General features: G+C 43.2%; 198 protein-coding genes, 2 tRNA genes, 3 pseudogenes and 1 riboswitch (2 of these 204 cut by a window edge). Of the genes and pseudogenes, 110 read left to right on the forward strand and 93 right to left on the reverse strand.

Translation table 11 applies throughout. From position 1 onward, the window contains the following. Positions 1–1,257: the 3' portion of a fumarate hydratase gene (locus CLIN57ABFB40_RS00410; RefSeq protein WP_175628420.1), read on the forward strand. The gene continues 381 nt to the left of window position 1, outside the view; 1,257 of the gene's 1,638 nt are visible here — the last part of the coding sequence; its start codon lies beyond the left edge, outside the window; the stop codon is at positions 1,255–1,257. A gap of 112 nt (positions 1,258–1,369) precedes the next feature. Next, the gene (locus tag CLIN57ABFB40_RS00415) at positions 1,370–2,530 is read left to right on the forward strand and encodes an acyltransferase (protein ID WP_175628421.1); all 1,161 of its coding nucleotides are present in this window, start codon (positions 1,370–1,372) and stop codon (positions 2,528–2,530) included. A 117-nt stretch (positions 2,531–2,647) separates the two neighbouring features. On the opposite strand, the gene CLIN57ABFB40_RS00420 is transcribed toward CLIN57ABFB40_RS00415, so the two are convergent. From CLIN57ABFB40_RS00420 to CLIN57ABFB40_RS00460, 9 genes are all read right to left on the reverse strand, one after another. Then, a complete protein-coding gene (locus CLIN57ABFB40_RS00420; RefSeq protein ID WP_175628422.1) occupies positions 2,648–3,994 on the reverse strand; it encodes a TolC family protein in 1,347 nt (448 codons plus the stop codon). Next, positions 3,991–7,023, reverse strand: a complete 3,033-nt coding sequence (locus CLIN57ABFB40_RS00425; RefSeq protein WP_175628423.1) for an efflux RND transporter permease subunit — start codon at positions 7,021–7,023, stop codon at positions 3,991–3,993. The genes CLIN57ABFB40_RS00420 and CLIN57ABFB40_RS00425 overlap by 4 nt, the downstream gene beginning before the upstream one ends. A 12-nt stretch (positions 7,024–7,035) precedes the next feature. Further along, on the reverse strand, positions 7,036–8,121 hold the full coding sequence (locus CLIN57ABFB40_RS00430) for an efflux RND transporter periplasmic adaptor subunit (RefSeq protein WP_120469746.1): 1,086 nt from the start codon (positions 8,119–8,121) through the stop codon (positions 7,036–7,038). 332 nt (positions 8,122–8,453) lie between these two features. Beyond that, entirely contained in the window at positions 8,454–9,386 is a 933-nt protein-coding gene (gene rsgA, locus CLIN57ABFB40_RS00435) for a ribosome small subunit-dependent GTPase A (RefSeq protein WP_175628424.1), read from the reverse strand. 18 nt (positions 9,387–9,404) lie between these two features. Further along, entirely contained in the window at positions 9,405–9,965 is a 561-nt protein-coding gene (frr, locus tag CLIN57ABFB40_RS00440) for a ribosome recycling factor (protein WP_024986921.1), read from the reverse strand. A 51-nt stretch (positions 9,966–10,016) separates the two neighbouring features. Next, the gene (locus CLIN57ABFB40_RS00445; protein WP_175628425.1) at positions 10,017–10,928 is read right to left on the reverse strand and encodes an EamA family transporter; all 912 of its coding nucleotides are present in this window, start codon (positions 10,926–10,928) and stop codon (positions 10,017–10,019) included. Positions 10,929–11,267: 339 nt separating this feature from the next. Further along, the gene (locus tag CLIN57ABFB40_RS00450) at positions 11,268–12,659 is read right to left on the reverse strand and encodes an IS4 family transposase (RefSeq protein ID WP_262886940.1); all 1,392 of its coding nucleotides are present in this window, start codon (positions 12,657–12,659) and stop codon (positions 11,268–11,270) included. A gap of 155 nt (positions 12,660–12,814) precedes the next feature. Further along, positions 12,815–13,525, reverse strand: coding sequence for a UMP kinase (pyrH, locus tag CLIN57ABFB40_RS00455; RefSeq protein WP_175628426.1), 711 nt, complete (start codon positions 13,523–13,525; stop codon positions 12,815–12,817). A 54-nt stretch (positions 13,526–13,579) separates the two neighbouring features. Further along, on the reverse strand, positions 13,580–14,908 hold the full coding sequence (locus tag CLIN57ABFB40_RS00460) for an MATE family efflux transporter (protein ID WP_175628427.1): 1,329 nt from the start codon (positions 14,906–14,908) through the stop codon (positions 13,580–13,582). Between the two features lie 111 nt (positions 14,909–15,019). On the opposite strand from CLIN57ABFB40_RS00460, the gene CLIN57ABFB40_RS00465 reads away from it, so the two are divergent. After that, positions 15,020–15,703: a tetratricopeptide repeat protein gene (locus tag CLIN57ABFB40_RS00465; protein WP_175628428.1), complete on the forward strand. Its 684-nt coding sequence runs from the start codon at positions 15,020–15,022 to the stop codon at positions 15,701–15,703. 34 nt (positions 15,704–15,737) lie between these two features. Here CLIN57ABFB40_RS00465 and CLIN57ABFB40_RS00470 read toward each other — a convergent pair whose 3' ends face one another. The 4 genes from CLIN57ABFB40_RS00470 to CLIN57ABFB40_RS00485 form a co-directional block, all read right to left on the reverse strand. After that, on the reverse strand, positions 15,738–17,483 hold the full coding sequence (locus CLIN57ABFB40_RS00470; protein WP_175628429.1) for a S41 family peptidase: 1,746 nt from the start codon (positions 17,481–17,483) through the stop codon (positions 15,738–15,740). Positions 17,484–17,552: 69 nt separating this feature from the next. After that, complete coding sequence (locus tag CLIN57ABFB40_RS00475) at positions 17,553–18,311, reverse strand: biotin--[acetyl-CoA-carboxylase] ligase (RefSeq protein ID WP_024986918.1); 759 nt, start codon at positions 18,309–18,311, stop codon at positions 17,553–17,555. Further along, the gene (locus tag CLIN57ABFB40_RS00480) at positions 18,295–18,651 is read right to left on the reverse strand and encodes an MmcQ/YjbR family DNA-binding protein (RefSeq protein WP_175628430.1); all 357 of its coding nucleotides are present in this window, start codon (positions 18,649–18,651) and stop codon (positions 18,295–18,297) included. Before CLIN57ABFB40_RS00480 ends, CLIN57ABFB40_RS00475 begins: the two co-directional genes overlap by 17 nt. Before the next feature lie 55 nt (positions 18,652–18,706). After that, positions 18,707–19,072 carry a YraN family protein gene (locus CLIN57ABFB40_RS00485; RefSeq protein ID WP_024986916.1) on the reverse strand — a complete coding sequence of 122 codons (366 nt, stop codon included), beginning with the start codon at positions 19,070–19,072 and terminating at the stop codon, positions 18,707–18,709. A gap of 67 nt (positions 19,073–19,139) precedes the next feature. On the opposite strand from CLIN57ABFB40_RS00485, the gene CLIN57ABFB40_RS00490 reads away from it, so the two are divergent. Continuing rightward, positions 19,140–19,373 (forward strand): hypothetical protein, encoded by a 234-nt coding sequence (locus CLIN57ABFB40_RS00490; RefSeq protein ID WP_004299215.1) that lies wholly within the window; start codon positions 19,140–19,142, stop codon positions 19,371–19,373. 30 nt (positions 19,374–19,403) lie between these two features. After that, positions 19,404–19,838: a nucleoside deaminase gene (locus CLIN57ABFB40_RS00495; protein WP_118219189.1), complete on the forward strand. Its 435-nt coding sequence runs from the start codon at positions 19,404–19,406 to the stop codon at positions 19,836–19,838. A 4-nt stretch (positions 19,839–19,842) separates the two neighbouring features. Here the strand turns inward: CLIN57ABFB40_RS00495 and CLIN57ABFB40_RS00500 are convergent, their stop codons facing one another. From CLIN57ABFB40_RS00500 to CLIN57ABFB40_RS00510, 3 genes are all read right to left on the reverse strand, one after another. Further along, on the reverse strand, positions 19,843–20,145 hold the full coding sequence (locus CLIN57ABFB40_RS00500; RefSeq protein ID WP_024986915.1) for a DUF4834 family protein: 303 nt from the start codon (positions 20,143–20,145) through the stop codon (positions 19,843–19,845). Positions 20,146–20,212: 67 nt separating this feature from the next. After that, on the reverse strand, positions 20,213–20,920 hold the full coding sequence (gene pssA / locus CLIN57ABFB40_RS00505; protein ID WP_024986914.1) for a CDP-diacylglycerol--serine O-phosphatidyltransferase: 708 nt from the start codon (positions 20,918–20,920) through the stop codon (positions 20,213–20,215). Positions 20,921–20,930: 10 nt separating this feature from the next. Then, on the reverse strand, positions 20,931–21,617 hold the full coding sequence (locus CLIN57ABFB40_RS00510) for a phosphatidylserine decarboxylase family protein (RefSeq protein WP_024986913.1): 687 nt from the start codon (positions 21,615–21,617) through the stop codon (positions 20,931–20,933). 161 nt (positions 21,618–21,778) lie between these two features. Between CLIN57ABFB40_RS00510 and dnaE the strand changes: the two genes are divergently transcribed. From dnaE to CLIN57ABFB40_RS00555, 9 genes are all read left to right on the forward strand, one after another. Next, positions 21,779–25,585 carry a DNA polymerase III subunit alpha gene (gene dnaE / locus CLIN57ABFB40_RS00515; RefSeq protein ID WP_175628431.1) on the forward strand — a complete coding sequence of 1,269 codons (3,807 nt, stop codon included), beginning with the start codon at positions 21,779–21,781 and terminating at the stop codon, positions 25,583–25,585. A gap of 65 nt (positions 25,586–25,650) precedes the next feature. Next, entirely contained in the window at positions 25,651–25,965 is a 315-nt protein-coding gene (gene trxA / locus CLIN57ABFB40_RS00520) for a thioredoxin (RefSeq protein WP_175628432.1), read from the forward strand. Between the two features lie 42 nt (positions 25,966–26,007). After that, positions 26,008–26,343, forward strand: coding sequence for a hypothetical protein (locus CLIN57ABFB40_RS00525; RefSeq protein ID WP_175628433.1), 336 nt, complete (start codon positions 26,008–26,010; stop codon positions 26,341–26,343). 109 nt (positions 26,344–26,452) lie between these two features. Further along, the gene (locus CLIN57ABFB40_RS00530) at positions 26,453–28,240 is read left to right on the forward strand and encodes a tetratricopeptide repeat protein (protein ID WP_254871674.1); all 1,788 of its coding nucleotides are present in this window, start codon (positions 26,453–26,455) and stop codon (positions 28,238–28,240) included. A 123-nt stretch (positions 28,241–28,363) separates the two neighbouring features. Then, a complete protein-coding gene (locus CLIN57ABFB40_RS00535; RefSeq protein WP_175628434.1) occupies positions 28,364–28,771 on the forward strand; it encodes a DUF3244 domain-containing protein in 408 nt (135 codons plus the stop codon). 146 nt (positions 28,772–28,917) lie between these two features. After that, positions 28,918–30,081: an IS4 family transposase gene (locus tag CLIN57ABFB40_RS00540; protein WP_175628393.1), complete on the forward strand. Its 1,164-nt coding sequence runs from the start codon at positions 28,918–28,920 to the stop codon at positions 30,079–30,081. 106 nt (positions 30,082–30,187) lie between these two features. Further along, positions 30,188–31,180, forward strand: coding sequence for a radical SAM protein (locus CLIN57ABFB40_RS00545; RefSeq protein WP_175628435.1), 993 nt, complete (start codon positions 30,188–30,190; stop codon positions 31,178–31,180). Between the two features lie 4 nt (positions 31,181–31,184). After that, a complete protein-coding gene (locus CLIN57ABFB40_RS00550; RefSeq protein ID WP_175628436.1) occupies positions 31,185–32,129 on the forward strand; it encodes a hypothetical protein in 945 nt (314 codons plus the stop codon). Between the two features lie 118 nt (positions 32,130–32,247). Continuing rightward, on the forward strand, positions 32,248–32,643 hold the full coding sequence (locus tag CLIN57ABFB40_RS00555) for a PH domain-containing protein (RefSeq protein ID WP_159102154.1): 396 nt from the start codon (positions 32,248–32,250) through the stop codon (positions 32,641–32,643). Between the two features lie 223 nt (positions 32,644–32,866). Here CLIN57ABFB40_RS00555 and CLIN57ABFB40_RS00560 read toward each other — a convergent pair whose 3' ends face one another. Further along, positions 32,867–33,592, reverse strand: coding sequence for an RDD family protein (locus tag CLIN57ABFB40_RS00560; RefSeq protein WP_175628437.1), 726 nt, complete (start codon positions 33,590–33,592; stop codon positions 32,867–32,869). Positions 33,593–33,693: 101 nt separating this feature from the next. On the opposite strand from CLIN57ABFB40_RS00560, the gene CLIN57ABFB40_RS00565 reads away from it, so the two are divergent. From CLIN57ABFB40_RS00565 to CLIN57ABFB40_RS00590, 6 genes are all read left to right on the forward strand, one after another. Next, positions 33,694–34,656, forward strand: coding sequence for a stage II sporulation protein M (locus CLIN57ABFB40_RS00565; protein WP_175628438.1), 963 nt, complete (start codon positions 33,694–33,696; stop codon positions 34,654–34,656). Continuing rightward, entirely contained in the window at positions 34,637–35,575 is a 939-nt protein-coding gene (locus CLIN57ABFB40_RS00570; protein ID WP_175628439.1) for a hypothetical protein, read from the forward strand. The genes CLIN57ABFB40_RS00565 and CLIN57ABFB40_RS00570 overlap by 20 nt, the downstream gene beginning before the upstream one ends. Positions 35,576–35,591: 16 nt before the next feature. Then, complete coding sequence (locus tag CLIN57ABFB40_RS00575; protein ID WP_175628440.1) at positions 35,592–36,209, forward strand: DUF4129 domain-containing protein; 618 nt, start codon at positions 35,592–35,594, stop codon at positions 36,207–36,209. Next, positions 36,206–37,480: a DUF4350 domain-containing protein gene (locus CLIN57ABFB40_RS00580; RefSeq protein ID WP_175628441.1), complete on the forward strand. Its 1,275-nt coding sequence runs from the start codon at positions 36,206–36,208 to the stop codon at positions 37,478–37,480. The genes CLIN57ABFB40_RS00575 and CLIN57ABFB40_RS00580 overlap by 4 nt, the downstream gene beginning before the upstream one ends. An 11-nt stretch (positions 37,481–37,491) precedes the next feature. Next, on the forward strand, positions 37,492–38,466 hold the full coding sequence (locus CLIN57ABFB40_RS00585) for an AAA family ATPase (RefSeq protein ID WP_175628442.1): 975 nt from the start codon (positions 37,492–37,494) through the stop codon (positions 38,464–38,466). Between the two features lie 64 nt (positions 38,467–38,530). Next, positions 38,531–39,841 carry a DUF58 domain-containing protein gene (locus tag CLIN57ABFB40_RS00590; RefSeq protein WP_175628443.1) on the forward strand — a complete coding sequence of 437 codons (1,311 nt, stop codon included), beginning with the start codon at positions 38,531–38,533 and terminating at the stop codon, positions 39,839–39,841. Positions 39,842–39,910: 69 nt separating this feature from the next. On the opposite strand, the gene CLIN57ABFB40_RS00595 is transcribed toward CLIN57ABFB40_RS00590, so the two are convergent. From CLIN57ABFB40_RS00595 to CLIN57ABFB40_RS00610, 4 genes are read right to left on the reverse strand one after another with little or no spacing between them, the layout of a single operon-like run. Then, positions 39,911–40,138 carry an immunity 17 family protein gene (locus CLIN57ABFB40_RS00595; RefSeq protein ID WP_175628444.1) on the reverse strand — a complete coding sequence of 76 codons (228 nt, stop codon included), beginning with the start codon at positions 40,136–40,138 and terminating at the stop codon, positions 39,911–39,913. Further along, positions 40,135–40,548 carry a tRNA (adenosine(37)-N6)-threonylcarbamoyltransferase complex ATPase subunit type 1 TsaE gene (tsaE, locus tag CLIN57ABFB40_RS00600; protein ID WP_175628445.1) on the reverse strand — a complete coding sequence of 138 codons (414 nt, stop codon included), beginning with the start codon at positions 40,546–40,548 and terminating at the stop codon, positions 40,135–40,137. Before tsaE ends, CLIN57ABFB40_RS00595 begins: the two co-directional genes overlap by 4 nt. 20 nt (positions 40,549–40,568) lie before the next feature. Further along, a complete protein-coding gene (locus CLIN57ABFB40_RS00605; protein WP_175628446.1) occupies positions 40,569–41,372 on the reverse strand; it encodes a metal ABC transporter permease in 804 nt (267 codons plus the stop codon). Then, positions 41,369–41,785, reverse strand: a complete 417-nt coding sequence (locus CLIN57ABFB40_RS00610; RefSeq protein WP_175628447.1) for a phospholipase — start codon at positions 41,783–41,785, stop codon at positions 41,369–41,371. The genes CLIN57ABFB40_RS00605 and CLIN57ABFB40_RS00610 overlap by 4 nt, the downstream gene beginning before the upstream one ends. Positions 41,786–41,898: 113 nt before the next feature. Between CLIN57ABFB40_RS00610 and CLIN57ABFB40_RS00615 the strand changes: the two genes are divergently transcribed. Beyond that, entirely contained in the window at positions 41,899–43,011 is a 1,113-nt protein-coding gene (locus CLIN57ABFB40_RS00615) for a leucine-rich repeat domain-containing protein (protein ID WP_175628448.1), read from the forward strand. A 25-nt stretch (positions 43,012–43,036) separates the two neighbouring features. Then, a complete protein-coding gene (locus CLIN57ABFB40_RS00620; protein WP_410489584.1) occupies positions 43,037–44,038 on the forward strand; it encodes a M28 family metallopeptidase in 1,002 nt (333 codons plus the stop codon). A gap of 168 nt (positions 44,039–44,206) precedes the next feature. On the opposite strand, the gene CLIN57ABFB40_RS00625 is transcribed toward CLIN57ABFB40_RS00620, so the two are convergent. From CLIN57ABFB40_RS00625 to CLIN57ABFB40_RS00640, 4 genes are all read right to left on the reverse strand, one after another. Continuing rightward, positions 44,207–46,219, reverse strand: coding sequence for a RagB/SusD family nutrient uptake outer membrane protein (locus CLIN57ABFB40_RS00625; protein ID WP_175628449.1), 2,013 nt, complete (start codon positions 46,217–46,219; stop codon positions 44,207–44,209). A 13-nt stretch (positions 46,220–46,232) separates the two neighbouring features. Then, positions 46,233–49,466, reverse strand: coding sequence for a SusC/RagA family TonB-linked outer membrane protein (locus CLIN57ABFB40_RS00630; protein WP_175630310.1), 3,234 nt, complete (start codon positions 49,464–49,466; stop codon positions 46,233–46,235). Positions 49,467–50,042: 576 nt separating this feature from the next. Then, entirely contained in the window at positions 50,043–50,759 is a 717-nt protein-coding gene (locus CLIN57ABFB40_RS00635) for an SDR family NAD(P)-dependent oxidoreductase (protein WP_175628450.1), read from the reverse strand. A 42-nt stretch (positions 50,760–50,801) separates the two neighbouring features. After that, complete coding sequence (locus tag CLIN57ABFB40_RS00640) at positions 50,802–52,031, reverse strand: 3-phosphoshikimate 1-carboxyvinyltransferase (protein ID WP_175628451.1); 1,230 nt, start codon at positions 52,029–52,031, stop codon at positions 50,802–50,804. A 136-nt stretch (positions 52,032–52,167) separates the two neighbouring features. Between CLIN57ABFB40_RS00640 and CLIN57ABFB40_RS00645 the strand changes: the two genes are divergently transcribed. After that, entirely contained in the window at positions 52,168–53,229 is a 1,062-nt protein-coding gene (locus tag CLIN57ABFB40_RS00645; RefSeq protein ID WP_175628452.1) for a winged helix DNA-binding domain-containing protein, read from the forward strand. A 65-nt stretch (positions 53,230–53,294) separates the two neighbouring features. Here CLIN57ABFB40_RS00645 and CLIN57ABFB40_RS00650 read toward each other — a convergent pair whose 3' ends face one another. Beyond that, positions 53,295–53,960, reverse strand: coding sequence for a DUF1349 domain-containing protein (locus CLIN57ABFB40_RS00650; RefSeq protein ID WP_254871675.1), 666 nt, complete (start codon positions 53,958–53,960; stop codon positions 53,295–53,297). A gap of 87 nt (positions 53,961–54,047) precedes the next feature. Between CLIN57ABFB40_RS00650 and CLIN57ABFB40_RS00655 the strand changes: the two genes are divergently transcribed. Beyond that, complete coding sequence (locus CLIN57ABFB40_RS00655) at positions 54,048–54,821, forward strand: response regulator transcription factor (RefSeq protein WP_175628453.1); 774 nt, start codon at positions 54,048–54,050, stop codon at positions 54,819–54,821. Here CLIN57ABFB40_RS00655 and CLIN57ABFB40_RS00660 read toward each other — a convergent pair whose 3' ends face one another. Next, positions 54,822–55,517 (reverse strand): HAD family hydrolase, encoded by a 696-nt coding sequence (locus tag CLIN57ABFB40_RS00660; RefSeq protein WP_175628454.1) that lies wholly within the window; start codon positions 55,515–55,517, stop codon positions 54,822–54,824. 186 nt (positions 55,518–55,703) lie between these two features. Between CLIN57ABFB40_RS00660 and CLIN57ABFB40_RS00665 the strand changes: the two genes are divergently transcribed. After that, positions 55,704–56,768, forward strand: coding sequence for a DUF2027 domain-containing protein (locus tag CLIN57ABFB40_RS00665; RefSeq protein ID WP_175628455.1), 1,065 nt, complete (start codon positions 55,704–55,706; stop codon positions 56,766–56,768). Positions 56,769–56,868: 100 nt separating this feature from the next. On the opposite strand, the gene CLIN57ABFB40_RS00670 is transcribed toward CLIN57ABFB40_RS00665, so the two are convergent. The 4 genes from CLIN57ABFB40_RS00670 to hemW all read right to left on the reverse strand — a co-directional run bounded on the left by CLIN57ABFB40_RS00670 (position 56,869) and on the right by hemW (position 59,619). Beyond that, positions 56,869–57,225 (reverse strand): hypothetical protein, encoded by a 357-nt coding sequence (locus CLIN57ABFB40_RS00670; protein WP_175628456.1) that lies wholly within the window; start codon positions 57,223–57,225, stop codon positions 56,869–56,871. Positions 57,226–57,517: 292 nt separating this feature from the next. Beyond that, positions 57,518–58,126, reverse strand: a complete 609-nt coding sequence (locus CLIN57ABFB40_RS00675) for a lysine exporter LysO family protein (RefSeq protein WP_175628457.1) — start codon at positions 58,124–58,126, stop codon at positions 57,518–57,520. Beyond that, positions 58,123–58,410, reverse strand: a complete 288-nt coding sequence (locus CLIN57ABFB40_RS00680; RefSeq protein ID WP_175628458.1) for a LysO family transporter — start codon at positions 58,408–58,410, stop codon at positions 58,123–58,125. The genes CLIN57ABFB40_RS00675 and CLIN57ABFB40_RS00680 overlap by 4 nt, the downstream gene beginning before the upstream one ends. A gap of 78 nt (positions 58,411–58,488) precedes the next feature. Then, positions 58,489–59,619 carry a radical SAM family heme chaperone HemW gene (hemW, locus tag CLIN57ABFB40_RS00685; protein ID WP_175628459.1) on the reverse strand — a complete coding sequence of 377 codons (1,131 nt, stop codon included), beginning with the start codon at positions 59,617–59,619 and terminating at the stop codon, positions 58,489–58,491. Positions 59,620–60,074: 455 nt separating this feature from the next. Between hemW and CLIN57ABFB40_RS00690 the strand changes: the two genes are divergently transcribed. The 3 genes from CLIN57ABFB40_RS00690 (at position 60,075) to CLIN57ABFB40_RS00700 (ending at position 64,756) form a co-directional block, all read left to right on the forward strand. Further along, a complete protein-coding gene (locus CLIN57ABFB40_RS00690; RefSeq protein WP_175628460.1) occupies positions 60,075–62,231 on the forward strand; it encodes an elongation factor G in 2,157 nt (718 codons plus the stop codon). Between the two features lie 265 nt (positions 62,232–62,496). After that, complete coding sequence (locus CLIN57ABFB40_RS00695) at positions 62,497–64,053, forward strand: sensor histidine kinase (protein ID WP_175628461.1); 1,557 nt, start codon at positions 62,497–62,499, stop codon at positions 64,051–64,053. 1 nt (position 64,054) lies between these two features. Next, the gene (locus CLIN57ABFB40_RS00700; protein WP_024987200.1) at positions 64,055–64,756 is read left to right on the forward strand and encodes a response regulator transcription factor; all 702 of its coding nucleotides are present in this window, start codon (positions 64,055–64,057) and stop codon (positions 64,754–64,756) included. Positions 64,757–64,833: 77 nt separating this feature from the next. Here the strand turns inward: CLIN57ABFB40_RS00700 and CLIN57ABFB40_RS00705 are convergent, their stop codons facing one another. After that, the gene (locus CLIN57ABFB40_RS00705) at positions 64,834–65,010 is read right to left on the reverse strand and encodes a hypothetical protein (protein ID WP_172503733.1); all 177 of its coding nucleotides are present in this window, start codon (positions 65,008–65,010) and stop codon (positions 64,834–64,836) included. A gap of 140 nt (positions 65,011–65,150) precedes the next feature. After that, entirely contained in the window at positions 65,151–65,597 is a 447-nt protein-coding gene (locus CLIN57ABFB40_RS00710; protein ID WP_024987199.1) for a MarR family winged helix-turn-helix transcriptional regulator, read from the reverse strand. Positions 65,598–65,757: 160 nt separating this feature from the next. On the opposite strand from CLIN57ABFB40_RS00710, the gene rpsF reads away from it, so the two are divergent. From rpsF to CLIN57ABFB40_RS00750, 8 genes are all read left to right on the forward strand, one after another. After that, positions 65,758–66,102, forward strand: coding sequence for a 30S ribosomal protein S6 (rpsF, locus tag CLIN57ABFB40_RS00715; protein ID WP_024987198.1), 345 nt, complete (start codon positions 65,758–65,760; stop codon positions 66,100–66,102). 2 nt (positions 66,103–66,104) lie between these two features. Beyond that, positions 66,105–66,377, forward strand: coding sequence for a 30S ribosomal protein S18 (gene rpsR / locus CLIN57ABFB40_RS00720; RefSeq protein WP_002562536.1), 273 nt, complete (start codon positions 66,105–66,107; stop codon positions 66,375–66,377). A 14-nt stretch (positions 66,378–66,391) separates the two neighbouring features. Beyond that, positions 66,392–66,835 (forward strand): 50S ribosomal protein L9, encoded by a 444-nt coding sequence (rplI, locus tag CLIN57ABFB40_RS00725; RefSeq protein ID WP_175628462.1) that lies wholly within the window; start codon positions 66,392–66,394, stop codon positions 66,833–66,835. A gap of 78 nt (positions 66,836–66,913) precedes the next feature. Further along, positions 66,914–68,578, forward strand: coding sequence for a DUF6377 domain-containing protein (locus CLIN57ABFB40_RS00730; RefSeq protein ID WP_175628463.1), 1,665 nt, complete (start codon positions 66,914–66,916; stop codon positions 68,576–68,578). Positions 68,579–68,813: 235 nt separating this feature from the next. Then, the gene (locus tag CLIN57ABFB40_RS00735; RefSeq protein ID WP_175628464.1) at positions 68,814–69,926 is read left to right on the forward strand and encodes a Gfo/Idh/MocA family protein; all 1,113 of its coding nucleotides are present in this window, start codon (positions 68,814–68,816) and stop codon (positions 69,924–69,926) included. Between the two features lie 11 nt (positions 69,927–69,937). Next, a complete protein-coding gene (locus tag CLIN57ABFB40_RS00740) occupies positions 69,938–71,425 on the forward strand; it encodes a Gfo/Idh/MocA family oxidoreductase (RefSeq protein ID WP_175628465.1) in 1,488 nt (495 codons plus the stop codon). Positions 71,426–71,459: 34 nt separating this feature from the next. Beyond that, positions 71,460–72,329: a DUF1080 domain-containing protein gene (locus tag CLIN57ABFB40_RS00745; RefSeq protein ID WP_175628466.1), complete on the forward strand. Its 870-nt coding sequence runs from the start codon at positions 71,460–71,462 to the stop codon at positions 72,327–72,329. A 90-nt stretch (positions 72,330–72,419) separates the two neighbouring features. Further along, positions 72,420–73,337 (forward strand): sugar phosphate isomerase/epimerase family protein, encoded by a 918-nt coding sequence (locus tag CLIN57ABFB40_RS00750; RefSeq protein WP_175628467.1) that lies wholly within the window; start codon positions 72,420–72,422, stop codon positions 73,335–73,337. A 104-nt stretch (positions 73,338–73,441) separates the two neighbouring features. On the opposite strand, the gene CLIN57ABFB40_RS00755 is transcribed toward CLIN57ABFB40_RS00750, so the two are convergent. Beyond that, entirely contained in the window at positions 73,442–73,663 is a 222-nt protein-coding gene (locus CLIN57ABFB40_RS00755; RefSeq protein ID WP_175628468.1) for a hypothetical protein, read from the reverse strand. Positions 73,664–73,822: 159 nt separating this feature from the next. Then, positions 73,823–75,496, reverse strand: a complete 1,674-nt coding sequence (locus tag CLIN57ABFB40_RS00760) for a long-chain fatty acid--CoA ligase (protein WP_175628469.1) — start codon at positions 75,494–75,496, stop codon at positions 73,823–73,825. Between the two features lie 109 nt (positions 75,497–75,605). Between CLIN57ABFB40_RS00760 and mtaB the strand changes: the two genes are divergently transcribed. Genes mtaB through CLIN57ABFB40_RS00775 form a run of 3 tightly spaced genes read left to right on the forward strand, consistent with a single transcriptional unit; the run spans position 75,606 to position 78,897 of the window. After that, a complete protein-coding gene (mtaB, locus tag CLIN57ABFB40_RS00765; RefSeq protein WP_175628470.1) occupies positions 75,606–76,925 on the forward strand; it encodes a tRNA (N(6)-L-threonylcarbamoyladenosine(37)-C(2))-methylthiotransferase MtaB in 1,320 nt (439 codons plus the stop codon). A gap of 2 nt (positions 76,926–76,927) precedes the next feature. Continuing rightward, on the forward strand, positions 76,928–77,872 hold the full coding sequence (locus tag CLIN57ABFB40_RS00770; RefSeq protein WP_175628471.1) for a lysophospholipid acyltransferase family protein: 945 nt from the start codon (positions 76,928–76,930) through the stop codon (positions 77,870–77,872). Continuing rightward, positions 77,869–78,897, forward strand: a complete 1,029-nt coding sequence (locus CLIN57ABFB40_RS00775) for a glycosyltransferase family 2 protein (RefSeq protein WP_175628472.1) — start codon at positions 77,869–77,871, stop codon at positions 78,895–78,897. The genes CLIN57ABFB40_RS00770 and CLIN57ABFB40_RS00775 overlap by 4 nt, the downstream gene beginning before the upstream one ends. Positions 78,898–78,937: 40 nt before the next feature. On the opposite strand, the gene folB is transcribed toward CLIN57ABFB40_RS00775, so the two are convergent. The 4 genes and pseudogenes from folB to CLIN57ABFB40_RS00795 form a co-directional block, all read right to left on the reverse strand. After that, a complete protein-coding gene (gene folB, locus CLIN57ABFB40_RS00780) occupies positions 78,938–79,309 on the reverse strand; it encodes a dihydroneopterin aldolase (RefSeq protein WP_175628473.1) in 372 nt (123 codons plus the stop codon). Further along, a pseudogene (locus CLIN57ABFB40_RS00785) lies at positions 79,293–79,430 on the reverse strand (acyltransferase); the annotation flags it as partial. The gene folB and the pseudogene CLIN57ABFB40_RS00785, both read right to left, overlap by 17 nt. Before the next feature lie 243 nt (positions 79,431–79,673). Next, the gene (locus CLIN57ABFB40_RS00790; protein WP_175628474.1) at positions 79,674–82,355 is read right to left on the reverse strand and encodes a 4-alpha-glucanotransferase; all 2,682 of its coding nucleotides are present in this window, start codon (positions 82,353–82,355) and stop codon (positions 79,674–79,676) included. Between the two features lie 131 nt (positions 82,356–82,486). Further along, positions 82,487–85,024, reverse strand: a complete 2,538-nt coding sequence (locus CLIN57ABFB40_RS00795) for an adenosylcobalamin-dependent ribonucleoside-diphosphate reductase (protein ID WP_175628475.1) — start codon at positions 85,022–85,024, stop codon at positions 82,487–82,489. Positions 85,025–85,308: 284 nt separating this feature from the next. On the opposite strand from CLIN57ABFB40_RS00795, the gene CLIN57ABFB40_RS00800 reads away from it, so the two are divergent. Then, positions 85,309–86,052, forward strand: coding sequence for an NADPH-dependent oxidoreductase (locus CLIN57ABFB40_RS00800; RefSeq protein WP_175628476.1), 744 nt, complete (start codon positions 85,309–85,311; stop codon positions 86,050–86,052). Between the two features lie 74 nt (positions 86,053–86,126). Here the strand turns inward: CLIN57ABFB40_RS00800 and dnaA are convergent, their stop codons facing one another. The 3 genes from dnaA to CLIN57ABFB40_RS00815 all read right to left on the reverse strand — a co-directional run bounded on the left by dnaA (position 86,127) and on the right by CLIN57ABFB40_RS00815 (position 90,048). Next, on the reverse strand, positions 86,127–87,539 hold the full coding sequence (gene dnaA / locus CLIN57ABFB40_RS00805) for a chromosomal replication initiator protein DnaA (RefSeq protein ID WP_175628477.1): 1,413 nt from the start codon (positions 87,537–87,539) through the stop codon (positions 86,127–86,129). Positions 87,540–87,888: 349 nt separating this feature from the next. Next, positions 87,889–88,782 (reverse strand): MlaD family protein, encoded by an 894-nt coding sequence (locus tag CLIN57ABFB40_RS00810; RefSeq protein ID WP_175628478.1) that lies wholly within the window; start codon positions 88,780–88,782, stop codon positions 87,889–87,891. A 9-nt stretch (positions 88,783–88,791) separates the two neighbouring features. Further along, complete coding sequence (locus tag CLIN57ABFB40_RS00815; RefSeq protein WP_175628479.1) at positions 88,792–90,048, reverse strand: N-acetylmuramoyl-L-alanine amidase; 1,257 nt, start codon at positions 90,046–90,048, stop codon at positions 88,792–88,794. Positions 90,049–90,129: 81 nt separating this feature from the next. On the opposite strand from CLIN57ABFB40_RS00815, the gene CLIN57ABFB40_RS00820 reads away from it, so the two are divergent. The 9 genes from CLIN57ABFB40_RS00820 to CLIN57ABFB40_RS00860 all read left to right on the forward strand — a co-directional run bounded on the left by CLIN57ABFB40_RS00820 (position 90,130) and on the right by CLIN57ABFB40_RS00860 (position 98,258). Further along, complete coding sequence (locus CLIN57ABFB40_RS00820) at positions 90,130–91,086, forward strand: bile acid:sodium symporter family protein (RefSeq protein WP_175628480.1); 957 nt, start codon at positions 90,130–90,132, stop codon at positions 91,084–91,086. A 178-nt stretch (positions 91,087–91,264) separates the two neighbouring features. Next, positions 91,265–92,458, forward strand: coding sequence for a site-specific integrase (locus CLIN57ABFB40_RS00825; protein ID WP_004315367.1), 1,194 nt, complete (start codon positions 91,265–91,267; stop codon positions 92,456–92,458). Positions 92,459–92,569: 111 nt separating this feature from the next. Further along, on the forward strand, positions 92,570–93,493 hold the full coding sequence (locus tag CLIN57ABFB40_RS00830) for a hypothetical protein (RefSeq protein WP_004315366.1): 924 nt from the start codon (positions 92,570–92,572) through the stop codon (positions 93,491–93,493). A gap of 131 nt (positions 93,494–93,624) precedes the next feature. After that, positions 93,625–93,912 carry a helix-turn-helix domain-containing protein gene (locus tag CLIN57ABFB40_RS00835; protein WP_005802192.1) on the forward strand — a complete coding sequence of 96 codons (288 nt, stop codon included), beginning with the start codon at positions 93,625–93,627 and terminating at the stop codon, positions 93,910–93,912. A gap of 5 nt (positions 93,913–93,917) precedes the next feature. After that, entirely contained in the window at positions 93,918–94,991 is a 1,074-nt protein-coding gene (locus CLIN57ABFB40_RS00840) for an AAA family ATPase (RefSeq protein ID WP_004315364.1), read from the forward strand. 162 nt (positions 94,992–95,153) lie between these two features. Then, a complete protein-coding gene (locus CLIN57ABFB40_RS00845; RefSeq protein ID WP_004315363.1) occupies positions 95,154–96,119 on the forward strand; it encodes a toprim domain-containing protein in 966 nt (321 codons plus the stop codon). 145 nt (positions 96,120–96,264) lie between these two features. Then, positions 96,265–96,648, forward strand: a complete 384-nt coding sequence (locus tag CLIN57ABFB40_RS00850) for a MobC family plasmid mobilization relaxosome protein (RefSeq protein WP_004315361.1) — start codon at positions 96,265–96,267, stop codon at positions 96,646–96,648. Continuing rightward, positions 96,614–97,534 (forward strand): relaxase/mobilization nuclease domain-containing protein, encoded by a 921-nt coding sequence (locus CLIN57ABFB40_RS00855; protein WP_004315360.1) that lies wholly within the window; start codon positions 96,614–96,616, stop codon positions 97,532–97,534. Before CLIN57ABFB40_RS00850 ends, CLIN57ABFB40_RS00855 begins: the two co-directional genes overlap by 35 nt. Positions 97,535–97,538: 4 nt before the next feature. Further along, entirely contained in the window at positions 97,539–98,258 is a 720-nt protein-coding gene (locus tag CLIN57ABFB40_RS00860; protein ID WP_103877822.1) for a hypothetical protein, read from the forward strand. Between the two features lie 52 nt (positions 98,259–98,310). On the opposite strand, the gene CLIN57ABFB40_RS00865 is transcribed toward CLIN57ABFB40_RS00860, so the two are convergent. From CLIN57ABFB40_RS00865 to CLIN57ABFB40_RS20485, 6 genes are all read right to left on the reverse strand, one after another. Further along, entirely contained in the window at positions 98,311–98,643 is a 333-nt protein-coding gene (locus CLIN57ABFB40_RS00865) for a helix-turn-helix domain-containing protein (RefSeq protein WP_008997282.1), read from the reverse strand. Positions 98,644–98,773: 130 nt separating this feature from the next. After that, positions 98,774–99,193 (reverse strand): RteC domain-containing protein, encoded by a 420-nt coding sequence (locus CLIN57ABFB40_RS00870; protein ID WP_008770715.1) that lies wholly within the window; start codon positions 99,191–99,193, stop codon positions 98,774–98,776. Continuing rightward, positions 99,147–99,386 carry a hypothetical protein gene (locus CLIN57ABFB40_RS00875; RefSeq protein ID WP_004315356.1) on the reverse strand — a complete coding sequence of 80 codons (240 nt, stop codon included), beginning with the start codon at positions 99,384–99,386 and terminating at the stop codon, positions 99,147–99,149. Before CLIN57ABFB40_RS00875 ends, CLIN57ABFB40_RS00870 begins: the two co-directional genes overlap by 47 nt. 31 nt (positions 99,387–99,417) lie before the next feature. Continuing rightward, positions 99,418–100,350: a helix-turn-helix transcriptional regulator gene (locus CLIN57ABFB40_RS00880; RefSeq protein ID WP_175628481.1), complete on the reverse strand. Its 933-nt coding sequence runs from the start codon at positions 100,348–100,350 to the stop codon at positions 99,418–99,420. Then, positions 100,347–100,973, reverse strand: a complete 627-nt coding sequence (locus CLIN57ABFB40_RS00885; protein WP_004315354.1) for a Type 1 glutamine amidotransferase-like domain-containing protein — start codon at positions 100,971–100,973, stop codon at positions 100,347–100,349. The genes CLIN57ABFB40_RS00880 and CLIN57ABFB40_RS00885 overlap by 4 nt, the downstream gene beginning before the upstream one ends. Before the next feature lie 125 nt (positions 100,974–101,098). Then, complete coding sequence (locus tag CLIN57ABFB40_RS20485) at positions 101,099–101,293, reverse strand: DUF6597 domain-containing transcriptional factor (RefSeq protein ID WP_049129949.1); 195 nt, start codon at positions 101,291–101,293, stop codon at positions 101,099–101,101. A 595-nt stretch (positions 101,294–101,888) separates the two neighbouring features. Here CLIN57ABFB40_RS20485 and CLIN57ABFB40_RS00890 point away from each other — a divergent pair. From CLIN57ABFB40_RS00890 to CLIN57ABFB40_RS00905, 4 genes are all read left to right on the forward strand, one after another. Continuing rightward, positions 101,889–102,872 (forward strand): hypothetical protein, encoded by a 984-nt coding sequence (locus tag CLIN57ABFB40_RS00890; RefSeq protein ID WP_175628482.1) that lies wholly within the window; start codon positions 101,889–101,891, stop codon positions 102,870–102,872. Continuing rightward, a complete protein-coding gene (locus CLIN57ABFB40_RS00895) occupies positions 102,869–103,009 on the forward strand; it encodes a hypothetical protein (protein ID WP_175628349.1) in 141 nt (46 codons plus the stop codon). The genes CLIN57ABFB40_RS00890 and CLIN57ABFB40_RS00895 overlap by 4 nt, the downstream gene beginning before the upstream one ends. Before the next feature lie 199 nt (positions 103,010–103,208). Continuing rightward, positions 103,209–103,781: a Crp/Fnr family transcriptional regulator gene (locus CLIN57ABFB40_RS00900; protein ID WP_175628483.1), complete on the forward strand. Its 573-nt coding sequence runs from the start codon at positions 103,209–103,211 to the stop codon at positions 103,779–103,781. Between the two features lie 249 nt (positions 103,782–104,030). Continuing rightward, positions 104,031–104,768, forward strand: coding sequence for a hypothetical protein (locus CLIN57ABFB40_RS00905; RefSeq protein WP_175628484.1), 738 nt, complete (start codon positions 104,031–104,033; stop codon positions 104,766–104,768). A 241-nt stretch (positions 104,769–105,009) separates the two neighbouring features. On the opposite strand, the gene CLIN57ABFB40_RS00910 is transcribed toward CLIN57ABFB40_RS00905, so the two are convergent. Continuing rightward, positions 105,010–105,618 (reverse strand): HU family DNA-binding protein, encoded by a 609-nt coding sequence (locus CLIN57ABFB40_RS00910; protein ID WP_175628485.1) that lies wholly within the window; start codon positions 105,616–105,618, stop codon positions 105,010–105,012. Positions 105,619–106,017: 399 nt separating this feature from the next. Between CLIN57ABFB40_RS00910 and CLIN57ABFB40_RS00915 the strand changes: the two genes are divergently transcribed. After that, the gene (locus CLIN57ABFB40_RS00915; RefSeq protein WP_175628486.1) at positions 106,018–108,102 is read left to right on the forward strand and encodes a BT4734/BF3469 family protein; all 2,085 of its coding nucleotides are present in this window, start codon (positions 106,018–106,020) and stop codon (positions 108,100–108,102) included. A 131-nt stretch (positions 108,103–108,233) separates the two neighbouring features. Here CLIN57ABFB40_RS00915 and CLIN57ABFB40_RS00920 read toward each other — a convergent pair whose 3' ends face one another. Continuing rightward, entirely contained in the window at positions 108,234–109,400 is a 1,167-nt protein-coding gene (locus tag CLIN57ABFB40_RS00920) for an exo-beta-N-acetylmuramidase NamZ domain-containing protein (RefSeq protein ID WP_175628487.1), read from the reverse strand. 68 nt (positions 109,401–109,468) lie between these two features. Here CLIN57ABFB40_RS00920 and CLIN57ABFB40_RS00925 point away from each other — a divergent pair, with 68 nt between their 5' ends. Beyond that, entirely contained in the window at positions 109,469–110,005 is a 537-nt protein-coding gene (locus tag CLIN57ABFB40_RS00925; RefSeq protein WP_175628488.1) for an HDIG domain-containing metalloprotein, read from the forward strand. Between the two features lie 89 nt (positions 110,006–110,094). After that, a complete protein-coding gene (locus tag CLIN57ABFB40_RS00930) occupies positions 110,095–112,809 on the forward strand; it encodes a putative LPS assembly protein LptD (RefSeq protein ID WP_175628489.1) in 2,715 nt (904 codons plus the stop codon). A 94-nt stretch (positions 112,810–112,903) separates the two neighbouring features. On the opposite strand, the gene ung is transcribed toward CLIN57ABFB40_RS00930, so the two are convergent. Together ung and asnA are read right to left on the reverse strand one after the other, a co-directional pair. After that, a complete protein-coding gene (gene ung, locus CLIN57ABFB40_RS00935; RefSeq protein WP_175628490.1) occupies positions 112,904–113,566 on the reverse strand; it encodes a uracil-DNA glycosylase in 663 nt (220 codons plus the stop codon). Between the two features lie 5 nt (positions 113,567–113,571). Beyond that, on the reverse strand, positions 113,572–114,609 hold the full coding sequence (gene asnA / locus CLIN57ABFB40_RS00940; RefSeq protein ID WP_175628491.1) for an aspartate--ammonia ligase: 1,038 nt from the start codon (positions 114,607–114,609) through the stop codon (positions 113,572–113,574). A 221-nt stretch (positions 114,610–114,830) separates the two neighbouring features. Here asnA and CLIN57ABFB40_RS00945 point away from each other — a divergent pair. Further along, positions 114,831–114,903 (forward strand) — tRNA-Arg (locus CLIN57ABFB40_RS00945). A gap of 100 nt (positions 114,904–115,003) precedes the next feature. Here CLIN57ABFB40_RS00945 and CLIN57ABFB40_RS00950 read toward each other — a convergent pair. The 4 genes and pseudogenes from CLIN57ABFB40_RS00950 to CLIN57ABFB40_RS00965 all read right to left on the reverse strand — a co-directional run bounded on the left by CLIN57ABFB40_RS00950 (position 115,004) and on the right by CLIN57ABFB40_RS00965 (position 120,379). Then, entirely contained in the window at positions 115,004–115,414 is a 411-nt protein-coding gene (locus tag CLIN57ABFB40_RS00950) for a hypothetical protein (protein WP_175628492.1), read from the reverse strand. A gap of 543 nt (positions 115,415–115,957) precedes the next feature. Then, positions 115,958–118,813, reverse strand: a pseudogene (locus CLIN57ABFB40_RS00955) (bifunctional fucokinase/fucose-1-phosphate guanylyltransferase); the annotation flags it as partial. A gap of 47 nt (positions 118,814–118,860) precedes the next feature. Then, positions 118,861–119,535 (reverse strand): HAD family hydrolase, encoded by a 675-nt coding sequence (locus tag CLIN57ABFB40_RS00960; protein ID WP_175628494.1) that lies wholly within the window; start codon positions 119,533–119,535, stop codon positions 118,861–118,863. Between the two features lie 34 nt (positions 119,536–119,569). Beyond that, on the reverse strand, positions 119,570–120,379 hold the full coding sequence (locus CLIN57ABFB40_RS00965; protein WP_175628495.1) for a hypothetical protein: 810 nt from the start codon (positions 120,377–120,379) through the stop codon (positions 119,570–119,572). 190 nt (positions 120,380–120,569) lie between these two features. Between CLIN57ABFB40_RS00965 and CLIN57ABFB40_RS00970 the strand changes: the two genes are divergently transcribed. Next, complete coding sequence (locus CLIN57ABFB40_RS00970) at positions 120,570–121,082, forward strand: DUF5035 domain-containing protein (RefSeq protein ID WP_175628496.1); 513 nt, start codon at positions 120,570–120,572, stop codon at positions 121,080–121,082. A gap of 99 nt (positions 121,083–121,181) precedes the next feature. Here CLIN57ABFB40_RS00970 and CLIN57ABFB40_RS00975 read toward each other — a convergent pair whose 3' ends face one another. From CLIN57ABFB40_RS00975 to lysS, 3 genes are read right to left on the reverse strand one after another with little or no spacing between them, the layout of a single operon-like run. After that, entirely contained in the window at positions 121,182–122,519 is a 1,338-nt protein-coding gene (locus CLIN57ABFB40_RS00975; protein WP_175628497.1) for a glucose-6-phosphate isomerase, read from the reverse strand. A gap of 18 nt (positions 122,520–122,537) precedes the next feature. After that, complete coding sequence (locus CLIN57ABFB40_RS00980; RefSeq protein WP_175628498.1) at positions 122,538–123,533, reverse strand: NAD(P)H-dependent glycerol-3-phosphate dehydrogenase; 996 nt, start codon at positions 123,531–123,533, stop codon at positions 122,538–122,540. Positions 123,534–123,556: 23 nt separating this feature from the next. Beyond that, entirely contained in the window at positions 123,557–125,287 is a 1,731-nt protein-coding gene (gene lysS / locus CLIN57ABFB40_RS00985) for a lysine--tRNA ligase (protein ID WP_175628499.1), read from the reverse strand. A 75-nt stretch (positions 125,288–125,362) separates the two neighbouring features. Between lysS and CLIN57ABFB40_RS00990 the strand changes: the two genes are divergently transcribed. Further along, positions 125,363–126,745, forward strand: a complete 1,383-nt coding sequence (locus CLIN57ABFB40_RS00990) for an MATE family efflux transporter (protein WP_175628500.1) — start codon at positions 125,363–125,365, stop codon at positions 126,743–126,745. A gap of 308 nt (positions 126,746–127,053) precedes the next feature. Here the strand turns inward: CLIN57ABFB40_RS00990 and CLIN57ABFB40_RS00995 are convergent, their stop codons facing one another. Genes CLIN57ABFB40_RS00995 through CLIN57ABFB40_RS01005 form a run of 3 tightly spaced genes read right to left on the reverse strand, consistent with a single transcriptional unit; the run spans position 127,054 to position 129,952 of the window. Then, positions 127,054–127,809: an ABC transporter ATP-binding protein gene (locus CLIN57ABFB40_RS00995; protein WP_175628501.1), complete on the reverse strand. Its 756-nt coding sequence runs from the start codon at positions 127,807–127,809 to the stop codon at positions 127,054–127,056. Next, positions 127,806–128,822: a FecCD family ABC transporter permease gene (locus tag CLIN57ABFB40_RS01000; protein WP_175628502.1), complete on the reverse strand. Its 1,017-nt coding sequence runs from the start codon at positions 128,820–128,822 to the stop codon at positions 127,806–127,808. The genes CLIN57ABFB40_RS00995 and CLIN57ABFB40_RS01000 overlap by 4 nt, the downstream gene beginning before the upstream one ends. Further along, positions 128,819–129,952 carry an ABC transporter substrate-binding protein gene (locus CLIN57ABFB40_RS01005; RefSeq protein ID WP_175628503.1) on the reverse strand — a complete coding sequence of 378 codons (1,134 nt, stop codon included), beginning with the start codon at positions 129,950–129,952 and terminating at the stop codon, positions 128,819–128,821. The genes CLIN57ABFB40_RS01000 and CLIN57ABFB40_RS01005 overlap by 4 nt, the downstream gene beginning before the upstream one ends. 125 nt (positions 129,953–130,077) lie before the next feature. Beyond that, positions 130,078–130,290, forward strand: a riboswitch (cobalamin riboswitch). 206 nt (positions 130,291–130,496) lie between these two features. Here CLIN57ABFB40_RS01005 and CLIN57ABFB40_RS01010 point away from each other — a divergent pair. From CLIN57ABFB40_RS01010 to CLIN57ABFB40_RS01040, 7 genes are all read left to right on the forward strand, one after another. Next, positions 130,497–132,542, forward strand: a complete 2,046-nt coding sequence (locus CLIN57ABFB40_RS01010; protein ID WP_254871676.1) for a TonB-dependent receptor — start codon at positions 130,497–130,499, stop codon at positions 132,540–132,542. Beyond that, entirely contained in the window at positions 132,539–133,687 is a 1,149-nt protein-coding gene (locus tag CLIN57ABFB40_RS01015) for a YncE family protein (RefSeq protein WP_175628505.1), read from the forward strand. The genes CLIN57ABFB40_RS01010 and CLIN57ABFB40_RS01015 overlap by 4 nt, the downstream gene beginning before the upstream one ends. A 253-nt stretch (positions 133,688–133,940) precedes the next feature. Continuing rightward, entirely contained in the window at positions 133,941–134,345 is a 405-nt protein-coding gene (locus CLIN57ABFB40_RS01020) for a hypothetical protein (protein WP_175628506.1), read from the forward strand. Between the two features lie 11 nt (positions 134,346–134,356). Next, positions 134,357–136,027, forward strand: a complete 1,671-nt coding sequence (locus tag CLIN57ABFB40_RS01025; RefSeq protein ID WP_175628507.1) for an MAC/perforin domain-containing protein — start codon at positions 134,357–134,359, stop codon at positions 136,025–136,027. Between the two features lie 94 nt (positions 136,028–136,121). Then, positions 136,122–137,105, forward strand: a complete 984-nt coding sequence (locus CLIN57ABFB40_RS01030; RefSeq protein ID WP_175628508.1) for a PKD domain-containing protein — start codon at positions 136,122–136,124, stop codon at positions 137,103–137,105. Between the two features lie 29 nt (positions 137,106–137,134). Continuing rightward, a complete protein-coding gene (locus CLIN57ABFB40_RS01035; RefSeq protein WP_175628509.1) occupies positions 137,135–138,535 on the forward strand; it encodes a DUF5074 domain-containing protein in 1,401 nt (466 codons plus the stop codon). Between the two features lie 332 nt (positions 138,536–138,867). Then, positions 138,868–139,503 carry an AAA family ATPase gene (locus tag CLIN57ABFB40_RS01040; protein WP_175628510.1) on the forward strand — a complete coding sequence of 212 codons (636 nt, stop codon included), beginning with the start codon at positions 138,868–138,870 and terminating at the stop codon, positions 139,501–139,503. 83 nt (positions 139,504–139,586) lie between these two features. Here CLIN57ABFB40_RS01040 and CLIN57ABFB40_RS01045 read toward each other — a convergent pair whose 3' ends face one another. Beyond that, positions 139,587–141,251 carry a putative transporter gene (locus CLIN57ABFB40_RS01045; protein WP_175628511.1) on the reverse strand — a complete coding sequence of 555 codons (1,665 nt, stop codon included), beginning with the start codon at positions 141,249–141,251 and terminating at the stop codon, positions 139,587–139,589. 271 nt (positions 141,252–141,522) lie between these two features. On the opposite strand from CLIN57ABFB40_RS01045, the gene mutA reads away from it, so the two are divergent. From mutA to CLIN57ABFB40_RS01090, 9 genes are all read left to right on the forward strand, one after another. Continuing rightward, on the forward strand, positions 141,523–143,424 hold the full coding sequence (gene mutA / locus CLIN57ABFB40_RS01050; protein ID WP_175628512.1) for a methylmalonyl-CoA mutase small subunit: 1,902 nt from the start codon (positions 141,523–141,525) through the stop codon (positions 143,422–143,424). 1 nt (position 143,425) lies between these two features. Beyond that, a complete protein-coding gene (scpA, locus tag CLIN57ABFB40_RS01055; RefSeq protein ID WP_175628513.1) occupies positions 143,426–145,573 on the forward strand; it encodes a methylmalonyl-CoA mutase in 2,148 nt (715 codons plus the stop codon). A gap of 206 nt (positions 145,574–145,779) precedes the next feature. Then, positions 145,780–146,400, forward strand: coding sequence for an RNA polymerase sigma-70 factor (locus CLIN57ABFB40_RS01060; protein ID WP_175628514.1), 621 nt, complete (start codon positions 145,780–145,782; stop codon positions 146,398–146,400). Between the two features lie 118 nt (positions 146,401–146,518). Continuing rightward, the gene (locus CLIN57ABFB40_RS01065) at positions 146,519–147,502 is read left to right on the forward strand and encodes a FecR family protein (protein WP_175628515.1); all 984 of its coding nucleotides are present in this window, start codon (positions 146,519–146,521) and stop codon (positions 147,500–147,502) included. A 32-nt stretch (positions 147,503–147,534) separates the two neighbouring features. Further along, the gene (locus CLIN57ABFB40_RS01070; RefSeq protein WP_175628516.1) at positions 147,535–148,683 is read left to right on the forward strand and encodes a peptidase M26; all 1,149 of its coding nucleotides are present in this window, start codon (positions 147,535–147,537) and stop codon (positions 148,681–148,683) included. Between the two features lie 176 nt (positions 148,684–148,859). Then, entirely contained in the window at positions 148,860–152,381 is a 3,522-nt protein-coding gene (locus tag CLIN57ABFB40_RS01075) for a SusC/RagA family TonB-linked outer membrane protein (RefSeq protein ID WP_175628517.1), read from the forward strand. 20 nt (positions 152,382–152,401) lie between these two features. Further along, positions 152,402–154,159: a RagB/SusD family nutrient uptake outer membrane protein gene (locus tag CLIN57ABFB40_RS01080; RefSeq protein ID WP_175628518.1), complete on the forward strand. Its 1,758-nt coding sequence runs from the start codon at positions 152,402–152,404 to the stop codon at positions 154,157–154,159. 24 nt (positions 154,160–154,183) lie between these two features. Continuing rightward, positions 154,184–155,743, forward strand: a complete 1,560-nt coding sequence (locus tag CLIN57ABFB40_RS01085) for an endonuclease/exonuclease/phosphatase family protein (RefSeq protein ID WP_175628519.1) — start codon at positions 154,184–154,186, stop codon at positions 155,741–155,743. 223 nt (positions 155,744–155,966) lie between these two features. Beyond that, positions 155,967–158,138, forward strand: coding sequence for a DNA topoisomerase 3 (locus CLIN57ABFB40_RS01090; RefSeq protein ID WP_175628520.1), 2,172 nt, complete (start codon positions 155,967–155,969; stop codon positions 158,136–158,138). Between the two features lie 209 nt (positions 158,139–158,347). On the opposite strand, the gene CLIN57ABFB40_RS01095 is transcribed toward CLIN57ABFB40_RS01090, so the two are convergent. After that, complete coding sequence (locus tag CLIN57ABFB40_RS01095; protein WP_175628521.1) at positions 158,348–159,268, reverse strand: hypothetical protein; 921 nt, start codon at positions 159,266–159,268, stop codon at positions 158,348–158,350. Positions 159,269–159,517: 249 nt separating this feature from the next. Here CLIN57ABFB40_RS01095 and CLIN57ABFB40_RS01100 point away from each other — a divergent pair, with 249 nt between their 5' ends. Beyond that, on the forward strand, positions 159,518–160,573 hold the full coding sequence (locus CLIN57ABFB40_RS01100; protein ID WP_044655158.1) for a linear amide C-N hydrolase: 1,056 nt from the start codon (positions 159,518–159,520) through the stop codon (positions 160,571–160,573). 122 nt (positions 160,574–160,695) lie between these two features. On the opposite strand, the gene CLIN57ABFB40_RS01105 is transcribed toward CLIN57ABFB40_RS01100, so the two are convergent. Then, positions 160,696–162,060: a dipeptidase gene (locus CLIN57ABFB40_RS01105; RefSeq protein ID WP_175628522.1), complete on the reverse strand. Its 1,365-nt coding sequence runs from the start codon at positions 162,058–162,060 to the stop codon at positions 160,696–160,698. Between the two features lie 14 nt (positions 162,061–162,074). Then, the gene (aroC, locus tag CLIN57ABFB40_RS01110) at positions 162,075–163,151 is read right to left on the reverse strand and encodes a chorismate synthase (RefSeq protein ID WP_175628523.1); all 1,077 of its coding nucleotides are present in this window, start codon (positions 163,149–163,151) and stop codon (positions 162,075–162,077) included. Between the two features lie 158 nt (positions 163,152–163,309). Between aroC and CLIN57ABFB40_RS01115 the strand changes: the two genes are divergently transcribed. After that, complete coding sequence (locus CLIN57ABFB40_RS01115; RefSeq protein WP_175628524.1) at positions 163,310–163,861, forward strand: calycin-like domain-containing protein; 552 nt, start codon at positions 163,310–163,312, stop codon at positions 163,859–163,861. 6 nt (positions 163,862–163,867) lie between these two features. Here the strand turns inward: CLIN57ABFB40_RS01115 and CLIN57ABFB40_RS01120 are convergent, their stop codons facing one another. After that, positions 163,868–164,653 (reverse strand): porin family protein, encoded by a 786-nt coding sequence (locus CLIN57ABFB40_RS01120; RefSeq protein WP_175628525.1) that lies wholly within the window; start codon positions 164,651–164,653, stop codon positions 163,868–163,870. A gap of 19 nt (positions 164,654–164,672) precedes the next feature. Then, positions 164,673–165,758, reverse strand: a complete 1,086-nt coding sequence (locus CLIN57ABFB40_RS01125) for a PCMD domain-containing protein (protein WP_175628526.1) — start codon at positions 165,756–165,758, stop codon at positions 164,673–164,675. Between the two features lie 132 nt (positions 165,759–165,890). On the opposite strand from CLIN57ABFB40_RS01125, the gene CLIN57ABFB40_RS01130 reads away from it, so the two are divergent. Continuing rightward, on the forward strand, positions 165,891–167,177 hold the full coding sequence (locus CLIN57ABFB40_RS01130; RefSeq protein ID WP_175628527.1) for a serine dehydratase subunit alpha family protein: 1,287 nt from the start codon (positions 165,891–165,893) through the stop codon (positions 167,175–167,177). Between the two features lie 114 nt (positions 167,178–167,291). Here the strand turns inward: CLIN57ABFB40_RS01130 and CLIN57ABFB40_RS01135 are convergent, their stop codons facing one another. Then, positions 167,292–167,885: a peptidylprolyl isomerase gene (locus CLIN57ABFB40_RS01135; protein ID WP_175628528.1), complete on the reverse strand. Its 594-nt coding sequence runs from the start codon at positions 167,883–167,885 to the stop codon at positions 167,292–167,294. A 482-nt stretch (positions 167,886–168,367) separates the two neighbouring features. Between CLIN57ABFB40_RS01135 and ilvD the strand changes: the two genes are divergently transcribed. From ilvD to ilvC, 5 genes are all read left to right on the forward strand, one after another. Then, positions 168,368–170,170: a dihydroxy-acid dehydratase gene (ilvD, locus tag CLIN57ABFB40_RS01140; RefSeq protein ID WP_175628529.1), complete on the forward strand. Its 1,803-nt coding sequence runs from the start codon at positions 168,368–168,370 to the stop codon at positions 170,168–170,170. A 25-nt stretch (positions 170,171–170,195) separates the two neighbouring features. Next, a complete protein-coding gene (ilvB, locus tag CLIN57ABFB40_RS01145) occupies positions 170,196–171,893 on the forward strand; it encodes a biosynthetic-type acetolactate synthase large subunit (protein WP_175628530.1) in 1,698 nt (565 codons plus the stop codon). Positions 171,894–171,928: 35 nt separating this feature from the next. Further along, complete coding sequence (ilvN, locus tag CLIN57ABFB40_RS01150) at positions 171,929–172,492, forward strand: acetolactate synthase small subunit (RefSeq protein ID WP_175628531.1); 564 nt, start codon at positions 171,929–171,931, stop codon at positions 172,490–172,492. Then, complete coding sequence (locus tag CLIN57ABFB40_RS01155) at positions 172,492–173,235, forward strand: acyl-[acyl-carrier-protein] thioesterase (RefSeq protein WP_175628532.1); 744 nt, start codon at positions 172,492–172,494, stop codon at positions 173,233–173,235. The genes ilvN and CLIN57ABFB40_RS01155 overlap by 1 nt, the downstream gene beginning before the upstream one ends. 64 nt (positions 173,236–173,299) lie before the next feature. Further along, positions 173,300–174,343: a ketol-acid reductoisomerase gene (ilvC, locus tag CLIN57ABFB40_RS01160; RefSeq protein WP_175628533.1), complete on the forward strand. Its 1,044-nt coding sequence runs from the start codon at positions 173,300–173,302 to the stop codon at positions 174,341–174,343. Positions 174,344–174,402: 59 nt separating this feature from the next. Here the strand turns inward: ilvC and CLIN57ABFB40_RS01165 are convergent, their stop codons facing one another. Next, positions 174,403–176,352, reverse strand: coding sequence for an AAA domain-containing protein (locus CLIN57ABFB40_RS01165; RefSeq protein WP_175628534.1), 1,950 nt, complete (start codon positions 176,350–176,352; stop codon positions 174,403–174,405). A gap of 66 nt (positions 176,353–176,418) precedes the next feature. Between CLIN57ABFB40_RS01165 and CLIN57ABFB40_RS01170 the strand changes: the two genes are divergently transcribed. From CLIN57ABFB40_RS01170 to CLIN57ABFB40_RS01210, 9 genes are all read left to right on the forward strand, one after another. Further along, the gene (locus CLIN57ABFB40_RS01170; protein WP_175628535.1) at positions 176,419–178,662 is read left to right on the forward strand and encodes an aconitate hydratase; all 2,244 of its coding nucleotides are present in this window, start codon (positions 176,419–176,421) and stop codon (positions 178,660–178,662) included. 19 nt (positions 178,663–178,681) lie between these two features. Continuing rightward, positions 178,682–179,872 carry an NADP-dependent isocitrate dehydrogenase gene (gene icd / locus CLIN57ABFB40_RS01175; RefSeq protein ID WP_175628536.1) on the forward strand — a complete coding sequence of 397 codons (1,191 nt, stop codon included), beginning with the start codon at positions 178,682–178,684 and terminating at the stop codon, positions 179,870–179,872. A gap of 26 nt (positions 179,873–179,898) precedes the next feature. Then, the gene (locus CLIN57ABFB40_RS01180; RefSeq protein ID WP_065539319.1) at positions 179,899–181,242 is read left to right on the forward strand and encodes a citrate/2-methylcitrate synthase; all 1,344 of its coding nucleotides are present in this window, start codon (positions 179,899–179,901) and stop codon (positions 181,240–181,242) included. Between the two features lie 193 nt (positions 181,243–181,435). Continuing rightward, entirely contained in the window at positions 181,436–182,197 is a 762-nt protein-coding gene (locus tag CLIN57ABFB40_RS01185; RefSeq protein ID WP_175628537.1) for a DUF1295 domain-containing protein, read from the forward strand. Between the two features lie 51 nt (positions 182,198–182,248). Then, positions 182,249–183,472, forward strand: coding sequence for an NADH:flavin oxidoreductase (locus CLIN57ABFB40_RS01190; RefSeq protein WP_175628538.1), 1,224 nt, complete (start codon positions 182,249–182,251; stop codon positions 183,470–183,472). Beyond that, a complete protein-coding gene (locus tag CLIN57ABFB40_RS01195; protein ID WP_175628539.1) occupies positions 183,469–184,320 on the forward strand; it encodes an SDR family oxidoreductase in 852 nt (283 codons plus the stop codon). The genes CLIN57ABFB40_RS01190 and CLIN57ABFB40_RS01195 overlap by 4 nt, the downstream gene beginning before the upstream one ends. Positions 184,321–184,512: 192 nt before the next feature. Beyond that, positions 184,513–186,927, forward strand: a complete 2,415-nt coding sequence (locus CLIN57ABFB40_RS01200) for a TonB-dependent receptor (RefSeq protein WP_175628540.1) — start codon at positions 184,513–184,515, stop codon at positions 186,925–186,927. 40 nt (positions 186,928–186,967) lie between these two features. Then, on the forward strand, positions 186,968–188,356 hold the full coding sequence (locus tag CLIN57ABFB40_RS01205) for a DUF4374 domain-containing protein (RefSeq protein WP_175628541.1): 1,389 nt from the start codon (positions 186,968–186,970) through the stop codon (positions 188,354–188,356). 89 nt (positions 188,357–188,445) lie between these two features. Then, positions 188,446–189,579, forward strand: a complete 1,134-nt coding sequence (locus CLIN57ABFB40_RS01210) for a PepSY-associated TM helix domain-containing protein (protein ID WP_175628542.1) — start codon at positions 188,446–188,448, stop codon at positions 189,577–189,579. 523 nt (positions 189,580–190,102) lie between these two features. Here CLIN57ABFB40_RS01210 and pfkA read toward each other — a convergent pair. The 3 genes from pfkA to cmk all read right to left on the reverse strand — a co-directional run bounded on the left by pfkA (position 190,103) and on the right by cmk (position 192,930). Continuing rightward, positions 190,103–191,083 carry a 6-phosphofructokinase gene (pfkA, locus tag CLIN57ABFB40_RS01215; protein ID WP_004297914.1) on the reverse strand — a complete coding sequence of 327 codons (981 nt, stop codon included), beginning with the start codon at positions 191,081–191,083 and terminating at the stop codon, positions 190,103–190,105. Between the two features lie 175 nt (positions 191,084–191,258). Then, positions 191,259–192,131: a 4-hydroxy-3-methylbut-2-enyl diphosphate reductase gene (locus CLIN57ABFB40_RS01220; RefSeq protein WP_175628543.1), complete on the reverse strand. Its 873-nt coding sequence runs from the start codon at positions 192,129–192,131 to the stop codon at positions 191,259–191,261. Between the two features lie 112 nt (positions 192,132–192,243). Then, positions 192,244–192,930: a (d)CMP kinase gene (gene cmk, locus CLIN57ABFB40_RS01225; RefSeq protein ID WP_175628544.1), complete on the reverse strand. Its 687-nt coding sequence runs from the start codon at positions 192,928–192,930 to the stop codon at positions 192,244–192,246. Positions 192,931–193,151: 221 nt separating this feature from the next. On the opposite strand from cmk, the gene CLIN57ABFB40_RS01230 reads away from it, so the two are divergent. From CLIN57ABFB40_RS01230 to CLIN57ABFB40_RS01270, 9 genes are all read left to right on the forward strand, one after another. Next, positions 193,152–193,835: an energy transducer TonB gene (locus tag CLIN57ABFB40_RS01230; RefSeq protein ID WP_024986670.1), complete on the forward strand. Its 684-nt coding sequence runs from the start codon at positions 193,152–193,154 to the stop codon at positions 193,833–193,835. Between the two features lie 71 nt (positions 193,836–193,906). After that, the gene (locus CLIN57ABFB40_RS01235; protein WP_175628545.1) at positions 193,907–194,881 is read left to right on the forward strand and encodes a polyprenyl synthetase family protein; all 975 of its coding nucleotides are present in this window, start codon (positions 193,907–193,909) and stop codon (positions 194,879–194,881) included. Positions 194,882–194,896: 15 nt separating this feature from the next. Then, complete coding sequence (locus CLIN57ABFB40_RS01240) at positions 194,897–195,616, forward strand: hypothetical protein (RefSeq protein ID WP_175628546.1); 720 nt, start codon at positions 194,897–194,899, stop codon at positions 195,614–195,616. Beyond that, positions 195,607–196,383, forward strand: a complete 777-nt coding sequence (locus tag CLIN57ABFB40_RS01245; RefSeq protein WP_175628547.1) for a TatD family hydrolase — start codon at positions 195,607–195,609, stop codon at positions 196,381–196,383. The genes CLIN57ABFB40_RS01240 and CLIN57ABFB40_RS01245 overlap by 10 nt, the downstream gene beginning before the upstream one ends. 120 nt (positions 196,384–196,503) lie before the next feature. Continuing rightward, positions 196,504–196,591: transfer RNA gene (locus CLIN57ABFB40_RS01250), tRNA-Ser, on the forward strand. 74 nt (positions 196,592–196,665) lie between these two features. Continuing rightward, positions 196,666–197,466, forward strand: coding sequence for a MotA/TolQ/ExbB proton channel family protein (locus tag CLIN57ABFB40_RS01255; protein ID WP_175628548.1), 801 nt, complete (start codon positions 196,666–196,668; stop codon positions 197,464–197,466). A gap of 6 nt (positions 197,467–197,472) precedes the next feature. Then, the gene (locus tag CLIN57ABFB40_RS01260; protein WP_175628549.1) at positions 197,473–197,958 is read left to right on the forward strand and encodes a hypothetical protein; all 486 of its coding nucleotides are present in this window, start codon (positions 197,473–197,475) and stop codon (positions 197,956–197,958) included. A gap of 35 nt (positions 197,959–197,993) precedes the next feature. Beyond that, positions 197,994–198,587 (forward strand): ExbD/TolR family protein, encoded by a 594-nt coding sequence (locus CLIN57ABFB40_RS01265; RefSeq protein WP_175628550.1) that lies wholly within the window; start codon positions 197,994–197,996, stop codon positions 198,585–198,587. A 3-nt stretch (positions 198,588–198,590) separates the two neighbouring features. Beyond that, on the forward strand, positions 198,591–199,061 hold the full coding sequence (locus CLIN57ABFB40_RS01270) for an ExbD/TolR family protein (RefSeq protein ID WP_005678886.1): 471 nt from the start codon (positions 198,591–198,593) through the stop codon (positions 199,059–199,061). 175 nt (positions 199,062–199,236) lie between these two features. Here CLIN57ABFB40_RS01270 and CLIN57ABFB40_RS01275 read toward each other — a convergent pair whose 3' ends face one another. Beyond that, positions 199,237–199,773, reverse strand: coding sequence for a GNAT family N-acetyltransferase (locus tag CLIN57ABFB40_RS01275; RefSeq protein ID WP_175628551.1), 537 nt, complete (start codon positions 199,771–199,773; stop codon positions 199,237–199,239). A gap of 41 nt (positions 199,774–199,814) precedes the next feature. Then, positions 199,815–201,092, reverse strand: a complete 1,278-nt coding sequence (locus tag CLIN57ABFB40_RS01280) for an IgA Peptidase M64 (RefSeq protein WP_175628552.1) — start codon at positions 201,090–201,092, stop codon at positions 199,815–199,817. A 154-nt stretch (positions 201,093–201,246) separates the two neighbouring features. On the opposite strand from CLIN57ABFB40_RS01280, the gene CLIN57ABFB40_RS01285 reads away from it, so the two are divergent. After that, positions 201,247–201,726: an Lrp/AsnC family transcriptional regulator gene (locus CLIN57ABFB40_RS01285; RefSeq protein ID WP_024986678.1), complete on the forward strand. Its 480-nt coding sequence runs from the start codon at positions 201,247–201,249 to the stop codon at positions 201,724–201,726. 75 nt (positions 201,727–201,801) lie between these two features. On the opposite strand, the gene CLIN57ABFB40_RS01290 is transcribed toward CLIN57ABFB40_RS01285, so the two are convergent. From CLIN57ABFB40_RS01290 to CLIN57ABFB40_RS01315, 6 genes and pseudogenes are all read right to left on the reverse strand, one after another. Then, positions 201,802–202,302, reverse strand: a complete 501-nt coding sequence (locus CLIN57ABFB40_RS01290) for a dihydrofolate reductase (protein ID WP_121765346.1) — start codon at positions 202,300–202,302, stop codon at positions 201,802–201,804. A gap of 4 nt (positions 202,303–202,306) precedes the next feature. Then, positions 202,307–203,101 (reverse strand): thymidylate synthase, encoded by a 795-nt coding sequence (locus tag CLIN57ABFB40_RS01295; protein ID WP_175628553.1) that lies wholly within the window; start codon positions 203,099–203,101, stop codon positions 202,307–202,309. Positions 203,102–203,149: 48 nt separating this feature from the next. Then, entirely contained in the window at positions 203,150–204,421 is a 1,272-nt protein-coding gene (cls, locus tag CLIN57ABFB40_RS01300) for a cardiolipin synthase (RefSeq protein WP_175628554.1), read from the reverse strand. Positions 204,422–204,631: 210 nt separating this feature from the next. Next, positions 204,632–204,961, reverse strand: coding sequence for a DUF5056 domain-containing protein (locus tag CLIN57ABFB40_RS01305; protein WP_175628555.1), 330 nt, complete (start codon positions 204,959–204,961; stop codon positions 204,632–204,634). Continuing rightward, complete coding sequence (locus CLIN57ABFB40_RS01310; protein WP_175628556.1) at positions 204,942–205,493, reverse strand: RNA polymerase sigma factor; 552 nt, start codon at positions 205,491–205,493, stop codon at positions 204,942–204,944. The genes CLIN57ABFB40_RS01305 and CLIN57ABFB40_RS01310 overlap by 20 nt, the downstream gene beginning before the upstream one ends. Before the next feature lie 33 nt (positions 205,494–205,526). Beyond that, positions 205,527–206,150: pseudogene (locus tag CLIN57ABFB40_RS01315) on the reverse strand (DUF6249 domain-containing protein); the annotation flags it as partial. Between the two features lie 108 nt (positions 206,151–206,258). On the opposite strand from CLIN57ABFB40_RS01315, the gene CLIN57ABFB40_RS01320 reads away from it, so the two are divergent. After that, positions 206,259–207,722 carry a methyltransferase RsmF C-terminal domain-like protein gene (locus CLIN57ABFB40_RS01320; RefSeq protein ID WP_175628558.1) on the forward strand — a complete coding sequence of 488 codons (1,464 nt, stop codon included), beginning with the start codon at positions 206,259–206,261 and terminating at the stop codon, positions 207,720–207,722. Here the strand turns inward: CLIN57ABFB40_RS01320 and CLIN57ABFB40_RS01325 are convergent. The 5 genes from CLIN57ABFB40_RS01325 to CLIN57ABFB40_RS01345 all read right to left on the reverse strand — a co-directional run bounded on the left by CLIN57ABFB40_RS01325 (position 207,717) and on the right by CLIN57ABFB40_RS01345 (position 215,964). After that, positions 207,717–208,910 carry a TolC family protein gene (locus CLIN57ABFB40_RS01325; RefSeq protein ID WP_175628559.1) on the reverse strand — a complete coding sequence of 398 codons (1,194 nt, stop codon included), beginning with the start codon at positions 208,908–208,910 and terminating at the stop codon, positions 207,717–207,719. The two genes, CLIN57ABFB40_RS01320 and CLIN57ABFB40_RS01325, sit on opposite strands and share 6 nt — an antisense overlap. A 31-nt stretch (positions 208,911–208,941) precedes the next feature. After that, on the reverse strand, positions 208,942–212,091 hold the full coding sequence (locus CLIN57ABFB40_RS01330) for an efflux RND transporter permease subunit (protein ID WP_175628560.1): 3,150 nt from the start codon (positions 212,089–212,091) through the stop codon (positions 208,942–208,944). 49 nt (positions 212,092–212,140) lie between these two features. Then, the gene (locus tag CLIN57ABFB40_RS01335; RefSeq protein WP_175628561.1) at positions 212,141–213,391 is read right to left on the reverse strand and encodes an efflux RND transporter periplasmic adaptor subunit; all 1,251 of its coding nucleotides are present in this window, start codon (positions 213,389–213,391) and stop codon (positions 212,141–212,143) included. An 84-nt stretch (positions 213,392–213,475) separates the two neighbouring features. Then, entirely contained in the window at positions 213,476–213,889 is a 414-nt protein-coding gene (locus CLIN57ABFB40_RS01340) for a DUF6769 family protein (protein WP_175628562.1), read from the reverse strand. Positions 213,890–214,326: 437 nt separating this feature from the next. Then, positions 214,327–215,964 carry an ABC-F family ATP-binding cassette domain-containing protein gene (locus CLIN57ABFB40_RS01345; protein ID WP_175628563.1) on the reverse strand — a complete coding sequence of 546 codons (1,638 nt, stop codon included), beginning with the start codon at positions 215,962–215,964 and terminating at the stop codon, positions 214,327–214,329. Between the two features lie 119 nt (positions 215,965–216,083). Here CLIN57ABFB40_RS01345 and CLIN57ABFB40_RS01350 point away from each other — a divergent pair, with 119 nt between their 5' ends. Beyond that, the gene (locus tag CLIN57ABFB40_RS01350) at positions 216,084–216,482 is read left to right on the forward strand and encodes a response regulator (RefSeq protein ID WP_167966943.1); all 399 of its coding nucleotides are present in this window, start codon (positions 216,084–216,086) and stop codon (positions 216,480–216,482) included. Positions 216,483–216,947: 465 nt separating this feature from the next. Here the strand turns inward: CLIN57ABFB40_RS01350 and CLIN57ABFB40_RS01355 are convergent, their stop codons facing one another. Together CLIN57ABFB40_RS01355 and CLIN57ABFB40_RS01360 are read right to left on the reverse strand one after the other, a co-directional pair. After that, positions 216,948–219,197 carry an inorganic phosphate transporter gene (locus tag CLIN57ABFB40_RS01355; RefSeq protein WP_175628564.1) on the reverse strand — a complete coding sequence of 750 codons (2,250 nt, stop codon included), beginning with the start codon at positions 219,195–219,197 and terminating at the stop codon, positions 216,948–216,950. A 186-nt stretch (positions 219,198–219,383) separates the two neighbouring features. Beyond that, entirely contained in the window at positions 219,384–221,438 is a 2,055-nt protein-coding gene (locus CLIN57ABFB40_RS01360) for an RNA degradosome polyphosphate kinase (RefSeq protein ID WP_175628565.1), read from the reverse strand. Positions 221,439–221,493: 55 nt separating this feature from the next. Here CLIN57ABFB40_RS01360 and CLIN57ABFB40_RS01365 point away from each other — a divergent pair, with 55 nt between their 5' ends. From CLIN57ABFB40_RS01365 to rfbB, 3 genes are all read left to right on the forward strand, one after another. After that, positions 221,494–221,988 carry a metallophosphoesterase family protein gene (locus CLIN57ABFB40_RS01365; protein WP_175628566.1) on the forward strand — a complete coding sequence of 165 codons (495 nt, stop codon included), beginning with the start codon at positions 221,494–221,496 and terminating at the stop codon, positions 221,986–221,988. A gap of 127 nt (positions 221,989–222,115) precedes the next feature. After that, positions 222,116–222,985, forward strand: a complete 870-nt coding sequence (gene rfbA, locus CLIN57ABFB40_RS01370; RefSeq protein WP_175628567.1) for a glucose-1-phosphate thymidylyltransferase RfbA — start codon at positions 222,116–222,118, stop codon at positions 222,983–222,985. A gap of 21 nt (positions 222,986–223,006) precedes the next feature. Beyond that, the gene (gene rfbB / locus CLIN57ABFB40_RS01375; RefSeq protein ID WP_175628568.1) at positions 223,007–224,146 is read left to right on the forward strand and encodes a dTDP-glucose 4,6-dehydratase; all 1,140 of its coding nucleotides are present in this window, start codon (positions 223,007–223,009) and stop codon (positions 224,144–224,146) included. A gap of 74 nt (positions 224,147–224,220) precedes the next feature. On the opposite strand, the gene CLIN57ABFB40_RS01380 is transcribed toward rfbB, so the two are convergent. The 4 genes from CLIN57ABFB40_RS01380 to CLIN57ABFB40_RS01395 form a co-directional block, all read right to left on the reverse strand. Then, positions 224,221–225,114, reverse strand: a complete 894-nt coding sequence (locus tag CLIN57ABFB40_RS01380) for a 1,4-dihydroxy-2-naphthoate polyprenyltransferase (protein WP_175630312.1) — start codon at positions 225,112–225,114, stop codon at positions 224,221–224,223. A 119-nt stretch (positions 225,115–225,233) separates the two neighbouring features. Beyond that, the gene (locus CLIN57ABFB40_RS01385) at positions 225,234–225,944 is read right to left on the reverse strand and encodes a hypothetical protein (protein ID WP_175630313.1); all 711 of its coding nucleotides are present in this window, start codon (positions 225,942–225,944) and stop codon (positions 225,234–225,236) included. A 22-nt stretch (positions 225,945–225,966) separates the two neighbouring features. After that, on the reverse strand, positions 225,967–226,701 hold the full coding sequence (locus CLIN57ABFB40_RS01390; RefSeq protein ID WP_175628569.1) for a hypothetical protein: 735 nt from the start codon (positions 226,699–226,701) through the stop codon (positions 225,967–225,969). 722 nt (positions 226,702–227,423) lie between these two features. Next, positions 227,424–227,567 carry a hypothetical protein gene (locus CLIN57ABFB40_RS01395; protein ID WP_175628570.1) on the reverse strand — a complete coding sequence of 48 codons (144 nt, stop codon included), beginning with the start codon at positions 227,565–227,567 and terminating at the stop codon, positions 227,424–227,426. Positions 227,568–227,628: 61 nt separating this feature from the next. Here CLIN57ABFB40_RS01395 and CLIN57ABFB40_RS01400 point away from each other — a divergent pair, with 61 nt between their 5' ends. The 3 genes from CLIN57ABFB40_RS01400 (at position 227,629) to CLIN57ABFB40_RS01410 (ending at position 230,478) form a co-directional block, all read left to right on the forward strand. Then, the gene (locus tag CLIN57ABFB40_RS01400) at positions 227,629–227,883 is read left to right on the forward strand and encodes a hypothetical protein (protein ID WP_175628571.1); all 255 of its coding nucleotides are present in this window, start codon (positions 227,629–227,631) and stop codon (positions 227,881–227,883) included. A gap of 54 nt (positions 227,884–227,937) precedes the next feature. Beyond that, complete coding sequence (locus CLIN57ABFB40_RS01405; protein WP_175628572.1) at positions 227,938–229,002, forward strand: metallophosphoesterase; 1,065 nt, start codon at positions 227,938–227,940, stop codon at positions 229,000–229,002. 186 nt (positions 229,003–229,188) lie between these two features. Next, positions 229,189–230,478 (forward strand): ATP-binding protein, encoded by a 1,290-nt coding sequence (locus tag CLIN57ABFB40_RS01410; RefSeq protein WP_175628573.1) that lies wholly within the window; start codon positions 229,189–229,191, stop codon positions 230,476–230,478. On the opposite strand, the gene nadD is transcribed toward CLIN57ABFB40_RS01410, so the two are convergent. Continuing rightward, positions 230,475–230,686 carry the final stretch of a nicotinate (nicotinamide) nucleotide adenylyltransferase gene (gene nadD, locus CLIN57ABFB40_RS01415; protein ID WP_175628574.1) on the reverse strand. It continues 379 nt past the right edge of the window, so the window shows 212 of its 591 coding nt (coding positions 380–591); its start codon lies off the right edge, out of view — the gene reads right to left on this strand; the stop codon is at positions 230,475–230,477. The genes CLIN57ABFB40_RS01410 and nadD overlap by 4 nt on opposite strands.

A 230,686-nucleotide genomic window follows, 5' to 3' on the forward strand; every position in this document is an offset into this window, starting at 1 on the left:
GAAGAAGCTCTTTCACTGGGTGTCTACAAGACATATACTGAAGAGAACTTGCGTTACTCTCAGAATGCACCTCTGAATATGTATGATGAGGTTAACACAAAATGCAACCTTCCCGCACAGATTGACATCGAAGCTACCGAAGGCATGGAGTACGAATTCCTTTGCGTAACAAAAGGCGGTGGTTCTGCCAACAAGACTTATCTTTATCAGGAGACAAAGGCTATCCTGAATCCAGGTACATTGGTTCCGTTCCTGGTTGAGAAAATGAAAACTTTGGGAACAGCCGCTTGTCCTCCTTATCATATCGCTTTCGTTATCGGTGGTACTTCTGCTGAAAAGAACCTGTTGACAGTGAAACTGGCTTCCACTCACTTCTATGATAACCTGCCTACAACAGGAAACGAATATGGTCGTGCATTCCGTGATGTAGAATTGGAAAAAGAAGTATTGGCAGAAGCTCACAAGATTGGTCTTGGCGCGCAATTCGGCGGTAAATATCTGGCTCACGATGTACGTATCATCCGTTTGCCTCGTCATGGCGCTTCTTGTCCGGTAGGTCTGGGCGTATCCTGCTCTGCCGACCGTAACATCAAATGTAAAATCAACAAGGAAGGTATCTGGATTGAGAAACTGGATTCGAATCCGGGCGAACTGATTCCGGCAGAACTGCGTCAGGCAGGCGAAGGTGATGTTGTGAAAATCGACCTGAACCGTCCGATGGCTGAAATCCTGAAAGAACTGACTAAATATCCGGTATCGACCCGCCTGTCATTGAACGGAACGATTATCGTAGGTCGTGACATAGCTCACGCTAAACTGAAAGAACGTTTGGACCGTGGCGAAGAACTGCCTCAATATATCAAAGATCATCCTATTTATTATGCAGGTCCGGCTAAAACACCGGAAGGTATGGCTTGTGGTTCTATGGGGCCGACTACGGCAGGTCGTATGGACTCATATGTAGAACTGTTCCAAAGCCATGGCGGCAGCATGATTATGTTGGCAAAAGGCAATCGTAGCCAGCAGGTAACGGATGCTTGTAAGAAGTATGGTGGTTTTTATTTGGGTTCTATCGGCGGTCCGGCAGCTATCCTTGCTCAGAATAATATCAAGAGCATCGAGTGCGTGGAATATCCTGAATTGGGTATGGAAGCTATCTGGAAGATTGAAGTGGAAGACTTCCCGGCATTCATCCTGGTAGATGATAAGGGCAACGACTTCTTCAAACAGTTGAAGCCATGGAATTGCACTAAATAAACAGACAATAAATTCATTTATATAAAACTATTTATTTAAGGGATACCTGTCAACTTTCCGTATGGGTATCCCTTTTTTACTAACTTCTCCTTTCTGCTTACTACTAACTATTATGAAACCATCGACAATCGAACTTATTCATCAAAAGAAACAGCATATCGTATGGCTGGATGTTGTACGCCTTATCGCGATGTTTACAGTTGTTTGCTGCCATTGCAGCGATCCTTTTAATTTTTATCCGGGCACTGCTCCCAATATCGGGGAAATCAAATTATGGGGAGCCATTTATGGCGCTGTTCTTCGCCCCTGTGTCCCTCTGTTTGTGATGATAACGGGGGCATTGCTTTTACCTGTCAGAGGGGATACTTCTACTTTTTATAAGAAACGTATTACCCGTGTCCTGTATCCGTTCTTAATCTGGTCTGTCATCTACAATCTTTTCCCTTGGCTGACAGGCGTATTGGGCTTGGAGCCTAAGGTTATTCTTGATTTCTTTCCTTATGCCGGCGAGGAAGTGATGCAGCAATCTTTTTCGGTGGCTGTGCAGTATATCCTGACAATTCCTTTCAACTTCTCTGTTCTGGCTGTGCATATGTGGTATATTTATCTGCTTATCGGGCTTTATCTTTATTTACCTATATTCTCGGCATGGGTGGAAAAGGCTTCGCAACGTGCTAAACTGATGTTCCTGCTGGCTTGGGGCGTGACTTTGCTTCTACCATATTATTATCAGTTCGTTTCACCTTACTTGTGGGGCTCTTGTTCATGGAATTCTTTCGGAATGTTGTATGCATTTGCCGGATTCAACGGATATTTATTATTAGGGCATTATCTGAAAGATCTCGACTGGAGTTGGAGGAAAACATTGTTAATCGGTATTCCGATGTTTGCAGTAGGTTATGTTGTGACGTTCTTAGGCTTCCGCTATATGACCGCTTTGCCAGATTGTACAGATGAAATGTTGGAGCTTTTCTTTACTTATTGCTCTCTGAATGTGGTAATGATGACCATTCCTGTATTTATGCTGGCTAAAAAAGTCAATGTCCGTTCGGAAAGAATACGGAAAGCATTGGCAGATCTTACTGTATGTGGTTTCGGTGTCTATATGATACATTATTTCTTTACCGGTCCGTCTGTGGTATTGATGAGAACTCTTAATGTACCTATTCCTTTGCAGATTCCGATTGCTGCAATAGTTGCGTTTGCTGTCTCCTGGCTGATAGTGAATTTGGTGAACCGTATTGGTAAACCTGCAAAATATATTATGGGATAAAAAGAACATAAGGTTTCTTTTTGAAGACATAAGAACAAAAGAACATAAGTCTTACGGTATCAATATTCTTGAAATATGAAACTTAGAAACTTATGTTCTTTTGTTCTTATGTCTTTTCTATTCTTCCAGATACTTTGTAATCTTTCCACTAATCTGCAACAACGAAATCTCGCAAAGTTTCGTATTATACTCTGCAGAGAGGATACGTTCTTCCGCATCCAATAAACTCTTTTGTGCTTCGCGTACTTCGAAGCCGGAAAGGTCTCCCTGGATGTAACGATCCATGGCGATGTCGTGGTTGTCCTTAGCAGTGATAAGGTTCTGCCGTTCCAGGTTCAATAGCTGGAGATTGTTGCGGTAGGCTTGCCACAGGTTGCTGAGGTCGGAACGGAGTGCCAGTTCAAGGTTCTGCCGTTCCAGGCGGCGGTTCTTGAATGCAAGTGTTGCGTTGCGCTTTTCTCGGCGTCGGTTTCCATCGAATATATTAAATCCGATAGTTACTCCGGCATTGAAACCCAGGTTACCTCTTCTACTTGTAGCGTTGATGTCATATTTGTTAAAGGTATATCCGTATCCGGTATTTAATCTAAGGTACGGATAATTGCGTGAGTTTATTTTTTTGTAATCCAGTTGTGCTAACGTGGTGTTTTGGTCAGCTTTTAACAAAGACGCATTTGTCGCTAACGTAGAACTCCATAAATCTTCGAACTTCAAGTCACTGTGCACGTCAATTGTGGAATCTTTGATTATTATAATCTGATTAACATTATTGTTAGCCATCAATTCATTCAATTGGATACGTGAAGAGTGCAGCAATTCCTGTTGTTTCATGTATTGGGCACTGTCCGCATTGAAATCCACTTTCGCCTGTTGATAATCCAAACCGGAGAACTTACCGACAAGGTGGCTCGCTTCCGCTATACGCAAACGTTCTTTAGAGAGTGACATTGCATAATGAAAGTTTTTCAGACGAATCTTTTGCTGGATAAAATTATAGTATTCTGAGGTCAGGTCAGCGATGAAATCCTCGATGGCTATACGGGTGTTTGTTTCGCCTTGCCGCTCCAACTCTTTCAACTGCTTGTAAGTCGTGCTGATATTGAATCCGTCGAAAATAGTCCAATTAAGGTTGAGGCCGACATTGACTGTCTGGTCGTATACCCCATTGTTTTTTGTTATTTCTCCGGTAGCGCGGGCCTTGCTTTCGATATTATCCAGATTTCCGGTATATCCGGCAGAAAAGTCCAGCGTCGGCAGATAGCCTGCGTTCCCCAACGTTGCGTTGTTTTTGCTGATTTGCTCTTCATTATGGACGATACGCAGAGAGTAATTGTTTTGTAACCCTTCTTCCAGACACTCTTTTAAGGTGAGCACCTGTTGCGCCTTTGCAGTAGAAACTGATAAGAATACACATGAAGTAACTATATATATGATGTGTCTCATACAACTATCTTTCTGTTTCATTCTTTTAGTTTTTTGATTCGGTTCGTCGAAATATAACTGTAAATAGCCGGTACGATATACATGGTGAGCAAAGTAGAAACTACCATGCCACCTACTACTGCCGTACCCATGGCAATACGCTGATTAGCACCTTCACCGGTGGCAAAAGCCAATGGGATAAGTCCCAAAACCGTAGAAGCACTTGTCATCAGAATCGGGCGCAGACGTTGCAAGGCGGAATCCTTGATGGCGCTCATCTTGTCCTCTCCGGCTTCCTGTTTCTGATTGGCGAATTCCACAATCAGGATACCATTCTTGGCTACCAGCCCGATAAGCATAATAATACCAATCTGACTGAAAATGTTCATTGTAATACCTCCAAAATACATAAACACTAATGCTCCGGCAATAGCCAGCGGCACTGTCAGCATGATAATCAACGGGTCTTTGAAACTCTCGAACTGGGCTGCCAGAATCAAGTATATCAGAAGAATAGCCAGGATAAAGGCAAACATCAAACTGGAAGAACTTTCGCGATACTCCTTGGAGTCGCCCGACAGGGCAGTGCGGAAAGTGTCATCCAATGTTTCCTTGGCTATCTTATCCATTTCGTCCAACCCTTGTCCGATTGTTTTTCCATCCGCCAGTCCCGCAGAGATAGTGGCGGATACAAAACGATTATAGCGGTATAGTTTAGGCGGAGCAATACCACTTTCCAGTTCAATCAAGTTGTCCAATTGAATCATGTCTCCTTTGTTGCTGCGGACATAAATCGCTTTCAAATCGGCCGGTTTATTTCTCTGCTGGCGGTTGATTTCGCCAAGGATTTCGTACTGTTTTCCGTTCATATAGAAATATCCCATGCGCTGGCCGCTCAATCCGTATTGCAACGTTTGGGCGATGTTCTTTGTACTTACCCCCATGATGCTCGCCTTGTCGCGGTTAATCTGGATGCGGGCTTCCGGTTTGCTGAACTTCAAGTCAACGTCCGCCATCTGGAAGACCGGGTTTTCGTACACTTTCGCCATGAATTTAGGCAATACCTCTTCCAGCTTTTCCAGATTGGTAGCCTGAAGTACATACTGGACAGGCATACTTCCACGACGTCCGCCGAAGGAAGATTGCTGTTGCACGAACGAACGCGCCATCGTTTTATTCCGTACCGCTTTCGATATTTTCTCGGCAACTTCCATCTGTGTGTAGTCGCGGTCCTTCATGTCCTTCAGCGTGATACGCACGTTTCCGCTACCACTGGATACACGGGCAGTCACCGCTTCCGCATCCGGAAGGATGGAGTCGACAAGTTGGTTGATATCTTCGGTATAATCGCGTATGTATTCATACGTGACGCCTTCTGCGCCTCTCGTATTGATGCTGATTTGCGAACGGTCTTCCAAAGGTGCCATTTCCGAAGGAACTGCATTCCACAAGATACCAATCAGGCAAATGGTGATGAATGTGAATGGAAGCGCAATCCATCGTTTATTCAGAAAAGCGGCAAGTGAACGGCTGTATAGCCGGTTCATTCCTTCAAAGAACGGTTCTGTCTTTGTGTAGAACCAGCCTTGTTTTTCCCGTTTGATAAGCAACTTGGTTGCCAGCATCGGCGTGAAAGTCAATGCGGCAAATGAAGAGATGATGACCGAACCGGAGATTACGATACTGAATTCCCGGAACAGACGTCCCGTCATACCATCCATAAAGACGATAGGGAAGAATACCGCTACCAGCGTAATGGTGGTGGAAATAACAGCAAAGAAGATTTCTTTGGCTCCTTCTATACCCGCTTCTTTCGGGGTCATTCCTTTCTCAATACGGATATAGATATTCTCCGTCATAACGATGGCATCGTCTACTACCAGTCCCACGGACAATACGATGGCAAGCATGGAAAGTACATTGATGGAGAAACCTGCCAGATACATGACGAAGAACGCACCGATAAGGGATACGGGAATCACGATACATGGCACGAGTGTGACACGCCAGTCGCGCAAGAAAAGGAAAATGATGATGATAACGAGTACGAAAGCTTCATACACAGTAGACTTCACTTCGTTGATGGATGCGCGGATAAACTTGGTATTATCAAAACCATAGTTGTAGTGCACGTCTTCCGGCAAGTCTTTCTTCATTTGTTCCATACGCTGATATACGGCGTCCGCAATCTCAATGTGGTTGGCACCCGGCTGTGGAATAACTACGACACCTACCATCGGCACACCGTTCATCTTCATATAACTTTTGATGTCGGCAGGTCCCAATTCTGCACGTCCGATGTCGCTGAAACGCACGATGCGGTTATTCTCTTCCTTGATAATCAAATCATTGAACTCGTCTGCTGTGTGCATCAATCCTAAGGTGCGGATTGTCAGCTCGGTGGTATTTCCTTCGATACTACCGGACGGAAGTTCTACGTTCTCACTGTCCACTGCATTTTTCACGTCGATGGGGCTGATACCGTATCCGGCCATTTTTGCAGGGTCGAGCCAGAGGCGCATGGAGTAGCGTTTCTCTCCCCAAATGGATACGCTACTTACATCGGAAATGGTTTGCAACTGTTCTTTTACTGTCAAATCAGCGATTTCACTCAATTCCAACAAGGTACGTTTGTCGCTTTGAAGGGCCACCATCAGGATAGGCATAGCGTCCGCATCGGCTTTGGATACGGTAGGCGGGTCACAATCGCGCGGCAGATAGCGTTGGGCACGTGAAACTTTGTCGCGCACGTCATTTGCTGCCGTTTCCAGGTCGACGGACAATTCAAACTCTACTGTAATACGGCTCTGTCCTTGTTGGCTGACACTGGACAAAGAACGGATACCCGGAATACCATTGATGTTCTGCTCCAACGGTTCGGTAATCTGGTTCTCGATAACGTCGGCATTGGCTCCCGGATAGGAGCAACTGACGGAAATAATCGGATTATCCACTGACGGATATTCACGGACACCCAGGTAGTTGTATCCGAAAAATCCGAAGAGTAGGATAATGATTGTCAGTACGGTGGCTAATACCGGTCGGCGTATGCTTAATTCGGATATATTCATAGGGCGCTGGTATTAATCAATGTTGTCGAGTTTCACGGCAAGTCCGGTGCGGAGCTGCAATGTTCCTGAGGTGATGATAGTATCTCCCATGTGCAATCCCCTTATCACCTGCACTTCGGATGCGGTGCGGATGCCGGTAGTGACTTCCACCGGTTCGGCCTTTCCGGATTTATACAGGTAGACTTTGTCTTTACCCATTTCCGGCACAATTGCTTCCGTAGGGATAGCGATGGCATTGGCTATTTCGTCTTTTTTTATCAATACGCTTGCATAGCGGCCGGGGAGTAGGATATGGTTGACATTCGGATAGAGTGCACGGGCGGTAAACTGGTGCAGGTTGGGGTCGATGGTCGATTCCACAGCATACACTTGCGCGCCGAACGCATCCAAATTGCCTTCAACATTGAAGTTTAAGTTAGTCCCTTTTTTAATCTGCTTGGCATAACGCTCCGGTACGGAAAATTCAACTTTGAGGGGAGCGATTTTTGTCAGTTTGGCTACGACCGTAGTAGGAGAGGCGTAGGTACCGATACTGACTTGGCGAAGCCCGATAATTCCGTCAAACGGAGCACGAAGCTCGGTCAACTCGATATTAGCTTTGATTATTTCTATGTCGGCATTCAAGGTAGCCAAATCTGTTTTCACTTGCTCGTAGGCTTCTTTACTGACAGCATCGCGTTTCAGTAACGCGTCTTGGCGGAATACGCGGTCTTCTGCCAATTTCAATTGTGAAACAAGACGTTGTAATTGTGCCTGCAACTGCCGGTCGTTTACTTTGGCAAGCAACTGACCTTTCTTTACCGATGTTCCTTCCTCAAAATTAATTTCAACAATCTTGCCGGAAGTCTCGAAAGACAAATCCACTTCTTCGTCAGGCAGAAGTACCCCTGTAGTCGTAAATTCATCTGTCAGGGATTGTGGCTTTATGACTTTGGCGTTCACATTTAAAATCTGCTTTCCCTTTTTGGATTTGCCGCCCATCACTTTGTCGGCAGCGGCCAGTTCGTTGTTCTTTTTGGGTAATTGTGAGTAGATTCCACCACCGATAATACCGGCACCGACAAGAATAATGATGCCCCATTTAGTTTTCTTATTCATGGTTTAGTATAGTATATAGCATGTTACATTACGTCTTTAACGTCAGTTCGATAGATGTTTGTACTTTTCGATTCTCCTCCTTCAGGAAGGAGGAGTCCCCGTAGGGGGAGGTGGTAGGTGAATTTGTAGATCTATATATTGCTGAATAACAGGTTACTATATTTACCTACCACCCCGTCCTTCGGACACCCCTCCTTTCCGAAGGAGGGGAAGCCATGCGGGCGAACTTATATCGAATTCACGTTCTTTAGAAGATTAGACATCTTCTAATCGGAAAGGTTTAATAAAGATTGTAGTAAAAAAACGTTAATCTCCCGAAGGCGGGAAGAGAGTTAGTAAGCAGCCCGGTATTTGCCTTCCTCTTTATCTTCCAGCATATTCAGATAAGAGGTGTAACGTGATTCGCTTATCAGGTGTTCTTCTACCGCTTTGCGCACAGCGCATCCCGGTTCGTGGCGATGGGTACAGTTATTGTATTTGCAGTCGGTGGAAATCTTGAATATTTCGGGGAAATAATGTCCGATTTCTTCCTCTTCCATATCGAATGTGCCGAAGCCTTTGATGCCTGGAGTATCGATGATATACCCGTCTCCGTCTACAGGAAACATTTCGGAGAAAGTAGTGGTATGCATTCCCTTGTTATGATAAGAGGATATTTCGCCGGTTTTAGCTTCTATTCCCGGTAGTAGGGCGTTGATAAGCGTCGATTTGCCTACTCCCGAATGACCGGAGAATAAAGTGATATTACCTTCCAAAGCCTTTTTAATCTCATTTATCCCGTCGCCATTCTTGGCGGAAACCTTGAAACAGGGATATCCGATATGTGTGTACAAATTGATGAGTGCGTCCAAATAGCGTAGTTCGTCTTCATCGTAAGCGTCTATTTTGTTGAATATCAGTTTGACAGGAACCCGGTAGGCTTCTGCCGATGCAAGAAAACGGTCGATGAAGATAGTGGAAGTTTCGGGATAGTTGACGGTTATCACCAACATGCACTGGTCGAGATTGGCGGCAAGAATGTGGGATTGTTTAGAAAGATTGGAAGAACGACGGATAATGTAGTTCTTCCTATCTTCTATTTCGTTGATGAAAGCAGTGCCTTCCTGATTGAGTATAATCTGAACACGGTCGCCCACCGCTACCGGATTGGTGCTACGGATACCTTTGAGTCGGAAATTACCTTTGATTTTACATTCGATAAGTTGCCCGTCATCGGTCTTTACCTGATACCAGCTACCTGTGTTTTTGATTACTAATCCCTTCATGAATGGAGAGTTCTCAACTTATACTGTCATTATTTCTTTGTCTTTTTCAGCCAGCATATCATCAATTTGTTTGATATACTTATCATGGATTTTTTGCAGTTTAGCTTCCGCATTCTTCTGCTCGTCTTCTGCCAATCCGTCTTTTACGGCTTTTTTCAATGCGTCGTTACCGTCACGGCGGGCGTTACGCACGCTTACTTTAGCCGTTTCGCCTTCGCTTTTACACTGTTTTGCCAGTTGTTTACGACGTTCTTCCGTCAAAGGCGGGATACCGATACGGATTATTTCACCGTTATTTTCGGGCATGATGCCGAGGTCGGAGTCGATAATTGCTTTTTCGATGACACGGAACATGCTTTTATCCCAGGGTTTGATGGCGATGCTGCGTGCATCGGGTGTGGTCACGGCTGCTACATTGCTGATAGGAACCATGCTTCCGTAAGAGTCTACACGGATACCGTCCAACAGTCGGGTACTCGCTTTTCCGGCGCGGATATGTGCCAGTGCTTCTTCCAGATACATGATCGCCATATCCATTTTTTCTTGTGCATTGTCAAGGCAAGTCTTTACGTCTACCATATTTTTCGATAATTAAAGTTGCTATTCGATTGATTAATTAGCAAAAGTATATTATTTTTTGTTCATCTGCAACAGCATACTCATCTTTTTTATGAGCGACTTGCCAATGATAATCAAGGTAACGGCGGTGATAATCATTAAAATACCTACCATTAACCGGGGCGTGAGTTTTTCGTGAAACAAAAGAACTCCGAAAAACAAAGCCGTCACAGGTTCCAAAGCGCCTAAGATGGCTGTCGGCGTAGAGCCTATATAATGGATAGCCAGTGCTGTGCATACCAATGATACGGCAGTAGGCAGAATAGCCAGTGCCAGTACATCTGCCCAAAGCCATGCGGATGGTATGGCTTGCAGTTCCGTGCAGAAGTTCAGGCGGACAATATAAACCGAAAGCCCGAACAGAATAGCATAAAATGTGAGTTTTGTTGTCGGCAGGTTTTTCAGTGTCGAACGGTTCACACCTACTATATATATAGCATAGGAGAGTGAAGACAACAGGACAAAGATGATTCCCACGGTTGATAACGGCTTACCGCCATCTCCCTGATATAGCAATGCGATGCCCGAAAGTGCCAGCAGGATGGAAAATATGGTAATCGCTGAAATCTTTTCTTTGAAAAACGCTCCCATGATAACAGCTACCATCACCGGATAGACGAATAGAATCGTGGATGCGATTCCTGCGTCCATGTAGTTATAGCTCATAAAAAGGAGTAAGGAAGAAAATGAGAACAACAATCCCATAATAACCAACGGCGGAATATCCGCTTTCTGAAGGGAGAAAGATTGATGTTGCATCTTCATTAGTATCCCTAATACAATGACAGCAAAAAAGTAACGGTAGAATAATACCGTATCGACACTCATGCCTGCTGCATAGAGCGGGAGCGCAAAAAGAGGATTCATACCATAACTTGCGGCGGCAATCGCTCCATAGATAAAGCCTTTGGTTTTGCTGTTCATCGTTTTAAGTTTTTAAAATGGCGTGCAAAAGTACGCAGTTCGCACATGATAAACAAGCGTTTCACCCCGTTGATAGTATAATTTAATCTTTCGTATGCTGAAAACTAATCTTCTGCCTGCATAGAACTAATATCGTTTATGCATAAATATATTCGTCTGACTATAGTTAGATGAAAGTTCAACTGTAGTCAGACGAATAAAATCATGCAGTTCGAGGATTAAAGGAGTGCAGGTGGAAGGATAGTCTTTAGGAATGTAGGGGGTAATTAACGTAAGTTCGATATGACTTCGTCCGCATGGTTTCCCCTCCTTCGGGAAGCTACCCTTTATACACAAGTCTTAGCTGATTAACTCATACAATTCAAACTGTGTATAAAATCTATCCAGTCCATTCTTAAAGGTTATATATCCTGGAATGGACTGGCTCTTGTATGCACTCCATGCTCCTAACCTTGCAATAATCCATGCCGCCCATGCCATTGATTCTTTTTTATATGGATTTTGCTGTATTTTTGTATTTCCCTCACTCTTTTTTCCTACTATATGTAATAATTCTATTTCTTTGCTTGTAAAGTAGATTTCTGAAGAGAGGTTTTCATCTTCTTTATCAAAAGAAAGTTTGAGTACCATCACCTGCAGGGCTGCCTGCAAGGAAATTAAGATTAGTTTTTGTAATGCCGAAACTGTTTCCAACTGTGCGTCCTCAATCATGAATCCCTTTCTTTTGAGTACTCTGAACAACTCTTCAATCAGCCATCTACAACGATACCAACCGATACATTCAATTGCTTGTTCTACAGTCTCCACCACATGTGTAGTTAGCAGTCTCCATTCAATAGGACTCTCATTTATCGGTGTACTGGAAGATTTTTCTTTAACATGTATGCAATAAAGACTAACAGGGGGACTGCCCTTTGCCGGACCGTTAACAGGAGCGCACAAAGTGACTCTTTCAAAGCGAAGTTCCATACACGCTATCCGTTTCTTACGTCCGCTTCCCGGGAGCACTTCAAAGCTATACTCTGCCCGTAGAACAGCCTGATCCATTAATGTATTCAGATGGACAGAACAGTCTGGATTATCCAACCGGCAATTCCTTTCATGAACAGAACGGATCAGCAAGTGAACATTATCAGCAGGGATACGGCTGAAAAGCTCGAAAATGTCCGCTTCACGGTCACCGATAATCGTTTTAACTGCATCCCGGGGCATTTGCTCACTGGCAGCCATGCCACTTTCTATCCAACGATATGACTCTTTTTCTTCTATAGGCTGATATCTGTAATTACGTTCTTCACGACTTAAAGCATCCGGTGAGCGATTCCACTGCTTGACCGAAGAAAAGCCTATAGGAATATGGCTGGAGGCATCCACTACCAAGACTGGATGCAAAAAAGTACCACATTGCTTTTGACCGACAATGCCGGGACTGACTGTTTTTTTCTTCATTCGCTCAACATGAGCCTCATAGTTTATCTCCGAGGTATCTTGAATACACAGTAAATGCTTACGACCGGAAGCATTCTTACAGCAAGTTTGTATCAGACCTGATAAGATAGCATCAGAACTGACTGAGGAATTGTTCAAAAATCTATAAGCACCCATCTTTTCTTTATGTTCCTTACTAAATTGATTCACTATAGCACTTTGATGGACAACCATCTGAGAGCAAATTAAGTTTAAACGTCGCAAAAGCCGAGGATCACGAATTTGATCTGTCTCTAATAACATCAAGCAAAGATAAAAAAATAATATATACTTGTGTATAAAGGGTAGCTTCCTGAAGGAGGAGAATCGGAATAGTGCAAGTAATTATATACAAAACAAGGCAGAGAATCCCGTTCCGGGGATTCTCTGCCTTGTTAAAGATGTATTGAAGGAGTTAATCAGTTGTGTACAACTGTACCTATTTCTTCTCCGTCGATTACTTTTTTAAGGTTACCTACCGTATCCATGTCAAATACGACGATAGGCAGGTTGTTTTCTTTGCACATACAAGTCGCTGTCAAGTCCATTACTTTCAATCCGCGTTTCAGTACTTCATCGTATGTAATGTCGTCGAACTTGGTTGCCGTAGGGTCCTTTTCAGGGTCGGCAGTATAAATGCCATCTACACGAGTACCTTTCAGCATTACATCTGCTTCGATTTCAATTCCTCTTAATGAAGAACCTGTGTCAGTAGTAAAGAAAGGATTTCCCGTTCCTGCGGACATGATGACAACCTCACCGTTTTCCATACATTCGATAGCTTTCCACTTGCTATAGAATTCACCGATAGGCTCCATGCGGACTGCTGTCAATACACGGGCTTTCACTCCGGCAGCTACCAGTGCCGAACTCAATGCCAGGCTATTGATAACAGTTGCCAACATCCCCATCTGGTCGCCTTTTACACGGTCGAAACCTTTATTGGCTCCACTTAATCCACGGAAGATATTTCCACCACCGATAACGATGCCTATCTGCACGCCTTGTCTGTGGATTTCTTTGATTTGCTCTGCATATTCTGCCAGCCTTTTTTCGTCAATGCCGTATTGCTTTTCGCCCATCAGGCTCTCTCCGCTTAGTTTCAGCAAGATTCTTTTATACTTAGCCATATCTTTTGCTTTTTATTGTTTGCCGCAAATATAGAGATAATTTGTCATATAGCCTTATTGAGATACGATTACTTTTTTCATGATTTGTCTTCCCTGGAAGGTTTGTACAATTCCTCTCAATGAAAGATAAACAAGAAAAGCCAGCCATAAAGCATGATTTCCCAAAAGAGAATGAAATGCGTAATATATTCCGAAAAAGCTGGCAGAAGCGATTAACATCGAGTAAAGCATCTGGCGGGTGGCAGTAGCACCAATAAAGACTCCATCCCACAGGAAGGCGGAGAAGCCTGCTAATGGAATGGCGAGTGCCCAATAAAAATAGGAGTCCGATGCATTGATTACGGAATCATTATTAGTCAGTAATCCCAAAAACTCCTTCCCACCGGCAGAATATAGGATAGTGAATACCAGTGAAAGCCCGAATCCCCAATAGAAAAGGTGATGGACCGTACTGCGCAGACCTGTTTGATTTTTGGCACCGATATAACGTCCCGCCAATGCTTCACCGGCATAGGCAAAGCCGTCCATGATATAGGAAAAGAGCGTAAATAATTGCATGAGCAATGTGTTCACAGCCAATACGATTTCTCCTTGTGCGGCTCCGGCTGAAGTAAAGAACATGGTGACCATGACAAGGCAAAGCGTGCGGAAGAATATATCCCGGTTGACCTGGAAGAAGCGGTACATGGCTTGTTTCTGCCAGATGTCTTTCCATGCGATTCGTTTACGGAGCTTGCCGTAATAACGTATGTATAACAGTATTGCCATAATGAAACCTGCATATTGTGCGATAAGGGTTCCTGTGGCTACTCCTGCCACTTTCATGTCCAGCAGATAGACAAGACATAGACTGGCTGCGATATTGACGATATTTTGGGTGATGGCGATATACATCGGGAAACGTGAGTTCTGCATGCCGATAAACCAGCCTGCGAATCCATACAGTCCCAATATGGCAGGTGCTCCCCAAATACAGATATAGAAATAGGTGGTTGCCAGTTGTTCAACTTCCGGAGTAGTCTGTATAAAAGTGAATGCCAGTTTCAAGATAGGATACTGGAGTACCAACAGGCAGACTGCTATGAATAAGCCGACGCCGACCGAGCGAAGCAATAGCCGGGTGATTTCATTAAGGTCATGCTGCCCGTAAGCTTGTGAAGTCATGCCACTCGTCCCCATGCGCAGGAATCCGAAAATCCAATAGATAATATTGAATAACATTCCCCCTACGGCAATGGCTCCGATATACGCCGGAGAATCGAGATGACCTACTATGGTGACATCAATAAGTCCCAGTAGAGGAACGGTTATATTGGATATAATCGATGGTATGGCAATCTGTAATATTCGTCTGTTTTCAGAGGTTTGTTTTTTATCTATCATTTTATAGAAACACTTTTATCAAATCGATTGTTCTTTTTGTGCGCAAAGGTACATTTTTTATTTTTTTATTGTATCTTTGTGTGTCACGAACTAAATAGCAAATATTGGATTATGAGAGCCTTAACTATCTTCTTTTTATCATTGTTTTCGTTGCCGCTGATGCTCAATGCGCAGTCGGTGGATGAGATGTTGCAGAAAGTGTCTGCCGCTATCGAAGCCGGGCAGCACGGACAGGCTGTGAGCTATTTCCGACAAACGATCAGTCTGAATATTGACCGCACGGAAATGTATTATTGGACGAGTGTGGATAAAAACAGTGAAATTAGCGTGAAGCTGGCAAATGAATTGGCGATTGCCTATAGAAAGAGGCGGAATTACGACAAGGCTTACCTGTTCTATAAAGAGTTACTTCAAAAGGCTCCCAATAATGTAGATTATCTTGAACCCTGTGCCGAAATGCAAGTTTATCGAGGACAAGAAAAGGATGCTCTGCGCCTGTATGAGAATATATTGCAATTGGACGCAGACAACTTGGCTGCCAATATCTTTTTAGGGAATTACTATTATTTGATGGCTGAGCGGGAAAAGAAGCAGTTGGAGACTGACTATAAGAAAATATCATCGCCAACGAAAATGCAATATGCCCGGTATCGGGATGGATTGTCAAAAGTCTTTGCTACGGGATACGAAAAGGCACGGAGCTCTTTGCAGAAGGTTGTTTTAAGGTTTCCGTCGACTGAGGCTCAAAAGACGTTGGATAAGATATTGAGAATAGAGAAAGAGTTGAATCGATAGGCGATTCAACTCTTTCTCTAATTATATAAGTTTGTTATTTTATCATTCCTATATGTTTAACTTCCGGTTTTTTCAGTGGTTTACCGACTACCTTATTGATAGAACGTGTGGTAGACTTAATAAGATTTGTTCCTGTGATAAGACTTTCCGCTATAGCGTATAGTGGGTCCTCGCTAGTACCGAAATCACCATAACCTTCAAACATATTATTCCCGTTCGGGGCATCCTCATCTATTATATATTCCGGTTGGAATCCGTTTGCATAGTCACCATTTCCTTTGGCATTATATGATTGGAAAGTTATAGGGTATAGCTCGTACTTAGCTGCCGCTGTGTTAATTGTAATTCCTTCCATTCCAACATTTTTACCATGTGTGGTCATTCCGATTAGTTTAACGTCAATGCCAATCCCTTTTAATGAGTTGATAACTAATTCACTAGATGAGGCTGTATTATTGCTAACGAGACAGTAAACGGTTGGTAAATTCAACGCACCGGCAGCAAGCGATGTATTGTTTAGATTTGCATATTTGCTATAGGCGAATTGTTCAGTAGGGCGTTGATTCCCAAGTACTTCCATGCGACTGCTATTGTAGCGATAAGAAGCGAAAGTTTTTCCGGCGCAAGCTTCCCCTGCAATACAACTAGCCATTAAATTGGCGGATATAACGTGTCCTCCTCCGTTATAACGGAGGTCTAAAATTAAATCGGTAATCGATTGATTATGGAAATTTTTAAAGGTATCAAAAAGTTCCTGGTCAAATCCTGCTTCAAAAGCGGAATATGCTAAGTAGCCGATTTTATGTAAGCCTATCTGTTTAACTTGAGAGAGAATTACCGGATTTGGATAAATCGGACCGGAATTAATATTATAAGTTTTTCCTTCGTAGTCTTTTACTTCCAATGATATTGACGAAGTGGGAATACGTAAATTGTAATAATAGTCAAACCAATTGTTTTCTGTCAATCTCTGACCATTGATTTGGGTAATCTTAGTTCCACGTTTTATTCCTGCTTGATGGGCGGAAGAACCGGGATGCACACCTTGAACGGCAAGAAATATATATGTTGAATTTGAAGTGCCACGATACGCTACAGGTAGCATATCAATAAAACCAAAATTGTATTGTAAGACTTTCTTTTCTATAGTGTTGCTACTGCGAGTTGGCTGTAAATCGGGGTCTAATTTTTGGATGAAAGAGAACAAGGCATAATATGATTGACCGGAATTATTAATATATACTTTTTTATCTAAAGTATTAGTAGTCATACTCATTAAGGTATTTTCTAGGAACTTATCATAGGATAGAGTGAAGTCCGGAGTTAATTTCTTATAATCGTCATTCCATAAATACATCTTTTTCAAGTATTCGTCTACTGCATAGTTGACTTCGTTATCTTCGTGTTCAGTGTTGCTGCTTAACTTTAAATTAATATAGGTTTCGACAGAATAGCCATTTACCTTGATTGTGACAGTACCTTGCTGCTGAGAAGATTTGTTCGCAGTAATTTCCAATGTGTTTTCGCCTGAGTTGCCGGAATTTGCACTCAGTGTCAGAAATGTTGTAGAATTACTATTTGCCGTCCAACTGGAACGTGCATTAAAAGTAAACTTTAGTGTCTGTCCCTCAGAAATGGAATAAGTCTTGTCGGTGGACCAACTTTTTTCCTTTAACCCATTACCCTCTAATATAGTATCTTTGTCATCACTACAAGAAGCAATAATGCCTAATAAGATAATTAATATATTAAACGGCGCGATAAAAAGTCTTTTTTTCATAAGCGTAAATTCTTGCATTACTATATACAAACTTTCAAAGATAATGTTTTTAATCAGGCAGTCAATTATTTATTTCAATAAATATTCCACTTCCTTAAACATATATCCTCTTTTTGTCTGGCTCTCATCTTCCAAAATCAATCTTCCTTCGGGTTCTACACACACAATCCGTGCAAGGAACTCTCCGTCAGCATCTTTGTACCGATGCATCCCTTCCTTTCTGAAAAGCGATTTTTCATAGTGGGCAACAATTGATGAAGTATCATTCTTTTTAAGTTGATTATAATAAGACTGTATTCGCAGCATAATATTCTTCAATACCTCAAAAATATCATATTGCTTTCCTGTGATTTGGTACAATGAGACAGGATTGGGAGCCGGGCTGTGAAACTCTTCCTGGTTGATATTGATTCCGATTCCCGCAATACTTTGGCTGATATTCCGTCCCATCAAGTCGTTTTCTATCAATATGCCGCATATTTTCTTCTCTTTCCAGTAAATATCGTTCGGCCATTTGATAGAAACATCATTAGTATAAGTATCCAGTTCTTCTTTGATAGCTAAAGATATAATCTGAGAAATAAGAAACTGGCGGCGTGCTTCCAGAAACTCGGGAAGAAGCACAAAGCTGAAAAGGAGATTTTTGTACGGCTCCGATTCCCACGAATTTCCACGCTGTCCCCGTCCGGAAGTTTGGAAGTCGGCGACTACAGTCGTAAACTCTTCTATCTTTTCTTGGGCACACAGAGTTTGCAGATAGTTGTTGGTAGAGTTCGTTTCGCTGATATGAACCAATGGAACCGGAAATAATTCAGGGGAGAGCATCATATTCTGCACGTAGCTTTTTTGTAAACTTCTTGATTACTTCATCATAAGAGTGGTCTATCAGCTCTTTCATGAGTTTGTCATCTACATCACTGTCAAAGCGGACGCTATTCCAGTACTTCTTGTTGAAATGGTAAGCTCCTTCAATTCCGGAATAATGTTCGCGCAGTTCAATCGCCTTTTCCGGATCGCATTTTAATGAGATGTGATTTGCTCCTTCCAGGTCAATAAGGGCAAACATCTTGTTCATTACTTTTATAACAAGTGATACCTCATCAAAAGGAAAAGATTCGGTAGTTCCTTTCTTGTTTAAGCAATATTCTCTGACAGTTTCTACGTTCATAATAATTCAAATTTATAATAAATCAGTGTACACTTTGCACTTTTGGGTGTGAACTTTAGAATAAAGGCGGATAAAATGCCTCTTTCATATGCTCAATCTTAAAATCTCCATCGTTACCCACTACGGTAATAATATCGAAACGTACAGGGATGTCAATTTGAAATAGTTTCATATACGTATCCGCAGCGCGTACAGTACGTCTTATCTTGGGTAAATCAACGGCATCTTCCGGCTCTGCAAACTGAGTGTTGCTGCGTGTTTTCACTTCTGCTACAATCAATTCAAGGTCCTTTACAGCCACAATATCTAATTCCAAACGGCCTTTTCTCCAATTTCGGTCGCGGATGATATAGCCTTGCTGTTCCAGATAGGCTACTGCGGCATTTTCTCCGGCTTTACCCAATTCATTATGTTTCGCCATCTTTTTTTGCAAATTTACTGCTTTTATTCTTTGAATTTACAGAAGTAAAAGTAATTTTGCAGAAGATATGAGAAAAAGAAGTAAGAAGTGCCTGAAAATGCACGTCGAATGTACTAAAAGAGAACGACGGATGAGCATTTTGTTGAGCGATGAAGAGCAACTGATTGTAGATCGTTATCTTGAAAAGTACAAGATAACGAATAAGTCACGTTGGCTTCGCGAAACCATTCTCATGTTTATCCATAAGAATATGGAAGAAGATTATCCGACCCTTTTCGGTGAGCACGATATGAGACGATAGGGGATAGTTTATGATTAAAAATTAAAGAGAGTGCTGGACGATACTTATTTCATGAAACAGGCTTTGATAGAGGCACGTAAAGCTGCCGAGCGGGGAGAAGTGCCCGTAGGGGCTGTTGTGGTTTGTAAAGAGCGGATTATTGCGCGTGCCCACAATCTCACGGAAACATTGAATGATGTGACAGCCCATGCCGAAATGCAGGCGATTACTGCTGCAGCCAATGTTCTTGGTGGTAAATATCTCAATGAATGTACCCTGTATGTCACAGTTGAACCCTGTGTGATGTGTGCCGGAGCTATCGCCTGGGCACAAACGGGCAGACTCGTGTTTGGCGCCGAAGATGAGAAACGTGGCTATCAGAAATATGCCGGTTCGGCTCTGCATCCTAAAACAGTCGTTGTTAAAGGCTTGATGGCTGATGAGTGTGCTAAGCTTATGAAAGAGTTTTTTGCTGCGAAACGTTGATCATTTATTCCTTAATTTCCTCAAAGTCTACATACTCACCATCATCCTGCGTGAATATTTTCTTGTGTCTTCTTCCCGATACATTCTCTGAATATATTTCTTCTTCATTATCTGTTGGATTCTGGGGGCTCTGACCGTATTCCTGTTGTCCTGTAGCAGTACGTCCGGATTCGGCTTGTTTCGGACGAGATGATGACGACGAACGGCGACCGATCCCGAATATGGCTCTTAGCAAAAATCCGATAATCGAAAGACCAAATACGACAATGGCAATAATAAAGATAAGTATAAATAAAAGTATATGCATCGGGCTATGATTTTTACGTTGTAACTTTGATAAAACTCATAGTACAACAAACGTGCCAAGAGATTGTTTATTTACTTTTTCTTGTAAAAAGTGAAAGTAAAATATACCATACAATAATGGCCGCAAAGCTACTGATTCCCAGAAAAACAAGGAAAGGAATACAAATAATCAAGAAAATAAAACTGACTTTATTGTCAGCCCATGACAGATTTTTGAATTTCAGGGAAAACATAGGTATTTCTGATACCAGCAACCATGAAAACAGACAGACAAGTATAAAAAGATAGACAGGATGGCAGTTTTCGGAAACCAGCAAGTCATGTGCCCCTGCTACCAAAGAGCCCCAAAATAAAGCATTTGCGGGAACAGGAAGACCGACAAAAGAGCTTGTCTGCCGGGTATCATTATTGAACTTAGCCAAACGCAAAGCGGAGAATACGGAAATCAAAAATGCCGCATAAGGCAGATATGGAGCAATAAATTCCATACTTGCGGGATAGTACATCTCTTTAAACAAAGAGAATACAATCAGTGAAGGCGCCACACCGAAACTGACATCATCTGCCAACGAATCCAAGTCTTTTCCGATGATGGAATGTGCATTGAGCGTACGGGCCAACAGTCCGTCAAAGAAATCGAAAATGGCACTTAAGATAATGAAAAGCAATGCCAGCTCGTATTTTGCTTCAAAAGCCATGACGCAAGCAATACAACCGGAGAAAAGGTTCAGGCAGGTTACGGTATTCGGAATACTGTTTTTAATAACGTTTGTCATTGTGACAGAATTATTTGAGTTTTGCGATAACCGTTTGGTTACCGGTTGTTAATTGCCCCATGCTGACACATACTTCTGTGCCGATAGGCAAATATACATCCACGCGGGAGCCGAATTTGATGAATCCCATGTGTTCGTCGATATAACATTCTTCGCCTACTTCCGCGTAGGTTACGATACGGCGTGCTACAGCACCGGCAATTTGGCGTGTGAGTATTTCCACTCCTTCGGGAGTTTCAATCACTACCGTAGAACGTTCGTTTTCTGTGCTGGCTTTCGGAAGCCAGGCTTTCATAAAGTTGCCATTGTGGTGAGCCACCTTTTTGACGGTACCGTCCACCGGATACCAGTTGGCGTGAACATTCACAATGCTCATAAAGATAGAAATCATCAATCGGCGGTCGTGGAAATATTCGTTCTCATCGACTTCTTCGATAACAACGATTTTACCATCGGCAGGTGCCACGACTATTTTCTCGGTGTCCTGCCCGAAAAGACGGATCGGACAACGGAAGAAGTTCACCATTAGCAGATAGATTGCGATACTCGCTACTGCTACCACATAAAATGGAATTTTGCAATCGATTCCCCAATAAAGAGCTGCATTCATCAGTAGCAATAGCAAAAAGCTAGCCCATAATATATGTGTTCCTTCGCGGTGAATACGTATTTTCTTCAATTTTTTTAGTCGGCCCATGAGTGCTGTTTAATGATATTGTCTGCAAAAATATACTTAATTTAAAAAATCAGCAAGTAAATGAGCATAGAAATGTGAATGTTGATAACTTTTTGAGGATTATTTTTGTTTATAACTCAAGAGGTCGTACTTTTATGCCTTCAAATTAACTACTTATCATTATGCAGGATTTCGTTCATTTACATGTCCATACCCAGTATTCTCTCTTGGATGGTCAGGCAAGCGTGGCTCGTCTGGTAGATAAGGCGATGAAGAATGGAATGAAGGGTATTGCCGTGACCGATCATGGAAATATGTTCGGTATCAAGGAATTTACGAACTACGTCAATAAGAAGAATAGCGGTCCGAAAGGTGAAGTCAAGGACTTGAAAAAGCGGATAGCGGGAATTGAAGCCGGTACCATAGAGTGTGAGGACAAAGAAGCGGAGATTGCCGCTTGCAAAGCCAAGATAGTGGAAGCGGAAAACAAACTTTTCAAACCCATCATCGGTTGTGAAATGTATGTGGCGCGCCGCACAATGGATTTGAAAGAAGGAAAGCCAGACCAAAGCGGTTATCACTTGATTGTATTGGCTAAGAACGAAAAAGGCTATCATAACCTTATTAAATTAGTATCGCACGCGTGGACGCGCGGATATTATATGCGTCCGCGTACAGACCGCAGCGAACTCGAAAAGTATCATGAAGGACTGATTGTCTGCTCCGCCTGCCTCGGTGGTGAGATACCGAAACGGATTACTGCCGGACAATTTGCGGAAGCTGAAGAAGCTATACAATGGTATAAGAATTTGTTCGGTGATGATTTTTATCTTGAGATGCAGCGCCATAAGGCAACTGTTCCCCGTGCCAATCACGAATGTTACCCATTGCAGGTAAATGTGAACAAATACCTGATGGAATACGCTCAGAAGTTCAACATCAAGCTGGTTTGTACGAACGACGTCCACTTCGTGGATGAAGAAAATGCCGAAGCACATGACCGCCTGATTTGTTTGAGTACCGGTAAGGACCTGGATGATCCGAGCCGTATGCTTTACACCAAACAGGAATGGATGAAAACACGGGAGGAGATGAATGAGCTCTTTGCCGATGTGCCGGAAGCCTTGAGCAATACGTTGGAAATCCTCGACAAAGTAGAATATTACTCTATCGACCATGCGCCTATCATGCCTACTTTCGCTATTCCCGAAGATTTCGGGACGGAAGAGGGATATAGGGCTAAATATACGGAAAAAGACCTTTACGATGAGTTCACCCAAGATGAGCATGGTAATGTGGTGTTGAGTGAAGAAGAAGGGAAGGCAAAAATCAAACGTCTGGGTGGCTACGATAAACTTTATCGTATCAAACTCGAAGGAGACTATCTTGCCAAGCTGGCTTTTGACGGAGCGAAGCGGATATATGGCGAACCGTTGACCGAAGAAGTAAAGGAACGTATGAATTTCGAATTGTACATCATGAAGACGATGGGGTTCCCCGGATACTTCTTGATTGTGCAGGACTTTATCAATGCTGCCCGTAAAGAGTTGGGGGTATCCGTAGGGCCGGGGCGTGGTTCCGCTGCCGGTTCGGCAGTGGCATACTGCCTGGGCATTACGAAAATCGACCCTATCCAGTATGACTTGCTGTTCGAACGTTTCCTGAATCCTGACCGTATTTCATTGCCCGATATTGATGTGGACTTCGATGATGACGGTCGTGGTGAAGTGCTCCGGTGGGTGACTAATAAATACGGGCAAGAAAAAGTGGCTCATATCATCACTTATGGTACGATGGCTACGAAATTGGCGATTAAGGACGTTGCCCGTGTGCAAAAACTTCCTCTCTCCGAATCTGACCGTCTGGCAAAATTAGTGCCGGACAAGATTCCCGACAAGAAGTTGAACTTGCGAAACGCCATCGAATATGTTCCCGAATTGCAGGCAGCCGAAGTATCGCCAGACCCATTGGTGAGAGATACGCTCAAATATGCCAAGATGCTTGAGGGTAACGTGCGCGGTACAGGTGTGCATGCATGTGGTACGATTATCTGCCGTGATGATATTACCGATTGGGTGCCGGTCAGCACCGCCGACGATAAGGAAACGGGTGAAAAGATGCTCGTCACCCAGTATGAAGGATCGGTCATTGAGGATACCGGACTGATTAAAATGGACTTTCTGGGACTGAAAACTTTGTCCATTATCAAGGAAGCTGTCGAAAATATCCGTCTGAGCCGTAGCATCGAAGTAGATGTGGATATGATAGATATCAACGACCCTGCTACCTATAAGTTATACAGTGATGGTCGTACGATTGGTACATTCCAGTTTGAATCTGCCGGTATGCAGAAGTACTTGCGCGAATTGCAGCCTTCCACATTCGAAGATTTGATTGCCATGAATGCCCTCTATCGTCCGGGACCGATGGATTATATTCCTGACTTCATTGACCGTAAACATGGTCGTAAGCCGATTGAATATGATATTCCAATAATGGAGAAATACCTGAAAGATACGTATGGTATTACAGTCTATCAGGAACAGGTGATGCTTTTGTCACGTCTGTTGGCGGACTTTACTCGTGGCGAATCTGATGCTCTTCGTAAAGCAATGGGTAAGAAGCTGCGTGACAAGCTGGATCACATGAAACCTAAATTTATCGAAGGCGGACGAAAAAACGGACATGACCCGAAAGTCCTCGAAAAGATTTGGACGGACTGGGAAAAGTTTGCGTCCTATGCGTTCAATAAATCGCATGCTACCTGCTATTCATGGGTTGCTTATCAAACGGCTTATCTGAAAGCGAACTATCCTGCCGAATATATGGCGGCTGTTATGAGCCGAAGTTTGTCGAATATTACTGATATCACGAAACTGATGGACGAATGTAAGGCAATGGGTATCCAGACACTTGGACCGGATGTGAATGAGAGTAATCTGAAATTTACTGTAAACCATGACGGTAATATCCGTTTCGGACTTGGTGCGGTGAAGGGGGTAGGCGAAGCCGCTGTGCAAAGCATTATGGAAGAGCGTGAAAAGAATGGGCCTTTTGCCGGAATTTTCGACTTTGTGCAACGTGTCAACTTGAATGCCTGCAACAAGAAGAACATGGAATGTCTCGCATTGGCCGGTGGCTTTGACAGTTTTCCGGAACTGAAACGTGAGCAATATTTCGCAGTCAACTCCAAAGGGGAGGTATTCCTGGAAACTCTGATGCGTTATGGAAACCGTTACCAGGCAGATAAGATGGCTGCTGTCAACTCCTTGTTCGGTGGTGAGAACGTGATTGATGTGGCAACTCCTGAAATTCCCCAGGGAGTGGAGCGTTGGAGTGATCTTGACCGTCTGAACCGGGAGCGCGACCTAGTCGGTATCTATCTTTCCGCTCATCCGTTGGATGAATTCTCTATTGTATTGGAACATGTCTGCAATACTCGTATGGCAGATTTGGAAGATAAAGCAGCATTAGCCGGTCGTGAAATAACAATGGGCGGCATTGTGACCAGTGTTCGTCGTGGAATCAGTAAGAATGGAAATCCTTATGGCATCGCCAAGATAGAAGACTATTCCGGTTCTACCGAAATCCCATTCTGGGGAAATGACTGGGTGACTTATCAGGGATATCTCAACGAGGGTACTTTTTTATATATCAAAGCCCGTTGCCAGGCAAAACAATGGCGGCAGGATGAACTGGAAGTGAAGATAACCTCTATGGAACTTCTACCGGACGTAAAAGAAGAATTGGTACAGAAGATAACAATCGTTATTCCATTGTCAGTCTTGAACTCTGCGTTAGTCACAGAACTGGCGACGTTGACGAAAGACCATCCGGGCAATACGGAGCTTTATTTCAAAGTGACGGATGATGCTGATATAAACCATATGTCGGTTGATTTGATTTCCCGTCCGATCAAGCTTTCGGTAGGGCGTGAGTTAATTACCTATTTAAAAGACCGTCCCGAACTGGGATTTCATATAAATTGATTATCTTTGTGGCGGAAATAATCAACGAACTAATTTTTAATAATTAATACTTAATACTTAAAGAAATGGCTTTTGAAATTACAGACAACAACTATAAAGAGGTGCTTGCAGAAGGCAAACCGGTTGTTGTGGATTTTTGGGCTCCTTGGTGTGGCCCTTGTAAAATGGTGGCTCCTATTATCGAAGAACTGGCAGCAGAGTTTGAAGGACAAGTAATCATCGGCAAATGCGATGTAGACGAAAATGGTGATGTGGCTGCCGAATATGGTATCCGTAACATCCCTACCGTACTGTTTTTCAAGAATGGTGAGATTGTAGATAAGCAGGTAGGTGCTGTAGGCAAACCTGTATTTGTAGAAAAAGTGAAGAAACTGCTCTAAGCGGTAATATTTGAAACTTATCACTTAATACTTAAAATTATCATGGGACTGGAAGAAGACTTTTTTATGGCGGATGCTGACGACGAAAAGACCGTCGAGTTTATTAAAAATTATCTGCCTCAGGAACTGAAGGAGAAATTCGTGGACGACGAGTTGTATTACTTCATCGACTTGATCGACGAATATTATGCCGAAAGTGGTGTTCTCGATGCTAATCCCGATGAAGACGGTTACGTTGTCATTGATCTGGAAGCGATTGTGGATTACATAGTGAAAGAAGCTAAGAGTGACGGACAAGGAGAATACGATCCTGAAGAGATTCTTTTTGTGGTTCAGGGAGAAATGGAATATGGAAACTCTCTGGGACAAGTGGACTAAACGACGTCCAGTCTCATTGTAGATGATAAAAATGAAGAAAAAGTCCGAAAGATAATATTCGTTCGGGCTTTTTTTGAATCATTTTGCAACCTTAAATATGACAATACTAATGAAAGCTAGACAAATTTGGTGGGTATTTCTTCTTTTGCTGGTATCCTGCATTTCTACGGTTAATAAGCCTCACCCGTCTCTGTTGCATGCAGATTCTTTGATATGTGCAGGCCGTTCGGATAGTGCTTTGTCGTTGCTAGAGTCTGTGGAATCTTCACTTTTTACGACTGAATTGTCAAGAGCGTGGTATGCTTTGCTATTGACACAAGCCAAAGATAAGAACTATGTGCCTCATACGGATGATTCGTTGATTCGTATAGCGGTTGATTATTTTGATACTACGGATGATATGCTTCAACGGGCTAAGGCGCATTATTATTGGGGACGTGTGTTTCAAGACAAGGAAGAGGTGGAAAATACCGTCCGTGAGTTTCTGACAGTATCGGCGTTGCTGGAGAAAACAGACAATTATGAGTTGAGTATATTGCTAAAAAATAACTTAGGACTTCTGTTTTGGGAACATAGTCTATCCAAAGAAGCTGATTCACTATACAGGCAGTCGGTGGAGTTGGCAGAAGCTCATCACGACACTTTACGTTTGGCTATTGCTCTTGTACATCGTGCGGATATATGTATGGAGAAAGGTAAAGAATATTATGCTGATGCGGATACAATAATGAATCGGGCTTTGAAATTAGTTGATGGAATTGATGATGAGCACGTAAAATCCATTGTGTTTAGCTCTTTAAGTTATCTTTGTGATTATCAGGAACGGCTGCAAGATGTCATTTTCTATGCGCATCAGGGACTTAGATATACCTCGGATAGTTCTGCGAAGAAAGGCTATTATCTTGTTTTGGGAAGTGCATATTCTCGATTGACGAATTATGATTCTGCCACAATTTATCTGAAACGCAGTTTGGATACGGATAGTTATTATACCCGGGCAAGTGCATGTATGAGGTTGTCGGAAGTGGCAGCAGCATTGGGGGATAAAGACAACGCCTTGAAATATGAAACTCTTTATGGCGTATATAAAGATTCCATGAAAATGGTGGAACGGCCTACAGTGGTGGTTTCTTCTCTGAAGAATGTATTGCATGGTCAGTCAGTGAGTCGTTATGAATCTTCTTTAGTTCAATATCGTTATTATTTGTTATTGATTGGAGGGTTGCTGTTAGTCTTTGTTTGTTTTTATTTATATAAACGAAAGCGAAGACATGCGGAGATTGTGAAATTGCAAGCGAAGCATCAAAACTTATATATAAGTATAGAATCTTTGCAGAAGGAATTATTTGAAAAAAAAATCGAAATAGATAATTTGCAGAAACACTATCAGCAACTAAAGACAGGTACAGGTCAAAAAGAACAACAAGAAGGGTGTCTTCAGGAATTATTGGGAGAATATCATCGGATGCAGGAGAATTTGGAGAAACAACTTAATGAAAAAAATGAAGAAGTAATAAAATTAAGACGCTTGAATCTTAAATCCGTTCTGGCTTCATCTCCGGTTTATATAAAACTACTTGAACTCTGTAAACATAACAGACTGAATCCTGATGAAAAGCGAATGTTTTCTTCCGAAGAATGGAATATGTTATTACAAGAAATAGATATTGCATCATTAGGGTTTGTTGAACGCTTGCAAAAGAAATATGAATTTTTGTTAGAAGATGATATTCATTTTTGCTGTCTTGTAAAGTTGGAGTTTAAATATTCGGATATTGCATTCATTTGGGGATGTTTAGATGTAGCTGTATATAAAAGGAGTAACTCTGTTCTGAAAAGAATGGGAGTATCTGCTACTAAAAAGAGTGAGTTGATTAATATACTGAACCGAATTTGACTTGCTAACTTATTTCATAAAGCAATAAATGATGGTTTTAGCTTATGTTAACATAATGCTATAATGAATTTCCGATGCAGAACTTTCATATTTGTGCTGTTAAAACATTAAACAGATAATATTATGAAAAAACTATTATTTTTATTCCTTTTGGGAATACTCCCCTTGAATTTTATAGTAGGTAATGCTGGCTGCTATAGTACACAAAATAATAATGTGCATTTAGTGCATAATCAGAGAACAATAATTCTTAAAGGGAAAAAAGAAAATAAAACATCTCGAACTCTAAAGATTTATCCAGTAGAGGCGTTTCTTGAAAACAAAGTATTGTCTCTCAATTTTCTTTCTGAATTGCCGAGTGTAGTTGTCACTGTTACTAATGTAGAAACAAATAATGTTGTTAGTCAAGATATTTTTACTTCGTATATAGGGACTTTGTCTATAGATTTAAGTACGGAAGAGATGGGAAACTATAAAATAGAGATTGTTGCGGGAGAGTATGAATTAACTGGTGACTTTGTCCTTGAATGAAATTTAGTATTCTCTTATATTCATTAGTGTCCCGTAAAAGTGGATAAATAGTTCTTTGAAATAATTGAAATATAGTCTATTAGATACTACTTTTTAGGCGCGACGATTTGAAATCATACCTTTGAGGTCAATTAAGGTGACCTCAAATGAACCAAGATAAATATGTTTTCGCTCAGTTAGTAGAATTCTTGAACAATGATAAGTTCAGAAGACTTGTAGACAAGTATGATGGCAATCGTTATGTGAAACATTTCACTTGCTGGAGTCAGTTACTTGCAATGATGTTCGGTCAACTCAGTAATCGTGAAAGTCTTCGTGACTTGATTGTAGCTTTGGAAGCACATCAAGGAAAGCGTTATCATTTGGGATTGGGTCGTGAGCCCATTGCCAAAACTACGCTTGCATCTGCCAATCAGAATCGGGATTACAGAATCTTCGAAGATTTTGCTTTCTATATGATGAAGGAAGCATGTGAAAAACGATCGACTCACATCTTGGATATTCCAGGAAGGAAGTATGCGTTTGATTCCACTACAATTCCTTTATGTTTGGCTACATTCCCTTGGGCGAAGTTCCGTAAGAAAAAAGGTGGAGTTAAGGCTCATGTCCTTTATGACATAGAAGCACAACTTCCAGCCTTTTATACAGTAACTACAGCATCCAGGCATGATTCAACAGAAATGTCCGCAATTAATTATGAGCCAAATGCTTATTATATATTTGACAGAGCGTATGACTCGTTTAAAGAACTTTATCGGATTCATCTTACAGGTTCTTTCTTTGTAGTCAGAGCGAAGTCTAATCTGAAATGCAAGTTCTGTAAATGGAAGCGTAGAATGCCGAAAAATATCCTTTCAGATGCGGAAGTGAAACTGATAGGGTACACTTCTGGAAAGAAGTATCCTGAATCATTCAGAGTCATCCGTTTCTATGATGAAGAGGATGATCGTGAATTCACATTCCTGACGAATGCCAAACACATATCTGCACTTGATGTTGCCAATCTTTATAAGAAAAGATGGTTCGTGGAACTTTTCTTCAAATGGCTGAAACAACACCTTAAGATAAAAAGGTTCTGGGGTACTACCGAGAATGCGGTTCGAATACAGATTAGTGTTGCTATCATCACCTATTGTTTAGTAGCTATTGTACAATATGATATGCAACTGAATCGTTCAACTTATGAGGTCTTGCAGATTCTTAGCATCTCATTAACAGATAAAACGCCTTTACAAGAGCTGTTTAATAAGACTAATTTCAATGATGTCAAAGAACAATTTAATCCCCTTATTCCGGGATTATTTGATTAATTAATAACTCGTCCCGATTTTAACGGGACACTAGTGTCTTATATTTAATAAAGAACTTTATCTGTAGTAATGGATATTTGGTAAACTTCTAAAAATGCAACAGAATATGATTAGTAAAATTATTGAACCCAAAACTTTATCGTTGATTACAACAGAAAAGTGTACTGCAGCTTGTCATAATTGTTGTTTTCAGTGTAGCCCGCGATTGAAACAAAGAATGTCATTGGAAGATATGAAATTTCAGATAGATGAAGTGATTAAAGATTTTCCAATGATTTTAGCTTGTGTTTTTACAGGTGGTGAATGTACAACATTGGGAACAGATCTGCATCAAATAATCAATTATGCAGCTATAAATAACCTAAAGTGTAGAATCGTTACTAACGGACACTGGGCTGTATCTGAATCTCGGGCATTATTATTCCTTAAACAACTAAAAGATGCAGGTTTGCATGAATTAAATTTAAGTACGGGTGATGAACATCAGAAATGGATTCCCTATGATCGAATAGTATATGCTTGTCAGGCAGCTGTAAAATTAGAAATGTTTGTGGCTGTTAATATAGAGTCAACTCCTGAAAGCAAGTTTACTTCAGTTTCAATGAAGAGTGATGATAGAATATCCAGAGAAATTATGCTTGGTAAAGTTGTTGTTAAAGATAGTTTGTGGATTGATTTTGATAAAGAGCACCTTGATAGAACTCTAGAAATGAATGATGGTCCATGTATTAATCTTTTTAATACAATTTCGGTTTCTCCTGATGGGCACTTGCAGGCTTGTTGTGGGCTGACTTGTAAAAATAGTATATATCTTGATTTAGGTAGTTATCGGAAACACTCACTAAGACAGTTATATATAGAACAATTTGATGATTTGATGAAATTGTGGCTCTATACACATGGGCCTAAAAAGATATATTCATTCTTATGTGAGAAAAAAGGAGTGGCAAATGAATCATATCGCTATCCACATATTTGTTCAATGTGTCATCATATTCTAGAGAGTAAAGAAAATATGGATATTATTAAGGCTAATATTTCGTCTATCATTCCATCTGTTATGCTAAAATATCAATTTATTAACAATTTAAAAACATGAGTTTATGAGATCAATGAAGACAAAAATCAATTCTCTGACAGCTAAAAGTTTAGCTACGTCTATGCTACTTGCATCATGTACTCCAAATGCTGACTTTGATCAAATAATGGTAGAACAATCTGGTATTAATTCAGAAAAAGATATAACAGACAGTAAAGGTGTATCAATATCTTTATCTTTGAACGAAGAAACTAAACAAGCTTTGCGTGATATTGCCCCTTTGGTACAAGAAATTATTGATAATCCAAAAGTAGCTCAGGAGTTATCAAAAGATCCGGAATCATTTTGTAAACAAAGAGGGTATAATTTTACAATAGATTTAGATGATGCTATCTTTAAGGTAATTGTTGCACTGGGAAATGAGGAAATAAATGAAGCATTGAAGAGTAATGATTTTGAGAGATTTATGCAGTTATGTGCTGATATGAAGTTATTGGAAACAGGGCAAAAAGTAAAACTGAACGTATTGTTTCAAAATGAGGATGAGCAAGAAATCTTTAATGCAATAGCTTATGAACTGAATGGAGAAACTATAGAAACACGTAGTGTTGCTTTTTGGCTTGCCGTGTCGGTAGTTTTAGTAGTAGCTATAATTTTGACTTATACTGTAGGGACGGAAGAGTCGCCTATTGATGATGAAAATGTATCTCTGCAACGGTTGGAGCCTGGTTTGCAAAGCGAGGATAATGTACTCTCAAAAGATCAGATAAATATTTGTACATCAAAAAGAATGCAATCTTTCTTGCATTGTACTGATCCTAATTATTCGGTTTTGGATGTTTGGGCATTGAAAAATATAAATGTGAGTGATTATCAACTTGTATCAGGTTATAAAAGTTTCTTTGTAAATCAACTTGTATCATATTTAAAAGTTAACAAACCGGACATTTTTACGAAATATTCAGAGATGCAAATCTCAGAATTCTTGAAGAAAAATATTATTGTATAATTCAAAAAATGTAAGTAAAATGAGAAGATTTAAGTCATCGTATTCAAAGTCTATGTTGTTAGCAACTTGCTTTCTGCTTATTATATTGTTATTTGCTATATGTATTATAATCAATCAGATGGCGAAATTGCCTATAGATTCACTTAATTTCGTAGGAGTAGGTGTTGCGCTCTGTTTTATTTTAGTAACATTGCTATATTCGTTTTTTTCTCAAATCCGATATGTGTGTGTGACAAAAGAAAATTTGATAATAAAGAAAATGCTAGGGAAGGTTATTATACCTCGTTGTAATATATTGCAAGTTCAACATAAAAAAAGTTTAATGTTTGATGTTAGATTGTGGGGGATTAGTGGATTATTTGGGCATATAGGTATCTTTTGGAATAAAAGTATTGGAAAATATACTGCTTTTGTTAAGGATGGGAGTTCTATGCTTGAAATTAAAACAGAAGGAAAATGTTATGTTGTAAGTTGTGATGATTATGTTCAGATGATAAAACTTCTAAATGATTGATGTTGAGCTTTGTATGTTTGCAAAATAAAATTTGAGAAATTTAAGATAAGGGGTATACCACAGAGCATACCCCTTTTTTGTGCGTTGCTTTTTCTCAAATATTTTATGCCTATGAGAAAAAGTTCTCATTACTATGAGAAAAAATACTCATTGCTATGAGAATTTATTCTCACTGCGGTGAGAATAATCCCTTGCCAGAATAGTCTTAAACAGGGTATTCAGGTTATATTTCTTCCAATGCATAATATTGATAATCGCGAAGTATCGTCTGAAGGAATTTTTCCTGATTACCCTCACGAGGAGTAACGGAAAGTAATTCCTGTACTTTTTGGGCAAGTACCGTGATACGTCTTGCCCGGTCTTTCTCGCCGGATTCCAAAGTCCGGGTAATTACATTCACTTGTTCGAGAGATAAATCAGCCGACTGCGGATATACCGGATGATAATTCTGGGTCAGATAGTCGAATTCATCCAGGCTGACATGTATCTTACGATAGTTTTTCTCTTTAATCACCATAGTACCGGCAGCTAGATCCCCTAATCGTTGATTGTTCTTATTCAGTAAAACGACCAGAAGTCCAAGGCCGCTTGTGATGGGACCATCAATTGGGAAAAGAAGCCACCGTAACAGATAAGAGCCGATGCTTGGAGTAGAACCGTCTACTTTTACGACACGGATGTTGATAAGTTTCTTCCCAAAGCTCTGTCCGTGATTGAACATCTCACAAAGAAAAGAATAACCGAGAATCGGTAAATAAACGACGCACAGAAAAAAGAACCAACTGAATCCTGACGGTAAATTTAATTTGGACAAGAGCGTAGCTGTGGAGAAGATGTAAAGCCCGATCAGAAAATAATCGATGACTAATGCCAGAAATCGCTCGCCGATACTGGCGGGTGTTTGGCTGATACGGACGAATTGCCCGGTGATTATCGTAGATTCTGCCATTTGGGGTTAAACATTTTTGGGATTCCGTTGCAAATATATCATAATTCTCTTACTTTTGTTTCCAGTTTCGGACAAAACTTATCCGGAAACTATTGAAAAGCATGAAAGAAGTTACGTTTATCCGTCGGAACATTGAAAAATGGAAAGAGACTGAGAAGGTGGTGGAGCAGGCTGCAAACCTGTCCCCTGACCAACTTGCCGATGCTTATACGGACTTGACTGCCGATCTGGCGTTTGCCCAGACACATTTTCCGACTTCCCGCATTACGATTTATCTGAATAATCTGGCTTCGGCGTTGCACAACGAAATCTACCGGAATAAACGTGAGAAGTGGACACGGATTATCACCTTTTGGACGCAGGAAGTCCCCCGGACCATGTATGACGCACGCCGGGAATTGTTGACTTCGTTTCTCATTTTTGTAGCCAGTGTGCTGATTGGCGTTTTATCCGCTGCAAATGATCCTGATTTTGTCCGTTTGATTTTGGGGAATGGTTATGTGGACATGACATTGGAGAATATAGCCAATGGCGAACCGATGGCTGTATACGGCGGCTCTTCCGAAGTTCCGATGTTCTTGGGGATTACCCTCAATAACATAATGGTATCTTTCAACTGTTTTGTAATGGGATTATTAACCAGTTTCGGTACGGGATACATGCTTCTTACCAATGGAATTATGATAGGAGCTTTTCAGACTTTCTTTTATCAACACGATTTGCTTTGGGAATCCAGCCTTGCCATTTGGCTGCATGGAACGCTTGAGATTTGGGCGATTATCGTAGCCGGTGCCGCCGGACTGGCTTTGGGCAACGGATGGTTGTTTCCCGGAACATATTCGAGACTGGAATCTTTCCGGAGAGGGGCAAAACGAGGACTGAAAATTGTAATCGGCACTGTTCCCGTATTTATCATGGCAGGTTTTATCGAGGGCTTTCTCACCCGTCACACCGAACTTCCTGATATGTTGAGGCTGGGCGTGATCCTTACTTCTCTGGCATTTATCATTTTCTACTATATTTATTTACCAAATAGAAAAAAACATGGAATTACAGAAACCTAAGATTGCGATGTACGTAAAACGCCCTTTCGGCGAAAAGTTGAACGCTTCTTTTGACTTTATAAAAGAGAATTGGAAACAGTTGTTCAAGTACTCTACTTATTTGGTACTCCCTATCTGTTTGCTTCAGGTCGCAAACTTTAGCGGACTGATGGGAGGTATGACAGACCTTACCGCCATGCAGGCAGCAGGAAGTACGGGTGACAATCCTTTCGCACTTTTGGGACCTGCGTTTGCATTGAACTATGCAGGGATTATTTTCTTTTCATGCTTGGGAGCCTTGTTGCTGACTTCCTTGATTTATGGAATGGTTCGCTTGTACAATGAACGTGAGGAACGTCTGAACGGTATTGTATTCAGTGACATAAAACCGTTGTTGCTTCACAATGTCAAGAGATTGTTTCTCATGGGGGTGGCTATCGGCTTCTTATTCTTGTTTGTCATCATTATAATGGTGTTATTGGCTGTATTGACTCCTTTTACACTGTTGCTCACTTTTCCGTTATTGTTCGCATTCATGATACCTTTGGCGCTGATGGCTCCTATCTATTTGTTTGAAGATATTTCGCTGATGGAGGCGTTTAAGAAGACATTCCGTTTGGGATTTGCTACCTGGGGAGGAATTTTCCTGATTTTGATTGTGATGGGAATCATTGCCAGCGTATTGCAAGGGATTGTCTCTATACCGTGGTATGTCATTTATATCGTGAAAATGGTTTTTGCCATGAGTGACGGTGGTGAAGTCTCTTCGTCCGTCGGACTGAACTTTGCGCAATATCTGTTTTCTATTCTGATGTTGTACGGCTCTTACCTGTCGGCTATATTCAGTATTGTAGGATTGGTATATCAGTACGGTCATGCATCGGAAGTGGTGGACAGCATAACGGTAGAAAGTGATATTGACAACTTTGATAAACTCTAAAATAAATCCGGAATAGATGAATCTAACTTCCCCGGCTGATACATTGGTCTGTGATACGGCGAAGATTGCTCTTTGGCGGTCTGATCCGGCATACGACTATAACCGTGAACTGATTACTCCGGAGCTTAACCTCTTTGAGTGGATTAGTAAGCAGTTCGGGGAACTTCTGCGCAAAATATTCGGCAGCCGTTTCGCGGAAGAGTATTCGGGGCTTATCCTGATATGCATTGCCATTATTCTTCTGCTTCTGATTATCTGGTTCGTTTATAAAAAGCGTCCCGAACTGTTCATGCGTTCGCCTAAGAATGCATTGCCTTATACCGTAGGGGAAGATACGATTTATGGCGTAGATTTTCCGGGAGGAATTGCCGAAGCGCTTTCCCGCCAGGATTATCGGGAAGCGGTACGTTTGCTTTATTTGCAGACATTAAAACAGCTCAGCGATGCGGAACGCATCGACTGGCAACTTTATAAAACGCCTACACAGTATCTGAATGAAGTCCGTTTGCCGGCTTTCCGCCAACTTACCAATCATTTTTTGCGGGTACGTTACGGAAACTTTGAGGCGACGGAAGAACTTTTCCGTACCATGCAGGCGTTGCAGGAAGAAATAGGGAAAGGAGGCATCTCATGAAGGGAAGCCGTTGGTTTATTATCTTTATTGTAGCTTTTCTGCTGGTTATGTTTGCGATAGAGTATCATTTACCGAAAAAGTTTGTGTGGACACCTACTTTCAGCCATTATGATGAGCAGCCGCTCGGTTGTGCGCTGTTCGACAGTCTGCTGTCTTTTTCTTTGCCTAATGGCTATTCCATATCTAAGGAGACGTTCTATCAGATGGAGGGGGATACGACGGACAATGGCAATAAGGGCATACTTGTGATTGCCAACAATTTGTCTATGGTAGAGGCAGACGTGAATGCTCTATTGAAAATGGCGAAACGGGGGAATAAGATTATGCTGGTAAGCAATAACTATCCTAAGTATTTGGAAGATACTTTGCGGTTTTATTGTACATATTCTCATTTTAGTGCGGCTGCTTTCAAGAAGTACGCTTCTTCGATTTTCGGGAAAGACAGTATTTATTGGGTGGCTGATTCAGTCTATTCCCGACAGCTATACCGCTGTTATCCGCAATTCTGTAATTCCTATTTTAGGAATTATGACTCATTGCCGGTACGGAAGTTGACGGAGAAAGATATGTCGGACGCTATCGGTGATGCGTTGGCTGATTCTGATTCTGTGAAAGCGTACAATAACTATCATCCGCTGTTGGCGATGGTTCGTCCGTGGGGGAAAGGGGAAATTATACTCGTCTCTACTCCGTTGTTGTTTACTAATTATGGTGTGTTGGACGGGAATAACGCAAATTATATCTTTCGTTTACTGTCGCAGATGGGGGAACTCCCAATTGTTCGTAGTGAAGGATATATGAAAGCGACAGCACAAGTACAACAGTCGCCTTTCCGTTATCTGCTTGCGCATCAGCCGCTTCGCTGGGCTTTATACCTGACGATGATTACCATCCTGCTCTTCATGATATTTACCGCAAAAAGACGGCAACGGGCTATTCCTGTTGTTCGTGAGCCGGCAAACAAGTCTCTCGAATTTACAGAACTGATAGGTACTCTTTATTTTCAGAAGAAAGACCATGTTGACTTGGTGCGTAAGAAGTTTGCGTATTTGGCAGAAGTGTTGCGAAGAGAAATTCAAGTGGATATTGAAGAAGTAGCGGATGACAAACGCTCTTTCGAGAGGATTGCCCGCAAAACGGGAATGGATACCGAAGATATTGCGAAGTTTATCCATGAAGTCAGACTGGTGCTTTACGGTGGACGCACTATCGACTCTGAACAGATGAAAGTGTTTATTGATAAAATGAATGAAATAATCAATCATATCTAAAGAAGAAATTTATGGAAGAGAATACAGAACAGCGAGTAGATTTAACTCTCTTTTCCGAGAAGATACAAGAGTTGAAAGACCGGATTGCTTCCGTCATTGTCGGACAGGAACAAACGGTGGATTTGGTGCTGACAGCCATTCTGGCTAATGGCCATGTGCTGATAGAAGGTGTGCCGGGAGTGGCAAAGACCTTGTTGGCCCGCTTGACGGCTCGTCTGATTGATGCTGACTTCAGCCGTATCCAGTTTACACCGGACTTGATGCCGAGTGATGTATTGGGTACGACGGTGTTTAATATGAAGACCAATGGCTTTGACTTTCATCAAGGACCGATTTTCGCGGACATTGTATTGGTAGACGAAATCAACCGTGCGCCTGCCAAAACGCAGGCTGCTTTGTTTGAAGTGATGGAAGAACGTCAGATTAGTATTGACGGAACCACGTACCGGATGGGGGAACTTTATACAATTCTTGCTACTCAGAATCCTGTGGAACAGGAAGGTACGTACAAACTTCCCGAAGCGCAACTCGACCGTTTCCTAATGAAGATAACGATGGATTACCCTTCATTGGAAGAGGAAGTGGATATCTTGGAACGTCATCATACCAATGCTACGTTGGTGAAACTGGACAGCATTACGTCTTCCATTACCAAGGAAGAGCTTCTGTCGTTACGTGCTTTCATGAACCGGGTATTTGTAGACCGTACGCTACTCCAGTATATTGCATTGATTGTGCAGCAGACGCGTACCAGTAAGGCTGTGTATCTGGGAGCTTCTCCGCGTGCATCCGTAGCCATGCTGCAATCCTCAAAGGCCTATGCACTCTTGCAGGGACGGGATTTTGTGACGCCGGAAGATATTAAGTTCGTAGCTCCTTACGTACTTCAGCACCGCCTTATCTTGACGGCGGAAGCGGAAATGGAAGGATATTCTCCGGTGAAGGTGACTCAACGCTTGATTGATAAGGTCGAAGTTCCTAAATAATGGACAGTCGATTATCACCTGTCTACGGTCTTTAGTTTTTAATCTTTAATATCTGATTGATAAGTTGTATTTAACCCGTCGTTTCTATATTGCCCTTGTCGTAATTATCCTCTTGTTGGGTAGTGGATACGTTTTTGCTCCGCTTTTTGTTATCGGACAGTGGGTGCTTTTTGCCTTTTTCCTGACTGTGTTGGCGGATGGCTATCTGCTTTATAGTGTTCGTGGAATTCAGGCATTCCGCCAATGTGCCGACCGTTTCTCCAATGGGGACGAGAATGAGGTAAGTATCCGGGTAGAGAGTAGTTATCCCCGTCCTGTCACTTTGGAAATCATTGACGAAATTCCTTTCATCTTTCAGAAGCGTGATATTGATTTTTGTGTCAGTCTTCGGGCAAACGAAGGGAAAACGGTTAGTTACCGGCTTCGTCCTACGCGTCGGGGCGTTTATTCTTTCGGACATATCCGGGTTTTCGTTACCGGGCGGATAGGTTTGGTTTCCCGTCGATACACTTGCGGCAAACCGACGGATATCAAAGTATATCCGTCTTATCTGATGCTTCATCAATATGAATTGTTGGCTATCAGTGATAATCTTACCGAACTGGGAATAAAGCGTATACGCCGTATAGGTCACCACACAGAGTTTGAGCAGATAAAAGAGTATGTGAAGGGTGATGATTACCGTACGATAAACTGGAAAGCGAGTGCCCGCCGACATGAACTTATGGTGAATGTTTATCAGGATGAACGCTCACAACAGATTTATAATGTGATAGACAAGGGGAGAGTGATGCAGCAGGCTTTTCGTGGAATGACTTTGCTCGATTATGCAATAAACGCTTCGCTGGTACTTTCGTACGTTGCGATGCAGAAAGAGGACAAGGCGGGTTTGGTGACTTTTGATGAGCATTTCGATACGTTTGTCCCTGCTTCCAAGCAACCAGGACATATGCAGACCTTGCTTGAGAAACTTTACAGCCAGAAGACTACTTTCGGGGAAACGGATTTCTCGGCTCTATGTGTGCATCTGAACAAGCATGTCAGCAAACGGAGCCTGTTGATATTATATACAAATTTCTCCGGTATATCCAGCATGAACCGTCAGTTGGCTTATCTGAAGCAATTGAACCGCCAACACCGTCTGCTTGTCGTCTTTTTCGAGGATGCCGAATTGAAGGAATACATTGCCACTCCTGCCAAAGATACGGAAGGCTATTACCGCCATGTGATTGCGGAAAAGTTCGCTTACGAAAAGCGGTTGGTTGTTTCTACCTTGAAACAGCATGGAATCTATTCCTTATTAACTACACCGGAGAATCTTTCGATAGATGTGATTAATAAGTATTTGGAGATGAAAGCGCGGCAGTTGCTTTAGACATAAGAACAAAGGAGGCTATTTTTGCAGTCTTTTGTCCTTTTGTGCTTTTGTCTGAAAAAGGTTGCCTCAAAGAGCAATGGCTTTCCGTGTTTCCACAAAGAAGAAAATGGCCATACCGATGATGATAACCCCTAGTATGCCGTAGAATAACCGTGCCCGGTTTCGTCCTACGTTTCTGACAATGGTCTGTGCATTGCGTGTTGTGAAGAACCAGTTCCAGTTGAGCAATGACGCCAGCAGGGAGACACTCCCTGCCAACGCAAATATTCCTTGTACGATATATTGTCCGGTCATAGTTTAATAACTCTGCTTCCGTCTTCCAGTTCTTCAATCGTTACTTTTACGGCATCGCCCGGCAGCAGCTCTTCTACAAGTTCCGGCCATTCGATGAAGCAAAGCGCACCGCTGTAGAAATAATCTTCGTATCCCATGTCGTACACTTCATTCAGCTTCTTGATACGGTAAAAGTCGAAGTGATAAATCAATTCCCCTGTCTCGTCCGAACGATATTCATTGACGATGGCAAAAGTAGGAGAGCTGATAACGTCTTCTACGCCCAATTCTTCGCAGAGTGCTTTGACAAATGTCGTTTTGCCGGCACCCATCTTTCCGTACAAAGCAAATACAGTGTTGTCGCCCATAGCAGCAATGAATTCGCGGGCTGCTTCATGGATATTTTCCAGTGATTGAATTTTGATTTCCATATGCTAATCTATTATAATGACTATTTCCTGCAACAACTCTTTCCTATTTTGCAAACAGCATAAATCAGGATAGAGAAGAATATAATCGAGGCTCCCGAAGGAACTTTCCAATGATAAGAAATGAACAATCCGCCCAGGCATCCCAAGAAACCGATAACGATGGACAACCAAATGATTTTCTTGAAACTATACGTGAATAAGTTGGCAGTCATTTGTGGAATGGTGAGAAGGGAAATGGCTAGTACGATACCCACCATGCGCAGACAGGCTACAATCGTCAGCGCGATGAACATCATCAATACATATTCGAATATCTCTACCGGAATCTTCTGTGAACGTGCGAACTCACGGTCGAAAGCGATATATACAATGGGACGGATAAACAGGTAAAAGAATCCGGTCAGCAGCAGTGCCAGTATACCGAGCATCCATAAGTCAGCCTGATTGATAGTCAGGATATTCCCGAACAGATAAGCAGAGAGGTCGGGAGCGAATCCCGGTGACAGAAAGCTGAACATGATTCCCAATGCCATGCCCAACGTCCAGAATACGGCTATGGCAGAATCTTCACGCATATCTTTCCGCCTGCTGAGCCATTCGACGCCAAAGGCGGACAAAACGGAAAAGACGGCAGCGGAGAGTATCGGGGAAATTCCCGCGAACAACCCTAAGCCTATTCCACCAAAAGAAGCATGGGTGATACCCCCACTGATAAATACCAGGCGGCGGGTAACAATGTATGTTCCTATGATTCCACAGGCGATACTTGCCAGCAGGCTTCCTAACAGGGCATGTTGAAAGAATGTATATTGTAGTAGATTCATGTTCTTCTTTCTCCGATAATCAGGAACACTTCATCTTTAAGCTCGTCCGGCAATTCAATGCCGCGAAGTTGTAGGCTACGTACCCATCCTGCCACTTCATCATCTTTGGTGGTGTATAATACATCCCGAAACATATCTGTCTCTTCTTCTGAGTATGCACTCCCTTCGCGTCCGATGAATTGGTCCAGTTCTTCATCATCGTAATATTCTATTTTCTTGCTGACGGCAGCCAGCAGGCTGTCTTTTTCGCATACTTCGTGTTGTCCGCAGCATTCTGTATCCACTTCCTTCACTTCCGGCATACGGTCCAGTTCGCCTCTCTCTATTTTCTTTTGCAGTCTTTTGTTGCGGATGATTCCGGCTATCAGTGCGATAACACCCAGCAATACCAGACCTATAATGAGTATCCACATAATCGTACTAAATCAAATTTCTGCAAAGTTACTTATAAATTTGCATTCTATAGGCGTATGATATCTATTTCTTTTCTTACTTTTGTACATTACAAATTAAAGGTACTTGTACTATGAAACAAAAGGAACTGCTGTTTGGTTTGTTGGGCTTATGTTTGTTGGTAGGCTTGATTTCTTGTTCTGATGAAGATAGAAGCGTGTTTGGAGACGACTTCGAAATTCCGGAATTAACGGATAATAATACGATTCAGTTTACGGTGGATGCTACCGGTGAATGGAAGCAGTTACAGATAGTTGCCGGCGGTGGAAAAATGGCTATTGAATGGGGAGACGGACGGTTGCAGAAGATAGCAAATCCGGGAGATGCCCCTATTATGTATAAATATGGAAATTCCAGAGCTTATCAGGTGAGGATATGGGCGGAAGAAATAGATATCTGTAATGTCGAAGCTCTTTTGATTCCTACAAGTAATTTTCGTTTAGGTTATTTCCCTAAGATGAAAACCTTATTGCTCAGCAGTTTAATGAATACTTCGAAGATTGATTTGAGTTCCTCTTGTCCTAATGTAGAGGTGGTTAGCATTGGTAATTGTCCTGACTTGGAACTTCTCGACATTGACAAGTGTCCGAATTTGAAAGGGCTACAATTTTATACGCTCCCAAAATTGAGTTCACTAAAGTTGGGAGAACATCCCGTTTTGGAAGGCTTGTCCTGTACCGGGTGCAGCTTACAATCTCTTTCATTGAAAGGATTGCCATCTCTGAATTATATCTTTTGCTATGATAATCCGCAATTGTCCACGTTGGAATTTGATGACGGATTGGCACTGTCGACATTACGTATCAGTGGGTGTGCCTTCCGGTCATTAGATTTTTTATCTCAATTGCCCTTATTGACAGAGTTGAGTTGCGGCTCTAATCAATTAACCGAATTGGATTTGTCGCAACAGCCATTATTGTATACTTTAGATTGTAGTAATAACAGACAATTAGAGAGTGTCTTGATTCCTGAGAATAATCAATTACGAGGTTTGGAATGTAATTCTTGTAATTTGGATGAAAATGCCTTGAATTCGATATTTGATAAATTGATTAAAATTCCTGCGGATAATCCCGGATACGGAAAGTCATATTTTATTTCTTATTATAAAAATCCGGGAGAAAATCTTTGTAATAAAGAACTGATTAAAGGATGGGCTATCAGTAAGGCTCCTTCTGCTAACTAACATGGATAACGCTAAAAAACAGGATATGATGAAGTTAATTCTGATATTGTTTGGACTGTTGTTTACAAGAGTCATAACTTTTGCACAAGCTCCTTTAGAAAAAGGATTGCAAAGTATCAACCGCTCTTCTGCTGAAGCCACTATCGGTTTTCTTGCAGCAGATGAGCTTCAAGGACGCGAAGCGGGATTTCATGGTTCGTATGTATCTTCGGAATACATAGCTTCTTTATTACAGTGGATGGGCGTACAGCCTTTGAACGACAGCTATTTCCAGCCTTTCGAAGCCTATCGGAAAGAACGCCAGAAGAAAGGGCGTCTGGAAGTTCATCCCGATTCTATTACCAAACTAAAAAAGGAAGTTCACCAAAAGCTTTCCATGAGGAATGTATTAGGAATGATTCCCGGCAAAAATACTAAGGAGTATGTGATAGTAGGTGCTCATTTCGACCATCTGGGAATAGACCCTGCACTCGATGGCGACCAAATTTATAATGGCGCGGATGATAATGCATCCGGTGTATCGGCTGTATTACAAATAGCAAGAGCATTTGTAGCCAGTGGGCAGCAGCCGGAAAGAAATGTAATTTTCGCTTTTTGGGATGGAGAAGAAAAAGGATTGCTTGGTTCTAAATACTTTGTACAGACTTGTCCTTTTGTCTCTCAAATCAAAGGCTATTTGAATTTTGATATGATTGGCCGTAATAACAAACCTCAGCAACCCTGCCATGTGGTCTATTTCTATACGGCTGCCCATCCTGCTTTCGGTGACTGGCTGAAAGAGGATATTAAGAAATATGGCTTGCAGTTGGAACCGGATTATCGTGCATGGGATAATCCGACAGGTGGAAGTGATAACGGGACATTTGCCAAAGTGGGTATTCCAATCATATGGTATCATACAGATGGACATCCCGATTACCATCAACCGTCTGACCATGCCGAACGGCTGAACTGGGATAAGGTCGTGGAAATCACCAAGGCATCTTTCCTGAATATGTGGAAGATGGCAAATGAGAAGTCTTTTTAAAAATCTGTCATTCGGAGTGTAGTAAAGGACTCCTTTTTTATTTGTTTAGGAGTGGGGATTCTTCGCTACGCTCTGAATGACAGATAGTTCTGATAAAAGGCTGAGCATATAATGGTAAGGTCGATTTATTTATGAAATCAATGAGTATAGCCTTTATCTTTTTTATTGTTATTCTACTGGTTGTGCACCGGTATCTCCTTCAATCTTCCAACCCGGATTCTGATAAACCACAGAACTTGTAAAGTCATTTTTGTCCGAAGCAGTCTGGCGGAATACAGCCATGCCTATCGGATTCAGATAGTGAGCCGGAGTAAAGAGGAAGCCGTTCTGCCCTGCTATCAGGTTATTCTTCGTGATTTTTTCGTACGGAAGAATATAGTTGCTTAAATCGGATGAAGACATATTGCCTTCGGCCGGATCTACTTTACATAAGTCTTGCAGTTGATCTTCATAGTCACTTCCCCAGTATAGCATACCTTCTACACGGTAAGGCTTGGATATTAACTGGTCGCACGCACGCCAGCGCTTCAAGTCTTCCCAACGCAAAGCTTCTGCACAAAGTTCGTTGCGGCGTTCACGGCGAATATTATACAATGTAGCATCTATCAGTTGCCCGTGAGAATAAGCACCGAAATCGCCTTTGGCTTCTTCGCTCATTTGTGTCGCGGTAATTGTCTTGTTATAGTCTTCGTCCACTTTGGCACGTCGGCGTAAAGCTTTCCAATATCCGTCGGCTGTTGCGTCAATTCTGCCGTTCTTTTCGTAGGAAGCTTCCATGTAGATCAACATGGCTTCTGCAGCACGGAAAACAATGCCGCCTGATGTTCCTGCACTGTGGTCATTGGCCATATGACTGGAGTAATGTTTGCCTTTCTTGATGATGAAACCTGTTGTCGCCAGACTTCCCTTGTCGCCGTAAATGAAGCGGATAGAACAATAGCTGGGAGTACCGTCATTACCGTAATAATTCACATCACCCTCATCTTCCGTATTCGCATCGCCTGGCTTTTTGGTAAAGATAACAATACGTGAATCCCGGTTTTGCAGAGTGGAGTTGACTCCTTTCTTTTCCCAATTATGTTCATAACCCGAACCGTCTGCGTAGATCGGAAGCCCGTTGCGCATAAGGAAAGAGTTGACCATGCCGCGAGTCCATCCGGAACCGCCGCCGTTGCGTTCCAGTTCCATTTGCAGGTTACTTGTCACCAACCCCTCCTTGAATTGTTTCCACATCAGAATTTCATCGTATCCTTCCATATTTTCATCGCAGAACATGGTATAATAAGGGTTGATGGAAACCAGACTGGCATTCATTCCCTCGGGAGTATCGGTGTTCTCTGCCAGTTTTCCGACAATATAGTCGCCCACTATTTTGGACGATTTCATGGCTTCGTCAAGAAAATAAGCTATTTCTGTGTCAATGTTGAAACCGCTCACGTCTGCGGGATTTCCCGGCCATCCTTTTCCACCGGGTACGAATGCCGTCCCTTTATGGTACTTTTCCCAAGTTGCTTCGAAGAGGGCTACACGTGCACGCAGTAAATGTGCTACATTTCTGCTGATACGATTCTTTTTACCGGGGCTATTATCAAGCAATAATTCTGTCGCTTTCTGCAAATCATCTAAAATGAAACGTGCCACCTTATTACGTGGTTGACGCTTGCTGGATTCCACCAAAGTCTCTTCTACGTCGGGCAATGCTGTGGTGATGATGGGCAAATCTCCTAAAGAAACCAGCAATTTATAGTAATTATATGCACGTATCACATACATCTCTCCGATGTAATGTTTTACATTATCCTGATTGCCGGTGATGGTACCCGCTTCGAACTTAGGTAAAGTGTTGTCAAAGAAATAGTTGCAGGCACGTATCTTCTTCCAGTCCCAGTCGCCTTCGCCCGACGGAACTTTCTTCTGACCGGGTATCCAGAATGCCGGGGAGTCACCGCTGGCTTGGTTATCAGTATCGTTATCTTTGCCGAAGAAGTTAATGCCATACGCGTCCGTCACAGTTTCAAACGGATAAGCATTGATAGTGTAAGCAGCCAAATCACTTTCAGATGCGAAATATTTTTCGGGAATAACTTTATCCAGAGGTTCCCTGTCTAGAAAATCATTACAGCCGGTCAGTCCGCCCAACAGCAATGTCCCTATTGTTAAAAGTTTGATATGTTTTTTCATAATTTTCTGTCATTTAAAAAGTTGCACTTAAACCGAATGATACAGTTTTGGATAATGGATAGGTACATCCGTCCCAGTTGCCGATACCGACAGTTTCGGGATCGAATGTGTCAGCCAGATTGGTAATGGTGAATAAGTTTTCTGCCGAAACAAAGAAGCGAAGGTTGTTCACGCAGAACTTTTCTGTCAGTGATTTGGGTAATGTATAGCCTAAAGTCACGTTCTTCAGTCGGCAATAAGCCGCATTCTGCAAGTAGCGGGTCTGCGGATTACGGTTTCTGTCGTTCTCAAGAGGGCGAGGATAATAACCGCCGAGATTGGGGCCTAATGGATTAGTCGTATCTGCTCCACGGAAATAGTCCAGATGTTGCTTGAAGAAGTTAGTCTGCCAGTAACCTACTGCCCCCCAGAACATGGTGGAACCGCTTCCCGGCATATAGTCACGTTTCATAGTTCCTTGGAAGAACAGTTTCAGATCAAAGCCTTTCCAGGCGGCATCCAGATTCAAGCCAAAGTTATAGCGTGGTGTACTGTTACCGATCTTTTTCAAGTCGCCATGGTCTGCAAGGGTCTTGTTACCTCTGCTTATCTGACCGTCGCCATTCAAGTCGGCATACATGACATCACCAGCTCCCCAACCCGAACCCAGTACGTCTTGTGCGCCATTGGGCATACTGGCGAGATGATCCTTCATTTCCTGATCGGTTTTTGCGATGCCGACTGTTTGGAAGCCCCATATGTCACCTACATGAGCACCGGCATAGTACGTATTGTTATTATCCTTATCGAGAATTGTGTTTGATGGGTTGGGATATCTGTCGATGACTACTTGGTTGTCCGACAGGGATAGAGTAACTCCATATTTGAAGTCACGGATTTGGTCGCGCCAGTTTACCTGTATTTCCCAACCTTTGGAAGTCATATCGAGGTTATTTACTTTGGGGACATCAATACCCAGCAGGTTGGGAAGTTCGGGGGCGGGGCCTACCATATCTTTTGATTTACGTTGGAAGTAGTCGAATGTCACATTCAGGCGATTGTTGAGCATCGACAGGTCGAAACCTAGATCTAGTGTTTGTGTCTTTTCCCAAGTCAGCAAGGAAGATACCAGGGCAGATTCCTTGGAAATGTTCGGTTTTGCACCGTTTACCAACCAGCTGCCTAATGCATAATTGCCCCATTGGTTTTTGTTAATGTCGATGGTGCGATAGAACGGGTACCAATTATCTGTATTTTGGTTACCCAGTTCGCCCCATGAACCGCGTATCTTGAGTGTGCTGATCAAGTCGGTAAAATCTTCGAAGAATGCTTCACGGGCGATGTTCCATCCTAAAGAGAAGGACGGGAACAGATTCCAGCGGTTATCCCGGAGGAAACGTGATGTGCCGTCGTAACGCATATTGACTTCTGCCAGATAACGTCCCTTGTAATCATAGTTGAGACGTCCGAAAAATCCAGCGGTTGCCCATTCGCTGTATCCACCTCTGTTCTGTGCATTCGTTTGGGTGGTATTTAATGTGGCGACTCCTGACATGATACCATCTTGTGAAGCGGTAATATCACGTTGTTTGAACAATTCACTTTGGAAGCCCAGCATCACTTTAAAGTTGTGTCCACTTTCCAGTGCCTTATTATATTCGGTAAAGATGTTCGGGTTGAAGAAATTGCTCTTATATGCATATTCTGTCACACCGGAAGTCTGGTTGGCAATTATATAAGGGTCTTTGTTCACGTCATAACCATATACGGTCTGATAATCGGTATGATTGAAGTCATAATTGGAGCGGTAGTTCAGCTCTACGTTGATTTTCCAGTCTTTGATGGGTTCAACGATGAAAGCGAGTTGATGTGCCATCATGTCCTTTTGCGATTTGTAGCGTCCGCCTTCTGTCAATTGGTAAATTTTGGATTCGACAGTGTAGAATCCGTTCGGGTCTACTACCGGAATGACAGGCCAGTAACGGCATACGTCGAAATAGAACACATTGCTCTTGATGTCTCCGCCGGCAAATGAAGGAGCTTCATAGTCTGTGCGGTTGAAACGCATACTATAACTTATCTTTAACCATTTAGTAAGGTCGGCATTGATTTTTGCTGTAAAAGCGTATCGTTGCTTGTTGTCATCACCAAATTTCAACAGACCACCTTGGTCTAGATAATTGGCTGAAAGATAATATTGTATCTTATCTGTACCACCGTTTACGCTCAATGAATGTTCGTGAGTGAAACTGTTGCCGAACAATGTTTTCAGCCAGTCGGTGTTGCCGGCAGGCATCACATCCTTGCGTTGGGGGTCGTCGAATGAGTTCCATCTTCCTGCATCGGTCGGCCACATATACTGTGTACCTTTTCCTGCTTGGAAATCCAGAATTTGTTGAAGTTTTGTGTCACTGTACATCGGAGTTTGCCCGCCATTTGTCAGCTGATCGTTAATGGCCAGGGCAAAGTTGTAGGAATCAGCCATTTCCGGCATATTCAGTGGAGATACGAAACGGAAGTTGTTGTTATAGTTGACTACCGTCTTTCCCGATTTACCTTTCTTTGTTGTAATCAGGATAACTCCACCTGGTGCACGGGAACCATAAATGGAAGAAGCGGCTGCATCTTTCAGTACGGAAATATTCTCAATGTCCTGTGGATTGATCGCATTCATGTCTCCCTCCATGCCATCAATGAGTACCAATGGTTCTACCTTCGAACCGGCACCGATTGTTCCGACGCCACGAATGTTGAATTTTTTATCCGAACCTAAGGAGCCGCCACCGTCACCGGTAGAGATGTTCATGCCCGGAACTACACCTTGCAAAGCCTCGATAGTAGAATTGACGGGACGTGCCGCGATTTCTTTTGCTCCTACAGTGGATACGGCTCCTGTCACATTTACTTTCTTTTGTGTACCGAAAGCAACAACAACGACCTCATCCAGCTTTTGAGTATCGTCTTTTAGAATGATATTCAATGATTGTCCGGTGAATTTGACTTCCTGAGTCTGATACCCTACAAAAGAGATGACAATAATGTCTCCGGTTTTTACATTGTTTAGAGAGAAATCACCGTCAAGTCCGGTGATTGTACCGTTCGTTGTGCCTTTGACTACAACGGATGCGCCGATAATGGTTTCACCTGTTGCATCTTTTACAACACCTTTGCAAGTAGTACCCTGCTGTACAACGGAAACATTCAAGGTGTTTCCACCAGTCTCCGAATAAACGGTTCCTGCTGACACTGTCAGTAGAAACAACAACATGCTAACTGACTTTAGTTGTTTTAACATAGCATTGAATTTAAAGTTTTTTCCTAGAGTCTGGAGTAACTTTTTAATAAGTCCTTTCAGAACTTATTCTTGACATAAAATGCTTGGTTTAAAACTTTAAAGTCGGGAATCTACTCTTTTGGAACGCTGTATTTTCTACTTATTATCTACCGTTTTCATATTTGTTAGATGACTGTTTTTTACTTGATAGAATAATGATATTTAAGGAAATAAGAGATGTGTTTATATTAGAATTGAATATTAAATAAGCATTGTTGTGCTTTTAAAAAGAAATAATGCACTTTAATTTGATATTTTTTCTATAAATGAGTGCAATATATTAAAATATATTATATATTTGTATTGTTAATTCTAATTTATAAATCATCCTAGTTCTGAAAGAACTTATTCTTCCATCATTAATTATTGAGTCTTAAAATCCGTTTCCATTGCGTTTATCTTGTATATTTGTGAGTCTATCGTCATTATTGGGAGAATATGTTTAGGAAGGATTACAGACATGGCTGAAATCCGGTAGATAGCAATATTCGTATAAACTATTATCAGTTACTACATCCGGCAATAAATAGCTGACGGTATCAAGCGAAATAGTAGGGCTACGTATTTCCATCTTTTTGAGATAAATGCTACTTTTTTCTTCTTATGAATAGCCTCTTTTATTTGTTTCACAGCTTTATCAACAGGAGTTACCCAAAACAGTCCCTCTCCTTTAGCCATCGCTGTATCTACAAACCCCGGACGGACATCTGTCGTATGAATAGGATAGGGGGATTTGGTGGCTTTCTGCCGTAGTCCTTCCATATAGTTGATTTGATAGGCTTTTGATGCATTGTAGGCAGGTGCGATGCCGCTACCACGTGTACCGCCTACGGAAGAAATGGTGACTAAATGCCCGCTCTCTTGTTGTTCAAAGTAACGGAATCCCCAATCGGCTATGTTGGTGAATCCTATTACGTTGGTCAATAAAGTCGGTTCTTCCAGTTGATAAGAAAGTTCGGGATTGAGCTCTCCCGTGCCGGCACAGATTATCAGTATATCCATTCCACCCATTTCTTGCACGAGTGTTTCCAAACACTGAATGGTAGTCTGCATGTCGGTGATGTCGCATACTTGATAGAATAGTTTGTCTTTGTCTTGGGCGCATATCTCTTGTAGCAGGTTTTCTCTGCGACCTGTAATGCCGATGAGGCAATCTTCTTGAACATATGCTTCCGCCAGCCCGCGGCCAATACCGGAAGTTGCGCCTATAATTAGTATTTTCTTCATTCGGGGAGTATCTTTCTTGAAATCTTCCACTATATCTGGCTATTAATCTTCGTTTATAATCTGAAATCCAGCCTGTTTCAAATCTTCCCAGTATCCGGGATATGATTTGGTAACGACTTGCGGGTCGGCGATTTGCATAGTAGGGTGGCAGATTATTGCCGGTGCAAATGCCATTGCCATCCGATGGTCTTCGTATGTTGCAATGACGGGAGTTTCTTCCGGTTCGCATCGTTCGCCGTTCCACATTAATACGCTGTCATTCTCTTCTTCGATTAGGTATCCCAGCTTTTTCAGTTCATTCCTTAAAGCGGCAATACGGTCGGTTTCTTTTATTTTCAGACTTTGCAGTCCTGTGAAGCGGAAAGGAATGTTCATCAAGGCACAAGTGACGACAAAGGTCTGTGCCAAATCAGGTATGTCAATGAAGTCTTCTTCCAGGCTTTCCGGTGCTTTCCCTGTCTTTTTGAGTTTAACTCCTTTGGTGGTAAATTCTGTAGTTATTCCTAACCGCGAGAATACTTCCGCTCCACGGCTGTCTCCCTGATAACTGTTACGGAATAATCCCAATAACTCAATTTCAGTTTTTTGGGATAATGCTGTAATTTGATACCAATAAGAAGCTGCGCTCCAATCACTCTCCACTGTAAACGGAATGCTTGTATAAGATTGTGGAGCTACGGAGATGCTGTCTGAAGAAGTCCATGCTGCTTTTGCACCGAAGTCCTGCATTAATTGTAATGTAAGGTTGATGTAAGGGCGTGAAATAATCTCACCGCTCAGATGCAACACCAGACCGTTTTTAAGTGCCGGAGCTATCATCAGTAAAGCTGAAATGTATTGGGAGCTGACATTTCCTTTCAGCGCAATCTCGTTCCCTTTCAGTTCTGCACCTTTTATGCGTAAAGGGGGGAATCCCTCATTATTGGTATAGCTTATTTCCGCTCCCAGTTCACGAAGGGCATTGACCAATATTTGTATGGGGCGTTGTTGCATGCGTATTGTGCCTGTGATTATCCGTTCTCCCGGTGTAACACTCAAATAGGCTGTCAGAAAGCGCATGGCGGTTCCGGCAGCCATGATGTCAATTGTTTCTTCATTTTGGGTGAGGGCTTTTATCATCACGCGTGTATCGTCGCAATCGGATAGATTGTCAGGAGTACAGTTGCTTTCTGCCAATGCATTGATAATGAGTGCACGGTTACTGATACTCTTGGAAGCCGGCAATTGAATTGTGGCTTTGATTGCGGAAGGAGCTGAAAGTCTATAACGCATTTTTTTATCATCTTAGGTTTGAGATGACAAAAATAGGCATTTTTCTTTGATTCTCCTTTCCTGAAGTTCAAGATTCTGTAGTTTATGGTGATTTGTTGCAAGGATTTTTTATATTTGTGCTATAAAATTTGTTTATATGAAGATACCGGATATTCGTTTACAAAATCAGCAGTTGCTGAATCCGCTTTTCCGTAAGCCGAAAGAGTTGGTTTCCTGGATGGGGGCTATGCAGGCGCAAAATTATACGATGGTGAAATGGGCAGTGGGAATGCGGTTGAAGTCGGCAACGATTCAGACTGTGGAGAAGGCTTTGCGAGATGGTGAGATTTTGCGAACACATGTAATGCGTCCGACGTGGCATCTTGTAGTTGCTGAGGATATTCGTTGGATGTTGAAGTTGTCTGCCCAGCGTATTAAGGCTGCTAATGACTCTTTTGCCAAAGGGTATGATTTGGAAATAACTGATGAACTTTATGCTAAAAGTTATGATCTGTTGGAGAAAATTCTTTGTGGAAATAAGAGTCTGACCAAGCAGGAAATTACTGAACACTTTTGTCGTTCGGGGATTCTGGCTGAGGCTGATAATCATCGTATGACCCGGTTTATGGCACGTGCGGAGCAGGAAGGTATTATTTGTAGCGGAGTGGATAAAGGCGGAAAGTGTACTTATGCTCTTTTGGAAGAACGGGTGCCGCCAATGCCGGAAGTTACAAAGGATGAGGCGTTGGCGCGTTTAGCGAGGAGTTATTTTCGTAGCCATGCTCCGGCTGTATTGCAGGATTTCGTTTGGTGGTCCGGGCTGCCTATATCAGATGCAAAGCAGGCTATCTATTTAATAGATTCGGAATTGACGGCGGATCAATGGAATGGGCAGACATGGTATATCCATGAGACGTGCCGGACGCGCGGCAAAGTTTCCGGTAGTTTACATCTTCTTCCTTCATACGATGAGTATCTGTTAGGATACAAAGACCGGACGGATGTTTTGCCAAAAGAGCATTATCCGAAAGCATTTACCAATAATGGTTTGTTTTATCCGGTTATTCTTCATGAGGGACAAGTGGCAGGAAACTGGGAGCGGTCTATCAAGAAAAAAGAGATTGAATTGTCGCATTCGTGGTTTACATCGGATATTTGCATTGATGAGGAGCTTATGAATCAGGCGAAACAGAAATTTGTAAAATTCCTCGGACAGTAGCTTTTATTATTATAATTCTGCCATTCACATTATAGTGAATGACAGAATTATTTTTTGTGTTATCCTTACTTATTCTGTTGCTTCTTTGCCCATTCCAATCTTCGTTGATCTGCTAACGGGGTTACTTTGAATTCCTCGAATATGGCAGTAAACCCCTTGCCGTCAGGACAAGCGCCCATCAAGCCTACCATAACCGGACAGTTATCCTGTAGCCAGCAGATACGTGTCATTATATATTCCTTGTCATCACGTGAGAAGAAAACTTCTACGGCATCTAGCCGACGGACTGCTTTTATCCAAATAGAACGTGGGGCATCCGGTAACTGCACTACACTCCAGTCGCTGGTTCGATGTGTCACTACGGTACTTATATTCTGTTTGCCATCAACAAATTCCACTCCTGTCTTTATCCAATTCTCATGGTCAATGCGAAGCATCAGTCCCATTTGGTCGAAAGTGGTCACGTAGTTACCGGTAATCTTTACTTTTACCTCGAATTCCCCACCATACGTAGCATAGTAGAAAGGTCCGTCATCTACTGTAAATCCATAATGAGAGATTCGCCAAAAATCGGTTTTGGCAGGTACGTCCATAACTAGAGTGTTACCTTCTTTTATCTCCCATTGTTGAGGCTCGTTCAGCCAGTTCATTTTGTTCAGACTTTGTCCCATAACAGATGTTGTTATTGCCAATAAGGCTATTGACATGATTTTGATTTTTAAATGTTTCATGGTTGTTTCTTATTTAATTATCTTTGTGCTGCAAAGGTAGGTCATGCCTTTATATGCAGCAATACTGAATAATAACCATTTTACAGGATGGACGTATTACAAAAGGAAATTGATGAGGTTTATGCTACGCAACTGATAACCAATGAGGTATTAGACAAAGGAATTGTGGAGCAACATCGGCATTTTATCCGTTCATTGACGGGGATTAATGGCGGATGTGCTGTAATTTCTGACCTTTCGAACCGCAAAAGCTATGTAACAGTTCATCCGTGGGCGCATTTTCTGGGATTAACTCAGGAAGAGGCCGCTTTAAGCGTTATTGATTCGATGGATGAGGATTGCATCTATCGGCGAATTCATCCGGAAGATTTGGTAGAGAAACGCTTGTTGGAATATAAGTTTTTTCAGAAAACTTTTGCCATGTCTCCTGAAGAACGGTTGAAGTATAGAGGAAGGTGCAGGCTGCGTATGAAGAATGAGAACGGAGAATATCAGTACATAGATAATCTGGTTCAAATCATGGAAAATACTCCTTCCGGGAGTGTTTGGCTGATTTTTTGTCTTTATACTTTGTCGGCAGACCAACGGATGGAACAAGGGATATATCCGACCATTACCCATATGGAACGCGGGGAGGTGGAAACACTCTTCCTTTCAGAAGAACATCGCAATATCTTGTCTGAACGTGAAAAGGAAATACTTCGCTGCATACGCAAAGGGTTGTCAAGTAAAGAGATAGCAGCTACTCTCTATATTAGTGTGAATACAGTCAACCGACACCGACAGAATATATTGGAGAAACTTTCTGTCGGAAATTCGATTGAAGCATGCCGGGCGGCTGAGTTGATGAAATTGTTATAATTATCCGAACAGGTTTAGCAATTCATCGAACTTTTCTATCTGGTTCAAATGCTCATGTGTGAATGTATCTATCACTTCATGTTTCCACATTACTTCGAAAGGAATATGTACTCCATATCCACCTAAAGATAGAACCGGTTGAATATCTGATTTCAGGGAATTGCCGACCATGGCAAGTTCTGAAGGAGTAATTTGCAGGATATTCAACATTCGGATATATTCTTTTTCAGTTTTATCGGACATTACTTCAATGTGATCGAAATAGGGAGCTAATCCGGAGCGTTCCAGTTTGTTCTCCTGGTCAAGCAAATCTCCTTTTGTAGCGACAACTAACTTGTATTGTCCTCTCTCTTTCAGGGCTTTCAGTGTTTCTTTTACTCCGGGCAATAACTCAATAGGCATTTCTAGTAATGATTTTCCTAAATCAATAATATGCTGTATATCTGTGCCCGAAATCTTTTGTCCACTAATTCGTAGAGCAGTCTCAATCATGGAAATGGTAAAAGCTTTGGCACCGTATCCGAGATATTTCAGATTATTCATTTCCGTCTGGAATAAAGCGGCTGAAATATCTTCGGAAGTACCATAAGTCTGTAACAGGTGGGTATATTGCTTTTCTATTTTCTGAAAAAAAGGTTCGTTGCTCCACAAGGTATCATCTGCGTCAAAGGCGATGACTTTAATAAATTCTTTCATTGGTTTTCGTTGTTAATTGGGGATTTCAAATAATATGTTTGGCATTTTGTGTGGCAAAGTTATAATAAAAAAGGTGAATGAAAGCGGGTTCTTTGTTTTTAGAACCAAATCCCAGTTTAATTTCATAGAAATCTCTATCTTTGTTACTCGTTTTTTTAGTTTGGACTTTAATTGGAATATGCAACAATGAAAATAGGAGATAAAGTACGCTTTCTCAGTGAGGTAGGCGGTGGAATCGTAACTGGATTCCAGGGAAAGGATTTTGTTTTGGTGGAAGATGCGGACGGATTCGACATTCCTATGCCGATACGTGAGTGTGTGGTGGTTGAAACAGATGATTATAATATGAAGCGAAAACCGAGTTCCTCGACTCCGAAGTCGGAAGAGCCTGCTAAGCCCTCAAAACCGGAAATGCCTGTCATTCAGCGTTATCCCGAAGTGCGTGGGGGAGATACGTTGAATGTATTTCTTGCTTACGTGCCCGAGGATGCAAAGGCTATGATGACCACTCCTTTCGAAACTTATTTGGTGAACGATAGTAATTATTATTTGTACTATACCTATTTGAGCGCGGAAGGAAAAGCTTGGAAAAACCGTTCGCATGGTCTGGTGGAACCGAATACAAAATTGCTGTTGGAAGAGTTTACGAAAGATATGTTGAATGAAATGGAACGGGTGGCTGTACAACTGATAGCTTTCAAGGACGGTAAGCCTGCGGCTATCAAACCAGCTGCCAGCGTAGAGATACGGATCGATACTGTGAAATTCTACAAACTGCATACATTCAGTAATTCCGACTTCTTTGAAGAACCAGCTTTGATATATAATATTGTAAAGGATGATATGCCTGCAAAGCAAGTCTATGTCTCAGCCGAAGAAATCCAAATTGCTTTGTTGCAGAAGAAATCGGTAGATAAACCGAAGTCGCAACCTATCGTGAAACCTAACCATGCCCATGGTGGAAAAAGTGGAATTGTTGAAATAGACCTTCACATTGATTCTTTGTTGGATGATACTCAAGGCATGGGGAATGCCGAAATCTTGAATTATCAATTGGACAAGTTTCGTGAAGTGATGGAAAACTATAAAAATAAGCGTGAGCAGAAAATTGTTTTTATACATGGCAAGGGTGATGGAGTACTTCGGAAAGCTATCCTTGATGAACTGAAGCGGAAGTATAGCAATTGCCGTTATCAGGATGCCTCTTTCCAAGAATATGGATTCGGGGCTACGATGGTGACTATTAGATAACCCTTGTCGGTTAAATGATGTTTGCAATAAATAAAAAGAAAAGGGTGGAAGCCGATTATCAGCTTCCACCCTTTTTCTCTCTCTTGTGTATTAATCGTTTTTACTTATTCAGTTCAATACCTTTGTTCATCAAGGTAATGTTCATCAAGGCAGCATATTTGGCATACTGTTCTGCGCTTAGTGTCTTTCTCATCAGTTTCAAGTTACCATAAACAGCGTTACGTAATTTTGCTTCTTTATCTTTCTTCGCTGTTGAGGCTTTTGACATCTGTGTAGAGAAGTAATCGCAAATGTTTGCCACTTCTTCGCTCTGAACGGAATTTAAATTCAAATATTTACCTAATTTACTTACGTTGATGTTACCTTCCCATTTTGCAGTTGTAGGCTGATTTCCTGCTGCAAAAGTCGTAGCAGTCAGACAGAGTGCTGCCACTAATGTTAATCCTATACGTTTCATAATACCTACTTTTTAATTGTTATACCTAAAAACTATTCCTAAAAACAAATCTAATACCTATTGAAAATACTGTCTAAGCGCTTAGTTTTTTCTTTTTACCTATGCAAATGTAGAAATATGTTTTATAACACAAAAACAAAGAAAGAGAAAAGAATCTATTTAGGTTGATTTCTTGATGTAAATCAAGAGGAAGTATGCTTTTTGATACAAAAATGATTCTTTATGAAATGTTTTTGTAATACGTGTGCGGAAACGATGATGGATAATTGCTTTATTTTAGGATTTATTGCTATTAAAATGATATTGAGCAAAGGAACGTGACCAGAAACGGAACACTGAAATCGACAACAAAGCCGTGAAAGATGGAAATGATTACAAATTCCTTTCCTGAGTATCGGGTAATGATAGGAAGAGTGGTATCCATAGTTGTAGCTCCTCCCACAGAGATAGGAGCTAACTTCCCGAAATACTTCACTAGCAATGGAGCACACAGCAGAGCTATAATTTCGCGCATGATATTTGAAAGTAATGCGATAGTTCCCAGTTCCGGGCCTTTGTATTCGGTGATAAAAATACTGGAGAGCGAATAATAACCGAATCCTGCTCCTACAGCCATACAATCCACAGCACCCCGTTGGCTCATAAAAGTTCCGGCTACCGCACATCCTGCTAATGTACCGAGTATTGTCATGATAGAAAGAAATACAAGTCGGGGATTCAGTGAACGGAAACTTTTTAGCGTGTTCGGGTCGTTGCCGATACTAATCCCTACACAGAACATCAGTCCGCAGAGGGCATAATAACTGAGTTTACTGTCGGTGAAATCATATGGAATGAGATGATAAACTCCGCAGAGAGTACCGATAATGAAGAAAGAAACAATAATCAGGCTGCCTTTCATGCTTCTGTCTCCTTTCCTTTATTCCTTATATATAACAAGTACCATAGCCCCCATGCGCATAGGGTACTTCCTATGACAGCGGCTAGAGTGATGATGACAGCTTCCAGTCCGAGAGTAGGCAGTCCTTTGATGATCGTTTCGTTTCCGCCTACATCAATTCCGAGCAGGAATAGCAGCGTCCATATCAGAAAAGTAATTATTTTGTGTATCCATGTCAACCGTTTGCTGCGTAGGAGATAGCCTGTAAACATCCCTGTCAGCATGATTCCGATGATAATAAACATAGTCAGTATATCTTTTTGGTTGCAAAGATAATTGAAAATGTATGTTTTGAGTCTTCTTGGGGAGTAAAATAAGTATTATTAATCCACCCAAAGCAAATCACTCATTATACTGTCGGAAATGAAAATACCTTCACGAGTCAGGCGCAAAGCGCCCTCGTGCTCTTCCAGTTTTCCATTTTCCAGATAGGGCGCGGCCATCTTCCGGCAGTACTCCCATAGTTCATTGCCAAATGTCTGCTTTAGCTTTTCTATGGGAGTGCCCCACACTGTGCGTATGGTAGTGATGATAAATTCATTGTAACGGGTGGCTTGATCCAGTTGCTCGATATCGAAAGCGCGTCGGTTCTCCTCTATACCTTTTATATATAGGTCAATGGATGAAACATTCCATTCCCGTGTCATTCCGTCGAAAGAGTGTGCTGATGGTCCGCAGCCAAGGTAGGGTATCCCTTTCCAATACGAAGTGTTGTGGCGGGAGTATTTGCCGGGACGGCAGAAATTAGAGATTTCATAATGCTCGAATCCTGCTTTTTGCAGACGCTCTATCAGCAACGTAAAAAACTCCAGGCTGGAATCTTCGTCTACTTCGGATACCTGGTGCTGCTTCAACATCTTATATATAGGTGTATCTTCTTCGTAAATCAAGTGATAGGCAGAGATATGCTCCACATTCAGGTCGATAGCCTGCCGGAGATCGCTCTCCCAACGCTCTTTCGTTTCTCCCGGCAGTCCATATATAAGGTCGATGCTGATATTGCTGAATCCGGCTTGCCGGCATCTGCCGACGGCTTCGATGGCGGTTCGGGCATCATGGCGGCGTTTCAGTAATTTGAGGGTAGTGTCATCGAAAGTCTGTATTCCCATACTGAGGCGGTTGAATGGGAGAGTAGACAACATTTGCAGATATTCCTTTGATAAGTCGTCCGGATTGGCTTCCAGAGTGATTTCGCGGCAAGATTCCATTCCATAGCACTTTTGTATGGTTTCGAATAGTTGTCTGAAATCTCCTTCTTCCAATTGCGACGGAGTCCCGCCACCGAAGTAAACGGTTTCTATGTTTTCTCCTTTCAAATATTCTTTCCGTATTTCCAATTCTCGGCAAAGTGCCTGTACGTAGCGTGATTTCAGTTCGCTGCGTGTAGTTGAGTAGAAATCGCAATAGATGCAACGGGTCTTGCAGAAAGGAATATGAAGATAGATACCTGCCATAGCTATGCTGTTTGAGTTTTGTGGATGCAAAAGTAAGACTATTATCGGATAATATATCAAAGATTTGTTTTCTCTTAACACAAAACAGTGTACGTGGCTGTATAAAACAAATTTTATTTCATTCAACAACTATTCCCGTATATGCTATCCGGTTATCGTCCTACAGTTGTTGAACGAACGCCCTGCAGATGTTGAACTATCGTTCTACAACTGTTGAACGATAATTCGGCAGGCAATGAATTATTTCCGAATAAGCGATAGATGGCTTGTCTGTTTCTAACAGGAAAACAAGCTTATATTAAGCAGAATTGTTCATGATAAAGATGTGTTACATAACATTGTTTAGTAACACTACCTCAAATGTTGCTTTTCCCCCAATTAATCCCTAATTTGCGCATCACAAAATTAATGGTATGTGAGAAACATACTGAGTAATTACTAAAATCTTATATATTATGAAAGTATATCAGACTAATGAAATCAAGAACATAGCCTTGTTGGGAAGTTCTGGCTCTGGGAAAACCACTCTCGTGGAAGCGATGCTTTTCGAGAGTGGTGTTATAAAACGTCGCGGTTCTGTTGCCGCTAAAAACACTGTTAGTGATTATTTCCCTGTTGAACAAGAGTATGGTTACTCCGTTTTCTCCACCGTTCTCCATGTAGAATGGAACAATAAAAAGCTTAATATCATTGACTGTCCGGGTTCGGACGACTTCGTAGGCAGTACAGTAACTGCATTAAATGTGACCGACACAGCAATTATTCTTCTCAATGGCCAATATGGCGTCGAAGTCGGTACGCAAAATCATTTCCGATATACAGAAAAATTGAATAAGCCAGTTATTTTTCTAGTCAACCAGCTTGATAATGAAAAATGCGACTATGATAATATCCTTGAGCAACTGAAAGAAGCTTATGGTTCTAAAGTTGTTCCTATCCAATATCCTATTAGTACAGGGCCAGGCTTTAATGCTTTGATTGACGTACTGTTGATGAAGAAATATTCATGGAAACCTGAAGGCGGTGCCCCGATGATTGAAGATATTCCGGCAGAAGAAATGGACAAGGCGATGGAAATGCATAAGGCATTGGTAGAAGCCGCAGCCGAAAATGACGAAGGTCTGATGGAAAAATTCTTCGAGCAGGAATCTCTTTCGGAAGACGAAATGCGTGAAGGTATCCGCAAAGGGTTGATTGCTAGAGGAATGTTTCCCGTATTTTGCGTTTGTGGCGGTAAAGACATGGGTGTCCGTCGCTTGATGGAATTTTTGGGTAATGTAGTTCCTTTTGTTTCAGAAATGCCGAAGGTAGAGAATACGGAAGGTAAAGAAGTGGCTCCTGATTCGAACGGACCCGAATCCCTTTATTTTTTCAAGACAAGCGTAGAACCGCATATCGGTGAAGTCTCTTATTTTAAGGTAATGAGCGGCAAAGTCCATGAAGGCGATGATTTGCTGAACGCTGACCGTGGTTCGAAAGAACGTATTGCGCAGATTTATGTGGTGGCCGGTGGCAACCGTGTGAAAGTAGAAGAATTGCAGGCCGGTGATATTGGCGCTGCCGTGAAACTGAAAGATGTGAAGACCGGTAATACACTGAATGGCAAGGATTGCGATTATAAATTCAACTTTATCAAATATCCGAATTCCAAATATACCCGTGCCATCAAACCGGTGAATGAGGCGGATGTGGAAAAGATGATGACCATCTTGAACCGCATGCGTGAAGAAGACCCGACGTGGGTAATCGAACAATCAAAGGAATTGAAACAGACTTTGGTGCACGGACAGGGTGAATTCCATCTTCGTACATTGAAATGGCGTCTGGAAAACAATGAAAAGCTCCAGATAAAATACGAAGAACCGAAGATTCCGTATCGTGAGACAATCACGAAACCGTCTCGTGCGGACTATCGTCATAAGAAACAATCCGGTGGTGCCGGTCAATTTGGTGAGGTTCATCTGATTGTAGAGCCTTATAAAGAAGGTATGCCTGTACCCGAAACTTACAAGTTCAACGGACAGGAATTTAAGATTACCGTAAGAGGTACGGAAGAAATTCCATTGGAATGGGGGGGAAAACTTGTATTTATCAATAGTATTGTAGGCGGTTCTATTGACGCCCGTTTCCTGCCTGCTATTATGAAAGGTATTATGTCTCGTATGGAGCAGGGGCCGTTGACCGGTTCGTATGCCCGTGATGTGCGTGTCATTGTTTATGATGGCAAGATGCACCCGGTAGATTCTAATGAAATCTCCTTTATGCTTGCCGGACGTAATGCTTTTAGCGAAGCGTTCAAGAATGCAGGGCCGAAGATTCTGGAACCGATTTATGATGTGGAAGTGTTCGTGCCGTCCGACAGGATGGGAGATGTGATGGGTGACCTTCAGGGACGCCGTGCCATGATTATGGGTATGAGTAGTGAGAAGGGCTTCGAGAAGCTGGTTGCTAAAGTACCTTTGAAGGAAATGTCCTCTTACTCAACGGCACTTAGTTCGTTGACAGGCGGACGTGCTTCATTCATCATGAAATTCTCTAGTTATGAGCTTGTTCCGACGGATGTTCAGGATAAGCTAATTAAAGATTTCGAGGCTAAACAAACCGAAGAATAATTCATAATCCTCTTAATAGTGTTAAAATCGCCTTCTTTTTTAAGTAAAAGAGGGCGATTTTTGTTTAACTATGATTAATAAAGATGGAGAAACGCAAGGAGAAGATTTAATTTTTTATTAAATTTGCAAACCAAAGGAGGGTTTATATTGTTGTAGTAATCAGAATACGACCTTAATATCTCCTTTCGGTTAATTTCCGGGAAGTTCCGGTTAAATCAAGTTAATGGATTAGGAGTGTTAATTAGGGAGTGTTAATTTTGTTGCTATGAAGAAGTCAACAATTTGGATATTAGGTATTGTAATGGGGCTTTCTTTCCTCAGTTTGCTGTATTTACAGGTCAGTTATATAGAGGAAATGATGAAAACCCGGAAGGAACAGTTTGATTCGGCTGTACGCAATAGCCTGGATCAAGTTTCAAAGGATGTGGAATATGCGGAAACGCAACGTTGGTTGATTGAAGATGTTTCTGAAGCTGAGAGAAAAGCTCTGATTGAGAACAATGCTTCATTGCAGCAGAATGACTTGGTTCAGCAGACACAGCGGTTTACGATGAAGTCGAAAGATGGAAAGGTATATACGGATTTTGAGTTGAAGGTGATGACAACCAAACCATCCGAACTTCCGAAGGCTATGATTTCTCCTTACAGGGGGACAAAAACGATTCCGGAAACTTCGCGTTCACTGATAGAGGCTATCAAAAACCGATATATGTATCAACGCGAATTGCTGAATGAAGTGGTTTGGCAGATGATTTATCGGGCAAGTGACAAGTCGATTGGAGATAGGGTACGTTTTGGGGACTTGAACGGTTATCTGAAATCGAACCTATATAATAATGGTATAGACTTACCTTTTCACTTTATGGTGATTGATAAGGACGGACGGGAAGTCTACCGTTGTGCGGATTATGACGGAAAGGGAAGTGACGAGTTCTATCAGCAGGCATTGTTCAAGAACGACCCGCCTGCAAAGATGAGCGTATTGAAGGTGCATTTTCCGGGAAGAAGGGATTATCTTTTTGATTCGATCAGCTTCATGATTCCGTCGTTGATATTTACAATGGTATTGTTAGTGACATTCATCTTTACGATTTATATCGTATTCCGTCAGAAGAAGTTGACGGAAATGAAGAATGACTTTATCAACAATATGACGCACGAATTTAAAACGCCGATATCCACCATTTCATTGGCGGCGCAGATGCTGAAAGACCCCGCGGTGGGAAAATCCCCGCAGATGTTCCAGCATATATCGGGAGTGATTAATGATGAAACCAAGCGCTTGCGCTTCCAGGTGGAAAAGGTGCTCCAGATGTCGATGTTCGATCGTCAGAAGTCGACGTTGAAGATGAAGGAGATTGATGCGAATGAGCTGATAACAGGAGTTATCAATACCTTTACGCTGAAAGTAGAACGATATAATGGTAAGATAACATCGAACCTTGAGGCCACTGATCCTGTTATATTTGCAGATGAGATGCATATCACAAATGTAATCTTTAATCTGATGGATAACGCGGTGAAATATAAGAAGCCGGAAGAGGATTTGGAGTTGAAAGTGAGAACATGGAATGAGTCGGGTAAGCTGATGATTTCGATACAAGACAACGGTATCGGTATCAAGAAGGAAAACCTGAAAAAGATATTTGAAAAGTTCTATCGTGTGCATACGGGTAATCTGCACGATGTGAAGGGCTTTGGGCTGGGATTGGCTTATGTGAAGAAGATTATCGTCGAACATAAGGGAACCATCCGGGCGGAAAGCGACCTGAACGTGGGAACTAAATTTATTATTGCATTACCTTTATTAAAAAATAATTGATATGGACGAGAAACTGCGTATTTTATTATGCGAGGATGACGAAAATCTTGGCATGCTTTTAAGAGAATATTTACAGGCAAAAGGTTATTCTGCTGAGTTATTTCCTGATGGCGAAGCCGGTTATAAGGCTTTCTTGAAGAATAAATATGACTTGTGCGTGTTTGACGTAATGATGCCTAAGAAAGATGGCTTCACACTGGCACAGGATGTCCGTGCAGCGAATGCTGAAATTCCTATTATCTTCCTGACTGCAAAAACGCTGAAAGAAGATATTCTGGAAGGATTTAAGATTGGTGCGGATGATTATATTACCAAACCGTTCAGCATGGAAGAATTGACGTTCAGAATTGAAGCAATCTTGAGACGTGTTCGCGGAAAGAAGAACAAAGAAAGTAATATCTATAAGATCGGTAAGTTTACCTTCGATACTCAGAAACAAATTTTGGCTTCGGAAGGCAAACAGACTAAGCTGACCACCAAAGAATCCGAATTGCTCGGATTGCTTTGCGCTCACGCCAATGAAATCCTGCAACGTGACTTTGCGCTGAAGACTATCTGGATTGATGATAACTATTTCAATGCCCGCAGTATGGACGTGTATATCACGAAACTGCGTAAGCACCTGAAAGAGGACGACTCTATCGAAATTATCAACATCCATGGAAAAGGCTATAAGTTGATTACGCCGGAAGTTGAATCTTAATGCGATTACATTCAGTAACCACAAATAAAAAATCCCGGAAACATTCGTTTCCGGGATTTTTATTAATTTCTAAGAAATTAATCAGCGATCTTCTTATTGATAATGATATAAGAAATGAGTCCCAGTACTACCAGTACTACCGAGGTACCCAAAATAGCGTTGTTGTTTACATTGCCTGTAAAGGAACAACCCAGCAGGATAACTACTCCGACCAAGATTAAGATCAATCCCAAGTTCTTTAATAAACCTTTCATGTGTGTGTATTTTAATAGATTATTATATTCCAGTCACAAATTAAAGCATAATTCTTTAACGGGCGAAATTATTTAAATAAAAAATCCATTATAAAGATAGGATTTAGTGGATTTTATGATTTAAAGGGCTGTTTCTCTGCTTAATCCTTCGTGTTGAAGAATACCTTTTTCAATACTTCCTGCCCGATGCTCAATTCTTCGAGGGTAATGCCGTGAAGCGCTTCCTTCAACGTCTGCCCGGCAATGATACGCGCTTTTTCTTCCAGCTCTTTTCCGTCTTTGGTGAGATGGATCAGATTGGTACGGCGGTCTTTCTTATCGGAGATGCGTACTACAAGATGCTGCCGTTCCATATTGTCAATCAAACGGGTCATGCTGGGCTTGTCCTTGAAAGTTGCATTACACAACTCTTGTTGTGTAACACCGTCTTTTTCCCATAGAAAAATGAGTACGGTCCATTGCTCGGGACTGATTTCCAGACCATTCAGACGGAAGTTACGGTACAGTTTACGGTTGATTGCCGCAGAAACCTTGCCATTCAATATGGCAAAAATAAGCCGGATGTCGAAGTTGAATTGCTCTATCATGAAATTATTGTTTAAACAACTTTGCAAAGTTAAACCACTTCGCTGATAATTCCTACATTAGGATATAAAAAAAGATTAAATATTTGTAGTTCAAAATAAATTGCCTAACTTTGCACCCGCATTTAAAAATCAAAGATTTATTTATTTAATTAAACGAAGTATGAATCAATACGAAACCGTTTTCATTTTAACTCCCGTTTTGTCTGATGTTCAGATGAAGGAAGCGGTAGAAAAATTCAAGGGTATTCTTCAAGCTGAAGGTGCTGAGATTATCAATGAGGAAAACTGGGGACTGAAGAAATTGGCTTATCCAATTCAGAAAAAGTCTACAGGTTTCTATCAACTGATTGAGTTCAATGCAGAACCTACTGTAATTGACAAGTTGGAAATAAATTTCCGTCGTGATGAACGCGTTATCCGTTTCTTGACTTTCAAGATGGATAAGTATGCTGCAGAGTATGCTGCTAAGAGAAGAAGTGTTAAATCAAACAAAAAGGAGGATTAATCATGGCACAACAAGTTCAATCAGAAATCAGATATTTAACTCCGCCGTCAGTAGACGTTAAGAAGAAAAAATACTGCCGTTTCAAAAAGAGCGGTATTCGTTACATTGACTACAAAGATCCTGAATTCTTGAAGAAATTCTTGAATGAACAAGGAAAGATCCTTCCGCGTCGCATCACAGGTACTTCTTTGAAGTTCCAACGTCGTATCGCGCAGGCTGTGAAGAGAGCTCGTCACTTGGCATTACTGCCTTATGTAACTGACATGATGAAATAAGAAGGAGGAAAGGTATGGAAATTATTTTAAAAGAAGACATAGTAAACTTGGGTTATAAGAACGATATCGTAAACGTGAAATCCGGATACGGTCGTAATTATCTGATCCCGACTGGAAAAGCTGTTATCGCTTCTCCTTCTGCAAAGAAAATGTTGGCTGAAGAACTGAAGCAACGTGCTCACAAACTTGAGAAAATCAAGAAAGATGCTGAAGCTGTTGCTGCTAAGTTGGAAGGCGTTACTTTGACTATTGCAACTAAAGTTAGCTCAACCGGTACTATCTTCGGTTCTGTTGGTAATATTCAGATTGCTGAAGCATTGGCTAAATTGGGTCACGAAATTGACAGAAAGATCATCGTTGTAAAAGACGCTGTGAAAGAAGTTGGTAACTACAAAGCTATAGTTAAACTTCACAAGGAAGTTTCGGTAGAAATTCCTTTCGAGGTAGTTGCTGAATAAGAGCAAATTTACTTCAATATATAAAAAGCGATTTGTTCTAATGAATAAATCGCTTTTTTTGTTTTCCTTGTTAATATTATGAAACTCAAATGTTGTTTTCTGAAGAAGAGGTTTTGGTTTCTGCTGATTACTTTTGGGATTGGCAGTACTCTCTATGCAAATAATGAATTGAAACTACTGACCGACTCTTTGCGTAGGGTGATAGATGAAAAACACATTTTTGTTCAAAAAAAAGAGGACAGAATCAACAGGATAAAGTGTATGTTGAAAAGTCCCGGTTTGACGCTTGAAGGAAAATATAAAATCAATCTTCGTTTATATGACGAATATAAGAAGTTTCATATCGATTCCGCTATTCATTTTGTAGAAGATAATATTGAAATCTCCCGTAAGCTGAATAAATCTTATTTGACGACTCAGTCGTCTTTACATTTGAGCCTTCTGTATTCAATGTGTGGCAGATTTAGAGAGGCGGAAATAATACTAAAAGGTATAGACTCTTCCTCACTACCTAAAGATTTGTTGGTTGCTTACTATGAAACTTATTCAAGTTTTTGGGGACATTATTCTATTTCGGTTGCTAATAATATTTACGGACAACAGCAGGCGGCTTATCAGGATTCACTGATTGCTCTCATCAATCATACCTCTTTAAGTTATAAAATGTCTCGAGCGTCTTATTATATATGGAGAGATACCTTGAGGTCGAAAGAGATTTTTAAGGAACTGTTGGAGATTGAAGAGGTGGGAACACCTAACTATGCTATGATTACTCATTTATACTCCAGGTTGTGCAGACATCAAAAAAAATATGATGAGGAAAAGAAATACTTGATATTATCAGCTATTGCCGATATACGGAATGCCACGAGAGAGAATGCTTCTTTACAAAATCTCGCATTGATACACTATGAAGAGAAGAAATTGGCAGATGCTTTTAAATTTACCCAGTCTGCTATTGATGATGTCATTTCTTCGGGAATTCATTTCAGGGCAATTGAAATTTATAAGTTCAATTCTATCATTAATACTGCTTATCAGACAGAGCAGTCTAGATCTAGATCAAATCTGACCACTTTTCTTATTTCTACGAGTATTATCCTATTTCTTTTAGTCTTATTGGTGATATGTATCTATATTCAGATGAAGAAGATATTGAAGATTAAGCGGGCATTGGCACAAAGTAATCAGGAGCTTTTAAGGCTGAATGACAAGCTGAACAATATTAATAATCAACTGAATGATACAAATAATCAGTTGTATGAGATTAGCAATGTGAAAGAACACTATATTGCTGAATTCTTTGATGTGTGTTTTAGCTATATCAGTAAGATGGAGAAATATCAGAATGTACTGTATAAGTATGCGATCAATAAATACTACGATGAATTAATTAAGAAATTGAAATCTTCCGCGCTTGTCGATGAAGAACTGACCGCTTTGTATGCCCGTTTTGATAAAGTCTTTTTAGGGTTATATCCTACTTTTGTCGCAGATTTTAATGCTTTATTGAAAGAAAGTGAGCAAATTGTTCTGAAACCGGATGCATTGTTGAATAGGGAACTTCGTATTTATGCCCTGTTGCGATTGGGAATCACGGACAGTGGTAAGATTGCTAACTTTCTCCGGTGCTCTACAAGTACAGTTTATAACTATCGCACACGAATGAGAAATAAGGCGGCAGTCGACAGGGATGAATTTGAGAATGAAATTATGAAAATAAATTCAACTCAAGAGAAATAATTACTGTTATAAAGAAAAAAAAGATTCCAAATCATCTACATTTTTTAGACCTTTCTAAATAACTAAATATTTATTATATAGTTATTTAATCTTATTTCTTATCTACATAAAGTTGTCCAAGCCGAATAAAACGTTGTTTATTTGGCTAGTTTTGCAATATCGGTTTTCGGTTTATCTGCCAGATGGCAAGAATTGATAACCTATCGATTTTTTGTACTTAAATTCACTATGTTTTATGGACACGCAATCTTCAGTAGACACAAAAGTTAAGGTCGGTATCATCGGTTTTGGTAGAATGGGACGATTCTATTGGGAAGCAATGCGAAAAAGTGGGCGATGGGATATTGCTTATATTTGTGATACTAATCCGGAATCTCGTCAGTTGGCTAAGGAACTATCTCCGGAATCTCGTATAGTAGAAGACAATCAATGTATTTTTGAGGATGAAAGTGTGCAAGTTGTCGGACTTTTCACTTTGGCGGATTCGCGAATGGGACAAATAGAAAAAGCGATTCGTTACGGAAAACATATTATTTCAGAAAAACCCGTCGCAGATACAATAGAGAATGAGTGGAAGGTTGTGGAAATGACGGAAAGCTCAAATCTTATTTCTACCGTGAACTTATATCTGCGCAATTCTTGGTATCATAATCTGATGAAAGAATATATCCAAGAGGGCGAAATAGGAGAATTGGCTATTATTCGTATTTGTCATATGACTCCCGGACTGGCACCGGGCGAAGGTCATGAATATGAAGGTCCTGCTTTTCATGACTGTGGAATGCATTATGTAGACATAACCCGTTGGTATGCCGGTTGCGATTATCGGACATGGAATGCCCAAGGGGTGAATATGTGGAACTATAAAGACCCTTGGTGGGTGCAATGCCACGGTACTTTTCAAAATGGCGTAGTCTTTGACATTACCCAAGGCTTTGTGTATGGACAGCTATCTAAAGATCAGACACATAATTCATACGTAGATATAATCGGAACGAAAGGGGTGGTGCGCATGACGCATGATTTTAATACTGCTGTTGTCGATTTGCACGGGGTGAATCAGACGCTTCGAGTGGAGAAACCTTTTGGTGGGAAGAATATAGACGTACTATGTGACTGGTTTGCGGATTCGGTACTAACCGGACAACGTAACCCCCGTTTGCCGTTAATGCGTGATTCAGCTATTGCGTCCGAATATGCATGGACGTTCTTGAAAGATACGCGTGCCCACGACCTGCCGGCTATCGGTAACCTGCGCACGTTGGAACAAATCCGTGAACGGAGAAGAAATATGAAAAATGGATATGGGTTGCTGCATAGTAATCTTCCACAAATAACGAACCCTTAAAACAAATAATTATGTCAGACATTTCGAGGAGAGATTTTCTCAAAACGGGCGCTATGGCCTTGGCAGGCATTACTATCGCTCCGAGTTCTATTTTAGGAATGAGCCATGGGCATGTGGCTCCCAGTGATAAATTAAATCTTGCTGCTGTGGGTATTGGCGGCATGGGACATGCCAATATCAATAAAGTGAAGGGCACGGAAAACATTGTGGCTCTTTGCGATGTGGACTGGAAATATGCAAAAGGTGTGTTTGACGAATTCCCGAAAGCGAAGAAATATTGGGATTATCGTAAGATGTACGATGAAATGGGCAAATCTATCGATGGAGTAATTATCGCTACTGCCGACCATACTCATGCTATTATCACTGCTGATGCGATGACAATAGGTAAGCACGTATTTTGCCAGAAACCGTTGACTCACTCTGTTTATGAGTCTCGTTTGTTGACTAAGTTGGCTGCTTCAACCGGTGTTGCCACTCAGATGGGTAATCAGGGAGCCTCCGACGAAGGTACGGATTTGGTTTGTGAATGGATATGGAACGGTGAAATAGGTGAAGTGACTAAGGTGGAATGTGCTACCGACCGTCCTATCTGGCCGCAAGGGTTAAATGCTCCTGAAAAGGCTGACCGTATCCCTAGTACATTGAATTGGGATTTGTTTACCGGCCCGGCTAAGTTGAATCCGTATAATGAGATTTATCATCCTTGGAATTGGCGCGGATGGTGGGATTATGGAACAGGCGCGTTGGGTGACATGGCTTGTCATATCCTGCATCAACCGTTCAGGGCCTTGAAACTGGGTTATCCTACTAAGGTAGAAGGTTCTTCTACGTTGTTGTTGAGTGCTTGTGCTCCGCAGGCTCAGCATGTGAAAATGATTTTCCCTGCCCGTGACAATATGCCGAAAGTGGCGATGCCGGAAGTTGAAATCCATTGGTATGACGGCGGTATGATGCCTGAACGTCCGAAAGGATTCCCGCAAGGTAAACAATTGATGCAGAGTGGCGGTGGCTTGACTATTTTCCACGGAACGAAAGATACTTTGATTTGCGGATGTTACGGACGGAACCCCTGGTTGCTTTCCGGTCGTAAACCAAATGCTCCGAAAGTTTGCCGCCGTGTGCCTAATGCTATGAATGGCGGTCACGAAATGGACTGGGTACGTGCTTGTAAAGAAGACAAGTCAAGTCGCATCATGACTAAATCTGACTTCTCCGAAGCAGGACCAATGAATGAAATGGTAGTAATGGGAGTATTGGCTATCCGTTTGCAAGCTTTGAACAAGACTTTGGAATGGGACGGTGCTAATATGTGTTTTACCAACATCGGTGATAATGAAACTATCCGGACTTGTATAAAAGATGGCTTCAAGATTCATGACGGTCATCCTACTTTCGACAAGACTTGGACAGAGCCGGTGAATGCGAAACAATTCGCAGCCGAACTGGTGAAACACAACTATCGTGAAGGCTGGAGACTGCCTGATATGCCAAGATAAGAAGAATAACTTAATCAAATAACAGAATAATATCATGAAAAAAGTATTTTATCCTTTGGCTTGTTGCCTGGTTGCGGGAGTTTTCACTTCTTGTGGTGGTCAGAAAGCCGGAAATGCTCAAGGCGAGCAGACATCAGACAAGGTTGCATTGTCTTATTCAAAATCATTGAAAGCAGTGGAAGCAGACAGCTTGAATTTACCAGTTGATAAGGATGGTTACATTACTATCTTCGACGGTGAAACGTTCAACGGATGGCGTGGTTATGGTAAGGATCGTGTTCCTTCCAAGTGGACAATCGAAGATAGTTGCATCAAATTCAACGGAACCGGTGGCGGTGAAGCACAGGACGGTGACGGTGGCGACCTGATTTTTGCTCACAAGTTTAAAAACTTCGAACTGGAGATGGAGTGGAAAGTTTCTAAAGGTGGCAACTCCGGTATCTTCTATTTAGCTCAGGAAGTTACATCGAAAGATAAAGACGGTAATGATGTGCTTGAACCTATTTATATTTCCGCACCCGAATATCAGGTGTTGGACAATGCTAATCATCCGGATGCAAAATTGGGTAAGGATGGTAACCGTCAGTCAGCTTCTCTGTATGACATGATTCCGGCTGTTCCTCAAAACTCTAAACCGTTCGGTGAATGGAATAAAGCGAAGATTATGGTTTATAAAGGCACGGTTGTTCACGGACAAAACGATGAAAACGTGTTGGAATATCACCTGTGGACAAAACAGTGGACAGATATGTTGCAGGCAAGCAAGTTTAGCGAAGATAAATGGCCTTTGGCATTTGAATTGCTGAACAATTGCGGTGGCGAAAACCATGAAGGATTTATCGGATTGCAAGATCATGGTGATGATGTTTGGTTCCGCAATATCCGTGTGAAGATTTTAGACTGACTTCACTAACTAACCACAGCTTTCACAGGTAAATGAGGATTTTGTTTACTTGTGGAAGCTGTATATTTTATAACTCCTGATATCTATTATATGAGAACCCGAATTTATTTATGTGCTTTGGTCGTTCTTCTCATGATTCCGGTTACGATGATCGCACAGACGAAGAAAAAAGCTAAAAAGGCAAAGAAAGAAGTAGCTATTCAGCTCTATTCTGTTAGAGATATATTGAATAAGGTGGACAATAAGGACGGTAAGTGTGATCCGGCTTATACCGCTATTCTCGAGAAATTGGCAAAAATGGGTTATACCGGTGTTGAAGCGGCCAATTATAATAATGGTAAATTTTACGATAGAACTCCCCGGCAATTCAAGAAAGATATCGAGTCGACTGGAATGAAAGTCTTGTCTTCGCATTGTACACGTGGATTGTCGAAGGAAGAATTGGCTTCCGGTGATTATTCAAAATCACTGGAATGGTGGGACCAGTGTATTGCAGACCATAAGGCAGCAGGTATGAAATATATCGTAGCTCCCTGGATGGATGTTCTTAAAACACTGAAGGATTTGGAAACTTACTGTGCTTATTACAATGAAATAGGCAGACGTTGTAAGCAGCAAGGCTTGCAGTTTGGTTATCATAATCATGCTCATGAATTCCAAAAAGTGGAAGGTAATGTGATGTATGACTATATGCTGGAACATACGAATCCCGAATACGTTTTCTTCCAGATGGATGTTTACTGGGTGGTTCGCGGACAAAACAGTCCGGTTGATTATTTTAATAAATATCCGGGCAGGTTCAAGATATTCCATATCAAAGACCACAGGGAAATCGGTCAAAGTGGAATGGTAGGTTTCGATGCAATTTTTAATAATGCAAAGACGGCAGGGGTGAACTATCTTGTTGCTGAAATCGAGAAATATAGTATCCCGGTAGAAGAGAGTGTAGAAGTGAGTCTGGGTTATTTATTGGATGCTCCTTTTGTGAAAAGCTCCTATTCCAAATAATGTCTGTTTCCAATAGTATAAACAGCTAACAATAAGGCATAAAAAAAGTCTGTGCATGCTTTGTGCATGTCAGACTTTCAATTCTCTCAAGCTGTTAGTGAATATTATTCAGCTACAGTTTCAGTTACTTCTACTGCTACGCTATCAGTTGCTGTAGTATCTGCTGCTGCCTTTTCTGCTTCAAGAGCTGCTGCTTCTACTGCTGCGATTGAGTCAGCGATACGGATAGAATCTGCAGTTGCTTTTGCTGCGTCAGCTGCTTTGTTACCACAAGATGCGAATGATACTGCTACGATAGCTACGGCCATCAAAACTAATTTTTTCATTTTCTTTGCTTTTTAAAAACGTAATACAATCAATTGCTTTATTAAAACGCTGCAAAGGTATGTACTTTTTCAATATGTTGTTCTCGAAAAGCCAACTATTTTTATATTTTTTTTGGTAACGGCTCTCTTTTTTGCTCTTTCCCTATGTTTTAGAACATATTATTCGATAGCTATACTGTTATATAAGTATCTTTTGATACTTCTTTTCGGCGTTTTCTCGAATTCCGTAGGATAGAGTTGTATTTTGCTGATTTTCTCGTAAGCGGCTACGTTGGCATTCAGGTTCTTGAGGTTTTCATCCATAATTGTTTTCAGGTTGTCGGGGTTGTTCAATCCGAGTGAATCCAGCGCTTCGTAATCGGCATAGACAAGTGCTACCAACTTCTTATTACGTTCGATGACGATACTTTCGAGGATAAACGGCAGGCTGTTGAGCTTTGTTTCCAATTCTTCCGGGAAGATATTCTGTCCGCTAGAACTCAGAATCATAGTCTTGAGACGTCCGCGAATGAAAATATTGCCGTTGGCATCCATTGTTCCGAGGTCACCGGTACGCAACCAGCCGTCTTCAGTGAATACTTCCTGTGTGGCTTCGGGATTCTTGTAGTATCCTACCATTGTGTTCTCACCGCGTACTTGTATTTCTCCCACTTCCGCTTCCGGGTTTTCCTTGTAGATACGGGCTTCCATAATATCCAGAATCTTACCGGAAGAACCCAATACAAATTCATTCCACGGAGCATAGCTGATAAGCGGACCACATTCCGTCATTCCGTAACCGATGGTAAAAGGGAACTTGATTTTATAAAAAAACTCTTCCACTTCCTTATCCATAGCGGCACCGCCGATGATGATTTCTTTGAAACGTCCGCCCAATGCGTCGATGAGCCGTTTGCGTATCTGATTATAAATTTGGGTGTCGAGCAAGGGAATATTAAGCGCCCACTTCATTCCTTTCTTATTAATAAGAGGTTGGATGATATTCTTGTATATTTTCTCGATGACGAGTGGGACGGTGATAATCAGATTCGGTTTCACTTCCTCAAAAGCCTTCATAATGATTTTGGGCGAAGGCGTTTTCCCGAGCAAAGTGACATGCGTGCCGACGGCTGTTGCTGTCAGAAAGTCGAACGCACAACCGTAAGCATGCGCCAGCGGAAGGAAGGAAAGCACTTTGTCCCCCTTTTTGAGTAATTCGGTACGGATTCCGAAAGTGACGTTTCCGGCGAGATTATTGCCGGTTAGCATGACTCCCTTGCTGAAGCCGGTAGTGCCGGACGTATAGTTCAAGAGCATTACTTTGTCATTGGACAAAGTGGTGTATTGCACATCTTCGCGTGTAAATCCTTTCGGATAAGAAGAGTGCATTTCCTTATCGGTATTCTTCAGAAACTTCTGTATCGTTTCTCCGTCACGTTGATACAGGCAACGGAAGTCAGTCAGTGAAAATACGCCCCTTAATCCGGGCAGTTTCTCTTCTTCCAGATTTTCCCAAATGCTGTCGCTTGTAAACAGGAAGACAGATTCGGAATGATTGACGATATGATGTACATCGTTAGGGGTAAAGTCTTGAAGGATAGGCACAACGATTGCGCCATAGGTGATAGTTGCCATATAGGCAATACACCAATGTGCGTTATTTTTGCCGATAACGGATATTTTATCTCCTCTGCGAAGACTACAATGCTTGAATAACAAGTGCAAACGGGCGATTTCTTCAGCTACCTCCCCGTATGTATAGTGGGTATTTTCTCCGTAATCAGTGTAACAAGGCAAATCCCAGTTCTCACGAAAACTATTTTCGTATAGTTTAATGAAATTCTCTTTAATCATTGCACGTTTTTTAGTGAATTGTGCAAAAATAGGAATAAACTTTCGTATCTAAAAGGGTTTTACTAATAATAATGTGTAACTTTGCACTAAATATGTGTTATGACAGCTTATGATAGATACCACTGTATTCCAAAATAAGACAGCCGTTTATTATACATTAGGCTGCAAATTAAATTTTTCAGAGACTTCGACTATTGGTAAAATTCTGCGTGAAGCAGGTGTACGGACTGCGCGTAAAGGCGAAAAAGCGGATATCTGTGTGGTAAATACCTGCTCGGTGACGGAGATGGCGGATAAGAAATGCCGACAGACTATTCACCGGTTGGTCAAACAGCATCCCGGTGCTTTTGTGGTGGTGACCGGATGTTATGCGCAGTTGAAACCCGGCGATGTGGCAAAAATAGACGGAGTGGACGTAGTATTGGGAGCCGAACAGAAAGGCGAGGTGCTCCAGTACCTGGGCGACCTGCAAAAACATGAAAAAGGTGAAGCTATCACTACTGCGACCAAAGATATCCGTTCCTTTTCTCCTTCGTGTTCACGGGGCGACCGTACGCGCTATTTCCTGAAAGTACAGGATGGTTGCGATTACTTCTGTTCCTATTGCACCATTCCCTTTGCGCGCGGGCGAAGTCGTAACGGAACCATTGCTTCTATGGTAGAGCAGGCTAGGCAAGCTGCCGCGGAAGGTGGAAAAGAAATCGTCCTGACCGGAGTGAATATCGGAGATTTCGGCAAGACAACGGGAGAAAGTTTCTTCGACTTGGTGAAAGCATTGGATCAGGTGGAAGGAATCGAACGTTACCGTATATCCTCTATCGAACCCAATCTGTTGACGGATGAAATTATCGAGTTCGTATCTCATTCCCATCGCTTTATGCCTCATTTTCATATTCCTTTGCAATCGGGATGCGATGAAGTCTTGAAGTTAATGCGCCGCCGGTATGATACAGCTCTCTTTGCTTCGAAAATAAAGAAGATTAAAGAGGTGATGCCGGATGCCTTTATCGGTGTGGATGTGATTGTAGGCACACGTGGAGAAACAGAGGGATATTTCGAACAAGCCTATCAATTCATTGCCGGACTGGATGTGACGCAACTACATGTGTTCAGTTATTCCGAACGTCCCGGAACACAAGCGCTGAAAATAGACTATGTGGTTTCTCCTGAAGAAAAGCATCAGCGTAGCCAACGGCTGTTGTCGCTTTCGGATGAAAAGACGCAGGCTTTCTATGCCCGTCATATCGGGCAGGTTATGCCGGTGTTGATGGAGAAATCGAAAGCAGGCGCTCCGATGCATGGATTTACGGAAAATTATATCCGTGTGGAAGTGGAAAGTGATAACTCGCTCGACAATCAGGTAGTCAATGTGCGTCTGGGCGATTTTAACGAAGATAAGACAGCATTAAAAGGTACAATTCTGATATAAGCATGAAATCAAAACTTATCTATTGGCTCGTATCTACCGGAATGTGGCTTTTTTCAGCCCTTCCGTTCCGAATATTGTATATCCTTTCGGGTTTTAATTATCTGTTGATGTATCGTGTGGGGAGATATCGCCGGAAAGTAGTGCGGGAGAACCTCGCGAAATCATTCCCGGAAAAGACCGATGCGGAAAGGTTGCAGATAGAGCGCAAATTTTATCGCTACCTTTCAGATTATATGCTTGAAGATTTGAAACTGCTGCATATGTCTGCCGAAGATCTCTACCAGAGGATGACTTATAAGAATACGGAACAGTATTTGGAACTGACGGAGAAGTACGGTGGAATTATCGTAATGATTCCCCATTATGCCAATTATGAATGGCTGATCGGGATGGGGGCGATCATGAAACCGGGAGATGTCCCCGTACAGGTGTATAAACCTTTGAAGGATAAATATCTGGACGAACTGTTTAGGCGTATCCGTTCCCGTTTCGGCGGATACAATATTCCTAAACACTCTACTGCCCGCGAGATTATAAAATTGAAGCGTGAAGGCAAAAAGATGGTGGTCGGGTTGATTACTGACCAATGGCCTAGCGGTGACAGGTACTGGACTACTTTCCTGGGGCAGGAAACTGCTTTCCTGAATGGTGCGGAACGCATTGCGAAAATGATGAATTTTCCCGTTTTCTATTGTGAACTGACGAAGAATCGCAGAGGGTATTGCGAAGCCGAATTCAAACTGATGACGGATACTCCCAAAGAGACAGCCGAAGGGGAGATAACAGAAATGTTTGCACAGCGTCTGGAACAAACCCTTCGCAGGGAACCTGCCTATTGGCTGTGGTCGCATAAGCGATGGAAATTTACTTCGGAAGAATGTAAGCGGAATGAACGGGAAGAGCAGGATAAGAGGAAAGAGCAAAACAAGGAGAAAGAACAGAAATGAAAGTATCGGTTGTCATTCTGAATTGGAACGGATGCGATATGCTCCGCACTTTTCTTCCGTCCGTAGTACGCTATTCGGAAGGGGCGGGGATAGAAGTCTGTGTGGCGGACAACGGTTCTACGGATGATTCTGTGAATATGCTTCATCGGGAATTTCCCTCTGTCCGGACAATTCTGCTCGAACAGAATCATGGTTTTGCCGACGGATACAATGTGGCTTTGCAGCAGGTGGACGCTGAATATGTCGTTCTTCTGAACTCCGATGTGGAAGTGACGGAGCGTTGGCTGGAACCGATGATTGCTTATCTCGATGTTCATCCGGAAGTAGCTGCCTGCCAGCCGAAGATACGGAGCCAGCGGCAAAAAGAATATTTTGAATACGCCGGAGCATCGGGTGGATTTATAGATAAATACGGTTATCCTTTCTGCCGGGGACGTATTATGGGAGTAGTCGAAAAGGATAAGGGGCAGTATGATACAATTGTTCCCGTATTTTGGGCAACCGGGGCGGCTTTGTTTATCCGCCGTGCCGATTATCTGAATATAGGTGGATTGGACGGGCGTTTCTTTGCGCATATGGAAGAGATTGATTTATGCTGGCGACTTCGTTCACGGGGGCATGGGATTGTTTGCATTCCTCAAAGTGTTGTCTATCATGTAGGCGGGGCTACGCTCAAAAAGGAGAATCCTCGTAAGACTTTTCTCAATTTTCGTAATAATCTTGTCATGCTCTATAAGAATCTTCCGCAGGAAGAGTTAAATAAAGTGATGCGTGTCCGGACTTGTCTTGATTATGTGGCGGCACTTACTTTTCTACTGAAGGGAGATATAAGTAATGCTCGTGCTGTGATAAGCGCACGCAGGGAATATAAGCAGATATGTCCGTCATTTTCCTCATCCCGTGAGGAGAACCTGAGAAAAAAAACTTTGAATCCGATACCCGAACGGACAAAAAGTAGTATCTTATGGCAGTTTTATGCGAGAGGATGCAAACGGTTCTCTCAATTGTCGGACCTAAAAGGATAACAAGATGGAAGCATCAAAAGTAAGTTCGACTCCCCCCGTTTTATTTTCTGCTGCAATGCAGTTCTATCCCTGCTGATTCTATATCAGCTCCCATCGGCGGGTTTCGTTTGGAAAGATGCAGTTCTATTTCTTCAAGAGTCGGGAACTGTTGAAAAAGTTTTTCAACAATCCGTCCGCCTACGTGTTCCAGTAACTTTGACGGGACAGCCATTTCTGCCATTATCACTTGATGTACTTCTGCGTAGTTGACAGTATCAACCACTTCGTCCGTTTGTGCAGCTTTGCTGATATCCACTTTCAGTTTCAAGTCAATGATGTATTCGTTTCCGATAAGGTTCTCTTGTGGCGCTACTCCGTGGTAGGCATAGCAACGAATCTCTTTCAAAAGAATATAGCTACTGTTTATCTTCATATGATGTGATGTTAGTATGGTTTTGTTTTACTTTTAGCAGGTCTTTCTGGGCAACCATTTGCGGGATTACCTTCAGAAGGACAGGAGTGAGCAGGATACAGATACTCAACGTTATAAGCAGAGTCCAATCGCTTGTCCCTCTTGCTGTCTTTTATTACAGGATTCGGGCGCAAAGATACTTGATTAATTGGAATAAAACGGGGAAGATGGAAAAATAAAAAGGTGGCTACGTAAAGCGAAAAAAAAGATTGAGTGTCGATTCGGTTATTGCAAAAGAGAATGTCAGAAATATAAATAGCGCGGATAACACAGGTTTTCGACATTCTTAAACCGGCATTATCCACGTTATTTATCTTACTTACATCTATTTTTCAGGATTTCTCCCTGTATATTTAATCAGCTCGCGTATCTTATCATTGAATGCATGCGCTTTCATCAACTGTTCCAATGTGATATGCATCCGGTACCGCCAATAATTTCTTGGGTTGGACGGAACGTTGATCCGTTCTTCCTGCACATTCGGATTTCTCAATTTTCCGTCTATGGACAACCAGTCCTGGAAAGACAAGATGCAGAGAATCGAGTTGCTGTTAAGATGGTTGCGTACAATCTCTTCGCACAATTCAGGAGTCGCGACAGCAGGAGCAATACCGTAATGTCCCAATATCGTGTTGTAATACCGTTGTGTCTGTTGATAGTCCTCTTCCCACCAGCCGCGTAGCGTAGACATATCATGCGTGGAAATTGTGCAGACAGACCGATACGGATATTCATCCAAATGCCCGAACTCATGCATCGGGTTCTTGGGCATCCGCTGAATCTCCAGGCTGAGGATGCGTAAATCGTTCATTACTGACGCTACGCAAGCGGGAATCATTCCCAAATCTTCTCCACATACCAACATACGGGTGGATTGTGTTAATTGTGGCAATTTCTTCATCGCCTGCTGATACCAGAACTCATTGTGGCGGTGATAATAATATTGGTCGTAGAGTTTATTGAACGCATTCTTATCCTCTTCGCCCAATGACCGGAAGATAAAATCACGTTGTACGCCAATGCGGGGATGGTATTTGCCTTCCTCTTTTTTGTCCGGCACAAACAAGACATCACTGATTAAAGAATACAATCCATCCCGGATCCAAATACTGTCCTCGTCGTTTTTCCCGGCAAAGAATTGTTTCACTTCCTGTTGCGTTTCAAATCCCGGCTTCATGCAATAAATCCCAGGTTCATCAGTCAATTGGAGAAAATCTTGTTTCACAAGATGGGTATAAGGACCGAATAACTGTCCGAGGAATGACTCATGGATAAATGGTTTCAGATATTCTTCCCGGAAGGTAAAACCGTAACTTTCTATCTCTTCCCGGCTCATAGGCAAAGAAGGGACAAACTGCCCTAGTAATCCGTGTACGGCATGCATCGGTATTTCCCAAATACGGAAGAATCCGAGAATATGGTCGATCCGGTAGGCGTCAAAGTATTCTGCCATTTTCTGAAAACGTTTCATCCACCAGCGGTATCCGTCTTTTTCCATCACGTCCCAGTTGTATGTGGGGAATCCCCAATTCTGTCCGTTGACGGAGAAATCATCGGGCGGAGCGCCTGCCTGTCCGTTCAGGTTAAAATAATGAGGCTCGGTCCAGGCTTCCACACTGTTGCGACTGATGCCTATAGGAATATCCCCTTTCAATACAACACCGTTCTCGCGGGCATATTTAGTTGCCGCCAGTAATTGCAGATGCAGATGATACTGGATGAAATAATATAGTGCGATATGCGGATAGTCTGCCGTCTCCGGTTGGCACATCTTTTCTATTTCCTGTGCATTGTAAACCGAAAATTTCGGCCATTCACGGAAATTAGGTGTCCGGTAAGCGTCACGCAGATAGCTGAAGGCAGCATAAGGCTGCAACCACTCCTTGTTAGCTACAAAGAATGCCTTAAACCCTTTAGAAGCCAGCACCTTCTCGCCTTCCTGCCGGAAGATTAAACGGAAGAACTCCCACTTGGTCTGATTGACTGCTTCATAGTCAATGGCAGTCAGGTTGTTCAATTCTTTTTGTTTCTTGCTGAATCCGGCGGCGACCTCTTTGTCTTTCAATGTTCCCATCTGTCTCAAATCAGCATACATCGGATGGAAAGCATAAATAGAAATGCTATTATAAGGATAAGAGTCCGTCCATGCATGCGTCATGGTCGTGTCGTTAATAGGCAAAATCTGGATAACTTTCTGATGCGTACATACAGCCCAGTCGATCATACGTTTCAAGTCACCGAAATCGCCGACTCCGAAACTCCTCTCTGATTTCAGCGAGAATACAGGAATGGCAATGCCGGAGCCTTTCCATGCCGGAATATCAAAATAAGCATACCGGTCGGAAATCACGAGCGTTTCGTTCGTTTTTATTTCTGGGTCTGCCAGATAGCGGTTAGGGTTCTTTTCCCAGCATTCCACTGTCTTCTCCTGCTTGTTGTAAAGAACAAACTTATATTCCAGCGGATATTTGAGTTTACTGGCATCCAGTTCCACTTGCCATTCCGGGAAGTTGGCATCACTCATCAGAACAGCATTTTCCGGATTCCAGTTGCCTAATGCCTTCTGGTTGCCACAAATTCCCAGGCAGTAATCCTTGTTAATTCGCGGAGCATAAGCTTTGATAACCAGTCCTTTCTTATGACCTTGCGGAATACTTTCTCTTTCGGGATGCGCTAATAAAGCTTCCGTAAAAGCGGAACTGTAAAAATATAGTTGCTCGGGAATGTTTTTCCAGCAGTCGTTGATTCTGTATTTCTTCCTGGGAACACCGGATAAGAAAATACATCGTGGGAAGTTGTCCCATTCTTTGCGGGTAACAATTCCGTTTTGTTCTATCTGGTAGTTATAATGGATAATCAACCCTTCTTGGGGAACTTCAAGCTCCAGTTCTGCTGTCCAGTATATGCCATCTGTAGTGTGCATGGGGACAGATTCCGCAGACAAGCCGGCAAGCCTCACTTCTTCCCCCCAGTTGGTGCGATATTCGATGTTAAATGATAAAATCATATATATTAGATTTTGATTGAATATTTAAGACACTGCAAGTATAAGACATTTTTTTGAATAAAAAATAAAAGGAGCCCTCGCGGACTCCTTTTAACCTTTTGTTTATATATTAATTAACATACGTAAGATGTTTATCCGCATCTGGAAGCACCGCAACTTGTGCAGATCAGGCAACCTTCCTGATAAATCAAAGTTTCATTACCGCAGTTCGGACATTTCTTACCTTTGGCTTCGGTTCCATCTTGAATATACTTCTTCAAGGCACGTTCCACGCCATTTTTCCAGGTGTTAATATTTTCGCTATTCAATTGCAGAGAGCCTACTAGCTTGATAACCTGCTCAATCGGCATCCGGTAGCGAAGCACTCCCGAAATCAATTTCGCATAGTTCCAATATTCCTTGTTAAACTTCTCTGACAATCCTTCGATAGTTGTCTTATATCCGCGTTTGTTCTCAAATTGGAAGTCGTAACGTTTCGTACCGTCCTCGTCAACGTTCTTGATGATACGTCCGGAAGTTATGCTCTTGGGCAACAGGATACCTTCGTCATCATCCTGCAAACCGGTGAAGATTTCATAAGGATGTCCGTCCAGTAAGCCGACGAAAGCCACCCATTTCTCCTTGTTATTCTGGAAACGCACTACGTCAGCTTCCAAAATTCTCGGACGTACTTCTACCACTGTAGGCGGTTTGCAAGGAGGCAATTCTTCTTTCTTTTTCGACTTGGTGGAAATCAATACACCGGAACGTGAACCGTCACGATATACGGTACAGCCTTTACAACCGGATTTCCATGCTTCTACATACAAGCGGTTCACCAAATCCTCGTCTACGTCATTCGGCAGATTGATTGTCACGCTGATGGAGTGGTCTACCCATTTCTGGATTCTTCCCTGCATCTTCACTTTCATCAACCAGTCGACGTCGTTGGAAGTAGCTTTATAGTAAGGAGATTTAGCCACCAGTTCGTCAATCTCTTCCTGTGTATAACGTCTCGCAGGGTCGTAGCCGTTCGCTTCCATCCACGTAACGAATTTGTGGTGGAATACGATATATTCTTCGAATGCGTCTCCGGTTTCGTCAACAAAGTCTACATGTACATTTGTGTCGTTCGGATTCACCTTTCTTCTACGCTTGTAAACAGGCAAGAATACAGGCTCGATACCCGAAGTTGTCTGAGTCATCAGACTGGTTGTTCCGGTAGGAGCAATAGTCAGACAAGCGATATTACGACGTCCGTACTTCTTCATATCTTCGTACAGTGCCGGATCAGCTTCCGCCAAACGTTGGATGAAAGGATTGTTCTGTTCACGTTTGTTATCGTATATCTCGAAAGCACCACGCTCTTTCGCCATCTCTACCGAAGAACGGTAAGCACCGAGAGCTACTGCCTTGTGCACTTTTTCAGAAAATTCCGTAGCTTCTTCCGTTCCGTAACGCAGTCCCAAAGCGGCAAGCATATCTCCTTCGGCAGTGATACCTACACCGGTACGGCGACCCTGTCCGCTCTTCTTATATATCTTGTCCCAAAGCACACGTTCTGCACGTTTCACTTCGTCGTTTTCCGGGTCTTCATCAATTTTCATCATGATGCGCTCGATCTTCTCCAGCTCAAGGTCGATGATATCGTCCATGATACGTTGAGCCAAAGCTACGTGCTTTTGGAATAAGTCAAAATCGAAGTATGCATCCGGCTTGAAAGGATTAACTACATACGAATATAGATTGATTGCCAACAAGCGGCAAGAGTCATAAGGACACAAAGGAATTTCACCACATGGGTTAGTCGATACGGTTTTGTAACCCAAGTCGGCATAACAGTCGGGCACAGACTCGCGGATAATCGTATCCCAGAACAATACACCCGGCTCTGCTGACTTCCATGCATTATGAACAATCTTCTTCCATAAAGTAGAAGCGTCGATTTCTTTGGTGAATACGGGATCGGCAGAGTCGATAGGATACTGCTGTACATAAGGCTTTTCATCTACGGCAGCCTGCATGAAAGCATCGTCCAGTTTTACCGATACATTTGCTCCGGTTACCTTTCCCTCTGTCATTTTGGCGTCGATAAAGGCTTCCGAATCCGGATGTTTGATAGACACGCTTAGCATCAATGCGCCGCGGCGTCCGTCCTGAGCAACTTCACGGGTCGAGTTAGAATACCGTTCCATGAATGGGACAAGGCCTGTGGAAGTCAGTGCGGAGTTTTTGACGGGAGAACCTTTCGGGCGGATATGTGACAAGTCATGACCTACGCCACCACGTCTTTTCATTAATTGTACCTGTTCTTCATCGATTTTGATGATAGCGCCGTAAGAATCGGCAGCGCCATCTACACCGATAACGAAACAATTGGATAATGATGCAACCTGGTAGTCGTTGCCGATTCCTGTCATCGGGCTACCTTGGGGAACGATGTATCTGAAGTGATCCAGTAAATCGTACAGCTCTTTTGCTGTAAGTGCATTCGGATACTTTGATTCGATGCGTGCCACTTCATTAGCAATTCTCCAATGCATCTCTTCCGGAGACTTTTCATAGATATTTCCGAAAGAATCCTTTACTGCATATTTGTTTACCCAAACCCTTGCAGCAAGCTCGTCGCCTTGAAAATATCGTAAAGATTCTTCGTAGGCTTCGTCATAAGAATAAATTTGTTTTTCCACGATTCAATTTATGCTAAATCTGATTTTTAATAAGTAATGTGTAGAAGTTTACTTATCGTCAACAAATGTAGCTGCAAAGCTAAGAATGTTTTTTTATCTATCAAAATAAAAATGAAACAATTTATTAACAGGTTGCAGGTTTTCTATTTGTGCGCGTTAAGTATTTGATAAACAGATAAATTTTATTTTTGTTCAAAGGTTAAAGTTTTCCAAAAAGAAAACTATTCTTTTCTATCAGTGTGGTGGAATAGTTTTTTCTTTTTATATCTTTGCAAAAAAAAGATATGTTTGAAACCGTAAAGAACAGAAGAACAATCAGGAAATACCAGTCGAAGGACATTGCTCCTGATTTGTTAAATGATTTGCTTGAAACCTCTTTCCGTGCTTCTACGATGGGTGGGATGCAGCTTTATAGTGTGATTGTCACTCGCGACGCTAAAATGAAGGAAAAACTTTCGCCCGCTCATTTTAACCAGCCGATGGTAAAAAATGCGCCGGTGGTACTTACTTTTTGTGCTGATTTCCGTCGATTCAGCAAGTGGTGTGAGCAGCGGAAAGCGGTGCCGGGCTATGATAATTTAATGTCTTTTATGAATGCGTCCATGGATACTTTGCTGGTTGCGCAGACTTTCTGCACGCTGGCAGAAGAGGCAGGACTCGGCATTTGTTATCTGGGAACCACTACTTACAATCCCCAAATGATTATTGATACTCTTCAACTCCCCGAACTGGTGTTCCCTCTCACCACGATAACAGTAGGCTATCCCGACGGTATTCCTGCGCAAGTAGACCGCCTGCCTTTGGAAGCCGCTGTGCACGAAGAGAAATATCACGATTATACGCCGGAAGAGATAGACAAACTCTATGCATATAAAGAATCATTGCCGGAAAACAAACAATTTGTCGAAGAAAATAAAAAAGAAACTTTGGCTCAAGTCTTTACAGACGTGCGTTATACAAAGAAAGATAACGAATTTATGTCTGAAAATCTATTGGAAGTACTCCGCCGACAGGGATTCTTGAAATAATGATTAGCGTTTAGTGATTAGTGATTAACGCCTTGAAGTATAAATGCGCAGCCTATTAATTACTAATCACTAATCTAGTTTCTTTTCTTCAGTAACGACTCAATCTCCTGTACCTCTGCGCTAAAGCTCTTGTCCACCTCTAATTGACCTTTTACGGTCTTGCAGGCGTGAAGTACGGTTGCGTGGTCTTTGTTACCGATGAACTTTCCTATCTTGGATGTTGAAAAGTCTGTGTGATTTTTGGCGAGATACATGGCAATCTGCCTTGCTTGGACTACTTCCCTCTTTCTGGATTTTGTATGTATGGCGGTCGGTTCCAAATCAAAATGTTTGCATACTACTTTGAGAATATCATCAATAGTAACAGCCTTTGTTTCGTTATGAACCACGCCATGCACAATGCGTTGTGCCAAATCCATATCTATTTCCTTATTGAAAATAGTAGAGCGTGCCATGATGGCAATGACGATACCTTCCAAATCGCGTACACTTTCGTTTACATTTTCGGCAATATAATCGATAACTTCTTCCGGGAATTGTAATCCGTCGCGATGTATCTTATTGCGCAGAATGTTTTTGCGAAGTTCTACGGTCGGTTTTTCCAGCTCCGCCACCATACCCCATTTGAAGCGGGTAAGTAAGCGTTCCTCAATACCTTGCAACAACACGGGAGCGCGGTCGGAAGTCAATATGAGCTGTTTGCCGTTTTGATGTAGATGATTGAAGATATGGAAGAAGTTGTTCTGCGTCTTGGTGACACCGGCAAATTCCTGGATATCATCGATAATCAATACATCAATTGTCTGATAGAAGTTTATGAAATCGTTCGTCGTATTATTACGTACAGAGTCCGTATATTGTACTTGGAACAAATGTGCCGAAACATACAATACTCTTTTTCCAGGATAAATCTCTTTGATTTTCGTGCCTATTGCATTTGCCAAGTGCGTCTTTCCTACTCCGGATGCTCCATAGAGGAACAACGGGTTGAAAGCAGTGCCCCCGGGTTTTTGTGCTACGGCTTCGGCTACACTTCTCGACAGCTTGTTGCTGTATCCTTCAATGAAGTTTTCGAAGTTATAATTGGGGTTCAAATGCGGGTCCAAATCCTGAACGGCAGGAGCCTGTAAGAAACTGGGAGCTTTGTTTCCTCCGACTATGCTTTTGGGAGTAACAGCCGTAGAACGATTGCTTGGTTCGAGATCCACGGTTTGAGGCGGAAACGAACTTTTGTCTACCATGACGTTGTACATCAACTTGGTGCCTTCGCCAATGACCTTATACAATGTCTTGCGTATCAAGTCTACAAATCTCTCTTCCAGTATCTCATAGAAAAACTGGCTGGGGATTTGTAAAATCAATGTTTTGTCCTCATATTTCAATGGAACAATAGGGGCAAACCAAGTATTATATGTCGTTTCAGGAACATTGTCTTTTATAACCTCGAGACAGCGGTTCCAAAGCACGACATGATTTGATTCAATCATAGTAACTTTAATACATTTATTAATTAAGCAAAACTTCTACGTTTGCAAAATTGGGAATCTTATTCGGAAAAAACAAATTAGCTTTTTCTTGTTTTTTTCGTGAGAATAATAATGTGTTTACTTTCAGTGACTTATATATATCTGTTGTTACACACTATACTGATTCACTCTTGCAAAATTATAAGTATCTGTTTCCTAATATGTTATATATAAAATTCTGTCCAATTTTCTCCCGTATATGCGTTTGTACGGGAATATTATTTCGGTTTGTAGATAGACATTTGAGAAGCAATGACACGCTTTTCGAAACATATCGTTATTTAGATAAAATCTATATAACGATAAAATGCTACTTGTCTTTCTTACCGAATAATGAGAAGTGGACATAGCGTTTCGGATGCTCTTTCAAGTCTTCCAACAAGCTGGCTGCGTTTTCGGTTGTGGCATTCAGATTATTGTATAAAGTAGGGTCGTTGAAGAGCAGTCCGAGGGTATTATCTTTGCTGTTTAACTTCTCTGTAAGTATTTTTACGTTAGCCAGCGTTTCGTCTATTTTTTTGAAAGTAGATGCATAATCCACTTCTTTCAGATTTCCGCTGATGGCTACGAAGTTATCTCCGATTGTATTCAGCTTGCTGGTGAGCTGTGGGATATCGTTGCTCATGAGCCCTTTTACTTGTGAGCTGACTACTGCCAGGTTGGCTGTGGTTGTTTCTATCGAATGTAAAGTGGCGGGGATGCTCTTGTCTCCTAAAATGTTGTTCAGTGAGATAAGGATAGAATCCAGTTTCGGAAGCATTTCCTCAACTTTCGGGATAAGTTTCGCCGCGCTTTCCATCATTCCGTTGTTCATTGTGCCGGGGATTGTATCACCTACGGCATATTTTTCACGCGGGTTGTTTGCCAGGAGTATGTTCATGCGTACACCGCCCATCAATTCGGCTACCAGTTCTGCGCTGCTTCCTTTCGGGATACGCAGTTCCGTGTCCAGTTCTACTTCCACTATTACATTGCCGGGATTCGTGTAATCATAATAGATGTCGCGTACGATACCCACCCGTACACCGTCCGCAAAGACCGGGCTCGATTTGGTCAGTCCGTTCACGTTCTGAAATTTGGCATAGAAATAGCTGGAAGGTTGAAACATATGTATTCCCTTCAGCCAGTTGATTCCATAGATAAGCACACATAGTGCGATGATACCTGCAATACCTATTCTGACTTCTTTTGTAATGTACTTCATTTTATCTTTTTATTTATTTCTTCTCTTTTTAAACTCGGCAATCGCTTCGTTGACGTTCATTTTCTCTCCGTTGCGGAAGGCGATAATGAAAGCGTCTTTGAATTGAGGCGTAATGGTGCGTTTTGTGCGCAGCACTTTGTTGTAATCGCCGGAGGCACCATACGTATATTTGTATATGCCCTTCTCTTTATAATAATCCACACCTTTCAGTCCTTTCAGCCGCTTGTCGTTTTTGGCGAGAGGCTTGGAAGAGGTGAGTATCTGTATCTTAAACGTAATTTCACTGTCGTTGGTTGCACTTTGCGACGCAATCGGACGGTTTGTGGTCGTTTTTGTTGTCGAAGCAGCTTTTGTCCTGGCTTCTGCCAGCAGTTCTTTCTGCTGAGGGACCGATGCCCTTTCCGTGTCTTTTTGTGCAATAGCCGGAGTGTTGTCTTCTTCCTGCTCAGTCGGGATAATCGTCTTGCTGACTCCCGTAAGGCGTATCTCGTGTTCTCTTTTATAATTCAGGAAAGCATGATAAATGCCTTTTGCCATGGTTGAGGCTCCTACTTCGGAACTCAGATAACGTTCTTCCTCAGGGGTAGAGATAAATCCTAATTCTATCAGGATGCTCGGCATGGCACTTGCTTTCAGGACAAGGAATCCCGCTTGATGCACTCCACGGTCTGTCCGTTTGCAGGTATGGCGGAATTGTTTTTGCATCAGAGAGGCGAGATGTACGCTCTGCTCCATATACTTGTCCTGCATAAATTCAAATATGATATAAGATTCTGCGGAGTTCGGGTTGAAGCCGGCATATCGTGTCTCGTAATCGCTTTCGTAAAGAATCACGGAGTTCTCCCGTTTGGCAACTTCCAGGTTGGCGTCCGATTTGGCAAGACCCAGTGTCCAGGTAGATGCGCCTTTTGCTGTACGGTTGTTTGCCAGTGCGTTGGTGTGGATAGAGATGAACAGGTCAGCTTTCGCATTGTTCGCGATTTCTGCCCGTCGTGCCAGAGGAATGAAGACATCTTTGCTGCGGGTGTAAATCACTTTGACGTCGTCGCAGTTTCTTTTTATCAGATTTCCCACCTTCAGGGCAACGTTCAGATTGATGTTTTTCTCTTTGGTTGTCTTGCCTATGGCGCCGGGGTCATGTCCGCCGTGTCCGGCATCGATGACTACAACAAAATCCTTCCCCCATAAATGGCTGGTACATGAGGGTAGAAAAAGTAGCCAAAGGCAAATGCATATATATACTATGTATGGTCTATTCAGCTTCATATTTGTAATACGGTGCAAATGTAGTAGAAATTTGTAGAAAACTCATTATTTGCCATTAAGTTTTGTGTTTTTTTCGGTATAATGATAGCTTTTTTCCTGAAATCTCCGTTACTTTGCGCTTCGAAGTTAAAATGTACGACGATGCTTAAGTTTTTGAAGAATTGGACGTTACCTATTGCTATGCTGGTAGGTGCTATAGGTTATCCGCTGTTTATCAGCCTTTCTTTTCTGACTCCCTATCTTATTTTTACGATGTTGTTGTTGACTTTCTGTAAGGTGTCTCCACGTGATTTGAAGCCCAAACCTCTTCATGCATGGTTGTTGCTGATTCAGATTGGCGGTGCGTTGGCGGCTTATCTGCTGCTTTACCGGTTCGATAAGATTATAGCGGAAGGTGTGATGGTTTGTATTATTTGCCCGACGGCTACGGCTGCCGCGGTGATTACTTCCAAGTTGGGTGGCAGTGCAGCAAGTCTGACTACGTATACGCTGCTTGCTAATATCGGAGCAGCTATTGCCGTGCCTATTCTTTTTCCTTTGGTGGAAGTGCATCCCGATGTCGGCTTTTGGCAAGCGTTTTTCGTTATTTTGAGCAAGGTATTTCCATTGCTAATTTGTCCGTTTCTGCTTGCGTGGCTGTTGAGCAAATGCTTGCCTAAAGTACATCAGAAACTACTGGGCTACCATGAACTTGCTTTTTACTTGTGGGCTGTTTCATTAGCCATCGTGACGGCTCAGACATTATATTCATTGCTCAATGACCCTGCTGACGGTTTTACTGAAATCATGATTGCCGTTGGAGCTTTAATAGCTTGTTGTTTGCAGTTCTTTCTGGGGAAAACTATCGGCTCTGTCTATAATGACCGTATAAGTGGCGGTCAGGCATTGGGACAGAAGAATACGATTCTGGCTATTTGGATGGCTCATACCTATCTCAATCCGTTGTCTGCTGTTGCTCCGGGCTCGTATGTGTTGTGGCAGAACATTATCAACAGCTGTCAGTTGTGGAAAAAGAGAAAAAATGAGATAAAATATTGAACATAAGATATTGACATTTAGTATTTTATATTTGTTGAATGTAATTTCCTTTATTTTCCTTATTTTCTTGTTTAGTCTAATAAATGCCTTTATTTTGTTACTATTTTGTTACCTGTATTCATTGAAGTAACAAAACAAATCGCTATATTTGTATCGGTAACAAAATAAGAACATAATTATGGCGAAGAAAAAACAAGAAGTTAAATTGAAAGAACCTGTAAGGATTAGATTCAAGCAGCTTGCCAATGGCAACCAGTCTATTTATTTGGACTACTATACAGGTGATGTTATTAGAAAAGAAAATTATGTTGGCGGTAAACGGCAATATGAATTTTTGAAATTATACCTTATACCCGAAAAGACAAGAGAGGATAAGGCAAAGAACGAAGCTACGTTGGCTCTTGCAAAAGCTATTCAAAGCAAGCGGATAGTAGAGTTGCAAAATGATGCACACGGCTTTCAGAACACCAACAAGTCAAAAGCGAATGTGATTGATTATTTAATGAACATGAGAAGCCAATCTAAAGAACGTGGCAGCTTGAACTATGAAAAGACCGTTGGTAATACCATTCGTGAACTAAAATTGTTCAGAGGGGATTATATCGCTTTTCGTGATATAGATAAGGACTTCTTGAATAGCTTTGTGGATTTCTTGAAACAAGCGAAGAAAGCAAGCAAGTTTGGTTTGTTAAAGGCTGGGGGTGTATTAAGTAATAATTCCGTTATTGCTTACTATGGGGTGCTGCGTACCGCTATAAATAGAGCCTATAAAGAGGGGATTATTACGGTCAATCCAACGAAAGAGTTTGATTTTGCCAGTAAGGTAAAAGCGGAAGTCAGCCGCAGGGAGTATTTGACAATAGAGGAATTGAAGCGGCTTATCGGGACAGAGTGCAAGTATGAGATAATGAAACAAGCCTTTCTTTTCAGTTGTTTGTGTGGGCTGCGTGTAAGCGATATAAGAAAATTGAAGTGGAACGATTTGCAGAAAAGCGGTGAAAGAATAAGAATTGAAATAAAGATGCAGAAAACAAAAGAACCGCTTTATCTGCCTATATCCGATGAAGCGTTAAAGTGGTTGCCGCAACAAAATGAAGCAAAAGGCGATGATTTGATTTTTCCTTTGACGCATGAGGGAACTATAAATAAAATACTTCAAAAATGGGCGAAAGACGCAGGGATTATTAAGCATATCTCGTTTCATGTTGCCCGGCATACCCATGCTACCATGATGCTTACATTGGGGGCTGACTTGTACACAGTTAGCAAATTGTTAGGACATAAAAATATTGCCACAACTCAAATTTATGCGAAGATTGTCGATAAGAAAAAAGAAGAAGCTATAAGTTTGATACCGAATTTGACGGACTGATTTAAAAAGAAAGTATGGTTATATCACAGTTACCGTACTTTCTTTCTTTTTTTGTCTTTGTTTAGCCGGAAAAATATATCTTTGTTTCTACTAACTGAAACATAGATTATTATGACAGAAGAAGAACTGAAAATAAAATTCGACCATATACAAGGTATATTCAATCGCTGTATCAATCATGCCAGCCAAGTTATGATAGATAATATTGCCTCTAAGTCCTTATATTTCGACGAAGAACAGGCAGATAAACTGGAACAGCAAGAATATGTTCGTACCGCTGATGAGTTGGTGCAGTTATATATTCGTTATTCTGTGTTGAATGATATTCAATATTTTTATTCTGTATCTGATTTCTTTTGGGAAAGCGGTTTTTATGAATCCTTGAAATCCGATGAGAAAAGAAAATACATGTCGTTTAATCCTCTTTCATTTGATTATTCCCGGTATGAGCAAGATAATACGGTTTATGATGAAGAACTGCCTTATTTTTCCGTAATAGTTAAAACTGTTGTATTGGAAAAATATTCTGCGTACTTGCGAAAAAAGAAAGAAAGTAAGGTGCAAGCGGAAATGCAGCCACAACAGAAAGAGCCGCAACCAATTCAAGATAAATGCCAAGAGCCTAAAATTATCTCCCATATTGCTGAAACAGAAAATCCGTTTAAGTCTATTTTAAACGACAGACAAATAGCATTGTTGGTGGATTGTATCAATGAAGTGGAAATTTTCAATGCTCCTATGACTTTTGAAGATTTGAAAGCAATACTTTCCTGTAAGCCAAAAGTTATATTTAGGTCTAATAACAACAGGCAGGTAGCTTTTCTTTTTTCGGAATTAAGCAATCGTGGTTTGATAACACCTAACTGGCAATCTGTTATAGCAAAGAATAAGTTGTTTGTTACGAAGAATATAAAGAAAGATAAATATCTGAATCAAGGTGATTTAGCCACAGCCGCCAATTATGTAAAAGGGGTGGAACATGAAAAAGATTATGTAACCATCAGCAATTATATCAAACAACTGAAAAAACTTTAAGAATAGGTTAATACCTCAAACATAGCTTAATCCACTATCAAGCTATTCCTCAATACTTTTGCCCCCGTAATCGATTACAAGAAACTGGAGGGCATGCACTCCATATTGTCTAACGCAAATACTTTTGTTATATGGAAACAAGTATTGAGAAGCGAGTTGCAGAACTCGAAAATTTAGTGTTCCTTTCAAAGAATGTGCTTAGTTTTGATGAAGCGAGCAAGTTCTTGAACCTTTCAAAAAGTTACCTGTACAAGCTGACTTCGGGTAACTTGATACCCCATTACAAGCCGCAGGGCAAAATGCTTTATTTTGAGAAAGCGGAATTAGAAGCGTGGTTGCGTCAGAACCCGGTGAAGACGCAGGCGCAGATAGAGCAGGAAGCGCAGAAATATATCCTTAACCGTCCCTTAAAGAAATAGCGGCTATGGAAAATAGAAAAGCGACAGAAGCCGGGCAGGATGTCACCATGCAGAAAGAGGATTTTGCAGCCCTTTGGAAAACCATCCATCTAAAGGTGACGGACACTTACGAAGTGCCGCCCGAAATACTCTGGGTGAACGGCTCTACCATTGGCACGCTGGGTAATTTCAGCGCATCCACAGGAAAAGCCAAGAGCAAAAAGACATTCAACATTTCCGCCATCGTTGCGGCGGCGTTGAAGAATGACGAGGTACTGAAGTATTCGGCATATCTGCCACCGAACAAGCGGAAAATCCTCTATGTAGATACCGAGCAGAGCAAATACCATTGCCATAAGGTCATGGAGCGTATTTTGCGACTTGCCGGACTGCCTACCGACAAGGACAGGGACGATTTTGTTTTCATCGTGCTAAGGGAGCAGACCCCCGACAAGCGGAAACAGATTATCGGCTATATGCTTGAAAATATGCCCGATGTGGGGTTGCTCATCATTGACGGAATCCGTGACTTGATGTATGACATCAACAGCCCCAGCGAATCAACCGACCTAATCAACCTCTTGATGCGCTGGTCAAGCGGATATAACCTGCATATCCACACTGTTCTGCATTTGAATAAGGGGGATGACAACACAAGGGGGCATATCGGTACGGAACTGAACAACAAGGCTGAAACCGTCCTGCAAATCACGAAAAGCCAGCAGGACGGCAACATAAGCGAGGTAAAGGCGATGCACATACGTGACCGGGAATTTGACCCGTTCGCATTCCGTATCAATGACAACGCTTTACCCGAAATCGTGGATGATTATGTATTCCAACAACCTAAGCAGGACAGGAACTTTTCGCTTACGGAACTGACTGAACAGCAACACCGGGAAGCGTTGGAGAACGGTTTCGGCAAGCAGGTGGTACAAGGCTATTCCAATGTCATAGCGGCATTGAAACAGGGTTATGCGAGTATCGGTTACGAGCGTGGACGCAATGTTCTTGTGTCGCTTAACAAGTTTCTTGTGAACAAGCGCATGATTGTGAAAGAGGGCAAGGGCTACCGCTATAATCCCGATTTCCATTATTAAAAGTCAGTTTGGTTTAGTCCGGGTGTATATACAAGAGGAACGGACTTACTATTTCCCAGTATCGGAACAGGCAGGTTTAGTATGGTACGGGTGTATATATAACGGACTAAACAGGACTGGTGCACTTTTCAACTATTTTTTAATCCCCAAAAAGAAAATGTTATGAACATCGAAGATGTGAAACAAATACCCATCGCAGACTATCTGCACAGTTTAGGTTACTCTCCTGTCAAGCAGCAGGGTAACGGTTTATGGTACAAATCACCGTTAAGGGAGGAACACGAACCGTCTTTCAAGGTGAACACTGACCGCAACCTTTGGTATGACTTTGGCGCAGGCAAGGGCGGCAACATCATCGCACTGGCAAAGGAACTCTATTGTTCAGACAGCTTGCCATACCTTTTAAACCGGATAGCGGAACAGACACCGCACGTCCGTCCGGTCAGTTTTTCTTTTCCCCAGCGTAGGACAGAACCGAGCTTCCAGCATTTGGAAGTCCGTGACCTTATCCATCCGGCATTGCTCCGTTATTTGCAGGGACGGGGTATCAATGTCGAACTGGCAAAAAGAGAATGTAAGGAACTCCATTTTACCAATAACGGCAGACCGTTCTTTGCTATCGGTTTCCCGAACATGGCAGGAGGTTACGAGGTTCGCAATTCCTTTTTCAAAGGCTGCATTGCCCCGAAAGACATCACCCATATACGGCAGCAGGGAGAGCCGAGAGAGAAGTGTTTGGTATTCGAGGGGTTTATGGACTATCTTTCTTTCCTCACGCTCCGGATGAAGAACTGCCCGACCATGCCCGACCTTGACAGACAGGACTATGTCATTCTTAATTCGACTGTCAACGTGCCGAAAGCCATTGACGTGCTGTACCCGTATGAACGCATCCACTGTATGCTTGACAATGACAAGGCTGGATATGAAGCGACACGGGCTATCGAATTGGAATACTCCTACCGTGTGCGTGACTTCTCGCACAATTATAGGGGATATTCGGACTTGAACGATTATCTGTGCGGCAGGAAGCAGGAACAGAAAAACGAAGCCAGCCAAGTGCAGGAAACGAAGCAGGAAACCGGACAACGTGCCGCCTCAAGACAAAAGAGAGGCAGGGGCATTTAATCCGGCAGGACTATCAACGGCTGGCGGTTTATTTGGAGAGCAAGGTTATGTTTCGGTAAACCGAAACTACCTTGCTTTGCTCACCGCAAAGAAAATTTCTCCCGTTGGTCGCAATTTTTAAGACACCATTCAAACGTAAAAAACCATGACGAGTATAAAGGACAAGCCGGGGGGACGTCCGGCAAAGAAACGGATAGAGAAGCAGCAACGGGTTGTCAGTACGAAACTGACCGAGTTGCAGTATTACGCCATCAGGAAGCGAGCCGGGGAAGCCGGGTTGCGTGTCAGTGAGTATGTAAGGCAGGCGGTTGTTTCGGCAGAGGTCATACCCCGGCTGAACAGGCAGGATGCGGACACCATCCGCAAACTGGCAGGGGAAGCCAACAACATCAACCAGTTGGCGCACCGGGCGAATGCCGGAGGTTTCGCACTGGTGGCGGTGGAACTGGTGAAGCTCAAAAACAGGATTATTGGAATCATAAACCATTTGTCGGATGATTGGAAAAATAAAAAAGGGAAGCGGTTTTAAGGGCTGTGTGAACTATGTGCTTGGCAAGGAGCAGGCGGTTTTGCTTCATGCGGACGGGGTTCTGACTGAAAGTCGGGGTGATATAATCCGCAGCTTCTGTATGCAGACCGGGATGAATCCCGATTTGAAGAAGCCTGTCGGACATATTGCGTTAAGTTATTCGACAGTGGATGCGCCCAAATTGACAGACGGGAAGATGGTACAACTTGCGCAGGAGTATATGCGTGAAATGAAAATCACCGATACGCAGTATATCATCGTGCGTCATCAAGACCGGGAACATCCGCACGTGCATATCGTGTTCAACCGCATAGACAATAACGGCAAGACCATTTCGGACAGGAACGATATGTACCGTAACGAACAGGTATGCAAGAAGCTGAAAGCCAAACACGGGCTTTATTTCGCTGGTGGAAAAGAACAGGTAAAGCAGCACCGACTGAAAGAGCCGGACAAGTCGAAATACGAGATTTACACGGCTGTGAAGAACGAAATCGGCAAATCCCGTAACTGGCAGCAGTTACAGGAGCGGTTAGCAGAAAAGGGTATTACCGTCCGGTTCAAACGAAAGGGACAGACCGACGAGATACAGGGCATATCCTTTTCCAAAGGTGAATACACGTTCAAGGGTTCGGAGATAGACCGGAGTTTCAGTTTTTCCAAACTGGACAAATGTTTCGGGTATGCAGGAATGAATGTTGCCGGAAGCCAACGGCAAACAACTTTCGCGCCCGTTCGGGAGCAAGCACTTGCACCGGGCAAGGCTGACAGTCCGTTGATAACTGGTTCGCTCGGTCTGTTTTCCGCTTCTTCTCCCCCAGTGGATGAAGAACCTAATTTTAATTTGAGAAAGAAGAAGAAAAAGAAAAAACAACTTAAACTGTAAAGACATGGAAGATAATTTGATTTTAGAGGGGCTTCTCTCTATGGTTACGGAACTGAAAGAGAAGCAGGAAGCACAGGCAACGCCAGCCAGTCGGGAGGAAACTCTCGAACGGCTGGGAGCAATCGAACAAGCGTTGTCGGAACTGCACAGTAATTCGGCTGTTCCCGAAGAAAAGTTGCGGGTTATTCAAAGCCAACTTGACGACATAAGGAGCAGGATGCAAGGTCAGCAGAAGAACATAGAGGACACCAAGAAAATAACATTGGAAACTTACCGTTGTTTCAAGGTAATGATTGATACTTTGGGCTCTTGCAAGACGGATAAAGAGGAAGCTACGCCCTTACCGTTCTATCAACGGATTTACAACAAGGTCACTTCTTGGATTCGTCCGGGATTGTTTGTTTTTTCGGCAGTGCTGGTCGTCTGTTCCGTTTCCATATTCTTGAATGTCCGTTTGGCTGAACGTATGCAGCAGTTGCAGGACAACGATATGAAATACCGCTATTTGCTGATGCAAGGACAGGCAGACGGGGAAACTTTTGATATGCTGGAAAACAAGTTCAAGTGGCAACGGGATAACGGTTTTATCCGAAGTTTGACCGATTCAGTGATGGATTTTGAATATCGCATCCAAAAGCAGGCAGAAGCACTGGAACGTGCAAGGCTGTTGAATGAGCAAGCCGAACAGCTAAAGAAAGAAGCCGATAAGTTGGGTAAGCCATAAGCAGGGAAAGTCGGAACAGATGAAGTACATTCACCGTTCCGGCTTTTCAGATTCACTTCTTTTTCTTCGTACAGTGTTCTTTCTCGAACTGGCGTAGCGTGGTGACGCTGAACCGTTCTTTAATAAACTCCCGGACATCGGAAGCCTTGTAATACACTTTTCCGCTGATAGTGAAGTAAGGCAGCGCACCGATAGCCCGGTAGCGTTGCAGAGTTTTGATACTTACTTTGAATAATAAACACAAGTCTTGATTATCCAATAGGTTGTCATCTTCGGGTAGTACCTTGTCCGCATTGCGTAGTACCCGTACATCCTTGCAGAGTTCTTCCAGCTTGGCGTACAGCTTCTGCATCCATACGCTGAAATCGTCATTGTCTATATACATGATTGCTTCATTTTTCTGATTATACATTCTTGTCTGTCAATCAATTGATGAAGCAAAGTTCAGAAAATAGGCGCAAAGAAATTACGGGGGAACTAATGGAATCCCCTATAAATAAATCATAAGTCACTGATTATCTATATCCTTTCTTGTCATGTTCCTTTTTGATAAGTTCTACCAATCCATTAAGAAACCCGGTCAGTTTGCCCGGCTTTCGTTTTATCACGTCCTCATGTTTTTGGTAACAGTCGCCTATCTTGATGTTGAACAGCCATTCAAAGGCTTTCGCCAAGTCCACCAAGTAGGCGGGCTTGCCGTTCTGATACACGATGTTTTTGGAGAGGAACAGACCGCTTACCATTTCCATGATGTTGATAAGGGTTGTCTTGTCTGCGAGATAGAGAGGGGAAAGGGGCTGTTTGTTGATACGTTGCTGTAGCTGTTCCGGGTATTTGATGCGCCACTCGATAAGGCGTATTTCAGTGTTCAAAAGTCCTATCGCTTCATCAATTAGATGCAGATGGGGCATTTTTTTCTTGCTCAAACCGTACACGATACGATTTAAGACGGTGCAAACCAAAGGAAAAATAACGTAGTAAAACGTTGTAATCCTGCTCATTGATACTAAAATTGGCTACATGGGTCGCCAATTCTTCGATAGCTTCTGCAAATTCAGATGCAGACACTTTACGTTGTGAGCATTCCGACAATAAGCGGAAAAATCTTTGGTCGAATATTTTTTTCATTGAGTCGATTAAAAATACTATTTGACAGCAATCAAATAGAAATGTTATTGATAATATTTTTAACTTCATATTTTAAAGAATCTGGTCTTATTATAGTTGCACTATCTGCAAAAGACAGATACCAATGTGCAAACTTACTGATTGAAAATGTTAGAAAATGAAGTTCAAACATATCCCCTATCTCTTTCTCAGATGTTAATCCGTAATAATATTTATCATCATTCATTATGGAGGTTTTATTCTTTTCTATTCTTATAACGATTTCATGTAATTTTTCTTTACTGTAAAACTCGCGTATGAATTTTTCCAAAGGAGGATGCTCCCGTGATTGTAATTCATTAAGAATGTGCATTTTTTGAATTCTATCTATCCGAAATGTAAGATAGATTTCTTTGGGAAGATAAAAGCCTATTAGATACCAGTTAGTTCTCGAAAAGAAAATTCCAACAGCTTCAATCTTTCGTTCTGAAACACTTAACGCATTACTTCCCAAATAAGATATTTCAATAATTCTTTTTTGGTATATACTTTGTAAAATAAGTAAAAGAATATCAGGTTTATAGGTCGATGATTTATAAGTATCCAATACAGACATGCACTTTTCCATTGTTTCTAACATATTTTTGTCTGCAAAACGCATGACAGACCTAATCTTTTCTATTCCAGACTTATAATGTTCGTTGCTATTTGAATCAGTTAGTTCATGTACTAATTTCTCTGCAATCAAAAAGGACAAAGCCTCTTTTTGAGTAAACATTAGAGGAGATAATTTGAATCCTTCTGCAAGTGAATAACCAATACCGGGATTTCCTATGATAGGAATGCCTGCCTCTTCCAATGTTCTTATATCTCGATATACAGTGCGAATGCTTATATTAAAACGTTCTGAAATTTGCTGTGCTTTCACTAACGAGTGCGATTGTAACTGAATCAATATAGCAGAAATACGGTCTATTCTATTCATTTTGCATCTTTAATTTGAATATTTGAATCTTCAATAATAACAGCTTGTTTATTACTTATAGGAATAAGCTGCAACTTCTCATTATATAGTTGAACTATCTTTTCACCTTTTTTCTTGAATGGAAAATTTCCATAATGGGGAATCGTATAAAAATCGACCAAATCTAAAGAAGTACAGTCTTTCAATTCAGGAGCCTTTTCTATTGGATCAAAATTCACACTTCTCATATATTCTGCATCGGGAGAGGCTATTATTGCTCCGGCAGATTCCCCAATATACAGTTTACCCAATTTCACTTGTTTAGATATAATTTTATCAACACCTTTTCTTTTTAACTCTTGCAAAAGGAAAAATGTATTTCCACCTGTTATGTAGATATAATCGCATTTATGTAATATAGAAGATATTTCCTCTTTGGGCAGTTGGGTAATCTCGACTTCTTCAACAATCATTCCTGCTTCTTCTAAAGCCTTTTTCCCCTTTTTTACATAGAATCGTATTGGTTCTGTAAGGCTTGCAGTTGGTATAAAAGCTATAATTTTCCCTTGCAAATCTTCTTTGGCACAATCGACAAATAGATTAGCAACATCAGCAAATGATGAGCATAAAAATAATCTTTTCATATTCTATAATATTAAGTTGAATACTTTTTGATACAAAGATAGCGTCTTCTATGACAGCCCTATGTCAGTAAGTCTAAATATTGAAGAGTTTTTTTCATCAAAACAATCCATTATTGAAATTTACCCTATTTGTAATGTGGCTGCGTTCCCTTATGAAAAGAAGAAATAATTTTGTTCCCTTTATGAAAAACAAGTGCTACACAACCTGCCGGGATAGAACGTTGAAAGCCTTGCTTTACATCATCTATCCTTAAAAGCCAATATTGCTTTATATAAGGAGCGAGCAATTTGGTAGGTTGTATTACTTGAATTTTCTCCATTCTGTTTTAATTATCAAACAAAAGTAAGATTTCTTAGATAGATATTAGGTGTAAAAAAGGGACATTCTAATTAAAACATCCAAATATCTGTTACCTAAATCATTCAAAGTTCTCTGCATTGGAAGATATGTCATAGATAAGTTGAAAAAGTTATTATAAACACAAGTTTAGTTTGTGTTTTTGTCTATATATCCAAAACGGACTAAACTAATTTCTATTGACAGCAAATTATATATGCTGGCGAAAAGAAAAACAGTATTCTTCTTTTCGCCAGTTTTGCTTTTATGGTTAGAGAGCTTTTGTTACCTTTGCACATGAAGCCCACCGCAAAGCGATTTCTTCGTTTTTTTTGTTACTATTTTGTTACCCACTATTAGTAATAGGTGGGCTTTTACTTTGATAATCAGAGCTATATTATGCTGTATGTATAATGTGTGGCAGAATATTATCAATTCGTGGCAGTTGTGGAAGAAGAGAAAAAATGAATTGAAAATTAAAGCGTAAATATTTGATTTATAATAGTATAGTTTTTGTTATACGGTATAGGCGTTCGACGATTTTATAATCATTTAGTTGGAGTTGAAAAGAAGAAGTGATGGAGGAAATATTTGAAATAGAAGACTTAAGAGAGTTGGAAGAATTTTTGCAGTCCCAATCAGAAATAGAACAGTTGCGCGAACGTTTGTTTGCCGAGTTTCTGAAATATGCGGATTATAAAAATGCGGAAGAGTGGAATAAAGCCGTTCGCCTTTGTGAGAGTTTGGCTATTATCGGTTGGGGAAATCACGAAGCTCTTGAAGCATTGAGAGGACAATTCTTTAATGGAAATCCCACGACTTGTTTTCAAAATAAATTTGGAGAAACTCGTTTTGTTGATGCCGTTTGGTCGAGAAGAACCAACGGTTTTACTATGGAACAGGGGAGGACAAGCTACTGTTTCAGTCCTGACGATCCGGCTCAAAAACAATCTGTGTCTTGGGAATATGAGGTGAAAGAAGACATACAGGATATAAGTCTGGAAAGTCAAAGAAACTGGATTCCTAAAAATCCGGTTTGGATAAAGCGAATAATTAGTAATTGTTATGAAAACTCGAAGGCGGTGATCGAGAGTGTTGACAAAGAACTGCAATCGGAGCTGAATAGAAGGATGCGTCCTGAAAAATACGGGCGGGCTATTAATCAAATGATAATAAACTGTTCATATAGCTATTATGACCATGCACATTGTAAAACGAACTATGTCATTGCTGATGAAAAGTTGAAATTGAAACAAACAGATTTCTATCCGACACTGCTCACTATGTTTACCGAGCAAGAAATTGAGAAGAATGGATATTTCCTTCGCAATCGTTTTGAATTTGGACCATTCAAGGCAGATAGCGGAAAAATCAGAATCGGAATAAACCTAGAAAAAGAATTCAGCGAATTAAGTCATTCCGAACAGAAGTTAAAGCTAAGTGAATATATTCTGTTTGCTTTAAGCCACGTAACTGACAAGCTAAAAAAGAAGAAGCTGGATTATGACTTCGACTTGATGCTTGAAGATTTTAATTCAATACTAACCGAGTGGAAAGCATGAAAGATATAATAGAGTTATCTTATTATCATTTAATGGTAGACAACGAAAGTGGCGATCCGAAAGATTGGACGGAGTACAAACCTGATAATCAGTCATTGGAACTCTGCTTTGATGATATTATAATAACACGAAAGTAATCTTTTACATTAGTTTTATTTTGTAACAGATTCTCTTTTGTTATCTTTGCGTGTGAAGTCTCTCCTCAGCTGTGGAGTCTTTTGTGATGGTCGTTCGCGATATATTCAAGAGGAAAATCCTTGTCCGGGTATAACAAAATAAAGACTCATTGTGGATAAAACGGACATTTCAAAATACTAATTTAAAATCCTTAACACTATGCCGGATCTTGCAATAAACAATATCTTGAAGACAGAAATTACGCTTATTCAGAAAATGATACAAGAATATGGTCATCGGCAACTGCTTAAAAAAAATCAATATTTTTGTCGTGCTAACAGTCCCAACTCATTAATAGCCTATGTCGTGAAAGGTGGTTTGAAATACTGTTGTTATGATTATAAAGGAAAGGAACAAGTTCTGAGTTTTGCATTTGACGGTGAATTGATTGGTAGTTATCTGGCTTGGCAAACCGGTAACAGGTCTCTCTATGACATTCAGGCAATAGAAGCCTCCGAGCTTTTTTGTATTAACATCAAAGAACTTAGCGCTTTGCTTACTATTTCCGATTTTAAAATATCAGCGACACGTTTTGTAGAAGTCATTGCCTTTGAAATACTTCGTAAAACAGTCTCCATGCGTTGTCAATCTCCTGAACAGTGTTATCTACAATTGCTTTCACGTGTGCCGGATATATTGGAACGAACTACATTGCGTAATGTTGCCTCATACTTGGGCATCACTCCTGAAGCCCTAAGCCGAATGCGTACAAGAATGTTAAAAGATGATTAATTGGTAAAGCCTTGATTTTGGTCAAGCTTTTTTTGTTGTCTGCATTTTATCTTTGCGTTATCAATTATATAAATTCACTATGATGGAATCTATTAAATGCTCAGAGTTTCTGAAAAAGGCGAATGATATTGTTAAAGAAAGTGGATATGTGGAAGATAAGATAAATTGATTGAAATATTAAAAATGAGGAAGATTATTTTTATGGTATCTCAATTTTAGTTTACCAATAAATATAAAAAGTTATCAGTTATGAAAAAAGTTCTTGTGATGTTATTCATTGGCATTATCGTATCGAGTTGCCTGAATGAAGAAGAAAAAAAAATTGTGCCGGAAGGTAGTTATAAGTTGCCTTCAACTGTAACTCTTGGTAAAGTTCGTATGTACACATCCAAAGGGGAAGTTACTGATGAGGCGAAGATCAAGAAGTTCCTGTCAGGAATATCTAAGTCGGATTCACAATATGATCCTATGGATTATGCAGGGTTCTTTTCTTTTGATAGTTCCTCACGCCCTATTGGTGATGAAAATTATCTGGATATAACATTTCATCCGGATGAGGCTGTTGTACAGACAAACCTGCTGTCAGATTCTGGGATAGACCCTGATGCACCTTATGGCGCATCCGTATTTAAGTACAGTAATCTGTTTATAGTAAGTAAAGGGAAGTCGGCTATGGATGTACCCATAACGAGCATAACAGAATTTTTCGAAAGAGATAAGGTAAAGAAAATCAGTACAGAATCGCATTATGTGAACACTTCCATTAGCTACATGCCCGGCAGGATAAATTTTGCTTTATTAGAGCAGAACGGACAATTCGTTTTACCTTTCTTGACTTATGTGCACGGACGATATTTGCGGCATGATAACAAGAGCTACTATGTAGAATCAACGTGCAACATGCTTAATACGGACTTCCTGAACCATGTACCGGTCGGTGATACGATTGTTGTTCAGGAAAGTTGGGCAATTTTACAGAAGCAGTAAACTGGTTGCATGAACCAAATATATAAATGCTATGTGCATACATGATAGAGACTTTTGAATTTTGTTGCGGTTGCCCTGTGATAACCTTATTCTACATACGATTAAAATAACTCTCATTGCTCTCACTCTTTTGCTAATGCGTTTATTATCTGATGAATAAGTATGATAGATACTTTTAAAATCCGGTATCTATCATATTTTCTTCGTAAAAAACGCGTATCTATCATTCTTATTTTATTGCTTAATCCTTCATGGTATTGCCCCGCACATAAATTTTATGGCTGCCGCTCCCAATGGTATCCAGCACTCCTTCTTTCACCCAGCCGTTCAATTCATTCAGCGCTTTGTTCTTCAGTAGTCCCGTGAGTTGCGTATATTCCTTGCGTCGTATCATCGGTCGTTCATCCAGAAACTTCTCCAGCCTGCGCCGACGTTCTTCCACCGGAATTTTGGCGGAATGTGCAAATCCCGACTTCGCTTTTTCCACAAATCCGCGAACCTTCTTTCGGAAAGAAGATGATGGACGAAAATTTACATTATCGAAATAAATGGACTGTGCATGTATCTCTTTGGCATCCATCACCGGACGTGCTTTTAACTTGGCTGAAAAATATCCAAGGTTTCCCAACTGGACATGATGTCCGCTGACTAAATATTCGGATATTTTATTTTCAATAGCCAGCTGGACTCCTTGAATGTCTGCCGGCGTAAAACTGGAAGCCTGAGCAATCTCTTTTACAATTTGTTGAAAGTCGATGGTTCCGTTCGAAACGATGCGGGGATACAACGGCTGTTCGTCTTCGTCTTCTTTCGAAGACGGCTTTTTGCGAAAATCATACTTTGCGTACATGTCTTTTTAATTATGGGTTAATGTGGTTAAAATACCTTATAATAGGCATTTTAATTGTTGTTATGTAGCAAGATAACCTACAATTGCAGCCTGGATAATCAACTTGAATCAGCAGCTTTTCTTGGGCATACGTTCGTGGGCTGTAGAGCCCGCACCTGTAAACTGTACAGCCCGCAAATGTGAGCTGTACGGCACACATCTGCGGGCTGAAGTCTTACTGCCTGCAAAGATACATTATCCTGCCTTTATTCGCAAATTTAGTAAGTATTATTTTTATAAAATAAAGGCATGTAACGTATCAAATAAAGGCGGGGAAATTTGTCCGGACGAAGTACTTGTCGTACCTTTGCCTGACCGTAGTAAAGCTTTCCTTATCAGTAGAAAGAATAATAAAAAAAGATGAAAATAACATTAATCAGAGACGATGGCAAGGTAAATACCTTACGGACGTTGAAAATAGAGCTCCTTCTGGAGCAGATGAAAACGGAAGTCAAGGCACAGCCCGTCTCCAAAATGAGGGAAGCGTTGAGGTATACCCTTCCGGGAAATTCGATTGAAGAGGTGCGTAAAGTTCCTAAAATGATGCCTGCCGCAGCTTTTGTCCGTAAAGAAGGGGTGATGACCTTGAATGAATATAATGGTGTAGTGATGATGGAAGTCAATAATCTTTCGGGAAGGACGGAAGCCGACGAGGTAAAGGGACTGGTCAAAGAACTTCCGCAAACATTCCTTGCCTTCACCGGCTCCTCGGGCAAATCAGTAAAGATATGGGTGCGGTTCACCTATCCGGACGACCACTTGCCGGCTTCGCGCGAGCAGGCGGAGCTTTTCCATGCACATGCTTATCAAATGGCTGTGAAATATTATCAGCCGCAACTACCTTTTGATATTGAACTGAAAGAGCCGTCGCTCGAACAATATTGCCGGCTGACATACGATCCCGAACTTTATTTCAATCCGGAAGCGATGCCCATTTACATGAAGCAGCCCGTCAGCCTTCCGTCCGAAACGACTTTTATCAAACGAATGCGGGAAACCGATTCGCCTTTGCAGCGAATGGCGCCCGGGTATGAGAATTATGAAGCGTTGTCGGTACTTTTCTCAGCCGCATTCAATCGGGCACTCGATGAATTGGACGGGTATCGGGGAGAAGAAGATATGCAACCGTTGCTGGTATGTCTGGCAGGACATTGTTTTCGGGCGGGTATCCCCGAAGAAGATACCGTGCGGTGGACGAAGGCGCACTACAGGCTCCCTTCGGACGACTTGTTGATTCGCGAAACTGTGAAGAGCGTGTATCGTACCGCCAAAGGGTTCGGCAAGAAGAGCAGTCTGACGACCGAGCAACTTTTCGCTATGCAGATGGACGAATTTATGAAGCGTCGCTATGAATTCCGATATAATACGTTGACTACAGAAGTGGAATATCGTGAACGAAATAGTTTCAATTTCTATTTTCGTCCGGTAGACAAGAGGGTGTTAGCAAGTATCACGATGAATGCCATGTATGAAGGGGTGAAAATGTGGGACAGGGATGTTATCCGTTATCTGGATTCCGATCATGTACCTGTCTATCAGCCTGTAGAGGAGTTTTTGTATCACTTGCCCCGCTGGGACGGTAAGGACCGGATTTTGGAACTGGCTAACCGCGTTCCCTGTGATAATCCGCATTGGGCGCCGCTGTTCCGGCGATGGTTTCTAAGCATGATTGCCCATTGGAGGGGGATGGACAAGAAGCATGCGAACAGTACTTCGCCTTTGCTGATTGGCCCGCAGGCATACCGGAAATCAACTTTTTGCAGAATGCTTCTTCCGCCTGCTTTACAGGCTTATTATACGGACAGCATTGATTTCAGTCGGAAGCGGGATGCGGAGTTGTATCTGAATCGCTTTCTGCTTATCAATATGGATGAATTCGACCAGATTAGTCCTACTCAGCAAGCTTTTCTGAAACATATTCTGCAAAAGCCGGTAGTGAACACGCGTCGTCCGAATGCTTCGGCGGTGGAAGAGCTTCGCCGGTATGCTTCGTTCATTGCCACGAGCAATCATCGGGATTTGTTGACGGATACTTCCGGCAGCCGACGTTTCATTGGCATCTATATGACGGGGGCTATCGATGTGTCGCGTCCTATTGATTATGAACAACTTTATGCACAAGCGTTGGAACTGCTTTATCATAACGAACGTTATTGGTTTGACTCCGAAGAAGAAGCTATCATGACGGAAAACAACCGTGAGTTTGAACAATCACCTGCCATCGAACAACTGTTTATGGTTTATTATCGTGGGGCGGAAGAAGAGGAGGAAGGCGAATGGCTGCTGGCTATCGACATTTTGCGACGGATTCAGAAAGCGAGTAAAATGACATTCTCCGCCAGGCAGGCTTCTTATTTCGGGCGTATCTTGCAGCGGCTTGGGGTGAAATCCAAACGGAAGGCGTATGGTACGTATTATCACGTTGTTCCTTTGGAAGTGGAATAATCAAGTATGAGAGATACCCCATTTTTGATGGTCCAAGTATGATAGATATCGGTAATAATATTTATCTATCATCCTTATAGCCTTAACTATTAGTGATTTATGGAAAAGAATGAGAGTATGATACTTGTTTTTTACTCATAGAGAAGATATTGTTTTCTAATTTTCCTATAATCTTGCAATTCCTTTTGCCAGCTATTCCGGATAGTCTCTTCCGAATCCCCTCTGAGGATAGCTTTACGTACACTATCCGTGCCCAAAAGTAAATCAAACCACCGGGCACGGGAGAAGAAGGCTGCGCCTTCACCGGACAAACGGTAGAAATGCAGGAAGTAGCGAAGCGTAAATCCGTTCACGTCGTCCGCGTTCCGAAGGTCTTCTCCATAGCAAGCAACATTCTTGTGCATCGGATTTTTGTCAAAACCGGGGAGAGAGCGGGGAGTAAAGGTAAAATCTCCATATATCTTGTTGGGTGCCCCCAGTACTTGAAAAGGAAATGTAGTTCCCCGGCCTACGCTGACGCGGGTTGCTTCGAAAGGGCAAAGCGAGGCGTACAGACGGATGGACTGGTCATTCGGTAGATTGGGAGAGGGTTTTATGGGAAGTGAATAAGGTTCTCCGTGTTTCCATCCGGTCATTGGGATTATTTTTAATGGGCAAGGATTTTTCTTGTTGGCAATCCATCCTTCCCCATTTATCATTTGTGCCAGTTCGCCGATGGTGCATCCGTGAAGCACTGGAATAGGAAGCATGCCGACAAAACTTCGATAAGCCGGTTTGAGTATCGGCCCTTCTACGTAATCACATGGATTGGGACGGTCCAGTACAATCATCTCCTTGTTATTTTCTGCGCAGGCTTCCATCACATAATACATCGTACTGATATAAGTATAGAAGCGCGCTCCCACATCCTGAATATCAAATAAGATAACGTCGATGTCTTTTAGTTGGGCGGCAGTCGGCTTTTTGTTGTTGCCGTAAAGGGAAACGATGGGAACTCCGGTGCGCGAATCTTTTCCGTCTTTCACAGTCTCCCCTGCATCTGCATTTCCCCGGAATCCATGTTCGGGGGCAAATACTTTGATTACGTTGATGTTTTGTTTTAGCAGGGTATCGAGCAAGTGAGTCTGTTCCGTCCCGACAACAGAGGTGTGGTTTACAACCATTCCGACACGTTTCCCCCGGATAAACGGCAGGTATTGTTCGAAGCGTTCGGCACCTGTAGCAACTTTGCCGCTGACGCACTCGGGAAAGAGCGCGATAAATAGAAAACAAAGAATGAGGGAAGTTCTATTTCTCATGTCGGTGATTTTTTGTAATATTGCACAAAAATATTAATTTCTCATCAAGAGAGCAAAAAAACAAGCACATGAATCCATACGAAATCATTGACAAATATTATCCGGAAAATACAGAGCTGCGGCAGATTTTAGTAATACATAGCCTTTCTGTAGCTGGAAAAGCTATGAAAATACTGGATGCACATCACGAACTACGTTTAAACCGGAGTTTTGTGAAAGAAGCTGCCCTTCTGCATGATATTGGTATTTTCCTGACAGATGCTCCGGGCATTCAGTGCTTTGGAGAGAATCCTTATATTGCCCACGGATATTTGGGGGCTGAAATCTTGCGGGCTGAAGGGTTCCCGCAACACGCGCTGGTTTGCGAACGTCATACGGGAGCAGGTCTTTCCTTACATGAGATTATTGACCGGCAACTTCCCATTCCTCATCGTGAGATGTTGCCTGTCACTATGGAAGAACAACTGATTTGTTTTGCCGACAAGTTCTTTTCTAAAACCCGTTTGGATGAAGAGAAGACGGTGGAGAAGGCACGGCAAAGCATTGCTAAATATGGTGAAGAGGGATTAAGCCGCTTTGACAGATGGTGTTCTCTGTTTTTATAGCACTAAAAAATAATTAAATAACGAAGTTTCTGGCTCATAATTGGTGAAGTTTGTGTACTTTTGCCACTTCAAGCGTAAACTATTAGTTAATGGCGCCATTGAAAGCAAAAATACTTATATCATTAATACTGCTGATTGTCTTACTGATGCTTCCCGATGAGGCTACGTCTCAGCGTCGAAGAAGAGGAATGATTGCCTCCAATACTGCACAAAAGGACTCCCAGCAAGGGAAAGATTCTTTGAAGGCGGATACGGTTACGGTACGCATTGATTCCGTTGCACCCGTTCAGAAGAAGCAACCGCTCGATGCACCGGTTGTATATGAATCCAACGACTCCACCGTATTTACTTTGGGCGGGTCTGCTACGCTTTATGGTAGCGGAAAGGTCAATTATCAGAATATCGAATTGGCTGCCGAGGTCATTTCGATGAATCTGGACAGCAGTACTGTTCATGCCTACGGTATCAAAGACTCCACCGGTGTGGAAAAAGGCAAACCGGTATTTAAGGAGGGGGATACTTCTTATGATACGGAAACTATCCGTTATAATTTCAAGACCAAGAAAGCAGGAATCACGGACATCGTCACCCAACAGGGAGAAGGATACGTGACCGGTAGCAAGGCTAAGAAAGGCGCGAATGATGAAATCTTTATGGAGCATGGACGTTATACGACTTGCGACCACCATGATCATCCTCATTTTTATATGCAATTGACGCGTGCGAAAGTACGTCCTAAAAAGAATGTGGTAACAGGACCCGCCTATCTGGTAGTGGAAGACGTCCCTTTGCCATTGGCTGTTCCGTTCTTCTTCTTCCCGTTTTCCAGCAGTTATTCTTCCGGTTTCATTATGCCGACTTATATGGACGACTCCAGCCGTGGTTTCGGTTTGGCCGAAGGGGGATATTACTTTGCCATCAGTGATATAATGGACTTGAAGATGACGGGCGATATCTTTACGAAAGGTTCATGGAGACTTTCCGGATTGACAAACTATAATAAGCGCTATAAATACTCCGGTACGCTGCAAGCGGATTATCAGGTCACCAAGACAGGGGATAAAGGGATGCCGGACTATGCAGTTGCTAAGGACTTCAAGGTGGTTTGGAATCATCGTCAGGATGCCAAGGCCAGCCCGAACAGCACTTTCTCTGCCAGTGTGAACTTCTCAACCAGTAGTTATGAACGTTCTAATATCAACAACCTTTATAATTCCCAGTTGTTGACTCAAAATACTAAAACATCAAGTATCAGTTACTCGCGAAGTTTCCCGGATATCGGTCTGACGCTGTCTGGAACGACCAATATAGCCCAGACAATGCGTGACTCTTCGATTGCGGTGACATTGCCCGACCTTAATATTACATTAAGCCGTCTGTTCCCGTTCAAGCGTAAGAAAGCGGCTGGTGCCGAACGTTGGTATGAGAAGATTTCCCTTAGCTATACCGGACGTCTGACGAATAGTATCCGTACGAAAGACGACCGCCTGTTCAAAGCCGGACTGAGTGAGTGGGAGAATGCGATGAATCATAATATTCCTATCAGTGCTACTTTTACGCTGTTCAAATATTTGCAGGTTTCACCTTCGGTTAATTATACGGAACGCTGGTACACTCGTAAGATTAACAAACAATACAATGAAGATACTCACAGATTGGAAGCTTTGCCGGGTGATTCGCTCAATGGCTTTTATCGTGTATCCAACTATTCGGCAAGCTTGAGTTTGAGTACGAAGTTATATGGTATGTATAAACCGCTTTTTGCAAAGAAGAAGGAGATACAGATCCGTCATGTATTCACCCCGCAGGTTAGTTTAAGCGGTGCACCCGGGTTCAGTAAGTACTGGGAAGAATATACTGATTATAACGGCAATACACAATATTACTCTCCTTTCACCGAACAGCCTTATGGTGTACCTTCGCGTGAAGGATCGGGAACGGTTAGTTTCTCTATTTCCAATAACTTGGAGATGAAGTATTATGACGCGAAGAAAGATACGCTTAAGAAAGTGAGCCTGATTGATGAATTGGGCGCAAGTATGTCTTACAATATGGCTGCAAAGGAACGGCCGTGGAGTGATTTGAGCATGAACTTGCGTCTGAAACTGACTAAGAACTATACTTTCAACATGAACGCGTCGTTTGCTACATATGCTTATACGTTCGATAAGAATGGTAATGTGGTGACCGGTAATCGTACGGAATGGTCGTATGGACGTTTCGGACGTTTCCAAGGCTATGGCTCTTCTTTCAATTATACCTTCAATAATGATACATGGAAGAAGTGGTTTGGTCCGAAAGAGGATGAGCAAGGTAAGGATAAAAAGAAAGGGGATGGTGAGGATGATGATGCGGAAGGAACCGATGGAGAAGATGGAACTGTAACCAAGAAAGTGGAAAAGGCGCAAGCAGACCCGGATGGTTATCAGGTATTTAAAATGCCTTGGTCATTGAGTCTTAGTTATTCGTTCAATATCCGCGAGGACAGGACGAAACCTATTAACCGTCATTCTATGAGATATCCTTATACGTATACTCATAATATCAATGCGAACGGAAATGTGAAGATTTCCAATAATTGGTCGCTGTCTTTCAACTCCGGTTATGACTTCCAGGCAAAGGAGATTACGCAGACTTCCTGCACTATCTCCCGTGACTTGCACTGTTTCAACCTGTCTGCCAGCCTTTCACCTTTCGGACGCTGGAAGTACTACAATGTTACGATTCGTGCGAATGCAAGTATTCTGCAAGACTTGAAATATGAGCAGAGAAGTCAGACACAAAGTAATATTCAGTGGTACTAGGATAAATTGAGAATTAAAAATTGAGAAATAGCTGCGCAATCATTTCTTAGTATGAAGTGACAGCGCAGCTATTTCTCAATTCTCAATTTACCAATTACCAAGTGATTTCCGTTTCTCCGTGTGCTTTCAGATAATCGTTTGCCCGGCTGAAATGTTTGTTTCCAAAGAAGCCGTTGTAGGCGGAAAGGGGAGAAGGATGGGCAGAAGTAAGCACCAGGTGTTTGTTGCGGTCGATAAATGCTCCTTTCTTTTGGGCATATGAGCCCCACAGGATAAATACCAGGTTTTCTTTTTCTTCTGCCAAAGAGCGGATGGCAGCATCGGTGAATGCTTCCCAACCACGGTTTTGGTGTGAGCCTGCTTGATGGGCGCGTACGGTCAAGGTGGCGTTGAGTAACAATACTCCTTGTTCCGCCCAGCGTGTCAGGTTTCCTGTTGTGGGGGCATCAGTGCCTATATCTGCTTTTATTTCTTTGAAGATGTTTACCAATGAAGGGGGGAAGGGGACTCCGTCATTCACAGAGAAACAGAGACCGTGTGCTTGTCCCGGCCCGTGGTAAGGATCTTGTCCGATGATTACAACTTTCACTTTGTCGAAGGGGCAAAGATTGAAAGCATTGAATATCAGTCTTCCCGGTGGAAATATCTGATATTGGCTATATTCGCTTTTGACGAAATCGGTCAGTGTGCGAAAGTAGTCTTTGTCGAATTCAGGTGCCAGATGTGTCTTCCAGCTTTCTTCAATCTGTACGTTCATAGTAATTATATAAGATGTATTTCAAGTTCTTCACATTCCTTGCGCATATCTTCGGGCCAGATACTGGCTTGTATTTCTCCAATATGTGCTTTGCGCAGGTAGAACATACACAAGCGGGATTGTCCGATACCACCGCCGATAGATAATGGAAGGGTGTCGTTCATCAGTCGCTTATGGAAATAAAGTTCCAGTCGTTTCTCTTCTTTCTCTTCTTTCAACTGACGTTGAAGGGCTTCTTTGTCTACACGGATACCCATGGATGACAGTTCAATGGAGCGTTGCAGTACATCGTCCCACAGCAACAGGTCACCGTTCAGTCCGGGCAAGTCGTTGAGTCCTTTGGATGTGTAGTCATCGTAGTCCGGTGCACGTCCGTCATGTTTCTTGCCGTCGCTTAGTTTGCAACCGATACCTATAATAAATACGGCTCCGTATTTTTTGCAGATAGCATGTTCGCGGCATTTAGGTTCCAGGTCGGGATAGAGCTGGCGTAGCTCTTCCGAATGAATAAAGTGTAGCTTCTGTGGCAAGCATGGCTTGATTTGAGGATACATTTCATATACCATATATTCCGTGCGGATCATGGCTGCATAGATGCGGTTTACGATTTCCTTCAGGAAGTTTATGTTTCTGTCTTCGTTGGTAATGACACGTTCCCAGTCCCATTGGTCTACATAGAGGGAGTGGAGATTGCCCAGTTCTTCATCGGAGCGGATGGCGTTCATATCTGTATAAATGCCATAACCGGGTTCGATATGGTAATCGGCTAATGTCAGTCTTTTCCATTTAGCCAATGAATGAACTACTTCTGCTTGTGCGTCGCCCAGGTCTTTGATAGGGAAAGAAACAGGGCGTTCTATTCCATTCAAGTCATCATTGATACCCATTCCTTTCAACACAAACAGGGGGGCAGTCACACGTCGGAGACGCAATTCGGATGATAAGTTTAACTGGAAGAACTCTTTTATTTGTTTGATTCCCAGCTCGGTCTGTTTGAGGTCGAGTAGCGGGTTATAGTTCTTAGGCTTTATCAAGTAACTCATAGGTTTGTTGAATGTTAATTGTCGGCAAAGATAGGAATAAAATTGATATATGTAATGGATATTCTCTAAAAGATTGTCAAATTGATAAAGTAAATGCTCTAAAGCATTTCAAAATAATAGAGCTTGGGCAAGGGGAAGTGACATAAGAAGTATAAAAAAAGAAGAAACATTAGGAAAATGAGAAGTTTTTTTATACTTTTGCCATCGCATTTGAAAAGAATGGCTCCGTAGCTTAGTGAATAGAGCGTCAGATTCCGGTTCTGAAGGTCGTGCGTTTGAATCGCACCGGGGTCACATTAGAAAACCGCAATTACTTTATTAGTAAGTATTGCGGTTTTTACTTTATGTATTGTTTGATACTTCTCTAATATCCGTAGAAAGTATAAACAGTGATTTATTTTTCTTTAGTGGAAGAGGTGCAAATTAATTTTTTGTTAGTGATTTCCGGATTATATGTATCATAATACTTCCAATCCCTTTCAAGTCTTTTAGCTACATCTATTTCTTCTGTAAAGTAGAGATATTCATTGTTTGCAACATCAAGAATGCTATAAGTCAGAATTTCCTTTTCTTTTCCTTCCTTGTCTTCATATTGGCTTTTGGTTAATAATATCTTATACTTACCGTCTTCCCGAACACCATACTCTTTGTTCTTTTCAAGAATATAAGTACCGGTGACATTCGTCTCATCATTAGCTACCATTTCTACAAAAATAGGTTTTGGATCTCCTGTTTCCGAAGCCTCTTTTGAATCATCACTACAAGAGAATAACAGAACAACGAATAATAATTTGAGTAATTTCATATTTGTATTTTATAGGTTTTATATTTTTTCTTTATCTACTATGTTAAGCTTGATTTATTTATCAAGCCTACAAATGTACAACTTTTGCATTATATATCAACAGTAATACATTAAATAAAATAGTTTTAGATTGTTGGTATATAACTTAATAATAAAGTAGACGATTGGTGAGTTTTTGGTATTGCATTGTTTGAGTTTCAATATGCGAGTTCTTACTTTACTTGCATAAATTGGTCTAATTTGAATGATAAGTTGTTTTGAATAGCTGGGTTTCCGTAGAAAATGATAACTTTGTGGATGAGGGTAGGTGAATGGATGCTGATTGAAAATCTATGTTTATGACCTTGTGGAAGTAGGCATTTGATGATAATTATATTAATCCCCTAATTGGAGTCAGTATCATGGAAGAAGCAGGAAAGAAGAAATGGGCTAGTGTCGTGCTAGTTGTTGGAGCTATCGGCTTTATCATTATGAAGCTTGAGAATTATAGCTTGGACATAGACTGAAATCGGTTCTATGCCCAAGCTTGTTTTTTTGAGGTTCTTAGCTTCTTGAAACTTGGAGTCCTTTTTCGGAAAGCGTCATTTCTACGAAGCGGGCACGAGGATTGGGAGCATGCTCCGTCAGTATCCGGCGGATTTGTCCTGCGGCTTGCGGGTCTTTGGCTACCATGTATAAGTAACCGCCGCCACCTGCTCCGGGAAGTTTGTATCCTAATGTATAATCCTTAATCATCTCGATAATAGCCGCTACTGCCGGTGGATTCGTACCGCAGTCCAATGCTTGGTTTTGTATCCAGGTTTTACCTACCAAATTGGCGAAACTACTGAAATTGCTGCGAAGAATAGCTTCGCTCATATCCATGGCGTGTGCTTTCATTTCGGCCAATAAGCTTAGATGTGCTCCTGAATTGAGGAACATGGAACTGACAATTTCGGCTAATATACCTTTGGCTGTACGGGTGATTCCCGTATAGTATAGCAAGTGGCAGTCGCGATAATCAGGATGAACAAAGAGCTGGTCGGGTAACCACCGTACTAACGGTTTCTGCTCGAAACCTGCTTCGGATTGGAGCAGTTTGACACCAGAGAATACACCACCGTATTGGTCTTGCCAACCGCCGCCTGTGGTCAGGAGTTGTTCCAGTACTAATGTGTAACTGCAAATATCATTCTTGTCCCAGGCCAGTCCGCAGAAATCATTGATAGCTCCGAGAACGGTGGATGCCAAGATAGAACTAGTCCCTAAGCCGGAACCTGCCGGGATGGCAGCCAATAGTGTAATTTCTATTCCTGAGCCGAAAGCTTTCAAATGTTCTTCCAATGAGGCGTAAGCTTCAGCGGAGAACACCGGTGCAAAGCCTGCCAAGCTAAGCGCTGCTTTAGGAATGGAGAACGGAGAACCGACTTTCTTATAGTCTTGCAGTTCTTCATAGTCTCTGATAATCTCCATTGCGCCCATGTCGATAGAGCGGAGTACGATGTGATATTCTTTGCAGGGTTTTACATATACCTGTAATGGTGGCTGCCCGTTCAATTCGATGGCAAGATTAACGACACTTCCACCTGAATAAAGAGAGTAGGGCGGAGTATCCGTCCATCCTCCGGCCACATCAATCCGCACGGGACTGCGTCCCCATACGATTTGGTCGGAATAGACGCTGAGTACAGGATGGTTTTTACGCTCCGGCATAACTCCCAGCAAACCGTCGCGAAGCAGTTGGAAAGCTGCCTGTTCTTCCTTTTGATAAGCATCTTCTCCACGCAACTTCATAATCCGTGCACGAAGCATGCGGTTGTGTATCCGAACCATTGGTGCGGCATCCTCTTTCAGTGTGTCGGGAGTATTTAAGTCCAAACGTACAAATTCATGGGCAGCATCCTGCAAATCGAGTTGGTAGAACACGCTCTTTTCATAGTTGGCTGCCAATCCTTTCCAGTTCTCCTTGCGGAAACTGCTGCGCTGTGCATAAAGGCGTTTAAGATTAGCACCTGCAGAAATTTCATCAGCCGAAACTTTTTCCGCTTTTAGCCAAAGTTCTTTTCCTTTTTCCACTTGGGGTTCTGATATCATCCAGCGTACTAATATCCCCAGTTCTTCTATTGAAGCAGCTTTAGGGAAAATGGAAGCGGCCTGCAAATCGTCCGTGCGACCTTTGATGTCGTCCCATGTAATTCCTCTTTCTTCCATCCATTGAGGGAACGGGATATTGAGATAAGTAGTCGTTACTTTTTCCAACGCTCCTTTGAATACATCATCCAATCCATATGGGCGGGCTACGAAATCGTGTTCACCGACAGGAATAATATCCACACAGATACCATCCGGCAGACAGACGTCCCAATGATTCTCCGGTACTCCAGTAATGATTTGCCGGGAACCCAGTTTCCAGCCTTTTCCTATATGGCTGTTCTCAATCCAAAGGTTGGCATTATCGGCAGAAAGAGAAATCTGCGTGATGGAATTCTGAATAAAAATAGCCGGATTGGGTTTTACTTTCCGGTGCATGATTTTTCTTTGGTCGCGTACCTTATCCTGGATAGACAATGTGGAAGAAATCAGTTCACGGCTTGTGCCATAGTGATAGAATTCTCCACCGGGTAAAGGTAATATGGCTACGGACAGTTGGTTGATTTCTTTATCTTCTGTCTTGGGATGCTCTCCCAGGGCCAGTCCGTAGTCCGAATATAAATCATAATAATTAATATCGTTCGTTCCTTCTTCTAACGAGCGCTTCATCAATACTTCCACGGCACGGTCACTCAGAATCCATATGCCGATGTCCATCAAGAAAAGATGTGTTTTGGATAAGCTCTCCAATTCTTCAAGCGAAGGTTTCTGCAACATGAAGTCGAGAACTTCCGGACTCTTCCGGTCGGATACAAATACACCATGGTGTGTTGCCAGTGATGGGTTCACCCAAAGACCATAGCACACGACATCTACATTGGGAATGTCTTGCAACGGCTTTTCCGAACGGATATACACATCTCCGCTGGCTATCAGCGTGTTCAGCCCGGCAGGAGCTTGTTTCATGATTCTTTCGTATAGCGGAAGCTGCAATGACAGAAGGTTCTGCCCCAACTTCTGTCCCCGTTCCCAACTGAAAATGGGAATGGGAGTTAATATCTTACCGGAAGGCCCGTAGCTTGGCAGACGGCGGCTTTGTCCGCCCGCATGAAGCAATATTCTCTTCTCGCGTCCTATCCAGTTGCTAAAGGTATCCTGAGGTGCGAATTCCTGATGGCAGGCTTGTAACAGCCAGGTAGTTCCACCGCCGGAACCCAGTTTGCTTCCAATAGGGTCTGACGTACAAAACCAGTCGGCGTGATTCACTTCTTCCAGTTCGTGAAAACACTGGATTAAGTTAGGGGGTAAGGATAATAACTTTTGCATAGTAGAATCGGTATTATAAAGATAAACGTATTAATGAATAAAACGGATGTTTATATGTTCAGGTTGTCCCAGGCTTCACTAAGTGCTTGCATGGAAGGGAACAATAAATCGGCTCCCGCATCCAGTAAAAACTGTCCGTCCAGCGGTCCTGTGTTTACAGCAATCGTGAAGATGCCCGCTTTGTGTCCGGCTTCCACTCCCAACGGAGCGTTTTCTATGACAACGGCTTCGTTTGCGTTCAATCCGCCTTTTTTTAGTGCCATCAGATAAGGTTCCGGGTGTGGCTTTCCGTATTTTACATCGAAAGCCGTAACCATCAATTCTTTTTTGAACATGCCCGGAAAGTTGTGCTCCAATCGCTCGAGCAGCGATAACTGTCCCGAACCGGTCACTACCATAGGAACCAGTCCTTCACTCTTTATTTTTTGTAATAACTCCCATGCACCGGGCATACGTTCCGCTTCCGCATACGAATTGAACAGGACACTTTTCTCCTGATAGATACTTTCTATTTCTTCCTGGGTAGCTTCTCTGCCCTGTTCACGTTGGAACACGATGTTGATAGTAGCAGCTCCCGTCCGTCCTTCGTGCATATACGCTTCTTCGCGGCTGAGGGTGAGCCCGTGAGATTTCATTACTTTATGCCAGGCTTCGGAATGGTAGGGCATAGAGTTGAAAAGTACACCGTCCATGTCGAACAAGACGGCTTTCAGTTTCTTTTTCATACTTGGTACGTCGTAGAATCTTTTTTCGTAATACTTATTTTTCTATTATCATTTTCTTCAGTTCGGGCAGGGTGATGACTACATCATAATGATTGCCCGATTTCGTTCCGATATATCTGTAAGCTACGCTTTTATCATTGTTGATACAGGTTTTCAAGAATACCTGAGTTGCCGGGTCGGACTGTGCAGCCAAATTTGCAACAATTCCTTTCTTTACTTCTTCCGCATTTGCTTCAATCTGACTGATGGGACATGCGTCTTCATCTACTTTGCAGATATAAACAACCGATTCATCACTAAGTTCGATTTTTTCTATAAGAATTTCCTCACTTGCCTGCATCGGGAATTGCAGATTTGCCATTTTCAGTTGTGCCTCAAGTTTGGCCCGCTCGCTTTGTGATGGGTCTGATTCTGCTTTGAGAACTTCTTTCACTTCCTCGGGAGTGAGTTCGCAGACTGCCTCTGCGCCGGAGTCTTTCCCTACAAACTTCATTTGAAGTCCTGCGTTACATTCGGCTACCAGTTTAAGCATCTCTTTGACATCCTTCGCCGGATTCCGGAACATAATCTTGATAGACTCTTTCATGCTTTCGGGGTTGTCCTTCAAGATGGCTATATCGGTAATACTTTCATTCATGTTGAGCGTGTACACCACATTGCTCCCGTCATAGGTGATGCTGGTAATCGTACCGACTTCTCCCATATCCATTGGGCATTGTTTGTTTGCAATAGCAACTACTGCTTTGAGTTTACTTTCCTGGCAACTGCTGATTGATACCATCAATAATAGCAAGCTACATAGTAACACGAATCCGTAGGATTTCTTTTGTAGATTTTGTTTCATTCTATTCTTTTTTTAAGTTGAGTCGTTTTAAATTATCCCCATATGCGAGGCAAAGATAACGATAAAAAATGAGAGATGGAGTAGAATGGCAAGATAGTTGTAAACAAGGCTATTGTGTGATTAACTACACAAATGTTTGCTGTTTAGAAGATTATGTGTATTTTTGTAACGTTATAAACTCGACGATAGCATGAAAAAGAGAGTATTATTGTTGCTACCATTGTTTTTAGGCGCTTGTTCCAATAGTGGGGAAAGTCCTGTGATTAAGATCGAAAAGCTATATGTGAAGGCTGAATCAGATAGTGATGGTGCAAAAGAAGAAGACTATGCCAATAAAATGGATGAGTTGCCGGCTTTGAAAGTGGGAGACGAGGTAAAGGCTCTTTTACTTTTGGATGGGAATGGTGCCGAATTGAAAACTTTTAAGCTTCAGAAAGATAACGATGAGGCATTAGACACCAAACTCGTATATCAGAAGACCGAAGTATCTACCGAAGGAAATCTGACGGATGAAGAGAATGGGCAACTTCGTTTTAAAGATGGTGTGACGCAGACCAGAATCATGGTGCGGGCCACTATTGCACACGTGGATAAGAACGGTGATGTAAGACTGGAATTTTATCTTTCCTCTAAGGCTGAATGTGAAGGAGCGCAAGAAGAAATCGGCTTAAAAACAAAGGTCGATGATGAAAAAGAAGAATAAAGGTGACGGAAAAGAATAAAAACAACTTCGGCACAGGATATATAAAAAAGAAGCGGTTTACAGAAAACCGCTTCTTTTTTATATATAGACTTTATTCTATTACAATTTAGCACGAATCGCTTTAGACTCTTCTTCATAGCCCGGTTTGTCAAGCAAGGCAAACATATTTTTCTTGTATGCTTCTACACCCGGTTGGTTGAACGGATTCACGCCCAGCAGATAACCGCTGATGCCGCAAGCCTTTTCAAAGAAATACAGCAAACCACCGATATTATATTCGCTCAATGAAGGAAGAACGATACGCATATTAGGTACGCCACCGTCAACGTGAGCCAACTGAGTACCGAGTTCCGCCATCTTGTTCACTTCGTCCACACGTTTGCCGGCTAAGAAATTCAGGCCGTCCAGGTTTGCTTCGTCAGAAGGAACTTCCAGTTTATGGTCTACCTTATCCAGTGAGATAACAGTTTCGAAGATAGAGCGTTCACCTTCCTGAATCCATTGTCCCATAGAATGAAGGTCAGTAGAGAAGTCTACTGATGCGGGGAAAATACCCTTGTTGTCCTTACCTTCTGATTCTCCGTATAGCTGTTTCCACCATTCGCTTACATAATGCAGTTTCGGGCAGAAGTTGACGAGGATTTCGATTTTCTTTCCGTTTCTGTACAGTTCGTTACGGGTAGCAGCGTAGATAGCAGCAGGGTTTTCGGCAAACGGAACGTCTGCGCCACATGCCTTTTCCATGTCGGCAGCACCGGCAACCAATTGCTCAATGTCGAATCCGGCAACGGCAATCGGCAGCAAACCAACCGGAGTCAGAACAGAGAAGCGTCCGCCTACGTTATCGGGGATGATGAATGTTTTGTATCCTTCCTTGTCGGCAGTAACACGTGCAGCACCTTTTTTGGCATCTGTAACGGCTACGATAACCTGTTTGGCAGTTTCCTTACCACGTTGGTCTTCGCATTGTTTTTTCAACAGACGGAACGCAAGTGCAGTTTCGGTTGTCGTTCCTGATTTGGAGATATTGATAACACCGAACTTCTTGTCTTTCAGATATTCGGTGAGTTCATACAGATAATCTTCGCTGATGTTGTGTCCGGCATAAATCATGACAGGAGCCGTTTTCTTGTCCTGCAACCAAATGAAGCTGTTAGATAAAGCCTCGATTACAGCTCGTGCACCCAGGTAGCTACCACCGATACCGGCAATGATTACTACTTCGCAGTTGTCTCTCAAAACTTTTGCAGTAGCGTTCAAGTCAGCCAAATGTTCTTTGCTGATAGAAGACGGCAAGTGCAGCCAACCTAAGAAGTCGTTGCCTTTTCCGGTTCCTTTTTCCAGCATTTCCTGTGCGGCTTTTACCTCTGCGTCGTAGGCAGAAACCTTTTCTTTGGAGATAAATCCAAAAGTTTTTTCAATGTTCAAGCTAATCATATCTTTCTTGTTTAAAGGTTATCTAAAAGAATCAGTTAGTAATTTAATCTCAATCATAGGCGAGATGCGTTCGTACAAGATATTGTATACAGCATCCAGTATCGGCATATTGACATGATGATGCTTGTTGATTTCCTTGATACATTTCGTACCGTAGTAACCTTCGGCAATCATTTCCATTTCAATCTGTGCGCTCTTTACGGAATATCCTTTGCCTATCATCGAACCGAATGTCCGGTTACGGCTGAAGTTGGAGTATCCCGTCACCAGCAAGTCTCCGAGATAAACAGATTCATCTACGTTTCTGTTCAACGGGTGCACCGTATTCAGGAAACGGTTCATCTCCTGGATAGCGTTGGAAATCAGTACGGCTTGGAAGTTGTCGCCGTATTTCAGTCCGCTGCAAATGCCGGCGGCGATAGCATACACGTTTTTGAGTACCGAACTATATTCGATACCTGATACGTCGTCACTAACAGATGTTTTGATAAAACTGCTTCCCAGCCGGCGCGCAAATATGCGTGCTTTGTCTTTGTCCGGGCAGGCAATGGTCAGATAAGAAAGGCGTTCCAAGGCTACTTCTTCTGCATGGCAGGGACCTGCCAGTACAGCTATGTTTTCGGGAGGAACACCGTATTCCTTGGTGAAGTATTCTGATACGATAACGTTGTCGTCGGGTACGATTCCTTTGATAGCGGTGATGATGAACTTATCCTTTATCTTGGTTTTCAGCTTTTTCAGGTGAGCTTTCAGATAAGGGGAAGGAGTGACGAAAATCAGCGTATCTGATTCTTTCACAACATCGTTGATGTTGGAACTGAAACAGATACGCTTTGTATCGAATTTCACTCCTGTCAGATAAGCCGGATTGTGCCCCAATCTCTTGAAATCGGCGATGCGGTCATCGCGTCGCATATACCAATTGATAGAGTCTTCTTGAGCCAGACACATCTTTGCAATAGCTGTGGCCCAACTTCCACCGCCCATTATCGCTATCTTACCGGGTAATTTCATTTGTATGGATTTGGATGAAGAACTTATTTAATTTTCTGTATCCAATCAGTTACGTCGTTTACCGACGGGTTGGTCAGTTCTAATTTATATTTCTTGTTGATGCCGCAGATGTCCTGGTGTAGCTTCTGCGCATTGACATTTTTCATGTCTTCTACGGTGTTGTAACCGGCTTTCTGAATAACCGGAACCCACTCTTCAGCGATACCCAGTTCCATATATTTGGCGGCTGCGTCTTTCTTCACTACCTTTTCCGGGCGCATTTGCGGGAAGAATAATACTTCCTGAATGGTAGTCTGACCGGTCATTAACATAACCAGACGGTCAATACCGATACCAATACCTGATGTAGGAGGCATACCATATTGCAAAGAACGCAGGAAATCCTGGTCGATAATCATTGCTTCATCGTCACCCTTGTCGGCCAGACGCATTTGTTCTTTAAAACGTTCTTCCTGGTCGATCGGGTCGTTCAATTCCGAGTAGGCATTGGCAAGTTCCTTGCCGTTTACCATCAATTCGAAACGTTCGGTCAGTCCCGGTTTGGAGCGGTGCATCTTGGTCAGCGGAGACATTTCAACCGGATAATCGGTGATGAAAGTCGGCTGGATATAAGTACCTTCGCAGAATTCGCCGAAGATTTCGTCAATCAACTTACCTTTACCCATTGTGTCGTCGATTTCCTCCATTTTCAGTTCCTTGCAGACTTGGCGGATTTCTTCTTCGCTCTTGCCGTTCAGGTCGTAACCGGTCTTTTCCTTGATAGCATCGAGGATAGGCAGACGGCGGTAAGGAGCTTTGAAACTGATGGTCTTTCCGTCGACAACGCTTTCCGTACAGCCGTTCACAGCGATACAGATACGTTCCAATAACTTCTCGGTGAAGTTCATCATCCAGTTATAGTCCTTGTATTGGACATAAAGTTCCATACAAGTAAACTCCGGATTGTGAGTCTTGTCCATACCCTCGTTGCGGAAGTTCTTACCGATTTCATATACACCTTCAAAACCACCTACAATCAGTCTTTTCAGATAAAGTTCCGTTGCGATGCGCAGATAAAGGTCTATATCCAGTGAGTTATGGTGTGTGATGAACGGGCGTGCGCTTGCTCCACCGGCAATAGATTGCAGGATAGGAGTTTCCACTTCAGTGTATCCGGCTTCATCAAGAGCGTTGCGCAGTGTTTTCACTACGGTGGCACGCTTCAGGAATGTCTCTTTCACGCCATCGTTTACCACCAAGTCTACATAACGTTGGCGATAACGGAGTTCGGGATCTTCAAAAGAGTCGTAAGCTACGCCATCCTTGTATTTTACGATAGGAAGCGGTTTGATCGATTTGGCAAGTACGGTCAGCTTCTTGGCATGAATACTGATTTCGCCCATCTGTGTGCGGAATACGAAGCCTTCGATACCGACAAAGTCACCTAAGTCGAGCAGGCGTTTGAATACAGCGTTGTATAGTTCCTTGTCTTCTCCCGGACAGATGTCGTCACGGGTAATGTACACCTGGATGCGACCTTTGGAGTCCTGTAATTCGATAAAAGAAGCTTTACCCATTACGCGGCGGCTCATGATACGTCCGGCTACGGAAACCTGGCGCGGCTCGTCCTCGTCTTTGAATTCAGCTTTAATATCTGTAGAGAAAGCATTGGTTACATACTCTGCTGCAGGGTATGGGTCGATACCCATTGCACGAAGCTCATTCAGGCTGTTGCGCCGAATGATTTCCTGTTCACTTAGTTCTAGTATATTCATTTCGTTACGTATTAACTCAATTTTGTGGGCAAAAATACGAAACTTTTCTCATATATCCCGTAATCTGTCTCTTTTTTGTATCTTTGCGTCCTCAAACTAATAGGTATGACGGGACAAAAGACACCCACTGCGTTGGGAACAGAAAAGATTGGGAAGCTTTTAATGCAGTATGCCATTCCGGCAATTATCGCCATGACGGCGTCTTCTCTATATAATATGGTGGATAGTATTTTCATCGGTCACGGGGTAGGGGCAATGGCTATCTCCGGATTGGCGTTGACCTTTCCGCTGATGAATCTTGCTGCTGCTTTCGGCTCGCTGGTCGGTGTGGGGGCAGCTACATTGGTTTCGGTGAAACTGGGACAGAAAGATTACGACACCGCACAACGGGTACTTGGCAATGTGCTGGTACTGAATATTATCATCGGACTTGCCTTTACTGTTGTCACATTGATGTTTCTAGATCCGATTCTATATTTCTTCGGGGGAAGTGACGCCACGGTAGGCTATGCCCGTGATTATATGGTCGTTATCTTATTGGGCAACGTTGTCACCCACCTTTATTTAGGGTTGAATGCCGTACTCCGTTCGGCGGGGTATCCGCAGAAGGCGATGTATGCCACGATTGCTACAGTGGTGATTAACACGATACTTGACCCTGTTTTTATCTATGGCTTCGGCTGGGGAATACAGGGGGCGGCTATCGCTACCATTACTGCACAGGTCATCGCATTGGCATGGCAGTTCAAGCTATTCTCTAATAAAGAAGAACTGTTGCACTTCCATAAAGGAATTTTCCGGTTGAAGAAGAAAATCGTAGTCGATTCTTTGGCTATCGGTATGGCGCCTTTCCTTATGAATCTGGCGGCTTGCTTTATCGTGATTCTGATAAATCAAGGCTTACAGCATCACGGCGGTGACTTGGCTATCGGAGCATTCGGTATTGTCAACCGACTGGTATTCCTTTTTGTCATGATTGTAATGGGGCTGAACCAAGGCATGCAGCCGATTGCCGGCTACAATTATGGAGCCAAGCAATATCCGCGCGTGACAAAAGTCTTGAAAATAACGATTTATGCCGCTACTATCGTAACTACTGCCGGATTTTTGATGGGAATGTTGATTCCCAAATTGGCAGTTTCTATCTTTACTACGCATCAAGAACTGGTGGATATTTCTGCCAAAGGATTGCGTATTGTAGTGATGTTCTTCCCTATTGTCGGTTTTCAGATGGTGACTTCCAATTTCTTCCAGAGCATCGGTATGGCAAGTAAGGCAATCTTTCTTTCGATATCCCGTCAGGTTCTTATCCTGATTCCCTGTCTGTTGATTCTTCCTCGTTATTATGGGCAATTAGGAGTCTGGATAAGTATGCCGATTTCCGACCTGACAGCCAGTCTGATAGCGGGAACAATGCTTTGGTGGCAGTTCCGCCAATTCCAGAAGAAGCCTGTCTGACGACCGGTTTGCTGCACCAGGCTTTAATGAATACTAAGAGACGTAGACAAACAGAACAGAGTGCTAGATAAATTACTGTTTTAAAGTAAAGAGTTATGTTTGCCGTCTTCTATGTCTGCAATAATGTTATTTATAGTGGCTAATAGAGGTGGAATCTTCTTCTGTAAGATTGTCTATTTGCCTCACAGTTTCTCCTATTATTTGAAGGCACATGCAAGTAGAATTATTAGGCATTGCGCCTTCCGTTTGCTTTGCGATAAATAAATGTGGAGATGTCCATACTGCCGAAATCTATATGTAGAAGAACTTCATTTGATGCGCACTCTCATCTCCTGAGCATCGAATGTCACCGATTCATTGTGGAAAAGCCTTTCTATATGTCCGCTGGTTATCATTTCCGAAGTAGGTAAAGTGTACATATGCGGGTTATCTATCAGCATGATAGAGTCGCAAAGCGACAATGCGATGTCAAGGTCATGTGTGGAGAACAAGATACATTTGCCTTCTTCTTGTGCCAGCTTTTTCAGTAGCAGGCAGAGTTCATAGCGATTGGGTAAGTCAAGGAAGGCAGTCGGTTCGTCGAGCAGGATAACTGGGGTGTCCTGCGCAAGTGCACGGGCAATCATGATTCTCTGGCATTCGCCGTCAGACATCTTGTCCATTGTCTTTTCTGCATAACCAGACATGCCGACCAACTGCAGAGCATTATCCACAATTTTCTGGTCTTCCGGTTGAAGCTGACCAAGCCAGTTTGTGTAGGGAGCGCGCCCCAACGCTACCACATCCTTACAGCGAAGATTGGCGATGCGTACTTTGTCGGTGGTTACGAAACTAATGCTCAGAGCTAATTTTTCCGGTTTCAGTGAAGCAATGTCTTTTCCTTGCAGATTGATTTCTCCCGACTGAGGACTTTCCAGTCCCATTATGGCACGCAAGAGAGTACTTTTTCCTGTTCCGTTGCGTCCTAGCAGTGCAACGAGTTGTCCGCCTGTGATTTGGGCGTTTACCGTTTTCAACAGCGTGCGCTGTCCGTATCCTAGTGTCAGTTTCTTAAGCTCAATCATTTGGTTACATGCAAGTTTTTAGCTATTACCCATAAAATGACCGGTACACCGAGTAAAGCGGTGATACAGTTCACCGGAAGCAGGAATTTTTTGGCGATGATGTCGCAGAGAAGCATGCTGATAAGTCCCGTCAGCATAGTGCCGGGGACAAGTATCCGGTGGTCGGCGTTGTTGAACAGCAACCGTGTGACGTGCGGCACTGCCAGCCCGATAAAACCTACCGGACCGCAGAATGCGGTCACCGTTCCTGTCAGCAGCGCGGTGGAGATGAAGATGAGAGTACGTGAACGCTTGATGTTCATTCCCATTGTCCGTGCATAGTTTTCTCCAAGAAGCAACAGGTTCAACGGTTTGATGCAGACTATGGAAATGAGCAGTCCCAGGCATAACATAGGCGTCATGATTCCCAATTGGGTAGTGGTGATGTGGCCGAGAGAACCCATTGACCAGAGCGTAAACATTTTCAATTGTTCGGCAGAACTCAGATATTGCAGTATCTGAATAATGGCGCCAGCCACATAACCTATCATGACCCCCATAATCAATACACCGAGGATATTTTTTACTTTTCGGCTGATGACGGCTACTCCCAGTAAAATGACAGCCGTTCCTATCCAGCCGGAACCGACGATGCCCAATGACTGGAGTAGTGGAAATTCAGACCAGCCGAGCAGTGGAGCTCCCAATATAAACAAGGCAACCCCTAATCCTGCACCGGAACTTACTCCCAGCAAATAGGGGTCTGCCAATGGGTTTTGGAAAACTGTCTGCATCTGCAAACCGCTTACAGAGAGTGCCACACCTATCAGTGCCGCCACTATTACCCGTATGAACCGGATAGAAAGAAGAATGTTGCGTGTCATTTCATCACATTCACCCCCGGTGAGCACGGCACATACCTTAGAGACAGGGATATACGTGTCTCCGGTTGCCATATCTATGACTAGCAATAATAGGGCGGTTATGCTTAGCGCGATAAATAAAAGTGCAGTATGTTTGCGGGGTTGTTTCATTCCAGACGCCTGTAATAATAAAGTGAATCGGAAACAAGCTCCGGATGAAAAATATGAATCAAGTCGCGTAACACAACGTCGGGACGGACAACTGCCGATTCCCAATAATCGTTTCCGCCTGTCGGTGTCAACCGTAAGTTGTTGTTATAAACAGTCTTTTCGTTCACGGCTTTTGCGTCTGCGAATTTAGGGTTGACAGCTTTCAGCTCATCAAGCGTAGTCGCTGAACCGACATTTATCCAATAATCGGCTTTTTGTATCAGTCCATAGGCTGTTTCCAGTCCGATTGGGGTTGAACTGTTAGAACTGTTTTCTTTATAAATGTACTCTGCGCCTGCATCGGCAATCAGTCGTGTCATATAACTTTGGGTGGAAGGCATTACCCAACTGTCGTTCCACGGAGTGTTGAACATAACGGTAGGGCGCTGGCTGACGGAATCCGTGAGGGCTTTCAGTGCATAATACCGTTGGGGGATTTCCCGGAATATTTCTATTCCCTTTTCCCGCTTGTCTGTCAGTTCGGAAAGGACAATCATCCATTCGGCCTTGCCGAGCGGTGATTCTTCCAGATATTCACCCATATATAAATAAGGTATGGAAAGTTCTTTCAACTTGTCTGTTACAGCGGTTTGGGCGTCACCTATGCCATAGAGCAAAACTACGTCGGGTTTTAATCCAATCAGCAGTTCGTAGTTCATTTCAGGACCCATATCCTTGATTGAATCTTTGTGGGCAAGGATGTAGGGATTGGCGATATAATCAATGCCCGAAACTCCGACAATCCGGTTGATTTCTCCTAGTTCATCGAGCATGGCGATGTAGGAAGAAGACATGCATACAATTTGTTTGGCTCCGGCAGGGATGATGGGACCGTTGAATCCGGCAGGCGCTTGCTCACCGTTGCGTGTAACAAAATAGGACATTGTTACATCGTTGGCGCCTTGCCACGGGTTGGTAATCTGTATAAGTGTGCTGGTGGCGTTCTCGGCACCCAGAATTTTAAATCCCGAAGCGTATTCAGGGGTATATACATCTTGGTTGAATGCTTCCAGAGATGTCTTATTACGGGTGATACAGCTTGCCAAAAAGAGCAGGCAAAGTAACGTGATAGTCAGAGCAGGAGATTTCACTTTTATAAGATGTTTAATTAGAAAAAATAATAGTGGGTCCTTTCGAACGGCAAAGATAGGACTTATTATTAGTTTGTTTTTATTTTAGTTGGATTTTTCTTCCGATTTGTTTCTATTTGTGTATCTTTGTCCCTAGAAATTTTGGTGTCACTTTTCCGATTCTACGGAAAGAGTGGTGAAAAGGGAATCAGGTGTAAATCCTGAACAGACCCGCTGCTGTAAGCTCCGCCAAAAGTTTTCCTACAATACTCAAATCCACTGTTCCGCTTTGGAGGAATGGGAAGGGCGTTAGGAAAATGGAGTAAGTCAGAAGACCTGCCAAAGTTGAATTCTTGAAACTTTCCGGGATTAGAGTTTGAAGAGTGCAGTTTATAGCAATCACATAGTACTTGTTTTTGTGCGACGTACAAAGTGCGCAGTGTCTGTTTGTGCAGGACGCTGACTTATGCTCTTTTTGAAGGGGAGCAGACTGCCCTTTTCTGTCTTTGTATATTCCTGGAAGTTTATAATTGAAAGAAAATAAACAGACGAGATGACAAGAGGAATGATTCGAAAAATTCTATGGACAGTAGGTTGTTTGGGACTTCCGGCGTTGCTGGGAGCTCAAAGTCGTTTGGATAGTTTGCAACACTTGGATGAGGTAGTGGTCACGGCGAAGCCGTATAAAGAAGTAATCCCTGCCCAACGGCTGAACGGGCTGCAACTGGAACGACTGAATACGCATAATGTAGCTGATGCTTTGCGCTACTTTTCCGGCGTGCAAATCAAGGATTACGGTGGTATGGGCGGATTGAAGACGATAGATGTCCGTAATATGGGTTCTCACCATGTCGGTGTGTTTTATGACGGCATTCAGATTGGAAACGCACAAAACGGAGTGGTTGATTTGGGGCGTTTTTCGCTGGATGATTTGGAAGAATTATCTCTTTATAACGGACAAAAAAGTGAGATATTCCAGTCCGCCAAAGACTTTGCTTCGGCTTCGGCTGTATATATGAAAGCTCGGAAACCGAAGTTTGAAACAGGAAAGAAAACGAATCTGCTGGTGCGCTATAAGGCAGGAAGTATCCAGTTGATTAATCCTTCCATCCGGTTGGAACATAAACTGAACGATTACCTTAGCTTGAGTCTGAGCGGTGAATATACGAAATCCGACGGGCAATATAAGTTCCGTTACAGACGTTTGAATCAGGAGGGTAAAGTGGCTTATGATACGACAGCTACCCGATGGAACAGTGATATTGAGGCTTATCGTATCGAAGCCGGTGTATATGGCATTATTCATAACGGCTATTGGCAGGCTAAACTGTATTATTATGATTCGGACAGAGGACTGCCCGGAGCTATCGTGAAAAATGTATGGCAGAATGGAGAACGGCAGGGGGATAAGAATTTCTTTGCCCAAGCTACATTTGTGAAAGATGTCACCCCGAAATATAAGTTGCAACTGAACGGGAAGTTTGCCTATGACTATACACATTATCTTTCAAGGGATACAGTGCAGTTTCTGCAAGAGAGTGTGACAAAAAAGATGCAGTTCGATAATACCTATTATCAGCAGGACTGGTATTTGTCGGTGGTGAATATGTATAGCATTCTGCCTGTATGGGATGTGTCTTTGTCTGTCGATTTTCAATATAATAAGTTGAATGCCGTCATGCGTGGAGTAGGGACTCCTTTCACGTTCCCGCAACGCTATACAACTTGGGCGGCACTGGCTACGGCGTTGAATCTGGGAAAATGGAAATTACAGGCTGATGTGTTGGGGACATTCGTTATCGAGAAAGTTCGTAATAATGTGCAAGCCCCTGACAAATCGGAACTTTCTCCGGCATTTATCGTCGGGTATAAACCTTTCCACAACCATGATTTTAATTTGCGTGCTTTCTATAAGCGTATCTTCCGTTTGCCTACTTTTAATGACCTTTATTATGCGCAAATAGGCTTTAGTCAGTTGAATCCGGAATTTACCGACCAATTTAATATTGGTGGAAGTTATCAAAAGACATTCAAAAAAGGATTTATTGACCGGATTTCTGTACAGGCTGATATTTACTATGCCGCGATTACAGATAAGATTATTGCTGCGCCTACCGGGAGCAGTTTTCGCTGGATGATGACAAATATGGGAAAAGTGGAGAGTAAGGGGCTAGATGTTTCGGCGGCTGTATTCGGTCATGCAGGACCGGTAAGGATGAATACCAATCTTTCTTATTCTTTCGCGAAAGCGCAGGATTTTACAAAAATCAACGGGAAGAAACTGTCTTCGTATGGCGACCAGATTCCTTATACTCCCTGGCATAGCGGCTCGGTGATTGCGGGAGTAGAATATGGTACGTGGACGTTGAATTACAGTTTTATTTATGTAGGTGAGCGTTATAACGGGGCTGTGAATAATATTCCGCGTAACTATGTGGAACCGTGGTACACACATGATTTTTCCTTGCAAAAGGAGTTTCGGATTCGTAGTCGTTATCTGTTGAAGGCCTCGATAGAGATGAACAATGCGCTGAACCAATATTACGATGTGGTACTCAATTATCCGATGCCGGGGCGGAATTTCCGGTTTATTGTTAGTCTTAGCTTATGAAAAAAATACATTTTATATATCTGCTGATACTTTTTATGAGTTTGTCGGCTTGTCGGGAGGATGAACAGATTTTCCTTTCGGACAGTGTGCAAGTGGCGCTTCCTATGGTAGGAACCCGTATTAAAGGGTTTTATCAACTCAACGAGGGAAATATGGGAATGAACCGTGCTTCACTTGATTATTTTGATTATACGACAGGGCATTATACCCGTGATATTTTTTCCGAACGTAACCCGGAGATTGTAAAAGAGTTGGGAGATGTGGGAAATGACATTAAAGTATATGGACAGAAAGTATATGCGGTAATTAATGTTTCCAATCTGATCGTTGTGTTTGATGTGCGTACTGCGCGTATAATCAAGGAGATAGAGGTTCCTAATTGCCGTTATTTGGCATTTTGGAAGGATAAGGCGTATATCAGTTCCTATGCTGGTCCTGTGCAGATTGATCCGAATGCGGAAGTCGGGTTTGTAGCGGAAATAGATACGGCTAGCTTGGAAGTGACCCGAAAAGTGCCGGTAGGATATCAGCCGGAAGAAATGGTTGTGTATAATAAGAAACTGTATGTGGCTAATTCGGGAGGATACCGTGCACCGAATTATGACCGGACGGTGTCTGTGGTTGATTTGGAAACATTTAAAGAAAAAAAGAAAATAGATGTGGCTATCAATCTGTATCGGATGGCGATTGATGAACGTGGAGATATTTATGTGAGTTCGCGTGGAGATTATAAGAATACTCCTTCTAATCTGTATGTGATAGATAGTACGACCGATGAAGTGAAGCAATGTTTGGATATTCCGGTGGGAGGAATGTGTATAGACGGCGATAAGCTTTATTATTATAGTGTGGCTTATAACATGACATCGGGCAGAAATAAGGTAACATATGGAATCTTGGATACCCGGACTAAGAGACAAATAACGGATCGGATTATTACCGACGGCACTGATAAGGATATTATGATACCTTATGGCATTGCCGTTAACCCTGAAACTAAAGAGATATTTATGTCGGATGCCCAAAATTACGTGGTGATCGGCTTCGTCTATTGTTTCTCACCCGAAGGAAAGTTGAAATGGAAAACAGAAGGGGGGAATATCCCCGGGCATTTTGCTTTTATAACAGAAGGATTGGTGAAATGAATAGAAACATATTTAATACTTTATTTATATGGAATCAATAGTTCGTTAAATTTTGAATTAACATAAAAGTAGGTCAAGACCTATCAAAACATAAATTTAAAGTTTCCGCGGAATTGAGCAATAAGAATCAACAACTAGAATTTTATTAAGAGTTCTTGTATTTTCTTTTCTCTATAATGGATTCTTAGTTTCCATTAGTTTTCGTGTATATAAATGTTTTATTATAAATTTAAAATTAATTAAGGAGAGAAAAATGAAAAGATTTTTTTTATTATTTATCATGGCGTGTTCACTATTTGTTTCTTGTTCTAAAGAATCTCCGGAAGAAGATGTTGGGAATTTCAATGACTTGTCACGGACATTATGGGAAGGGAAAATAATACTTGCTGGTGTGGAAAGTTCTATTGTTATTTCTTTTGATTCAGGAATTGAGGGATATTGTTTTTTTAATTCGTCAAAGGATGAATCTTGTTTGTTTGAATATTCAATGATGGACAAGGAGGTAAGATTCTATAATGTATATGGTGACAGTGATAAATTAGTTATCAATGGATTATGGCATTTTCTGATATTGGAGAAAAATAAAATAAAGTTAATAAAAATTGATTCAGAAGAAGAACGCAACTATATAACTCTAACAAGAATCATTAATAATTAAAAGATACCATTATGAAACTTACTCATTTTTTATTGATCACTATTGTTCTTTGCTTATGTTCTTGTTCGAATGAACAAGAATTTTGTAATCTTGATAATGTAAAAACAAAGGAATTTACTATCAGGAATAGAGATTCTCGCTTTCCTTTAGAATTAAACTATATTCCAGTTAATGATTCAAAAACGAGAAGTGATATAACATATCAATATCAATATTTGGGACATGGATTTAAACCTATCACATTACCATTAATTGATGCAGCTAATATAAGTTCGCCAATATTTGACATTGATAAAATAATTGAAGTAGGTAAAAATAACCAAGAATTGGATTTAAAATCTTCCAGATTAATAAATTCTTGGTTACCTGATATTACCACATTTACAAGTTTTGATAGTTATGCTAAATCTGAAAGTGTGACTAAAGCAGTTAAAGGAGGTTTTTCTCTGACTAATATTCCTATAGTTGGCAAGATTTTTGGATTTGGAAGTAGAAAGAAATACACAGAAGTTTTTAATTCTTTGATTATTGATACAACAAAATCTGTCTATGGAAAAATGGAAATCATTTATCGTGATTCTTTGCATCGCATTCATATGTCAGAGAGCACTTATAAAGACCTTTCAGGTCTTTATAATTTAAGATTCAAAAAAGATCTATATAATATGCATATGCTAGATATTCTCAATTCATATGGCTATTTTGTTATATCAGGAATAGAAACTGGTGGTATATTAACTGCTATGTATCAGGGTACATTTACTTCTCACGAAAATTATGAATACAGATCTAAAACGATGTCAGATAGCATTACTGCAACTATGTCATTTAAGGGTGTCAGTGGAAGTGCTGATATTTCAATACATAAAAGTAAAGCAAATGCTTCAGGTTCTGTAAAAAAATATTCCGCCATAAATATATCTTATAGAACTTTCGGTGGAGATTTTTCTTCATCAAGATTTACTCCTCCTGCAAACATTGACAATTTGTCGGACATAAGTTTTGATTCATGGGCACAATCTTTGAAGGATAAAAGTCTTTTAGTTGTTTCACAAATATCTGAAGAAGGGCTTGTACCCATTTATGATTTTTTATTAGAAGAAAACTTTAAAGAACAAGCTAAAAGATACACAACTGTTGGCATTAGCATCCCTCACATGGGATTGATTGAGCCATTCTTATATTTAGAAACTTATGGAACTATTGATATGAGATTTGCTTCCTTATTTTTAGTAACTAAATATGGTGATTATATTCGAATAGCATCAGCTCAACTTCCAGGAATTTCTATAACAAACGCTGTTGTACAGTCTGTATTTGATTCAATGATAGGTAAAGGGAAATCATTTTTTTCGGGATTAAAAGTCAAAGCCAAACATTATTATCTAACTGTCCCATCTCCTTATGATGATAAAAATATCACGGAAGTTGTTGCGTCTTTACCTAAAAAAGAATTTCAATTTGATACATATAACATGGCGTCAAACATCTCTGATTATGAATATTGTACTTGTAAGGAGAATAATAACATATATATGGTTTGCAAGAAAAGTAAAACAGCTTTTACTATAGCTTATGATTCTATTTGGATACAATATGGAATACAAAAGCCTATTGATATTAATAATTTGAAACAAATATCATTACATGATCTTGTCGGGTATCATTTATTTGGATTATAAATAATGCAGTCGTACTTGATAGAATCTAGTACAAAAATAAACAAATGGCGTGAAAATTTATATTTGAAGTCCTGGTTTTTATATTTAATCATTCATGAAAAAGAAGAATCTATTTTTAATGTTTGCTCTCTTTGGATTTGTTTTGTTAAATGGAAGCTTATTTACAGCATGTTCCGACGAGGATAATAATGGTAATGAAGGAGGGGGAGGGACTGAACCCGATCCTGAATTGAATTTTGATTGTAGTCCCTATGTCACCAAAGTCATTGACTATCGTCCTGCTCCGGGGCAGTTTGTTAATACGATGCCGTCCTACGAGGAGGGTGATACACAGGAAACTATGAATGCGAAAGTACTGTCTACTATCGGAAACGGAAAGAAAGGGTTTATTACCTTAGGAGCTTATGGGGGATATGTAGTTGTTGGCTTCGACCATACTATTCAGAATGTGGAAGGAGAAAAGGATTTTCGGATAGTTGGAAATGCATTTATCGGTAATAGTGAACCAGCTATTGTGATGGTAGCTTATGATAAAAACCAGAATGGAAAACCGGATGCTGATGAATGGTATGAATTGGCTGGCAGTGAGTATTATAAAAAGCCTACGATTAAAGGGTATGAGATCACTTATTTCAGAAACGAAAAAGACCACGTACCTACTCCGGATCTTGAAAACTATTTATCCGATGACACGTACTGTCCTTGGACTGATAACCAGGGTAGAAGTGGCTATGTGTATAAAAACATATACCATGACCAAGATTATTTCCCGAAATGGATTACTGATAATCAGATAGTATTCAAAGGTACATTATTGGCTGATAATGGGGTTGATAATGGACCTGACGCCTATGCACGTTGGACATTGAATGCTTATGATTGGGGATATGCCGATAATACAAAAGATGGAGATGTATTTGATATTGGTTGGGCTGTCGATACCGAAGGACAGGCTGTAAAGTTGCCGGGAGCTGATTTTATAAAGATATATACAGGTGTTAACCAGTATTGTGGCTGGGTGGGAGAGGTTTCTACCGAGGTTGGTAAGATCGAGGATCTTCATGTGTTAGCAAATTAATAATTTTTTAATATAGAAAACAGAAGAAAATGAAAAAGTATTTTTTATTGGCGTTTGTTGCGCTTGGTATTGGCTTTACAGCTTGTGATGATGATGAAAAACTGGAGTATGTTGAAGTTATAGAGGATTCACAGCCGTCTGCTGTCATTCCGGCGAAAGGCTTTTATGTAGCTAATGAGGATTGGTTCGGACATGATAATGGTACTGTGAATTATTTTAAAGTGAATGGAGACGGGTACGATGTGGTGTATCGGGCTTATCGGGCAGCTAATGCGGGCGAAAAATTAGGTGTGACAACTCAATTTGGAACAACATGGGGAGATAATATCTATTTGCTTTCTAAACAAGGAGACCGCTTTGTTGTAGCAGACGCGAGCACATTAAAGAAGAAAGCAGTATTTACGGATATAGGAGGAGACGGACGTACTTTCGTTGGAGTGGACGATAAATTGGGCTATATTGGTTACAATGGTGGTATCCGTCAGTTTGATATAACTAATTTGCAACTGGGAAATCCGGTGGAAGGAATTTCCGATCAGATGGGAGCAATGTGCTTTGCGGAAGGACGCATTTTTGCTTTGACAAATAAAAAGGTCTATATCATTGATGTAACGACCAATAAAGTTGAAAAAACATTGGAGGGTGCATTTAATACTTTAACAAGAAGTAAAGATGGAACAATATGGATTGCTACGGCTAATAACTTCTTAAAAGTAAATCCTGTTACATTGGAAGAAGAAACGATGGAATATCCTGGGGGAGTGAAATTAAGTGGCTCTTGGGGAGCTTGGAATGCGGGAAGTCTTTGCGCTAGTACTCAAAGTAATACCCTTTATTGGTCAAGCGGTGGATGGAGTAGTACTGTAGTAGTAAAATATGATATAGATACTCAGGCATTTAATTCGGCTTTTTATACTTTAGGAAAGCATGAAAATAAACAATTAACTTTTTATGGAGCTGGTATTCGTGTAGACCCTATAACAGATCGTGTAATTGCTACAGTAGCTCGTGGATATGAAAGTTATAACTGGGTTTATATCATCAGCCCGAGCGGAACTTTGGAAAAAGAAATAGAAGTGAAAGGTGGAGGTGATTCCGGAGAAAGTGGATATTACTGGTTCCCTGCAGTACCTTTCTTTGAGGATGCTAACAAACCGGAAATCTTAATTAATCAGATACTATTGTCTCCGGGAGAAACCAAGGTCATTGATTTGACTGAAAAAATAGTTGATGCGGATAATACTTCTGCTTCAATCATCCGTCAAGTGGAATTTGCGGAAAATAAACTAGTGAACTATTCTTTGGCGGCTGGAATGTTGACTGTGACCGCTAAAGAGCACATTGGTAGTACAGAGTGTAAGATAACTGCTATTTCGAATGGAAAGAGAGTTGAAAAAAAAGTACGTGTGGATGTAGGTTTAAATAAATAATTATCAACCATTAAAAAAGCGGTTAAAAGCAAGAATAAGTAACTCTTGCTTTTAGCCGCTTTTTATATTCTCCAGTTTTTGGGAAATAATGCTTTCGTCTTGCTATTTTCAAAAGTGATTTTCAGATGTAAGTATCTATGATTTGTGTGATTGGGATGTAATTTGTTTAAATAAAACGATAGAGTAGTAAGTTTTCTGAAGAAACTATGAGTTCCGCACGCAGGAAATTAAAGGATATTTCATCGTTACTTTCAAATATAACTTTCGTCTGATGATGTGAGTTTTAGAAAAAAGTCGTATGTTTGCTACCAAACCATAAAACAAAATGTACTATGAACGGTAATTATGTAATTAACATCGGTCGACAATTGGGTAGCGGCGGCAAGGAAATCGGAGAGAAGTTGGCAGCTCGTTTGGGAATCGACTTCTACGATAAAGAACTGATTAATCTGGCTTCCGAAGAAAGTGGCTTGTGTAAGGAATTCTTTGAGAAAGCGGACGAAAAGGCTTCACAGGGTATTATCGGGGGATTGTTCGGTATGCGCTTCCCGTTTATCAGTGAAGGGGCGATGCCGTGCACTAATTGTTTGAGCAATGATGCTCTGTTTAAAGTGCAGAGTGATGTCATCCGTCGTTTGGCGGCGGAGAAGTCCTGTGTGTTTGTAGGGCGTTGCGCAGATTATATCTTGCGCGAGCATCCCCGTTGTGCGAATATCTTTATTTCGGCTTCGAAGGAAGACCGTATTGAAAGGGTTTGCCGGATTCATCAGGTGAATGAAGAGGCTGCGGAAGAGATTATCGAAAAAGCGGACAAGAAACGTTCGGAATACTATAATTATTATAGCTATAAGACTTGGGGGGCAGCAGCTACTTACCATCTGTGCGTGGATTCCTCTTCTTTGGGTGTGGAAGAAACCGTGCGGTTTGTGGAAGAGTTTGTGGTGAAGAGATTGAAGTTGATAGTATAAAACGGGCATAAGTAAGATAAATAAAGCCGGCATATTCTGTTGAAGGATATAGCCGGCTTTACTGTTTATATGCTAAGCTCGATTTACATCATCGCCAATAATATCATCTGTCCTGTTAAAATACGAAGGAACATGGATAATGGATAAACAGTAGAATATCCTACTGCGGGAGCGTCGCTTGAAGTTACCTGGTTGGAATAAGCCAACGCAGGCGGGTCGGTGTTGCTACCGGCTATCAATCCCATGAGAGTGAAGTAGTTCACTTTATAATATAATCTCGCAATCGCACCGATGATAAGCAACGGGATGACTGTGATTAGGAAACCACAACCTACATATAACAAACCGTCACCTTCGACTACCGTTTGTACGAAATTGGCACCGGCATCTATGCCGACACTGGCAAGAAAGAGCACGATGCCGATTTCACGAAGCATCAGGTTGGCACTCATTGTCGTATAAGTCACCAGGTGGAGTTTATGACCGAAACGTCCGATCAGGATGGCAACTACCAGCGGACCACCAGCCAACCCAAGTTTCAATGGTGTCGGCATACCGGGGAATGCGATAGGAAGGCTACCCAAAAGGATACCTAAGAAGATACCGACAAAAATAGTGATGATATTCGGTGTGTCTAGGCGTTTCAACTGATTACCCAATACTCCTGCAACACGTTCTACCGCATCCTGCTGACCTACTACCATCACGCGGTCACCCACTTGCAATACGAGATTAGGGTCGGCAAACAAATCCATACCTGAACGATTGACGCGAGTTACGTTGACCCCGTACATACTGCGGAAGTGCATAGACCCCAGCGTCTTTCCGTTGATTTCCGGCTTGGTAACCAAGATACGGCGAGATACCATCGGAAGGTCTTGTTTCTCCCAGTCTATATTTACCTCTTTACCTATAAATACAGTGATGGCAGCAGCATCGTCTTCAGAACAGACTATAAATAACTGGTCGCCAACATTGAAAATAGTTTCGTGATTTGGAATACTTACGTGTCCTTCGTGACGGATGCGGGAGCAAACAAACTGGCGTCCTAAGAAATCCTTGACTTCCAGCAGTGTCTTTCCGTTGATAGATTCATTACGTACCTCCAAGCTAAGCATATGAGGCATTAAATGTGCATCTCCGCTCTGTGTTTTCAGGCTTTCTTCTTCCTTCGCCATGTTGACACGGAAAATATAGCGGATAGCGATGATAGAACCGATGATACCCACTACACCGAGTGGATATGCGCAGGCATAACCCAGCGCAATCTGCGGACCGTTGTAGCTCAACTGGTTCAGAGCTTCATTGGCAGCACCGAGTCCCGGAGTGTTTGTCACAGCTCCGTAGAGGATACCTACCATCATCGGCAATTCTATGCGACCGTTCCACAAGTAATAAAGTCCCAGTGCAACGGCAATATTTAACACTACGATGCCTACAGCCAATAGGTTTAATGTCATTCCTCCCTTTTTGAAAGAAGAGAAGAAAGACGGCCCCACCTGAAGACCGATACAGAATACGAACAAAATCAATCCGAACTCACGGATGAAATGTAGGATGTGTGTATCGGCTGTGAAGCCGAAGTGTCCCATCAGGATGCCGGCAAACAAAACAAAAGTGACGCCCAGCGATACTCCGAATATCTTTATCTTGCCGAGGTACACGCCTGTTGCCACTACAAATGCGTAGAGGAACACGATATGTGCCACGGAGCTGGGGTCCCACAATAAACTTTGTAACCAATCCATAATTATAGTAGTTTTTATAATGTCTTTTTAAAAACGGGTGCAAAATTAGTCATAACATTGGAGCTAATCAAATAAAAGGAGAACTAAAAATTGCACAAAAGAAGAATTTCCATACGGATTCTATACAGGACGGAGAGGTGTGCGAATTTTCTATAAAAAGAAGTTTTGTTTGAACTTATTAATTATATTTGCAAGTCGAACAACAGACATTTGGAAAGAGACAGATAAAAATAAAGACAATATTAATTCTTGTTTTAATTTTAGATAAACTATGGCAGACAAAAAAGAAAAACTCTTCTCTGACTTTTCTCCTGTCTCCACCGAACAATGGATGGAGAAGGTTACAGCCGACTTGAAAGGTGCTGATTTTGAGAAGAAGCTCGTTTGGAAGACAAACGAAGGGTTCAAAGTGAAACCTTTCTACCGGATGGAAGATTTGGAAGGTTTAAAAACTACTGATGCGCTTCCCGGAGAATTCCCGTATTTGAGAGGAACTAAAAAAGACAACAATGAGTGGCTGGTTCGCCAGGAAATCAGAGTGGAATGCCCCAAAGATGCCAATGCGAAAGCACTGGATATCCTGAACAAAGGTGTCGATTCACTTTCTTTCCATGTAAAGGCAAAAGAACTCAATGCGGAATATCTTGAGACTCTGTTGAATGATATTCAGGCTGAGTGTGTTGAACTGAACTTCTCTACTTGCCAGGGACACGTTGTAGAACTGGCTAATCTGCTGGTAGCTTATTTCCAAAAGAAGGATTATGATGTGAAGAAGCTGAAAGGCTCCATCAACTATGATTTCTTCAACAAGATGCTGACCCGCGGCAAGGAAAAGGGGGATATGGTACAGACTGCCAAAGCACTGATTGAAGCTATCCAACCGCTTCCTTTCTACCGCGTACTGAATGTGAACGCATTATCGCTGAACAATGCCGGAGCTTATATTTCTCAAGAATTAGGTTATGCTTTGGCTTGGGGTAATGAATACATGAGCCAACTGACCGATGCCGGTGTTCCTGCTGCCATAGTGGCCAAGAAAATCAAATTCAATTTTGGTATCAGTTCCAACTATTTCCTTGAGATAGCTAAATTCCGTGCCGCACGTCTATTGTGGGCGAATATCGTTGCTTCTTACAATCCTGAATGCCTGCGCGACTGTGATAACAAAGGTGCTAAAGGTGAATGTCGTTGCGCGGCAAAAATGGCGGTTCATGCCGAAACTTCTACTTTCAATCTTACTTTGTTTGATGCACACGTAAACCTGCTCCGTACACAAACTGAAGCGATGAGTGCCGCATTGGGCGGTGTGGATTCAATGACTGTCACTCCGTTCGACAAGACATACGAGACTCCGGATGAATTCTCTGAACGTCTGGCACGCAATCAACAACTGTTGTTGAAGGAAGAATCTCATTTCGACAAAGTAATTGACCCGGCTGCCGGTTCTTATTATATTGAAAACCTGACAATATCTATTGCACAGCAAGCATGGAACTTATTCCTGTCTGTAGAAGAAGCCGGTGGTTTCTATGCAGCATTGAAGGCGGGGACTGTTCAGGCTGCTGTCAACGAAAGTAATAAAGCCCGTCATAAAGCGGTGGCTCAACGTCGTGAAGTCTTGTTGGGTACTAACCAATTCCCGAACTTCAATGAAAAGGCCGGAGATAAACAGCCGGTTGAAGCAAAATGCTGCTGTGGCGGTGATGCCCATACTTGTGAGAAAGATGTGGATACATTGGTATTCGACCGTGCTGCGAGTGAGTTTGAAGCATTGCGTCTCGAAACGGAAGCATCCGGCAAACGTCCGAAAGCATTCATGCTGACTATCGGTAACCTGGCAATGCGTCAGGCACGTGCGCAATACTCTTGCAACTTCCTGGCTTGTGCCGGTTATGAAGTGGTTGATAACCTCGGATTTGAAACGGTGGAAGCCGGTGTGGAAGCAGCTATGGCTGCCAAAGCCGACATTGTTGTAATCTGTTCAAGTGATGATGAATATGCGGAATATGCAATTCCTGCATTCAAGGCATTGGACGGCCGCGCCATGTTTATCGTTGCCGGTGCTCCTGCTTGTATGGACGAATTGAAAACAGCAGGTATCGAAAACTTCATCCATGTCCGTGTCAACGTACTGGATACCTTGAAAGAGTTTAACGCCAAACTATTGAAGTAAGATGAGAAAAGATTTTAAAAACTTAGATATATATGCCGCATTTCAGCCTGCTAACGGTGCTGAATGGCAAAAGGCTAACGGTATCTCCGCTGACTGGAAAACGCCGGAACACATTGAAGTGAAGCCTGTTTATACAAAAGAAGACCTCGAAGGAATGGAACACCTCGGCTATGCTGCCGGACTTCCGCCTTATCTGCGTGGTCCGTATTCAGTAATGTACACGCTCCGTCCTTGGACTATCCGCCAGTATGCCGGATTCTCCACTGCCGAAGAATCAAATGCTTTCTATCGCCGTAACCTGGCTTCCGGTCAGAAAGGTCTGTCGGTAGCATTCGACTTGGCTACTCACCGCGGTTATGACCCCGACCACGAACGTGTTGTGGGGGACGTAGGTAAGGCAGGTGTGTCTATCTGTTCCTTAGAGAACATGAAGGTCCTGTTCGACGGTATTCCTTTGAACAAGATGTCTGTGTCTATGACAATGAACGGTGCGGTGCTTCCGGTTATGGCATTCTATATCAATGCCGGACTGGAACAAGGTGCCAAACTGGAAGAAATGGCTGGTACTATCCAGAACGATATTCTGAAAGAATTCATGGTGCGTAACACCTATATTTATCCGCCTGCATTCTCTATGAAGATTATTTCCGATATCTTCGAATATACTTCACAGAAGATGCCGAAGTTCAACTCTATTTCTATCTCCGGTTATCACATGCAGGAAGCAGGTGCTACTGCAGATATCGAGTTGGCTTACACATTGGCCGACGGTTTGGAATATCTTCGTGCCGGAACTGCCGCAGGCATCGACATTGATGCGTTTGCTCCCCGTCTGTCTTTCTTCTGGGCAATCGGTACAAACCACTTTATGGAAATCGCCAAGATGCGTGCCGCACGTATGTTGTGGGCGAAGATTGTGAAACAGTTCAATCCGAAGAACCCGAAATCACTGGCATTGCGTACTCACTCCCAAACTTCCGGTTGGTCACTGACCGAACAAGACCCGTTCAACAACGTGGGACGTACTTGTATCGAAGCTATGGCTGCCGCTTTGGGACATACACAATCCCTGCATACCAATGCATTGGATGAGGCTATCGCTCTTCCGACAGATTTCTCCGCACGTATTGCACGTAATACTCAGATTTATATCCAGGAAGAAACTTACATTTGTAAGAACGTTGACCCGTGGGGCGGTTCTTATTATGTAGAGTCTTTGACGAACGAACTGGCTCATAAGGCTTGGGAACACATTCAGGAAATCGAAAAACTGGGCGGTATGGCGAAAGCTATCGAAACCGGAATTCCGAAAATGCGTATCGAAGAAGCTGCCGCACGTACACAGGCTCGTATCGACAGTGGTCAGCAGACTATTGTGGGTGTGAACAAGTATCGTCTGGATAAAGAAGCTCCGATTGATATTCTTGAAATTGATAATACTGCCGTTCGTCTTGAACAGATTGAAAACCTGAAACGTTTGAAAGAAGGACGCAACCAGGCTGAAGTGGACAAGGCATTGGCTGCAATTACCGAATGTGTGAAAACCGGTAAGGGCAACTTGCTGGAACTGGCTGTGGAAGCGGCTCGTGTTCGTGCGACATTGGGTGAAATCTCATCTGCTTGCGAACAGATTGTAGGACGTTATAAAGCAATAATTAGAACTATATCAGGCGTGTATTCATCAGAAAGTAAAAACGATAGCGACTTCAAGCGTGCTTGTGAACTGGCTGAGAAGTTTGCGAAGAAAGAGGGACGTCAACCTCGTATCATGGTTGCCAAAATGGGACAGGACGGTCACGACCGTGGTGCCAAAGTGGTAGCAACAGGTTATGCGGACTGTGGCTTCGACGTGGATATGGGACCTTTGTTCCAGACTCCTGCGGAAGCAGCTCGCGAAGCGGTAGAAAACGATGTTCATGTAGTAGGTGTTTCTTCACTGGCTGCCGGACACAAGACACTGGTTCCGCAGATTATCGAAGAGTTGAAGAAACTGGGACGTGAAGACATTGTAGTGATTGCCGGTGGTGTTATCCCTGCACAGGATTATGATTTCTTGTATAAGGCAGGTGTAGCTGCTATTTTCGGTCCGGGTACTCCGGTAGCGAAAGCTGCTTGTCAGATTTTGGAAATTCTTATGGATGAAGAATAAAGCAATCAACAGGTTGTATAAGCCATAAAATGAGATTTTAAAAAGGGTCAGTTGCTGACCCTTTTTTTGTATTTTATTATTGAAATATCTCCTTTGGGGGATTTTATAAAAAGTACCTCAAATTTGATTTATTGAAAAAATATTCATAATATTGTCATCACTTTGTTAACTATTGGACCGTACCTTTGCGCGTAAAATTCTAAACTATGGTAGATTTCATGGATGATAAACAATTATTGGGGGAACTGAAAAGAGGCAATAATGCGGCTTTTGAGTTTCTGTTCAAGAGTTATTATCCTCGTTTGCGAGGGTATGCTATTCGTTTTATTGAAGATGAAGAAACAGTTCGCGATATAATTCAGGAGTGTTTCTTGCGATTTTGGGAACGTCGCGAAATGTTATCTGCTCTTTCACTCACTTCTCTTCTTTTTTCTATGGTCCGTAACGGATGCCTGAATTATTTGAAACATCGCTCGATTGTTGAAAAGTACCGGGTGGAGTATCTGGCAAAGCTGGACGGAGAGGAAAGGCTCTACTACGCAGACTTTATGCAGGATGCGGAACATAAATTATTATACAATGAATTGCAGGAACAGATTGCTCTTGTGCTCAATCAGTTGCCGGACAGGTCGCGTGAGATTTTTTTGTTAAGTCGTTTCAGAGGATTGAAGAACAGGGAAATCGCGGAAAAACTACAAATATCCACTACGGCGGTCGAAAAACATATTGCAAGAGCTTTGCAGTATTTTTCCCGGCATTTCAGCGAACATTATCCGGTAGACCTATATATAGTGATATTGGCGTGGCTGATGATGGAGCATAAGTGATTAAGACGTTCTTTAAGCATATAAAGAATAAGAAGCAGGAAAGTTTTTTCTGCTTTTTTTGTTTCGGGGGTTGGGTAAATGAAATATGGGTTGTTACATCTTATAGAAAGTGAATATAATGAAGCAAGAAGAAAATATCCGAGCATTGGCTATTCAGTACTTTGAAGGACGTATATCAAGAGCTGACGAAAGAACCCTGTTTGAAAGTCTCGAACAGGCGGAAGACGGCTATGGCAGATTCCGTCAGTGGGAGAAAGAATGGATGAACAACAGGGTGACCGATTCGCAGACCAATGCCGAATGGGAAGCATTGAAGCATAAGATATACACGCAGGAAGCTATTGTCCCATTATTGAAGAAACCGAAACTGAATATATGGAAGATAGCCCGTATCGCTGCTGTGGTAGCGTTGATTGTCGGTACTACACTGGGTATCCGGCAGGCAGTTTACTTGTTTGCACCGAAAACCTTTTTTATCTGCGAGGCTCCGTTGGGAGATAAGAGTAAAGTACAGCTCTCGGATGGTACTATCGTATGGCTGAATTCAGGTTCCGTATTGAGATATTCGAATCATTTCAATACAGCCGACCGGGTTGTGGAACTGGAAGGAGAGGGATATTTTGAAGTAACCAGGCAGAATGGAAAGAAATTTACGGTAAAAACACAGGAATATGATGTGGTGGTAAAAGGTACAAAGTTCAATGTATCCGCCTACCCGGATGATTCTTATATAACGACTACCTTGCAAGAAGGAGTGGTAGAGTTGAATTATAAGGAAGAACAAATACAGATGTCGCCGGGAGAATCCATTTCTTTGGATTTGCAGACAGGGCAGTTGAAGGGAAAGAAAGTCAATGCATGGCAGGCGATGGCATGGGCGGAAGACAGAATCGAATATGATGACATCACATTAGGAGAGATGGTGAAGAAACTTTCCCGTCAGTACGATGTGCGTATTCAGTTGGGGTCGGATAAGCTGGGTGACATGAAGTTCCGTGTTTCATTACGCAATAAAGAGACAATCGTAGATGTAATGGACGCACTTAAAGAAATCATACCTATCAAAGTAGAATATAAGGAAAAGGATATATATATAAGATAAGAACTCAATGTTTAATTGTAAAGAAATCAAGTATGAATATTACTCAAATAGGCAGATTTGGGATGCTGTTGATGATGGCATCTGTTGCAATCTCGTGTTCTGACCCTAATCCTTTAGATTCTTATACTCGTGTTCCATTTGAAAAGACGGAAACGGATGATGGAAATAGTGATGGTGACGGAGACGGTGCCGGCGGTTTGTTCGAGAAAGGAAACGGAACGGACAGCAAACCTTATGTGATAATGAATGGGACGCAGATTAAGAATATGCGCAGTGTGCTGAAATCGGGAATAAAAGTTTATTTCCAATTGGGTGCTGATATTGATATGGCAGGTATTGATGACTGGCAATCGCTGAATGGTTCAGGGGATTTTCCTTATGAGATAGATTTTGACGGAGACAGCCATGTCATTAAAAACTTTAAATGCTCTGCCGGTGATTATCCGAGTTTCTTCGGAGTATTGTGCGGTGATTGCCGTAATGTAGGCTTTGTTGACGCTTCTGTATCGTCTACTCGGCAAGGCATTGGAATTATCACCGGTTATCTTGGACTTAAAGACAAGGGAAATGGCAGTAAGACGGGAAGAATTGTGAATTGCTTTACGACCGGGGAAGTGACAGGTTCAGGTGCGGCAGGTGGAATAGCCGGCGTACTGGCAAATAGCTATGATGGACAGGAAAGTTATATAAAGAACTGTTATTCAAGTGCAACCGTCAACGACCAAGCGGCAAGCGGCGGAAAAGCAGGTGGTATTGCCGGACGGAAAGTTGGTGTGGGTGGCTTTATTGAGAACTGCTATGCATATGGAGCAGTCAGTGCAACCAAAGGTGGCATAGGCGGTATTTTGGGGCAAATCGACAAGAATTGTGATATTGCTATCAAGAACTGTGTAGCGTGGAGTAATCTGACCGGAACAGATGCTTCGTCAACCGTAGGGCGTATTGTCGGTGTCTCTGCTTCTTTGGGCAGCTATGAGAACTGTTATGCTTGTGAAAGCATCATACTGAAAGTGAACGGAGGTACGATTACCACGTCAGATGAATCATCAGCCACAGGAACGACGTTTCATGGAGTTGCAAAGACTGTGGATGAACTGGGAAATATTATCGTAGCCTGGAATCCGAATCTTTGGAAAAAAGGAACGGACGCTTACCCGGTATTCCAGTGGGCTGAGAAATGAGCGCCGGTCGATACAAAAAAGCAGATTATTTCTGCTTTTTTGTATTTATAGGGGTTGGGCAGACGGATGATGAGTTGTTTTATCTTATAGAAGCGGTTCTGAGAAACACTACAATCGAATATATATATCCTTAAATATAAATCACTTTAAATTGTAACAACTTAATTGATAAAATTATGAATGACCGAAGAAACTCATTTTTTAGGCTGTTTCTCCTGATTCTGTTATGTATGGGCGTCCAGTCACTTGGGGCGCAGACGGTAACGAAGGTCTTTAAAAATGAGCCGCTAAAGGCGGTATTGAAAGAAGTTGAGCGGCAGACAAAGTACTCCATTATCTATAAAACGGACGAGGTTAACGAAAACAAGAGAATAACGGCTTCCTTTCAACGGGCAACCGTTAATAATGTGCTTGCCGCTGTTTTGGATAAAGATGTAGAGTACAAGCTGCAAAACCGGATGATTATCATCACGAAGAAGATGGTACGAAATATTGCTGCCGCCTCGTCACAGTCTTTACACCGGGTTATGGGGAAAGTAGTCGATGTGAATGGTGAGCCGGTAATCGGTGCCAGTATACAGGTGGTAGGACAGTCTATGGGAACGATTACGAATTTGGATGGTGAATTTACATTGTCGTCCGTTCCGGTCAATGCGGTAGTAGTAGTGTCCTATATCGGATTTGAGAAGAAGGAAATCAAAGTCTCCGAGTTGCAGAAATCTTCGAGAGTGATGCTCCGTGAGGATACAGCGACGTTGGAAGAAGTGGTAGTCGTTGGTTATGGCACTCAAAAGAAAATCAACCTGACGGGGGCTGTTGTTGTAGTAGATAGTAAAACGATGGAAGACAGACCTGTACCGAGAGCTTCGCAGATGCTGCAAGGAACAGTACCTAATATGAATGTAACCTTCGGTTCGGGTTATCCGGGGGCTTCGGCAACCATCAATATCCGTGGTGTCAATTCTATTAGCGGCAACGCGTCGCCGCTGGTTCTGATTGACGGTATAGAGGGAGACATCGACCGCTTGAACCCGAATGACATCGCATCCATTTCAGTGCTGAAAGATGCTTCTTCGGCTGCCATTTACGGTGCGCGTGCCTCTTATGGTGTTATTCTTGTGACTACAAAAGAAGGTTCTGCCCGTAAGACTACCGTATCGTATGATGGAAGATATTCATGGAGCAATCAGACGACTTCTACCGATTTTGAAACCAGAGGCTATTATTCGGCAGGTATCAATGACTTGTTTTATACCAACTATAATGGAAAGCCTTATACCAACTACACAGAAGAAGACTACCGCCAACTCTGGCTGCGCCGGAATGATAAAACGGAGAACCCGGAACGTCCCTGGGTAGTGACCGACCAACGCGACGGAAGAGATACATACGTCTATTACGGTAACTTTGACTGGTATAATTATCTCTATCGTAAAAACAGGCCGATGTGGGAACATAATATCAGTGTCAGCGGGGGAAATGACAAACTGAACTATTACTTATCTGGAAATACAGTTGATCAGACTGGTATTTTCAGGCAGAACCCGGACAAGTACAAGGTGTATAACTTCAGAAGCAAAATCTCGGCTAAAATAACCCCCAGACTGACTATCAGCAATAATACGAAGTATCATTACAATAGTTACTCTTATCCGGGATTATCGGGTATCAATAACAACTTCAATACCGCAGTGAATCATGCGTTGGCCAGCTTCGTTCCTGTCAATCCTGACGGTAGTGCCGTGTATCTGACTTCATTGAGCAATTCCGCTGTTTTGGATGGGATGGGTGCTATCCTTGCTTATGGCAAGCATAAGAATGAAGACCAACGCTATGAGTTCTCCACCACTTTTGAAGCAAGCTTCAACGTGATGAAGAACCTGAATGTCCGTGCCAATTACAGTTACCTGCATTACAACTACCAAACCATGAACAGGACGGTGAATGTGCCCTATTCCAAATATCCGGGTGAAATATCTTATCTGGCTACCGGAAACGGCGTGAACCAGTTGAAAGAAACACAAACCAATCATTGGTATCAGGCTTTCAATGTTTATGGTGACTATATGTTGGATATTGCCGACCATCAATTCAAGATTATGGCTGGTTATAACTATGAAACTAAACGTTTGAAAGACATTAAAGTCTCCCGCCAAGGCTTGCTTTCCGATGACCTGAATGACTTGAACCTGGCAGTAGGAGATGCGATGACTATGTCCGGCGGACAGAATGAATACGCACTTTTAGGAGCATTTTATCGTTTTAATTACTCCTACAAGGGTGGTCGTTACTTATTCGAGACGAGCGGGCGTTATGACGGAAGTTCCCGGTTCAGAAGCGGCCATCGTTTCGGTTTCTTCCCCTCGGCTTCCGTAGGATGGAGAATCAGTGAAGAGCCGTTTTTCGGAAACTTGAAGAAGAATATTGATAATGTGAAATTGCGTCTGTCGTACGGTTCGTTGGGAAACCAGCAGGTAGGATATTATGATTATATCCAGACTATTGATACCAACGGCACCATGAACTATATCTTTGGCGACCAGAAGAAAGGTTCTTATGCCAGTGTTTCCGACCCGAACTCTGCAGACCTGACTTGGGAAACTGTCTCAACCTGGAATGTGGGACTGGACCTCGGTTTCTTCAATAACCGTTTGAATCTGACTGCCGATGCCTATATCAGAGATACCAAAGGGATGCAAACTTCCGGCAAGAAATTGCCCGGTGCTTATGGGGCTAATGAGCCCAAGCAAAATGCAGCCAATCTGCGTACTAAAGGCTGGGAATTGATGTTGACCTGGAACGATGCCTTCAAACTGGCAAACAAGCCTTTCCGCTATAACCTGTCCGTAGGTCTGGCAGACAACACATCGGAAATAACAAAATTCGATAATCCGTCCAAGATATTGAGTGATTATTATGTCGGTCAGAAACTGGGTGATATTTGGGGATATGTGGTAGACGGACTTTTCAGAACAGATGAAGAAGCGGCAAGCTATAATGTCGACCAGTCGGCTGTGAACTTCGTCATCAACACGGCACAAGTGAATCCGGGACTTCATGCCGGTGACATGAAATTCGTCGATTTGGACGGCGACCATAAAATTTCTTCCGGTTCGAATACGGCGGATGACCCCGGCGACCGGAAAATAATCGGAAACTCATTGCCGCGCTATACATATAGCATTCAAGGTGGTTTCGACTGGTACGGCTTCGACTTCTCCATCTATCTTCAGGGGGTAGGGCATCAGGATTGGTATCCGGGTACGAATTCCGTATTTTTCTGGGGACCGTATGCACGTCCGTATTCATCATTCATTCCCCGCGATTTCTTGAGTAATGTGTGGAGCCCGGAAAATCCGGATGCTTATTTCCCGCGTCCGATAGGTTATCTTGCTTTGGGCAACAACCGTTCCCTGGGAGTGGTGAACGACCGTTATTTGCAGAATCTGGCTTATTGCAGGGTGAAGAATATAACAGTAGGCTATACGATTCCCGCCATATGGACAAAGAAAGTGAAGATAGAACGCCTGCATATCTATTTCAGTGGCGAGAACCTGTTTACCTTCTCTCCGCTAAAGAGCGATTACATTGACCCGGAACAAGCTTCGGCGGAAAACTCCATTAAATCTGCGAATGGTAACGCTAAACTGTATCCTTGGTCGAAAACCTATTCTTTCGGAGTGAACGTAACTTTTTAAACTAAATAATATTCTGAATTATGAAACCTGTTTATATAGTATCTTGGTTGCTCGCATTGGCGGTATTTTTCGTTTCTTGCGACGATTGGTTGGATAAGACGCCTAAAGACCGTCTCTATCCGGATGTATATTTCAAGACTGAGGATGAGTTGCGGTTGTTTACGAACCAGTTTTATAATAACTTGATTCCGGCTGCCGCCGATATCTATTCCGAATCATCCGATTTAATTGTCAAGTCCGATTTGATGCTCGAAATGTCCGGGCAACGTATCATCCCCGACGAGGGAAACGGCTGGAATTTTACTGCACTTCGGGATATTAATTTTTATTTGCAGTATTCCCACAACTGCACGGATGTGAATGCCCGTAACCGCTATGATGGTGTCGCCCGTTTTTTCAGAGCTTATTTCTATTTTGAGAAAGTGAAGAGGTATGGTGACATTCCCTGGTATGACAAAGCACTTGATTCGGACGACCCGGATTTATATAAAGCCCGGGATTCACGGGAATTCGTCATGCAGAAAATGTTGGCCGACTTGGATTTTGCGATTACCCATCTTCCGAAAACAAAAAATGCATATATACTGACCCGGTGGACAGCCTTAGCACTGAAATCCCGTGTCTGTCTGTTCGAGGGGACTTTCCGTAAATATCATGGATTAGAGGATTATGAGAAATATTTGGATGCTTGTGTCTCGGCATCCGAAACATTTATGAATGAAAGCGGATATACGCTCTATAAATCGGGCAGCACACCTTATAGGGATTTATTCGCTTCCATGAATCTGCAAGCGGATGAAATCATTTTCGGTCGCGACTATGAAGCCTCTCTTTCCGTGCTTCATAATGTGCAGAATTATGAGAATGCCACCACGATGGGACGTCCGGGGTTAAATAAGAAGATTGTGAATTTTTATCTGATGGCGGACGGAAGCCGTTTCACGGATAAAGCCGGTTATGAAACAATGACTTTCGACCAGGAATGTCAGAATCGGGACCCGCGCTTGGCACAAACTATCCGTACTCCCGGATATACGAGAATAGGAAGTACAAAGAAAGAGGCTCCGAACCTAGCCTACACAATGACGGGATATCACTTGATAAAATATTCGATGACAGCTAATTATGATGAATATAATAAGTCATGCAATGATATTCCACTGTTCCGTACGGCAGAGGTATACTTAAATTTTGCAGAAGCAAAAGCCGAATTGGGAACTTTGAAGCAGGCGGATATTAATAAATCCATCAAGTTACTCAGAGACAGGGTAGGGATGGGGAATCTGGATATGGAACTGGCTAATTCAAAACCGGATTCGTACCTGATGAGTGCTGCCACAGGTTATCCGAATGTGAAAGGAGCCAATCAGGGGGTAATTCTTGAAATTCGTCGTGAACGGACTATCGAACTGGCGATGGAAGGTTTCCGCTATTATGACATCATGCGCTGGAAAGAAGGAAAACTGTTCGAGAATGACTTGCTGGGAATCTATATTCCCGGTCCGGGCACTTACGATTTGGACCAGGACGGTACGGATGATGTCTGTTTCTATGTTGGAACGAAACCTGCCGGAAATGTACCTTTGTATTTGGAGATTGGCGAACAGATTCGCTTGTCGAACGGTGAGAGTGGTTATATCATTTGCCACAGTCTCATTACTAAAAAATGGAATGAAGACAGAGATTATTTATATCCTGTTCCTATCAGCGAACGTACTTTGTCCAATGGTGTGGTAACACAGAATCCCGGTTGGAATGACGGATTGAACTTTAATTAATTAGATTCAGAAATATAAATTCTTATGAAAAATATGATTTCTTATATATGTCTTCTGGCAGCAGTGTTTGCCAACTTGTCCTGTGCCGATGACATGGACAACTCCAAGTTTGATAATATGATACCCTATGGTAAGCAGGAGGTTTCTTATACTTACCCGAAAGGAGAGGATAATCTCAGAGTACTGACTTTTAACATAAGGCATTGCGCCGGTAGCGATGATGTGATTAATTATGACAGAACTGCAGCTATTATCAATGGGATGGAGCCTGATATTGTTTGCTTGCAGGAAGTGGACTATATGACTACCCGCAGCAATAAAGTCGACCAGTTGAAAACCTTGGCGGATAAAACAGGAATGAATCACTATTTCAGCAAGTCAATCACCTATCAGGGAGGTGAATACGGAAACGGTCTTTTATTTAAAGGAACACCGGTCAGTACGCGGACTTACCCGCTTCCCGGTGCCGAACTTCGTTCTGCTGCTATAGCCGAATTTGAGAACTATGTAGTCATCTCCACGCACCTGGCTCTGGAAGAAAATAACAGAATAGAGTCTGCGAAGTTATTGACACAGCTTGCCAAAGAATACAAAAAGGTAGTGTATATGGCAGGTGACTTTAATGAGGACTTGATGAACGGGGCATTCTTTACGGAGTTGAAAAAGGAATGGAATGTAGTTAGTTCTACGGAAAATACTTTCCCTACGGGGCAATCTACCAAGCGCATCGACTTTGTTGTGGCATTGAAGAGTCCTGCAACGAGTGTGGTGAAATCGAATGTCGTGTATAATCTGGACGGTGTTAACGTTTCGATGGCTTCCGACCATTATCCTCTTTATTGCGATTTCCGCAAGGTGACGGCACTCGAAGAATTTCCGAAAGCCGCGGGAGATTTGCGCATAGCTAATTACTTCACGAAAAACTGTGCCGGTACGGACGGAATTATTGACTATGACCGCATCGCTGCTGTTATAAATAAAATGAATTCCGATATTATCTGCTTGCAGGGACTGGATAAGGAGACGGAGCGCTCAAGCGGCATAGACCAGTTGAATACATTGGCGCAAAAGAGTAATATGCATGATTATTTTGCTAAAGCGATTGATTACAAGGGCGGGGAGTTTGGCGTAGGTATATTGACGAAAGACGAACCAATCAGTGTGGACAGGTATCAGATGCCGGGAAAGAGTGAGATGCGTGCGGCAATGGTAGTGGAATATGAGAAATTTGTGGTGGCCAGTACGAATTTTGATACGGATATGGCTAAACGTATCGAGGCGCTTCAGACATTGCATACGAAGTTGTCCGCTTATAACAAGCCGGCATTCTTGGCTGGCTATTTCAATGAAGGTAATTTGGAAAGCGACTTCTTCAAGAAAGTAAAGGAAGACTGGAATCTTCTTAGTGCGGACAAGTCGACTGAAAACGGTGGAAAACAGCGTCGTCTGGACTTTATTGTATCTTTGAAAGACCATGACGTTACTGTGACGCAAGCCGACGTGATGGAATATCTGACCGGAGCTGATGTTGCGACCGCTTCTTCACACTATCCTCTCTTCTGTGACTTCACAGGGTTGAAATAAAATGATTAGGTGCGGAATGCTATATGGATACTAATTGACTAAAATGTAATAATCCCGTTTTTTCACTCCAGATAGAATGAAGAAACGGGATGTTATTTTGCTCGTATCCTCATTATGAGTGCTTTACTTTGGTAGGAGTAACATATTCTGCAGAATATTGTTCTTTTAGACAAATATTCGTGTAACTTTGCACACCGATAGTATAAAAACAAGAGGAGAAAGAATGATAGTTTGCATAGCCGAAAAACCATCTGTAGCACGTGATATAGCCGAAGTACTCGGTGCTCATACAAGAAAAGAAGGATATATAGAAGGAAACGGATACCAGGTGACCTGGACATTCGGGCATCTATGTACTTTGAAAGAGCCCCATGAATACACGCCTAATTGGAAATCGTGGAGTTTGGGCAGCTTACCGATGATTCCCCCGCGTTTCGGTATCAAGCTGATTGGGCATGACCCAGGTATTGAGAAACAGTTTCATATTATCGAGCAGTTGATGCAGAATGCGGATGAGATTATCAATTGCGGTGATGCCGGTCAGGAAGGAGAATTGATTCAGCGTTGGGTGATGCAGAAGGCTGGAGCACGCTGTCCGGTGAAGCGACTGTGGATTTCTTCTTTGACGGAAGAAGCTATTCGTGAAGGTTTTTCCAAGTTGAAAGACCAGTCTGATTTTCAGTCGTTGTATGAGGCGGGACTTTCTCGTGCAATAGGTGACTGGTTGTTGGGAATGAACGCTACCCGTCTTTATACGATTAAGTATGGTCAAAACAAGCAGGTGCTCTCTATTGGTCGTGTGCAAACGCCTACTTTGGCATTGATTGTCAACCGTCAGTTGGAAATCGCCAATTTCCAACCCAAGCAATATTGGGAGTTGAAGACAAACTATCGCGACACTACCTTCTCTGCCCTCATCCGTAAGAGTGATGAAGAGATAGCTGCGGAAGAAGAGAAGAACGGTGGAAAGAAGAAAATAGATAACCCGGGCATCGACCCCATTGCCAATCGTGAAGAAGGGGAAGCTTTGGTAGAACGTATCAAAGACCTGCCATTTGTAGTAACCAGTGTCGGCAAGAAAGACGGAAAGGAATACGCCCCGCGTCTGTTCGACTTGACTTCTCTTCAGGTGGAGTGCAACAAGAAATTCGCCTATTCCGCCGATGAGACGCTGAAACTTATCCAGTCTCTTTACGAAAAGAAAGTGGCTACCTATCCGCGTGTCGATACCACTTTCCTGAGCGACGATATTTATCCGAAATGCCCCGGCATTCTGAAAGGACTTCGTGATTACGAAGTGTTGACTGCCCCGCTGAACGGTTCTACACTGCCTAAATCGAAAAAAGTATTTGATAATTCAAAAGTGACGGATCACCACGCCATCATCCCTACCGGAGTGTACGCTCAAAACCTGACCGATATGGAACGTCGTGTCTACGACCTGATAGCTCGCCGTTTTATAGCTGTGTTCTATCCTGATTGTAAGATTTCTACCACCACCGTGATGGGAGAAGTAGACAAAATAGAATTTAAAGTAACCGGTAAACAAATCTTGGAACCGGGTTGGCGTGTCGTATTCGCCAAAGACGTGAAGGACTCCACCGAAGAGAAAGAGGATGAGGATGAAAATGTTCTTCCTGCCTTTGTGAAAGGGGAGAGCGGTCCTCACATCCCTGACTTGAACGAGAAATGGACGCAGCCGCCAAGACCTTTCACGGAAGCGACTTTGCTCCGTGCAATGGAAACCGCCGGAAAACTGGTGGATAATGACGAACTTCGTGATGCCTTGAAAGAGAACGGTATCGGGCGACCGTCTACCCGTGCTGCTATTATAGAAACCTTGTTCAAACGAAATTATATCCGCAAAGAGAGAAAGAACCTGATTGCCACCCCGACAGGAGTGGAACTGGTACAAATTATCCACGAAGAACTCTTGAAATCTGCCGAACTGACAGGTATTTGGGAAAAGAAGCTCCGCGAAATAGAAAAGAAAACCTATGATGCCCGCCAGTTCCTGGAAGAGCTGAAGCAAATGGTTTCGGAAGTTGTGATGAGTGTACTGTCTGATAATACGAATCGTCGTATTACTATTCAAGACGCAGTAGCTGCCCAGGCTGAAGAGAAAGCAAAGAAAGAACCGAAGAAACGTGAACGGAAACCAAGTGCTCCAAAAGAAAAGAAACCGAAGTCCGAAACAAAGGTGACAGAAAGTACAAAAGTTGAAACACCGCCGGCTACTGTATCTGCTTCGATAGCCTCTTCGGTTGATAATCCGGATGCATTAGTAGGACAACCTTGCCCGCTTTGCGGCAAAGGAACAATCATAAAAGGCAAGACAGCCTACGGGTGTTCGGAATGGAGGAACGGATGTGCATACCGGAAGAATTTTGAATAAAATTCGGTTGCTCCTTTTTCTGCCAATTTTATCCATATACTTAGATATCAGTTCTTTATAGTTTCCTGTAGTTTCCATTATAGGAAACGCTCGTTTCTCTACGAGGGAACGCCCATTTCCCTACGGGGATACAGTCGTTTCTCTACGAGGATACTGGCGTTTCCTTATGGGAAACGGACATTATCATCAAGGCTCTTGAAATTAACTCCTTATCTCGGGCGTATTGGCAAAAAAGAACGAGGTGGAGCAATGGTAGGGCCACCGCTGTAATCACCACTACCGTGTTTGTCAAATATGACATTGCGTAGTACTTCGTACAGAACTCCGCCTACATCCAGACCAAGTTTGAAATTATTCTTGAAGCGATAGGTGGGAATAACAACAGGAACTGTCTCCCAACGTCCTCTCATAGCATCGTAATAACGTTGTACTCCCATCTCCATATTGAAGCGGTCGGACATATCGATGGACATGGTAGCTCCATAACTGTGAGTACTCATTCCGTAAGGATTGCCGATGTCATATGAGCCAAATACCTTGAAAGCAACACGGTCGGAAGCGTGATAGAGCAGAGCGCCCGAAGTGCTGAATGCCTGTCGGGTGAAATGCATCATGTTTATTTTCATTGCATTAGCCTGAAGCTGTAATTCAAACCTGTCATTGAAGATGTGCTGATAACCCAACGAAGCATTGTTGAAAAGTCCGATGCCCGGCACACTCGTTTGCTTGCCCGAGCCGAATACTGCTCCGTGAGGAAATTGCATTAATATGCCGCTTGTATTGTAATCACCTTTGAAGAGTGGAGAAGGATTTATCTGATAAGGCAGATAGATTTCTCCTTTATGTGAAAAATCGGGTGGAAAGTAAAACAGCTGTTTGGACAAATTCGGAGAAGAAGTGTCCTTGAACTTTGAAGGCGGGAACAAATCAGGCGTGGCATATTGAAACAAATCAGGTGTAGCATGTTGAAACAATGTACCTTCCGGTTGTTTTAGCAAATCATTACGAATAATGCGGGTACTGTCAATCCCTTCCTGTGCAGAGAGCAACTGCGGAATGGAAGACAGCAGAAGGAGCAAACCCAGGAAAATTGGAAACCGTGAAATGCTAATCTTTTGTTTCATACGCATTTGTCCTCTCCTTATAGTTTAGTAAATTCTTCTACCCACAAAAATAACGAAAGGAGAGTGGAATAACAAATAGTAAACAGCATTTCCTTCCAACGACAAGTTTTTTTAACTTGATGAACCTTGGAATAACCAAAGAAGTCCTCGGATAAATCCTTTATTTTCATTAAATTCGTCTTTCTTTCAAGCAATATTCACCAGGCTGTTGTTATTTATAGATAAGAGTATCAATTATTTAAACCAAAAAGAAAAATGAAGAAAAATTTGGCGGGAGTTGTATTATTGTTGGTTGCTGCCTCTTTAGGGAGCATACAGCAGGTAGAGGCGTGTACACGTGCAGTGTATATCGGTCCGGAGCAAATGGTGGTAACTGGTCGTACGATGGACTGGAAAGAAGACTTACACTCGAATCTCTATGTATTTCCACGTGGCATTCAGCGCACGGGACACAATAAGGAGAAAACGTTGAACTGGACGTCCAAGTATGGAAGTGTCATTGCAACAGGCTATGATATAGGAACTTGTGACGGAATGAATGAGAAAGGTCTGGTAGCAAGTCTGCTATTCCTGCCGGAAACGATTTATTCACTGCCGGGGGATACCCGTCCGGCGATGGGAATAAGTATTTGGACGCAGTATGTGCTTGATAATTTCGCGACAGTGCGTGAAGCTGTGGACGAACTGAAAAAGGAAACCTTCCGTATCGATGCTCCCCGTCTGCCGAATGGTTCGGAATCGACTCTGCACCTCGCTATTACCGATGAAACAGGAAATACTGCCATATTGGAATATTTGGACGGAAAACTAAGCATCCATGAAGGAAAAGAATACCAGGTGATGACAAACTCTCCCCGCTACGAATATCAGTTAGCTATCAATGACTACTGGAAAGAGGTGGGCGGCCTGCAAATGCTTCCGGGTACAAACCGTTCAAGCGACCGCTTTGTACGTGCTTCTTTCTATATTCATGCCATTCCACAAACCTCGGATGCTAAAATCGCCATCCCGAGTGTATTGAGTGTAATGCGCAATGTCTCCGTCCCGTTCGGAATCTCTACTCCCGATAAACCTCATATTTCTTCTACCCGTTGGCGTACCGTCTCCGACCAAAAGAATAAGGTCTATTATTTTGAATCGACTTTAACTCCGAATTTGTTTTGGCTGGATTTGAAGAAGATTGATTTCAGCCCGAAAGCTAGTATAAAGAAGCTGTCTTTGGCAAATGGTGAGATTTATGCAGGTGACGCTGTGAAGGATTTGAAAGACAGCAAATCGTTTACTTTCCTTTTTCAGACTCCGGTGATGTGAATATAACGTCAGTTCGATATAAGGGTTATCTGTAAAATAAAAAAGAACGGTGGACAAGTGCTTGAATGCAAGCCTGTCCATCGTTCTTCTTTTATTCTTTCTATTGGCTGTATATTATATTTTTAGAGTCTTGCATATTCCTTGTGGAACTCAACCACCGCTTCGATACCTTTGCGGAAAATATCCAGTGAAAAGTTCTCGTTCGGCGAATGAATAGCATCCGATTCAAGTCCGAATCCCATCAATACGGTTTTGATTCCCAACACTTGTTCAAAAGTGGAAATGATAGGAATACTGCCACCGCGACGCACTGCCAACGGTTTCTTTCCGAAAGCAATTTCGAAACCTTTCTCTGCCGCCTGATAAGCAGGAAGAGAGATCGGACAGACATATCCCTGTCCGCCATGCATTGGAGTTACTTTCACCTGCACCGTGTCGGGAGCAATACCAAGAATATAATCAGCAAACATCTGAGAAATCTTATGATGGTCCTGATGCGGAACCAACCGGCAGGAAACTTTGGCGTAAGCTTTTGACGGAAGTACGGTCTTCGAACCTTCTCCCGTATATCCGCCCCATATACCGCACACGTCAAAAGACGGACGGCAACTGTTGCGTTCCAGCGTGCTGTATCCTTTCTCCCCGAACACTTCCTTTACTCCGATAGCCTCTTTATATTTCTTTTCATCGAAAGGAATATGCGCAATCATTTCCCGTTCGGCTTGCGGAACTTCTTCCACGTCGTCATAGAATCCGGGAACGGTAATCCGTCCGTTGGCATCCGTCACTTTGCTGATAATCTGGCAAAGCGTGTTGATGGGATTAGCTACCGCACCGCCGAAATGTCCGGAATGTAAGTCCCGGTTCGGTCCGGTGACTTCTATCTCCCAGTAAGCCAGTCCGCGCAGTCCCGTAGTCAGCGAAGGAAGCTCTGCACCCAGCATACTCGTGTCCGAGACGAGGATTACGTCTGCTTTCAACAGTTCTTTGTGTTCTTCGCAGAAGGATTCCAAACTCGGAGAACCGATTTCCTCTTCTCCTTCGAAGATGAACTTCACATTATTCTTTAATAACTCGTTTTTAAGCAGATACTCGAACGCCTTTACCTGAATGAAAGATTGTCCTTTGTCATCATCCGCTCCACGCGCCCAGATATGTCCGTCCCGTATTTCCGGTTCGAACGGCTGGCTTTTCCAAAGTTCCAGTGGTTCGGCGGGCATTACGTCGTAGTGGGCGTAGACCAGCACGGTTTTGGCATCCGGGTCTACTATTTTTTGGGCGAAGACAATCGGGTTGCCTTTAGAGGGCATCACCAGTGCTTCGTCTGCTCCGGCTTCTGTTAACAGTTGCGCCCAACGTTCGGCACACGCCAGCATATCGTCGTGATGTTCCGGCAGTGCGCTGATACTTGGAATACGGATGAGGCTGAACAAGTCTTCCATTATTTTTGGCTCGTTCGCGGCAATATATTTCTTGATTTCGTTCATAACTTAAATAAGAATTAAAGCTGCGTGGTTTTATCCAGCAGATAATAATCGAGTATGGTCATGGCTGCCATTGCTTCCACGATAGGCACGGCACGTGGCAGTACACAGGCGTCGTGGCGTCCGCGGGCTTTCAATGTGGTGTCTACTCCGTCGATGTTGACCGTTTCCTGCTCCATCAATATGGTGGCGATAGGTTTGAAGACAACACGGAAATAAATATCCTGTCCGTTGCTCAGACCGCCCTGGATGCCACCGGAGTGGTTGGTATGCGTTTCAATGCGTCCGTTGTTATTGTAGAAAACGTCGTTCTGTTCGGAACCTTTCATTTTCAATCCCTTGAATCCTTCGCCATATTCGAATGCTTTGGCGGCATTGATACTTAGCATGGCATTGCCCAGGGCAGCATGAAGTTTGCCGAAAACGGGTTGTCCCAGTCCGATGGGGCATCCTTTGATGACACAGGTCAGCGTGCCGCCGATAGTGTCGCCTTCCCCTTTCACCTTATAGATAAGGTCTGCCATTTCCTTCGCCTTTTCCGGGTCGGGACAGCGTACGTCGTTGCTTTCTATCAAGTCGAGGTCATAATCAGAATACGTACCTTCCAGTTTGATGGCGCCTACCTGCGATGTATAAGCGGTGATGCTGACTCCCAACTGGCGAAGCGCCAACTTAGCCAAAGCACCGGCTACAACGCGCGAAATCGTTTCGCGTGCCGAAGAACGTCCGCCACCGCGGTGGTCACGGATGCCATACTTCACGGTGTAAGTATAGTCAGCATGTGAAGGACGATATACATTTTTCAGATTATTGTAGTCACTAGAGTGCTGATTCTCGTTCCATACGATAAAACCGATAGGGCATCCGGTGGATTTGCCTTCGAAGATACCGGAAAGGAACTCAACTTTATCAGCTTCTTTACGTGGTGTGGTAAGGATAGATTGTCCCGGACGGCGGCGATTCAGTTCTTGTTGTACAAATTCTTCGTCGATGGTAATTCCTGCAGGAAATCCGTCAATCACTCCCCCAACTCCTTTTCCATGAGACTCACCGAAACTGGTGAGCCGAAAGATGTTGCCAAATGAATTAAACATAGTTGTGGCTTTTTTAAAATTACTGTATGCAAATATAACAAAGTTTTCGATAAGATTGTTGTGAACTCAAAATATCTTCAAAAAAGGAAGCATATTGAACTTTTTTTCTCCTTTTTAGTTTATAATTGACGATTATTTAATAACTAAACTAACAATGTATGAAAAAGAATCTATTGTATTTATGGGCATTGGTATGCTCCGTCGCTTTCTTTGCAGCTTGTAGCAGTGATGATGATAATGATATGAATGGTACTAATCCTCCGGAAGAGGAAGCGGTCGTTACGGCTCCGGATGTGGTAGGGACGTATTGGGGGAATCTGGATATATCCATGAAACCGGATGACTCCGACCAGGAAACGGTGATTGGCAATGGAATAGCCAAGTTTATAACTATTTCCCAAGTCAGCGACACGGAAGTGAAAATGGAATTGAAAGAGTTTGAACTGTTCCTGAATGGAACTATCATGAAGTTCGGTGATATCGTAATAGACAAATGTACGGTAAAAAAAGAGACGGACGCCTCGACTTTCACCGGTCAGCAGGATTTAACCTTTTCGGGAGTTGCCGCCGTTCTCGGTACTTGTGATACCACAGTGGAAGGCACGGTGGAAGGTGAAAACCTCACTATGAATATTAATGTGAAAGTGGGCACATTGCAACAGACCGTGAAAGTGACCTATTCCGGAGTGAGGCAGGTAGAGGAATCCTGATAGACCTTAAAATGCATATCCGAAACCTACATTCAAATAGATGGGATACATGGAGAAAGTAATTGTATGGAAATCATTTTTAAAGATGTTGTTCAGTCCCCAGGTGAGATCTGCATATACATTCAGATGTTTGAAAGCTCTCCATCCTGCTCCTACCTGCAATCCCCACTGGAAATGCCGCAGGTCGTCCGAGAAATCATAGGTTGCTATCTTTCCGTCAGTAAATTCCACTTTGGGACCGGTAGGGTCATCTTCTCGCAGATACCCTTCATATACATTCCCCGAGAATTCTCTTGAAAGTATATAAGAGAAATAGGGACCTGCCTTTATATTCCACCGGCCCGTCAATTTATAAGTAGCCATCAAAGGAATCGTCAGTCCTGCGGTGTGTACTTTGGTTTTTACTCCGCCCGTCCATACACCGCTGATTCTTTCACCTCCTTGTCCGAGAATCTCCATATTGTAGTTCTTTACAGTAGCTTCGGTCGTCATGGCCTTGTTTTCGAGACGTAGCCCTACGATGATGCCCAGTTTGTTCTGGACGGCTATCCATTTGGTGACTTCGCCGCCGATTGTAATGGCAAGCATCGGATTATAGCCGTCTATCGAACGGATTTCCACAGGCAGAGGAAGTGGAGCGGTGCCACCGATACTGATTCCTGCTTTTACTTCATATTCCAGTCCGCGTAAGGCGGAGCGGATAAGTGTTTCGTTCCTGTCCACTTGTGAATAGCTGGGCAGGGACATTCCTATACAGGCAAGTAAACTGAATATATATGGGTAAATTCTCATCTTTGTAACTATTATAAAATTAATTTTCCGAGTGATAGATTAGTTCGACTTCATCAATCAATAGAGTGCTTCCGATTGCTCCGTTGAAATAAGCGCCTTCCAGGCTTGATGTGAATACGATGGCAACATTATATTTGCCATCTTTCAACTTCTCCTTATCGATAAACTTGCCGGGAAGCGTAGTGAACGGCAGTTTGAAATATGTCCATTCGTCTGTTTCTTCGGCATTGTCAATGCGTGCTATCGAAACTAGGTTGGGACTGGTGAATGCATTGCTGCCGTCCAGCGTAGGAACAGACTCGGTCGTCTCGTACATGATGGCGTATATATCGCATATGTCACGTTTGCCTTCGACAGTACTTCCTCCTTCCGTGAATTTATCCCCCGCCTTGTATTTATAATAACCTGCCAGGTAAGTCGGCACATACCGGAAAGGCAGTCCGAATTTCGTAGCTTGAAGCGGGTTACTCATGGCATTGCCCACATCGAAAGAACCGATGAACAGGTTTCCTGCCGCGATTGGCATTCCCATCAACTGCCCGAAGAATCCCGTGCTGCGTGTCACCAAAGAAAGGCATTTTCCCTCTTTGCCGTCCGTAATCTGGAAAGTGGGGTAGTCATCGGCTGTTTTAGGTACTCCGGTTAGGGCGTAACCCGCGTTTCCGCTAGCCCATTCCATCACTACCTTGTCGCCCTCACGTTCCACAAAGATGTAGTACTTCTTTCCGCCTAAAGTATCTTCGAAATGATAATTAGTGGCAAGCTCTGTATCTATGACGGACACCGTATAAGTCTTTTTCCAGACACCGTCGGCGGCTGTGACGATGTATTTCTGCGGAGAGTTAAAGTCGCGTACGGTTCCGCTTTGCGGACTGATAGTTGCCCCCGGAGTCAGGGTGAACTCCGGTGCAAGTGCCGAAACGTCCGTTCCCGGTCCGACAAATAGAGTGACAGAATTATTATTGATGATGGGGTGTGTAGTCATTACTACTCCCGGCAGTTTGCAACTTAGTATATCAGCCTCTGCATTGGGAGCTTCGTCGCGAATACAAGAAGACGAAATAATAACCAATAGCAAATAGAAAATCACGTGTTTTGCTTTCATTTTTCTCTTATTCTTGCTTAAAACTTTGGTTTCTCGAAGAATTAATAACAAAATGAGACTTTATTTGTTCACTAAGATGTGCAGGATAGAAAAGAATTTTCTATTTTTGTGGGAACAAAACTTAAAAAGCGCATGACTCAATCTGAAAGACAGCAAATTATAGAGCTGATAAAAAAAGAAGTGATTCCGGCTATTGGTTGCACGGAACCCATTGCTGTGGCACTTTGTGTAGCCAAAGCGGCAGAAACATTAGGTGAGAAACCCGAAAAGATAGAGGTATTATTGAGTGCCAATATACTGAAAAATGCCATGGGGGTAGGAATTCCCGGCACGGGCATGGTGGGTCTTCCTATCGCTGTTGCCTTGGGCGCGTCAATCGGCAAATCAGAATATCAGTTGGAAGTCTTGAGAGACTGCACACCCGAAGCCGTAGCACAAGGCGAACAGTTTATCGCAGAAAAACGAATCTGTATCTCTTTAAAGGAAGATATTGAGGAAAAGCTATATATCGAAGTGATTTGCAAGACCGGCGATAAAACTGCCAAAGCTGTCATTGCTGGCGGTCACACTACCTTTATATATATAGCCAAAGACGAAAAAGTGCTGCTCGACAAACAGCATACTGCCAGTGCAAAGGAAGAAGGTGCTTCTCTCGAACTGAACCTGCGTAAAGTTTATGACTTCGCCCTGACAGCTCCTCTTGATGAAATCCGTTTCATCCTCGACACTGCCCGCTTGAACAAAGCTGCCGCCGAACAAGCTTTCAAAGGCAACTACGGACATTCTTTAGGAAAAATGCTTCGTGGCACTTATGAACATAAGGTGATGGGCGACAGTGTATTTTCGCATATCCTTTCTTATACTTCAGCCGCTTGTGACGCCCGAATGGCAGGAGCCATGATTCCGGTCATGAGTAACTCCGGCAGCGGTAATCAAGGTATATCCGCTACCTTACCCGTCGTAGTCTTTGCCGAAGAAAACAATAAGAGCGAAGAAGAACTTATCCGTGCCTTAATGTTGAGCCATCTTACGGTCATCTATATCAAACAAAGCTTGGGACGCCTGTCCGCCTTGTGTGGTTGTGTAGTAGCTGCCACAGGCTCAAGTTGCGGAATTACCTGGCTGATGGGTGGAAGCTACGACCAGGTAGCCTTTGCCGTTCAAAACATGATTGCCAATCTGACGGGAATGATTTGCGATGGCGCGAAACCGAGTTGTGCCCTAAAAGTGACCACCGGAGTTTCAACAGCCGTATTGTCAGCCATGATGGCTATGGAAAACCGTTGTGTGACTTCCGTAGAAGGAATTATTGATGAAGACGTAGACCAAAGTATCCGCAACCTGACAAGAATCGGCTCGCAAGCCATGAACGAAACGGATAAAATGGTGCTCGATATTATGACGCACAAAGGATGCTGAAATAAGAACTGACTGATAAAGAAACAGGTAAATAAAAAATGGATAATGAGCTTTCCGGCTTCATTATCCATTTTATTTTTATTAGCTGCTGTTATCAACAGCCCTATTTCTTAATTAGTGGCAGTGTCCACCTTCGCAACCGCAATCGTCGCCGCATTCGTGGTCACCGCAGCCACCACCGCAACTGTCGCATCCGCAACCGCATCCACCTTCACCGCTCATCATTTTCACCAACTCCTGGATTTCTTCGTTGGTAGCAGGACGGCTTTCAATCACTTCACCTTCAAAGATAAGGTCGGCACCTGCCAACGGGTGGTTGAGGTCAACTACTACCACGTCCGGTTTGATTTCCACTACGGTTGCGTTCACGCGCTGACCGTCACCGGTCATCAAAGGTACGATATTTCCTTCTTTGATACGTTCGCTGTCGAACTTACCGTCAATCTCGAAAATGTTTTTAGGAAGGTCAATCACGTGTTGTTCGTCATATTGACCGTATGCTTTATCTGCTGTGATGGTAAACTCAAATTTATCACCTTTAGAAAGAGCAGTCACTTGATTCTCGAAGTCTTCGAGTGTTGTTCCTAATCCTGAAATGAATTGAAAAGGATGTTCTGCTTTTGCTTCTTCGAACAACTCTTTTTCACCATCTTCCATTGTATATAGTTTGTATGCAACGGTAATGTACTTGTTTTCTACTGTTTCCATCTGATATTTTATATTTCTAAATTAATAAATTCCTGCAAACGGGCTGACAAAGATACGAATAATTTGCTTGCGCGCGGACATAGGGAATGTAAATTTCAGATTATTAAGTGCTTTTGTTAGAAAGCTTCTTTGAGACGCATACTTGTATAATAGTTGTAAATCCAACCTTTAAGTAATAAAATAGAGAAATAATACCACTATTATCTTACAATTATTAGCTTTTAAGTGATTTTTTTCTTCGATTTGTTTGGAGATAATAAAAAAGCCCTTACCTTTGCAGCACAAAAATAAAGAAAAAGAAGATATGAATATGTTACATACATCTATTAACCTAGCAGTCCTGCATATTATTCGCGTCGTGGTGGTGCCATCAAGAGCGTGAGAAAGGTTTTTGTGTTGTATGTGTTCGTACCATAAAAGATAAAATTTAGAGCCTTTCTCGCTGATGTGAGAGAGGCTCTTTTATTAAAAGACAGATTGAAATGAAAAAGCAATTACGCAGTTCGTTTAGTACACAAGGCCGTCGGATGGCGGGAGCCCGTGCGTTATGGGCAGCCAACGGCATGAAGAAAGAACAGATGGGCAAGCCCATTATCGCTATCGTCAATTCGTTCACGCAGTTTGTGCCGGGACATGTGCACTTGCATGAAATCGGCCAGTTGGTGAAAGCTGAGATTGAAAAGCTGGGATGCTTTGCTGCGGAATTCAATACAATCGCCATCGACGATGGCATCGCCATGGGACACGATGGAATGCTTTACTCGCTCCCTTCGCGTGACATCATTGCCGACAGCGTAGAATACATGGTCAATGCACATAAGGCGGATGCGATGGTGTGTATCAGCAACTGCGATAAAATCACTCCGGGAATGTTGATGGCGTCTATGCGCCTGAATATCCCTACCGTATTCGTATCGGGCGGCCCGATGGAAGCGGGAGAGTGGAACGGCCAGCACCTCGACTTAATCGACGCCATGATTAAATCTGCCGACCAAAGCGTAAGTGACGAAGAAGTGGCCAATATCGAGCAGAACGCCTGTCCTACCTGTGGATGTTGCTCCGGCATGTTTACTGCCAACTCCATGAACTGCCTGAACGAAGCTATCGGATTGGCTCTTCCCGGAAACGGAACGATCGTGGCTACGCACGAAAACCGCACGCAACTCTTCAAAGACGCTGCCAAGCTGATTGTGGAAAATGCAATGAAATATTATAATGAGGGAGATGAAAGCGTACTCCCCCGCAGCATCGCTACCCGCGAAGCCTTCCTGAACGCAATGACACTCGATATCGCGATGGGCGGTTCCACTAATACGGTGCTCCACCTGTTGGCTGTTGCCCACGAAGCGGAAGTGGATTTCAAGATGGATGACATCGACATGCTTTCCCGCAAAGCTCCCTGTCTCTGCAAGGTAGCTCCGAATACACAGAAATACCATATTCAGGATGTGAACCGTGCTGGCGGTATTATCGCTATCATGGACGAACTGGCAAAAGCCGGACTTATTGACACATCTGTTCGCCGCGTAGACGGAATGTCCCTGGCGGAAGCTATCAATGAGTACTCAATCACCAGTCCGAATGTCAGTGAGAAAGCTATCAAAAAATATTCGAGTGCAGCCGCCAGCAAATTCAACCTCGTACTCGGCTCTCAAGGCATGTACTATAAGGAGTTGGATAAAGACCGTACGGCAGGATGTATCCGCGACCTGGAACACGCTTACAGCAAGGACGGCGGCCTGGCAGTGCTGAAAGGTAACATCGCTCAGGACGGTTGTGTGGTAAAGACGGCAGGCGTAGATGAGAGTATCTGGAGGTTTATCGGTCCTGCCAAAGTGTTTGATTCGCAGGAAGCAGCCTGTGAAGGTATTCTCGGTGGTCGAGTCGTCAGTGGCGACGTTGTCGTCATTACGCACGAAGGTCCGAAGGGTGGTCCCGGTATGCAGGAAATGCTTTATCCTACCTCTTATATAAAATCCCGCCATCTCGGGAAAGAATGTGCCTTGATTACCGACGGACGTTTCAGCGGTGGAACTTCCGGCTTGAGTATCGGACATATTTCGCCCGAAGCGGCAGCAGGGGGGAATATCGGAAAGATTGTTGATGGGGATATTATTGAAATCGACATTCCCGCCCGGACGATTAACGTGCGACTAACGGATGAAGAATTGGCTGCCCGCCCGATGACACCTGTCACTCGCGACCGTTATGTGCCGAAGAGTCTGAAGGCATACGCTAGCATGGTCAGTTCCGCCGATAAGGGAGCAGTGAGAATAATCGACTGATATACATCTTTCAATATCAAAAAGAATGAGTAAAGACTTAATAACAGGTGGAGAGGCGCTGATGCGTGCTTTGGAACATCAAGGAGTAAGCACCATCTTCGGATACCCCGGCGGTTCTATTATGCCGGTGTTCGATGCCTTATTCGACCATCAAGATACGTTGAATCACATCTTGGTTCGTCACGAACAGGGAGCTGCTCATGCGGCACAAGGTTATGCCCGTGTATCGGGTGAAGTAGGTGTTTGCCTGGTGACAAGTGGCCCCGGTGCTACGAACACGATAACCGGCATTGCGGACGCAATGATAGACAGTACGCCTATTGTGGTGATTGCCGGACAGGTAGGGACTGCTTTTCTCGGAACAGATGCTTTTCAGGAAGTCGATTTGGTAGGCATCACCCAACCAATCGCTAAATGGAGTTATCAGATTCGTAGGGCGGAAGATGTGGCTTGGGCAGTGGCGCGTGCGTTCTATATTGCCCGCAGCGGTCGTCCCGGCCCGGTAGTGCTGGACTTTGCCAAGAACGCGCAAGTGGAGAAAACGAAATACGAACCGACGAAGTTGGACTTTATCCGCAGTTACGTTCCTGTGCCCGATACGGATGAGGACGCAGTAAAAGCGGCTGCCGAACTGATTAATAATGCCGAACGTCCGCTTGTACTGGTGGGACAGGGCGTTGAACTGGGCAATGCGCAAGGCGAATTGCGTGCTTTCATAGAAAAGGCGGACATGCCTGCGGGCTGCACACTGCTTGGTCTTTCGGCTTTGCCGACGGAGCATCCGTTGAATAAGGGCATGCTGGGTATGCACGGCAACTTGGGACCGAATATCAATACCAATAAATGCGATGTCTTGATTGCTGTCGGCATGCGTTTTGACGACCGTGTGACTGGCAACCTCGCTACCTATGCCAAACAGGCAAAAGTAATCCACTTCGACATCGACCCTGCGGAAGTAAACAAGAACGTAAAAGTGGATATAGCTGTCTTGGGAGACTGCAAGCATACATTGGCTTCCGTAACGGAACTTCTGAAGAAGAATACTCATACTGAATGGATAGACAGTTTCAAGGAATATGAAAAAGTAGAAGAAGAGAAAGTAATCCGTTCCGAACTTCATCCCGCTACGGACTCTCTGAGTATGGGCGAAGTGGCACGTGCAGTAAGTGACGCAACCCATCACGAAGCTGTTCTGGTGACGGATGTAGGTCAAAACCAAATGATTTCCGCACGCTACTTTAAATATACGAAAGAACGTAGCATCATCACTTCCGGCGGACTCGGAACCATGGGCTTCGGTCTTCCTGCCGCTATCGGCGCAACTTTCGGCGCACCGGAACGTACCGTATGCGCATTTATGGGCGATGGCGGACTCCAGATGAATATCCAGGAGCTGGGAACCATCATGGAACGGAAAGCTCCGGTGAAAATTATCTGCCTGAACAACAACTTCCTCGGCAACGTACGCCAATGGCAAGCCATGTTTTTCAACCGCCGCTATTCATTTACACCGATGCTGAATCCGGACTATATGAAGATAGCTTCGGCCTATGATATTCCTTCCAAACGCGTCTTCACTCGTGAAGAACTGCAGGAAGCCATCAAGGAAATGCTCGCTACGGACGGCCCGTTCCTGCTCGAAGCCTGTGTGGTGGGAGAGGGCAATGTCTTACCGATGACTCCCCCGGGCGGTTCGGTAAATCAGATGTTGTTGGAGTGCTAGGGGAAGTTGAGAGTTCGCATTTAAAATTTAGAGTTATGAGTGATAAGACATTATATACCATCATCGTTCATTCGGAGAATATCGCCGGATTGCTGAACCAGGTAACGGCTGTATTTACCCGTCGGCAGATAAATATTGAAAGCCTGAATGTATCCGCGTCGTCAATTAAAGGCGTACATAAATATACAATTACGGCTTGGACTGATAAGGATACGATAGAGAAGGTGGTGAAGCAGATAGAGAAGAAGATTGACGTTATCCAGGCGCACTACTTTACGGAAGATGAGATTTACTTCCATGAGATTGCTTTGTATAAGGTATCTACTCCTGAGTTTCAGGAGACACCGGAAGCGTCTAAGGTGATACGCAGATATAACGCCCGCGTGGTAGAAGTGAATCCCGTATTCTCTATTGTCGAGAAGAACGGCATGAGTGAAGAGATTACTTCGCTTTATGGTGAACTGAAGTCCTTGAATTGTGTTCTGCAATTTGTCCGTTCGGGACGCGTAGCTATCACTACCAGTTGCTTCGAACGGGTGAACGAGTTTCTTGACGGACGGGAAGCCGGCTATAACCAAAGTAAAAAACAACAGGAATAATGAGTGAATCAAATAAAATAGGAACTTATAAGTTTATTGCGGAACCGTTTCACGTTGATTTCAACGGACGACTGACAATGGGTGTGCTGGGCAACCATCTGCTGAATTGCGCAGGTTTTCACGCCAGCGACCGTGGCTTCGGCATCGCGACATTGAACGAGGACAATTATACCTGGGTACTTTCCCGACTGGCTGTTGAACTGGACGAAATGCCTTACCAATATGAGGACTTCTCCGTTCAGACATGGGTGGAGAATGTGTATCGCCTCTTCACCGACCGTAACTTTGCCGTTATCGACAAAGATGGTAAGAAGATAGGTTACGCCCGTTCGGTATGGGCTATGATAAACCTGAATACCCGTAAGCCTGCCGACTTGTTGACACTGCACGGCGGAAGTATCGTAGACTATGTGTGCGATGAGCCCTGTCCGATAGACAAGCCCTCGCGCATCAAGGTGACAAGCGACAAGCCGCTGGCTACGCTGACGGCCAAATACAGCGACATCGACATCAACGGTCATGTGAACAGTATCCGCTATATAGAGCATATCCTCGATTTGTTTCCGATAGAATTGTATAAGACCAAACGTATCCGCCGTTTTGAAATGGCATATGTGGCGGAAAGTTATTTCGGGGATGAACTCTCGTTTTTCTGTGACGAAGCTAATGAGAACGAGTTTCATGTCGAAGTGAAGAAGAATGGCGGCGAGGTAGTCTGTCGCTCGAAAGCAGTATTTGAGTAAATAGAATATAAAATCAATTAATAACGGATGGCGTAAGCCATCAAAACTAAAAACAAAAAAGAAAATGGCACAGTTGAATTTTGGCGGAACTACTGAAACAGTAGTAATCCGTGACGAATTTCCATTAGAAAAAGCTCGTGAAGTATTGAAGAATGAAACCATTGCTGTAATCGGTTATGGCGTGCAGGGCCCGGGACAGGCACTGAACTTGCGTGATAACGGTTTCAATGTAATCGTTGGACAGCGTGAAGGAAAAACATACGAAAAGGCAGTGGCAGACGGATGGGTTCCGGGTGAAACGTTGTTCGGAATCGAAGAAGCTTGCGAGAAAGGTACTATCGTAATGTGCCTGTTGTCTGACGCGGCAGTAATGTCTGTATGGCCTACTATCAAGCCTTACCTGACTGCCGGAAAAGCTCTTTATTTCTCTCACGGCTTTGCTATCACCTGGAACGACCGTACAGGCGTAGTTCCCCCTACTGATATCGACGTTATCATGGTTGCCCCTAAAGGCTCGGGTACTTCTTTGCGTACCATGTTCCTCGAAGGCCGTGGCTTGAACTCTTCTTACGCTATCTATCAGGATGCAACGGGTAAGGCTTATGAAAAGACAATCGCATTGGGTATCGGTATCGGTTCTGGTTATCTGTTCGAAACCACTTTCCAACGTGAAGCTACTTCCGACCTGACAGGCGAACGCGGTTCATTGATGGGAGCTATCCAAGGTTTGCTGCTGGCACAATACGAAGTATTGCGTGAAAACGGTCACTCTCCTTCCGAAGCGTTCAATGAAACTGTAGAAGAACTGACTCAGTCACTGATGCCGCTTTTCGCAAAGAATGGTATGGACTGGATGTACGCAAACTGCTCTACTACTGCCCAACGCGGTGCTCTCGACTGGATGGGTCCTTTCCACGATGCTATCAAGCCGGTAGTTGAGAAGTTGTACCACAGCGTTAAGACTGGTAACGAAGCCCAGATTTCTATTGACTCCAACTCCAAACCGGATTATCGTGAGAAACTGGAAGTGGAACTGAAAGAACTTCGCGAAAGCGAAATGTGGCAGACTGCTGTGACAGTACGCAAACTGCGTCCTGAAAATAATTAATCCGACTGGATGATGTAAGTTTTATAGGAAGGGAGAACCCAAAAGTTCTCCCTTTTCTTTTACCCGATAATAAACTGTTTTTTAATGAACGACATCAGCCTTTTGTAGAAAGGATGCCTGGTTAGGGTGGCCGCATCTCCCAGTATGACGAGCTTCATCCGTGCCCGGGTGATAGCCACGTTCATTCTTCGCAGGTCATTCAGAAACCCTATCTGCCCGTCCTCGTTGGCGCGGACAAGGCTGATGAAAATAACATCCCGCTCCTGTCCTTGGAAGCCGTCTATCGTATTCACGGTGATGAGGCTGCGGAAAGGGCGCAGGAAACTGCTTCCTTTGATTTTGCTTCTCAAATATTGTACTTGTGCCTTATAAGGTGAAATCAGTCCGAAATCAATCTTCTCTTCCAGTATCCGTTCCTTTCCGATTCGGTTGATATACGCTTCCAGTTCCTGCAAGAGCAGGTTTGCTTCCTCTTTGTTGATGCGTCCGAAACTCTCGCCCACGAACTCTTCGTGGAAATCCATTTCCGAGGTATCTATCCAGTTCATCGGTGTGTCGAAATCAAGGATTCCCCGGTAGCGCACTTCGGGGGCGGCTTCCAGTTCACCGTGGTAGAACCAGTCGGAAGGGAATTGCATGATGGCTTCGTGCATCCTGTATTGCACTTTCAGCAATGAGACGGCAGCCGGCTTTTGTTGGACTATCTTTTCCATTAATGTACGTTCCAGTCCGCCACGGGCGGCTTCTATACATTTGATGGTAGGCGGAAGCTGGCAATGGTCACCGGCGAGGATGACCCGGTCGGCCTTGCGGATGGCAATCCAGCAGGCGGCTTCGAGTGCCTGGGCGGCTTCGTCTATAAATAAGGTAGAAAACCGTCGCCCGTTGAGCAGGCGGTGGTTGCTGCTCACCAATGTAGAGGCAATCACGCGGGCGCTGTCAAAGAGGTCGGCGTTGATAAGTATCTCCAGTTCCGTGGCACGGTCACGCAGGCGGCTCATGCGGTTGCGCATACCTTCCCGTTCGGTGTAGCTTCCCCGACGCATCCGGCCATTCATTTCGCGGATAGACTTACGGATACCCCATAATTCGGGATAGGCCGGATGGCTCTCAAACCGCCGTTCGTAAGTGGAAGACAACATTTTGTCGTTTACCCGTGTCGGATTGCCGATACGGAGCACTGCTACCCCCCGGTCTACCAGTTTCTCACAAATCCAGTCGACAGCGGTATTGCTCTGTGCGCAGACAAGCACCTGCGGTTCCCGGTGCAACGTTTCATAAATGGCTTCGACAAGCGTAGTCGTCTTTCCGGTTCCTGGCGGGCCGTGTACAATGGAGACGTCACGCGTGCAGAGTACCTTGTTGACGGCTGTTTCCTGCGTATTGTTCAGCCACGGGAAGCGTACCGGATATAGCTCACGAAATCCGGGCTTTTGCGTTCCGAGTAATGTGTCGCGCAGTTCTGCCAACCGGTTTCCTTTGGCGCGGATTACATCTTCCAACGCTTCGAACATAGCCCGATAAGACGTCTCATCAAAATAAAGCTGTACGCCAAGCAGTATATTAGGAGTTTGCAACTCTGCCAAAGCTCCTGCTCCGGGCAATACGACCACCATCCGCTCTTCATCTGCGTAACTGACGGTAGCGATGAAATTCATGTACTTCATCTTCCCCTCAAGTGACTGGTGGAAAAAGCAGACGGGGCGTCCGAACTCAAAAGAGTGCTCTATTTCTTTATTTTCGGTACGTGTAATATCTATTACAAGCTGATTTAGGGAATTGTAGTAACTTCGACCGGGCGAGACGGGATGCCAGCACAGACCGCGTTTTACTTTCTGGGCAACACCCATCATTTCGGTCTGCCGTTTGAACTCCTCTTTTTCATATTCGTACTCCATCCGTAGAAGGAGCTGTTGTTGCTGAAGGTCGGCTGTCGGACTTTTCGGATTATTATTCATAATAGCTGCAAAGGTAATAATTCTTCTCCCCGGGTCGAAAAAATATTTCATTTTGTTAAACATTACTCGAACGATGTTCGTTATTTTAATAGATAGACTAAAAAAATAAAAAGCGATATGGTATATGATGTGACTATGTTAGAAGCCTTCTATGCTGCTTATAAAGGAAAGCTGGAACACGTGCGGGCTGTATTGAAACGTCCTTTGACGTTAGCCGAGAAAATCTTGTATGCTCATCTTTATGATGCGGCTGATGTGAAAGACTACAAACGGGGAGAGGATTATGTGAATTTCCGTCCCGACCGAGTGGCTATGCAGGACGCTACCGCCCAGATGGCTCTGCTCCAATTCATGAATGCGGGTAAAGACCGGTCAGCCGTACCTTCAACGGTGCATTGCGACCACTTGATACAAGCCTATAAAGGAGCGAAGGAAGACATCGCCACGGCAAGAATGACCAACGAAGAAGTGTACGACTTCCTTCGCGACGTCTCTTCCCGCTACGGTATTGGCTTTTGGAAACCGGGAGCCGGCATTATCCACCAGGTAGTACTCGAAAATTATGCATTCCCTGGCGGAATGATGGTGGGAACGGACTCTCACACCCCCAACGCGGGTGGTCTGGGCATGGTGGCTATCGGCGTCGGCGGTGCGGATGCCGTGGACGTGATGACAGGCATGGAATGGGAACTGAAAATGCCAAAAATTATCGGTGTCCGTCTGACCGGAAAACTGAACGGCTGGGCATCTCCGAAAGATGTCATTCTGAAACTCGCCGGCATTCTCACCGTGAAAGGTGGAACGAATGCTATCATCGAATACTTCGGTCCCGGCACCGAATTTCTTTCCGCCACCGGAAAGGCAACCATCTGTAATATGGGTGCCGAGGTAGGGGCTACCACCTCGCTTTTCCCGTTCGACAGGCGCATGGCTACCTATTTGAGGGCTACCGGAAGGGAATGTGTGGTCGACTTGGCAGAATCCGTTGGCGCTGACCTTCGGGCGGACGAAGTCGTGACGGATGAGCCTGCGAAATATTACGACCGTGTCATCGAAATCGACTTGTCGGAACTCGAACCCTATATCAACGGTCCTTTCACACCGGACGCTGCCACGCCTATCTCCGAATTTGCGGAAAAAGTGTTGTTGAACGGTTATCCCCGTAAGATGGAAGTCGGACTCATTGGTTCGTGCACTAACTCTTCTTATCAGGATTTGAGCCGTGCCGCTTCCTTGGCCAAACAAGTAGCCGAAAAGAACTTGAGTGTAGCTGCCCCGCTGATTGTGAATCCGGGTTCGGAACAGATTCGCGCCACTGCCGAGAGGGATGGAATGATTGGTGCTTTTGAACAGATAGGCGCTACCATAATGGCGAACGCGTGCGGTCCGTGCATCGGTCAGTGGAAACGTGAGACGGACGACCCGACACGGAAGAACTCCATCGTTACCTCTTTCAACCGTAACTTTGCGAAACGTGCCGACGGTAACCCCAATACTTATGCTTTCGTCGCTTCTCCCGAACTGACTATGGCACTGACTATCGCGGGCGACCTGTGCTTCAATCCTTTGAAAGACAGACTTGTGAACCATGACGGCGAAAAGGTGAAACTGACGGAACCTGTCGGAGACGAACTTCCTTTGAGAGGCTTTGCGCAAGGAAACGAAGGTTACATCGCCCCACACGGAGCGAAAACGGAAATCAAGGTGAAACCGGACTCCCAACGTCTCCAGTTACTGACTCCTTTCCCGGCTTGGGATGGTCAAGACTTGCTGAATATGCCGCTGCTAATCAAAGCACAAGGCAAATGCACCACCGACCATATTTCCATGGCGGGGCCGTGGCTCCGCTTTCGCGGGCATTTGGAGAATATCTCCGACAATATGTTGATGGGAGCAGTCAATGCCTTTAACGGGGAAACGAACAAGGTTTGGAACCGTTCGACAAATACATACGGAACAGTCTCCGGCACAGCGAAAATGTACAAGTCCCAGGGAATTCCCTCTATCGTCGTTGCCGAAGAGAATTATGGTGAAGGTTCCAGTCGTGAGCACGCTGCTATGGAACCGCGTTTCCTGAATGTCCGTGTGATTCTCGCCAAAAGTTTCGCCCGCATTCATGAAACGAATTTGAAGAAACAAGGTATGCTTGCCCTGACATTTGTCGATAAGGCCGACTACGATAAGATTCGTGAGCATGATGTCCTTTCCGTACTCGGTCTGGTGCACTTTGCGCCGGGACGTAACCTGACTGTCGTCCTTCATCACGATGACGGGACGAAAGAGAGTTTTGAAGTGCAACACACATATAACGAACAGCAGATTGCCTGGTTCCGTGCCGGTTCTGCCTTAAACGCAAGATAACTAAACGCCTGATAAAAAGATGAGCAAAATAACAATGAAAGCAGTTGGTACGCTGCTGGTGCCCAATATACCTACCGTACCTTATATCACCGGAGACGGAGTGGGAGCCGAGGTAACTCCTTCCATGCAGGCTGTTGTAGATGCGGCCGTTCGGAAAGCCTATGGTGGCAAACGCCGCATTGAATGGAAAGAAGTGCTGGCAGGCGAACGAGCCTTCAACGAGACAGGTTCGTGGTTGCCGGACGAAACAATGGAAACCTTTCAGGAATACCTGGTAGGAATCAAAGGTCCGTTGACAACTCCCGTCGGGGGCGGTATCCGTTCGCTGAATGTAGCCTTGCGCCAGACGCTCGACTTATATGTATGCCTTCGTCCCGTCCGTTGGTATCAGGGAGTACAGTCGCCTGTCAAATCACCGGAGAAAGTGAATATGTGTGTGTTCCGTGAAAATACGGAAGATATTTATGCAGGTATCGAATGGGAAGCCGGAACTCCGGAAGCAGAAAAGTTCTATCAATTCCTGAAAGACGAAATGGGCGTGACAAAAGTCCGTTTCCCGGAAACCTCTTCTTTCGGTGTGAAACCTGTATCACGTGAGGGCACGGAGCGTCTTGTACGTGCTGCCTGCCAGTATGCGCTCAACCATCATTTGCCATCCGTAACGCTGGTGCATAAAGGGAATATCATGAAGTTTACCGAAGGTGGTTTCAAAAAATGGGGCTACGAACTGGCGCAACGTGAGTTTGCCGATGCTTTGGCAGATGGCAGACTGGTGATAAAAGATTGCATTGCGGATGCTTTCTTGCAAAATACACTCCTGATTCCCGAAGAATATTCCGTGATAGCCACCTTAAACCTCAACGGAGACTACGTTTCCGACCAACTGGCGGCCATGGTAGGCGGTATCGGCATCGCTCCGGGAGCAAATATCAACTACCGGACAGGTCATGCCATCTTTGAAGCGACTCATGGAACAGCCCCCAATATTGCGGGAAAAAATGTGGTGAACCCTTGCTCTATTATCCTTTCGGCAGTAATGATGCTCGAATATTTTAACTGGAAAGAAGCGGCTGCTCTGATAGAGAAAGCCTTGGAACAAAGCTTCCTGGATGCTCGCGCTACACACGATTTAGCCCGTTTTATGCCGAATGGAACCTCCCTCTCTACTTCCGCTTTCACTCGTGAGATCGTGGAAAGAATTGAAAAATAGAAGTAACGAATAAAAAACGAAGAAAGATGAAAAAAGAGTATTTGATTTACAAGCTTTCCGAGGATATGAAAGAAGCTACCCGGATTGATAATGAATTGTTCCCGAAATTTGATGTGAAGCGCGGGTTGCGTAATGAAGACGGCACGGGTGTATTGGTAGGTTTAACTAGAATCGGTAATGTAGTAGGGTATGAACGTGTGCCGGGCGGTGGGTTGAAACCCATACCGGGGAAACTGTTCTATCGCGGTTATGATGTAGAAGATATTTCTCACGCTATAATCAAAGAGAAACGCTTCGGCTTCGAAGAAGTGGCTTACCTATTGCTTTCCGGACGTCTGCCGGATAAAGAAGAATTGCTTTCTTTCCGTGAGTTGATTAACGACAACATGCCGTTGGAACAGAAAACGAAAATGAACATCATCGAGTTGGAAGGAAACAACATCATGAATATTCTTTCACGCAGCGTACTCGAAATGTATCGTTTTGACGCGAATGCGGATGATACTTCCCGGGATAACCTGATGCGTCAGAGTATTGAACTGATTTCAAAGTTCCCTACTATCATCGCTTATGCTTATAATATGCTTCGTCATGCTACTTTCGGACGTTCTCTGCATATCCGCCATCCGCAGGAAAAGCTGTCTATTGCCGAAAACTTCCTGTATATGCTGAAAAAAGACTATACCGAACTGGATGCACGCACCCTCGATTTGTTATTGATTCTTCAGGCAGAGCACGGTGGTGGTAATAACTCCACTTTCACCGTTCGTGTTACTTCTTCTACCGGAACAGATACTTATTCGGCCATTGCCGCAGGTATCGGTTCGCTGAAAGGCCCGCTTCACGGAGGTGCCAATATTCAGGTTGCCGACATGTTCCACCATCTGAAAGAAAATATCAAAGACTGGACAAGTGTAGATGAAATAGACACTTACTTCACCCGAATGTTGAACAAAGAAGTGTATAACAAGACCGGACTGATTTATGGTATCGGACATGCCGTTTATACCATCTCCGACCCTCGTGCTCTTCTATTGAAAGAACTGGCTCGCGACCTTGCCCGTGAAAAAGGCAGAGAAAACGAATTTGCTTTCCTCGAACTGCTGGAAGAACGTGCCATCGCTACTTTCGGACGGGTTAAAAACAATGGAAAGACTGTCTCCAGTAACATCGACTTCTACTCGGGCTTCGTGTATGAAATGATCGGTTTGCCGCAGGAAATCTTCACTCCGCTATTTGCCATGGCACGTATCGTAGGCTGGTGTGCACACCGCAATGAAGAATTGACCTTCGATGGTAAACGGATTATCCGCCCGGCTTATAAGAATGTACTTGATGATTTGGCTTATATCCCAATTAAGAAACGCTGATAAGAACCAATCCTTTTATTAAATAGATAAGTAATCCCGGATGTGTGCCCGATCATTTCAGACGTGCATCCGGGAAATTTTACATTTTCTCCTTTTTTATGTTCGTAAAAGAATGTATTTCAGATTCTTTCTATTTTTTGTATCGTCGTTTATCTCCTTTTTGTTATTTTTGCGTGTTACAAAATAGATCGCTATGAATATAAATACTTTTAATCTGTTTCTGGGTGTGATGAGCCTGATTGCTTTGTTTGTTTTTATCGCCCTTTACTTTGTAAAAGCCGGATATGGTATTTTCCGCACAGCATCGTGGGGCGTAGCTATCTCCAATAAACTAGCCTGGATATTGATGGAAGCTCCGGTTTTTGTGGTGATGTGTGTGATGTGGATCTATTCCGAACGTCGGTTCGAGCCGGTGATTTTCACTTTCTTCCTCTTCTTTCAAATCCACTATTTTCAGCGTGCTTTCCTCTTCCCTTTGCTATTGAAAGGGAAAAGTAAGATGCCATTGGCAATCATGTCGATGGGAGTTCTTTTTAATCTGCTGAATGGCTATATGCAAGGAAAATGGATTTTCTATCTTGCTCCCGAAACGATGTATCAAGCCGATTGGTTCACTTCACCGTGGTTTATTATAGGCACACTGCTCTTTTTCGCAGGTATGCTGTTGAACTGGCATTCGGATTATATCATCCGCCATTTGCGCAAACCGGGAGACACCCGGCATTATCTGCCTCAAAAAGGCATGTACCGTTATGTCACTTCCGCCAACTATTTCGGTGAGATAGTAGAATGGGCAGGTTGGGCGATACTCACTTGTTCACTTTCCGGTCTGGTCTTCCTTTGGTGGACGATTGCTAACCTTGTTCCCCGTGCCAACGCTATTTGGTGTCGTTACCGCGAAGAATTCGGAGACGCAGTGGGAGAACGGAAACGAGTGTTTCCTTTCCTTTATTAGGGGCGCTTTTCATCATGACTTACGTATGACTTAAATAAAATATCAACTACTATGGAAACTAAACTTTTTAGCCCGGTCACCTTCGGACCTTTGACGCTGCGGAATCGAACAATCCGTTCGGCAGCTTTTGAGAGCATGTGTCCGGAGAATACTCCCACGCAGATGTTGCTGGATTACCATCGGTCGGTAGCTGCGGGGGGAGTGGGTATGACAACAGTGGCTTATGCCGCCGTGACACAAAGCGGACTTTCTTTCGACCGTCAGTTGTGGTTGCGTCCGTCCATTATTCCCCGTTTACACGAACTGACAAAAGCCGTGCACGATGAAGGTGCCGCAGTAGGTATACAAATCGGGCATTGTGGAAATATGTCCCATAAAAATATATGTGGTGTCACTCCTATATCCGCATCTTCAGGCTTCAACCTCTATTCTCCTACGTTTGTGCGTGGAATGGAAAAAGAGGAGCTTCCGGAAATGGCGAAAGCGTATGGAAATGCAGTCAATCTGGCGAGGAAAGCCGGGTTTGACGCCGTTGAAGTACATGCGGGGCACGGCTATTTGATTAGTCAATTCCTGTCTCCCTACACCAATCATCGGAAAGATGAATATGGCGGTTCGCTCGAAAACCGGATGCGTTTTATGGATATGGTGATGGAAGAAGTGATGAAAGCGGCGGGCAATGATATGGCAGTTTTCGTAAAAATGAATATGCGCGACGGCTTCAAAGGAGGAATGGAGATTGACGAATCCATACAAGTGGCCAAACGTCTGTTGGAACTTGGCGCTCATGGATTGGTGTTGAGTGGTGGTTTTGTCAGCAAAGCGCCGATGTATGTAATGAGAGGTGCCATGCCGATTCGTTCGATGTCTTACTATATGAATTGTTGGTGGCTGAAATACGGAGTCCGTATGTTTGGCAAATGGATGATACCCTCTGTACCCTTCAAAGAGGCCTATTTCCTTGAAGATGCACTGAAATTCCGTGCGGCTCTTCCGGATGCGCCGTTGATTTATGTCGGTGGTCTTGTTTCCCGTCAGAAAATAGATGAAGTGCTCGATTCCGGTTTTGATGCCGTGCAGATGGCGAGAGCTTTGCTCAACGAACCGGGATTCGTGAACCGGATGAAGCAGGAAGAACAAGCACGTTGCAACTGTGGACACAGTAATTATTGCATAGGACGTATGTATACGATAGAAATGGCTTGTCATCAACATTTGAAAGAACAATTACCTTCCTCTTTACAAAAGGAGATTGATAAACTGGAGAAAAAATGAGTGAAATGAAATGGGCAATCATCACCGGTGCGGACGGAGGAATGGGAACAGAAATAACACGTGCCGTAGCCAAAGCCGATTATCGAATCATTATGGCTTGTTATCATCCGAAGAAAGCGGAGATTGTTCGTGAACGTTTGAGCAAGGAAACCGGAAACCCGGATTTGGAGGTTATGGCTCTTGACTTATCTTCCATGCAATCCGTGATTTCTTTTGTCAGCCGGATCTCAGAAAGGAACCTTCCCATCGCTTTGTTGATGAATAATGCCGGAACAATGGAGACAGGCTTTCATACTACTTCCGAAGGATTCGAACGAACGGTAAGTGTGAACTATATAGGACCTTATCTGCTTACCCGGAAATTAATTCCGCTGATGGTGCGTGGAGCGCGTATCGTAAATATGGTTTCCTGTACATACGCAATCGGCAAGCTCGACTTCCCTGATTTCTTTTATAGGGGGAGAGCGGGAGAGTTTTGGAGGATTCCTGTTTACAGTAACACGAAGCTGGCTTTACTGTTGTTTACTTTCGAGCTTTCCGAGCAACTTCGGGAGAAGGGAATTACCGTCAATGCTGCCGATCCGGGAATTGTTTCTACTGATATCATCACTATGCACAAGTGGTTCGATCCGTTGACCGATATTTTTTTCCGTCCTTTTATCCGTAAACCCAAGAAAGGGGCTTCTACGGCAATCGGTTTACTGTTGGACGAGAAGGAAGCCGGTGTGACAGGACAACTGTATGTCAGTAACCACCGGAAAAACTTGTCTGATAAATACACGAATCATGTGCAAAAAGAGCAGTTGTGGGAGGTAACGGAACGTGTGTTGGCGAGTTGGCTGAAGTAGGGTTTCTTTTCTTTTTTTATTTAAATTATCTAGTATTTACTTATATATAGGTATTGTACATATCTATATACTTCATTTTTGTTGTCTTATTTTTACCAATAGATAGGGATTGTTTAGCACTTCTTTTTCTGCTTACCTTTGCATCGCTTTTAGAACAATGAAAAAGTTATAAAGTAAAAAGGTAAAAAGGAGATGAGCAATAAATGTTTTTTGGTTTTTCTGGCATTCTTGTTTTCTGTATCCGTATATTCACAACAGGGGCGTCACCGTAGTAGTTTAATTTCGGGCAGAGTGATGTCCACAGAAAAAGAAGTGGTGGATTTTGCGACAGTTTATCTGAAAGGAACCAACCAAGGATGCTATACAGATGAAAAAGGTATATATCATTTGAAAACGACAGCAGGTGAATATACACTTGTTGTTTCGGCTATCGGTTATCAAACGGTAGAAAAGAAAGTTAAATTAGCCAAGGGAGAAAGAATAAAAGTAAACGTCACTATTGCGCCGGCAGTAAAAGAACTGGGAGAGGTGCTGGTCACGACATCCGGAGTCGGCCGTGTGAATCAGTCTGCTTTTAATGCGGTAGCCATTGATGCGAAGAAATTGCATAACAGTACACAGACTTTGGCGGGTGCACTGACTAAAGTGCCCGGTGTAAAACTCCGCGAATCAGGTGGAGTGGGGTCGGATATGCAATTGTATATCGATGGCTTTAGCGGGAAACATGTGAAAATCTTCATTGACGGCATACCACAGGAGGGAGCCGGTGCTGCATTCGATTTGAACAATGTTCCTATTAATTTTGCTGACCGTATAGAAGTCTATAAAGGAGTGGTTCCCGTAGGATTCGGAACCGATGCCATTGGGGGAGTGGTTAATATTGTCACCAACAAGCAACCCGGAAAGTGGTTTATGGACGCTTCCTATTCTTACGGATCGTTTAATACTCATAAATCATACGTGCGCTTCGGACAAACGTTCAAGAATGGTTTTATGTATGAAGTCAATGCTTTTCAAAACTTTTCGGATAATGATTATTATGTAGACACTTACATACGCGAATTTGAGATTAAAGAAGATGGAAGCGTACGTTTTCCGCCACTTGACAAAAATAAGATTTATCATCTGAAACGTTTTAATGACCGGTATCATAATGAAGCCGTGATTGGAAAAATCGGCCTGGTAGGAAAGAAATGGGCAGACCGTTTAGCGTTGAGTTTCAATTATTCTCATTTCTATAAAGAGATACAAACAGGCGTTTATCAAGATGTCGTGTTCGGTGAAAAATTCCGCAAAGGACATTCGTTGGTCCCTTCTTTAGAATATTACAAAAAGAACTTATTGGTGAAAAACCTGGATCTGCTGTTGACTGCCAATTACAATCATAATATCACCAATAATGTCGATACTGCTTCGCGGGCTTACAACTGGCGTGGAGATTTTTATGAAAAAGGCAGCCGGGGCGAACAGTCTTACCAGAACAGTGAATCTAAAAATAAAAACTGGAATGGGACGCTGAAGATGAATTATCATATCGGACAGGCGCATACGTTTACTTTCAGTCATGTAATCAGTGATTTTGAACGTACGAGCCGCTCTACCATCGGTGCTTCTTCCAAATTCACGGACTTTTCTATTCCTAAAATCACCCGTAAAAACGTCAGCGGGCTTTCTTACCGTCTGATGCCGTCGGACAGATGGAATGTGTCGGCATTTGCCAAATATTATCGGCAATACAACAAGGGACCGGTATCGCAGAATACGGATGGAATAGGCAATTATATCAATCTGTCCAATACGGCAAGCGCTCTTGGATATGGAGCGGCAGGTACCTATTTTATATGGAAAGATCTTCAGGTGAAACTTTCGTACGAAAAGTCCTTCCGCCTACCGACTACGGACGAACTCTTTGGAGATGAAGACCTTGAAGCTGGCAAAATGAATCTGAAACCGGAGAAAAGTGATAATGTCAATTTGAGTTTCAGCTACAATCATCAGTTTGGCAAGCATGGATTGTATGCCGAGGCCGGTTTGATATATCGGGATACGAAAGATTATATAAAAAGAGGACTGGACGTATTGGGAGGAACAAGCTACGGATATTATGAGAACCACGGTCACGTAAGGACTAAAGGGTATAATTTGTCATTGCTTTATAGCTTCTCGCATTGGTTTGATATAGGAGGAACATTCAATAGCATTGATACTCGTGATTACGAAAAGTTTCTGGCGGGTTCCTCTTTGCAAGAAAGCATGCACTATAAAGTGCGTATGCCGAATCTGCCCTATCGTTATGCTAATATCAATGCAAATTTTTATTGGAATGACCTGTTTGTCAAAGGAAATGTATTGAGCATCGGTTATGATAGCTACTGGCAGCACGATTTTCCTCTTTACTGGGAAAATCTCGGAGATAAAGATTCAAAGAATATGGTGCCGGAACAGTTTTCTCATAATCTGTCTTTGTCCTACACCATGAAGAATGGACGTTATAATGTATCATTTGAATGTCGGAATTTCACCGATGCCCAACTGTTTGACAATTTTAGCCTGCAAAAAGCGGGGCGCGCATTCTATGGAAAGTTCAGAGTGTTTTTCGGTAAATAATAAGAGTAAGTTTTTAGTATCAATCAATAATAAAGAATATATGAAGAAGTTTTTATTACAGGCTTTTGCCGTAGCTTTTTGTTTGAGTAGCGGTGTGTTTGTGGCATCTTGCGACGATGATAATAATCCGGTGGATAACCCGCCGATTGATGGAGAAACGGCTTATGTGGTGGCTGCCACAACTGGTGAAGCAAGTTATTTGGTAGTAGCCAATTCTTTGGATGAAGGAACAGTGTCGACCCAAGGGAATGGAACTGAAGTGATTGGCGGTACTTATTGGGTATATAAAGGATTGGATTATGTGTTTGCTTTAGTTTATAATAAAGGTGGCGCAGGTACAGGAGCTTCCTATTATCTGGGTGCAGATGGTAAAATGAAAGAAAAGTACACATACACTTATAATCGTATCACGTCATACGGTACTTGGGGGGATAAAGTAGTGACTGTTTCCACTGGGGACTCGAAAATAACAGATGAGGATCAGAATGTGGCTCAAGCATTGTTGTTCAACTATCTGGATGCAACCGATGGCAGCCAGGAAGAGGGTAGCTTGCTTGCCGAAAATTACTTGGGTAATGGTGAAAAAGTTTCATGGGCAGGTCTGGTTGAAGCTAACAATAAGATTTATACATCTGTCATCCCAATGGGAATGAGTAAGTACGGTATTAAAAAATGGCCGGAAGCTGTGACAGATCAGGAACTTGTGACTAAGACTGACGGTGGTAGCGGCAGCGGTGCATATACAGCCGGTGTCATTCCTTCTACACAATACCCGGATAATGCTTACGTGGCAATTTATAGTGGCACGAACTTCAATGAGACTCCGGTGATTGCCAAGACTGATAAAATAGGCTATGCATGCGGTCGTATGCGTTCACAATATTATCAGACCATTTGGGCTGCTGATAATGGTGATGTCTATGTGTTCTCTCCCGGATATGGACGTACGGCAGTTTCATCTTCAGATTTGAAGAAGGTAACAGGACAGAAGCCTTCGGGCGCAATGCGTATCAAAGCAGGTGCAACAGATTTCGATCCGGATTACTATGTGAACTTTGAAGAGATAGGCACTAAACATCCTATTTTCCGTTGCTGGCACATCTCTGAAGATTACTTTCTGCTTCAATTGTATAAAAAGGGAGCGGAAGATATGATTAATGGCGGTACAAGTGCAGATGTCAGCGAATTAGCTGTTTTCAAGGCGGAAGATCAGACGATTATGCCTGTTACAGGTCTGCCGGCTGACGGAAAGTTTGGTGGCGAGCCTTATGGAGAAAAAGGGTATGCTTATATGGCTGTCACTGTGACTACGGGCGAGAATCCCGCCTTCTATAAAATAGACGCAAAAACAGGTAAGGCAGTTAAAGGTTTAACGGTAGAAGCTGACGCTGTCACTACGGTAGGTAAGATGGAATATCTTTCAAAGTAATACACTCGGTTAAATAGAGAATCTTTTGTAGATAAAAGCCTGCCGAGCGGAAAGCTTTACAGGCTTTTTCAAGAAATAGGATTGAAAACATGAAAAAAATATTCAGAAAGATACATTTGTGGCTTTCCGTCCCTTTCGGACTGATAATAACTCTTGTCTGCTTCTCCGGTGCCATGCTGGTATTTGAAAATGAGGTGAATGAGTGGTCTCGACGCGATCTTTACTACGTAGAAATGGTAAAGGAGTCTCCTTTACCTATGGATAAGCTGCTTGAAAAAGTGGCGACGATATTGCCTGACAGTGTATCGGTGACCGGTGTCAGCATATCTTCTGATCCCGGACGTGCGTATCAGGTTAGTCTTTCCAAACCACGTCGTGCATCTTTGTATGTAGATCAGTATACGGGTGAAGTAAAAGGAAAAAGCGAGCGTAGCGGCTTTTTTATGTTTATGTTCCGAATGCATCGCTGGCTGCTGGATAGTATGAATCCGGGAAATGAAGGGATCTTTTGGGGCAAAATGATTGTAGGTGTCAGTACGCTTTTACTTGTTTTTGTACTGATTTCGGGAATTGTCATTTGGTGGCCGCGTACACGTAAAGCATTGAAGAATAGCCTGACAATAACAGCAACAAAAGGTTGGCGAAGGTTTTGGTATGACTTGCATGTGGCAGGTGGAATGTATGCTCTGATCTTTCTACTGGCTATGGCACTGACGGGATTGACCTGGTCTTTTCCGTGGTATCGGACGGCTTTTTATAAGGTCTTAGGGGTGGAAGTACAGCAACGTTCCGCCCAAGGACATGAACAGAAAAGTGATGCTCAAAAGGGGGATACCAAATCGGCAGTCCATCGGGAAAAGAAACCATTCGCTTATTGGCAGGAGGTTTATGATAAACTAAGTCGCCAGAATCCGGAATATAAGCAAATCAGTATTTCTTCCGGTACGGCAAGTGTGTCTTTCAACCGTTTCGGGAATCAGCGGGCATCTGACCGTTATTCTTTCAATACGGATAATGGTGAATTTACAGAAACAAGTCTTTATCAACATCAAGACAAGTCAGGAAAGATTCGTGGTTGGATTTATTCTGTGCATGTTGGTAACTGGGGAGGAATGTTTACTCGCATACTTACCTTTATTGCTGCCTTATTGGGGGCTGCACTACCACTGACTGGATATTATCTATGGATAAAAAAACTCATAAATTGTACGGTTTTGAACTAATTGTGCCGAAAATTACCAAAGCCTCAATAAAGTTTGGTTCTCCTCCTTCACATCCTTCACGGATGGTAATCATCTGTTTGACAGGTGTTTTCTGTGAACAAATAAAGAAAAATCTTTTCTTCACGTCCTTCACGCCTTCACAATCCCCACAGTTTGCACTTTCACAGCCCGTAACCTTCGCATCGGGATTGTCAATCTTAGCAAATTGAACAGCTTGCATCCAAGAAGCCGACTGTAGTTGTCCACCTAGTCGACTTAAGTTGTCTAATCAGCCGACTATAGTCAGCCAAGTAGACAACTATAGTCGGCGATTAATAAATAGAAATAAAGTATACGATAAGACGGTAGTTTATCAGTAATAAGAAGGCTGATTCTTAATATTGGAAATGAATAAAATATATTCATAACCGTGCAGCATTGAATAAATGAAAGAAGAGCGGTGAATGATAAGGAAACCTCCCGTTCATCCACCGCTCTTTATCTTATAATACTGATATAAGCTGAACTCCTGAAAATAAAAAGATTAGATTGAAAGCTCTTTCAATACAGTGACAAGATCTCTCTTGATTGGTTTGTCATTCTTAATAGCCTTGCTGAACGGTACGTAAACGATTTCATCATGTTCGATTCCGATCATTACGTTACGTTGATCTTCCATAATAGCATCAATAGCAGCAGCACCGAGGCGGCTTGCCAGGATACGGTCGTGGGCAGTCGGGCTGCCACCACGTTGTAAGTGACCTAAGATCGTCACACGTACATCATATTGCGGGTATTCGTTTTTGACACGTTCTGCATAATGCATGGCGCCACCGGTCAGTTCACTTTCGGCTACCAATACGATACTGCTATTCTTTGATTTGCGGAATCCGTTCTTGATAAACTCTTCCAGTTGGTCGACTTCCGTACTGAACTCAGGAATAATAGCAGCTTCGGCTCCTGAAGCAATGGCTCCGTTCAGCGCAAGAAAACCTGCGTCACGTCCCATCACTTCCACAAAGAACAAACGCTCGTGCGAAGTGGCTGTGTCGCGAATCTTATCTACTGCATCCAAAATAGTATTCAGCGCTGTGTCGTAACCAATAGTCGTATCTGTGCCGTAAAGGTCATTGTCAATCGTTCCTGGTAGTCCGATACACGGAACGTCAAATTCCTGCGCGAAGATGCGGGCACCTGTCAGCGAACCGTCACCACCGATGATAACCAAGGCGTCGATGCCTTCTTTCTTCATATTATCGTAAGCCAGTTGGCGTCCTTCAGGAGTGGTGAACTCCTTGCAACGGGCTGTTTTCAAAATTGTTCCACCTAGTTGGATGATGTTACTTACGTTCTGGCTTTTGAATTCTTTGATTTCGCCTGTCACTAAGCCTTTGTATCCTCTATATATACCTTTAACTTGTAGTCCGTTATAGATAGCCGCACGTGTCACTGCACGTATAGCTGCGTTCATTCCCGGCGCATCACCGCCGGAAGTCAAAATTCCGATACACTTTACTGTTCCCATAACACAATCTTTTCATTAATTAGTTTGATGTGGCAAATGTACAATAAAAAGTTGAAAGCAATGTTTATGAAGTTTTTTTTCGCATGACGAAACCATTAAAAATGTTCAAATATCCGTTCTTTGCTTTCTTTTTATTCTTATCTGTTGCTTTTCATTTTTATCTATAACTTTGCTGTTATTCTTTATTTATAAGTGCCCGAATGTGGTTGTATATCTTTTCCATCAGCCATTTAGGAGTTGAAGTAGCTCCACATACCCCAATCGACTGTACGTTTTGGAGTAAAGAAACGTCTATTTCCCTTTCGTTGTCTATCAAATGTGAATTAGGATTCACTTTCAGACACTCTTCAAACAGCATCTTTCCGTTCGAGCTTTTTTTTCCGCTCACGAAAAATATCAAATCATGTGTAGCTGCAAACTCTCTGAGCTTGGGCATGCGGTTGGCAACTTGGCGGCAAATCGTGTCGTAATACTCGAAAGTCGCGTCCTGTGAGATATGTTTTTTGATATATCCTACAATTTCCTGAAATTCGTCGAGCGACTTGGTTGTCTGCGAGAAAAGCCGGATGTTCTTGCTTAAGTCCAGTTTCTTCGCTTCCTCGGCTTTTTCGATGACAATCGCTTTTCCGTCTGTCTGTCCCACCAGTCCCAACACTTCTGCGTGACCGGTTTTGCCGTATATGACAATTTGCTTTTCTTGCTTCCCATCTTGTAGGAATTCCTGCTTGATACGCTTCTGCAAACGCAGCACTACCGGGCAGGTAGCATCTATTATCTCTATATTATTTTCGTGGGCAATCATGTAAGTTTCCGGTGGTTCTCCGTGTGCCCTGAGCAGAACCTTGACATTCCGCAACTGCTTGAACTCTTCGCGGTTGATGGTAATCAATCCCATCGTTTTCAGCCTGTCCACTTCCCGGCTATTGTGTACTATATCTCCAAGACAATAAAGCGTTTCTCCTTTTGCCAACTCTTCTTCCGCTTTGTGAATGGCAGTCACTACTCCAAAACAGAAACCTGAATCCTCATCTATCTCTACTTTAATCATATAGAAAACTACTTATATATTGAATAGTATCACTTATACTATAAAAATATCACTTGTATTATAAGGGTATCACTCGTATTATAAAGAATATGCCTCAAGCAATGAAGAAAGACTATTTGCTGACCTTATTAAAATTCTCGAACAACCATTCTTTCTGCTGCTCGATTGTCAAATTCGTATTGTCCAGTAAGATAGCATCTTCGGCTTTGCGCAGTGGGCTTACTTCCCGGTTTTGGTCAATGTAATCCCGTTGCTTCACGTTCTCCAATATTTCGTCGAAACTAGCTTCCTGTCCTTTCGCTTTCAGTTCGTCATAACGGCGCTGTGCACGGATTTCCGGTGTGGCAGTTACAAATATTTTCAATTCTGCATCCGGGAAAACGGTAGTCCCGATGTCTCTGCCGTCCATCACTATTCCCTTTTCTTTTCCCATCGCCTGCTGTTGGGCTACCATTGCTTCGCGTACAAAGTCGAGCGCGCTGATAGGGCTGACTTTGGACGAAACTTCCATCGTGCGGATTTTGCTTTCCACATTCACATCGTTGAGGTAGGTGTCCGGGCGTCCCGTTTCCGGATTCAAACGGAAAGAAATATGAATGTTCTTGATTTCATTTCTCAGTTTTCCCACGTCGATAACGTCACCGTCGAAAATTCCGTTCTCTATACTATATAAAGTGACCGCGCGATACATGGCTCCGCTGTCAATGTAAATGTACCCCACTTCACGGGCAAGATCCTTGGCCATAGTGCTTTTTCCGCAAGAGGAAAAACCGTCGACTGCTATTACTATCTTTTTCATATTCAGTTCATCTAATTTGTCCGCCAAAGATACGTTTATTTTGAAAACAGACCGAACGATCGGTATAAAAAAGAGTGAAGTAACTACGAAAGAATTAAAAAAGTTAAAAAGCCGGATAAAAAGACAGGAAGAGACGGATGGTTAACTGAAAATGTACTATATTTGCCCAAAGACACATAGGAAGACACTTTTTTTTATTAATCATTATATTAATTATTTTTATGGAAGTTAAAAAATCACCCAAAGCAGACCTGGAAGGCAAGAAGTCTACATGGTTGCTCGTTGGTTACGTGGTAGTGCTAGCTTTCATGTTCGTGGCGTTCGAATGGACCCAGCGTGACGTGAAGATTGATACAAGCCAGGCTGTAGCTGATGTCGTGTTTGAAGAGGAAATTATTCCTATTACCGAAACCCCTGAACAAGCAGCTCCACCACCACCCGAAGCCCCGAAAGTGGCCGAATTGTTGGAGATTGTCGATGATAAAGCCGAGATTGATGAAACAACAACCATTATCAATGAAGATAATGCCGCTCCTGTAGAGGTAAAATACGTGCCGGTACAGGTTGTTGAAGAAGAGCCGGAAGAACAAACCATTTTTGAAGTTGTAGAAAACATGCCGGAGTTCCAGGGCGGACAGGCAGCTTTGATGCAGTATCTGGCTAAGAATATCAAATATCCTACTATCGCACAGGAAAACGGAACTCAAGGACGTGTTATCGTACAGTTCGTTGTTAACAAAGACGGTAGTATTGTAGATGCAAAAGTTGTACGTAGTGTTGACCCGTATCTGGACAAAGAAGCTCTCCGTGTGATAAACACCATGCCGAAGTGGAAACCAGGTATGCAGCGTGGTAAACCGGTACGTGTTAAATTTACAGTTCCTGTGATGTTCAGACTGCAGTAATTTGTAACTCAATAATTAAAGAGGCTGCTTACGGCAGCCTCTTTTTTCATTCATTAATATTTTCATCCATCATGTTCACAGCTTCTCAACTACTTGATAAAATAAACAATCATATTTCTGAAATACAGTTTACTCGGACACCGAAAGGGCTCTATGAACCGATTGAATACATTCTTTCTTTAGGGGGGAAGCGGATACGTCCTGTATTAATGTTGATGGCGTATAACTTGTATCGTGAGGATGTAGCATCTGTCTACGATCCTGCCATAGCTATCGAAGTTTATCACAACCACACATTGCTGCATGATGATTTGATGGACCGTTCGGATATGCGCAGGGGGAAGCCCACCGTACACAAGGTCTGGAACGATAACACTGCCGTGCTTTCAGGAGATGCTATGCTGATTTTGGCGATTCGCTACATGACAGCTTGTCCGACGGAGCATTTGAAAGAAGTGATGGAACTGTTCAACCTGACTACACTTGAAATTTGTGAAGGACAGCAGTTGGATATGGAATTTGAATCCCGCTGTGATGTCACCGAGGATGAATATATCGAAATGATTCGCCTGAAAACAGCTGTGTTGCTGGCAGGCAGTCTCAAAATCGGTGCTATTCTGGCAGGAGCGACTGCCAAAGATGCCGACAATCTGTATAATTTCGGAATGCATATAGGAGTCGCATTCCAGTTGCAAGATGATTTGTTGGACGTTTATGGTGATTCGGAAGTGTTCGGTAAGAAAATAGGCGGCGATATTCTTTGTAACAAAAAAACATATATGCTTATCAAGGCACTGGATCGTGCGGACGAAAAGCAAAGAGAAGAACTGGACCGTTGGCTGAATGCTGAAACCTGTCAGCCTGCTGAGAAAATAGCGGCAGTGACGGAACTGTATAATCAACTGAATATTCGTAATGTCTGCGAAAACAAGATGCGCGAATATTATACACTCGCCATGGAAAGCCTTTCGGCGGTAGCTGTGCCAGAGGACAGAAAAAAAGAACTGAAAAACTTGGTAAAATTACTGATGTATCGTGAAATGTAACTAAGTTCTTGAAATATGCCATACAGACGACTACCAAATACAGACCAGGCAAGGGTTCGGGCGTTGAAAACAGCGGTCGAAAAAGGAGAACTGTATAATGTACGCGACCTGGCAATTACACTAAAGACATTGTTTGAAGCGCGCAATTTCCTGCAAAGGTTCGAAGCGGCGCAAATTTATTATACGCAATGCTATGATAACCAGTCGCGAGCGAGCCGAAAACATCAGTCGAATGTGAAAACCGCCAGGCTGTATATCTCTCATTTTATCCAAGTGCTCAATCTGGCTGTGCTTCGTGATGAAATAAAAGTAGCACATAAAGATTTGTATGGTCTGCCCAATACGAACACTGTGCCGGATTTGCTGAGCGAAGCGGCGTTGGTGGAGTGGGGAAAGAAAATCATTGAAGGTGAGCAACGGCGGACGTCCCAAGGTGGCATACCTATTTATAATCCTACTATTGCCCGCGTGAAAGTGCATTATGATATCTTTCTTGACAGTTACGAACGCCAGAAGAATTATCAGGCACTGACCGGCCGGAGTCTTGACGAACTGGCTTCCATGCGCGATCGTGCCGACGAATTGATATTGGATATTTGGAATCAGGTTGAAGCTAAATATCAGGACGTTACTCCCAATGAAGTTCGACTGGAAAAATGCCGTGATTACGGTTTGATATATTATTACCGTTCCAGTGAAAAAGTAAAAGAAGAAAATAAAATATCATGCTTATAGATACTCACTCTCATCTTTTTTTAGAAGAATTTTCGGAAGATTTGCCACAAGTGATGGAGCGTGCACGCGAAGCTGGCGTTTCGTCTATCTTTATGCCGAATATAGATAGTACGACGATTGAACCGATGCTGTCTGTATGTGCTGATTATCCGGGTTTTTGCTATCCGATGATCGGAGTGCATCCCACCTCGGTCAATGAAACATATGAACAGGAATTGGCAGTTGTGCAGGAGCAGTTGGCTGGCTTCAATCAGTACGTCGCTATCGGTGAAATTGGCCTTGACCTTTATTGGGACAAGACCTTCTTGAAGGAACAACTGCTGGTCTTTGAAAAGCAGATTGAATGGGCGCTCGAATATCGGTTGCCGATTGTCATTCATTCAAGAGATGCTTTTGAGTATATATATAAGGTAATGGAACCCTATAAAAATACTTCGCTCACCGGTATTTTTCATAGTTTCACCGGTACGCCCGAAGAAGCTTCAAAGTTGCTGGAATTTGAAGGATTCATGCTAGGCATTAATGGAGTAGTCACCTTTAAAAAATCAACTCTGCCGGAGACATTGCTGACAGTTCCTTTGGAACGTATCGTGCTCGAAACAGACTCTCCGTATTTAACTCCGGTTCCGAACCGTGGTAAGCGGAATGAAAGTGCGAATGTGAAGGACACCCTCGCAAAAGTGGCGGAAATTTATCGGATGCCCTCTGAATATGTGTCTCAGGTCACTTCGGAAAATGCACTAAAAGTGTTTGGAATCCGCAAATAAGGTTCGAAAGGTTTTAAATTATATTAATTTGCAGTATTTATTCAAGATAAAAAAGGGATAATGCTTCAAGAAAAGAAAAAAAAGGATACATTTGTAGCTGAAAATGCGGAAAACTTATAAGGAGAGATGCTCGAGTGGTTGAAGAGGCACGCCTGGAAAGCGTGTATACGCCTAAAGCGTATCCGGGGTTCGAATCCCCGTCTCTCCGCAGAATTGAAAACGGAACGAGAAGTAAAAACAATAATAATAATCAATTAATTAATCTTAAAAATTAGACACACAATGAAAAAGTTATTCGCAATTGTTGCTGTGATTGGTGCCTTTACATTTGGCTCTATTCAACTTGCTCAGGCTCAAGAAGCTCCTGCAGCAGAACAAACTGAACAACAAGCTGTTGCTCCTGCTGCTGAGACTACCGCTGCTGCTCCTGTTGCAGAAGAAGGTGGTATTCACAAAGAACTGAAAGTTAAATTCATTGAAGGTACTGCATCTTTCATGAGTTTGGTAGCTGTCGCTTTGGTGATCGGTTTGGCTTTCTGTATCGAACGTATCATCTATTTGAGTTTGGCTGAAATCAACACAAAGAAATTCATGGCATCTATCGAAGCTGCTTTGGAAAAAGGTGATGTTGAAGCTGCTAAAGACATTGCTCGTAACACGAGAGGTCCGATTGCTTCTATCTACTACCAAGGTTTGATGAGAATTGACCAGGGTATCGATGTTGTTGAAAAATCAGTTGTATCCTACGGTGGTGTACAGGCTGGTTACCTTGAAAAAGGATGTTCTTGGATCACACTGTTTATCGCAATGGCTCCGTCACTCGGATTCTTGGGTACTGTAATTGGTATGGTGCAGGCGTTCGACAAAATCCAACAGGTAGGTGATATCTCTCCGACGGTTGTTGCTGGTGGTATGAAAGTTGCCTTGATTACAACTATCTTCGGTTTGATCGTTGCTTTGATCCTTCAGGTGTTCTATAACTACGTACTTGCTAAGATTGAAGCTCTTACAAGCGAAATGGAAGATTCTTCTATCTCTTTGCTTGACATGGTAATCAAATATGATCTGAAATACAAAAAATAATTCGAAATGAGTAAGTTAACATATAGAATATCGTATTATGCTTTGTATGCGATGTTTGCTGTCATCCTCATTGTGCTGGGACTTTTCTATCTCGGTGGTGATGCTCAGGGTGCGGATGTTGTTGTAGGAGTAGATCCTGAAATGTGGCAACCGGCACATACTAATACTTTGCTATTGCTTATTTATGTATTGTTTGGTTTGGCTGTTGCTGCTACTGTTATTGCTGCCATATTCCAATTTGGCGCAGCTTTGAAAGATAATCCGGCAAATGCAATTAAGTCTTTACTTGGTTTGGTGCTTTTGGTTGTTGTTTTAGTTGTAGCTTGGTCTATGGGTGACGGTACACCGATGCAAATTCCGGGTTATAGCGGTACGGACAACGTTCCTTTCTGGCTGAAACTGACTGATATGTTCCTTTATTCTATTTACATCTTGTTGTTTGTGACAGTTGTTGCAATCATCGCAAGTGGTATAAAGAAAAAATTATCGTAATCAATTGAGGATACTCAATTAAATAAGTAATTACAATGGCAAAAGGAAAAAGAAAAGTTCCTGATATTAACTCAAGTTCTACGGCAGATATCGCTTTCTTGTTGCTGATCTTCTTCTTGATTACGACATCAATGGATACGGACCGTGGTTTGGCAAGACTTTTGCCACCACCGCCCGAAGATGAAAGAAAAGATGATGCTGATAAAATCAAAGAACGTAACATTTTGCAGGTATATCTGAATAAAGATGACGCTTTGATGTGCGGTAATGATTATATCGGTGTTGATCAGTTGAGGGATAAGGCTAAAGAATTTATTGCTAATGTTAATAATGCAGAGAATATGCCTGAAAAAACACAGAAGAATGTGGAATTTTTTGGTACAACTCTTGTTAGTGACAAGCATGTAGTTTCTTTGCAGAATGACCGTGGCTCTTCTTATCAGGCATATATTAGTGTGCAGAACGAGTTGGTTGCTGCATACAATGAATTGAGAGATGAACTAGCTACAGAAAAGTTCGGAGTGAAATATGCGGAGTTGACTGATGAACAGCAGAAAGCTGTCCGTGAAATCTATCCGCAACGAATTTCTGAGGCAGAACCTAAAAAATACGGAGAAAAAAAGAAGTAAGTAATGGGAAAATTTAATAAGACTGGTAAACGTGAAATGCCGGCATTGAATACTTCTTCGTTGCCTGACCTTATCTTTACATTGTTGTTCTTCTTTATGATTGTAACAACAATGCGTGAGGTAACATTAAAGGTGCAGTTTACACTTCCGCAAGGTACTGAACTCGAAAAACTGGAGAAGAAATCACTGGTGACATTCATTTATGTAGGTGAACCTACTCAGGAATATCGCGCGAAAATGGGTACTGAAAGTCGTATTCAGCTTAATGACAGCTATGCTGAAGTTGGTGAAGTACAAGACTTCATTTTCCAGGAGCGTGCTAGTATGAGTGAGGGAGATGCAGCGAAAATGACTGTTTCTCTGAAGGTTGACCAAAAGACTAAGATGGGTATTGTTACTGACGTAAAAAATGCTCTTAGAAAATCTTACGCTTTGAAGATTAACTATTCTGCTACTAAACGTGGTGAAAAATAATTAGTTAATTCAACTATATGAAAGAAAGGGCTTCCAAATGATTTTGGAAGCCCTTTCTTTATTTGGTTAATCTTTTATTTGTAATCTTCATTTTATCAGTCTTCTATTCTTTGGTTAAGTTGTAGAATTGTGATTGTATATAGCCACTTTATGTGATTACTGATATGCTTACCTTTTATTCTTTTACCCCGTAAACGACTGTATGAAGTTTACGCTTTATTTCTTCATAATCTTTTTCTGGCTCGAGATTGCCATGTACCATTAAGTACATAGGCAGGAAGTCATCCCCCGGCTTATAAGGCGGCTGATAATAGTCTTTCTCCCACAAGACGAAACCTTGGCGCTGGTAGAATCCGATGCGGCGTTTTGCCATGTCTTCTATTGGGCGTTCAACTTCGAGAACAATGGGCTGTTTCAAGTAGTTGCATAGGTATTCGAGAGTACGTTTCCCGTATCCGCCATTTCGTAGAGCGGGATTGGTGGCGAAGTGCTCTACATAGTAGAAACTGTCGAAGTCCCAGTAGGTGATAAAGCCGATAGGCAGGTCATCATCAAAGATGATGTTATTGTGAAAGTTGCCCACGCGGTCGGTGTATTCGCGCAGTTGGTTCAACTCGCGGTATTCTTCTGGTGGAAATGCATCTATAAGCAGTTCTTCCATAAACTTGTAATGTTGGAAATCCGATGTGTTAATCGGTTGAAATCTAATCATGCGGTTTGGGTTTTAAGTTTATATTAAATATAATCTAATCATTAAGGAATATAAAATTCGATTACCCGGCGGATGGCGCGTTGGCAAACCGGACAAAATTCAGGGTATCCGTTTGTTTTCATACGGCAATCATAAGCGGGGCGATAAATACCTTTGGCAGAATAACCAGCCCCTTCATAGACACCTACCGGATATTTTTTCTTTTCAGCAACAGGAGTTGGTATTGGCGTGTCGGAAGGGAGTATATTCTCCCATTTGGATGCAAAGTCCACTCGTGTTGAGATGTTTTGTTCCCACGGTTCAATATCCAGCGGATAAGTATCTGTCATTATATCGTCCTCATAGAAATATTCGTCAGCCAGTCCGGCGAAGCTGTGTCCGAATTCGTGGACTACTACCGGTTTGAACATCGGATGATGGGCGGTAGTCAGCGTGTAGGAGTTGTAGATTCCACCGCCACCATATACGTCGGTATTGGCAAGAATAATAATATGTTCGTAAGGAATACCCGCCAAGGCGTTATGGATGGCTTTCACCCGACTGGTAGTCAGATAACGTTCCGAGTAGAAAGTATCGAAATGTGAGTGGACGGCTGTTTGTTTCCACAGGTTCTCGCGGGGGACACTGACACCGCTGTCCGTAGACGGACTAGCGACGGCAACGATATTGAACTTATCCTTCATGGAACGGAATGGTTCGTGTGAGAACAAGCTTTCACAGGCAATTTGCGCATCCTGGTAAAATAAATCCATTTCCTTTTCAGTGTACCCTTCGGCAAGGATAGCGACATCGATACAATCTTTCTCATTACCGTTTTGGAGCATATAACGGTGTGGAGTGACATGTGACACGCCACGTTTATGAATCAGAATATCGTCGGGGTGGACAATATGCTTGTAGTTCGCTATAACTTCTCTGCGTGGAGAATACAGAGTTACTTCCACTTCAACCGGTTGCTTGGGGGATGGGAGAAGAAATGTGTTCTCGAATCCCTTTGCTGTTTCTTTAGCTTCGTCCGTGGTCAGCCACTCTTGAAACAGGGAAGAGAAGGAAGTCTTATAAATACACTGTTTGGTAGCGAGGTCTTTCACGATGATTTGTCCATTGCCTTCCAGTGGAAGTTCGGACAAATGATGCTGGCGACCCGCCCAAGAAGGGAGCTGTGACAGTTCGTCCAGATAGATAGCCTGTTGCTTGGCATCTCCGGTAAAGATATAGTCCACTCGCAATGTCTTGTTTTGAAAATAATCGGCAAAGTTCTGTGCGTGAGCTTCTACGACAGTGAAGAAGAATAGAACAATACAGCAAATTTGTTTCATATAAATGGTATATTTATGTTTTTTACAAAGATACAAACTATTATTGATTTGTCTGCTTCCTACAAATAAAAGTAATAGATTATAGTATTTGTTGCCGGAAAATCGCTAACTTTGCACAAAAGATTCACTGACAAAAACAATTTGATTTAAAAACATGGGACATCATCAATTAGATACTTTAGATGAGCAAATACTGAAGCTGATAGCAGGTAATGCCCGCATTCCTTTTCTGGAAGTGGCGAGAGCTTGCAATGTCTCCGGTGCTGCGATTCATCAGCGTATTCAGAAACTGACTAACTTGGGAATACTCAAAGGCTCGGAATATGTTATTGACCCCGAAAAAGTAGGATACGAAACTTGTGCTTATATCGGCATATACCTAAAAGACCCAGAATCTTTTGATTCGGTGACAAAAGCTTTGGAAGCTATCCCAGAAGTGGTGGAATGTCATTTCACTACCGGAAAATATGATATGTTTATCAAGATTTACGCCAAGAATAACCATCACTTGCTGAGTATCATTCACGATAAGTTGCAGCCATTGGGCTTGGCGCGTACGGAAACGCTAATCTCCTTCCACGAAGCCATTAAGCGGCAAATGCCTATAATGGTCGACGTAGAAGACGAAGATTAATCAATATTCGGGGCAGACGGAAAGAGAAAATAGACAAATTTTCTCACATAGTCTACAAATTATTTTTCACGTAGTCTATAATTGTTTTTTCACGTAGTCCACAAAAGCATAGGAGCAGAGATGTTTCTCATCTGCAGGATGAGCTTCTCTGCTTTTTTCTTGCCATATCTCCGGAGAGACTTCCGGAAAATAGACATCGGCTTCCGGAGCAGTACTGTCTATCTCAGTTAGGCAGAGTTCGTCCGCAAAAGGGAGCGCTTGACGATAAATGCTTGCACCGCCAATTATATATACATGTTCATCTTCCCGGCAGCTTTGCAGGGCAGCTTCGAGTGAAGGAAAAACTTCTGCGCCGGGACATTCGGTTGCCGGATTCGAGGATAATACCACGTTTCTGCGATTAGGTAACGCGCCTTTCGGAAGAGATTCGAAAGTTTTACGTCCCATTATAATCGTGTTTCCGGTAGTCAGCGACTTGAAACGCTTCAAGTCGTTGGGTAACCAAAAAAGAAGTTTATTCTGAAAGCCTATTGCCATACGCTGGTCTACAGCGGCGATGATTGATATTTTACTCATAGGGTTATACAGCTACTACTCCGGCAATATGCGGATGAGGGTCGTAATTAACTAATTCGAAATCTTCGAATTTGAAGTAGAAGATGTTTTTCACATCCGGGTTGATTTTCATTTGCGGCAACGGGCGGGGGGCGCGTGACAGTTGCAGTTTTACCTGTTCCAGATGGTTCAGATAGATGTGTGCATCGCCGAAAGTATGTACAAAGTCGCCGGCCTTCAATCCTGTCACTTGCGCCATCATTTGCAATAATAATGCGTAAGAAGCGATGTTGAAAGGCACACCGAGGAAAATGTCCGCACTGCGTTGGTAAAGTTGCAGGCTCAACCGTCCGTCTGCTACATAAAACTGGAAGAACGCATGGCAGGGTGGGAGATTCATATTGTTCAAGTCGGCCACGTTCCAAGCACTTACGATAATGCGGCGTGAATCCGGGTTATGCTTGAGCGTTTCCACCACTTCGCTGATTTGGTCGATGAATCCGCCATTGTAGTCAGGCCATGAACGCCACTGGTAACCGTAGACGTGTCCCAAGTCACCGTTCTCGTCCGCCCATTCGTTCCAGATACGTACTCCATGTTCTTGCAGATATTTTACGTTGGTGTCCCCCTGTAGGAACCAAAGCAGCTCGTATATGATTGATTTCAGATGCAGTTTCTTCGTTGTCAGACAAGGGAAACCGTCTTCGAGATTAAAACGCATTTGATGACCGAAAACGCTGATGGTTCCCGTTCCGGTGCGGTCACTTTTTTTCGTGCCTTCGGTAAGTACACGATTAAGCAAATCCAGGTATTGTTTCATAATGAATAAATTACATAATCTGTGGTGAAAATCATTCTCCGTACAAAATTACAAAAATGGGGTGAATAAATTCGCAAACCAGCCGACGAACTTTTTCCAAGGCGAACGCTTTTTCCAAAATTCGGGTGTCAGTTGGGTACAGTGTTCGATGTCGTTGTAAAACATTGTATTTAGTTCGGCAGTTGTTTTCTTGTCGAAGATGAAAGCATTCGTCTCGTAATCGTATCGTAGGCTTCGGCTGTTCAAGTTGGCAGTACCGACCGTGCAGAACAGGTCATCCACCATCATAATTTTCGAATGATGGAAGCCACCGTTGTACATATAGACGGTAGCTCCTCTTTTCATCAGCTTATGAAGTTTGTAAAGCGCAGCATCCGGCGTAAACGGAATGTCGGATGCGGAAGAAACCATGATTGTCACATCCACTCCCCGGTCGATGGAGCGGTTCAACGCTTTCTTGATGGAAGAAGTCGGCACGAAATAAGGGTTGACGATGTGCACGTTCTTCTGTGCCGAATAGATGCTCATTGCATACGCATGACTCAGCATACGACTATTTTTCTTTGGAGTGCGGTCAACGATGGCAACCATGATATTGGTACTGTCCGTCCGTCCCTCATGCTGCGGTAAATAGGCTTCTCCACCTATATTCTGTTTAGTCTCCTTATTCCAAATCGTGAGGAAAATTTCTTGCAAGTCATTGACCGCATCCCCCTCGATGCGCATATGCATATCCCGCCACGTTCCGATTTTGGGTAAGCCGTTGATGTAGTAATCGGCGATATTCATCCCCCCTGTATAAGCCACTTTTCCGTCGATAACGGCAATTTTCCGGTGGTCGCGGTGGGCGGCATGGTTGATGTAAGGGAAGGTAAATGGGTCGAACTTGACAATCTCGATACCCCTTTCGCGTATTTTCTTGAGATGCCTCTTTTTGAGCGGTTTATTGTTCGACCAGTTGCCGAAAGCATCAAACATAGCCCGTACTTCGACACCTTCCTTCACTTTCTCTGCCAACAAGTCGAATAAGGCATTGGCTATGGAGTCGTTGCGAAAGTTGAAATATTCCAAATGCACATGGTGTTTGGCTTCGCGTATGGCTTCAAATAAATCGATAAACTTTTCCCGTCCGCTTTTCAGCAGTTTCACTTTATTGTTATCGGAGATAGGAATTCCTGATTCTTTCAGGAAATTCAGTACAAGAGAATCACTTGTTAATCCGATTGAGTCTCTGGATTGTGTCATCAAACTGTCGATAACATCCGCTTGGGCGCGCACTAAAGACAGGAACAGAAATAAAATAAATATATGTAGTTTCAAAACTCTTCTCTCTATTTTAGTTTACATGTCAACAAAGATACAACATCTAAGTTTGGGGCTGCCCGGAAGAAAGGGTAAATTTACCATTGTTTAACAGACCGGCCGGCTAATGAAGAACTAATGAAGACTTCTTAGTCTGAAGAATAAAAAAAGCCCGGAGATACACAGAAGTTCTCCGGGCTTGTAATTATATATCCTTCAGATAGGCGTTTACGCCAAAGAAGCTACTTTCCGTGTTGCCATGAATAGCAGAACAACCGTAGCGATAATTATTGATTTCGGGTCAAGGCTTGTGGCACCATGGTTAACCATATCGATGAACACTTCCCTTATTGTTTCCCAAGCAGCCTCGAAACCGCCCAGCCAAAAGAAAAGCACGGCTGCCACCGCCATCACGAAAGCATTCCAGATACGCGCCAGCCGACGGCTGCGGTCGGGCAAGTGGCGCATGACACGGCGACTGAATCCGTTGTCCGCTATTTCCTGCTTGTTTTCCGCAAAGAAATCCCGCAAGAACTTATCATAGTCTACTTCTGTCATAACCGTTTTGTTTTAAATACATTGCTAATTTATCTTTCCCACGCGACAGATGGCTTTTCACCGTTCCTGCCGGTATTCCTACTATACCCGCAATCTTGTCGATACTTACATCTTCCATGTAGAACAACGTGATGCAGGTTCTTTCCACTTCTTTGAGCGTCTTGAGTGACTGGTAGACGTCCATTTTCTGACCTACATTCTCCTGTTCGGTACTGTTGATGGCGTCTATTTCTCTTGTATCCAACTCAGCCGTCTCTTTCCGGCTGCGAATATAATCATAAAAAACATTATAAGCAATACGGTACAGCCACGTAGAGAAACTGGATAAGTTTCGGAAAGAGGCGATGTTCGTGTATGCCTTGATAAATGTATCTTGTGCCAGGTCGTCACTCAATTCGCTGTCGCCGCAAGTCAGGTTCAGGAAAAAGCGCCGGACAGGCGACTGGTATTTTCCCACCAACTGGTCGAAGGCCTTGGTGTTTTTGAACACCACGACCTGTGCGACTAGCGATATATCGTTGAGTTGACTCATCTTTCTTTTTCGTTCTTGTCTTTGTTAGGCTCACTTGTAACCTATAATCCATTGTCCGATGCCCATAAAAGCCACTAACAAGCCGATGGTACCAATTCCAAACTCGCCCGTGATAGCCCAAAGGAAGACGAAAAGCCCTATGCCGGTAAATGTATTTTTTATACCTAGTGAGCGTTGGTCGACGGGTTTGTTTTCGCGGATAAAATCTGCTGGTAACGGCTGCCCGGCGGCAAGTGCCTGTTCCGCAAGGCGGTAGCGTGCCTTCCGGTTTTTGTAGCGGAAGAAGAATATGACAAACAGAATAAATACTGGCAATCCGAATACGGCAACTATGGCGACAATAGCTACTAAAATACCACCACCGATAGTATTTTCAATTTTGTTGAATGGAAAATCATCGCTATCCGTATCTATGCTAAAACTGGCGCTACCATGACTAACACTATTTGAATCATCATCTATCTCGGCCGAATCAGCATCCGCAGTATCCACGCCAATCACTGTCACGGCAGTATTGTTCGTATTCGCTTTGCTACCTTTCTTTACACTAACTTTTACGTTTCCAACGGAGTCACGTTTAATAGTCGTATTATTTTGGGCGATAGCCAATGTGCAAGTGGTCAGTATGACCATCAAGGCAAGTAGAAAATTTTTCATATAAATAGTTCTTTAATTTGTTTCTTTGTTTGTTAGACGTAGTTAATATCCAAGAAAGTTGCAAAGAGACGAAATATTTTTGATATTTGCGCAAATTATTAGACGAAAATGGATTTACCCGCTTCTTTCACAGCTTACACCCGCTCTTTATTGGGCGACGAAGAATACGATAAACTGGCTGCCGCCATCCAACAGGAACCGCCTGTCAGCATAAGGTTGAATAAGTTGAGAATGGACTCTCCACTTCTCCCAGTTCCTTGGGCATCCGAGGGCTTTTATCTTGATGAGCGTCTTACTTTTACGTTCGACCCGTTGTTCCATGCGGGGTGCTATTATGTTCAGGAAGCCTCTTCTATGTTTGTGGAGCAGGTGCTCCGGCAATACGTTACAGATCCGGTGGTGATGCTAGACCTTTGCGCTGCCCCCGGTGGGAAATCGACTCATGCCCGTAGCGTGCTTCCTGAGGGAAGTCTGCTGGTTGCTAATGAAGTCATCCGAAACCGTTCGCAGATTTTGGCGGAGAACTTGACAAAGTGGGGACATCCGGATGTAGTCGTTACGAATAATGACCCTGCTGACTTTTCGTCCTTGCTGTCTTTCTTTGACGTGATTCTGACCGATGTGCCCTGTTCCGGTGAAGGAATGTTCCGCAAAGACCCGGTGGCTGTTGAAGAGTGGAGTCCGGAGAATGTGGAAATATGCTGGCAACGGCAGCGGAGAATTATCGCAGATATTTGGCCTAGCTTGAAGCCGGGTGGAATCCTTATATATAGTACGTGCACCTATAATACAAAAGAAGATGAAGAAAACGTCCATTGGATTCAGCAGGAATTCGGAGCCGAACCGTTAGCTTTGGAAATCCGGGAAGACTGGAATATCACAGGAAATCTTCTATATAAAGAGTCTGATAACTCTAAAGCAGTTGGAAATTCTGAACAAAAGGCTCCTGTCTACCATTTCTTCCCGCACAAAACCAAAGGTGAAGGTTTCTTTCTTGCCGCCCTTCGCAAACCGGAGACAGAAGAAGATACCATGCCCGCTTTTTCTTCTTCAAAAAACAAGGCAGCCAAGAAAAAGGATAAGAAAGGTGGGGCAACCCCTTCACCTGTCTCTAAAGAGCATCTGAATATAGCTAAGAATTGGCTGAATGAAGAGAAACTCCCCGGATATATAGTATCGGCAGAGGGAACAAAGATTCAAGCCTTTCCGCAGCAGTACGTTGACGAACTGGCAGCTATGAAGCAAAGCTTGAAAATCGTATCGGCGGGAGTTGGCATAGGAGAGGTGAAAGGGAAAGATTTAATTCCCGACCACGCTTTGGCGATGAGTTCCGTGCTATTGCGGCAGGGAGTTTTTGCGACCGAAGATATAACCTACGAACAAGCGATTGCCTATTTACGGAAAGAGGCCATTGCCTTGCCGGCAACAGCCCCTCGCGGTTATATTTTACTTACTTACCGGAATATCCCTCTCGGTTTCGTAAAGAATATCGGCAATCGTGCCAATAATCTTTATCCACAAGAGTGGCGTATCCGCAGTGGATATTTGCCGGATGAAATAAAGACATTATAGCTTACTTTTGTAAATCCGTGCCATCGCCTTTTGGTACTGATTTTCCAGTTGCAGAAAATTCTGGTAGCTTTGATAAATCACGGATACTTCGACAAAATATTCAATCATGCTGATTTGTCCGCCCGTCAACGCCTGTTTCAGCAATGCCAAGTCCTGTTGTGACTGGAACGTTTTGCTGTATTCTTCCATCGAAGCATACAGCGCTTTAGCCTCCCGATAAAGTTGTGCCAGTTCAGACTCTACCTGCAATGTGGCATTATCCTTTTGCAAGTCAATATTCAGCGCTTGTGCTTTGGCAATCTTTACCTTATTCCGGTTTTCGAAAATCGGGAAAGAAAAGCCGACCACTACACCGTTGAACGGTACTCCCGTCTCCGTATTCCGCCGATACCCCAACTCCAGCTTCGGCAGCCACTGAGACTTGTTGACAGCAATCTGTTTGCGGGCAACCAGACTCTCGTTGCCAAGTGCCATCAACGTGCGGTCTGCGGACATCACCTCAGATTTCAAAATCTGATAATCAGAGGGGAAAGGCACATCCGCGTACTGGTTCTCCTCGAAAACCACCGGAATATTTCCGTTCAACGTGTTCAGTTCCTGCAACTTATTGCGGAGTGCCGTCTCGTTCAGAGACGCTTCTGTTTTCACGTTCAGCAGTTCCAGGTTAATCTTGTTCGTCTCAAGCGCATTCGCGTCTCCCGTTTGCAGACGTTTGGCGTACATCTTGGCAAGCTCTTCCGCGTTACGCAGACGCTCTTCCAAGATATTTTTCTGCTGACGAAGCATGATAATGTCCAGGCAAATTTCTTTCGCCTGCAATAATTTCTCCTGGCGGAAAACATCAGCCTGACTGTCATAAGCTCCTGCCTTCAACCGGTTCAGCTTATTGCGCGTTGCATACAAACTGGGGAAATCGAAACTTTGTGAAACAACCAACTCGCCAATCGTTTCACTCTTATCTTTCGCGCCCCAAAGATGCGCGTAAGAAAGTGTGGGGTCGGGCAAGTTATTGTCCGTTCGTGACTCCAATTTTTGCGAAGTAATAAGTTGGGCGTTCGCCTGCAATTCCTTATTATTCGTTTCTATATTTTTTAATACCTGCTCTATGCTGCTCTGAGCCTGCACACCGCCCGTAAGGGCAAAGAGTGCAGTAGCAGCAAAAGAACCTATGATAATAATTCGTTTCATACTTTTTCTTTTATTTGTTGCTAAGTACGTATTACATTTCACTGATGCTTACCCCCTCAGACGGCAACGTGCCGGAAGGAACCCTTGCTTCAGCACTACGCAGGCGCTGGTGCATCATCAGGTAAACAATCGGGACGATGAAACCGTTCAGGAACGTAGATGTTAAAAGTCCGCCCAAGATAACTTTAGCCATCGGACTTTGAATCTCATTTCCGGGTAAGTCGCCACCCAGTGCAAGTGGAATCAGTGCCAGAGCAGAAGACAATGCAGTCATCAGAATCGGGTTCAGACGGTCGAGAGAGCCTTGTATTACGCTGTCGTAGACATTCAGCCCTTCCTCTTTTTGCAGATGGTTGTAGTGGCTGATAAGCAACATACCGTTTCGAGTCGCAATACCGAACAGAGAGATAAAGCCGATGATAGCCGGAATACTCACCTCTCCCGTAGTGATGACCAGTGCAAATACACCGCCAATCAGTGCAAGCGGCAGGTTCAACAAGATGACGCCGGACTCCTTCACACTGCGGAACTCATGGTAAAGCAGCAGGAAGATAACGACGATACTGATAAATGAAGTCAGCGCCAATGTCCGGCTGGCAGCCTGTTCACTTTCAAACTGTCCGCCATATTCGATGTGATACCCTTCAGGAAGCTGCACCGACGTGTCGATACGTTTCTGGATGTCGTTCACCACACTACGCAAGTCGCGGTCGGCAACGTTGGCTGAAATCACGATTTTGCGTTTCACGTTTTCGCGGTTGATGGTATTCGGTCCCATGGACGAAACCACTTCCGCCACATAGTTCAGAGGAACCTTGCGGCCATCGTTGGTATCCACCATCAGATTGCGGATTTTCTCCATCTCGTCCCGTGCGTCGTCCTTCACCTTTACAATAAGGTCGAAACTCTTTCCTTGCTCATAAACCTGCGAGATAACCTTTCCCGCGAGAGCCACATTGACATACTCCGAAAACTCCGGCAAGGTAATTCCGAACTTCGCCAACATTTCCCGTTTCGGCTGAATCTTCAACTGAGGGCGTTCTATTTGCTGCTCCACGTTGAGGTCGGCAATGCCCGGAATATCCCCGATAGCCTCTTTTATCTGATTGCCGAGCGAGAACATCTTGTTCAGGTCGTCACCGAAAAGTTTGATAGCAATGTTCGCCTTTGTACCGGACAGCATAGCGTCAATACGGTGACTGATAGGCTGGCCGATTTCTATATTCGCGCCGGTGATTGTCCCCAACTTCTCGCGAACCTCGGCAACAAGCTCGCTGCGCGGACGGTCTTTCAGTTCAAAAGGTGCCTCGATTTCCGACACGTTCACGCCGAGCGCATGCTCGTCCAGTTCGGCACGCCCCGTTTTGCGGGCCACCGTCTGTATTTCGGGAATCGTTAGCAACAGTTCCTCGGCACGATGCCCCATTTTATTACTCTCTTCCAGCGAAATACCCGGCAGCGAACTGATATTGATAGTGAAAGACCCCTCATTGAAAGACGGCAAGAAGCTGCGCCCGAGCGTGAAGAACACACCGAGAGCGATAACAAACAGTCCGATAGTACTACCCAAAGTCACCCGTTTGTGCGCCAGCACCCATGTGAGCGCTTTTCCGTAAATCCCTTTCATCCAACGGGCTATGAAAGACTCTTTCAGCTCCTTGTTCGTCTTGTTGCTGCCCAGCAGATATGAGCAAAGCACCGGAGTCAGCGTGAGCGCGACTACCGTCGAAGCAAACAGCGCCACGATAAACGCTATGCCTAGCGGAACCAGCATACGTCCTTCCATTCCACTCAGGAAGAACAACGGAACGAAGCTGACAACGATAATCAACGTCGAATTAAGAATAGGCATACGCACCTCTTTCGAAGCGTTGAACACCACTTCGAGCGTACTAAGCCGTCCGGCTTCCGGTTTCTGGCGGTTCTCCCGCAGCCGTTGGTACACATTTTCCACGTCGACAATCGCGTCGTCCACCAGCGAACCGATGGCAATCGCCATACCGCCGAGACTCATCGTGTTGATGGTCAGTCCCATATAGTGCAGCGTCAGAATAGAAACAAGCAGCGAGATAGGCAATGTCACCAACGAAATCACCGTTGTGCGCACATTCGCGAGGAACAGGAAAAGAACGATAACCACAAAGATACCACCCTCAAAAAGCGACTTCTTCACGTTGCCGATAGAACTTTCGATAAAACGGCTCTGACGGAAAATATCGGTGGATACTTTCACGTCCGCAGGCAAGTTCTTCTGAAGGTCTTTCAGTGAAGCTTCCAGTTTGTCCGTCAGTTCGAGCGTGCTTGTGGCAGGTTGTTTAGTGACAGTCATCAGTATGGCAGGTTTGCCGCGTTCGGAAGCCGTTCCCAGTTTCGGGACTTTCGGGCCGATTTTCACATCGGCAATGTCTTCCAGTGTCACGGGGAAAGTATTCACCGTTTTCACGACAGACTTGCCCAGTTCCTCTATCTTCGGTGTGGAAAGAACGCCACGCACAATGTACTCATTTCCAAACTCGTAGAGCACGCCACCGTTAGCGTTGAGGTTCATATCCTGGGTGACAGCCATCACTTCGTCCATTGAAACACCGTAGTGGCGCATCCGTTCCGGGTCTAGCTGAATCTGGTATTCTTTGATGTCTCCGCCCAGTACTGCCACCTGCGCCACACCGCCGGTAGACAACAAACGAGGGCGAATCGTCCAGTCGGCAATCGTCCGAAGGTCGAGCATCGAGGTCGAGTCGGCAGTCAGGCCGACGATAAGCATTTCACCGAGAATCGAAGACTGAGGGCCGAGAGTCGGCTTGCCGACATTGACAGGAAGTGATTCGCTGACCACCGCCAGTTTCTCGCTGACAATCTGACGGGCGAGGTAAATATCTGTCCCCCAGTCAAATTCCACCCATACGACAGAAAAACCGTTGGTGGAAGAGGAACGTACACGGCGTACACCGGTAGCACCGTTCACGGCTGTTTCGACTGGAAAGGTGACGAGTTGTTCCACTTCCTCGGCTGCCATACCGTTGGCTTCGGTCATGATGACCACCGTAGGGGCGTTGAGGTCGGGAAACACGTCTACTTCCGTATTCATGGCGGTGTAAGTTCCGGCGATGAGCAGGAGAACGGCCGCGCAGAGCACAACCAGGCGGTTGTGCAGGGAGTAATGTATGATTTTATTAAGCACGTTATTTAGTGATTAATGGTTAATGATTAGTGATAGACTTATTTAGTGATTAATGCTCGTGGCTGTGTGCAGGGATGGCGTTGCTGGCACTTGCCAGACGAACCTGATAAGCCCCCTCGGTCACGACACGGTCGCCTGCTTTAATTCCGGTGAGGATTTGCACGCTCTTGCCGTTGTCGGCGCCTAAAGTGACTTCCTGTTTCTTATATCCTTCCTCGTCGAGTTGCAGATATACAAAGAACACTCCCTGCTCTTCGGTCAATGCCGTGCGGGGAAGGGAAAGCACATTATCCAGTTGTGAAGAAAGCAGATAAACCTCAACGAACGAGCCGGAGATGACATCGCCTTTATTGTCAAATTCAAAAGTCACGGGTACATAGAAAGAGTTGTCTCCCGATGTCTTTCCGAAAGAAAGAAGCCGTCCGTTCAGTGCGCCCAACTCGTACACCTTATTATTATAAGGCGTCTGGAAATTGGCGGAACTGATTGTGCGGAGATACGGATAATACTTTTCCGACACTTCGGCACGAAGGAACAGGCGGCGGTTCTGCGTCACGCTGACTAGCGGTTGGCCGATGGTCACATAGTCCCCCTCTTTCACGAGGATGCTCTTCACGTATCCGGCGATGGGTGCGGTAATGTTCTGTCCGATTGCCGAATGGTTCTTTGCGAGCGCTTCGTAGCTGATACGGGCATTTTCGTAATTCTGCTCCGCCTGTGCAAAATCCTTATCGGATACGATTTTGTTGGCTACAAGTGCTTTCATGCGTTCGTATTCTTTCTTTGAGACTTCGTAAGCGATGCGGGCACGCTGCACCGGGTCGCCGTCTGCGATGTTGTGCGAAGAAATGGTGACCAACGGAGTGCCGCTTCCTACGCTCATGCCTTCCGTCACCTTTCCGCGGAAAGAGACAACGCCTGCCACTGTGGCTACGGCTACGGATTCGTCTCCTTGTGCAGCCAATACCTGTCCGCTGGTTTTGATAACTTGCCGGAAAGGGGCAGGCTCTACGACGCTCACCTTAACTCCGGCAGCGTCAGCTTTCGCTTTCGGGAGAATAATTTCATCGCTGTGGGCGTTGGCGGCTTCGTTGTGGTCACCGTTACATTCTCCTTCGTGAGAGTGCCCGGCACCTTCCGCCTCGTGGTTGTGTCCTTCCGCTTCATGATTGTGTCCATCGTGGTTGTGTGTGACGGTACTATGGTCATGTCCTTCGTGGTCATGACTTTGCGCATTCTTGTTAGTGCAGGAGCCCAAAGCGAACAAGCCCAGGATTCCCATCAAAAAAATCTTCTTCATAAATGATATTTCCTACTAAGTTTTACTGTTTTTTACGTTACAAAGATAAAGTAACGCGGATGCAACAGATTTGCATTCACGTTTTTATGCAAAAACAGAGTAGGGGGGAGCACGAAGGGAAGTGGCACGGGGAGTATCCGTACCATGCAGAGAGTCTCGGTAGACGTAGTAGTTCTTGACCCGTCTCTCTAGCGGTCGCAATAAATGTTCTATGATTACATCCGTGAATAGCGTAGCGATGAATACATAATCCGGACCGCTATCCGTATGTACGGATGGCACAGGCGATTGGAAACGCGTCAGGCACTCGCTGCTGCAACACGAATCGTTTGCCGGGTGGTGGTGATGATGCATAGGGCATTGCTGCTCTACCGGCAAGTCCTGCTTCATGCAAATCATTCCGTCGGAGTGATGGTGATGGGGGATAACGGCTGCCACCAACATGATAATGTTGATAAAAAACAGCAGAGTTACTATAATTCGTTTCTTCCCCTTCATCCTTTCTTTTTAGAGAAATTATTTTTTTAGTGGTTCTTTTTCTTTTTCCTGCAAGCGTTCCAGCAACTCAGTTGCCGAGACATAAACTACTTTTCCATCCCGCGTATCTTGACTTAGAAGTTTGCCGTTACGTGCACTTTTCTCTCGAAATCATCTTTCTGCAATTTCAAGTCCGTGTCGCAATTTCTTGCTCAATTTGTGCATTTCATGTTTAACATAGTCTGTTTTTTCTAAGTCCTGCTATATTAATGTGCACAAATATACAAATACTTTTATTTCCTCTTCTAGCCATCACCCTCTTTTTATTATTTATTAGGGTGTTATAAGCTGATAAATTCAGACATAAGAACATAAAGGCTGCGCTTAGAAAATCATTCCTGCTGTTTAGTTAACTGCTGTTTAATCTTTGCTCTTATGTTCTTCTGTCTAAAAAAATATTATTTCTTTTCCAGTTCCTGCAACGAATCCATTTTCTTCTTCTCCAGGAACTCGTAGATGCCGCAAAGATGTTCCGTCACCTTTTGGTTGCCGAACTCATACACCTTTGTCACCAGTCCGTCGAGGAAGTCACGGTCGTGCGAAACGACAATCAGCGTCCCGTCAAAATCGAGTAACGCCTGTTTCAGAATATCCTTCGTCTTCATGTCTAGATGATTCGTCGGCTCATCGAGAATCAGGAGATTGACAGGCTCCAGCAGCAGCTTAATCATCGCCAACCGCGTCCGCTCACCACCGGACAACACCTTCACCTTCTTCATCGACTCTTCCGGTCCGCCAAACATGAAAGCACCCAGCAAATCACGAATCTTGTTCCGAATCTCACCCTTCGCCACATCGTCAATCGTCTGGAATACCGTCAGGTTCTCATCCATCAGCGATGCCTGGTTCTGTGCGAAATATCCGATTTGCACATTATGCCCCAACGTCAGCGTGCCGTCATGCTCAATCTCCCGCATGATACATTTCACGAGTGTAGACTTACCCTCACCGTTCTTGCCGACGAAAGCCACTTTGTCCCCGCGCTCAATCGTCAGATTTGCGTTGCGGAATACCGTCTTCTCACCGTATGCCTTGCCTACACTGTCCATAATCACCGGATAACTGCCCGACCGCGGCGAAGGCGGGAATTTCAGCCGCAATGCCGACGTATCCTCTTCGTCCACTTCCAGCAACTCCAGCTTCTCCAGCATCTTCACGCGGCTCTGCACCTGCAACGTCTTCGAGTACGTCCCCTTGAACCGCTCGATAAACTCCTTCGTCTCAGCGATAAACTTCTGCTGCTCGTCATACGCCTTCTGCTGCTGTTCGCGGCGTTCCTTGCGCAGTTGCAGATATTGCGAGTAATTCACCTTGTAGTCATAGATACGCCCCATCGTCACCTCGATAGTACGTGTCGTGATATTATCCACGAATTTGCGGTCGTGACTAATCACAATCACCGCCTTACCGTTATTAATCAGAAAATCTTCCAACCACTGGATAGACTCGATGTCCAAGTGATTCGTCGGCTCATCGAGCAACAACACGTCCGGTTTTTGCAACAGTAACTTTGCCAACTCGATACGCATCCTCCATCCGCCGCTGAAGTCATTTGTCTGGCGTTGGAAGTCGTCCCGCTTGAACCCCAGTCCCAGCAATGCTTTCTCTACATCTTCCTCGTAATTCGTAGCATCAATTGAATAAAACTTCTCGCTCAAAGCGGAAACTTCCTCAATCAGTGACATATAACTGTCACTCTCGTAATCCGTCCGCGTCTCCAACTCCTTGTTCAACCTCTCAATCTCTGCTTCCATCTCATGCAGATGCGCGAACGCCTGTGCCGTTTCGTCGAATACCGTCCGCCCGTCTTCCGTCATCAGGTGCTGCGGCAGGTAAGCCACCACGCAATCTTTCGGTGCGGAAACTTTGCCACGGGTAGGCTGCCGTACACCCGCCAGAATCTTCAGCAGTGTACTTTTTCCCGCCCCGTTCTTGCCCATCAGGGCGATGCGGTCTTTCTCATTAATTACAAAGGAAATATCACTAAATAAAGTAGTGCCGCCAAACTCAACGGCCAATCCATCAACAGAAATCATACTATTCTTTTAATTTGAAGCGCAAAGATAGCGAAATATATGAATATTTTTGATACCTTGCAGGCTGAAAAGGGAGACTTCCCTTAAAAAAACAGATAAAATAACAATAGTAAAACAATATGGAAGGCGTACAAACCAATGAATTCCGTCCACTGATTCTGGTGGCCGAGGATGATGACAGCAACTTCAAATTAATAAAGGCTATCATAGGTAAAAAATGTGATATCGAATGGGCTAGAAACGGTGAGGAAATGGTGCAGTTGTTCCAGCAGCACCATGAAAAAGTCAAAGCGATGCTGATGGATATCAAAATGCCTGTAATGAACGGACTGGAAGCGACGAAAATAATCCGTGAGTCCAATACGGAAATCCCCATTATCATGCAGACCGCTTATGCTTTCAGCTCCGATAAGGAGAACGCAATGAACGCGGGAGCGACGGAAGTGCTGGTGAAGCCGATTACTTTGGGAATTCTTCGCACTACATTAAGTAAATACTTACCCGACTTGAAATGGTAGAATAGATATTTAAAAAACAAATTAGGGAAGACGGGCGGAAATGGTGTCGGTCAGTAGAAAATATCTTTAGAGTTTAATAGTAAGTGGCTAAAGGCTAAATGTTACCTTTTTTGAGAGGAAAAACACCTACTTGAGTATAGAACAATATGTAGAAGACTTGATTGTGGCAAGTACTACGTTCAAGCAAATGATATAGGAGACTTAGGCAAATGAAGTACATGGTTTTATCTGCTTCAGTACTACAAACCCATAGTTGTTTTTAAGCGTCTGTTACAATGTAGGGGGACTGGTTGATTCGAAAAGACGAGACACTAAAGATATGAAATAAATTGGCGAAAAATAAGAGAGGATAGGAAATGTTGCTTCATTGGCGTATATTATGTCTTTGAGTCATTGCAAACGATTTCAAGATTCGTTTGCAATGACTTTTTCAGTATCTGCCTGTTTGGGGTGTGGCCGATGGGGCTAGGGCATATCGTTTTCCATTTGAAATTTGCGGCTTACTTTCATCAGGTTGATTGTGTAAGTCACTACGTTCTGTGCTTCCTGCACCATTGTCAGATAGACCATGCTTACGCGGATGCTTCCCGACTGGCTTTGGATGCGTTGCAGTTCCTTGCGTTTCAGCAGTGAGAGCTGGCCGTTGAGGTCGTTGGCACGGCGGATTTCTTCTTCCATATTGGCGTACTCGTTGCTTTCCAGCTTTTTGCGGCATTGCTGAATCAAGTAGGTGATGTCTTCGGAGACATCGCTGAATTCACCTTTCTGGATAGCGTCGAGAGGGTTGAAGTTATTGTCGATATGTTCGAGGCATGGTTCGCACAGGCGGGCGATGCTGTACACCAGTTCGCTGGCGAAGTCGTTGCCCTGGTAGTAGTAGAGTCCTTTTTCGAGCACGGTGTTGTTGTCGAGGCGGCACATGGCTACGGTTCCTGTGCGCTTCATCTGCTTGATGAGTTGCTTCTCAAACTTGGTGGAACCCATCGCACGACGCAGTCCGCGGAGATTCTCGTGCAGGAAAGAGGTGACGGTGAGTTCGAAATTCGTTTCTGTATACTCCAGTACTTTGGAGAGCTCTTCGCGGGTGTGCTTGCGCATCAGTTGCAGGGCTTCTTCGCTGTCTGTGGTCTGCATGAGTTGTTTCAGGGTTTCGTTGCCTTTCGCTTTCGCTTTGCGTTTTTTGTACATCACTTGGCTGCGTATCAAGGTGAATACGGCGAGGGCGATAAGGGCGATGATGGAGATGTTGCCACCGTAATGGAGTACGAGGGCGACGAAGAAACAGATGGTGAAGGCTGCTCCAGCGGTGATGAACCAGCCACCGATGACGCTCAGTACGCCTGTGATACGGTAGACGGCGGAGTCACGTCCCCAGGCACGGTCGGCGAGTGAAGTACCCATCGCTACCATGAAGGTGACGTAGGTGGTGGAGAGGGGGAGCTTCAGCGAAGTTCCCAGGGCGATGAGCAGGCCTGCCAGTACGAGGTTGACGGATGCGCGGACAAGGTCGAAGGCGGCTCCGTCGGCGATGATGGCTTCGTCTTTGCGGAAGCGGGAATTGAACCACTGTTTGGTGTTCTCGGGCATGATGCGGGAGATGCTGTTGGCAAGTGTCATGCTGATGCGGACTACGGTGCGGGCTATCGGGGTGCTTCCGAAGGTTTCTTCGCCTTCGTCCTGGCGGGAGAGGTCGACGGAAGTCTTGATTACTGCGTGGGCTTTCTTGGAGGTGCAGAGGGCGTAGACCATGATGGTGCCGGCACCAATGAGGAAGTACCACGGGGTTTTGGCGGGGCCTAGCAGTGAGGTCATCAGGAATCCGTTGGCGTTGCCTGCTCCGTTGGCGGTGTAGTCCATGAAGGAGGAGAAGCCTGCGAGGGGGACACCGATGAAGTTGACGAGGTCATTGCCGGCGAAGGCGAGGGCAAGGGCGAAGGTACCCATGAGGACAACGACTTTGAAGACGTTGACTTTGAGCCAGTGGAGCACTTGCATCAGTATGGTGAAGGATACGAAGAAGACGGTGATGAGCATCCATGTGTTTTCTTGTATCCAATGTTTGTTGTCGGGGGTCATGAAGGAGCTGTCTTTCAGTCCCTTGATGAGCATGAAGTAGATGATGGAAGTTGCAGCGATACCGCCGAAGAGGGCGATGCTGTATTTCATCTTTTTCTTATAGTTGAAGGTGAAGACCACACGGGCTATCCACTGCACGAGCATTCCGAAGAAGAAGGCGATGGCAACGGATACGAAGATGGCCATGATGACGGAGAGGGCTTTGTCGGTATTGATGAGGTCGCCCAGACCGAGGGTGTCGCTGTTGTGTACTTTGATGAGGGAGAGGGCAAAGGTTCCGCCGAGGAGCTCGAAGACGAGGGATACGGTGGTGGAGGTGGGCATGCCCATGGAGTTGAATACATCGAGCAGTACCACGTCGGTCAGCATGACGGCGAGCAGGATGCACATGATTTCGGCAAAGTAGAAGTGCTCGGGTTGGTAGATGCCGTGACGGGCGATGTCCATCATTCCGTTGGACAGGGAGGCGCCGATGAAAATTCCGATGCCGGCTATGAACAGGATGGTCTTGAATGAGGCGGCTTTGGCGCCTACCGCCGAGTTCAGGAAGTTGACTGCGTCATTGCTTACTCCGACTATCAGGTCGAAGACGGCAAGGACGAAGAGGAAGATGATGATGCATAAATAAATTGTCTCCATAAAAAAAATAGGTGTGTATGTTTCTTTGATTTGGGTGCAAAGGACGGGATTCGACGTTGCAGGGAGGTGACATATGTGTTACATTTGTGTTACAATGGGGTGTGTTCTTTCTTCTGTCTTGAAACAAAAGAAAGAACCAAAGAAAAAAGTAGGCCGGGGGAGCCATGCGGGGTGCTCGAAGCGCCCTCATTTTTTATTCAGCCAGTCATAGAAGGTATATTGCGCCCGGATGCTTGGTGTGCCGGGTGTTCTTTTTTTGAATATGTTTTGCAGTTGGTCGTCCACCCAGCAGGCTTTTTGGTTGTCGGCGAGTTGGATGTTGAGCATTTCTATCAGGCTGTCGCGCAGGTCGGGGGCGAGGATGGGCGTGATGGCTTCGATGCGGCGGTAGAGGTTGCGGCGCATCCAGTCGGGTGAGCCCATGAATACTTTGGGGTTGCCGTCGTTACCGAAGTACCAGATGCGAGCGTGCTCCAGGAAGCTGTCTACAATACGGGTGACACGGATGTTACGACTGTATGGCTGGCCGGGGATGAGGCAGCAGATGCCGCGGACGATGAGGTCGATTTGTACGCCGTGTTCGGATGCTTCGTAGAGGCGGTCTATCATGGTGGGGTCTTGAAGGGCGTTCATTTTGAGGATAATACGTCCTTGTTTGCCTTGGTCGGCGAGGGCTATTTCGCGGTCGATGAGGCGGTTCAGCTCTGGGATGAGGTTGAAGCGGGCGACAAGGAGGGTGGTGAACTTCGGGTCTTCCTTGCCTTGGAGCGTGCGGAAGAGGTTGTAGAGGTCGTTCACTATCTCCTTACGGCAAGTGAAGAGTCCGCAGTCGGCGTAGAGGGTGGCGGTCTTCTCGTTGAAGTTGCCGGTGCTGATGTAGGCATAGCTGGGGAGCTTTTCACCGTTCAGTCCGCGGCGGCGGATGAGGGCTACTTTGGCGTGCACTTTCAGTCCGGGGATACTGTATATTATTTTGATGCCGGCGGCTTGCATCATTTCGGCGGTGGCGAGGTTGTTTTCTTCATCGAAACGGGCTTTCAGTTCTACGAATACGGTGACTTTCTTACCGTTTTGGGCGGCGGCTATCAAGGTGTTGATGACAACGGAGTTTTCGGCTACGCGGTATTGCGTCACCATGATTTCGCGGGTTTCCGGGTTGTGCACGGCTTCGTAGAGGAAGTGGATGAAGTGCTCGAAAGAGTGGTAGGGGTAGTAAAGCAGCAAGTCCTTCTGGGCGACGTAGTTGAAGATGGATTCCTTTTCGTCGAGGAAGGTGAGCTTCATCGGTTTCGGCTTTTCAATGCCGTGCAGGGATTTGTTCGGGTTGGGGAGATGGCGCAGGTCTTCCAGATTGAGGTGCTTGTCGCCTGGGACGAGCTCGTCACGCTGGATGCGGAAAGCGTCTACGAGGAAGTCCAGAAAGTCTTGTGGCATGGCACGGTCGTAGACAAAACGGCATACGTCGCCTATCTTGCGTTTCTTTACTTTCTTTTTCAGTTGGGCTACGAGGTCGGCGCTGCTGGCGGTGTCGTCAATCAGAATGTCAGCGTCGCGGGAGATTTTGATGCAGTAGCTCGAGTCGATGTCGTAGCCGGGGAAGATGAGGTTGAGGTTCGCCTTGATGATGTCTTCGGTGAACATCAGATAGTGGTTCTTTTCGTGAGAAGGAAGCTCGATGAAGCGGGGCACTTTGGCATAGGGTTGCTTCATGACGAAGTAATAGGGGGTGTGCGGCTCGGTGTTTCTTAGATAGACACGGATAGCAAGATAAAGACGGTTGTCTCGCAGGAAGGAGACGATTTTATCCTTAAACACAGGTACGGGCTGGAGATAAGGAAAGATTTCTTCTTTGAAAAAGTCCTTGATGAACTGCTGATGGAACGGTTCTACATGGCTGTCCTGATAAAATATGATGTGGTTCTTGCGCATGGCAGGCAGTATCTTCTGTTCGTAGATGCGCACACGGTCATCTAGTTGCCGGTTGACTTCCCGGTTAATTTCCTCTACAAGTTCGCGGGCGGATTGTACGGTTTCTTCGTCACTTTCCGTAGCTCCCGAGGCGACAGCTTTATGGTCGGCTACACGGATTTTGTAAAATTCTTCGAGGTTGGAAGAGTAGATGGAAATAAAATTAATGCGCTCGTAGAGTGGGAGATGCTCGTCCAGAGCTTCCATCAATACGCGGTAGTTGAATGACAGCCAACTGATATCCCGCTTAAAATAATTATATTTGCTTTCCATGTGCTTTAAGATTTTTCCAAATATAGTATCTTTGTGGGATTAAACAAAGAATTTTATGACAAGAATTGGATTATTATCAGATACTCACGCTTACTGGGACGAGAAATACTTGGAATATTTCGAGCCGTGTGACGAGATTTGGCATGCCGGAGACATTGGCTCAGTGGAAGTTGCGGAGAAGTTGACGGCGTTTCGCCCGTTCCGTGCCGTCTATGGAAATATTGACGGGCAGGAAATCAGGAAACTGTTTCCGCAGGTCAACCGCTTTACGGTGGATGGTGCGGAAGTACTGATAAAGCATATCGGCGGTTATCCGGGGAAGTATGACCCTTCGATTATCGGCAGCCTGATGGCTCGTCCGCCAAAACTTTTTATCAGCGGACACTCGCATATATTAAAGGTGAAGTATGACAAAACACTGGATATGCTGCACATCAATCCGGGAGCGGCAGGGATGTCCGGTTTCCATAAGGTGCGGACGTTGGTACGTTTTGTTATCGACCAGGGGGCGTTCAGCGACTTGGAAGTAATCGAACTGGCAGATAAATAATGCTTCATCATATGAGCTGCAAGCAAGAATTGGCATAGCGGAACATTGAAATAATGACACATTATTTTTGCCATTTCAGAATTCTTTCCGACCTTTGCACACAGTTAATGAATTAACTTAGACGAACATGAAAGGAATTATTCTTGCCGGAGGGAGTGCTACACGCCTTTATCCGCTTTCCAAAGCGATTTCCAAACAGATTATGCCTGTGTATGACAAGCCGATGATTTACTATCCGCTGTCCACACTGATGTTGGCGGGCATACGCGAGGTACTGGTTATCTCTACTCCACGTGACTTGCCGATGTTCCGCGACTTGCTGGGGACGGGTGAGGAATTGGGAATGTCCTTTTCCTATAAGATTCAGGAGCAACCCAACGGACTGGCACAGGCTTTCGTCTTGGGAGCCGACTTTCTGAACGGCGAACCGGGTTGTCTGATTCTTGGCGATAATATGTTCTACGGACAAGGATTCTCCGCCATGCTTCGCCGGGCGGCAAGTATGGAGAAAGGAGCCTGCATCTTCGGCTATTACGTGAAAGACCCGCGTGCCTATGGGGTGGTGGAATTTGACGAACAGGGGAATGTGATTTCCTTGGAAGAAAAGCCGAAAATTCCGAAAAGCCATTATGCCGTACCCGGACTCTACTTTTATGATGCCAGCGTGACTGAAAAAGCGGCGGCTCTTCGCCCTTCGGCTCGTGGAGAATATGAAATAACGGATTTGAACCGCCTTTATCTGGAAGAAGGTACGTTGAAAGTCGAGCTGTTCGGACGCGGATTCGCTTGGCTGGATACGGGAAATTGCGACAGTCTGCTCGAAGCTTCCAACTTTGTGGCTACCATTCAGAACCGTCAGGGATTCTACGTCAGTTGCATTGAAGAAATAGCTTGGCGTCAAGGATGGATTCCGACTGAGCAACTGCTTCTGTTGGGACAACGGCTCGAAAAGACCGAGTATGGCAAGTATCTCATCGAACTGGCAAAACAATCCTAAAATCAATATAATAAATAAAATATGAAAACTTATCTAGTGACCGGTGCCGCAGGTTTTATCGGTGCGAATTACGTCAAGTACATCTTGGCCAAATACAGCGATGTCAAAGTCGTGATACTGGACGCTCTGACGTATGCAGGTAACTTGGGAACGATTGCCAAAGACATTGACAACGAACGCTGTTTCTTTATCAAGGGAGATATTTGTAACCGCGATGTCGTAGACGGTCTTTTTGCTGAGTACCGCTTTGACTATGTAGTGAATTTTGCTGCCGAAAGTCACGTGGACCGCAGCATCGAAAATCCGCAACTGTTTCTGATTACGAATATCCTCGGAACACAGAACTTGCTGGACTGTGCACGTCGTGCATGGGTGATGGGTAAAGACGAACAGGGTTATCCGACTTGGAGAAAGGGTGTGCGCTATCATCAGGTGTCTACCGACGAAGTGTATGGCTCGCTCGGAGCCGAAGGTTATTTCACCGAAACGACCCCGCTTTGTCCTCACAGCCCGTACAGCGCTTCCAAAACGAGTGCGGATATGTTCGTAATGGCTTATCATGATACGTATAAAATGCCGGTTACGATTACCCGTTGCTCTAATAACTACGGTCCGTATCATTTTCCGGAGAAACTGATTCCATTGATTATCAAGAATATCCTTGAAGGAAAGCGTCTGCCCGTCTACGGTAACGGCAGCAACGTGCGCGACTGGCTTTACGTGGAAGACCACTGCAAGGCTATCGACCTCGTTGTGCGCGAAGGCAAGGAAGGCGAAGTATATAACGTAGGCGGACACAACGAGAAGACCAACCTCGAAATCGTGAAGTTGATTATCGCCACCATTCACCGTCTGATGGCAGATAACCTCGAATATCGCAAGATGCTCAAGAAGAAAGTGAAGGATGCCAACGGCGAAATATCTATCGACTGGATTAACGAAGACCTGATTACTTTCGTCAAAGACCGTTTGGGACACGACCAGCGTTACGCCATCGACCCGACGAAGATTACAAATGCCTTAGGCTGGTATCCGGAAACGAAATTCGAAGTCGGAATCGTCAAGACTATAGAATGGTACTTGGAAAACCAGGCTTGGGTGGAAGAAGTTACCAGTGGTGATTATCAAGGTTATTACGAGAAGATGTACGGGAAAAATTAAAAATGTTATTAAATTAGAAATTGAGAATTAAAAAATAATACTATTGTAGTGCATTCATTTCTCAATTTTAACTCTCAATTTAACAACATTCCGATTGATAAAAGAATTCCCATAAGCAGCATATTACGCGAAGTCTCGCCTAATATGCTGTTTAATTTTTTACCACTATATATCTTTACCATCCGTTTCCAGGTAAGTATGTGTGGGATTAGGTAGAGCTGCGGAAGCAGGGCGGCGTAGATGTGTCCCTCAAAAAGAAAGTACAGGCAGAGAAGGGAAGCTGCCATCCCCAGTGACAAATAAAAGTAGCGTCCGAACTTCTCGCCGAAGCGGACGATAACCGTCCGTTTTCCACTGCGTGCGTCCGCTTCGCGGTCGCGATAGTTGTTCACTACCAATAGGGTGTCGATAAGTAGTCCGCAGACAAGGGAAGCGATGGTGACGTCCGGTGTCCATGTCAATGCTTGCACGTAGTAAGTACCGCCTACGGGAACGAATCCGAAAAAGATGATAACCAGCACATCTCCCCAGCCATTGTAGGAGAGGGGATAGGGACCTGTGGTGTAAAGGAAGGCGAACAGTACGCAAAGTATCCCTACAATAATCAGCTCCCACCCTGCAAAGAAAAGCAGTGTGCAACCGATAAGACAAGCAAGGGCGACAGTCACAATAATTCCTATTTTCATCGCCTGCGGAGAAATCCATCCTTGCGCGCAGGCACGTTCAGGGCCTAAACGGTCTTCGCGGTCGGTTCCTTTGAGGAAGTCGAAAAGGTCATTGATGAAATTGGCGGCAATCTGCATCAAACCCGCAAACAGGCAGCAGACAAGTGCGGGTAACCAATGAAAATGTCCGTCCATCGTGGCAAGTGCCGTACCTATCAAGACGGGGGTAATGGCTCCTGTGAGTGTCTTGGGACGTGCTGCTAATATCCATGCTTGCAATGAGTTACGCTTTACTGCCTTCATGCTGTTGCGTTCTGCTTCTTCCATGCTGTTATCTTCTTGTTGTTTCCGTACTTTTATATTCCATAAGGAGTTTTGACGGACAAAGATAACACTATTTGGGAAATAATTCTCTATTACTTTTACCTCACATCCCAATCGAAAGAATACACAACGTCATTCACGGGAATGAAGACGGTCATGATGGTTCCTTTTTTTTGTTTGATATTCATATAGCCTACGATACATTCACCCGGATGAATGGTGTTCATTTTCAGATATCCTTGCTCCTTCACTTCTCTTTCGTTTTTCATCATGTTTCCTAACGTCTGCATCTGATTGGATGCTGCCATATTGGCTTGAAATGCTGCATTTGCATTATAATGTTGAGTGACTGTGGTGTATGGAAGACCATTTGGTGAATAAGTGGTAGAGTAGGAAGTGGAATATCCTGCCATTCCTGCACTAAGTCCGGTAGAAAATCCATATAAAGCCATGGCCCATGTTTGTGACCGCCTAACCTTTCTCTGAAACATTTCGTTCGTATATACTTGAAGTTGTAGTGTGTCTCCTATTTTTGTCGCTAAAGATGCTGAGACCTTTGTTGGGTCAAACAGTAAGGAGGTGTCACTATGATTATAGATGTAAATATGTATCTGATATTGTTTCCCGTAGTCTCTGATTTTGTAACATGTGGTTCCTACAGTGATATTTTCAATATCCCTATAGAGCCATAATACTCCATCGTTGTATTCTGTTGTTATAGTAGTGTCGTTCTCAACTTGGTCAATAGCTTGTGAATGGCAAGCTATTGACCATAAAAGCAATAATAGAATGAAATTGGCTTTCTTCATATTTCTGTTTTTGGGATGATGGTTACAGGTCTTCTCCATTTGAATGATTATACTCGTTGTCATAAAACATTTTAATGTTATATTTCCCATAGTTTTGCCTGTCAATCATAAACCATACTGATTTTTGGAAAATTGACTCCATTATTTCTGTTGTAAGTTGTTCTTTTTCATTCTCTGTAAGATTCTTGATTTTCTCTATAGGATATTTTGAAAGGAGCATGGTTATACTATATTTTTGTACTTTTATTTGATCTGTGTCATCAGGCATAATCTTTACTATGTGTCTAAGACTATCTGGTAAAATATTAGCTTTAGACTCTATAATAGTAGGTAGTTGATAAAACGCAGCCTGATATCGTTTCTTATGAAGGAGCATTTGAACTTCTATGTTTTCCTCTTCCGCTAACGTATAATCTTGCCCCATAGATGTATATTTCTTATTATTCTTAAATTGTTGGCAGAGATTGTTGAATCTTATTTTAATATTGGTTTCATCTGTGTCATTAACATCAATTACTGCAATTCGCCATACCTTATTATTATTGGTTACTATGCTCAAATACACCTGTCTGCCATTAAATTCTCCTTCCAAACAATCCAATGTACTATTGTATCGATATCCTTTAGCTTTCAGTTTCTGTATCATTTCCGATTTGCTGCCATCAACAGGGATACCAAGAAATCGTGTTATGTCTTTTTGTGCATATAAAATAGTAGAAATAGTGAGTAGCATCACAATTGATAAAATCTTGTTCATTGTTATTTCTTGTTTATTAAGAAAGGCGTGCAACCATTCATAACTTGCCTTCATTTTGGTTACCGCCAAGTGACCACATCTCGTAACAAGTACAGAATGGTCCACGCCTTATGGGCGTGAACCTTCAGTCGACTTGTCCTCACGAGATGAATGTTTGGCGGTATTCAAATGAAGGAGAACAAGAGCTAAAAGCTCAATTCAATATTTTCAAGTATGAACAGGAACGCTTTCCGTGATTATTACTTATTGTTTAATTCATTCTGTGGAAATCCTTTTGCAAAATTTGCAAATGCTTCCCAAATGTCTGTTTCCTGTTTATTCAATTCATTCGCATACTGTTTTAAAGGGTTAATATTTCCGTTTCCGGCACAAAGATATTGAAAATGCTGAATCTGTCTCATATTCAGCATTGATAAATTGAATTGATGTGTTATAAAACAGAGTTTTGTCAACTTATACGGTGTTGTAGTTGCGGGCAAGAGTATTAATAGATGAGTGTTTGTCTATTAATAGAAAACTTCATCTATATTAATAGTAAACTTCTTCTCTCCTACTTCTAAAGTTCCGGTTAATTCATCATAAACTCTAAATGCAAGTTTTGTTTTTATAAACGAAGCTTGCAATTATATAAACGAAGCTTGCATTTTTATAATCAAAGCTTGCGTTTATAGTTTGTGATGAATGGAAGATAAGTTTTCTATCTGATGAGATGAAGTTTATAATTAATGAAACGGAAGTTTTCTAGTAATAGACTGGAAGAGAAGTAGCGCTTCCTGTGAGAATCGGTAGTAGCGGACTGATTGAGAAGAAACGTACGAAAGTAACAGATATGCATAATCCGTCACCCGGTATAATCTTTTATTCATTTTGTCAGATATCAAATTAAAACACTTATCTTTGTTCCCTAATCATTAAAACCTCACATTTATGCCAGTAAATGAATGGAAAGAACAATATAAGTTGAGAGAATATGAAGACAGCGTGAAAGCATACCGGGATATCGTGAATGCTGTGAATACGGCACGGAAAGAAGGACATGAAGAAGGACTGGAAGAAGGACTGGAAAAAGGTCGTGAAGAAGAAAAAATGGAAATAGTCAGGAAGATGAAGTCGGATGGATTGTCTGATGACGTGATTGCCAAATACACAGGGCTTCCAATTGAGGAAATAGAGAGAATCTGAAAAGAAATATGAACTTATTGGTTACGTTTAATCATCTGCATTTATAAACGAGAAATGAAGAAAACAATATACCCTTTTATCCTGCTGGCGTTACTTTTGTTGGTTTCTTGTAAATCGAAAAAGAATGTCGTATCCACTTTGCCACGTCCTGTTTTAAACATCGACTCCGTTTCTACGCATATAACAGATACTACTGATGTCATAGCCGAAATGTTCACTCCCGACCATTCTCAACTCAAAGACTTAGACGTCTCAAAAAATAAGAAACGTACACCCAAAAAACAAGAAACCCTTGCCGACGACAAACACTCTGACTGGGTGCTTCGTGGCACAAAGATAACCTCTTCGACAGTCAAACTCTCTTCTGCCTATACGGGCATAGACCGTGTCGTGAACTACGATTTTACCCACCGTGACGTTCCCGAAGCATTTGAGGGTTTCCGCATCGCTTTCATTTCCGACTTGCACTATAAGAGTTTATTCAAAGAACAAGGTTTGAACAGTCTTGTCAATCTCTTGATTGCTCAAAAGGCGGATGTTCTCTTGATGGGGGGCGACTATCAGGAAGGTTGCGAGTATGTAGAGCCTTTATTTGCCGCACTCTCTCGCGTAAAGACACCGATGGGCACTTACGGAGTGATGGGGAATAATGACTACGAACGTTGTCACGACGACATTGTACGTACAATGGAACATTACGGAATGCGTGTACTGGAACATAAAGTGGATACGCTTCGCAAAGACGGCCAGCAGATTCTCATCGCCGGAGTTCGCAATCCTTTTGACCTTACACGCAACGGTGTGTCACCGACTCTTGCACTTTCTCCCAGAGATTTCGTGATTCTGCTGGTGCATACACCGGATTATATAGAAGACGTTTCGATAGCCAACACCGACCTTGCTCTGGCAGGACATACACATGGCGGACAAGTCCGTATCTTTGGAGTGGCTCCGATACTGCCCTCACATTACGGCAATCGTTTTGTGACCGGCTTGGCATATAACTCGGCAAAGACTCCTTTGATAGTTACCAACGGTATCGGCACTTCACAAGTGCCGATTCGTATCGGTGCTCCGACAGAAATAATAATGATTACTCTCCATCGGTTGACAGAGTAAATACACTTTCTTGCACGACTTTATGTAGAATCTCACACTTTTATGCACTACTTTTTGCATGTTTACTACACTTTTCTGCATCACTTTGTGTTAAATCCTGCACTTTTTGGTGCGACTTTTTGTAAGTCTCCTCTTTGCTATTTATATTTGTATCTCGTAAGTAGTTGATAATAAAAGAAAAGAAGAATGAGAAGAGATGCAATGCAGCAGTTGTATGACTGGAAATCAAAGGCTTCGAGAAAGCCTTTGATAATTCGTGGTGCACGCCAGGTGGGGAAAACATGGTTGATGAAGGAATTTGCTGCAACTTCATATAAACAGTTTGCTTATATCAACTTCGAAGATAACGAAGTGATGAAGGACGTTTTTCAGAAGGATTTTGATATTGAACGAATTCTGATGGCTATACAGTTGGTCACCGGAGTAGTAGTGGATACTGATACATTAATTATCTTTGATGAACTTCAAGAGGCATCGCGCGGACTGACAGCTTTGAAATATTTTCAGGAGAAGGCGCCACAATATCATGTGGTTGCGGCAGGTTCTTTGCTGGGTATTGCTATGCACAAGAATGACTCTTTTCCGGTGGGAAAGGTTGATTTTATAGATTTGTATCCGCTTTCTTTTTCCGAGTTTTTGGAAGCTGCAGGGCAGGAGTCTTTTGCCCGCTTACTTGTAAAACAAGACTGGAAGTTGATATCTGCTTTTCGCTCTAAGTTCATTGATTTTCTAAAGCAATATTATTTTATAGGTGGAATGCCCGAGGTAGTGAATGCTTTTATAGAGCACAAAGACTACGCGGAAGTACGTCGGTTACAACAAAATATTTTGGACTCTTATGACCGTGACTTCTCCAAGCATGCACCAATTGCCGAAGTACCTCGTATTCGTATGGTGTGGCGTTCGGTGCCGGCGCAGTTGGCGAAAGAGAATCGTAAGTTTATCTATGGAATGGTGAAAGAAGGAGCAAGAGCTAAAGATTTTGAACTGGCTATAGAGTGGTTGATGGATGCAGGACTTATTTATAAGGTAAACCGGGTGAAGAAAGGCGGGATTCCTTTGTCCGCTTATGAAGACTTTTCAGCTTTTAAATTGTTTCTGCTGGATACCGGACTGATGGGGGCGATGAGTGGACTGCCGCCACAGGCTTTACTAGAGGGAAATGTCTTATTTACTGACTATAAAGGAGCGATAACCGAGCAATATGTATTGCAACAATTGAAGTCTATAAAAGGATTGAATATATATTATTGGTCTTCGGATACTTCCAGGGGAGAATTGGATTTTCTCCTGCAAAAGGAAATTCGGATAATTCCGGTCGAAGTAAAAGCTGAGGAGAATTTGCAGTCAAAAAGTCTGCGTTCTTTTATTGAAAAGAATACAGCACTGCATGGCGTTCGATTTTCTATGTCCGATTATCGGGAACAGGATTGGATGACAAATTACCCGTTGTATTCCGTCGGATATGTACTTTAAGTGTTTCTTAAGCTTTTGATTACTTCCCAAACCTTCGGATGCAGAAAATATCGAATATCTTTTCCAGTGTCCAAGGCCTCACGGATAAACGTAGAACTGATTTCGAACACAGGGGAGTGAACGAGACGAACCGTTTCCGGCAATTCCTTTTCATCCACGGGAAAGCCCGGACGGGGATAAATGATAATTTGATTCTCCTTGATGATAC

The organism is Bacteroides acidifaciens (assembly GCF_903181435.1).
Classification (GTDB): Bacteria; Bacteroidota; Bacteroidia; order Bacteroidales; family Bacteroidaceae; genus Bacteroides.

Coding starts and splice junctions, on each gene's coding strand:
- CLIN57ABFB40_RS00555 (WP_159102154.1), top strand. CDS start 32,248: ATGGCGAAATTGCCTATAGATTCACTTAATTTCGTAGGAGTAGGTGTT.
- CLIN57ABFB40_RS00595 (WP_175628444.1), bottom strand. CDS start 40,138: ATGACCGGACAATATATCGTACAAGGAATATTTGCGTTGGCAGGGAGT.
- scpA (WP_175628513.1), top strand. CDS start 143,426: ATGAGAAAAGATTTTAAAAACTTAGATATATATGCCGCATTTCAGCCT.
- CLIN57ABFB40_RS01200 (WP_175628540.1), top strand. CDS start 184,513: ATGAGCAATAAATGTTTTTTGGTTTTTCTGGCATTCTTGTTTTCTGTA.
- CLIN57ABFB40_RS00560 (WP_175628437.1), bottom strand. CDS start 33,592: ATGGCAGAATCTACGATAATCACCGGGCAATTCGTCCGTATCAGCCAA.
- CLIN57ABFB40_RS00680 (WP_175628458.1), bottom strand. CDS start 58,410: ATGTTTATTATCATCGGAATCATGCTGACAGGGATGTTTACAGGCTAT.
- CLIN57ABFB40_RS00655 (WP_175628453.1), top strand. CDS start 54,048: ATGGACGTATTACAAAAGGAAATTGATGAGGTTTATGCTACGCAACTG.
- CLIN57ABFB40_RS00975 (WP_175628497.1), bottom strand. CDS start 122,519: ATGATTAGCTTGAACATTGAAAAAACTTTTGGATTTATCTCCAAAGAA.
- CLIN57ABFB40_RS01340 (WP_175628562.1), bottom strand. CDS start 213,889: ATGAAGGGGAAGAAACGAATTATAGTAACTCTGCTGTTTTTTATCAAC.
- CLIN57ABFB40_RS00890 (WP_175628482.1), top strand. CDS start 101,889: ATGGAGGAAATATTTGAAATAGAAGACTTAAGAGAGTTGGAAGAATTT.
- CLIN57ABFB40_RS01095 (WP_175628521.1), bottom strand. CDS start 159,268: ATGCGTATGAAACAAAAGATTAGCATTTCACGGTTTCCAATTTTCCTG.
- CLIN57ABFB40_RS01030 (WP_175628508.1), top strand. CDS start 136,122: ATGAAAAAGAAGAATCTATTTTTAATGTTTGCTCTCTTTGGATTTGTT.
- CLIN57ABFB40_RS00575 (WP_175628440.1), top strand. CDS start 35,592: ATGAATCTAACTTCCCCGGCTGATACATTGGTCTGTGATACGGCGAAG.
- CLIN57ABFB40_RS00930 (WP_175628489.1), top strand. CDS start 110,095: ATGGCGCCATTGAAAGCAAAAATACTTATATCATTAATACTGCTGATT.
- CLIN57ABFB40_RS01065 (WP_175628515.1), top strand. CDS start 146,519: ATGAAGCAAGAAGAAAATATCCGAGCATTGGCTATTCAGTACTTTGAA.
- CLIN57ABFB40_RS00845 (WP_004315363.1), top strand. CDS start 95,154: ATGAACATCGAAGATGTGAAACAAATACCCATCGCAGACTATCTGCAC.
- CLIN57ABFB40_RS01105 (WP_175628522.1), bottom strand. CDS start 162,060: ATGAACGAAATCAAGAAATATATTGCCGCGAACGAGCCAAAAATAATG.
- CLIN57ABFB40_RS01025 (WP_175628507.1), top strand. CDS start 134,357: ATGAAACTTACTCATTTTTTATTGATCACTATTGTTCTTTGCTTATGT.
- ilvB (WP_175628530.1), top strand. CDS start 170,196: ATGAGTAAAGACTTAATAACAGGTGGAGAGGCGCTGATGCGTGCTTTG.
- CLIN57ABFB40_RS01155 (WP_175628532.1), top strand. CDS start 172,492: ATGAGTGAATCAAATAAAATAGGAACTTATAAGTTTATTGCGGAACCG.
- CLIN57ABFB40_RS01320 (WP_175628558.1), top strand. CDS start 206,259: ATGGATTTACCCGCTTCTTTCACAGCTTACACCCGCTCTTTATTGGGC.
- CLIN57ABFB40_RS01015 (WP_175628505.1), top strand. CDS start 132,539: ATGAAAAAAATACATTTTATATATCTGCTGATACTTTTTATGAGTTTG.
- CLIN57ABFB40_RS00690 (WP_175628460.1), top strand. CDS start 60,075: ATGAAAGTATATCAGACTAATGAAATCAAGAACATAGCCTTGTTGGGA.
- CLIN57ABFB40_RS00960 (WP_175628494.1), bottom strand. CDS start 119,535: ATGAAAAAGAAACTGAAAGCCGTCTTGTTCGACATGGACGGTGTACTT.
- CLIN57ABFB40_RS00900 (WP_175628483.1), top strand. CDS start 103,209: ATGCCGGATCTTGCAATAAACAATATCTTGAAGACAGAAATTACGCTT.
- rfbB (WP_175628568.1), top strand. CDS start 223,007: ATGAAAACTTATCTAGTGACCGGTGCCGCAGGTTTTATCGGTGCGAAT.
- CLIN57ABFB40_RS01410 (WP_175628573.1), top strand. CDS start 229,189: ATGAGAAGAGATGCAATGCAGCAGTTGTATGACTGGAAATCAAAGGCT.
- CLIN57ABFB40_RS01325 (WP_175628559.1), bottom strand. CDS start 208,910: ATGAAACGAATTATTATCATAGGTTCTTTTGCTGCTACTGCACTCTTT.
- CLIN57ABFB40_RS01040 (WP_175628510.1), top strand. CDS start 138,868: ATGAACGGTAATTATGTAATTAACATCGGTCGACAATTGGGTAGCGGC.
- CLIN57ABFB40_RS01170 (WP_175628535.1), top strand. CDS start 176,419: ATGGTATATGATGTGACTATGTTAGAAGCCTTCTATGCTGCTTATAAA.
- CLIN57ABFB40_RS00625 (WP_175628449.1), bottom strand. CDS start 46,219: ATGAAAAAACATATCAAACTTTTAACAATAGGGACATTGCTGTTGGGC.
- CLIN57ABFB40_RS00760 (WP_175628469.1), bottom strand. CDS start 75,496: ATGATTAAAGAGAATTTCATTAAACTATACGAAAATAGTTTTCGTGAG.
- CLIN57ABFB40_RS00670 (WP_175628456.1), bottom strand. CDS start 57,225: ATGAAACGTATAGGATTAACATTAGTGGCAGCACTCTGTCTGACTGCT.
- CLIN57ABFB40_RS01365 (WP_175628566.1), top strand. CDS start 221,494: ATGACAAGAATTGGATTATTATCAGATACTCACGCTTACTGGGACGAG.
- CLIN57ABFB40_RS01390 (WP_175628569.1), bottom strand. CDS start 226,701: ATGAACAAGATTTTATCAATTGTGATGCTACTCACTATTTCTACTATT.
- CLIN57ABFB40_RS00730 (WP_175628463.1), top strand. CDS start 66,914: ATGAAACTCAAATGTTGTTTTCTGAAGAAGAGGTTTTGGTTTCTGCTG.
- CLIN57ABFB40_RS01180 (WP_065539319.1), top strand. CDS start 179,899: ATGAAAAAAGAGTATTTGATTTACAAGCTTTCCGAGGATATGAAAGAA.
- CLIN57ABFB40_RS00465 (WP_175628428.1), top strand. CDS start 15,020: ATGAGAGCCTTAACTATCTTCTTTTTATCATTGTTTTCGTTGCCGCTG.
- CLIN57ABFB40_RS00500 (WP_024986915.1), bottom strand. CDS start 20,145: ATGCATATACTTTTATTTATACTTATCTTTATTATTGCCATTGTCGTA.
- CLIN57ABFB40_RS00925 (WP_175628488.1), top strand. CDS start 109,469: ATGAATCCATACGAAATCATTGACAAATATTATCCGGAAAATACAGAG.
- CLIN57ABFB40_RS01185 (WP_175628537.1), top strand. CDS start 181,436: ATGAATATAAATACTTTTAATCTGTTTCTGGGTGTGATGAGCCTGATT.
- CLIN57ABFB40_RS00570 (WP_175628439.1), top strand. CDS start 34,637: ATGGAATTACAGAAACCTAAGATTGCGATGTACGTAAAACGCCCTTTC.
- pyrH (WP_175628426.1), bottom strand. CDS start 13,525: ATGGCTAAGTATAAAAGAATCTTGCTGAAACTAAGCGGAGAGAGCCTG.
- rplI (WP_175628462.1), top strand. CDS start 66,392: ATGGAAATTATTTTAAAAGAAGACATAGTAAACTTGGGTTATAAGAAC.
- pssA (WP_024986914.1), bottom strand. CDS start 20,920: ATGACAAACGTTATTAAAAACAGTATTCCGAATACCGTAACCTGCCTG.
- CLIN57ABFB40_RS00585 (WP_175628442.1), top strand. CDS start 37,492: ATGGAAGAGAATACAGAACAGCGAGTAGATTTAACTCTCTTTTCCGAG.
- CLIN57ABFB40_RS00995 (WP_175628501.1), bottom strand. CDS start 127,809: ATGATTGAGCTTAAGAAACTGACACTAGGATACGGACAGCGCACGCTG.
- CLIN57ABFB40_RS01115 (WP_175628524.1), top strand. CDS start 163,310: ATGAAAAAGAATCTATTGTATTTATGGGCATTGGTATGCTCCGTCGCT.
- CLIN57ABFB40_RS01070 (WP_175628516.1), top strand. CDS start 147,535: ATGAATATTACTCAAATAGGCAGATTTGGGATGCTGTTGATGATGGCA.
- CLIN57ABFB40_RS00920 (WP_175628487.1), bottom strand. CDS start 109,400: ATGAGAAATAGAACTTCCCTCATTCTTTGTTTTCTATTTATCGCGCTC.
- CLIN57ABFB40_RS00645 (WP_175628452.1), top strand. CDS start 52,168: ATGAAGATACCGGATATTCGTTTACAAAATCAGCAGTTGCTGAATCCG.
- CLIN57ABFB40_RS00950 (WP_175628492.1), bottom strand. CDS start 115,414: ATGAAATTACTCAAATTATTATTCGTTGTTCTGTTATTCTCTTGTAGT.
- CLIN57ABFB40_RS01310 (WP_175628556.1), bottom strand. CDS start 205,493: ATGAGTCAACTCAACGATATATCGCTAGTCGCACAGGTCGTGGTGTTC.
- mutA (WP_175628512.1), top strand. CDS start 141,523: ATGGCAGACAAAAAAGAAAAACTCTTCTCTGACTTTTCTCCTGTCTCC.
- CLIN57ABFB40_RS00580 (WP_175628441.1), top strand. CDS start 36,206: ATGAAGGGAAGCCGTTGGTTTATTATCTTTATTGTAGCTTTTCTGCTG.
- CLIN57ABFB40_RS01045 (WP_175628511.1), bottom strand. CDS start 141,251: ATGGATTGGTTACAAAGTTTATTGTGGGACCCCAGCTCCGTGGCACAT.
- CLIN57ABFB40_RS00475 (WP_024986918.1), bottom strand. CDS start 18,311: ATGATGCTCTCCCCTGAATTATTTCCGGTTCCATTGGTTCATATCAGC.
- CLIN57ABFB40_RS01125 (WP_175628526.1), bottom strand. CDS start 165,758: ATGAAAGCAAAACACGTGATTTTCTATTTGCTATTGGTTATTATTTCG.
- CLIN57ABFB40_RS01240 (WP_175628546.1), top strand. CDS start 194,897: ATGCCATACAGACGACTACCAAATACAGACCAGGCAAGGGTTCGGGCG.
- tsaE (WP_175628445.1), bottom strand. CDS start 40,548: ATGGAAATCAAAATTCAATCACTGGAAAATATCCATGAAGCAGCCCGC.
- CLIN57ABFB40_RS01090 (WP_175628520.1), top strand. CDS start 155,967: ATGATAGTTTGCATAGCCGAAAAACCATCTGTAGCACGTGATATAGCC.
- CLIN57ABFB40_RS00700 (WP_024987200.1), top strand. CDS start 64,055: ATGGACGAGAAACTGCGTATTTTATTATGCGAGGATGACGAAAATCTT.
- CLIN57ABFB40_RS00880 (WP_175628481.1), bottom strand. CDS start 100,350: ATGAATAGAATAGACCGTATTTCTGCTATATTGATTCAGTTACAATCG.
- CLIN57ABFB40_RS01385 (WP_175630313.1), bottom strand. CDS start 225,944: ATGAAGAAAGCCAATTTCATTCTATTATTGCTTTTATGGTCAATAGCT.
- CLIN57ABFB40_RS01380 (WP_175630312.1), bottom strand. CDS start 225,114: ATGAAGGCAGTAAAGCGTAACTCATTGCAAGCATGGATATTAGCAGCA.
- CLIN57ABFB40_RS00790 (WP_175628474.1), bottom strand. CDS start 82,355: ATGATTTTATCATTTAACATCGAATATCGCACCAACTGGGGGGAAGAA.
- CLIN57ABFB40_RS00675 (WP_175628457.1), bottom strand. CDS start 58,126: ATGAAAGGCAGCCTGATTATTGTTTCTTTCTTCATTATCGGTACTCTC.
- CLIN57ABFB40_RS01135 (WP_175628528.1), bottom strand. CDS start 167,885: ATGGAAACAGTAGAAAACAAGTACATTACCGTTGCATACAAACTATAT.
- CLIN57ABFB40_RS00470 (WP_175628429.1), bottom strand. CDS start 17,483: ATGAAAAAAAGACTTTTTATCGCGCCGTTTAATATATTAATTATCTTA.
- CLIN57ABFB40_RS01350 (WP_167966943.1), top strand. CDS start 216,084: ATGGAAGGCGTACAAACCAATGAATTCCGTCCACTGATTCTGGTGGCC.
- frr (WP_024986921.1), bottom strand. CDS start 9,965: ATGGTAGACGTAAAGACTTGCCTTGACAATGCACAAGAAAAAATGGAT.
- dnaE (WP_175628431.1), top strand. CDS start 21,779: ATGCAGGATTTCGTTCATTTACATGTCCATACCCAGTATTCTCTCTTG.
- CLIN57ABFB40_RS00650 (WP_254871675.1), bottom strand. CDS start 53,960: ATGAAACATTTAAAAATCAAAATCATGTCAATAGCCTTATTGGCAATA.
- CLIN57ABFB40_RS01020 (WP_175628506.1), top strand. CDS start 133,941: ATGAAAAGATTTTTTTTATTATTTATCATGGCGTGTTCACTATTTGTT.
- CLIN57ABFB40_RS01230 (WP_024986670.1), top strand. CDS start 193,152: ATGGAAGTTAAAAAATCACCCAAAGCAGACCTGGAAGGCAAGAAGTCT.
- CLIN57ABFB40_RS00605 (WP_175628446.1), bottom strand. CDS start 41,372: ATGAATCTACTACAATATACATTCTTTCAACATGCCCTGTTAGGAAGC.
- CLIN57ABFB40_RS01205 (WP_175628541.1), top strand. CDS start 186,968: ATGAAGAAGTTTTTATTACAGGCTTTTGCCGTAGCTTTTTGTTTGAGT.
- CLIN57ABFB40_RS00980 (WP_175628498.1), bottom strand. CDS start 123,533: ATGAAATTACCCGGTAAGATAGCGATAATGGGCGGTGGAAGTTGGGCC.
- CLIN57ABFB40_RS01100 (WP_044655158.1), top strand. CDS start 159,518: ATGAAGAAAAATTTGGCGGGAGTTGTATTATTGTTGGTTGCTGCCTCT.
- CLIN57ABFB40_RS01060 (WP_175628514.1), top strand. CDS start 145,780: ATGGTAGATTTCATGGATGATAAACAATTATTGGGGGAACTGAAAAGA.
- CLIN57ABFB40_RS01290 (WP_121765346.1), bottom strand. CDS start 202,302: ATGAGTAAAATATCAATCATCGCCGCTGTAGACCAGCGTATGGCAATA.
- CLIN57ABFB40_RS00510 (WP_024986913.1), bottom strand. CDS start 21,617: ATGGGCCGACTAAAAAAATTGAAGAAAATACGTATTCACCGCGAAGGA.
- CLIN57ABFB40_RS01085 (WP_175628519.1), top strand. CDS start 154,184: ATGAAAAATATGATTTCTTATATATGTCTTCTGGCAGCAGTGTTTGCC.
- CLIN57ABFB40_RS00430 (WP_120469746.1), bottom strand. CDS start 8,121: ATGAATAAGAAAACTAAATGGGGCATCATTATTCTTGTCGGTGCCGGT.
- lysS (WP_175628499.1), bottom strand. CDS start 125,287: ATGAATATACTAGAACTAAGTGAACAGGAAATCATTCGGCGCAACAGC.
- CLIN57ABFB40_RS01130 (WP_175628527.1), top strand. CDS start 165,891: ATGACTCAATCTGAAAGACAGCAAATTATAGAGCTGATAAAAAAAGAA.
- cmk (WP_175628544.1), bottom strand. CDS start 192,930: ATGAAAAAGATAGTAATAGCAGTCGACGGTTTTTCCTCTTGCGGAAAA.
- ung (WP_175628490.1), bottom strand. CDS start 113,566: ATGAACGTACAGATTGAAGAAAGCTGGAAGACACATCTGGCACCTGAA.
- CLIN57ABFB40_RS00705 (WP_172503733.1), bottom strand. CDS start 65,010: ATGAAAGGTTTATTAAAGAACTTGGGATTGATCTTAATCTTGGTCGGA.
- CLIN57ABFB40_RS01235 (WP_175628545.1), top strand. CDS start 193,907: ATGTTCACAGCTTCTCAACTACTTGATAAAATAAACAATCATATTTCT.
- trxA (WP_175628432.1), top strand. CDS start 25,651: ATGGCTTTTGAAATTACAGACAACAACTATAAAGAGGTGCTTGCAGAA.
- asnA (WP_175628491.1), bottom strand. CDS start 114,609: ATGAGTTACTTGATAAAGCCTAAGAACTATAACCCGCTACTCGACCTC.
- CLIN57ABFB40_RS00480 (WP_175628430.1), bottom strand. CDS start 18,651: ATGAACGTAGAAACTGTCAGAGAATATTGCTTAAACAAGAAAGGAACT.
- CLIN57ABFB40_RS00775 (WP_175628472.1), top strand. CDS start 77,869: ATGAAAGTATCGGTTGTCATTCTGAATTGGAACGGATGCGATATGCTC.
- CLIN57ABFB40_RS01245 (WP_175628547.1), top strand. CDS start 195,607: ATGCTTATAGATACTCACTCTCATCTTTTTTTAGAAGAATTTTCGGAA.
- CLIN57ABFB40_RS00535 (WP_175628434.1), top strand. CDS start 28,364: ATGAAAAAACTATTATTTTTATTCCTTTTGGGAATACTCCCCTTGAAT.
- CLIN57ABFB40_RS00965 (WP_175628495.1), bottom strand. CDS start 120,379: ATGAAACAAAATCTACAAAAGAAATCCTACGGATTCGTGTTACTATGT.
- CLIN57ABFB40_RS00770 (WP_175628471.1), top strand. CDS start 76,928: ATGAAATCAAAACTTATCTATTGGCTCGTATCTACCGGAATGTGGCTT.
- CLIN57ABFB40_RS00630 (WP_175630310.1), bottom strand. CDS start 49,466: ATGTTGTTGTTTCTACTGACAGTGTCAGCAGGAACCGTTTATTCGGAG.
- CLIN57ABFB40_RS00665 (WP_175628455.1), top strand. CDS start 55,704: ATGAAAATAGGAGATAAAGTACGCTTTCTCAGTGAGGTAGGCGGTGGA.
- CLIN57ABFB40_RS01260 (WP_175628549.1), top strand. CDS start 197,473: ATGAGTAAGTTAACATATAGAATATCGTATTATGCTTTGTATGCGATG.
- CLIN57ABFB40_RS00420 (WP_175628422.1), bottom strand. CDS start 3,994: ATGAAACAGAAAGATAGTTGTATGAGACACATCATATATATAGTTACT.
- CLIN57ABFB40_RS00800 (WP_175628476.1), top strand. CDS start 85,309: ATGTTTGAAACCGTAAAGAACAGAAGAACAATCAGGAAATACCAGTCG.
- ilvC (WP_175628533.1), top strand. CDS start 173,300: ATGGCACAGTTGAATTTTGGCGGAACTACTGAAACAGTAGTAATCCGT.
- CLIN57ABFB40_RS00740 (WP_175628465.1), top strand. CDS start 69,938: ATGTCAGACATTTCGAGGAGAGATTTTCTCAAAACGGGCGCTATGGCC.
- CLIN57ABFB40_RS00735 (WP_175628464.1), top strand. CDS start 68,814: ATGGACACGCAATCTTCAGTAGACACAAAAGTTAAGGTCGGTATCATC.
- CLIN57ABFB40_RS00710 (WP_024987199.1), bottom strand. CDS start 65,597: ATGATAGAGCAATTCAACTTCGACATCCGGCTTATTTTTGCCATATTG.
- CLIN57ABFB40_RS00615 (WP_175628448.1), top strand. CDS start 41,899: ATGAAACAAAAGGAACTGCTGTTTGGTTTGTTGGGCTTATGTTTGTTG.
- CLIN57ABFB40_RS01305 (WP_175628555.1), bottom strand. CDS start 204,961: ATGACAGAAGTAGACTATGATAAGTTCTTGCGGGATTTCTTTGCGGAA.
- CLIN57ABFB40_RS01295 (WP_175628553.1), bottom strand. CDS start 203,101: ATGAAACAATACCTGGATTTGCTTAATCGTGTACTTACCGAAGGCACG.
- CLIN57ABFB40_RS00445 (WP_175628425.1), bottom strand. CDS start 10,928: ATGAACAGCAAAACCAAAGGCTTTATCTATGGAGCGATTGCCGCCGCA.
- CLIN57ABFB40_RS01210 (WP_175628542.1), top strand. CDS start 188,446: ATGAAAAAAATATTCAGAAAGATACATTTGTGGCTTTCCGTCCCTTTC.
- rsgA (WP_175628424.1), bottom strand. CDS start 9,386: ATGAAGGGATTAGTAATCAAAAACACAGGTAGCTGGTATCAGGTAAAG.
- CLIN57ABFB40_RS01275 (WP_175628551.1), bottom strand. CDS start 199,773: ATGATTAGATTTCAACCGATTAACACATCGGATTTCCAACATTACAAG.
- CLIN57ABFB40_RS01190 (WP_175628538.1), top strand. CDS start 182,249: ATGGAAACTAAACTTTTTAGCCCGGTCACCTTCGGACCTTTGACGCTG.
- CLIN57ABFB40_RS00635 (WP_175628450.1), bottom strand. CDS start 50,759: ATGAAGAAAATACTAATTATAGGCGCAACTTCCGGTATTGGCCGCGGG.
- CLIN57ABFB40_RS00660 (WP_175628454.1), bottom strand. CDS start 55,517: ATGAAAGAATTTATTAAAGTCATCGCCTTTGACGCAGATGATACCTTG.
- CLIN57ABFB40_RS00545 (WP_175628435.1), top strand. CDS start 30,188: ATGATTAGTAAAATTATTGAACCCAAAACTTTATCGTTGATTACAACA.
- CLIN57ABFB40_RS00820 (WP_175628480.1), top strand. CDS start 90,130: ATGATAGCTTTTTTCCTGAAATCTCCGTTACTTTGCGCTTCGAAGTTA.
- CLIN57ABFB40_RS01165 (WP_175628534.1), bottom strand. CDS start 176,352: ATGAAATATTTTTTCGACCCGGGGAGAAGAATTATTACCTTTGCAGCT.
- CLIN57ABFB40_RS00415 (WP_175628421.1), top strand. CDS start 1,370: ATGAAACCATCGACAATCGAACTTATTCATCAAAAGAAACAGCATATC.
- CLIN57ABFB40_RS00875 (WP_004315356.1), bottom strand. CDS start 99,386: ATGAAAAAAATATTCGACCAAAGATTTTTCCGCTTATTGTCGGAATGC.
- CLIN57ABFB40_RS00550 (WP_175628436.1), top strand. CDS start 31,185: ATGAGATCAATGAAGACAAAAATCAATTCTCTGACAGCTAAAAGTTTA.
- CLIN57ABFB40_RS01405 (WP_175628572.1), top strand. CDS start 227,938: ATGAAGAAAACAATATACCCTTTTATCCTGCTGGCGTTACTTTTGTTG.
- CLIN57ABFB40_RS00840 (WP_004315364.1), top strand. CDS start 93,918: ATGGAAAATAGAAAAGCGACAGAAGCCGGGCAGGATGTCACCATGCAG.
- CLIN57ABFB40_RS00895 (WP_175628349.1), top strand. CDS start 102,869: ATGAAAGATATAATAGAGTTATCTTATTATCATTTAATGGTAGACAAC.
- CLIN57ABFB40_RS01035 (WP_175628509.1), top strand. CDS start 137,135: ATGAAAAAGTATTTTTTATTGGCGTTTGTTGCGCTTGGTATTGGCTTT.
- dnaA (WP_175628477.1), bottom strand. CDS start 87,539: ATGATTGAATCAAATCATGTCGTGCTTTGGAACCGCTGTCTCGAGGTT.
- CLIN57ABFB40_RS01270 (WP_005678886.1), top strand. CDS start 198,591: ATGGGAAAATTTAATAAGACTGGTAAACGTGAAATGCCGGCATTGAAT.
- CLIN57ABFB40_RS00810 (WP_175628478.1), bottom strand. CDS start 88,782: ATGAAGTACATTACAAAAGAAGTCAGAATAGGTATTGCAGGTATCATC.
- CLIN57ABFB40_RS00970 (WP_175628496.1), top strand. CDS start 120,570: ATGAAAAAGAGAGTATTATTGTTGCTACCATTGTTTTTAGGCGCTTGT.
- CLIN57ABFB40_RS00460 (WP_175628427.1), bottom strand. CDS start 14,908: ATGATAGATAAAAAACAAACCTCTGAAAACAGACGAATATTACAGATT.
- CLIN57ABFB40_RS01400 (WP_175628571.1), top strand. CDS start 227,629: ATGCCAGTAAATGAATGGAAAGAACAATATAAGTTGAGAGAATATGAA.
- rpsF (WP_024987198.1), top strand. CDS start 65,758: ATGAATCAATACGAAACCGTTTTCATTTTAACTCCCGTTTTGTCTGAT.
- hemW (WP_175628459.1), bottom strand. CDS start 59,619: ATGGCAGGTATCTATCTTCATATTCCTTTCTGCAAGACCCGTTGCATC.
- CLIN57ABFB40_RS00530 (WP_254871674.1), top strand. CDS start 26,453: ATGAAAGCTAGACAAATTTGGTGGGTATTTCTTCTTTTGCTGGTATCC.
- folB (WP_175628473.1), bottom strand. CDS start 79,309: ATGAAGATAAACAGTAGCTATATTCTTTTGAAAGAGATTCGTTGCTAT.
- CLIN57ABFB40_RS00825 (WP_004315367.1), top strand. CDS start 91,265: ATGGCGAAGAAAAAACAAGAAGTTAAATTGAAAGAACCTGTAAGGATT.
- ilvD (WP_175628529.1), top strand. CDS start 168,368: ATGAAAAAGCAATTACGCAGTTCGTTTAGTACACAAGGCCGTCGGATG.
- CLIN57ABFB40_RS00850 (WP_004315361.1), top strand. CDS start 96,265: ATGACGAGTATAAAGGACAAGCCGGGGGGACGTCCGGCAAAGAAACGG.
- aroC (WP_175628523.1), bottom strand. CDS start 163,151: ATGTTTAATTCATTTGGCAACATCTTTCGGCTCACCAGTTTCGGTGAG.
- CLIN57ABFB40_RS01360 (WP_175628565.1), bottom strand. CDS start 221,438: ATGGAAAGCAAATATAATTATTTTAAGCGGGATATCAGTTGGCTGTCA.
- CLIN57ABFB40_RS00640 (WP_175628451.1), bottom strand. CDS start 52,031: ATGCGTTATAGACTTTCAGCTCCTTCCGCAATCAAAGCCACAATTCAA.
- CLIN57ABFB40_RS01335 (WP_175628561.1), bottom strand. CDS start 213,391: ATGAAGAAGATTTTTTTGATGGGAATCCTGGGCTTGTTCGCTTTGGGC.
- CLIN57ABFB40_RS00525 (WP_175628433.1), top strand. CDS start 26,008: ATGGGACTGGAAGAAGACTTTTTTATGGCGGATGCTGACGACGAAAAG.
- rpsR (WP_002562536.1), top strand. CDS start 66,105: ATGGCACAACAAGTTCAATCAGAAATCAGATATTTAACTCCGCCGTCA.
- CLIN57ABFB40_RS20485 (WP_049129949.1), bottom strand. CDS start 101,293: ATGGAGAAAATTCAAGTAATACAACCTACCAAATTGCTCGCTCCTTAT.
- CLIN57ABFB40_RS00610 (WP_175628447.1), bottom strand. CDS start 41,785: ATGTGGATACTCATTATAGGTCTGGTATTGCTGGGTGTTATCGCACTG.
- CLIN57ABFB40_RS00905 (WP_175628484.1), top strand. CDS start 104,031: ATGAAAAAAGTTCTTGTGATGTTATTCATTGGCATTATCGTATCGAGT.
- CLIN57ABFB40_RS00835 (WP_005802192.1), top strand. CDS start 93,625: ATGGAAACAAGTATTGAGAAGCGAGTTGCAGAACTCGAAAATTTAGTG.
- pfkA (WP_004297914.1), bottom strand. CDS start 191,083: ATGGGAACAGTAAAGTGTATCGGAATTTTGACTTCCGGCGGTGATGCG.
- CLIN57ABFB40_RS00620 (WP_410489584.1), top strand. CDS start 43,037: ATGATGAAGTTAATTCTGATATTGTTTGGACTGTTGTTTACAAGAGTC.
- CLIN57ABFB40_RS01280 (WP_175628552.1), bottom strand. CDS start 201,092: ATGAAACAAATTTGCTGTATTGTTCTATTCTTCTTCACTGTCGTAGAA.
- CLIN57ABFB40_RS01345 (WP_175628563.1), bottom strand. CDS start 215,964: ATGATTTCTGTTGATGGATTGGCCGTTGAGTTTGGCGGCACTACTTTA.
- icd (WP_175628536.1), top strand. CDS start 178,682: ATGAGCAAAATAACAATGAAAGCAGTTGGTACGCTGCTGGTGCCCAAT.
- CLIN57ABFB40_RS00815 (WP_175628479.1), bottom strand. CDS start 90,048: ATGAAGCTGAATAGACCATACATAGTATATATATGCATTTGCCTTTGG.
- CLIN57ABFB40_RS01255 (WP_175628548.1), top strand. CDS start 196,666: ATGAAAAAGTTATTCGCAATTGTTGCTGTGATTGGTGCCTTTACATTT.
- CLIN57ABFB40_RS00425 (WP_175628423.1), bottom strand. CDS start 7,023: ATGAATATATCCGAATTAAGCATACGCCGACCGGTATTAGCCACCGTA.
- CLIN57ABFB40_RS00450 (WP_262886940.1), bottom strand. CDS start 12,659: ATGTTATTAGAGACAGATCAAATTCGTGATCCTCGGCTTTTGCGACGT.
- CLIN57ABFB40_RS01120 (WP_175628525.1), bottom strand. CDS start 164,653: ATGAGAATTTACCCATATATATTCAGTTTACTTGCCTGTATAGGAATG.
- CLIN57ABFB40_RS00855 (WP_004315360.1), top strand. CDS start 96,614: ATGATTGGAAAAATAAAAAAGGGAAGCGGTTTTAAGGGCTGTGTGAAC.
- CLIN57ABFB40_RS00915 (WP_175628486.1), top strand. CDS start 106,018: ATGAAAATAACATTAATCAGAGACGATGGCAAGGTAAATACCTTACGG.
- CLIN57ABFB40_RS01220 (WP_175628543.1), bottom strand. CDS start 192,131: ATGATTAAAGTAGAGATAGATGAGGATTCAGGTTTCTGTTTTGGAGTA.
- CLIN57ABFB40_RS00565 (WP_175628438.1), top strand. CDS start 33,694: ATGAAAGAAGTTACGTTTATCCGTCGGAACATTGAAAAATGGAAAGAG.
- CLIN57ABFB40_RS01285 (WP_024986678.1), top strand. CDS start 201,247: ATGGGACATCATCAATTAGATACTTTAGATGAGCAAATACTGAAGCTG.
- ilvN (WP_175628531.1), top strand. CDS start 171,929: ATGAGTGATAAGACATTATATACCATCATCGTTCATTCGGAGAATATC.
- CLIN57ABFB40_RS00865 (WP_008997282.1), bottom strand. CDS start 98,643: ATGTATATAGACAATGACGATTTCAGCGTATGGATGCAGAAGCTGTAC.
- CLIN57ABFB40_RS00830 (WP_004315366.1), top strand. CDS start 92,570: ATGACAGAAGAAGAACTGAAAATAAAATTCGACCATATACAAGGTATA.
- CLIN57ABFB40_RS00540 (WP_175628393.1), top strand. CDS start 28,918: ATGAACCAAGATAAATATGTTTTCGCTCAGTTAGTAGAATTCTTGAAC.
- CLIN57ABFB40_RS01355 (WP_175628564.1), bottom strand. CDS start 219,197: ATGGAGACAATTTATTTATGCATCATCATCTTCCTCTTCGTCCTTGCC.
- CLIN57ABFB40_RS00885 (WP_004315354.1), bottom strand. CDS start 100,973: ATGAAAAGATTATTTTTATGCTCATCATTTGCTGATGTTGCTAATCTA.
- CLIN57ABFB40_RS00910 (WP_175628485.1), bottom strand. CDS start 105,618: ATGTACGCAAAGTATGATTTTCGCAAAAAGCCGTCTTCGAAAGAAGAC.
- CLIN57ABFB40_RS00750 (WP_175628467.1), top strand. CDS start 72,420: ATGAGAACCCGAATTTATTTATGTGCTTTGGTCGTTCTTCTCATGATT.
- CLIN57ABFB40_RS01195 (WP_175628539.1), top strand. CDS start 183,469: ATGAGTGAAATGAAATGGGCAATCATCACCGGTGCGGACGGAGGAATG.
- CLIN57ABFB40_RS01010 (WP_254871676.1), top strand. CDS start 130,497: ATGATTCGAAAAATTCTATGGACAGTAGGTTGTTTGGGACTTCCGGCG.
- CLIN57ABFB40_RS00490 (WP_004299215.1), top strand. CDS start 19,140: ATGAGAAAAAGAAGTAAGAAGTGCCTGAAAATGCACGTCGAATGTACT.
- CLIN57ABFB40_RS00485 (WP_024986916.1), bottom strand. CDS start 19,072: ATGGCGAAACATAATGAATTGGGTAAAGCCGGAGAAAATGCCGCAGTA.
- CLIN57ABFB40_RS01395 (WP_175628570.1), bottom strand. CDS start 227,567: ATGAATAAAAGATTATACCGGGTGACGGATTATGCATATCTGTTACTT.
- rfbA (WP_175628567.1), top strand. CDS start 222,116: ATGAAAGGAATTATTCTTGCCGGAGGGAGTGCTACACGCCTTTATCCG.
- CLIN57ABFB40_RS01075 (WP_175628517.1), top strand. CDS start 148,860: ATGAATGACCGAAGAAACTCATTTTTTAGGCTGTTTCTCCTGATTCTG.
- CLIN57ABFB40_RS01000 (WP_175628502.1), bottom strand. CDS start 128,822: ATGAAACAACCCCGCAAACATACTGCACTTTTATTTATCGCGCTAAGC.
- CLIN57ABFB40_RS01265 (WP_175628550.1), top strand. CDS start 197,994: ATGGCAAAAGGAAAAAGAAAAGTTCCTGATATTAACTCAAGTTCTACG.
- CLIN57ABFB40_RS00860 (WP_103877822.1), top strand. CDS start 97,539: ATGGAAGATAATTTGATTTTAGAGGGGCTTCTCTCTATGGTTACGGAA.
- CLIN57ABFB40_RS00745 (WP_175628466.1), top strand. CDS start 71,460: ATGAAAAAAGTATTTTATCCTTTGGCTTGTTGCCTGGTTGCGGGAGTT.
- CLIN57ABFB40_RS00695 (WP_175628461.1), top strand. CDS start 62,497: ATGAAGAAGTCAACAATTTGGATATTAGGTATTGTAATGGGGCTTTCT.
- mtaB (WP_175628470.1), top strand. CDS start 75,606: ATGATAGATACCACTGTATTCCAAAATAAGACAGCCGTTTATTATACA.
- CLIN57ABFB40_RS01080 (WP_175628518.1), top strand. CDS start 152,402: ATGAAACCTGTTTATATAGTATCTTGGTTGCTCGCATTGGCGGTATTT.
- CLIN57ABFB40_RS00755 (WP_175628468.1), bottom strand. CDS start 73,663: ATGAAAAAATTAGTTTTGATGGCCGTAGCTATCGTAGCAGTATCATTC.